General features: G+C 73.1%; 186 protein-coding genes and 2 pseudogenes (1 of these 188 only partly in view). 107 read left to right on the plus strand and 81 right to left on the minus strand.

The window, feature by feature from the left end:
• The 10 genes from ACWDXC_RS17320 to ACWDXC_RS17365 form a co-directional block, all read left to right on the plus strand.
• On the plus strand, positions 1–498 hold the 3' portion of the coding sequence (locus tag ACWDXC_RS17320) for an AAA family ATPase (protein WP_449982683.1). The gene continues 2277 nt to the left of window position 1, outside the view; 498 of the gene's 2775 nt are visible here — the last part of the coding sequence; its start codon lies off the left edge, out of view; its stop codon occupies positions 496–498.
• Positions 499–551: 53 nt separating this feature from the next.
• Positions 552–749, plus strand: a complete 198-nt coding sequence (locus ACWDXC_RS17325) for an acyl-CoA carboxylase epsilon subunit (protein ID WP_219507978.1) — start codon at positions 552–554, stop codon at positions 747–749.
• Between the two features lie 145 nt (positions 750–894).
• Complete coding sequence (locus tag ACWDXC_RS17330) at positions 895–1908, plus strand: DUF1702 family protein (RefSeq protein ID WP_449982686.1); 1014 nt, start codon at positions 895–897, stop codon at positions 1906–1908.
• Between the two features lie 101 nt (positions 1909–2009).
• Positions 2010–2987, plus strand: coding sequence for a DUF1702 family protein (locus ACWDXC_RS17335; protein WP_449982689.1), 978 nt, complete (start codon positions 2010–2012; stop codon positions 2985–2987).
• Positions 2984–4918, plus strand: a complete 1935-nt coding sequence (locus ACWDXC_RS17340; RefSeq protein ID WP_449982692.1) for a CRTAC1 family protein — start codon at positions 2984–2986, stop codon at positions 4916–4918. The genes ACWDXC_RS17335 and ACWDXC_RS17340 overlap by 4 nt, the downstream gene beginning before the upstream one ends.
• A 4-nt stretch (positions 4919–4922) precedes the next feature.
• Positions 4923–5927 carry an enediyne biosynthesis protein gene (locus ACWDXC_RS17345; protein WP_449982695.1) on the plus strand — a complete coding sequence of 335 codons (1005 nt, stop codon included), beginning with the start codon at positions 4923–4925 and terminating at the stop codon, positions 5925–5927.
• Entirely contained in the window at positions 5924–11683 is a 5760-nt protein-coding gene (locus ACWDXC_RS17350) for a type I polyketide synthase (RefSeq protein WP_449982698.1), read from the plus strand. The genes ACWDXC_RS17345 and ACWDXC_RS17350 overlap by 4 nt, the downstream gene beginning before the upstream one ends.
• Positions 11680–12108 carry an acyl-CoA thioesterase gene (locus tag ACWDXC_RS17355; protein WP_049565857.1) on the plus strand — a complete coding sequence of 143 codons (429 nt, stop codon included), beginning with the start codon at positions 11680–11682 and terminating at the stop codon, positions 12106–12108. Before ACWDXC_RS17350 ends, ACWDXC_RS17355 begins: the two co-directional genes overlap by 4 nt.
• 22 nt (positions 12109–12130) lie before the next feature.
• Complete coding sequence (locus ACWDXC_RS17360) at positions 12131–12664, plus strand: flavin reductase family protein (RefSeq protein ID WP_219507965.1); 534 nt, start codon at positions 12131–12133, stop codon at positions 12662–12664.
• Positions 12661–14043 (plus strand): cytochrome P450, encoded by a 1383-nt coding sequence (locus tag ACWDXC_RS17365; protein WP_449982703.1) that lies wholly within the window; start codon positions 12661–12663, stop codon positions 14041–14043. Before ACWDXC_RS17360 ends, ACWDXC_RS17365 begins: the two co-directional genes overlap by 4 nt.
• Before the next feature lie 75 nt (positions 14044–14118).
• Here ACWDXC_RS17365 and ACWDXC_RS17370 read toward each other — a convergent pair whose 3' ends face one another.
• Entirely contained in the window at positions 14119–14883 is a 765-nt protein-coding gene (locus ACWDXC_RS17370; protein WP_449982705.1) for a helix-turn-helix domain-containing protein, read from the minus strand.
• A gap of 560 nt (positions 14884–15443) precedes the next feature.
• Here ACWDXC_RS17370 and ACWDXC_RS17375 point away from each other — a divergent pair.
• The 7 genes from ACWDXC_RS17375 to ACWDXC_RS17405 all read left to right on the plus strand — a co-directional run bounded on the left by ACWDXC_RS17375 (position 15444) and on the right by ACWDXC_RS17405 (position 23408).
• Positions 15444–15965: a SigE family RNA polymerase sigma factor gene (locus tag ACWDXC_RS17375; RefSeq protein ID WP_364174851.1), complete on the plus strand. Its 522-nt coding sequence runs from the start codon at positions 15444–15446 to the stop codon at positions 15963–15965.
• A gap of 13 nt (positions 15966–15978) precedes the next feature.
• Complete coding sequence (locus ACWDXC_RS17380) at positions 15979–16548, plus strand: DUF5987 family protein (protein WP_449982708.1); 570 nt, start codon at positions 15979–15981, stop codon at positions 16546–16548.
• The gene (locus ACWDXC_RS17385; RefSeq protein ID WP_449982711.1) at positions 16545–18191 is read left to right on the plus strand and encodes a GMC family oxidoreductase N-terminal domain-containing protein; all 1647 of its coding nucleotides are present in this window, start codon (positions 16545–16547) and stop codon (positions 18189–18191) included. Before ACWDXC_RS17380 ends, ACWDXC_RS17385 begins: the two co-directional genes overlap by 4 nt.
• Before the next feature lie 2 nt (positions 18192–18193).
• Positions 18194–19258: a carboxymuconolactone decarboxylase family protein gene (locus tag ACWDXC_RS17390; protein WP_357592007.1), complete on the plus strand. Its 1065-nt coding sequence runs from the start codon at positions 18194–18196 to the stop codon at positions 19256–19258.
• Positions 19255–20058 (plus strand): TIGR03084 family metal-binding protein, encoded by an 804-nt coding sequence (locus ACWDXC_RS17395; protein WP_449982713.1) that lies wholly within the window; start codon positions 19255–19257, stop codon positions 20056–20058. Before ACWDXC_RS17390 ends, ACWDXC_RS17395 begins: the two co-directional genes overlap by 4 nt.
• A gap of 1333 nt (positions 20059–21391) precedes the next feature.
• Positions 21392–22348 carry a hypothetical protein gene (locus ACWDXC_RS17400; RefSeq protein ID WP_449982716.1) on the plus strand — a complete coding sequence of 319 codons (957 nt, stop codon included), beginning with the start codon at positions 21392–21394 and terminating at the stop codon, positions 22346–22348.
• A gap of 73 nt (positions 22349–22421) precedes the next feature.
• Positions 22422–23408, plus strand: a complete 987-nt coding sequence (locus tag ACWDXC_RS17405; protein ID WP_219508749.1) for a LuxR C-terminal-related transcriptional regulator — start codon at positions 22422–22424, stop codon at positions 23406–23408.
• Between the two features lie 142 nt (positions 23409–23550).
• On the opposite strand, the gene ACWDXC_RS17410 is transcribed toward ACWDXC_RS17405, so the two are convergent.
• Positions 23551–23880: a hypothetical protein gene (locus tag ACWDXC_RS17410; protein WP_449982718.1), complete on the minus strand. Its 330-nt coding sequence runs from the start codon at positions 23878–23880 to the stop codon at positions 23551–23553.
• Positions 23881–24178: 298 nt separating this feature from the next.
• Between ACWDXC_RS17410 and ACWDXC_RS17415 the strand changes: the two genes are divergently transcribed.
• The 4 genes from ACWDXC_RS17415 to ACWDXC_RS17430 all read left to right on the plus strand — a co-directional run bounded on the left by ACWDXC_RS17415 (position 24179) and on the right by ACWDXC_RS17430 (position 27768).
• Positions 24179–25720: an acyl-CoA carboxylase subunit beta gene (locus ACWDXC_RS17415; RefSeq protein WP_246645795.1), complete on the plus strand. Its 1542-nt coding sequence runs from the start codon at positions 24179–24181 to the stop codon at positions 25718–25720.
• A gap of 205 nt (positions 25721–25925) precedes the next feature.
• Positions 25926–26219, plus strand: coding sequence for a hypothetical protein (locus ACWDXC_RS17420; RefSeq protein WP_219508747.1), 294 nt, complete (start codon positions 25926–25928; stop codon positions 26217–26219).
• Positions 26216–26986, plus strand: a complete 771-nt coding sequence (locus ACWDXC_RS17425; protein WP_449982721.1) for a 4'-phosphopantetheinyl transferase family protein — start codon at positions 26216–26218, stop codon at positions 26984–26986. Before ACWDXC_RS17420 ends, ACWDXC_RS17425 begins: the two co-directional genes overlap by 4 nt.
• 56 nt (positions 26987–27042) lie before the next feature.
• Positions 27043–27768, plus strand: a complete 726-nt coding sequence (locus ACWDXC_RS17430; RefSeq protein ID WP_219508745.1) for an alpha/beta hydrolase — start codon at positions 27043–27045, stop codon at positions 27766–27768.
• 5 nt (positions 27769–27773) lie between these two features.
• Here the strand turns inward: ACWDXC_RS17430 and ACWDXC_RS17435 are convergent, their stop codons facing one another.
• Positions 27774–28199 (minus strand): hypothetical protein, encoded by a 426-nt coding sequence (locus tag ACWDXC_RS17435; RefSeq protein ID WP_449982725.1) that lies wholly within the window; start codon positions 28197–28199, stop codon positions 27774–27776.
• A 26-nt stretch (positions 28200–28225) separates the two neighbouring features.
• Positions 28226–28777, minus strand: coding sequence for a hypothetical protein (locus ACWDXC_RS17440; RefSeq protein ID WP_449982728.1), 552 nt, complete (start codon positions 28775–28777; stop codon positions 28226–28228).
• Between the two features lie 263 nt (positions 28778–29040).
• Between ACWDXC_RS17440 and ACWDXC_RS17445 the strand changes: the two genes are divergently transcribed.
• A complete protein-coding gene (locus ACWDXC_RS17445) occupies positions 29041–30030 on the plus strand; it encodes an alpha/beta fold hydrolase (RefSeq protein ID WP_449982731.1) in 990 nt (329 codons plus the stop codon).
• A gap of 103 nt (positions 30031–30133) precedes the next feature.
• On the plus strand, positions 30134–31492 hold the full coding sequence (locus tag ACWDXC_RS17450; RefSeq protein WP_449982734.1) for an FAD-binding oxidoreductase: 1359 nt from the start codon (positions 30134–30136) through the stop codon (positions 31490–31492).
• 71 nt (positions 31493–31563) lie between these two features.
• On the opposite strand, the gene asnB is transcribed toward ACWDXC_RS17450, so the two are convergent.
• The 5 genes from asnB to ACWDXC_RS17475 form a co-directional block, all read right to left on the minus strand.
• Positions 31564–33411 carry an asparagine synthase (glutamine-hydrolyzing) gene (asnB, locus tag ACWDXC_RS17455; protein ID WP_449982737.1) on the minus strand — a complete coding sequence of 616 codons (1848 nt, stop codon included), beginning with the start codon at positions 33409–33411 and terminating at the stop codon, positions 31564–31566.
• 2 nt (positions 33412–33413) lie between these two features.
• Positions 33414–34628, minus strand: a complete 1215-nt coding sequence (locus ACWDXC_RS17460) for a 3-hydroxybenzoate 6-monooxygenase (protein ID WP_449982740.1) — start codon at positions 34626–34628, stop codon at positions 33414–33416.
• Positions 34625–36511, minus strand: a complete 1887-nt coding sequence (locus tag ACWDXC_RS17465) for an anthranilate synthase family protein (RefSeq protein ID WP_449982742.1) — start codon at positions 36509–36511, stop codon at positions 34625–34627. Before ACWDXC_RS17465 ends, ACWDXC_RS17460 begins: the two co-directional genes overlap by 4 nt.
• On the minus strand, positions 36508–37032 hold the full coding sequence (locus ACWDXC_RS17470) for an isochorismatase family protein (RefSeq protein WP_357592960.1): 525 nt from the start codon (positions 37030–37032) through the stop codon (positions 36508–36510). Before ACWDXC_RS17470 ends, ACWDXC_RS17465 begins: the two co-directional genes overlap by 4 nt.
• A gap of 162 nt (positions 37033–37194) precedes the next feature.
• Positions 37195–37959 (minus strand): 2,3-dihydro-2,3-dihydroxybenzoate dehydrogenase, encoded by a 765-nt coding sequence (locus tag ACWDXC_RS17475; RefSeq protein WP_219508736.1) that lies wholly within the window; start codon positions 37957–37959, stop codon positions 37195–37197.
• A gap of 257 nt (positions 37960–38216) precedes the next feature.
• Here ACWDXC_RS17475 and ACWDXC_RS17480 point away from each other — a divergent pair, with 257 nt between their 5' ends.
• Together ACWDXC_RS17480 and cmdF are read left to right on the plus strand one after the other, a co-directional pair.
• Positions 38217–41450 (plus strand): non-ribosomal peptide synthetase, encoded by a 3234-nt coding sequence (locus ACWDXC_RS17480; RefSeq protein ID WP_449982747.1) that lies wholly within the window; start codon positions 38217–38219, stop codon positions 41448–41450.
• Entirely contained in the window at positions 41443–43116 is a 1674-nt protein-coding gene (gene cmdF / locus ACWDXC_RS17485; RefSeq protein WP_364181518.1) for a tyrosine 2,3-aminomutase, read from the plus strand. Before ACWDXC_RS17480 ends, cmdF begins: the two co-directional genes overlap by 8 nt.
• Before the next feature lie 71 nt (positions 43117–43187).
• Here the strand turns inward: cmdF and ACWDXC_RS17490 are convergent, their stop codons facing one another.
• From ACWDXC_RS17490 to ACWDXC_RS17500, 3 genes are all read right to left on the minus strand, one after another.
• Positions 43188–44777 (minus strand): 4-hydroxyphenylacetate 3-hydroxylase family protein, encoded by a 1590-nt coding sequence (locus ACWDXC_RS17490; protein ID WP_449982750.1) that lies wholly within the window; start codon positions 44775–44777, stop codon positions 43188–43190.
• A gap of 10 nt (positions 44778–44787) precedes the next feature.
• Entirely contained in the window at positions 44788–46008 is a 1221-nt protein-coding gene (locus ACWDXC_RS17495) for an acyl-CoA dehydrogenase family protein (protein WP_357592968.1), read from the minus strand.
• A 217-nt stretch (positions 46009–46225) separates the two neighbouring features.
• Positions 46226–46654, minus strand: coding sequence for an enediyne antibiotic chromoprotein (locus ACWDXC_RS17500; protein WP_449982753.1), 429 nt, complete (start codon positions 46652–46654; stop codon positions 46226–46228).
• A 261-nt stretch (positions 46655–46915) separates the two neighbouring features.
• On the opposite strand from ACWDXC_RS17500, the gene ACWDXC_RS17505 reads away from it, so the two are divergent.
• The 5 genes from ACWDXC_RS17505 to ACWDXC_RS17525 all read left to right on the plus strand — a co-directional run bounded on the left by ACWDXC_RS17505 (position 46916) and on the right by ACWDXC_RS17525 (position 52726).
• Positions 46916–47674 (plus strand): class I SAM-dependent methyltransferase, encoded by a 759-nt coding sequence (locus ACWDXC_RS17505; RefSeq protein WP_449982757.1) that lies wholly within the window; start codon positions 46916–46918, stop codon positions 47672–47674.
• 6 nt (positions 47675–47680) lie between these two features.
• Positions 47681–48781 carry a DegT/DnrJ/EryC1/StrS family aminotransferase gene (locus ACWDXC_RS17510; protein WP_449982759.1) on the plus strand — a complete coding sequence of 367 codons (1101 nt, stop codon included), beginning with the start codon at positions 47681–47683 and terminating at the stop codon, positions 48779–48781.
• A 53-nt stretch (positions 48782–48834) separates the two neighbouring features.
• Positions 48835–50055 carry a class I SAM-dependent methyltransferase gene (locus ACWDXC_RS17515; protein ID WP_357592972.1) on the plus strand — a complete coding sequence of 407 codons (1221 nt, stop codon included), beginning with the start codon at positions 48835–48837 and terminating at the stop codon, positions 50053–50055.
• A 102-nt stretch (positions 50056–50157) separates the two neighbouring features.
• Positions 50158–51360, plus strand: a complete 1203-nt coding sequence (locus tag ACWDXC_RS17520; protein ID WP_449983448.1) for an acyltransferase family protein — start codon at positions 50158–50160, stop codon at positions 51358–51360.
• A gap of 88 nt (positions 51361–51448) precedes the next feature.
• Positions 51449–52726 (plus strand): cytochrome P450 family protein, encoded by a 1278-nt coding sequence (locus tag ACWDXC_RS17525; protein WP_449982762.1) that lies wholly within the window; start codon positions 51449–51451, stop codon positions 52724–52726.
• 65 nt (positions 52727–52791) lie between these two features.
• Here the strand turns inward: ACWDXC_RS17525 and ACWDXC_RS17530 are convergent, their stop codons facing one another.
• From ACWDXC_RS17530 to ACWDXC_RS17555, 6 genes are all read right to left on the minus strand, one after another.
• On the minus strand, positions 52792–53847 hold the full coding sequence (locus ACWDXC_RS17530) for an NAD-dependent epimerase/dehydratase family protein (protein WP_219508723.1): 1056 nt from the start codon (positions 53845–53847) through the stop codon (positions 52792–52794).
• A gap of 177 nt (positions 53848–54024) precedes the next feature.
• Positions 54025–54588 (minus strand): dihydrofolate reductase family protein, encoded by a 564-nt coding sequence (locus ACWDXC_RS17535; RefSeq protein ID WP_357592976.1) that lies wholly within the window; start codon positions 54586–54588, stop codon positions 54025–54027.
• A 27-nt stretch (positions 54589–54615) separates the two neighbouring features.
• Positions 54616–55926: an acyltransferase family protein gene (locus tag ACWDXC_RS17540; protein ID WP_449982766.1), complete on the minus strand. Its 1311-nt coding sequence runs from the start codon at positions 55924–55926 to the stop codon at positions 54616–54618.
• A 153-nt stretch (positions 55927–56079) separates the two neighbouring features.
• On the minus strand, positions 56080–57459 hold the full coding sequence (locus ACWDXC_RS17545; RefSeq protein ID WP_449982768.1) for an FAD-dependent oxidoreductase: 1380 nt from the start codon (positions 57457–57459) through the stop codon (positions 56080–56082).
• Between the two features lie 109 nt (positions 57460–57568).
• Complete coding sequence (locus ACWDXC_RS17550) at positions 57569–58726, minus strand: epoxide hydrolase family protein (RefSeq protein ID WP_357592978.1); 1158 nt, start codon at positions 58724–58726, stop codon at positions 57569–57571.
• 517 nt (positions 58727–59243) lie between these two features.
• On the minus strand, positions 59244–60353 hold the full coding sequence (locus ACWDXC_RS17555; RefSeq protein ID WP_219508718.1) for a serine hydrolase domain-containing protein: 1110 nt from the start codon (positions 60351–60353) through the stop codon (positions 59244–59246).
• Between the two features lie 264 nt (positions 60354–60617).
• Between ACWDXC_RS17555 and ACWDXC_RS17560 the strand changes: the two genes are divergently transcribed.
• Genes ACWDXC_RS17560 through ACWDXC_RS17575 form a run of 4 tightly spaced genes read left to right on the plus strand, consistent with a single transcriptional unit; the run spans position 60618 to position 64244 of the window.
• The gene (locus tag ACWDXC_RS17560) at positions 60618–61946 is read left to right on the plus strand and encodes a phenylacetate--CoA ligase family protein (RefSeq protein ID WP_219508717.1); all 1329 of its coding nucleotides are present in this window, start codon (positions 60618–60620) and stop codon (positions 61944–61946) included.
• Positions 61930–62139, plus strand: coding sequence for a DUF6052 family protein (locus tag ACWDXC_RS17565; protein WP_449982771.1), 210 nt, complete (start codon positions 61930–61932; stop codon positions 62137–62139). Before ACWDXC_RS17560 ends, ACWDXC_RS17565 begins: the two co-directional genes overlap by 17 nt.
• Positions 62140–62169: 30 nt before the next feature.
• Positions 62170–62844 carry a flavodoxin family protein gene (locus ACWDXC_RS17570; protein ID WP_449982774.1) on the plus strand — a complete coding sequence of 225 codons (675 nt, stop codon included), beginning with the start codon at positions 62170–62172 and terminating at the stop codon, positions 62842–62844.
• Entirely contained in the window at positions 62841–64244 is a 1404-nt protein-coding gene (locus tag ACWDXC_RS17575) for a phenylacetate--CoA ligase family protein (RefSeq protein WP_449982776.1), read from the plus strand. The genes ACWDXC_RS17570 and ACWDXC_RS17575 overlap by 4 nt, the downstream gene beginning before the upstream one ends.
• A 55-nt stretch (positions 64245–64299) precedes the next feature.
• Here ACWDXC_RS17575 and ACWDXC_RS17580 read toward each other — a convergent pair whose 3' ends face one another.
• Both ACWDXC_RS17580 and ACWDXC_RS17585 read right to left on the minus strand, forming a co-directional pair.
• Positions 64300–64656, minus strand: a complete 357-nt coding sequence (locus ACWDXC_RS17580) for a DUF1801 domain-containing protein (RefSeq protein WP_449982779.1) — start codon at positions 64654–64656, stop codon at positions 64300–64302.
• 30 nt (positions 64657–64686) lie between these two features.
• Complete coding sequence (locus ACWDXC_RS17585) at positions 64687–66069, minus strand: FAD-binding oxidoreductase (protein WP_449982782.1); 1383 nt, start codon at positions 66067–66069, stop codon at positions 64687–64689.
• A gap of 183 nt (positions 66070–66252) precedes the next feature.
• On the opposite strand from ACWDXC_RS17585, the gene ACWDXC_RS17590 reads away from it, so the two are divergent.
• Complete coding sequence (locus ACWDXC_RS17590) at positions 66253–67083, plus strand: SAM-dependent methyltransferase (protein ID WP_449982785.1); 831 nt, start codon at positions 66253–66255, stop codon at positions 67081–67083.
• Positions 67084–67119: 36 nt separating this feature from the next.
• Positions 67120–68655 (plus strand): methyltransferase domain-containing protein, encoded by a 1536-nt coding sequence (locus ACWDXC_RS17595; protein ID WP_449982787.1) that lies wholly within the window; start codon positions 67120–67122, stop codon positions 68653–68655.
• 78 nt (positions 68656–68733) lie between these two features.
• Here the strand turns inward: ACWDXC_RS17595 and ACWDXC_RS17600 are convergent, their stop codons facing one another.
• From ACWDXC_RS17600 to ACWDXC_RS17625, 6 genes are all read right to left on the minus strand, one after another.
• A complete protein-coding gene (locus ACWDXC_RS17600) occupies positions 68734–70182 on the minus strand; it encodes an extracellular solute-binding protein (RefSeq protein WP_449982790.1) in 1449 nt (482 codons plus the stop codon).
• Entirely contained in the window at positions 70179–71492 is a 1314-nt protein-coding gene (locus ACWDXC_RS17605) for a nucleotide disphospho-sugar-binding domain-containing protein (RefSeq protein ID WP_449982792.1), read from the minus strand. Before ACWDXC_RS17605 ends, ACWDXC_RS17600 begins: the two co-directional genes overlap by 4 nt.
• A gap of 16 nt (positions 71493–71508) precedes the next feature.
• Positions 71509–73824, minus strand: coding sequence for an excinuclease ABC subunit UvrA (locus ACWDXC_RS17610; protein ID WP_357592984.1), 2316 nt, complete (start codon positions 73822–73824; stop codon positions 71509–71511).
• Positions 73825–73907: 83 nt separating this feature from the next.
• Positions 73908–75542: an MFS transporter gene (locus ACWDXC_RS17615; protein WP_449982795.1), complete on the minus strand. Its 1635-nt coding sequence runs from the start codon at positions 75540–75542 to the stop codon at positions 73908–73910.
• Positions 75543–75583: 41 nt separating this feature from the next.
• On the minus strand, positions 75584–76954 hold the full coding sequence (locus ACWDXC_RS17620) for a condensation domain-containing protein (protein ID WP_449982798.1): 1371 nt from the start codon (positions 76952–76954) through the stop codon (positions 75584–75586).
• A 99-nt stretch (positions 76955–77053) separates the two neighbouring features.
• Positions 77054–78367, minus strand: coding sequence for a nucleotide sugar dehydrogenase (locus ACWDXC_RS17625; RefSeq protein ID WP_449982801.1), 1314 nt, complete (start codon positions 78365–78367; stop codon positions 77054–77056).
• 198 nt (positions 78368–78565) lie between these two features.
• Between ACWDXC_RS17625 and rfbH the strand changes: the two genes are divergently transcribed.
• Together rfbH and ACWDXC_RS17635 are read left to right on the plus strand one after the other, a co-directional pair.
• Complete coding sequence (gene rfbH / locus ACWDXC_RS17630) at positions 78566–79870, plus strand: lipopolysaccharide biosynthesis protein RfbH (protein ID WP_449982804.1); 1305 nt, start codon at positions 78566–78568, stop codon at positions 79868–79870.
• 49 nt (positions 79871–79919) lie between these two features.
• Positions 79920–80954 carry a glucose-1-phosphate thymidylyltransferase gene (locus tag ACWDXC_RS17635; protein WP_219508698.1) on the plus strand — a complete coding sequence of 345 codons (1035 nt, stop codon included), beginning with the start codon at positions 79920–79922 and terminating at the stop codon, positions 80952–80954.
• Between the two features lie 136 nt (positions 80955–81090).
• Here the strand turns inward: ACWDXC_RS17635 and ACWDXC_RS17640 are convergent, their stop codons facing one another.
• Positions 81091–81501 carry an SgcJ/EcaC family oxidoreductase gene (locus ACWDXC_RS17640; protein WP_219508697.1) on the minus strand — a complete coding sequence of 137 codons (411 nt, stop codon included), beginning with the start codon at positions 81499–81501 and terminating at the stop codon, positions 81091–81093.
• A gap of 224 nt (positions 81502–81725) precedes the next feature.
• Here ACWDXC_RS17640 and ACWDXC_RS17645 point away from each other — a divergent pair, with 224 nt between their 5' ends.
• Together ACWDXC_RS17645 and ACWDXC_RS17650 are read left to right on the plus strand one after the other, a co-directional pair.
• Complete coding sequence (locus ACWDXC_RS17645) at positions 81726–82001, plus strand: phosphopantetheine-binding protein (protein WP_246645785.1); 276 nt, start codon at positions 81726–81728, stop codon at positions 81999–82001.
• Positions 82002–82070: 69 nt separating this feature from the next.
• Complete coding sequence (locus ACWDXC_RS17650; RefSeq protein WP_219508695.1) at positions 82071–83258, plus strand: acyl-CoA dehydrogenase family protein; 1188 nt, start codon at positions 82071–82073, stop codon at positions 83256–83258.
• A gap of 50 nt (positions 83259–83308) precedes the next feature.
• On the opposite strand, the gene ACWDXC_RS17655 is transcribed toward ACWDXC_RS17650, so the two are convergent.
• The 3 genes from ACWDXC_RS17655 to ACWDXC_RS17665 form a co-directional block, all read right to left on the minus strand.
• Entirely contained in the window at positions 83309–84271 is a 963-nt protein-coding gene (locus ACWDXC_RS17655; RefSeq protein ID WP_449982809.1) for a prephenate dehydrogenase, read from the minus strand.
• Between the two features lie 120 nt (positions 84272–84391).
• Complete coding sequence (locus ACWDXC_RS17660) at positions 84392–85324, minus strand: hypothetical protein (RefSeq protein WP_449982811.1); 933 nt, start codon at positions 85322–85324, stop codon at positions 84392–84394.
• Positions 85325–85417: 93 nt separating this feature from the next.
• The gene (locus tag ACWDXC_RS17665) at positions 85418–85963 is read right to left on the minus strand and encodes a hypothetical protein (protein ID WP_449982814.1); all 546 of its coding nucleotides are present in this window, start codon (positions 85961–85963) and stop codon (positions 85418–85420) included.
• A gap of 142 nt (positions 85964–86105) precedes the next feature.
• On the opposite strand from ACWDXC_RS17665, the gene ACWDXC_RS17670 reads away from it, so the two are divergent.
• Positions 86106–87359, plus strand: a complete 1254-nt coding sequence (locus ACWDXC_RS17670) for a sensor histidine kinase (RefSeq protein ID WP_449982817.1) — start codon at positions 86106–86108, stop codon at positions 87357–87359.
• Positions 87356–87958: a response regulator transcription factor gene (locus tag ACWDXC_RS17675; protein ID WP_449982820.1), complete on the plus strand. Its 603-nt coding sequence runs from the start codon at positions 87356–87358 to the stop codon at positions 87956–87958. Before ACWDXC_RS17670 ends, ACWDXC_RS17675 begins: the two co-directional genes overlap by 4 nt.
• Here ACWDXC_RS17675 and ACWDXC_RS17680 read toward each other — a convergent pair.
• Positions 87955–89313 carry an MFS transporter gene (locus ACWDXC_RS17680; RefSeq protein ID WP_449982823.1) on the minus strand — a complete coding sequence of 453 codons (1359 nt, stop codon included), beginning with the start codon at positions 89311–89313 and terminating at the stop codon, positions 87955–87957. The two genes, ACWDXC_RS17675 and ACWDXC_RS17680, sit on opposite strands and share 4 nt — an antisense overlap.
• Before the next feature lie 355 nt (positions 89314–89668).
• On the opposite strand from ACWDXC_RS17680, the gene ACWDXC_RS17685 reads away from it, so the two are divergent.
• The 9 genes from ACWDXC_RS17685 (at position 89669) to ACWDXC_RS17725 (ending at position 97839) form a co-directional block, all read left to right on the plus strand.
• Positions 89669–91162: an ATP-binding protein gene (locus tag ACWDXC_RS17685; protein ID WP_449982825.1), complete on the plus strand. Its 1494-nt coding sequence runs from the start codon at positions 89669–89671 to the stop codon at positions 91160–91162.
• Positions 91159–91602, plus strand: coding sequence for a roadblock/LC7 domain-containing protein (locus ACWDXC_RS17690; RefSeq protein WP_219515334.1), 444 nt, complete (start codon positions 91159–91161; stop codon positions 91600–91602). Before ACWDXC_RS17685 ends, ACWDXC_RS17690 begins: the two co-directional genes overlap by 4 nt.
• Positions 91599–91958 carry a DUF742 domain-containing protein gene (locus tag ACWDXC_RS17695; RefSeq protein WP_219515336.1) on the plus strand — a complete coding sequence of 120 codons (360 nt, stop codon included), beginning with the start codon at positions 91599–91601 and terminating at the stop codon, positions 91956–91958. Before ACWDXC_RS17690 ends, ACWDXC_RS17695 begins: the two co-directional genes overlap by 4 nt.
• Complete coding sequence (locus ACWDXC_RS17700; RefSeq protein WP_219515339.1) at positions 91945–92532, plus strand: GTP-binding protein; 588 nt, start codon at positions 91945–91947, stop codon at positions 92530–92532. The genes ACWDXC_RS17695 and ACWDXC_RS17700 overlap by 14 nt, the downstream gene beginning before the upstream one ends.
• The gene (locus tag ACWDXC_RS17705) at positions 92529–93803 is read left to right on the plus strand and encodes a cytochrome P450 (RefSeq protein ID WP_449982830.1); all 1275 of its coding nucleotides are present in this window, start codon (positions 92529–92531) and stop codon (positions 93801–93803) included. The genes ACWDXC_RS17700 and ACWDXC_RS17705 overlap by 4 nt, the downstream gene beginning before the upstream one ends.
• Complete coding sequence (locus ACWDXC_RS17710) at positions 93754–94959, plus strand: cytochrome P450 family protein (RefSeq protein ID WP_449982832.1); 1206 nt, start codon at positions 93754–93756, stop codon at positions 94957–94959. Before ACWDXC_RS17705 ends, ACWDXC_RS17710 begins: the two co-directional genes overlap by 50 nt.
• 33 nt (positions 94960–94992) lie before the next feature.
• The gene (locus ACWDXC_RS17715) at positions 94993–95478 is read left to right on the plus strand and encodes an RrF2 family transcriptional regulator (RefSeq protein ID WP_449982835.1); all 486 of its coding nucleotides are present in this window, start codon (positions 94993–94995) and stop codon (positions 95476–95478) included.
• A gap of 90 nt (positions 95479–95568) precedes the next feature.
• The gene (locus tag ACWDXC_RS17720) at positions 95569–96003 is read left to right on the plus strand and encodes a carboxymuconolactone decarboxylase family protein (protein WP_449982838.1); all 435 of its coding nucleotides are present in this window, start codon (positions 95569–95571) and stop codon (positions 96001–96003) included.
• Positions 96004–96072: 69 nt separating this feature from the next.
• Positions 96073–97839: a thiamine pyrophosphate-dependent enzyme gene (locus ACWDXC_RS17725; protein ID WP_449982840.1), complete on the plus strand. Its 1767-nt coding sequence runs from the start codon at positions 96073–96075 to the stop codon at positions 97837–97839.
• 39 nt (positions 97840–97878) lie between these two features.
• Here the strand turns inward: ACWDXC_RS17725 and ACWDXC_RS17730 are convergent, their stop codons facing one another.
• The gene (locus ACWDXC_RS17730; protein WP_449982843.1) at positions 97879–99573 is read right to left on the minus strand and encodes a DJ-1/PfpI family protein; all 1695 of its coding nucleotides are present in this window, start codon (positions 99571–99573) and stop codon (positions 97879–97881) included.
• Between the two features lie 64 nt (positions 99574–99637).
• The gene (locus ACWDXC_RS17735; RefSeq protein WP_449982846.1) at positions 99638–102427 is read right to left on the minus strand and encodes a helix-turn-helix transcriptional regulator; all 2790 of its coding nucleotides are present in this window, start codon (positions 102425–102427) and stop codon (positions 99638–99640) included.
• Positions 102428–102547: 120 nt separating this feature from the next.
• On the opposite strand from ACWDXC_RS17735, the gene ACWDXC_RS17740 reads away from it, so the two are divergent.
• The 7 genes from ACWDXC_RS17740 to ACWDXC_RS17770 all read left to right on the plus strand — a co-directional run bounded on the left by ACWDXC_RS17740 (position 102548) and on the right by ACWDXC_RS17770 (position 107932).
• Positions 102548–103162: an SDR family NAD(P)-dependent oxidoreductase gene (locus ACWDXC_RS17740; RefSeq protein ID WP_449982849.1), complete on the plus strand. Its 615-nt coding sequence runs from the start codon at positions 102548–102550 to the stop codon at positions 103160–103162.
• A complete protein-coding gene (locus ACWDXC_RS17745) occupies positions 103122–103466 on the plus strand; it encodes a VOC family protein (protein WP_449982851.1) in 345 nt (114 codons plus the stop codon). Before ACWDXC_RS17740 ends, ACWDXC_RS17745 begins: the two co-directional genes overlap by 41 nt.
• 108 nt (positions 103467–103574) lie before the next feature.
• The gene (locus ACWDXC_RS17750) at positions 103575–104108 is read left to right on the plus strand and encodes a 2,4'-dihydroxyacetophenone dioxygenase family protein (RefSeq protein ID WP_219515414.1); all 534 of its coding nucleotides are present in this window, start codon (positions 103575–103577) and stop codon (positions 104106–104108) included.
• Positions 104109–104120: 12 nt separating this feature from the next.
• Positions 104121–105392 (plus strand): MFS transporter, encoded by a 1272-nt coding sequence (locus ACWDXC_RS17755; protein WP_449982854.1) that lies wholly within the window; start codon positions 104121–104123, stop codon positions 105390–105392.
• Positions 105389–106465 carry a 2,3-butanediol dehydrogenase gene (locus ACWDXC_RS17760; RefSeq protein ID WP_449982857.1) on the plus strand — a complete coding sequence of 359 codons (1077 nt, stop codon included), beginning with the start codon at positions 105389–105391 and terminating at the stop codon, positions 106463–106465. The genes ACWDXC_RS17755 and ACWDXC_RS17760 overlap by 4 nt, the downstream gene beginning before the upstream one ends.
• Positions 106466–106517: 52 nt before the next feature.
• Complete coding sequence (locus tag ACWDXC_RS17765; protein ID WP_449982860.1) at positions 106518–107489, plus strand: helix-turn-helix domain-containing protein; 972 nt, start codon at positions 106518–106520, stop codon at positions 107487–107489.
• Positions 107490–107701: 212 nt separating this feature from the next.
• Positions 107702–107932 (plus strand): hypothetical protein, encoded by a 231-nt coding sequence (locus tag ACWDXC_RS17770; RefSeq protein WP_449982863.1) that lies wholly within the window; start codon positions 107702–107704, stop codon positions 107930–107932.
• Here the strand turns inward: ACWDXC_RS17770 and ACWDXC_RS17775 are convergent.
• The 7 genes from ACWDXC_RS17775 to ACWDXC_RS17805 form a co-directional block, all read right to left on the minus strand.
• A complete protein-coding gene (locus tag ACWDXC_RS17775; RefSeq protein WP_449982865.1) occupies positions 107927–108370 on the minus strand; it encodes a proteasome activator in 444 nt (147 codons plus the stop codon). The genes ACWDXC_RS17770 and ACWDXC_RS17775 overlap by 6 nt on opposite strands.
• A 67-nt stretch (positions 108371–108437) precedes the next feature.
• Positions 108438–109583 carry an FAD-dependent monooxygenase gene (locus ACWDXC_RS17780; protein ID WP_449982867.1) on the minus strand — a complete coding sequence of 382 codons (1146 nt, stop codon included), beginning with the start codon at positions 109581–109583 and terminating at the stop codon, positions 108438–108440.
• Positions 109584–109703: 120 nt separating this feature from the next.
• Entirely contained in the window at positions 109704–110642 is a 939-nt protein-coding gene (locus ACWDXC_RS17785; RefSeq protein WP_449982870.1) for an AfsR/SARP family transcriptional regulator, read from the minus strand.
• Positions 110643–110781: 139 nt separating this feature from the next.
• Positions 110782–111453, minus strand: coding sequence for a response regulator (locus ACWDXC_RS17790; RefSeq protein ID WP_219515510.1), 672 nt, complete (start codon positions 111451–111453; stop codon positions 110782–110784).
• A complete protein-coding gene (locus ACWDXC_RS17795) occupies positions 111435–112556 on the minus strand; it encodes a hypothetical protein (RefSeq protein ID WP_449982873.1) in 1122 nt (373 codons plus the stop codon). Before ACWDXC_RS17795 ends, ACWDXC_RS17790 begins: the two co-directional genes overlap by 19 nt.
• Positions 112553–113707 carry a sensor histidine kinase gene (locus tag ACWDXC_RS17800; RefSeq protein WP_449982876.1) on the minus strand — a complete coding sequence of 385 codons (1155 nt, stop codon included), beginning with the start codon at positions 113705–113707 and terminating at the stop codon, positions 112553–112555. Before ACWDXC_RS17800 ends, ACWDXC_RS17795 begins: the two co-directional genes overlap by 4 nt.
• A gap of 233 nt (positions 113708–113940) precedes the next feature.
• Positions 113941–114891: a TauD/TfdA dioxygenase family protein gene (locus ACWDXC_RS17805; RefSeq protein ID WP_364181366.1), complete on the minus strand. Its 951-nt coding sequence runs from the start codon at positions 114889–114891 to the stop codon at positions 113941–113943.
• A 199-nt stretch (positions 114892–115090) separates the two neighbouring features.
• Between ACWDXC_RS17805 and ACWDXC_RS17810 the strand changes: the two genes are divergently transcribed.
• From ACWDXC_RS17810 to ACWDXC_RS17840, 7 genes are all read left to right on the plus strand, one after another.
• Positions 115091–115840 carry a GntR family transcriptional regulator gene (locus ACWDXC_RS17810; RefSeq protein ID WP_449982879.1) on the plus strand — a complete coding sequence of 250 codons (750 nt, stop codon included), beginning with the start codon at positions 115091–115093 and terminating at the stop codon, positions 115838–115840.
• Positions 115831–116058, plus strand: coding sequence for a 4Fe-4S dicluster domain-containing protein (locus ACWDXC_RS17815; protein ID WP_219510645.1), 228 nt, complete (start codon positions 115831–115833; stop codon positions 116056–116058). Before ACWDXC_RS17810 ends, ACWDXC_RS17815 begins: the two co-directional genes overlap by 10 nt.
• Before the next feature lie 8 nt (positions 116059–116066).
• Positions 116067–117479, plus strand: coding sequence for an ABC transporter substrate-binding protein (locus ACWDXC_RS17820; protein ID WP_449982882.1), 1413 nt, complete (start codon positions 116067–116069; stop codon positions 117477–117479).
• Positions 117476–118252 (plus strand): ABC transporter permease, encoded by a 777-nt coding sequence (locus ACWDXC_RS17825; protein ID WP_219510647.1) that lies wholly within the window; start codon positions 117476–117478, stop codon positions 118250–118252. Before ACWDXC_RS17820 ends, ACWDXC_RS17825 begins: the two co-directional genes overlap by 4 nt.
• Positions 118249–118998 (plus strand): ABC transporter ATP-binding protein, encoded by a 750-nt coding sequence (locus ACWDXC_RS17830; RefSeq protein WP_449982885.1) that lies wholly within the window; start codon positions 118249–118251, stop codon positions 118996–118998. The genes ACWDXC_RS17825 and ACWDXC_RS17830 overlap by 4 nt, the downstream gene beginning before the upstream one ends.
• Positions 118999–121788, plus strand: a complete 2790-nt coding sequence (locus tag ACWDXC_RS17835; protein ID WP_449982887.1) for a fumarate reductase/succinate dehydrogenase flavoprotein subunit — start codon at positions 118999–119001, stop codon at positions 121786–121788.
• Between the two features lie 163 nt (positions 121789–121951).
• A complete protein-coding gene (locus tag ACWDXC_RS17840) occupies positions 121952–122860 on the plus strand; it encodes a hypothetical protein (RefSeq protein WP_449982889.1) in 909 nt (302 codons plus the stop codon).
• A gap of 15 nt (positions 122861–122875) precedes the next feature.
• On the opposite strand, the gene ACWDXC_RS17845 is transcribed toward ACWDXC_RS17840, so the two are convergent.
• From ACWDXC_RS17845 to ACWDXC_RS17895, 11 genes are all read right to left on the minus strand, one after another.
• Positions 122876–123826 carry a sulfotransferase family protein gene (locus tag ACWDXC_RS17845; protein WP_449982891.1) on the minus strand — a complete coding sequence of 317 codons (951 nt, stop codon included), beginning with the start codon at positions 123824–123826 and terminating at the stop codon, positions 122876–122878.
• A 104-nt stretch (positions 123827–123930) separates the two neighbouring features.
• Complete coding sequence (locus ACWDXC_RS17850; RefSeq protein ID WP_449982894.1) at positions 123931–124104, minus strand: YbdD/YjiX family protein; 174 nt, start codon at positions 124102–124104, stop codon at positions 123931–123933.
• Positions 124101–126200, minus strand: coding sequence for a carbon starvation CstA family protein (locus ACWDXC_RS17855; RefSeq protein ID WP_449982897.1), 2100 nt, complete (start codon positions 126198–126200; stop codon positions 124101–124103). The genes ACWDXC_RS17850 and ACWDXC_RS17855 overlap by 4 nt, the downstream gene beginning before the upstream one ends.
• Positions 126201–126296: 96 nt before the next feature.
• Complete coding sequence (locus ACWDXC_RS17860; RefSeq protein ID WP_449982900.1) at positions 126297–127340, minus strand: FUSC family protein; 1044 nt, start codon at positions 127338–127340, stop codon at positions 126297–126299.
• On the minus strand, positions 127280–128167 hold the full coding sequence (locus tag ACWDXC_RS17865; protein ID WP_449982903.1) for an urease accessory protein UreD: 888 nt from the start codon (positions 128165–128167) through the stop codon (positions 127280–127282). Before ACWDXC_RS17865 ends, ACWDXC_RS17860 begins: the two co-directional genes overlap by 61 nt.
• Before the next feature lie 35 nt (positions 128168–128202).
• Positions 128203–128829, minus strand: a complete 627-nt coding sequence (ureG, locus tag ACWDXC_RS17870; RefSeq protein WP_449982906.1) for an urease accessory protein UreG — start codon at positions 128827–128829, stop codon at positions 128203–128205.
• A 12-nt stretch (positions 128830–128841) separates the two neighbouring features.
• Positions 128842–129513, minus strand: a complete 672-nt coding sequence (locus ACWDXC_RS17875; RefSeq protein WP_449982908.1) for an urease accessory protein UreF — start codon at positions 129511–129513, stop codon at positions 128842–128844.
• Positions 129510–131234 (minus strand): urease subunit alpha, encoded by a 1725-nt coding sequence (ureC, locus tag ACWDXC_RS17880; protein ID WP_357592372.1) that lies wholly within the window; start codon positions 131232–131234, stop codon positions 129510–129512. The genes ACWDXC_RS17875 and ureC overlap by 4 nt, the downstream gene beginning before the upstream one ends.
• 6 nt (positions 131235–131240) lie before the next feature.
• Positions 131241–131717, minus strand: a complete 477-nt coding sequence (locus ACWDXC_RS17885; protein WP_449982911.1) for an urease subunit beta — start codon at positions 131715–131717, stop codon at positions 131241–131243.
• Between the two features lie 30 nt (positions 131718–131747).
• Complete coding sequence (locus tag ACWDXC_RS17890; protein ID WP_357592370.1) at positions 131748–132053, minus strand: urease subunit gamma; 306 nt, start codon at positions 132051–132053, stop codon at positions 131748–131750.
• Between the two features lie 9 nt (positions 132054–132062).
• On the minus strand, positions 132063–132995 hold the full coding sequence (locus tag ACWDXC_RS17895; protein WP_357592368.1) for an urea transporter: 933 nt from the start codon (positions 132993–132995) through the stop codon (positions 132063–132065).
• A gap of 122 nt (positions 132996–133117) precedes the next feature.
• Between ACWDXC_RS17895 and ACWDXC_RS17900 the strand changes: the two are divergent.
• From ACWDXC_RS17900 to ACWDXC_RS17915, 4 genes and pseudogenes are all read left to right on the plus strand, one after another.
• Positions 133118–134335 (plus strand): annotated as a pseudogene (locus tag ACWDXC_RS17900) (ammonium transporter).
• A complete protein-coding gene (locus ACWDXC_RS17905; RefSeq protein WP_449982914.1) occupies positions 134335–134730 on the plus strand; it encodes a fluoride efflux transporter FluC in 396 nt (131 codons plus the stop codon). The pseudogene ACWDXC_RS17900 and the gene ACWDXC_RS17905 overlap by 1 nt, the downstream one beginning before the upstream one ends.
• On the plus strand, positions 134727–135107 hold the full coding sequence (crcB, locus tag ACWDXC_RS17910; RefSeq protein WP_449982917.1) for a fluoride efflux transporter CrcB: 381 nt from the start codon (positions 134727–134729) through the stop codon (positions 135105–135107). The genes ACWDXC_RS17905 and crcB overlap by 4 nt, the downstream gene beginning before the upstream one ends.
• A gap of 42 nt (positions 135108–135149) precedes the next feature.
• Complete coding sequence (locus ACWDXC_RS17915) at positions 135150–135890, plus strand: class I SAM-dependent methyltransferase (RefSeq protein ID WP_357592360.1); 741 nt, start codon at positions 135150–135152, stop codon at positions 135888–135890.
• Here the strand turns inward: ACWDXC_RS17915 and ACWDXC_RS17920 are convergent.
• The 5 genes from ACWDXC_RS17920 to ACWDXC_RS17940 all read right to left on the minus strand — a co-directional run bounded on the left by ACWDXC_RS17920 (position 135869) and on the right by ACWDXC_RS17940 (position 141086).
• Positions 135869–136672, minus strand: a complete 804-nt coding sequence (locus tag ACWDXC_RS17920; RefSeq protein ID WP_449982920.1) for an ABC transporter permease — start codon at positions 136670–136672, stop codon at positions 135869–135871. The two genes, ACWDXC_RS17915 and ACWDXC_RS17920, sit on opposite strands and share 22 nt — an antisense overlap.
• Positions 136669–137598 carry an ABC transporter permease gene (locus ACWDXC_RS17925; protein WP_449982923.1) on the minus strand — a complete coding sequence of 310 codons (930 nt, stop codon included), beginning with the start codon at positions 137596–137598 and terminating at the stop codon, positions 136669–136671. The genes ACWDXC_RS17920 and ACWDXC_RS17925 overlap by 4 nt, the downstream gene beginning before the upstream one ends.
• Positions 137595–139136 carry an ABC transporter substrate-binding protein gene (locus ACWDXC_RS17930; protein WP_449982925.1) on the minus strand — a complete coding sequence of 514 codons (1542 nt, stop codon included), beginning with the start codon at positions 139134–139136 and terminating at the stop codon, positions 137595–137597. Before ACWDXC_RS17930 ends, ACWDXC_RS17925 begins: the two co-directional genes overlap by 4 nt.
• A 61-nt stretch (positions 139137–139197) precedes the next feature.
• Positions 139198–139908 (minus strand): LuxR C-terminal-related transcriptional regulator, encoded by a 711-nt coding sequence (locus ACWDXC_RS17935; protein ID WP_449982928.1) that lies wholly within the window; start codon positions 139906–139908, stop codon positions 139198–139200.
• Positions 139893–141086, minus strand: coding sequence for a sensor histidine kinase (locus ACWDXC_RS17940; RefSeq protein ID WP_449982931.1), 1194 nt, complete (start codon positions 141084–141086; stop codon positions 139893–139895). The genes ACWDXC_RS17935 and ACWDXC_RS17940 overlap by 16 nt, the downstream gene beginning before the upstream one ends.
• A 157-nt stretch (positions 141087–141243) precedes the next feature.
• Between ACWDXC_RS17940 and ACWDXC_RS17945 the strand changes: the two are divergent.
• Positions 141244–141363: pseudogene (locus tag ACWDXC_RS17945) on the plus strand (ABC transporter ATP-binding protein); the annotation flags it as partial.
• Between the two features lie 491 nt (positions 141364–141854).
• Here the strand turns inward: ACWDXC_RS17945 and ACWDXC_RS17950 are convergent.
• Positions 141855–142133, minus strand: a complete 279-nt coding sequence (locus tag ACWDXC_RS17950; RefSeq protein ID WP_219514415.1) for a DUF397 domain-containing protein — start codon at positions 142131–142133, stop codon at positions 141855–141857.
• Positions 142134–142144: 11 nt separating this feature from the next.
• On the minus strand, positions 142145–143038 hold the full coding sequence (locus ACWDXC_RS17955; RefSeq protein ID WP_449982934.1) for a helix-turn-helix domain-containing protein: 894 nt from the start codon (positions 143036–143038) through the stop codon (positions 142145–142147).
• A 331-nt stretch (positions 143039–143369) separates the two neighbouring features.
• On the opposite strand from ACWDXC_RS17955, the gene ACWDXC_RS17960 reads away from it, so the two are divergent.
• The 3 genes from ACWDXC_RS17960 (at position 143370) to ACWDXC_RS17970 (ending at position 144658) form a co-directional block, all read left to right on the plus strand.
• Positions 143370–143759: an ATP-binding protein gene (locus ACWDXC_RS17960; RefSeq protein ID WP_449982937.1), complete on the plus strand. Its 390-nt coding sequence runs from the start codon at positions 143370–143372 to the stop codon at positions 143757–143759.
• A gap of 346 nt (positions 143760–144105) precedes the next feature.
• The gene (locus ACWDXC_RS17965) at positions 144106–144408 is read left to right on the plus strand and encodes a hypothetical protein (RefSeq protein WP_449982940.1); all 303 of its coding nucleotides are present in this window, start codon (positions 144106–144108) and stop codon (positions 144406–144408) included.
• Entirely contained in the window at positions 144401–144658 is a 258-nt protein-coding gene (locus ACWDXC_RS17970; protein ID WP_449982943.1) for a hypothetical protein, read from the plus strand. Before ACWDXC_RS17965 ends, ACWDXC_RS17970 begins: the two co-directional genes overlap by 8 nt.
• A gap of 715 nt (positions 144659–145373) precedes the next feature.
• Here the strand turns inward: ACWDXC_RS17970 and ACWDXC_RS17975 are convergent.
• The gene (locus ACWDXC_RS17975) at positions 145374–145820 is read right to left on the minus strand and encodes a hypothetical protein (protein ID WP_219514399.1); all 447 of its coding nucleotides are present in this window, start codon (positions 145818–145820) and stop codon (positions 145374–145376) included.
• A 199-nt stretch (positions 145821–146019) separates the two neighbouring features.
• Here ACWDXC_RS17975 and ACWDXC_RS17980 point away from each other — a divergent pair, with 199 nt between their 5' ends.
• From ACWDXC_RS17980 to ACWDXC_RS18015, 8 genes are all read left to right on the plus strand, one after another.
• A complete protein-coding gene (locus ACWDXC_RS17980) occupies positions 146020–146436 on the plus strand; it encodes a hypothetical protein (RefSeq protein WP_449982946.1) in 417 nt (138 codons plus the stop codon).
• On the plus strand, positions 146436–146792 hold the full coding sequence (locus ACWDXC_RS17985) for a hypothetical protein (RefSeq protein WP_449982948.1): 357 nt from the start codon (positions 146436–146438) through the stop codon (positions 146790–146792). The genes ACWDXC_RS17980 and ACWDXC_RS17985 overlap by 1 nt, the downstream gene beginning before the upstream one ends.
• Positions 146793–146842: 50 nt before the next feature.
• Positions 146843–147550, plus strand: coding sequence for a hypothetical protein (locus ACWDXC_RS17990; protein WP_449982951.1), 708 nt, complete (start codon positions 146843–146845; stop codon positions 147548–147550).
• Positions 147547–148254 carry an FtsK/SpoIIIE domain-containing protein gene (locus tag ACWDXC_RS17995; protein WP_449982954.1) on the plus strand — a complete coding sequence of 236 codons (708 nt, stop codon included), beginning with the start codon at positions 147547–147549 and terminating at the stop codon, positions 148252–148254. The genes ACWDXC_RS17990 and ACWDXC_RS17995 overlap by 4 nt, the downstream gene beginning before the upstream one ends.
• Positions 148255–148380: 126 nt before the next feature.
• Positions 148381–148968, plus strand: a complete 588-nt coding sequence (locus tag ACWDXC_RS18000; protein ID WP_449982957.1) for a hypothetical protein — start codon at positions 148381–148383, stop codon at positions 148966–148968.
• Positions 148969–149207: 239 nt separating this feature from the next.
• A complete protein-coding gene (locus tag ACWDXC_RS18005) occupies positions 149208–149471 on the plus strand; it encodes a hypothetical protein (RefSeq protein WP_219514379.1) in 264 nt (87 codons plus the stop codon).
• Positions 149472–149599: 128 nt separating this feature from the next.
• The gene (locus ACWDXC_RS18010; RefSeq protein WP_449982960.1) at positions 149600–151099 is read left to right on the plus strand and encodes a replication initiator; all 1500 of its coding nucleotides are present in this window, start codon (positions 149600–149602) and stop codon (positions 151097–151099) included.
• Positions 151100–151393: 294 nt separating this feature from the next.
• Positions 151394–151564: a hypothetical protein gene (locus ACWDXC_RS18015; RefSeq protein ID WP_449982963.1), complete on the plus strand. Its 171-nt coding sequence runs from the start codon at positions 151394–151396 to the stop codon at positions 151562–151564.
• A gap of 44 nt (positions 151565–151608) precedes the next feature.
• Here ACWDXC_RS18015 and ACWDXC_RS18020 read toward each other — a convergent pair whose 3' ends face one another.
• Positions 151609–153210: a recombinase family protein gene (locus ACWDXC_RS18020; protein WP_449982965.1), complete on the minus strand. Its 1602-nt coding sequence runs from the start codon at positions 153208–153210 to the stop codon at positions 151609–151611.
• A gap of 48 nt (positions 153211–153258) precedes the next feature.
• On the opposite strand from ACWDXC_RS18020, the gene ACWDXC_RS18025 reads away from it, so the two are divergent.
• Together ACWDXC_RS18025 and ACWDXC_RS18030 are read left to right on the plus strand one after the other, a co-directional pair.
• Entirely contained in the window at positions 153259–154149 is an 891-nt protein-coding gene (locus ACWDXC_RS18025; protein WP_449982968.1) for an ATP-binding cassette domain-containing protein, read from the plus strand.
• The gene (locus tag ACWDXC_RS18030; RefSeq protein WP_449982970.1) at positions 154146–156464 is read left to right on the plus strand and encodes an alpha/beta fold hydrolase; all 2319 of its coding nucleotides are present in this window, start codon (positions 154146–154148) and stop codon (positions 156462–156464) included. Before ACWDXC_RS18025 ends, ACWDXC_RS18030 begins: the two co-directional genes overlap by 4 nt.
• An 87-nt stretch (positions 156465–156551) precedes the next feature.
• Here the strand turns inward: ACWDXC_RS18030 and ACWDXC_RS18035 are convergent, their stop codons facing one another.
• Positions 156552–158786, minus strand: coding sequence for an ATP-binding cassette domain-containing protein (locus tag ACWDXC_RS18035; RefSeq protein ID WP_449982973.1), 2235 nt, complete (start codon positions 158784–158786; stop codon positions 156552–156554).
• 61 nt (positions 158787–158847) lie between these two features.
• Here ACWDXC_RS18035 and ACWDXC_RS18040 point away from each other — a divergent pair, with 61 nt between their 5' ends.
• Positions 158848–159810 (plus strand): helix-turn-helix transcriptional regulator, encoded by a 963-nt coding sequence (locus ACWDXC_RS18040; RefSeq protein WP_449982976.1) that lies wholly within the window; start codon positions 158848–158850, stop codon positions 159808–159810.
• Between the two features lie 21 nt (positions 159811–159831).
• Here ACWDXC_RS18040 and ACWDXC_RS18045 read toward each other — a convergent pair whose 3' ends face one another.
• Positions 159832–160572, minus strand: coding sequence for a CPBP family glutamic-type intramembrane protease (locus ACWDXC_RS18045; protein WP_449982979.1), 741 nt, complete (start codon positions 160570–160572; stop codon positions 159832–159834).
• 87 nt (positions 160573–160659) lie between these two features.
• Here ACWDXC_RS18045 and ACWDXC_RS18050 point away from each other — a divergent pair, with 87 nt between their 5' ends.
• Positions 160660–161289 carry a TetR/AcrR family transcriptional regulator gene (locus ACWDXC_RS18050; RefSeq protein WP_449982982.1) on the plus strand — a complete coding sequence of 210 codons (630 nt, stop codon included), beginning with the start codon at positions 160660–160662 and terminating at the stop codon, positions 161287–161289.
• The gene (locus ACWDXC_RS18055) at positions 161279–161950 is read left to right on the plus strand and encodes a GNAT family N-acetyltransferase (protein ID WP_449982985.1); all 672 of its coding nucleotides are present in this window, start codon (positions 161279–161281) and stop codon (positions 161948–161950) included. The genes ACWDXC_RS18050 and ACWDXC_RS18055 overlap by 11 nt, the downstream gene beginning before the upstream one ends.
• Positions 161951–162006: 56 nt before the next feature.
• Here ACWDXC_RS18055 and ACWDXC_RS18060 read toward each other — a convergent pair whose 3' ends face one another.
• From ACWDXC_RS18060 to ACWDXC_RS18125, 14 genes are all read right to left on the minus strand, one after another.
• Positions 162007–162210: a cold-shock protein gene (locus tag ACWDXC_RS18060; RefSeq protein WP_049565464.1), complete on the minus strand. Its 204-nt coding sequence runs from the start codon at positions 162208–162210 to the stop codon at positions 162007–162009.
• A gap of 198 nt (positions 162211–162408) precedes the next feature.
• On the minus strand, positions 162409–163572 hold the full coding sequence (locus tag ACWDXC_RS18065) for a sensor histidine kinase (RefSeq protein ID WP_449982988.1): 1164 nt from the start codon (positions 163570–163572) through the stop codon (positions 162409–162411).
• A complete protein-coding gene (locus tag ACWDXC_RS18070; protein WP_449982991.1) occupies positions 163569–164222 on the minus strand; it encodes a response regulator transcription factor in 654 nt (217 codons plus the stop codon). The genes ACWDXC_RS18065 and ACWDXC_RS18070 overlap by 4 nt, the downstream gene beginning before the upstream one ends.
• Positions 164223–164264: 42 nt before the next feature.
• Positions 164265–164561 carry a DUF3817 domain-containing protein gene (locus ACWDXC_RS18075; RefSeq protein WP_364181270.1) on the minus strand — a complete coding sequence of 99 codons (297 nt, stop codon included), beginning with the start codon at positions 164559–164561 and terminating at the stop codon, positions 164265–164267.
• A gap of 102 nt (positions 164562–164663) precedes the next feature.
• A complete protein-coding gene (locus ACWDXC_RS18080; RefSeq protein WP_449982994.1) occupies positions 164664–165788 on the minus strand; it encodes a site-2 protease family protein in 1125 nt (374 codons plus the stop codon).
• Between the two features lie 57 nt (positions 165789–165845).
• Complete coding sequence (locus ACWDXC_RS18085; RefSeq protein WP_449982996.1) at positions 165846–167531, minus strand: amylo-alpha-1,6-glucosidase; 1686 nt, start codon at positions 167529–167531, stop codon at positions 165846–165848.
• Positions 167531–168352, minus strand: a complete 822-nt coding sequence (locus ACWDXC_RS18090) for a carbohydrate ABC transporter permease (protein ID WP_357592334.1) — start codon at positions 168350–168352, stop codon at positions 167531–167533. Before ACWDXC_RS18090 ends, ACWDXC_RS18085 begins: the two co-directional genes overlap by 1 nt.
• 10 nt (positions 168353–168362) lie before the next feature.
• Positions 168363–169310 carry a carbohydrate ABC transporter permease gene (locus tag ACWDXC_RS18095; RefSeq protein ID WP_449982999.1) on the minus strand — a complete coding sequence of 316 codons (948 nt, stop codon included), beginning with the start codon at positions 169308–169310 and terminating at the stop codon, positions 168363–168365.
• Positions 169311–169312: 2 nt separating this feature from the next.
• Positions 169313–170593, minus strand: a complete 1281-nt coding sequence (locus ACWDXC_RS18100; RefSeq protein WP_375071921.1) for an ABC transporter substrate-binding protein — start codon at positions 170591–170593, stop codon at positions 169313–169315.
• A 41-nt stretch (positions 170594–170634) separates the two neighbouring features.
• Positions 170635–171390 carry an SDR family NAD(P)-dependent oxidoreductase gene (locus tag ACWDXC_RS18105; RefSeq protein WP_449983002.1) on the minus strand — a complete coding sequence of 252 codons (756 nt, stop codon included), beginning with the start codon at positions 171388–171390 and terminating at the stop codon, positions 170635–170637.
• Positions 171387–172535, minus strand: a complete 1149-nt coding sequence (locus ACWDXC_RS18110; RefSeq protein ID WP_449983005.1) for an ATP-NAD kinase family protein — start codon at positions 172533–172535, stop codon at positions 171387–171389. Before ACWDXC_RS18110 ends, ACWDXC_RS18105 begins: the two co-directional genes overlap by 4 nt.
• Positions 172532–174073: an aminomethyl-transferring glycine dehydrogenase subunit GcvPB gene (gene gcvPB / locus ACWDXC_RS18115; protein WP_449983009.1), complete on the minus strand. Its 1542-nt coding sequence runs from the start codon at positions 174071–174073 to the stop codon at positions 172532–172534. The genes ACWDXC_RS18110 and gcvPB overlap by 4 nt, the downstream gene beginning before the upstream one ends.
• Complete coding sequence (gene gcvPA, locus ACWDXC_RS18120; protein ID WP_449983012.1) at positions 174070–175395, minus strand: aminomethyl-transferring glycine dehydrogenase subunit GcvPA; 1326 nt, start codon at positions 175393–175395, stop codon at positions 174070–174072. Before gcvPA ends, gcvPB begins: the two co-directional genes overlap by 4 nt.
• Complete coding sequence (locus ACWDXC_RS18125; protein ID WP_449983015.1) at positions 175392–177356, minus strand: beta-galactosidase; 1965 nt, start codon at positions 177354–177356, stop codon at positions 175392–175394. Before ACWDXC_RS18125 ends, gcvPA begins: the two co-directional genes overlap by 4 nt.
• Before the next feature lie 125 nt (positions 177357–177481).
• On the opposite strand from ACWDXC_RS18125, the gene ACWDXC_RS18130 reads away from it, so the two are divergent.
• The gene (locus ACWDXC_RS18130; protein WP_449983018.1) at positions 177482–178129 is read left to right on the plus strand and encodes a GntR family transcriptional regulator; all 648 of its coding nucleotides are present in this window, start codon (positions 177482–177484) and stop codon (positions 178127–178129) included.
• Here the strand turns inward: ACWDXC_RS18130 and ACWDXC_RS18135 are convergent.
• Positions 178118–178732, minus strand: a complete 615-nt coding sequence (locus ACWDXC_RS18135) for a TetR/AcrR family transcriptional regulator (protein ID WP_364181240.1) — start codon at positions 178730–178732, stop codon at positions 178118–178120. The two genes, ACWDXC_RS18130 and ACWDXC_RS18135, sit on opposite strands and share 12 nt — an antisense overlap.
• Before the next feature lie 55 nt (positions 178733–178787).
• On the opposite strand from ACWDXC_RS18135, the gene ACWDXC_RS18140 reads away from it, so the two are divergent.
• The 5 genes from ACWDXC_RS18140 (at position 178788) to ACWDXC_RS18160 (ending at position 182782) form a co-directional block, all read left to right on the plus strand.
• Positions 178788–179333, plus strand: coding sequence for a GNAT family N-acetyltransferase (locus ACWDXC_RS18140; protein WP_449983021.1), 546 nt, complete (start codon positions 178788–178790; stop codon positions 179331–179333).
• Positions 179334–179413: 80 nt separating this feature from the next.
• Positions 179414–179992, plus strand: a complete 579-nt coding sequence (locus ACWDXC_RS18145) for a TetR/AcrR family transcriptional regulator (RefSeq protein WP_357593590.1) — start codon at positions 179414–179416, stop codon at positions 179990–179992.
• A gap of 59 nt (positions 179993–180051) precedes the next feature.
• Complete coding sequence (locus ACWDXC_RS18150; RefSeq protein ID WP_364181231.1) at positions 180052–180663, plus strand: ECF transporter S component; 612 nt, start codon at positions 180052–180054, stop codon at positions 180661–180663.
• Positions 180660–182081 carry an ATP-binding cassette domain-containing protein gene (locus ACWDXC_RS18155; RefSeq protein WP_449983024.1) on the plus strand — a complete coding sequence of 474 codons (1422 nt, stop codon included), beginning with the start codon at positions 180660–180662 and terminating at the stop codon, positions 182079–182081. The genes ACWDXC_RS18150 and ACWDXC_RS18155 overlap by 4 nt, the downstream gene beginning before the upstream one ends.
• Positions 182078–182782, plus strand: coding sequence for an energy-coupling factor transporter transmembrane component T (locus ACWDXC_RS18160; protein WP_449983027.1), 705 nt, complete (start codon positions 182078–182080; stop codon positions 182780–182782). Before ACWDXC_RS18155 ends, ACWDXC_RS18160 begins: the two co-directional genes overlap by 4 nt.
• Before the next feature lie 17 nt (positions 182783–182799).
• Here the strand turns inward: ACWDXC_RS18160 and ACWDXC_RS18165 are convergent, their stop codons facing one another.
• Entirely contained in the window at positions 182800–183453 is a 654-nt protein-coding gene (locus tag ACWDXC_RS18165; RefSeq protein ID WP_449983030.1) for a TetR/AcrR family transcriptional regulator, read from the minus strand.
• A 53-nt stretch (positions 183454–183506) separates the two neighbouring features.
• Here ACWDXC_RS18165 and ACWDXC_RS18170 point away from each other — a divergent pair, with 53 nt between their 5' ends.
• Together ACWDXC_RS18170 and ACWDXC_RS18175 are read left to right on the plus strand one after the other, a co-directional pair.
• Positions 183507–184490 (plus strand): MBL fold metallo-hydrolase, encoded by a 984-nt coding sequence (locus ACWDXC_RS18170; protein WP_449983032.1) that lies wholly within the window; start codon positions 183507–183509, stop codon positions 184488–184490.
• A gap of 67 nt (positions 184491–184557) precedes the next feature.
• Positions 184558–185946, plus strand: coding sequence for a PP2C family protein-serine/threonine phosphatase (locus ACWDXC_RS18175; protein ID WP_449983035.1), 1389 nt, complete (start codon positions 184558–184560; stop codon positions 185944–185946).
• Positions 185947–185971: 25 nt separating this feature from the next.
• Here ACWDXC_RS18175 and ACWDXC_RS18180 read toward each other — a convergent pair whose 3' ends face one another.
• Positions 185972–187585: a sulfatase family protein gene (locus ACWDXC_RS18180; protein ID WP_449983037.1), complete on the minus strand. Its 1614-nt coding sequence runs from the start codon at positions 187583–187585 to the stop codon at positions 185972–185974.
• A 119-nt stretch (positions 187586–187704) separates the two neighbouring features.
• On the opposite strand from ACWDXC_RS18180, the gene ACWDXC_RS18185 reads away from it, so the two are divergent.
• The 10 genes from ACWDXC_RS18185 (at position 187705) to ACWDXC_RS18230 (ending at position 200782) form a co-directional block, all read left to right on the plus strand.
• Positions 187705–188688 (plus strand): NAD-dependent epimerase/dehydratase family protein, encoded by a 984-nt coding sequence (locus tag ACWDXC_RS18185; RefSeq protein ID WP_449983040.1) that lies wholly within the window; start codon positions 187705–187707, stop codon positions 188686–188688.
• A 574-nt stretch (positions 188689–189262) separates the two neighbouring features.
• Positions 189263–189499 carry a phosphopantetheine-binding protein gene (locus ACWDXC_RS18190; protein ID WP_364181208.1) on the plus strand — a complete coding sequence of 79 codons (237 nt, stop codon included), beginning with the start codon at positions 189263–189265 and terminating at the stop codon, positions 189497–189499.
• Positions 189496–190671 (plus strand): glycosyltransferase, encoded by a 1176-nt coding sequence (locus tag ACWDXC_RS18195; protein ID WP_449983043.1) that lies wholly within the window; start codon positions 189496–189498, stop codon positions 190669–190671. Before ACWDXC_RS18190 ends, ACWDXC_RS18195 begins: the two co-directional genes overlap by 4 nt.
• Before the next feature lie 11 nt (positions 190672–190682).
• Positions 190683–192113 (plus strand): amino acid adenylation domain-containing protein, encoded by a 1431-nt coding sequence (locus ACWDXC_RS18200; protein ID WP_449983045.1) that lies wholly within the window; start codon positions 190683–190685, stop codon positions 192111–192113.
• Between the two features lie 5 nt (positions 192114–192118).
• Positions 192119–192289 (plus strand): MbtH family protein, encoded by a 171-nt coding sequence (locus ACWDXC_RS18205; protein WP_219514375.1) that lies wholly within the window; start codon positions 192119–192121, stop codon positions 192287–192289.
• Positions 192290–192294: 5 nt separating this feature from the next.
• A complete protein-coding gene (locus tag ACWDXC_RS18210; RefSeq protein ID WP_449983047.1) occupies positions 192295–193581 on the plus strand; it encodes an FAD-dependent oxidoreductase in 1287 nt (428 codons plus the stop codon).
• Complete coding sequence (locus ACWDXC_RS18215; RefSeq protein WP_449983051.1) at positions 193578–194246, plus strand: DUF6875 domain-containing protein; 669 nt, start codon at positions 193578–193580, stop codon at positions 194244–194246. Before ACWDXC_RS18210 ends, ACWDXC_RS18215 begins: the two co-directional genes overlap by 4 nt.
• Positions 194243–198454: a non-ribosomal peptide synthetase gene (locus tag ACWDXC_RS18220; protein ID WP_449983054.1), complete on the plus strand. Its 4212-nt coding sequence runs from the start codon at positions 194243–194245 to the stop codon at positions 198452–198454. The genes ACWDXC_RS18215 and ACWDXC_RS18220 overlap by 4 nt, the downstream gene beginning before the upstream one ends.
• A complete protein-coding gene (locus ACWDXC_RS18225) occupies positions 198451–199740 on the plus strand; it encodes an MFS transporter (RefSeq protein WP_449983057.1) in 1290 nt (429 codons plus the stop codon). Before ACWDXC_RS18220 ends, ACWDXC_RS18225 begins: the two co-directional genes overlap by 4 nt.
• Positions 199741–199750: 10 nt before the next feature.
• Positions 199751–200782 carry a methyltransferase gene (locus tag ACWDXC_RS18230; RefSeq protein WP_449983060.1) on the plus strand — a complete coding sequence of 344 codons (1032 nt, stop codon included), beginning with the start codon at positions 199751–199753 and terminating at the stop codon, positions 200780–200782.
• 16 nt (positions 200783–200798) lie between these two features.
• Here ACWDXC_RS18230 and ACWDXC_RS18235 read toward each other — a convergent pair whose 3' ends face one another.
• Complete coding sequence (locus ACWDXC_RS18235; RefSeq protein WP_449983063.1) at positions 200799–202484, minus strand: RICIN domain-containing protein; 1686 nt, start codon at positions 202482–202484, stop codon at positions 200799–200801.
• A 286-nt stretch (positions 202485–202770) separates the two neighbouring features.
• Here ACWDXC_RS18235 and ACWDXC_RS18240 point away from each other — a divergent pair, with 286 nt between their 5' ends.
• Positions 202771–204321 carry an AMP-binding protein gene (locus ACWDXC_RS18240; protein ID WP_449983066.1) on the plus strand — a complete coding sequence of 517 codons (1551 nt, stop codon included), beginning with the start codon at positions 202771–202773 and terminating at the stop codon, positions 204319–204321.
• A 3-nt stretch (positions 204322–204324) separates the two neighbouring features.
• On the opposite strand, the gene ACWDXC_RS18245 is transcribed toward ACWDXC_RS18240, so the two are convergent.
• Positions 204325–205035 (minus strand): SEL1-like repeat protein, encoded by a 711-nt coding sequence (locus ACWDXC_RS18245; protein WP_357593611.1) that lies wholly within the window; start codon positions 205033–205035, stop codon positions 204325–204327.
• Positions 205036–205492: 457 nt separating this feature from the next.
• Between ACWDXC_RS18245 and ACWDXC_RS18250 the strand changes: the two genes are divergently transcribed.
• Positions 205493–205684, plus strand: coding sequence for a hypothetical protein (locus ACWDXC_RS18250; RefSeq protein ID WP_219514363.1), 192 nt, complete (start codon positions 205493–205495; stop codon positions 205682–205684).
• Positions 205685–205698: 14 nt separating this feature from the next.
• On the plus strand, positions 205699–205875 hold the full coding sequence (locus ACWDXC_RS18255) for a hypothetical protein (RefSeq protein WP_219514365.1): 177 nt from the start codon (positions 205699–205701) through the stop codon (positions 205873–205875).
• The last annotated feature ends 614 nt before the right edge of the window (positions 205876–206489 follow it).

The following is a 206489-nucleotide window of genomic DNA, read 5'->3' on the forward strand; positions in this document are numbered from 1 at the left end:
CGGGGCCGGGGGATCGCGCTGCGGCTGCAGGCGGCCGTCTCCGAGCCGGCTCGCCGTCCGGCCCTGCTGCGGCAGGCGACCGAGTACCTGCAGATGGCCGGCGACCGCTACGAGCTGACCCGGGCGCTGTTCGACCTGGTGGAGGCGTACGACTCGTTGGGCGAGTACCGGCGCGCCCGGACGATCGCGGGCCGGGCGCAGGCGGCGGCGCGCGAGTGCCGGGCCGAGCCGATGATCGACGCGCTGAGCCGCGCCGACGACCCGAGCGTGGTGCCGGCGCCGCTGCCGAGCGAGCTGATCGGCGTGCTGAGCGACGCCGAGCGGCGGGTGGCCTCGCTGGCCGCGGCCGGCTACGCCAACCGGGAGATCGCGGCGCGACTCTACATCACGCTCAGCACGGTCGAGCAGCACCTCACCCGCACCTACCGCAAGCTGAACATCAGGAGGAGGGTGGACCTTCCGCTGGTCGTCGAGTTCGACAGCCAGGTGGAGCACTGACGGAGTTGCGCGCTCCCGCCGCCCGGCCACACGGTCGGAGGCGGAGGTGCGTGATGGAGCCGATCGCCGAACTGATCACCGTCCGGGGGAACGCGACCCCGGAGGAGCTGGAGGCCGTCGTCCTGGCCGTCACCCGGCTGGTGGCGCGGGCCAGGGCCAGGTCCGAGGAGGAGCGGGCCTGGTCGGACCCGGCCGCGCTGGTGCGCCGGCCGGTCGCGGGGAGCTGGCGGCTCAGCGGCTGGGCCGGCTGACCTCTCCCATCCGCATTCGTGCTATTCGTGGCGATTTGGGCTACCACCGCAATCTGCGAAAAGCCCCCTCCCGCCGCCGAACGCATCCTGTTGAGGTGCCCGGCCCTACGGCCGGTCGAGTCGGTAGGCGAGGAGAGGTCCCACGATGTCGACACTTTTCGGTTCGCTCCGCAGGCTCGTGCTCGCCCCGTCCCTGGCCGAGGTGACGTTCGCCGGACGCGGCTTCCCCGGCCCGCCCACCGCCGACACCGAGCGGCTGGAGGCGATCCCGCAGGCCGTCGTCTGCGGCTTCGAATGGGGCATCGACGCGCGTGACCAGTGGGAGGTGCAGCGCAGGCTCGACCTGGTCGCCGCAGACCACCGCGGCTTCGCCTACGAGGGCGCGACCATGGCCTTCACCGTGCTCGACGCCATGGGCGGCGGGCGGCGGCACCGCACCCGGGACCTGCTGCTCGGCCCGGGGCAGCCGCACATCTTCCTCGCCTACATCGGCATCGGCTTCGCCATGGCCCGGCTGCCCAGGCCGCTGTGGAAGAAGGTGCTGCCCGACCTTTCCGGCTCGCCCTACCACCCGGTGATGAGCTGGCTCGCGGTCGACGGCTACGGCTTCGACCTGGCCTACTTCCACACCCGGCGGTACGTCGACGAGCAGCGGGTGCCCGCCCCGTACCCGTGGCGCGGCGAGCCCGGCTACTTCCCCCGGGCGGCCGACCAGGGCGTGGGCCGCGCCCTGTGGTTCATCCACGGCGGGCGGGTTCCCGACGTCGCCGCCGCCGTGCGGCGCTTCGCCACCGCCCGGCAGGCCGACCTGTGGAGCGGCGTCGGCCTGGCCGCCACGTTCGCGGGCGGCAGTGCGGCCGGCAGTGCGGGTGGCAGTGCGGGCGGCGCGCTGGCCGCGCTGCGCGAGGAGGCCGGCGAGCACCGCGACGAGCTCGCCCAGGGCTCGGTGTTCGCGCTCAAGGCCCGCCACTACTCCGGCCACGTCCCCGCGCACAGCGAGGCCGCCGGGAACGTGCTCACCGGCCTGTCCGTCGAGGCCGCCGTCGCGCTCGCCGACGACACCGCGGTCGGGCCCGGCCGTCCCGGCGGCGTCCCGGATTACGAGCAGTGGCGCCGCAACGTACGCGCGCATTTCGCGGTTGAAAACGCCGCACGATGATCCCGCATTAACGCGGTAAGCACGACCGGAGTTGCCCGAAGATTCCACGTCATGTGTCAATGAGAAGACAGTACCTGCTGGTTGAGCGGTGAAGGGTTGTTATGGCCGGCCTGCTTCGATCGCTGAGAAAGCGAATACTTACCCCCAGTGTCACGGAGACCAAGCTTGCCGTCCGCGGTTTCCATGTAAAAAACGAGGCGGCCCGTGAATTATTGGAGAAAGTTGGCGAGATATTCCTCACCGGTTTCGCGTACGCCGCCGAGTCGCGCACTCCCGCTGAGGCGGAGGACCGGCTGGAGCAGATCCCCGACCGGTTCCGCGGCTTCGCCTACGAGGGCGCCGGGATGGGGCTCGCCGTGCTGGACTGCGCCTCCCTCGCCAACCTGCGCAGGGTGAAGGGCACGCTCGCCGGGCGCGGCGACCGCCACAACTACATGATCTACGTCGGGATCGGCTGGGCCATGGCCCGGCTGCCCCGCTTCCTGTGGCCGGACCCCGCCCAGCTCGACCCGCTGCTGCTGTGGCTCGTGCACGACGGCTACGGCTTCCACCAGGCGTACTTCCACACCGACAAGTACGTGCGCCGGCAGGTGCGCGAGACGCGCTTCCCCTGGCCCGCCGGGCACGAGGCGTACGCGGCCCGCGCCGTCGACCAGGGCATCGGCCGCGCCCTGTGGTTCGTCGGCGGCACCGACGTCGGGCAGGTGACGTCGCTCATCGAGAGCTTCCCCGAGGAGCGCCGCCCCGACCTGTACGCGGGCACCGGCCTGGCCGCCACCTACGCGGGCGGCGCCACCGGCGACGAGCTGTGGGAGCTGCGCGACCGGGCCGGCCCCTACCGAGGCCAGCTCGCCCAGGGCAGCGCCTTCGCCGCCGAGGCCAGGATCCGGGCCGGGCTCCTCGGCCCGCACACCCGCCAGGCCACCGCCATCCTCTGCGGCACCACGGCCGAGCAGGCCGCCGAGATCTGCATCCAGTCCATGCCCGCACCGTCCCTGCCGGGGGAGCTGCCCGCCTTCGAGATCTGGCGGCAGCGGATAGCCGGCGAATTCGTCTCCCTTGGAGGTGTCACCCCGTGACCACGGTAGCCACCTGGCTGCGCCGGCAACAGGCCGGAGTCGTCGCCCTCGTGGTGATGGCCGCCCTGTTCGTCATCGGCAGCCCGTCCTTCGCCTCCGACGAGGAGAAGGCGGAGCTGGCCGGCGCGTACGCGTTCAAGCCGCTGAGCATCGCCCTGCCGTCGGACCTGCCGCAGCAGACCATCCGCGCGGTGAACCAGCGCTACACGCACATTGACGCCTGGATCTCCTCCGTCGGGGCCGGGATCGCCATGAACGACCTCGACATGGACGGCCTGTCGAACGACCTGTGCGTCACCGACCCCCGCATCGACCGGGTCGTGGTGACCCCCACGCCGGGCGCGCGCTCGGACCGCTACAAGCCGTTCGCGCTGTCCACCGGCACGCTGCCGATGAACGACGCGATCGCCCCCATGGGCTGCCTCGCCGGTGACTTCAACGAGGACGGCCGCACCGACGTCCTGACGTACTACTGGGGCCGCACCCCGGTCGTCCACCTGGCCAAGGCCGGGGCCACGACGCTGTCCGCGGACGCGTTCACGGCCACCGAGCTGGTGCCCGGCGCCGGCGGCGCCACCTACACCGGGCCGCAGTGGAACAGCAACACCGCCACCACCGCCGACTTCGACGGCGACGGCCACCTCGACATCTTCATCGGCAACTACTTCCCCCACGGCCCCGTGCTCGACGACACGGTCAACGGCGGCGTCGAGATGAACGACTCGATGTCCGGCGCGGTCAACGGCGGCGAGAACTACTTCTTCCGCTGGACCGGCGTCACCGCGGGCGCCCCGTCCTTCGACCGGCTCGACAACGTGCTGGACAAGGACGTCTCCAAGGGCTGGGAGCTCGGCGCCAGCACCGCCGACCTGGACGGCGACCTGCTTCCCGAGCTGTTCCTCAACAACGACTTCGGCCCCGACCGGCTGCTGTACAACCGGTCCACGCCCGGCAAGATCTCCTTCTCGCTGGCCGAGGGCTCCCGCACGCCGTGGGTGCCCAAGTCCAAGTCGCTCGGCCACGACTCCTTCAAGGGCATGGGCTCCGACTTCGGCGACCTCGACGGCGACGGCCTCTACGACACCTTCGTCAGCAACATCACCACCTCGTTCGGCATCCAGGAGAGCAACTTCGCCTTCTACAACACGGCGAAGAACCGGGCCGACGTGCGCGCCCAGCTCGCCGACGGCGTGGCGCCCTTCGAGGACCGCAGCGCCCAGGACCGCACCGCGTGGACCGGCTGGGGCTGGGACGTCAAGATCGACGACTTCAACAACGGCGGCGACCCCGCCATCGTCCAGGCGACCGGCTTCGTCAAGGGCTGGGTGAACCGGTGGGCGCAGCTCCAGGAGCTGGCCACCGCGAACGACGCCGTCGTGCGCAACCCGCACTCCTGGCCCGTGGTCAGGGAGGGCGCCGACATCGCCGGCAGCCAGACGCTCGCCTTCTTCGCCAAGAAGGACGACGGCACGTACGCCGACATCTCCCGCCAGCTCGGCCTGGCGGTGCCGGTGCCGACGCGCGGCATCGCGACCGGCGACGCCGACGGCGACGGGCTGCTCGACCTCGCGGTCGCCCGCCAGTGGGACGCGCCGATCTTCTACCACAACCAGAGCGCGCCGGCCGGATCGGCCATCACGCTCCAGCTCACCCACGAGAACGCCACCGGCGCGCAGGGCTCCCCGGCCATCGGCGCCGAGGCCACGGCGACGGTCGGCGACCGCACCGTGATCGGGCGCGTCGACGGCGGCAGCGGCCACTCCGGCCGCCGCAGCCACGAGGTGCACCTGGGGCTCGGCGAGCACGTGACCGGGCCGGTGAAGGTCCACCTGCGCTGGCGCGACCGCACGGGACAGGTGCGCGAGCAGGATCTTCAGCTCAGCCCGGGCAGGCACGCCATCCAGCTCGGCTCGCAAGCGAAGGAGAAGTGACGTCATGGCCGCTGACAAGACCGCGCCGGCGGCGCAGCCCGAGAAGAAGGCCGGCGGCCCGCCGCGCCACGACCCGAAGGTCATCACCGCGCTGCGCAGGTTCGCCCTCTCGATCACGATCTTCAACATCCTCGGCTACACCGTCCTGGGCTTCGAGCAGCCGTGGACGTGGCCGCTGATCGCCATGGCGACCGGCTACACCATCGAGATCGCCCTGGAGTGGATCGGCGCCCGCGCCGAGGGCCGCCCGGCCCGCTTCCGCGGCAACGGCTTCCGCGGCCTGGTGGAGTTCCTCTACCCGGCCCACATCACCAGCATCGCGCTCAACATGCTGATCTACGTCAACGACCAGGTGCTGGTCATGATGTTCGGCATCGCGGTCGCCGTCGGCGCCAAGTGGGTGCTCAGGGCGCCGGTGCGCGGACGGCTGCGCCACTTCATGAACCCGTCCAACTTCGGCATCGCCGTGATCCTGGTGCTCCTGCCCTGGGCGAGCATCGCGCCGCCGTACCACTTCACCGAGCACGTGACCAACCCGATCGACTGGATCGTGCCGCTGATCATCATCGCCGCCGGCACGATGCTGAACGCCAAGCTCACCAACCGCATGTGGCTGATCGGCGCCTGGGTGAGCGTGTTCGCCCTCCAGGCGATCGTGCGCGGGCTCATCGTGGACGACGTCTCCATCCTGGGCGGCCTGTCGATGATGACCGGCGTCGCGTTCGTGCTGTTCACCAACTACATGATCACCGACCCGGGGACGAGCCCGTCCAAGCCGCTCTCCCAGATCGCCTTCGGCGGCGGCGTGGCCCTCACCTACGGCCTGCTCACCGGCATGAACATCCCGTACGGGATCTTCTTCGCCACCGCGATCGTGTGCGTCGTCCGCGGCGGCTTCCTGTGGTCGCTGCGCGCGGTCGAGCTCGCCCGCGAGCGGGACGCCGCCCGGGTCACCGCGGCGGCGGCCGCGGCCATCGCCTCCGCCGAGAAAGAGGTCGCGCGGGCATGAGCAGGATCGCGATCGTCGGTCTCGCCTGCCGATACCCCGACGCGGACTCCCCCCGCGCCCTGTGGGAGAACGCCATCGCCGGCCGCAGAGCCTTCAGGCGGCTGCCTGACGAGCGGATGCGGCACGACGACTACTGGGATCCCGATCCCGCCACGCCCGACCGCTTCTACGCCAAGACCGCCGCCGTCATCGAGGGCTACGCCTTCGACCGGGTCGCCCACCGGATCGCCGGCAGCACCTACCGCTCGGCCGACCTCACCCACTGGCTCGCCCTCGACATGGCGGGCCGGGCCCTGGCCGACGCCGGGTTCCCCGGCGCCGAGGGGCTGCCGAAGGAGCGCACCGGCGTCGTCGTGGGCAACACGCTCACCGGCGAGTTCAGCCGCGCCAACGCGCTGCGGCTGCGCTGGCCGTACGTGCGGCGCACGCTCGCGGCGGCGCTGCGCGAGCAGGGCTGGGACGACGACAAGCTGGCCGGCTTCCTCGGCGCCTACGAGGCGGCCTTCAAGAGCCCGTTCCCGCCGGTGGACGAGGACACGCTCGCGGGCGCCCTGGCCAACACCATCGCGGGGCGGATCTGCAACCACTTCGACCTCAACGGCGGCGGCTACATCGTCGACGGGGCCTGCTCCTCGTCGCTGCTGTCGGTGGTGACCGCGAGCAAGGCGCTGGCCGACCGCGACCTCGACGTGGCGATCGCCGGCGGCGTGGACCTGTCCATCGACCCGTTCGAGGTGATCGGCTTCGCCAAGACGGGGGCGCTGGCCAAGAGCGACTTCCGGCTGTACGACCGGCACTCCAACGGCTTCTGGCCGGGCGAGGGCTGCGGCATCGTCGTGCTGATGCGCGAGGAGGACGCGGTCGCCGCCGGGCACCGCGTCTACGCCACGATCGCCGGCTGGGGCATCTCCTCCGACGGCCGGGGCAGCATGACCCGGCCCGAGGTCAGCGGCTACCAGCTCGCGCTGCGGCGGGCGTACGAGAAGGCCGGGTTCGGCATCGACACGGTGCCGCTGTTCGAGGGCCACGGGACCGGCACGGCGGTCGGCGACGCGACGGAGCTGACCGCGCTGTCGCAGGCGCGGGCCGAGGCCGGGGCGAGCGGCGGGCCCGCCGCCGTCGGCTCGATCAAGGGCATGATCGGCCACGCCAAGGCGGCGGCCGGGGTGGCCGGGCTGATCAAGGCCGTCATGGCGGTGCACGAGCAGGTGCTGCCGCCCACGCTCGGCTGCGTCGACCCGCACGAGGTGCTGACCGGCGAGGAGGCGCAACTGCGGGCGCTGCGCGTGGCCGAGCCGTGGCCCGCCGACGCCCCGCTGCGGGCCGGCGTCAGCGCCATGGGCTTCGGCGGCATCAACTCGCACGTGGTGATCGAGAACCCGGCCCCCAAGCGGAGGCTGGGCCGCCGCACCAAGCTGCTGGCCTCCTCGCTGCAGGACGCCGAGCTGCTGCTGTTCGACGGCGGCACGCCCGAGCAGCTGCGCGAGCGGGTGGCGCGGATGCACGACTACGTGCCCGCCGTGTCCTACGCCGAGCTCACCGACCTGGCCGCGACGCTCGAAGGCGAGCTGCGCGGCCTGCCCTACCGGGCCGCCGTGGTCGCCGCCACCCCCGACGAGGCCGAACGGCAGCTCGCGCGGGTGCTGGAGGCGATCGACTCCGGCGAGCGCAGGCTGCTCACCCCCGACGGCAAGGCCTTCTACGGCCACGCCGCCGGGACCGCCAGGGTCGGCTACCTCTTCCCCGGCCAGGGGTCGGGGCGCGGCACCGGCGGCGGCGCGCTGCGCAGGCGGTTCGCAGACGTGGACGAGCTGTACGCCGAGGCCGGGCTGCCGGCCGGCGGCGACGTGGTCGCCACGGCCGTGGCCCAGCCGCGCATCGTCACCGGCTCGATGGCCGGGCTGCGGGCGCTGTCCCTGCTCGGCGTCGAGGCGGAGGTCGCCGTCGGCCACAGCCTGGGCGAGCTGTCGGCCCTGCACTGGGCCGGCGCGATGGACGAGCAGGCGCTGCTGCGGCTGGCCACCGGCCGGGGCCGGGCCATGACCGAGAACAGCGAGTCGGGCACCATGGCCGGCGTGCGCGCCGACCCGGCGACCGTGACCGCCCTGATCGGCGACCTGCCGGTGGTCATCGCGGGCTACAACGGCCCGAACCAGACCGTCGTCGCGGGCCCCGTCGAGGCGATCGAGGAGGTCGGCCGGGCCGCCGTGACCGCCGGGGTGAGCTGGACCAGGCTGAAGGTCTCGCACGCCTTCCACTCGCCGCTGGTCGCGCCCGCCGCCGAGGCCCTGACGCCCTACCTGGAGCGGGAGCGGTTCGGCAGGATCGGCCGCCGGGTCGTCTCCACCGTCACCGGGACCGCGCTCGCGCCGGACGGCGACATCCCCGCGCTGCTGCGGGAGCAGATCACCGCCCCGGTGCGCTTCACCCAGGCGCTCGAACAGGCCGCCGACGGACTCGACCTGCTGATCGAGGTCGGCCCCGGCCGCGTGCTCAGCGGGCTGGCCGCCGCCGTCACCGACGTGCCGGCCATCGCGCTCGACACCGACGACGAGTCGCTGACCGGGCTGCTGCGGGTGCTCGGCGCCGCGTACGTGACGGGCGTGCCCGTCGCGCACGAGGAGCTGTTCCACGGGCGGCTCACCCGGCCGATGGAGGTCGGCCGCGAGCTGTCGTTCCTCATGAGCCCGACCGAGCAGGCGCCGAAGATCACGGTCGCGCAGGCGAGCGGGCAGCCGGCAGAACGCCCGGCGGAGCCGGTCGCCGCGCCGGCCGCGCCCGCCGGCCAGGGCGAGCCCGGCGAGTCCACCACGGACCTGCTGCGCCGCCTGGCCGCCGCCCGCGCGGAGCTGCCCCTGGAGATGGTCACCGAGGACAGCAAACCGCTCGACGAGCTGCACCTCAGCTCCGTCACCGTCATGCACATCATCGACCAGGCCACCCAGCAGCTCGGCCTGCCCGCCGGGCAGACCCCGGCCAACCTCGCCACCGCCAGCCTGCGCGAGCTGGGCGAGGAGCTGGACAAGCTGGCGGCCGAGCCGGGCAGGCGGACGGTGACCGGCGTGACGGGCGCCGCCCCGTGGGTCCGGCCGTTCGCCGTCGACCTCGACGAACTGCCGCTGCCCGCCAGGGCCGCCGCCGAGGCCGGCGGCTCCTGGCAGGTGTACGGAGGCACGGGCCCGGCCGCCTCGCCCGTCGCCCAGCCGCTGCGCGAGGCGCTCGAACGCGGGAAGGTCGGATCCGGTGTACTGGTGTGCCTACCTCCGCAGTGCTCGCCCGACGACGTCGAACAGGCGTTGCTCGGCGCGCAGGCGGCCCTCGCGGGCGGACCCGGCACCCGGTTCGTGCTCGTCCAGCACGGACGGGGCGCGGCGGGCCTGGCCAAGACGCTCCACCTGGAGTCCACCGGGATCCGCACCACCATCGTGCACGTACCGGCGATCCCCGAAGCGGCAGCCTGGGTAGCCGCCGAGGTGGCCGCCACCGACGTGTACGCCGAGGCGTACTACGACGACGACGGCGCGCGCCGGGTGCCGACCATGCGCGCGCTGCCCGTACGCCCCGCCCGCACCGAGCACCCGCTGGACGCCTCCGACGTCCTGCTGGTCACCGGCGGCGGCAAGGGCATCACGGCGGAGTGCGCGCTGGCGGTGGCAGGAGACGCCGGGGCCGCGCTGGCCGTGCTGGGCCGCTCCGACCCGGCGGCCGACGAGGAGCTGGCCGCCAACCTGCGGCGGATGGCCGACGCCGGGCTGAACGTCCACTACGCCAGGGCCGACGTCACCGACGCCGTCCAGGTGCGCGACGCGGTCGCCGAGGTCGAGCGGGCGCTCGGCCCGGTGACGGCGGTGCTGCACGGCGCCGGCCGCAACGAGCCCGAGTCGCTGGCCACGCTCGGCATGGACGCCGTGCGCCGCACCTTCGCCCCGAAGGTCGACGGCCTGCGCCACGTGCTCGACGCGGTCGACGGCGACCGGCTGCGGCTGCTGGTCGCCTTCGGCAGCATTATCGGCCGGGCCGGGCTGCCCGGCGAGGCGCACTACGCGACGGCCAACGAGTGGCTGGCCGAGCTGACGCGCGAGTTCGCCGAGCGGCACCCGGGCTGCCGGACCCTGTGCATGGAGTGGTCGGTCTGGTCCGAGGTCGGCATGGGCGAGCGGCTGTCGGTCGTCGACCGGCTGACCCGGCAGGGCGTCACCCCGATCCCGGCCGCAGACGGCGTGGAGATCATGCGGCGGCTCGTCGCCGACCCGGACGCCCCCCGCGTCGTGGTCGTCAGCGGGCGCACCGAGGGCATCCACACCGTCCGCTACGACCGGCCGGAGCTGCCCCTGCTGCGGTTCGTCGGCAAGCCGCTGATCCGCTACCACGGTGTGGAGCTCGTCACCGAGCTGGAGCTCACCGACGGCACCGACCTCTACCTGGCCGACCACCACCTGGACGGCAACCTGCTGTTCCCGGCGGTGTTCGGGATGGAGGCCATGGCCCAGGCCGCGCTGGCCACCACCGGGCGGGAGGTCACGCCGGTCATCGAGCGGGCGGAGTTCCTGCGCCCGATCGTGGTGCCGCCCGGCGGCAGCACCACGCTGCGCGTCGCCGCCGCCGTCACCGGCGACGACGACACGCTGGCCGTGAGCATCCGCAGCGGCGACACCGGCTACGAGGTCGACCACTTCCGGGCGGTGCTCACGCTGACCGGTGAAGCCGCCCCCGCCGGGCCGCCCGAGCAGGCCGGCGACGGCCTCGCCGCGGTCGCGCTGGACCCCGCCGCCGAGATGTACGGCGACGTGCTGTTCCAGGGCAAGCGGTTCCAGCGGCTGGCCCGCTACCACCGGGCCGAGGCGCGCGCCGTCGAGGCCGACGTGGCGGTGGTCGACGACGGCGACTGGTTCGCCGCCTACCTGCCGGGCGAGCTGCTGCTGGGCGACCCCGGCATGCGCGACGCCCTCATGCACGGCAACCAGGTGTGCGTCCCCGACGCCACCCTGCTGCCGACCGGCGTCGACCGGATCCACCCGGGCGGCCCGGCGCTGGCCGGGCACGACCGGCTGCGCTACTGCGCGACCGAGCGCGGCAGGGACGGCGACGCCTACGTCTACGACATCGCCGTACGCGCGCCGGACGGGCAGGTCGTGGAGCGGTGGGAGGGCCTGCGGCTCCAGGCCGTGCGCAAGAAGGACGGCCGGGGGCCGTGGGTGGCGCCGCTGCTCGGGCCCTACCTGGAGCGGACGCTGGAGGACCTGACCGGCGTCCGGCTGGCCGCCTGCGTCGAACCGGGCGGGCAGGACGCGGGCGAGCGCGGCGCGCTGGCCGGGTCCCGCATCGCCGGCCGCGGCGCCGGCGAGCCCGTCACGGCCCACATGGACGGCCTCACGCTGTCCGTGGCGGGCCCCGGGACCGTCGCCTGCGCGATCGCGCCCGTACAACAGACCGGCGGGCAGACCGGCGGGCAGACCAGTGGGCAGGCCGGCGGGCAGACCAGTGGGCAGGCCGGCGGGGCGGCGCTGGCCGAGCGCGTGGCGGCGGAGACCGGGGAGCGGCCCGACACGGCGGCGGCCCGGGTCGCGGCCGCCGAACGCTGCCTGCGGGCCGCCGGGCTCGGCGGCGCCGAGCTCACCATCACCCCGGCGGAACGTGACGCGTGGGTGGTCTTCGCCACGGCGGAGCTGCGCGTCGCCACACTCGTGACGGCCGTGCGGGACCTGCCCGACCCCGTCGTCGTCGCGGTACTCACCGAAGGGCGGACCCAGCCATGAGCAAGTACTTCGAGTACGTCCACACGGTCGGCTTCGAGGAGACCAACCTCGTGGGCAACGTCTACTACGTCAACTACCTGCGCTGGCAGGGCCGGTGCCGGGAGATGTTCCTGAAGGAGCGGGCACCCGACGTGCTCGCCGACCTCCAGGACGATCTCAAGCTCTTCACGCTCAAGGTCGACTGCGAGTTCTTCGCGGAGATCACCGCCTTCGACGAGCTGTCCATCCGCATGCGGCTCACCGAGCTCACCCAGACCCAGGTGGAGTTCGGCTTCGACTACATGCGGCTGAACCAGGACGGGAGCGAGACGCTCATCGCCCGCGGCAGGCAGCGGGTGGCCTGCATGCGCGGGCCCAACACCAGGACGGCACCCGCCAGGGTCCCCGAGGCACTGGTGAGAGCCCTCGAACCGTACGCGTCCTAGGACGGATTCCAGGAGGTCTGGCGTGCAACTCCACCCATCAACCACACCGCTGACGGACACCAAGGCGCTGCGACGCGCGTTCGGCACCTTCGCCACAGGCGTCACCGTGGTGACGACCGGGGGAGACGTGCCGCACGCCATGACGGCCAACTCCTTCACCTCGGTATCGCTCGACCCGCCGCTCGTCCTGGTCTGCATCGACAAGAACGCGGTGATGCACCAGTGCCTCACCATGACCGGGACGTTCGGCGTGTCGGTGCTGGCCGCGCACCAGGAGGACGCGGCGCGGCACTTCTCCAACCGCTACCGGGCCCTCGGCGCCGCCCAGTTCGAGGAGGTCGAGGTCGTCAAGGGCATGTTCACCGGGGTGCCGCTCGTCGAGGGCGCCATCGCCCGCTTCGAGTGCGAGCTGTGGAGCCGGCACGACGCCGGCGACCACACCATCTTCGTGGGCAAGGTCCTGGCCATGTGCCAGGACTCCGGCAGCGAGGGCCTGCTGGTCTACCGGGGCCAGTTCAGGGAGATCACCTCCGAGCTGCGCGAGGTGACGGCGTGACCGCCGTACGCACCCGCGGGCCGGCCACGGCGGACCAGGCGGTCCCGGCGACGCCGCCGGGGCCGCCCCGCCTGGCCGCCCCGGCCCTGTTCAAGCGGCTCGTCACCGACCGGCTCGGGCTGCTGTCCACGGCCGCGGAGCGGTACGGCGACGCCGTCCGGATGACGATCGGGCCCAAGTCCATCTACCTGTTCAACCACCCCGACCACGCCAAGCACGTGCTGGCCGACAACAGCGGCAACTACCACAAGGGCATCGGCCTGTCGGAGGCCCGCCGCGTCATCGGCGACGGGCTGCTGACCAGCGAGGGCGAGCGGTGGAAGCGGCAGCGCCGCACCATCCAGCCGATGTTCCAGAACAAGCGCCTGGCCCAGCAGGACGCGGTCATCGGCGAGGAGGCCGGGCGGCTGGTCGCCCGGCTGCGGGCCCGGGCGGGCGGCGGGCCGGTCGACGTGGCCAGGGAGATGACCGGGCTCGCGCTCGGCGTGCTCGGCCGCACGCTGCTCGACGCCGACCTCGGCGCGCACGCCTCGATCGGCCACTCCTTCGAGGGCGTCCAGGACCAGGCCATGTTCGAGATGGTGACGCTGTCGATGGTGCCGCTGTGGCTGCCGCTGCCGCTGCACCTGCGCTTCCGGCGCTCCCGCCGCGACCTGTACCGGGCCGTCGACCTGCTGGTGGCCGAGCGGATCAACCGGCCGACCGACGGCGGCGACCTGCTGTCGCGGCTGATCGCCTCCGCCCGGGAGGAGGGCGATCCGCGCACGGTCCGCCGCCGGCTGCGCGAGGAGATCGTCACCGTGCTGCTGGCCGGGCACGAGACGACCGCGAGCACGCTGTCGTGGGCCTTCCACCTGATCGACCGGCATCCCGAGGTGCGCGAGCGGCTGCGCGAGGAGGCGGTCTCCGTGCTCGGCGACCGGCCGCCGACGTACGAGGACCTGCACCGGCTGCGCTACACCGCGATGGTGCTGGAGGAGGTCATGCGCCTGTACCCGCCGGTGTGGGCGCTGACCCGGGTCGCCCAGCGCGACGACGTGGTGGGCGGCTACCGGGTGCCCGCCGGGGCGGACGTGCTGATCAGCCCGTACACGCTGCACCGGCACCCGGCCTACTGGGACGAGCCCGCGCGCTTCGACCCCGGCAGGTTCGACCCGGCGGCGCCGTCGTCGCGGCCCCGCTACGCCTACATCCCGTTCGGCGCCGGGCCGAGGTTCTGCGTCGGCAACCACCTGGGCATGATGGAGGCCACGTTCGTGCTGGCCATGGTGGCCCGCGAGCTCAGGCTGACCGGGGTGCCGGGGTTCCGCGCGGTGCCGGAGGCGATGCTGTCGCTGCGGGTGCGCGGCGGGCTGCCGATGACGGTGAGCCTCGCCTGACCGACCGGAACGATCCGCGGGCCGGTGAGCTCCTCACCGCTCGCGGATCGTCTGTGTCGGCCGTCCGTACGCGGATCAGCCGGTGGCGCCGTCGGCCGCGGTCACCAGGTCGCGCAGGGCGAGCAGGACCGGCGGGTCGAGCGGGCGCATCGGCTGGAGCCGGACGTCGGCGCGCCTCGGCCCGCTGCCGGCGGCCACCGTGATCGGCCCGGAGCGCGCGATGCACAGCGTGCCGTCGCCGGCGGGCGGCAGGTGGATGGCGTCCTCGCGGCCCGCGGCCACGGACTGCGCGATCAGGTGCCAGCGGCCCTCGGGCACGTTCTCCAGCACGTAGGGGCCGGGACCGTCGGTCACGGTGAAGCTGACCGGGCGGCCTTCGAGGATCTGGTCGGGGAACAGGCCGGCGAAGACCGGCTGGCCGGCCAGCGGCGAGGTGACGACGCCGGTCAGCGTCGTCGTCGCGCCGGGCGGCGGGCTCTCCCCGCCGCCGGCCAGCGTCTGGGCGGTGATGCCCAGGTGCTGGCGGTACTTGCTGGGCGGCAGGCCCACGCTGTGCGTGAAGCGCGAGCTGAAGGTGCCCACGCTCGAATAGCCCACCTGGTGGCTGATGTTGGTGATGCTCAGCGAGGTCGTCGCGAGAAGCCGCTTGGCCTCGCGTAACCGCACCGCCGACAGGAACCTGCCGGGCGAGAGCCCCGTGACCCGCTGGAAGACGCGGGAGAAGTGGAACTTGCTGAACATCGCCGTGCGGGCCATGTCGTCGATCGTGAGCTGCTCCCCGAGGTTCTCCTGCATGCTCTCGATCACCCGCATGACCGCTCGTTCGATCACGTCGTCCATTTGTCCTCCCGGGTTGAGGAGGGGTTCGGGCAATCCCGGATGAAATCGCCCCCGAATGGCGGCCGAATTCTTCTCCCGGATTGCGGCGATTCCTCGATCACCCTGGTCGGTGCGCATTCTCGGCATTAGAGACCGAATGGATTTCGGCTGCCTACTGCTACACGCGGCGACGCGCGGGGAAAGCTGCATCGGACGGCGATTCATTCGAAAGAAATTTTGGGTGACCGGCCGGTCGCACTGGGTGTCGGCGGCGCCGGGGCTGTGGTCAGCGGTCTGCTCATTGCGCGAGCATACGTTCGGGCCGGTCGGCGTAGGGGCCGTGCGCAGGGGAAATAGGGGTGCCGGCGCCGCGAATAGGGGTGCCGCCCATTTATCGCCGGCTGCTTCCGGCCGGCGGTGTGACTCAAATCTAAATCAGGGGTTGCCGCACGGCAAATAGGGATGGCCGGCGGATAAGGGCATACCGGCCGCCGGTAGGGGTTGTGACGTTCCTATGGGCAGGACAAATTCGGGGCAAAGAGTTCGAATGCGACAACGCCGATGTGGGATGAGTGTGAACAATGGCCGCAGCGCGAGAGGACGGGGATTTCGCGCGATTCGTCCGGCGGAGCCGACCGGCTCTCCGGCGCACCGCCTACCAGCTCTCCAAGGACTGGTACGAGGCCGACGACCTGGTCCAGCGCACGCTGATCGCGCTGCACAAGCACTGGGACACGCTCGACGGCCACGACAGGATCGGCGCCTACGCGCGGCGCATCATGCGACGGCTGTTCCTCAGCGACCGCAGGACCATGCGCTGGACACGCGAGGTCCTCATCGGCGCGGTGCCCGACACCCCCACCACCTCCGACCCGTACCTCCTGGTGAGCGAGCGCCTGGCGCTGATGGACGCCCTCGCCGGGCTCGGCCCGCGCCAGCGGGCCACCCTCCTGCTGCGCTTCTGGGAGGACCGCAGCGTCGAGGACACCGCGCGCGTCCTGGGCAACGAGTCCTCCACCGTGCGCAGCCAGACCACCCGCGCGCTGAACGCCCTGCGAGTGGCGCTCGACGGCGCCTCTGATCAAGACCCGAACCGCCTCTAGACAGGGAACGCCCATGGCCTCACGGAAACCGGACGACCACCAGGACAGGACGACGACGCTGGAGGCGTTCGCCGACACGATCATCCCGGGCGAGAAGCGGTACGCCGGCGACCTGGCCGTCGCGGGCGTCAGCCGGGGAGGCGGCGCCGTCCAGGCCGGCGCCATCGAACTGCTCGAATGGGACGCCACCGGCCTGACCGGCGGGCTCGACGACTTCGCCGCCGCGCTCAACCGCCACGCCGCCGCCTACGCCGCCGAACACGGCCTGCCCGCCGAGGACGGCGTCCCGCCGTTCGTGTCGCTCCCGTACGACGACCGCGCCGCCGTCGTGCGCTGGCTCACGGCGCCCGGCCACCCCGAGAAGGCCCTGTGGGTCAGCCTCGCCCTCTTCTGCAACATGGCCTACGACTCGGCCGCGCACCTGAGCACCGCCGAAGCCCTGGCCGCCGGGCACCCCGGGCTCACCGCCATGGGCATCACCCGGCCCGACGCCGACGGCCTGTGGAGATTCCGCGCCTGGTCCTACGGCAGGCCGCTGGCCGACGTCCACCCCGCAACCACGCCCTCCGGGAGCCCCGCATGAACAGCGTCGAACGCACCGACGTGCTCGTCGTCGGAACCGGGTTCGGCGGCGCCATCGCCGCCTACCACCTCGCCGCGGGCGGCGCCAAGGTCGTCATGCTCGAACGCGGCCCCTGGCTGACCAGCGGCGACTTCGAGCACGACTACAAGCTCGGCTCCTCCTACACGCGCATCTTCGACTTCGTCGTCGGCGACGGCATGAGCGTGCTCGGCGGCAACTGCGTCGGCGGCGGCAGCGTCGTCTACTTCGCCGCCATGCCCCGCGCCCCCCGCTTCGTCTTCGAACGCCGCGGCAGCATCCGCCGCCGCATGTGGCCGCGCGCCATCGACCGCGACAGCCTCGACCCCTGGTACGACCGCGTCGAGGAGTCCATCCCGATCACCCAGCAGGGCTGGGACGACGTCTCGTACGCGGGCGGGCTGTGGGCCGCCGCCTGCCGCCACTCCGGCCGCACCGCCAACCCGGTGCCCGCCGCCGTCGACACCTCCACCTGCGTCAACTGCAACTGGATGATGGCCGGCTGCCGCTTCGACGCCAAACAGTCGCTGCTGCTCAACTACCTGCCTGCCGCCCTCGCCCACGGCGCCGAGATCCGGCCGCTGCACGAGGTGCAGAGCATCTCCAGGACCGACGACGGCGGCTACCGTGTCCACTACGCGCACGTCCACGACGAGGACTACCGCCTGACCGAAGGCGCCGGGACCATCGACGCCAAGATCGTCATCCTCGCCGCCGGAGCCGCCGCCACCCCCGTCATCCTCCAGCGCAGCGAACCCGCGCTCGGCCCCATGCCGCACGGCGTCGGCCGCTACTTCTCCGGCAACGGCGAACGCCTGAACACCGCCGTGCTCAACGAGGACCGCGTCCGCGACGTCCTCGGCCTGGAGCGCGGCGACGGCCTCGGCTACGCCGCCAACCAGATCGGCAAGGGCCCCACCGTCGCCAACTGGGACCGGCTCGACGCCTCGCTGCCCGAATACTCCCGGTACTCGCTGGAGCAGCTCTACTTCCCGCCCGGCCTCGGCACCATCCTCGCCCTGGCCGAGGACGGCTCCTGGTTCGGCCCGCGCAAGAAGGAGATGCTCGAACGCTGGCAGTCCTGGCTGATCATCTTCCAGATGATCGAGGACGACAACGAAGGCGTCTTCGGGCCGCCGCCCCAGCGCGGCAACTCCGACCGGTTCTCCCAGCAGATGCTCGGCGTCGGCCGCCTCACCTACAAGCCGACCGCCAACACGGTCGCCGCCTGGGCCATGGCCGACGCCGAATGCAAGGAGATCCTCGAACGCGACGGCCTCGCCACCGTCACCCCGTGGACCAACGACCTCGTCGGCGCCTACACCGTGCACCCCCTCGCCTCCTGCCGCATCGGCGACGACCCGCACACCTCCGCGCTCGACGACCGCCACGAGGTACGCGGCCACCCCGGCATCTTCGTCACCGACGGCTCCGCCGTGCCCGGCGCCCTCACCGTCAACCCCGCCATGACCATCTCCGCCCTCGCCGAACGGGCGATCCCCGGCATCGTCGCCGCCGCCCGCGAACGCGGCGTCGACGTCACCTACGGCGCCCCCGCCCCCGACGGCTCCACCAGCGGCCGGCGCGGCGCCGCCCACCTGGTCCCCGACCTGATGCGGAGATAGCCGTGGGCGCACTCCTCAGCAGGATGACCGCGCCCGGCACCCTCGCCCAGGTCCGCCACGTCACCCCGGTACGGCCCGGCGCCGCCCGCGGCCTCGTCGCCGGGGTGTACGCCCAGGTCGAACGCGACTTCGGCATGCTCGCCCCGCCCGTGATCCTGCACTCGCCCGCGCCGGAGACGATGGCGGCCTGCTGGCTGCTCCTGCGCGAATCGCTGCTCGCCTCCGGCACGGTCAGCCGCGTGCTCAAGGAAGTGGTCGCCACCGAGGTGTCGGCCGCCAACACCTGCCCGTACTGCGTGGACGTGCACCGCGCCACCCTGCGCGCCATCTCACGCCACGAGGACCCCGGCACCCGGCGCACCGCCTCCTGGGCCCGCGCCTGCGGCCTCAAACAGACCGCGGAACGGCACGAACCGCCGCTCCTCGTCGGCCACAGCCGCGAACTCCTCGCCGTCGCCGTCACCTTCCACTACCTCAACCGCATGGTCAACGTCTTCCTCGGCGACTCACCCCTGCCCCCCGAGCTGCCCCGAGGCGCCCGAGGAGCCGCGCTGCGCCTGTTCGGCGCCGTCATGCGGCCCGCCGCCCGCCGCTCCCGCCGCAAGGGCGACTCCCTCACCCTGCTCCCCGCCGCCCCCGTGCCCGCCGACCTCGCCTGGACCAGAGGCACCCGGCACATCGAAGGCGCCTTCGCCCGAGCCGCCGCCGCCGTCGAGACAGCCGGCGCCCGGCGGCTCCCCGAACCCGTACGCGACCTCGTCACCACCCACGTCACCACCTGGGAAGGCCACCCGCCCGGCCTCGGCCGGAGCTGGGCCGACGAGGCCGCCGCCACCCTCCCCCCGGCGCAGCGGCCCGCCGCCCGCCTCGCCCTCCTCACCGCCCTCGCCTCCTACCAGGTGGACGCCGGCGTCGTCGCCGCCTACCGCGCCGGCGACCCCGACCCGCAGGCGCTCGTCGAGACCACCGCCTGGGCCGCGCTCACCGCCGCCCGCCGCGTCGCCGCCTGGCAGCCCCTCCAGCGAGACCCGATCAACACCGCAACCGACGAGAGGACACTCCCATGACCGAGCTCGAGGTCGTGCTCGACGACCTGACCGCGGACGGCGAACAACTCGACCGCCTGGTGTCCGGCCTCGACCCGGACCAGTGGAACCTGCCCACCCCCGCGCCCGGCTGGACGATCCACAACCAGATCGCCCACCTGGCCTTCATCTTCCGCCTGGCCACCGCCGCCGCCACCGACGCCGCCCGGTTCGAGGCCATGACCGCCGGGGCGCAGCAGAACTTCGACGGCGCCGTCAACGCCGCGCTCAAGGACTACGACGACGACACCCCCGACACCCTCCTCGCCCGCTGGCGGGCCGAACGCGCCGCCGTCGTCAAGGGCCTGGCCGCCGTACCGCCCGGCAACACCGTGCCCTGGCTCGTCAACCCGCTCCCGCCCATCGTCCTGGCCTGCGCCGGCATCATGGAGCAGTTCGCGCACGGGCAGGACATCGCCGACGCCCTCGGCGTCACCCTCGAACGCACCGACCGGCTCCGGCACCTCGTCGTCTTCGCCGTCCTCACACAGGACTTCGGCTACCTCTCCCGCGGCCTCACCCCGCCCGGCGTCCAGTTCCGCTTCGAGATCACCGGGCCGTCGGGCGAGCTGTGGGCCTACGGGCCCGAGGACGCCGAGAACCGCATCGCGGGGCCGGCCACGGACTTCTGCCTCCTCGTCACCCGCCGCCGCCACCGCGACGACGTCGCCGTCACGGCCACGGGCGCCGAGGCCGACCGCTGGCTCGACATCGCCCAGTGCTACCGCGGCCCCGCCGGCGCCGGCCGCCAACCGGGCCAGTTCCTCCCGGTATCCCACTGACCCTCCCCCCGGCCCCCGCCCGCCCGACCCGGACGGGGGCACCCACCCCCGGGCCTTCACCCACCCGCCGGGCCTCCACCCGCCCCGGGGCCTCCACCCGCCCCGGGGCCTCCACCCGCCCCGGGGCCTCCACCCACCGCGGGGCCTCCACCCACCGCGGGGCGTATGGCGGCCCGGGGCCTCCACCCCGCCCCGGGCTGCGATACGCCCCGCGCCAGGCGACCGAGATCCAGCCGGGATCTCGCCCGCCCGTCCTCCCCGGCGCGCGCGGCCCCTGGCGGGTGCGGTGCCCTGGGACCGGGTGAGCCCCCAGCCCAGGCGCCGCCGCGCCCCTGGGTCGCGCCCGCCCGCACCTCCCCACCCCGGCGAGGGCAGGGGGATTCACCCGCCCGCCCCCCGTACGGTCGCTGGCGGGTGCCCTGCCCAGCCACCGGGCGAGCCCCAGGCAAGGCGCGCCCGCCCCCAGCCGCGGCCGGACCCGGAGCAGCCGCGCCGACGCAACGGCCGACCCAGCCGCGTGCTGCCGACCACCGCGACGGTCCGCCCTGCCGCCCGGCCCGCCAGCGCGCCCGCTCGGCCATCCGGCTGGGGCAGGTGGGGGTGCGGAAAGCTGGGGGAATCCGGCCACCCGGCCCGGCCGCTGCGGGCCCGGCGCGGTCCGGTCGCGCCCCTGACCCGGCGGTCTGGACCGTCCGGACGTCCGGCCCGCCAGCGTGCCCGGACGCCCGGGCGTTCGGCTGGGCAAGTGAGGGGGCGCGGGGAGTTGGGGGATTCGGCCATCCGGTCGCGCCCCGGCTGGCCCCGCCAGCGCGCCCGGACGCCCCGGACGCTCGGGCGTTCGGCTGGGCAGGTGAGGGGCGGGGGTGCGGAGAGGCGGGGAGCCGGCCGCCTGGATGCGCCGTCCACCCACCCGCCGCCCTCACGCCGCCGCCCGCCACGCCCGCCGCCCGCCACGCCACACCTGCCACGCCACACCCGGTACGCCGGGCAACCCGCCGCTAGGTCGTCAGGGTTCGGGGTGGGGGGCGGGGGTTTGGGGGGTTTCTTGCCGATTGCTGGATGGGCCCCGGGGCGTTGACGGTCGGGCCGGGCCGCGATTGTACTGGGCATGAGCCGGTGTCCGGAGGATCGCCCCGATGCCGGCCGGTGGGGAAGCTCGGCCCGCGGTCCGCCCATCGCCGGACCCCCTCCGTATCCGCCGGCACGAGGCGGCCGCGGTGCCGGAGGCCCCACGCCGGGGCTGCCCCGGCATGGGACTGAGTGCGGAGGAGACACGATGGCACCCACGCCCGCGGGTTCGCGTCCGGCGTCAGCGGTGCCAGGGGTGCCAGGGGTGGCGGCGGAGGTGGCCGACTGCCTCGGAGGCGCCGTGCATCTGGCGTACGCGCAGGTTGACGGCCTGGACGTGGTCGTCGCCGGTTTCTCCCGTTACGAGGAGCGCACCAGGTCGCGGGCCGTCGCGCGCGCGGGCGCCCTGGACGAGCTGCGCCGGATGCCGTACGGGAGCGAGGCCGGCAGGGGCAGGGAGTTGCGGCTGGCGGACTTCATGGCCGGGGCGCCGGAGCCGGTGGGGGCGGCGGTGGCCGGGACGGGCCTGGTGAGCGGGAACCGCTACCGGGTCCCGGCGGAGGTCGTGTGGCTGGGGGAGCGCGAGACGCGGGTGGAGCCGGTCATGAGCGGCGTGGTGGACCTCGGTGTCTCCGAGGCGATCGCCGAGGTCGTGGCGCACGACGTCGTGGCGCGCTGGTGGGCCGCTCCGGGCGAGCAGCAGTTGCTGCGCGTCTCGGCGCAGCTGGACCGGCTGCTGCCGGGCGGGGTGATGGCGGCGGCGCGGGGGCTGGGGTTGCGGGTGTCGGCGTTCGCGCTGGCGGCGCCGGACGTGCGGGCCGCGCTGGTGATGGTCGGCGGTGAGGGCGCCACGCTGGGCGTCGCGGCGGGCCGTACGGTGCGGAGCGCGGTGGGGGAGGCGTTCCTGCGGGCGATGGCGGCCAAGGCGCAGCCGTGGGCGGGGCTCTCGCCGGCGGATTCGCTGCGCCGGTTCGCGGTCTGGAACCATGAGGCGGACTACGCCGCGCATCTGGAGCGCCTGGCGGTCGACGCCGAGCCGTGGCTGGTGGACGAGCCGGGGGATCTGCGGCCGTCGAGCTGGCCGGAGATCGCCGCCCGCAGGTTCGGGCAGGAGCCCGTGGCCGTCGAGTCACGCAGGGCGGAGGCGGTCGTGAAGGTCGTGTGCCCGGGGGCCGCGTGTTACGGCGCCGCCCCCGCGAGGCTGCCCTGTCCCGTGCCGTAGGGGCCGGTTCCGCACGGCGCAAGAGAATCGGCGCCGGCCGAATGCCGATAATCGCATGTATAGGGAGGCGGCCATGGACCTCACAGTCATCGGTATCACTCCCGAACTGGAGGAGATCTACCGCTACTTCCTTCGGCATCGGGGCGAGGGCGTCGGATCGTTGCCGGAGAGCCTGTCCATGGATCCCGACACGGTCGAGGCGGCCGTGGAGCGGCTGGGCCAGCTGCACATGCTGGACCTGACCGACCGGCACCGGGTCGTGGCCACGGAGCCGCGGGTCGCGATCGAGCGGCTGGTGGAGAAGCGGCTGGACGAGCTGAACGCGGAGATCCGCCGGGTGTTCGCCGCCCGTGACGCCATCGCCGGCTTCCTGGAGGACATGCAGGAGGGCGAGCGCACCGGTGCGGCGCTGGACATCGAGCGGGTGGAGAACGGCGCGCGGGTCCGGCAGCGGCTGGACGATCTCGCGTTCTTCTCCTACAAGGAGACGCTCTGCCTGCACCCGGGCGGCCCGTTCACCAAGGTGATGATCGACTCGGCGCTGCCGCTGGACACGCGGAGCCTGCGCCGGGGCCTGTCGATCAAGGAGATCTTCCACCCGTCGGCGCTGGAGGACCCGCACATGGTGTCGTACCTGCGCGAGCTGATCAGTCTCGGCGGCGAGGTGCGCATCACCGAGCAGCCGATGGACCGCATGCTCATGTACGACCGCAGTGTCGCGGTGGTCCCGATCGATCCGAAGCAGAACTCCAAGGGCGCGCTGCTCGTACGGGAGCCGGGCCTGGTGTCGCAGCTCGTCATCTACTTCGAGGGTTTGTGGAACTCGGCGGTGGACCTGCGCACCTACATCGACCCGCCGGAGGAGGAGCCGATGCTGACGGAGATGGAGCAGCGGGTCCTGGAGGTGATGGCCACGGCGGACAAGGACGAGATCGCGGCCCGGGAGCTCGACGTGTCGGTGCGCACCTACCGGCGCTACGTCGCGGACCTGATGGCCCGGCTGGGCGCGGTGAACCGTTTCCAGGCGGCGCTGCGCGCCAAGGAGGAGAACTGGATCTGATCCGCCTTTTCTTTTCGCGTGCCTCACGGGCACAGCGTGAACCCCGCGGCCGGTGGCCGCGGGGTTCTTTTGTGAATTCTCGTGGTCCATCTCTCCTTTCCGGATGTTCAAAGTGTGCGGAACAATCGGGGGCCTTTCCGGGTCAGGCGCTCGGCCAGGTGTTGGGGTCGGGGGTGGGGGTCGTCGGGGGGACCGGCCAGGTGTTGGGGTTGTCGTCCTCGGCGCCCGCGGCGACGGGGGCCGGCCAGGTGTTGCGGGGGCTCTCCGTGGGGGTGGGGGTCGCCGTCGGGGCGGGCACCGGCCAGGTGTTCGTCGGGCCCTCGTCGGCGACGGCCACGGTCCCGTTCAGGTTGCTCAGCGACTCAAGGGCGGCGGAGCCGGCGGTCAGGGTGGCGCCCGCGGCGACGATCACGATGGCCCACTTCGCAATGTTGTCGGTAACCGTCTTGAAAATCGTCGTCTCAGCCATCATTCTGCCTCTTTCTTATTTAGTGTTTTGTGTTTTTCGTGTTTCCCTTTCGCACTTCCAACTTTGCGCTGCGGCAAGCCCCGGAACCAGGCTTCCGGCGGGCAGCAAGCTGCACGCGGGTTTCCGCTTCCTGCCACGCGCCGGGGCTCCCCGCACTGCAGGAGGTGACAGGAAACGGCCACTGACCATTGACTGGAGGCACTGACGAGGGAGGGAAATCATGAGCATCTCGGAACTCGACATCGCCGCGATGCCGTCCGTGGAGGCCCTTGACGAGGCGGTTCAGGCGCCGCCCCCGTCCATGAACCGGTTGCGCGAGGAGCATGGGCGCCTGCGTGAGGAGGTCGCGGAGGGCCGCCCGCAGGCGGTGGCCCGGCAGCGTTCGCTGGGCAAGCGGACCGCCCGCGAGCGGCTGGAGCTGCTGCTCGACGAGGGGTCCTTTCTCGAACTGGACATGTTGCGCCGGCATCGCGCGCAGGGTCTCGGCATGGAACGGCAGCGCCCGCACACGGACGGGGTGATCGCCGGCTCCGGCACGATCGACGGCCGCCGGGTCTTCGTCTACGCGCAGGACTTCACCGTGTTCGGCGGCTCGCTGGGCGAGGCGCACGCGTTGAAGATCCAGAAGGTGATGGACCTGGCGCTGTCCACCGGCTCGCCGTTCATCGGCCTGAACGACAGCGGCGGCGCCAGGATCCAGGAAGGCGTGATGTCGCTCAACGGCTATGGCGGCATCTTCCAGCGGAACGTCGCGGCGTCGGGCGTCATCCCGCAGATCAACGTCATCCTGGGCCCGTGCGCGGGCGGCGCGGCCTACTCGGCGGCGCTGGCGGACTTCACGTTCATGGTCCGGGACACGGCGCAGCTCTACCTGACGGGCCCGGACGTGGTGGAGGCGGTCACGGGCGAGCGCGTCTCGCACGCGCAGCTCGGCGGCGCGCCGGTGCACGCGACCCGCTCGGGCCTGGCCGCGTTCGTGCACGACGACGAGGAGAGCTGCCTGGCCGAGGTGCGCCACCTGGTGTCGATGCTGCCGAGCAACAACATGAGCCGCCCGCCGTCGCTGCCCTCGCGCGGCGCGTCCGACGACGTGCGGCCCCGCCTGGCGGAGATCGTGCCCGTCGAGCCGAACAAGCCGTACGACATGCGGCGGGTGCTGGCGGAGCTGGTGGACGACGGCGACTTCCTGGAGGTGCACCGCGCCTGGGCGCCGAACGTGATCTGCGCGTTCGCCAGGATCGACGGCGAGGTGGTGGGCGTCGTCGGCAACCAGCCGATGGTGCTCGCGGGCGTGCTGGACGTGAACGCCTCGCAGAAGGCGGCGCGCTTCGTCCGGCTGTGCGACGCCTTCGGCATCCCGCTGGTGACGCTCGTGGACGTGCCCGGCTTCCTGCCGGGCACCGACCAGGAGCACGCCGGCGCCATCCGGCACGGCGCCAAGCTCCTGTACGCCTACTGCGAGGCGACGGTGCCGCGCGTCCAGGTCATCATCAGGAAGGCGTACGGCGGCGCGTACATCGTGATGGACTCCCGCTCCATCGGCACGGACCTGTCACTGGCGTGGCCCACCAACGAGATCGCGGTGATGGGCGCGGAGGGCGCGGTGAACGTCATCTACCGCAAGGAGCTGGCCGGCGCGAGCGATCCGGGCATGCTGCGCGCGGACCTGGTGGCCCGCTACAGGAGCGAGCTCGTCCATCCGACGTACGCGGCCGAGCGCGGGCTGGTCGACGACGTGATCGACCCCGTGGACACGCGGGCGGCCGTGGCGCGCGGGCTGGCCATGCTGCGCGACAAGCGCAAGCACCCGACACCGCGCAAGCACGGGAACGTGCCCCTGTAGAGGGTCCCTGCAGAGGCGAGGGGAGCCCCGCGGGCCGCCGCCTGCGGGGCTTTCGCGTGTCCTGGGGGCCCCGTTGACAGCATGCGGCTGCCCACCTGCAGCTTCCTGACTCCGCGAGCCCTGGCCCGGTTGTCGCGCCTGTCCCACAGTGGGAAGTGCGAGAACGAAGGACCATCGCCAGGAGGAGGACGGAGACCCAGGAATCATGCTGATCCAGCTGACGATGCGCAAGGTCGACGGGCTTCCCGTCCCCGGCTCGCCGGTCGACGGGATCCGGATCATGGCGCTGCTGCCGAGCCGCTGGCACAAGGACCTCACGCAGGCCACCGGGGACATCGTCATCCGCGTGCGCCCCGACGAGCCCACGACGAGCGCCCAGGTGCGGGACGTGGTCGCCGAGGTCCTCACCAATCCCGAGATCGACCACTGGGAGCTGGTGACCTGCCGGACGCTGCTCACGAGGAACCCCGAAGAGGACGCCGAAGGAGGATACCGATGATCGCTTCCCTGCTGGCCCCCGGAGAATGCCGTGTCTGGTGGGCCACTCCCGGACACCGGAGCGTGGAGACGCTGTCCGCGGTGCTCAGCGAACCCGAGCTGGAGCGGGCCGCCAGGTTCCGCCGCGACCCCGACCGCCGCCGTTTCCTGACTGGGGCCTGGCTGCTGCGCAACGCGGCGGCCACCCAGCTCGGGGTGCGCCCGGAGGACGTGGTGGTCGACCGGAGCTGCGCGGACTGCGCCAGGCACCACGGCAAGCCGTACATCAGGATGTCGGGCCGCCGGCTGCACGTGTCGGTCTCCCACTCGGGCGACCGGGTGGCGGTGGCGCTGACGGGCGTGGGAGCGCTGGGCGTGGACGTCGAGGCGGTGCCTTCGGAGCCCGTGGACGACCTGGCCCGGTGCGCCCTGACCCCGCACGAGTTGAAGGCCCTGGACGCGCTGCCGCCGGATGAGCGTTATGAGGCGTTCGCCAGGGTGTGGACGCGCAAGGAGGCGGCGCTCAAGGCCACCGGGCACGGCCTGCGCGTCTCCCCGGGCAAGCTTGAGGTCACCGGCCCCGAGGAGCCGCCTGAGCTGCTGAGCTGGCCGCTGGAGATCTCGCCGCGTGACATCAGGTTCGTCGACCTGGACCCCGGTGACGGGTACGTGGCCGTGGTGGCGCTGATCGCCGGCGATCAGCGCGTGCACGTCGTGCAGTCCCTGGTGGCCGGTCAGCCGGTGGCCGCCCCGCCGCCCGCCCGTGAGCGCGTGCTGGTCGCCGCCTGAGCGGTGGACACCGTGGCCGGGCTTCTGTCAGATGAGGAAGAAGGAGGTGACCTCCGGTGAAGCGAGGGTTCGTCCTGATCCCGGGCCCCTGGATGGGGGCCTGGGCGTGGGAGCCGGTCGCCAGGCGGCTGCGGGCGCGCGGGCACGAGGCCCGCGCGGTCACCCTGCGCGGCCTGGCCGGCGGCGAGGACGACGTGTCCGACGTCGGCCTGGAGACGCACGTACGCGACGTGCTGGCGCTGCTGGAGTCGGACGACCTGCGCGACGTGGTGCTCGTCGGCCACAGCTACTCCGGCCTGGTGGCCGGGCAGGTGGCCGACCGGGCGCGCGAGCGGGTCGCGCACACGGTGTTCGTGGAGGCGTTCCTGCCGCATGACGGCAGGTCGATGCTGCACGCGTTCCCGGAGCGCCAGCGGACCCAGGAGTTGCGGCTCATCGCCGACAACGAGGGCCGCTGGCCCGCCCCGGACGCGACGATCGTGGGGGAGGGGCAGGGGCTGACCACGACGCAGGCGCGCTGGCTGGCCGGGCGCCTCGTCGGGCATCCCGGCCGCACGATCGCCGAGCCGGCCACGCTGACCCGCCCGCTGGAGCGGCAGCGGGCCAGCTACGTCGTCTGCAGCCTGGACCATTTCGCCGGGCGGCTCTCGGCGGACGTGACGGCCATGCGGTCGGTGCCGTCCTGGGACTTCCACACGCTGGAGACCGGCCACTGGCCGATGGTCTCCGCGCCGGGTCCGCTGGCGGCGCTGCTGGCCCGCATCGCCGCCCGCGACTCGTGACCGCCCTAGGAGACGCGGGCGGGCTCGCGCCGGAACGCCCGGCGGAGCGGCCCCCCGTACAGCCAGAAAAGGATGCCCAGCCCGCTCACGATCATGAGCGCGGTGAACACCCACTCGTTCGAGCCGCCGGGGCCGTAGACGCGGCCGGGCAGGCCGATGTCCACCGCCCGCACCGGGGACCCGGCCCGGTTGGAGTAGCGGTCGCTGCCGTACAGCTCGACGCCGGCCCGGTCCGAGGAGCCGTCGCCGGAGCGGAACTCGCCCGTCCACACGCACGACTCGTGCCCCGGATGCACGATGCAGATCAGCTCGCGCGGGGTGAACGTGCCGGCGACGCCGTCGGCCCTGGCCGCGCGGACGGCCGTGCCGGCGTTCGGCACGGCCAGGTAGAGGAGGAACACCGCCACCAGGGTCAGGACGACGGTGAACATGCGGGAGCGTTCGCGCCGGGCCATTGTCACGCGGGGGCCACGGCGCAGCCGCACCGCATGGCGGAACGCTCGGCCGGCCGGGGGCGGCGGTGCAGGAGCATCGCGACGACCATCGGCGCGAACACCAGCGCGTTGTAGAACAGGTGCAGCTCCACGCGCGGCACGAGCAGCTGGATGAGGCTCGTCGGCACCGGCCGGCCGGCCAGGTTGCTGCCGGAGATCGCCTGCAGGAGCAGGATCAGGTGCTCCAGGTGGTGCCAGACCTGGATGCCGAGCGAGACGTTCCACCACACGCGGGAGCGGCCGGTGAAGCCCCGCCGCAGCATGATCAGCCCGACGAGCATGAGCAGCGCGTACCCGTAGTGCATCCACTCGGAGGTGACGAGCCACGGGAAGGGCACGCCGAGCACGCCGCGCGCCTCGGGCAGCGGCCAGCCCAGCACGTAGATCTGGATGGCCTGGACGACGTGCTCGGCCCAGTGGGCCAGGACGATGAGCAGGTAGGCGGCCAGCGCGGCACGGTGATGCCGGGTGTTCAGGCTGGTGAGCAGCCCTGGCGCTGGGGCGTTCGTGACCATGAGCGGGACCTCGCTTCTCGGAGTGGTGGGTCGCGTCGCGGTACCGAGCTTCGTTCGGCGCTCTGAAGGGTGCATCTCCGGTCGTGCGGACTTCGCGATGTACCGCAATCCAGGAGATGCGGGCGCCGCCGTACACCGTGAGTATGAGGCGGTGAAAGCACGCTGACCACCCACTGGTCGCCGGGGCCGCCACGCTTGCGGGAGGGTGGCGGCTCCTTCTTCCGTCCGCCCGTCCTCCCGCGCCGTCGGAAGGAAAGCACGACATGACGCCAGCAGGAACGTGGGGCAGGAGGCTGGTGCGCGTCGTCGCGTCCGCAGCCCTGGCCGTGGCGCTGATCGCCACGACCGCCACCGCGTCGTCAGGCGAGGACGAGCAGGCCGGGAGCCTGCCCGGCTTCACTCACGGCCGGGTCGCCGTCGAGGGCGGCTCCGTCCACTACGTCAAGGGCGGGTCGGGGCCGGCGCTGCTGCTCCTGCACGGCTGGCCGCAGACGTGGCAGATGTGGCGCGACGTCATGCCCGAGCTGGCCCGCCGGCACACCGTCATCGCCATGGACCTGCCCGGCCTGGGCACCTCGTCCATCCCCGGCGGCGGCTACGACAAGGTCACCACCGCGCACCGGATCCGCGAGGCCGTGCGCGCGCTCGGCTTCACGAAGGTCGGCATCATCGGCCACGACCTGGGCGTCCTGGTCGCCTACCCGTACGCGCGCGACTTCCCGGCCGAGGTGAGCCGGCTCGTGATGATCGAGAGCCCGCTGCCCGGCTTCGGGCTGGAGGACCTGTACGGGGTGAGCTTCCACTTCAAGTTCAACTCCGCCCCGGCCCCGATCCCCGAGCGGATCATGGACGACGAGGACGTGCCCACCTACCTCGGCATGATCTTCGACTTCAGCCACCGCAAGGACGCTGTCAGTCGCGAAACCTACTATCGCGCGTATGCCTCCGACGCCAGGCGCACGGCAGGGTACGAGTACTACCGCGCCTTCGCCGCCGACGCCGCCGACAACCGGGCCAACGCCGGCCGGAGGCTCGCCATGCCGGTCGCGGCCGTGGGCGGCCAGCACTCCTTCGGCCCCGGCGTCGCCGCCTCGTTCGCCCAGGTGGCCGACGACGTGCGCACCGTGGTCGCGCCCGACTCCGGGCACTTCGTCCCCGAGGAGAACCCGGAGTTCCTGGCCGGGTGCGCGCTCCTGTTCTTCGGCCCGGCGGGCACGACCCCCGGTCCCGGGCTCGGCGACTGTGCCCCCTGACATCCCAGGGCCCCCTGACACCCCAGGCCCGTCGCGGTCCCCGTCCCCGGATCCGGGGGCGGGGCCGCCGCATGACCACACCCCGACAGGAGGGAAGGCTGACATGAGCCAGCAATACGCGCATCAGCGCCTGTCCCCGCCAGGCGTCTCGGCAGAGAACGAGCGGGAGGCGGTGCGGCGGCTGCGCCGCGACGTCGAGGGGGCCGTCCTGGTCCCGTTCGAGGCCGCCTACGAACGCGAGCGGCAGGCGCCCTACTCCGACATCGACCCCAGGCCCGTCGCCGTCGTGATGGCGAGCGGCCCGGCCGACGTCCGCACCGCGCTCACCACCGCGCGCGAGCACGACCTGCCCTTCGCCGTCCAGGGCACCGGGCACGGCACCCACGCCGCCTCCGACGGCGGCATCCTCGTCAAGACCACGCAGCTGGCCGGCGTCCTGGTCGACCCGGTGCGCCAGGTGGCCCGCGTCGGCGCCGGCGCCGTGTGGGAGCAGGTGATCGCCGCCGCCGCGCCGCTCGGCCTGGCGCCGCTGGCCGGCTCACACCAGACGGTCGGCGTGGCCGGCTACACGCTGGGCGGCGGCCTCGGCTGGCTGTCGCGCCGGTACGGGTTCGCCGCCGACAGCGTGCTGCGCGCCGAGGTGGTCACCGCGGACGGCCGGCTGCTCACGGCGAGCGCCGACAGCCACCCCGACCTGTTCTGGGCGATGCGCGGCGGCGGCGGCAACTTCGGCGTGGTCACCTCGCTGGAGTTCCGGCTCCACCCGGTCGCGCGGGTGTTCGCCGGGGCGGCGTTCTTCCCCGGCGACCGGGCCGCCGACCTGCTCGCCCGCTACCGTGACTGGATCGACGGCGCGCCCGACGCGCTCAGCACCGCGATCCTGCTCACCCGGCTGCCGCACGACCGGCGGGTGCCCGCCGCGCTGCGGGGCAGGCCGGGCGCCGTCGTCCAGGTCATGTACGACGGGCCGGGCGAGGAGGCCGGGCGGCTGCTCGCGCCGCTGTTCGAGGCGGCGGGGCCGCCGCTGCTGGAGACGTTCCGCACCGGCGCCTTCGGCGAGATGGACATGGGCGGCACCGGCCCCGCGCACGTCAACCTGCTCGACTCGCTGCCCGACGAGGTGATCGAGGTCCTGGTGTCGGCGGCGACCCGTCCGGGCTCGCCGGTCTCCGGCGTGGAGATCCGCCACTGGGGCGGCGCGCTGGGCCGCCCCGGCCCGCACGCCGGCCCGATCGGGCACCGCTCGATGCGGCTCAGCGCCATCCTCGACGCCAGGCTGCCGGAGGTGGAGGCGGTGATGCGCCCCCACACGGGCGGGCGCGCGTTCCTCAACTTCCTGCACGACCCGGGCAACGCCGTGGCGGCCTACGACCCGGCCGACCACCGCAGGCTGCGCGAGGTGAAGCGGGCCTACGACCCGGACAACGTCTTCCGGCTGAACTACAACATCCCGCCCGCCTGAGCCCCGGGCGGCAGCGAGCCGCCCGGGCCGGTGACCGGCCCGGGCGGCTCTCGCGTGCGTCGCGGCCCGGCTCACAGCTCGACGCGGACGTCGTACAGGGTGACCCAGGTGTTGAACTCGATCAGCCGCTCGATGACGGCGCGGGCGCTCCACGGGCCGCCCATGCTGTAGGCGCCGGGCGGCGCGTCGAGCAGGGTGCGGATCTCCGCCTCCGAGGCCAGCAGCAGCGCCGGGCCGCCGTCGGCCAGGATGCCGGCCAGCTTCTCGCGCAGCGCCTCCTCGTAGCCGGTGTCCTGGGTGGACGGGTACGGGTTCTTCTTCCTGTCGAGCACCGAGTCGGGCAGCACGCCGCGCATGGCGGCCCGCAGCAGGCTCTTCTCCCGGCCGTCGAAGTTCTTCATCGCCCACGGCGTGTTGTACACGTACTCGACCAGCGTGTGGTCGGTGAACGGGACCCGCACCTCCAGGCTGGCGGCCATGCTGATGCGGTCCTTGCGGTCGAGCAGGAAGTTCTCCCACCGGGTGAGGTTGAGGTAGGTCAGCTCGCGCATGCGCGCCTCCAGCCCGCTCTCGCCGGGCAGCCTCGGCACCTCCTCCAGCGCCTCGGCGTAGCGCCGCTTGACGTACTCCTCCAGGCCGAGCCGGTCCCACAGGCCGATGTCGCGCAGCGCGCCGATGCCGCCGGCCTTCCTGAACGGCGAGTGCCAGGGGAAGGTGTCGGACTGGACCGCGTCCTCGTCGTGGAACCAGGTGTAGCCGCCGAACAGCTCGTCGGCCGCCTCGCCCGACAGCGCGACCGTCATCTCCCGCTTCAGCGCGCGGCACAGCACGAGCAGCGAGTACTCCATGTCGCCGGTCGACACCGGCAGGTCCTGGGCGCGCAGCACCGACCGCCTGACCTCCGGGTCGAGGATCTCGGCGTTGTCCAGCTCGACGATGATGTGCTCGGCGCCGACGTGCTCGGCCACCTCGACCGCGAACGGCGTGTCCGGGTCCTCCCACTGCACGTTCGCCCGGAAGCGCGACTCGTGGCCCTTGAAGTCCACCGAGAACGCCTTGAGCGGCTCGCCTGCGCCCTTGCGGGCGATCGCGGCGGCGGCCAGCGCGGTGATCGCGCTGGAGTCGAGGCCGCCCGATAGCAGGGTGCCCACGGGCACGTCGGCGACGAGCTGCCGGTCCACGATCTCCGACAGCAGCCGCCGCACGGTGGCGATCGTGGTGTCCAGGTCATCGGTGTGCGGGCGGGCCCGCAGCCGCCAGTAGCGGTGCTCGCTGCGGCCCGCGCGCGACAGGCGCAGCACGGTGGCCGGGCGCACCTCGTGCATGCCGCGGAAGACGCCGTGGCCGGGCGTCTTGACGATCGTGAAGATCTCCCGCAGCCCGTCGGCGTCGATGACCGCCTCGGCCTCGTCGTGCGCCAGGATCGTCTTCGGTTCCGAGCCGAACAGCACCCCGTCGGGCGTCGGGTAGTAGTAGAGCGGCTTGACGCCCATCCGGTCGCGCACCAGCAGCAGCTCCTCGGTGCGCGGGTCCCAGATGGCCAGCGCGAAGATGCCGTCGAGCCGGCCGGCGAAGTCCTCGCCCCACTCCAGGTAGGCGCGCAGCACCACCTCGGAGTCGCTGGCGGTGCGGAACTCGTGGCCCAGCCCGCGCAGCTCCTCGCGCAGCTCGCGGTAGTTGTAGACCTCCCCGTTGTAGGTCATGACCGGCAGGCCGTCGTCGCCGGCCGCCATCGGCTGCCTGCCGCCCTCCAGGTCGATGATCGCCAGCCTCCGGTGGCCGAGCGCCGCGCGGGCGCAGGTCCACACGCCGCCCGCGTCGGGGCCCCGGTACTCCAGCGTCGCCGTCATCGCCGTGATCGTGTCCCGTTCGCCGGTCAGATCGCGGTCGTAGCTCACCCATCCTGCGATGCCGCACATGGTCAGTTCGTCCTTTCGATGGTCTCGGTGAAGTCGCGGGAGCCGTGCAGCCACGCGACCTTGTCGTGCAGCTCGTCCTCGGAGAGGGCGGACAGCATCCGGTTCCTGGCGAGCGCGTCGGCGCCGGCCGGGTGGTAGAGGCGGGTGCCCATCTCGCGCGAGACGAGCTGGGTCCTGGCCGTGCGGTCCCGGCGGGCCGCGTTGTACTTCTCGAACCGCTGCGGGAACTCGGCGGGGCCGCAGTCGGCCAGCTCGCCCAGCGTCACCGCGTCCTCCAGCGCCATGCACGCGCCCTGGGCGGCGTACTGGAGCATCGGATGGGCGGCGTCGCCGAGCAGCACCACCCGGCCGTCGGCCCAGTCGGGCACCGGGTCGCGGTCGCACAGCACCCACTCGCGCCACTGCGCGCCGAGCTCCAGCAGCCGCCTGGCGGTCTCGCCCAGCTCGGGGAAGGCGCTTAGCACCCGCTCGCGCACGGCCGGCCGGCCCGTCACCACGGCGGCGGCGCCGTCGTCGCGGGTGGCGGCCAGGTTGAGGAACTCGCCGCCGCCGATCGGGTAGTGCACGAAGTGCCAGCGCGGCCCCGCCCACAGCGTGACGGTGTTCCAGCGCAGGTCGGCGGGCACCCGGTCCATCGGGATGACCGAGCGGAAGATCGTGTGCCCCGACACGCGCGGCCCGCCGTCGCCGACCAGCCGCGCCCGGATCATCGAGTGCAGCCCGTCGGCCCCGACGAGCGCGTCGCCCGGCACCCGCCGCCCGTCGCCGAGCAGCGCCCGCACGCCGCCCGCGTCCTGCTCGTAGCCGGTGACGTGGCTGCCGCCGCGCAGCTCGACCAGCGGGTGCTCGCGGCAGGCGGCCAGCAGCGGCCCGTACAGGTCCACCCGCTGCACGACCGCGTACGGGTTGCCGAAGCGGGCCCGGTAGCGGCCGGTGAGCGGCATGCTCGCCACCCGCTCACCGGTGGTGCCGTCCATGAAGCGCAGCTCGTCGATGTAGACGGCCAGCTCGCGCACCGCCTGCCCGACCCCGAGCCGGTCCAGCGCGGTGAAGCCGTTGGGGCCGATCTGGATGCCGGCGCCGAGCTCGCTGAACTCGTCGCGGCGCTCCAGGACCACCGCCCGGTGGCCCTGGCCGGCCAGGCCGAGCGCGGCGGCGAGCCCGCCGATGCCGCCCCCGGCGACGAGCACGGTCGCCGTCCTCGTCCGCCCGCTCATCGCCGCACCGGCGTCCGGTCGAGCACCGACAGCAGGGCGTCGCGCAGGATGCCGACCCCGTCGGCGGTGAGCACCGACTCGGCGTGGAACTGCATGGAGGCGAACCGGGGCCCGCGCAGCGCGTGCACCTCGCCCGTCTCCGGGTCGCGGCTGACCGCGACGGTCCCCGTCAGCCCGGCGGGCTCGATCTCGTCGGCCGGGGCGTGCGCGGCGAAGGTGTTGTAGAAGCCGACCCTGGCCCGGCGGCCGAACAGGTCGATCACCCGCTGCACGCCCTGGTTGGGCACCTTCCTGCGGCGCAGCGGCAGGCCGAGCGCGCCGCTGAGCACCTGGTGGCTCAGGCACACGGCCAGGAACGGGGCGCCGGAGCCGAGCAGCCGCCCCACCGCGTCACGCAGGTGCGCGATCTTGGGGTGGGCCAGGTCGGCCGGGTCGCCCGGCCCGGGCCCGAGCACCACCAGGTCATGGCCGTCCAGCGTGTACGGCTCGTCGAAGCGGCGCACGGTCACCTGGAGGCCCAGCGAGCGGAGCTGGTGGCCGATCATCGAGGTGAACGTGTCCTCGGCGTCCACCACCAGCACCCGCAGGCCGATCAGGTCGGGCGTCCAGAACGTCCGCTCGCCCTGCTCCTGCCGCCAGAACCCGGAGATGCCGTCGTTGCGCCCCTCCAGCGCGCCGCGCACGTCGGGGTGCTCGGCCAGCGGCTCCGGCGGCTCGGCGCACAGCGCGTCGAGCAGCCCGGCCGCCTTCGCCGCGGTCTCGGCCACCTCCGACTCCGGGTCGGAGTGCCTGACCAGGGTCGAGCCGACGCCGATCCGGACCCGCCCGGCGGCGTCGATGTCGGCGGTGCGGATGAGGATCGAGGAGTCGAGCGTCCGCCGGCCCGCCCCGTCGCTGCCGATCAGCGCGGCCACGCCGCTGTAGTAGCCGCGTCCCTCCTTCTCGTAGCGGCCGATCACCCGGCAGGCGCTCTCCAGCGGGCTGCCGGTGACGGTCGGCGCGAACAGGGTCTCGCGCAGGATCTCCCGCACGTCGCGGGTGGTCTCGCCCTCGATGTAGTACTCGGTGTGCGCGAGCCTGGCCATCTCCCTCAGGTACGGCCCCGACAGCCGGCCGCCCGACTCGCAGATCCGGGCCATCATCTTGAGCTCCTCGTCGACCACCATGTAGAGCTCGTCGGCCTCCTTCTTGTCGCCGAGGAAGTCCATGAGCGCGCCGACGGTCGGCCCGGACGGGGGATAGCGGTAGGTGCCGCTGATCGGGTTCATCACCGCGACGCCGTCGTCGACGCTGATGTGCCGCTCGGGCGAGGCGCCGACGAACGTCCGCTCGCCGGTGTGGATGACGAACGTCCAGTACGTGCCCGTCTCCCGGGTGGCCAGCCGGCGGAACAGCGTGAGGGCGGCGGCCGGGGTGTAGTCGGTGATGTCGGCCAGGAACGAGCGCTTGATGACGAAGTTGGCGCCCTCGCCCCGGCCGATCTCGTCGTCGATGACGGCGCGCACCACGGCCGCGTAGTCCTCGTCGGAGGTGTCGACCGTGCGCTCGCGGGTGCGGATCGGCCGGTCGGGGATGCGCGCCAGCGCGGCGGGCAGCGGCAGGCTGCCGTGGCCGGTGACGGTCATCGCCACGAGCGGCGCGCCGTCGTCGCGCGCCTCGAAGCCGCGCTCGGCGATCTGCCGGTACGGGATGAGCGTCAGCAGCTCGGGGCCCTCGGCGCCGGGCTCGTCGGGCAGCGGGAGCTCGGCCAGCGTGGCGACCGTGGACACCTCGCCGACCAGCACGTCCAGCATGCCCTCGCGGCCGGCGCCCGGCCGGTGCAGTAGCGCGAACGGGGGCGGCACGGGGGACAGGACGTCGTCCAGGAGCCGTTCGGCGCTCATGGCCGCCCTCCTCGCGCGAGATCGGTCAGGAGCTCCTTGGTCGTGGCGACCATGCCGCACCGCCCGGCCACGTACCGCAGCGTCATGAGGTGGTCCTCGGCGGTGAAGTCGGCGACGGCGTCGGCCACCAGGAACGGCTGGACGTCGTGGGAGTAGGCGTCCACGGCCGTCATCAGCACGCCGATGTGCGCGTACACCCCCGAGATGATCAACTGGTCGCGCCCGCTGTCACGCAGCATCCACAGCAGCGGCGACTGGTGGAAGGCGCTGTAGCGCCGTTTGACGATGATCCAGTCGTCCGGCCCGGGCGCCACCGGGTCCACGACGCCGCGATGCTCCGCGCCGGTGGTCATGCCGGGTCCCCAGAAGTCCCTGAGGAGTCCCCGCTGCCGGTCGGACATCCCGCCGGGCTGCGTGGTGTAGGCGACGGGGATGCCGGCGGCGGCGCACCGCTCGCGCAGCGCGGCCGCGTTCCTGACGAGATCCGTCACCGGGGCCTCGCCGGCGGGAAAGGCATCCAAGAAGAAATGCTGCATGTCGTGCAACAGGAGAACGGCCCGCTCCGGGGAAACGGTCCACCGCGCCGTGTTGGCCGGTAGTTCGCCGGAGTCCGGCATCGGATAAGGCGTAATAGCAGGAATCCCGATCATTGTTGCCTCAATCTGGTCGTGCGATGAAGAAATTCAGGCGCCCAGTGCGGCGCCCCCGTCCACCGTCAGGTGCTGAAGCGTGATGTGGCTCGCCTTTTCGGAGAGCAGGAATGCGACCGTGTGCGCGATGTCGGCCGGGCTGGCGACCTTTCCGAGAGGGATGCCGGTGCGGTAGGCGCGCGGCTTGCCCTCGATCGACGAGCGCAACGCCCGGTCATGGTCGCTCCACAGCGCCGAGAGCATCGGGGTGTCGACCGAGCCCGGCGTCACCACGTTGCAGCGGATCCCGTACCCGGCCACCTCCAGGCCCAGCGACTTGGTGAACGCCGTGGCCGCGGCCTTGGAGGCGGCGTAGGCGGCCATGTCGGCGCGGGCGACCAGCGCCGCGTTGGAGGCGACGGTGACGACCGCGCCGGCCCGCCGCGGCACCATCCGGGACACGACCGCCCTGGAGACGTGGAAGACGCCGTCGACGTTGACCGCGAACGTGGCCGCCCAATCGGCGTCCGACATCGTCACCGCCCGGCCGGTGCGCAGCACCCCCGCGGCGTTGACCAGCTTGGTGACCGGCCCGAGCAGCCGCTCGGCCGCCTCGACCACCGCCTCCACCTGGGCGCTGGAGGCGACGTCCACGGGGAACGCCGCCACCCGCAGCCCGTCGGCCTCCAGCTTCCCGGCCAGCTCCCTCAGCCCGGCCTCGTCCCGGTCCAGGGCGGCCACCGCGATGCCCTCCTCTCCCAGCGTCCGCGCGATCGCCGCCCCGATGCCGCCGGCGGCTCCGGTGACCAGCGCCACCATCAGGAGCTCCCGGCGGAGAATCGCGTCAAATGAATGTGCATGATGAACTCAGCCGCCTTTCCCCGCACAATTGCCGAGGTGCGGGTCTGTCAATTTCCGGGTCTTTCTCTTACGTAAGAGACTGCGATCGGGGATGACCCGGAACAAGGCGGGAGCGTGGCAGCAAGTTGTCTTCCCGGCGCTGTTTCCTGCCAGCCCGGAGCAACGCAGCACGTCAAGAGATGCCCCAGGAGGCGGCCCGAGCTGACGATGTCGTGGTGAGGAAGTCCGGTGTCAAGAGAGCGGCGACCTCGTGGCTGCAGGACCAGGCATGGTTCCTGCAGAAACTGGTCCCGGATTCACCCGCCTACACGATGCTCCGCGCCTACCGAACGACCGGCGAACTCGACGTGCCCGCGCTCCGCGCCGCCTGGCGGGGGGTCGTGCTGCGGCACGAGATCCTGCGCACCACGCTCGTGGACGACGGCGGGCTGCCCGTGCAGGAGATCGCCGGCGACTGCCACCCGCACGCCTTCACCGAGCTCGACGCCACCGGCGCCACGGCCGAGCAGCTCTGCGCCGACCTCGCGCGCACCCCGCTCGACCTGGAGGACGGCCCGCTCGCGCAGCTCACCGTGGCCCGGCCGGCCGACGGCGGCCACCTGCTCGTGCTGCGGCTGCACGAGGCCGTCGCCGACGAGTGGTCGCTTCCCACGCTGCTCGACGAGCTCTCCGACGGCTACGCCGACCAGCGGGTGCCGCCGCCGCCCGAGGGGTTCCAGTACGCCTCCTACGCCCGCTGGCAGCGCGACCAGGGGCACACGCCCGAGTTCCACGGGCTGCTGCGCTGGTGGACCGGGCACCTGACGCCGCCGCCCGCCTCCCCGGCGCCGCCCGCCGACCGGCCCCGCCCCGACGGGCCGTCCTTCGGCGGCGGGGCGGTCCCCTTCGCCTGGGCGCCCGCGCTCGGGCAGGCCGTCGCCGAGCTGTCCCGCGAGGAACGGGTCAGCGCCCCCGCGGTGCTGCTGGCCGCGTTCCTGTGCCTGCTGCGCCGCCACAGCGGCGAGGACCGGGTGGCCGTCGGCGCCCCCGTCAACCTGCGGCCCGCGGTCCGCACCGGCGCGCTCGTCGGCCCGTTCCGCAACCACGTGGTGCTGTGCGCCGACCTGTCCGGCGGGATCACGTTCCGGCAGGCGGTGCGCCGGGTGGCCAAGGCCGTGGCGCACGCCTACCAGCGCCGGATCGTCCCCTACGACCGGCTGGTGCAGGCGCTGCGGCTGGAGCGGGACCCGCGCCGGATGCCGCTGTGCGACGTGCTGTTCGACTACCGCGACGAGGCCGAGCCGCTGCCCGTCCTGGGCGACGCCGAGGTGCGCCCGGTGCGGCCGCGCGCGGGCTCGGCCAGGACCGACCTGTGCCTCACGGTCGAGCACGTCGGCTCCGGCCTCACCGGGGAGCTGACCTACCGCGACAGCCTGTACGAGGACGAGTCCGCCGGGCAGCTCCTCGACCAGCTCCGCACGTTCCTGGCCATCGCCCTGCGCGCCCCGGACCTGCCCGCCGACCAGATCCCGCTGGAGGACTACGCCCGCACCCGCGCCCGGGTGCGCGAGGCCGACCGGACCGGGGTGCTCGACCCGCTGCTGCCGTCCGTGCCCGAGCTCGTGCGCGCCCGCGCCACCCGCACCCCGGACGCGGTCGCGGTGGACTGGCCGGACGCCGCGCTGACCTTCCGCGAGCTGGACGCGCGCGCCTCGGCCGTCATCACCGCCCTGCGCGCGCTGCCCGCCGACGCGCCCCCCGGAGAACCCGGCGGGGCCGCCGCCGAGTCCGCCGCCGGGACTCTCGGGGACGCCTCCGTGGTCGTCCGGATGGCGCCGGGCCCCGCCCAGGTCGCCGCCGTGCTCGGCACGCTCGGCGCGGGCGCCAGGCTCACCTGCCTGGCCACCGGCGACGCGGGGGAGCGGGGCAAGGCCGTGCTCGCCGAGCTGCGGCCCGCCTGCGTGCTCACCGAGGGCCGGTCCGACGACCTGATCCGCTGGTACGAGGACGAGCTCGGCGGAACCGTCGTCGACGTCACCGCCCTCGGCGTCCCGGCCCGTCCGGCCGCCCTGGTCACCCCCATGACCACCGCGCCCGCCTACGTCGCCTACACCTCCGGCTCGACCGGCAGGCCCAAGGGCATCATCCAGTCGCACGGCAGCCTCGCCCAGTTCGCCACCTGGCTGGCCACCGAGTTCCGGATGCGGCCGGGCGCCCGCGTCGCCCAGTGGGCGGCGCCCGGCTACGACGCCGCGCTCGTCGAGACGTTCGCCGCGCTGACCGGCGGCGCGACGCTCTGCCCGGTCCCCGAGCGGATCAGGGCGAACCCGGAGAAGCTGGCCGCCTGGCTCGCCGACGAGCGCATCACGCTGCTGCAGACCGTGCCGAGCTTCGCGCGCAAGCTCCTCGACGCGATCACCGCCGACGGCGCCGGCCGCTCGCTCTCGCTCGGCTGCCTGCTGCTCGCCGGCGAGCCTCTGCCCGGCGAGCTGGCCGCCGACCTGCGCGCCGCCCTGCCCGCCGTCCGGCTGGCGAACCTGTACGGCGCCACCGAGACGATCCTGGCCACCTGGTACGAGGTGACCGGCCCGGTGCCCGGCATGACGCCGATCGGCACGTCCATCCCCGGCCGCCAGGTCGTCGTGCTGGACGACTGGGACCGGCCCTGCCCGCCCGGCGTCACCGGGCACCTGGTGGTCAGGAGCCCGTACGTCGCGCTCGGCTACGCGGGCGCGGGCGCCGACACGCGGCCCTTCGAGCCCGTCTACCACCTCCAGGCGTGCGGGTCCGGCTTCGGCCGCTTCTACCGCACCGGCGACCTCGGCCGCCTGCGGTGGGACGGCCTGCTGGAGTTCCGCGGGCGCGGCGACTCCCAGATCAAGTTCCACGGCACCCGCGTCGAGCTGGCCGAGGTCGAGGACGCGCTGAACCGGAACGAGGCGGTCGCCGAGTGCGCGGTCGTCCCGGTGAGCGGCCCCGACGGCTGGGTCACCCGCCTGGTCGCCTACGTCGTGCCGAACCGCACGGCGGCGGGCGAGGCGGAGGTGCGGGCCGCCGACCTGCGGGCCACGCTGCGCGCCCGGTTCGGCAAGAGCACGCTGCCCCTGTCGGTCAGGACGGTCGGCGCGCTGCCCCGCAACGTCGGCGGCAAGATCGACCGGCGGATGCTGCCGGCGCTGCCCGCGGGCGGCGCGAACCGGAGCGCGCGGACGCCGGCCGAGCTCGAACTGGCCGCCATCTGGTCAGACGTCCTGGGCGCCGAGCCGGACGGCGACGGGGACCCCTTCTTCGCGGTGGGCGGGCACTCGCTCATGGTGCCCCGCCTGCTCGATCGCGTGCGTGACCGGTTCGGCGTGGAGATCCCCCTGTGGGAGTTCTTCGCCAACCCCACCCTGAACGGCCTGGCCGCTCAGGTCAGCGCGCACGCGCTTTCCGCTGATGCTGTCAACCAATCTATGGCGGGTGAGTGATGTGACACTGGTGGAGACCTCGACGTCAGTCGACTTCGATGGGGAGAACCTGGATGTCCCGACAGTACGGCTGATCGCCGAGAACCAGGTCACCTGCGGCGTCGCCCCGTCCGCCCTGGCCAAGGTCGCGGCCAACCGGCGGCTGTTCGAGGACGTCATCGCACGTGGCATCCCCGTGTACGGCGTGACGACCGGCTACGGCGAGATGATCTACATGCTCGTCGACACCTCCAACGAGATCCAGCTCCAGACCAACCTCGTCCGCAGCCACTGCGCCGGCGTCGGCCCGATCTTCGCCGAGGACGAGGCACGGGCGGTCCTCACGGCCCGGCTCAACGCCCTGTCCAAGGGCTACTCGGCGGTCCGGCCCGAACTGCTCGAACGCATGGCGCTCTACCTCAACCTCGGCATCACGCCCGCCATCCCCGAGATCGGGTCGCTGGGCGCCAGCGGCGACCTCGCGCCGCTGGCGCACGTCGCCTCGACGCTCATCGGCGAGGGGTACGTGCTGCGCGACGGCCGCCGCACCGAGACCGGGCCGGTGCTGCGCGAGCTCGGCATCGAGCCGCTGCAGCTGCGGTTCAAGGAGGGCCTGGCGCTCATCAACGGCACCTCGGCGATGACCGGGCTCGGCTGCCTGCTCGTCACCCGGGCGCTCGACCAGGTCCGGCAGGCCGAGATCGTCACCGCGCTGATCTGCGAGGTGCTGCAGGGCTCGACCAGTCCGTTCGTGGCCGACGGGCACGACATCGCCCGCCCCCACCAGGGGCAGATCGACGTCGCCGCCAACATGCGCGCCCTGCTCAGCGGCAGCGGCCTGGCGGTGGAGCACAGCGAGCTGCGCCAGGCGCTCAGCGTCGACCCGCTGCGCCTGTCGATCCTGCGCGACCGGGAGCCGCCGCGCCGCCGCAAGGACGGCGACGCGCCCGAGCACGGCGTCCACCGGACCGAGGTCTACCTGCAGAAGGCGTACACGCTGCGGGCCATCCCGCAGGTCGTCGGCGCCGTCCGTGACACGGTCTACCACGCCGCCGCCACGCTGCGCACCGAGCTCAACTCCTCCAACGACAACCCCCTCGTCTTCGAGGGCAAGGAGGTCTTCCACGGCGCCAACTTCCACGGCCAGCCGGTCGCCTTCGTCATGGACTACCTGACGATCGCGCTCACCCAGCTCGGCGTCTTCTCCGAGCGGCGCACCAACCGGCTGCTCAACCGCCACCTCAGCAACGGCCTGCCCGAGTTCCTCGTCGCCGGCGACCCCGGCCTCAACAGCGGGTTCGCCGGAGCCCAGTACCCCGCCACCGCCCTGGTCGCGGAGAACCGGACGATCGGCCCGGCCAGCACCCAGAGCGTGCCGTCCAACGGCGACAACCAGGACGTCGTCAGCATGGGCCTGATCGCCGCCCGCAACGCCCGCCGGGTGCTGCAGAACAACAGCAGGATCCTCGCGGTGGAGTTCCTGTCCGCCGCCCAGGCCGTGGACCTGTCGGGCCGCGCGGACCGGCTCAGCCCGGCCGGGCGGGCCACGTACGAGCGGGTCCGCTCGCTCGTGCCGGTCCTGGAGGCGGACCGGTACATGGCCGACGACATCGAGCTGGTGGCCTCGGCGATCTCGCGGGGCGAGTTCCTGGACGCGGTCGTCCAGGCCGACGTCGCCCTCCGCTAGACCCGCCGGACCCCGTACGCGAAGCGCCCCCGGGAGGTGATCCCGGGGGCGCTTTCTCGCGGGCTCGGCGCTCAGTGGCGCAGGCCGTTCTTCGCCTGGCGCAGGTGCTCGAAGGAGGACAGGTCGGGCGCCGTCCAGCCGTCCAGGTCGTACTCGCTCAGGCACTGGTCGACGAACGCCTTGTAGCCGTCCACCTGGCCGCTGGCGGTCTGCGCGGCCAGCAGCTCCACGCGGGTGTTCTCGTGGTTGCCGGCGTAGTTGCGCTCGTACAGCTCGTGCCGGCCGCCGAACTCGGTGCCCACGGCGTCCCAGAGCAGCTTCATCACCTTGATCCGCTCGACCGAGTCGATGCCGCCGGAGCCGCGCAGGTACTTGTCCAGGTACGGCCGCACCTCGGGGTTCTTGAAGTCCTCGGCGCTGGAGTTGATGTAGATCAGGCCGCTGGCGATGTCCTGGTGGATGATCTTCTTGACCCGGGGGTAGCCGGTCTGCATGAACCAGCGGTAGGCCAGGCCGTACTCCGGGTTGGGCAGGACCGCGCCGTTGCGCCATTCGACGGGGTTGCGCGCGGCCGCGTCCGACAGGCCCCAGAACAGGTTGCGCCAGGCCAGCACCTCGCCGATGCGGCTCTGCACGCCCCGGAAGTCCTTGGTGCCGGTGATCTCCACGGCCTTGGCCAGCAGGCCCGCGATGAACTCCAGCTTGACCGCCAGGCGGGTGCAGCCGTGGAAGGTGAAGCGCTCGGGGAAGCCGGAGCGGCCGGTGAACAGCTGCACCTTGCCGAGGTGGCCGTAGATGAAGACGTTCTCCCAGGGGATGAGCACCTTGTCCAGGACGAGGATCGTGTCGTTCTCGTCCAGCCGCGACGACAGGGGATAGTCGAACGGGCTGCCCATCACGGTCGCCGCGGCGGTGTAGGACGGCCGGCAGATCAGCTTCAGCCCCGGCGCGTTCATCGGGATGGTCGCCACCAGCGCGAACTTCTTGTCCTTGATCGGCAGGCCGTAGTGGGCGATGAAGTTGTAGTGCGTCAGCGCCGACCCCGTCGCCACCACCTTCGCCCCGCTCACCACGAGCCCGGCGTCGGTCTCCTTCTCCACGTGCACGAACACGTCGGCGACCTCGTCCGGCGGCCGGCTGCGGTCCACCGGCGGGTGCACGATCGCGTGGTTCCAGAACAGGACCTTCTCCTGCGACTCCCGGTACCAGCGCCGCGCGTTGTCGGCGAACGGCTCGTAGAACTCGGCGTTGGCGCCCAGCGTGCCGAGGAAGGCCGCCTTGTAGTCGGGGCTGCGGCCCATCCAGCCGTAGCTCATCCGCGCCCACGCGGCGATGGCGCGCTGGTTGGCCACCAGGTCGTCGGCGCTGCGCGGGGTGGTGAAGAAGCTGTGGGTGAAGCCGTCGCCGCCCGTGTCGGTCGGCACGACGAGGTCGCCGCGCCGCTCCGGGTCGTGCAGCGCGTCGTAGAGCCTGGCGGTCATCCGGATCGGGTTGTGGAACGCCGGGTGCGCGGTCACGTCCGAGACGCGGTCGCCGTACAGGTAGATCGCCCGGTCGTCGCGCAGGCTCTCGACGTACTCGGCGCCGGTCATCGGGCGGGTCTTCGGCCGGCTGTCCGGCCCGGTGTCCGGGATGTGTGGCGCGTCCTGCAGGTCAGTCATGGCAATTCCCCTATTCGAGCCCGAACCGGGCCTTGGCCAGATCGCGTTTGGCGATTTTGGCGAGGTAGGTGGACAGGCCGGCGTGCGTGACGAACATCGACATGTCCCGCCACACCCGCTCGACGCGCTCGCCGGCGCGCACGGCGCTCGAACCCGCCGTGGGGAACAGGTGCGACTCGACCGCCCGCCAGCACAGCGCCACGGCCTCCTGGCAGATCGCCGCCAGCCGCAGCTCGTGCTCGTGGGTGACGGCCGCCGCGCCGCGGGCGCTCGTCTCGCGCCACTGCCGCACGGCGTCCGTGGTCGCGGCCTCGGCCGTGGCGATCAGGCCCGCGGCCTTGCCGTACGTGAGCTGGAAGTCCGGGTCCTCGGTACGGGTCACGATGGGCGGGAACGGCGTCGTGCGGGTCCGCATGAGGTCCTCGTAGGCGTCCAGCGCGCCCTTGGCCATGCCGACCGCCAGCAGCGCGTCCTCCATGACCATGAAGCTGAGCTGCCCGCCGCCGTACTCGGGGCCGTGCAGCTCGCGGCCGGGGGTGCCGCCGGTGACGTCGATCTGGCTCATGTGGTGCTTGAGCACGTAGCGGTCGGGGACGCGGCCGCCGGTGATGCGGATGCTGTGCGAGCCGCTGCCCTTCAGGCCCAGCGCGTGACCCCAGTCGTCGAGCCGGGTCCACTCGCTGCGCGGGGCGATGAACATGATCGGCTCGCCCGACTCGATCAGGGCGTGCCCCATGAAGTGGGTGGCGTACGGCGACCCCGAGCAGTAGCCCCAGGTGCCGTTGATCAGCCAGTCGCCGTCCGGCGTGCGCTCGGCCGTGCCGCCGGGCATCACGGTCGCGGGGCAGATGAACTCCCCGGAGGCGAAGATCTCCTCCTGGGTGCGCTCGTCGAAGATCGTCGCGGCCGGGAGCGCGTGCGCGGCGCCCAGGCAGAACATCCAGCCCGTCGAGGGGCAGCCCCGGGTCAGGTTGATCGCCACGCGGACGAAGGTGTCGATCCCGAACTCGTAGCCGCCGAACCGGCGGGGGACCAGGATGCGGTAGAAGCCCGCTCTGGAGAACTCCTCGTGGACGTCCTCGGCGTAGAACGTGCGCCGCTCGGTCTCGGCCTGGCGCTCGGCCAGCGCGGGAATCATGGCCTCCGCCCTGGCGACCACGTCCTCGGGGGTGAGTCCGGGCTCCGGCGGTTCGGCGAGGCGGTGCTCGAAAACAGTGGTGTCGACACCCATCGCTATGCGCGTCCTCACGGTTTCGTGGTCGAATCGGACATGCCGCCAGCGTCACATCCACGATTTGGCCGCGCATCTCCCGGCGTGCTGTTCTGCGCGGGCACGGCGAAGCCCCCGGTTCAGGAAGCATTTTCCCGAACCAGGGGCTTTCGATTTCCGCGTCATTCCGGTGTGTTGGCGGCCGGATTTTTTCTCCCGGTGGATTACCGCTGGTTTGTCAGTTGAAGGAGATGGCCACCTCCCCGAGCACCTGCTCGTTGTTGCCGGCGCCGACGAAGCAGGAGGCCGCCGCGCAGTCCACCGGGCCCACCGGGGTGCCGTCGTAGCCGACGCCGTCGAACTGGCGGTTGAGCTTCAGCGGGATGGTGGCCGAACCGCTCGCGTCGGTGGTGAACGAGGTGGCCGTGCCGCCGTCGCAGGCGGCGCCCGAGGCCGTGTTGGCGCAGGTGGCGATGCCGAACACCGCATTGGGCAGGGCCCCGGTGACGGTCACCGTGGCAGTCGCGCCGTCCGACACGCCGGAGGCCGGCGAGACGGAGAACGACGGGGCCGCGGCGGAGGCCGCCGGGCTGGTGGCGAAGGCCAGGCCGAGCGTGACCGTGGCGGCGAGACCCAGCTTGGCAATCAGACCAGTCTTGCGCGTCATTCTTTACTCCTTTTTCCGGGGCGATTTGTTTCGCCGTCGTGAGTACAACTCTGCGGCATCGGCCGGGCGGGTGCCAGAGGAAATCAATTCAGCAAGCTGCAGTGACGGTGACTGCATCTTGTCAATGATCGCCTTGCGTTCTGTTTGACGATGGGCTATTCGCAGGCGAGCAAGGCCGGATAAGACAGCGGGCCGCGCAGCCGGGAGAATCCGGACCAGTGTGCCCGTCCGTACGGCACGGCTCATCGGTTGGGAGCGGCTGTGACCATTGACCAGATCACCCGGGACGCCAACGTCTACGGCGACGACATCAGCGAGATCTACGACCTGCTCTACCTGCGGCGCGGCAAGGACTACGCGGGGGAGGCCGACATCGTGACCAGCCTCGTGCGCGAGCGCGCGCCGCACGCCGACTCCCTGCTCGACGTGGCCTGCGGGACGGGCGAGCACCTCAGGACGCTGCGCACCCGCTTCTCCCTGGTCGAGGGGGTGGAGCTGTCGGCGGCGATGCGGGCCAGGGCCCAGGCCAAGCTCCCCGGCGTCGCCGTCCACCCGGGCGACATCCGCGACTTCCGGCTCGGCCGCGTCTTCGACGCCGTGTGCAGCCTCTACAGCACGGTCGGCTACATGGCGGGCACCGAGGAGCTCGACGCCGCCGTGGCGAGCATGGGCCGGCACGTGGCCCCCGGCGGGGTGCTCATCGTGGAGCCCTGGTACTTCAAGGACGGCTTCGCCGACGGGCACATCGGCGACGACGTGGTCCGCGAGGACGGCCGGACCATCGCCAGGGTGGCCAGGTCGTCCCGCGTGGGCGACACCGTCCGCGTCGAGGCGCACTACCTGGTGGCCGACGGCGCCGGGGTGCGCCACTTCGAGCACACGCAGGTGATGAACCTGTTCTCCCGCGCCGAGTACGCGGCGGCCTTCGAGCGGGCCGGCTTCACCGCCGAGTGCCTGGAGGAGACCGGGCCGCTGCTCGCCGGCCGCTCCCTGTTCCTCGGCGTGCGACGGGACGGATGATCCGCGGTGATCCCCCTGTTCAAGGTCGAGGTGGCGGCCGGCGCCGCCGACCGGGTCACCGCCGTGCTCGACAGCGGCATGCTCGGGCACGGGCCGCTGGTCGAGGAGTTCGAGCGGCAGCTCGGCGAGCGGATCGGCAACCCGTACGTGGCGGCGCTGAACAACGCCACCTCCGGCCTGCAGCTCGCGCTGCGCCTGGCCGGGGCCGACGGCGAGGTCCTGAGCACGCCGTTCACGTTCGAGGCGACGAACTGGAGCATCCTGGCCGGCGGCGGGCGCATCACCTGGGTGGACGTCGACCCGGCCACGCTCAACGTGGACCTCGAGGACCTCGCCAAGAAGATCACCCCCCGCACCCGGGCGGTCATGGTGGTGCACTGGGGCGGCTGCCCGGTCGACGTCGAGCGCCTGGCCCGCATCCTGGACGACGCCGAGGCCGCCCACGGGCGCCGGCCGGTCGTCGTCGAGGACTGCGCCCAGGCGTGGGGCGCCACCGTGCACGGCCGGCCGCTGGGCCGCCACGGCAACCTGTGCGTCTACAGCTTCCACGCCACCAAGCACCTGAGCTGCGGCACCGGCGGCCTGCTCGTGCTGCCCGACGAGGAGTCGCTGCGGCGCGCCCGGCGGCTGCGCTTCTTCGGCATCGAGCGCGACGCCGACCGCGTGCACGCCGACTACGACGTGCCCGAGTGGGGCTACAACTTCTACCTGAACGAGATCGGCGCGGCCATCGGGCTCAGCAGCCTCACCGTGGTCGACGAGCGGATCGCCCGCCACCGCGCCAACGCCGCCTACTACGACGCCGAGCTGGCCGGGGTGCCCGGCCTGGAGCTGACCGCGCGCACGCCCGGCCTGGACTCGTCGTTCTGGCTCTACCCGGTCCTCGTGGAGGACCGCGACGCGTTCATCGGCAAGCTCGCCGCCGCCGGGGTCGCGGCGAGCGTGGTGTGCCGGCGCAACGACGCGCACGGCTGCGTGACGCCGTCGGCCGAGCCGCTGCCCGGCCTGGAGGCGGTGCACGACCGGGTGGTCAACATCCCGGTCGGCTGGTGGCTGTCGGACGAGGACCGGGCGCACGTCGCGCACGCCATAAGATCCGGCTGGTGACTCATGGCAATCGCCGATAAAGGTTCGCGCCCGGCCGGTGTTAACGTCTATTCATGGACGCTTCCTGTCGAATTTGCAGCGGGCCGGTCAAGGCGTTTGTCGACCTCGGTTTCCAGCCCCGCGGAAACGCTTTTCCCCGGGCCGACCGGGTGGCCGGTGAATTCCGTTACCAGCTGGTCGTGGGAATGTGCGACTCGTGCACCATGGTCCAGCTGATGGCGGACATTCCCCAGGAAGTCAGATATCACGACGAATACCCGTACCACGCCTCCAACTCGGTGGTGCACAGCCGGCATTTCGAGGGCCTGGCGCGGCATTTCCTGGAGCACGAGCTGACCGGGCCCGACCCGTTCATCGCGGAGATCGGCAGCAACGACGGCGTCATGCTCGCCACCATCGCCGCGGCCGGCGTGCGCCACCTGGGCATCGAGCCGTCGGCCCAGGTGGCGGAGATGTCCAGGGCGCGGGGCGTGCGGGTGCTGTCGCAGTTCTTCGACGAGGACAGCGCCGGGCCGATCCGCGCCGAGCACGGCCCGGCCGACGTGATGTTCGGCGCGAACGTGATCGCCCACATCTCCCACCTGGCCTCGGTGCTCAAGGGCGCCAAGAAGCTGCTCGGCCCGGACGGCGTCTTCGTCTTCGAGGAGCCCTACCTCGGCAGCGTCGTCGAGCAGACCGCGTTCGACATCCTCTACGACGAGCACTCCTTCGTCTTCTCCGTGCGCGCCATCCAGGCCGCGGCCGAGCTGTACGGGCTGGAGCTCGTCGACGCCGAGCCGGTGGCGCTGCACGGCGGCTCGATGCGCTACACGCTGGGCCAGCCCGGCGCCCGCCCGGTCGCCCCCGCGGTGCCCGAGCTGCTGGCCGCCGAGGCCGCCCAGCGGCTGGGCGAGCACGCCACGCTGGAGGCCTTCGCCCGCCGCGCCGAGCGCATCCGCGACGAGCTGACCGCCCTCGTCGGGTCGCTGCGCGCCCAGGGCAAGAAGGTCGTCGGCTACGGCGCCCCCGCCAAGATCACCACGGTGACCAACTACTGCGGCTTCGGCCCCGACGTCATCCCCTTCGTCTGCGACTCCACGCCCTCCAAGCAGGGCCGCGTGGTGGCCGGCTCGCACATCCCCGTGGTGGCGCCGTCCGTGTTCGCCGAGAGCGACGCCGACCACGCCATCCTGTTCGCCTGGAACCACGCCGAGGAAATCATGGCGAAAGAGCGCGCGTTCGCCGAGCGCGGCGGGCGCTGGGTTCTCTACGTGCCCGAGGTGCATATCGTCTGAGCATTTTCAGCACATGGGGAGATGCGCCGTGCGGGGTGGCCGCCCACCATTTAGTTAATTCCCCCAGCCGGGCGGTCCGAGAGAAAGGAACCCACGGTGTCTGTGGCGGCGGAAATCAGTCATACAGGCGCTCTCGGAGAGCGCCGCCCCGACCTTCCCGCATTGACCGGACTACGCATCATCGCGGCGTTGCTCGTTTTCATGAGCCACGTCGTCTATCCCATGACGTCGGGAAACCAGAATCCCGCGACCCCCTACAGCGACGACGGGATCACCCAGACGCTCGTCTGGCTCTTCTTTCCCGGCGGCTACATCGGCGTCTCGTTCTTCTTCATCCTGAGCGGCTTCGTCATCACCTGGTCCTGGCAGCCGGGCGGCCGGGCCACGTCCTTCTGGCGGCGGCGGGCGGTGAAGATCCTGCCCAACCACGCCGTCACCTGGGGCCTGGCGATGCTGCTGTTCGCCGCGTCGTTCACGCCCCTGTGGGGCCTGCCGAACCTGTTCCTGGTCAACTCGTTCTCGCCCGACCCCAACCTGTGGGGCGGCGCGAACATGCCGGCCTGGTCGCTCAGCTCCGAGATGCTGTTCTACCTGCTCTTCCCGCTGCTGATCATCCCGATCGCCAAGATCAAGGAGAGCCGGCTGTGGCTGTCGGCCGGCCTCGTGGTCCTGGCCATGGCCGCGGTCTGCGTGGCCACGCTCACGCTGCTGCCCGACTCGCCCCGCTACCCGGGTGAGGCGCTGGCGCTGACGCAGTTCTGGTTCGTCTACATGTTCCCGCCGGCGCGGCTGTTCGAGTTCGTGCTCGGCATGGTCCTGGCCAGGATCGTGATCAGCGGCCGGTGGCCCCGCATCGGGATCGCCCCGGTCATCGCCCTGCTCGTGGCCGCCTACGCCGCCACGCTGTGGGTGCCGGAGCCGTACAGCATCTCGCTCGTCACCGCGATCCCGTTCGGGCTGGCCATCGGCACCTACGCCGCGGCCAACCTGCGCGGCCGGCGCACCTTCATGGGCAGCCGGGTCATGGTGTGGCTCGGCACCGTCTCGTTCGCCTTCTACATGACCCAGGCCGTGGTGCTCTACTGGCTGCGCGGCGCGGTGCTCGGCGACGCCGAGTACGGGCCCGTCGGCGGCACGCTGCTGATCCTGGGCCTCATCGCGGTCAACGTCGTGGCCGCCTGGCTGCTCTACACGCTGGTCGAGCGGCCCGCGATGCGGCACTGGAGCCGGTCGAAGAAGACGCCGCCGCCACCGCCGCGGGAGCCGGCGCGCGCCCCGGTGCCCACCGCCTCAGCCGCCGAGTGACCCTTCCCCCCGCTGTGCCCGCGATGCCCACCCCTCTTCAGCGGTGGGCATCGGCGTAACACGATCGACCACGACCCAGGAGAGTTCCGTGAACAGACGTTGCCCGGTCCTCGACACCACCGGCAAGAACATCCACGCCGAGACGGACCAACTGCGCTCGCGCGGCCACGCGACCCAGGTCGAGCTGCCCGGCGGGGTCATCGCCTGGTCCGTCAACACCCACGCCGCGATCAGGCGGCTGCTCACCGACCCGAACGTCACCAAGAGCGCCCGCAACCACTGGCCCGCCTTCCGCAACGGCGAGATCCCGCCCGACTGGGAGATGATCAGCTGGGTGGCCATGGACAACATGGTCACCGCGTACGGCAAGGACCACGTGCGGCTGCGCAAGCTCGTCGGCAAGGCGTTCACGCCCCGGCGCACCGAGGCGATCCGCCCGCGCATGGCCGAGCTGACCAACCAGCTCCTGGACGCCCTGGCGGCCGTGCCGCCCGGCGAGGTCGTCGACCTGCGGCAGAGCTTCGCCTACCCGCTGCCCGCCATGCTGGTGGCCGACCTCATCGGCATGTCGGAGGCGGCCCGCGTGCAGACCGCCAAGGTCATCGACATGATGGTCGACACCACCGTGAGCCCCGAGCAGGCCCAGGGCATCCTGCTCGGCTGGCGCGGCGCGATGGAGGAGCTCATCGCCGAGAAGCGCCGCAACCCCGGCGAGGACATCACCAGCGACCTCGTGGCCGCCCGCGACGAGGACGGGTCGCGGTTGTCGGAGGTCGAGCTCACCGACACGATCTTCGCGATCCTCGGCGCCGGCTCCGAGACCACGATCAACTTCTTCGACAACGCCATCACCGCGCTGCTCACCCACCCCGACCAGCTCGACCTCGTCCGGACCGGGCGGGCGAGCTGGGACGACGTCATCGACGAGACCCTGCGCGTCGACTCGCCGCTCGTCCACCTGCCGCTGCGCTACGCCGTCACCGACATCCACCTGGACGGCGTCACGATCCCGCAGGGCGACCCGATCCTCATCAACTACAGCGCCGTGGGCCGCGACCCCGCCCTGCACGGGGAGGAGGCCGGCCGCTTCGACATCACCCGGCCGGACAAGGAGCATCTGTCCTTCGGCTACGGCCCGCACTACTGCCTGGGCGCCAGCATCGCCCGCGCGGTCGCCCAGACGGGGCTCTCGACGCTGTTCGAGCGCTTCCCCGACCTGAGCCTCGCGGTGCCGCGCGAGGAGCTGGTGCCGCTGCCCACGTTCATCATGAACGGCCACCAGGCCCTGCCCGTCCGCCTCACCGCCGACGTGCCCGCCGAGGTGCCCGCCGAGGTGCCCGCCGCAGTGCCCGCCGGGGCCCGTTAGCCCGCCCGCACGACCGACGATCCGGCCCGGAGCACCGGGCCGGATCGTCGCGTTCCGGGGGCGGGTCACGCCGCGGCCGCCAGCGGCCGGGCCCGGACGGCGCCGGCGCCGGTGTCGTCCAGGGCGAGCCACCACGGGTTCGCCCTGGCCCACTCGATCGTCCGCAGCAGCCCCTCCTCCAGCGACGTGGCGCACTCCCAGCCCAGCACCCGCCGCGCCTTGGAGCTGTCGGGGATGCGCCGGGGCACGTCCTCGTAGGCGGAGCCGAGCGCGGCCCGGGTGTCGACCGCGATCTCCTCGGCCTCGGCGCCCGTCAGCTTCGCCACCAGCTCCCCGGCGTCCCTGATGCTCGTCTCCACCATGCTGCCCAGGTTGAACGACTCGCCGACGGCCGCCGGGTGCGAGGCCGCCAGCAGGGTCCCCGCCACGGCGTCGTCCACGTACGTGAAGCAGCGGGTCTGCTCGCCGCGGTCGTACATGACGATCGGCCGGCCGTTGAGCGCCCGGTGCACGCTGCGGCTGAGGACGAACGCGGGCCGCTGGCGCGGGCCGTAGGCGTTGAAGTAACGCACCACCGTGGTCTCCAGGCCGTGCTGGCGGCCGAAGGCGAACGTCAGGTGCTCGGTCAGCGCCTTGGCCGAGGAGTACGTCCACCGGTCGGCCGAGGTGGAGCCGAGGACCCGGTCGGCCTCCTCCGTCCACGGCACCGCCGGGTTCTTGCCGAACACCTCGCTGGTGCTCGCCACCACGACCCGCGCCCCGGCCCGCGCGGCGGCCTCCAGGACGTTACGGGTGCCCTGGAAGTTGATGTCGATGACGTCCAGCGGGCGGGCCAGGTACTGGTCCACGCCGACCACCGCCGCCAGGTGGTACACCACGTCCACGCCCTTGCCCACGGCCCTGGCCAGGTCACCGGGATCACGCACGTCACCGAGCACCAGCCGGGCGTGCGCCCGCGCCATCCGCTGCGTCTCGGGCAGCGGCCCGCTGTCGAAGACGGTCACCTCGTCACCGCGGGCGATCAGCCGCTCCACCAGATGGCTGCCGATGAATCCGGAACCACCGGTCACGACCACGCGGGCGGGCCTCGGGCTGAGCTGCGCCAGATCTGCGTTCGGCATTTTTCCGTCCCTTTCACGGGGTGGTTATTTTCTTCGACACCTCCAATATCCCGCGTCCGAGGGCTCTGAATAAGTTTTTCCGGCGTCAGCAAACTGCACCGCCGGGCAGCTTCCTGCCGACGGGAAAAGAAAAAACCCGGCCCCGCTTCGTCGCGGGACCGGGCTTTTCTTCGCCGGTCAGCCGGAGGTCTTCTCGACGGTCCGGTAGGTGAGGATGACGATGCCCGACTCCAGCGGCGTGGCCCCGGCCAGCCGCAGCGGCGCCGTGGTGCCGTCGTTGTAGAGCAGCTCACCGACGCCGCCGCTGCCGACGAGGACCGGGTGGAGCCAGATCTGCACCTCGTCGAGGAGGCCGTGCTCGACGAGCGTGGCGGTGAGCCGGCCCCACCCGTAGATGAGGATGTCGCCGCCGGGCTGCTCCTTGAGCTTGCGCACCTCGCCGACGGCGTCGCCGCCGAGCACGGTGCTGTTGTTCCAGTCGGCCTTCTCCAGCGTGCTGGAGACGACGTACTTGGGCAGGCTGTTCATCCGGGCGGCGTAGCCGCCCTCGTCCTCCATGGTGGGCCAGGCCTCGGCGAAGCCCTCGTACGTCACACGCCCCATGAGCAGGGCGTCGGCGGCCTTGAGCGTGGCGAGGGCGTGGGACTCGGCCTCGTCGCTCCAGTAGTCCATGGACCATTCCTCGGGCCGTTCGATGACGCCGTCGAGCGACATGATGACCGATGCGATGACCTTGCGCATGGGGCGACTCCCAGGAAGTGGATGGCTCTACGGACGGGCGCTGTCGGAGGCGGCGGCCACCGGCACGCCGGGCGCGGGCTGGGCGACCGGCTCGGCGGGGCGGCGCTTGCCGAACCACCGCGTCCACAGTCTCATGACAGGGCGTTCCAGGACGTAATAACTGACGGTCGAGAGGGCGACGCTCGTCGCCAGCACGAACAGCGTCAGCTCCCAGAAGCCCACTGTGCCGCGGAACTGGGTCGCGTCGACCGGGACCGTGCCGAAGATGTTGCCGTTGCGCAGGTAGACCTCCTGCAGCACGACGTGCCACAGGTAGATCCCGTACGAGATCCGCCCGAGATAGCGGATGACCGGGTTGGCCAGCGTCACGTCCATCAGGCGCGACCTGGCGTGCGGCACGGTCAGCGGCACGATGAACAGCACGCCGAAGACCAGCACCAGCGAGTGCCCCACCAGCTCCTGCACCAGCGCCGGCACGTCACCCGCGCCCGGCGTGCCGAACGGCTGCGGCGCGTAGGCCAGGTAGACGGCGGCCGCGGCCAGCCAGAACAGGTTCGGCCGGCGGGCGGCCAGCCGGTAGATGCCGGGCGTGTTCCCCGAGACGTCCTGGTAGGCGGACAGGGTGCCGAGCATCATGCCGCAGGCGAAGGCGCTCATGTAGTAGAAGGGCCAGAACCACAGCTCGTACGGGCCGGTGAAGGTCGGCAGGTTCGTCCAGGTGACCCAGGCCAGGCCCAGCACCAGTACGGCCACCGGGGTGACCATCATCCAGCGCAGCCGCGCCCGCTGGTCCTCGCGGCCCCGCGCCAGCCGGCCGGAGATCCACGCCAGCAGCGGGATGGCCAGGTAGAACGTCAGCTCCGTCGGCACCGTCCAGGTGTGCAGGAGGCCGGTCATCGGCTGACCCTCCTGCCAGAAGAAGTGGATCGCTAGGAACGGCCGGAGCACGTCCCACACGGTCGCGATGCCGTTCAGGTTGATCGCGAGCAGCGCGACCGCCAGCACCAGCCAGTAGGCGGGCAGGATGCGCAGCGCCCGCCTGGCGAGGAAGGCCGGGATCGCCGGGCGCGAGGTCCCGGCGATCGCCGCGCGGGCGAACGGCCTGTACAGGAACAGGCCGGACAGGACGAAGAAGGGGGGCAGGCACACGGCCAGCCCGTCGGCCAGGACGCCCCAGATCCCGTTGCCCGGCTGGTCCATGAAACTGGAGTCGCCGGACAACCAGGCTGCGTGGAATACGAGAACTCCCAGAGCGAGGACTCCGCGCACTCCTTCCAATCTGGGAAGGCGTTCGCCTTCAGCGGTTCCGCCACCGCTAGCGCGGGCTGTTGCCACCATCGCGTGCTCCCATCAGGAGTGTTTCATCGGCTCTTTTCCGGCCGTATCCGTTTATTTGCTACGCGTCGATATCAGCACGGCCGATCGGTGAACCACATCTCCTGAATTGCGGGATATTGAGTTATGGGAACAGGCCGCGCTCCGTTGTGCCGATCAGCGGCGGACGGCCTCACCCGGGGCCGGGCTCGGCGTCCACGACGGCGCCGGATCCAGGCCGCGCGTGCCGTTCCGCAGCACCCGGAAGACCATGCCGGGGCTCATCAGCGCCTGCGGCGGGTCGACCAGCCCGGCCACCCGCATGAACGTCCTGGTCACCGCGCCGTCCCTGGTCGCGGCCACCTGCAGCTTCGCCATGTACGCGTTCATCATCCGGACCATCGCCGGCCTCGGCCCCGCCACCTCGGCGTAGCTCAGGTCACCGCCGGCCGAGATGTTCCACGGCACGTCGATCACCGCGGAGATGTCCTTGAGGAAGTCCAGCGGGCGCGGCTCCACCCCCCGCCGCAGATGCGTGCGGAGCGTGAGCGCCTCCAGCGCCGCCACCGTCATGCCCTGCCCGTACACCGGGTTGAAGCTGCACGCGGCGTCGCCCAGCACCAGCAGCCCGGCGGGGAAGCGCTCCAGCCGCTCGTAGTGCCGCCGGACGCTCGCCGGATACCTGAACGACACCGGGTCGTCCAGCGGCTCGGCGTCACGGATCACCTCGTAGATGTCCGGCACGGGCAGCGACCTGACGAACTCCATGAAGCCCTCGTGCGTCGCCGGCGCGGCGTCGCCCAGCACGCCCGTCAGCGACAGCACGCAGCGGCCGCCCTCGATCCGCGAGAAGAACGCGCCACGTGGGTGCGACGGCCCCGACACCGGGTTGATCGACAGGTCGCCGTCCAGGATGCTCTCGTCCGGCAGCCGGTAGTGCCGCGTCGTGTAGGTCAGGTCGATCTTGACCTTCTCCTCCTCGGGCCGCCCGTAGCCGAACTCCTCCAGCCACACCGGCGTACGCGAGCCGCGCCCCGTCGCGTCCACGACGAGATCCGCCTCGATGAGCTCCTCGCGCTCGCCGTCCCGGGGACGCACCCGCACGCCCGTCACCCGGGCCCGGTCCGCCGTCGCCACCAGGCCGACGATGTCGCACCGCTCCACGAACGTCACGTTCGGCAGCTCCGCCACCCGGGCCCGCACGTGGCTCTCCAGCACCGGCCGGGCCGCCGACACGCACACCAGCCCGGTCGTGCCCGGCTTCAGCCGGACGCCGTTGAAGAACCAGCGCAGCTCGCCCAGGTCGCCCGTCGGCACACCCGCCGCCTTCGCGCCCTCGGTGAACCCGGGGAACAGCTCCTCCAGGATCTGCTGCCCCCGGGCCAGCAGCCCGTGCACGTGCCGCCCCTGCGGCACCCCGCGCCTGGCGGCGCTCACGCCCACCAGCGCGTCACGATCCACCACCAGCACGTCCGTGTACGCCTCGGCCAGCACCCGGGCCGCCAGCAGGCCCGCCATGCTGCCGCCCAGCACCACCGCGCGGTCTCCCACGGCCATCGCGGTCACCTCCCACGTTCCTGATCGTCAGCGGAAGCCTCGGCACGCCGCCCGGCGCGCTGGGCCGTCTCGTGTGATGCCGGTCGCGACCGGCGCGCCCGCGCCCGCCTCATCGCAGCGAACGCGCGAAGGCGCGGATGTCGCCGACCAGCTCGGCCGGCTGCTCCAGCGCCGCGAAGTGGCCGCCACGCTCGAACTCCGTCCACCGTGTGATCGTCGGCAGCTGGTGGTCGGCGAACCGCCGGATCGGCCGCGTCGCGTCCGCCGGGAACACCGCGACGCCCACCGGCATCTCCAGCGGCCACGGCCCGCCCCACGTCCGCACGAACGCCGCGTCCCCGTACGAGGACTCGTAGTAGAACTGCGCCGACGAACCCGCCGTGGCCGTCAGCCAGTAGATCGACACGTTCGTCAGCAGGTCGTCACGGCTCACCGCGTCCTCGGGCGACTTGTCGGAGTCCGTCCACTCCTTGAACTTCTCCACGATCCAGGCGAGCTGCCCGACCGGCGAGTCCGTCAGCCCGTACGCGAGCGTCTGCGGGCGGGTCGACTGGATCTTCTGCCAGCCGATCCCGTCCTGCTGGAACCGGCCGCCGTGCTCCAGCCTGGCCAGATCGTCCGCGCTCAGCTCCGCCATCGCCGCCGGGTCCTGCGGCGGGAACGTCACCAGCATGTTGATGTGCACCCCGGCCACGTGCGCCGGATCGGCCAGGCCGAGCTGCAGCGAGATCACCTTGCCCCAGTCGCCGCCCTGCGCCACGTACCGGTCGTAGCCGAGCCGGCTCATCAGCTCCGCCCACGCCCGCGCCACCCGCGGCACGTCCCAGCCGGTCTCCCGCGTCGGGCCCGAGAAGCCGTACCCGGGGATCGACGGGATGACCACGTCGAACGCGTCCGCCGGATCGCCGCCGTGCGCCGCCGGGTCCGTCAGCGGGCCGATCACGTCCACGAACTCCGCGACCGACCCCGGCCAGCCGTGCGTTATGATCAGCGGCGTCGCGTCCGGCTCGGGGGAGCGCACGTGGACGAAGTGCACGTTCGCGCCGTCGATCTCCGTCGTGAACTGCGGGAAGGAGTTCAGCCGCCGCTCGGCCGCGCGCCAGTCGTAGCCCGTGCGCCAGTATTCGGCCAGCTCCTTGAGGTAGTCCAGGGGCACCCCCCGGTCCCAGCCCACGCCCGGCAGCTCGTCCGGCCACCGGGTGGCGGCGAGTCTCCGGTTCAGATCGTCGAGGTCGTCCTGCGGGATGTCGATACGGAACGGACGCATGTGTGCCCCTGGTTCGCTAGAGCTGTCTGGGGGAGGGGCGAGGACTGCGCGCCTCCGGCCCCACGACGTCATCGTCAGCCCCGCCCACCCCCCGGCGCATCTCGCGACGTGCGCCATCCCTCACCCCCGCCCGAAGCCCCCACCGACGCCCAGAGCGGCCCCCTCCACCGAACCGCCCGCTTCCGGCCAGCCTCTTCACCCACCGCACCCTTGGGACGAGCCCTCTACGCCGGACGGGCCCCTCTGGGCGGACGCGCCCTCTTCGGGGCGGGTGCCTTCAGGGGGCCGGGTTCCTTGGGGGCTCGCTCCACCCGGGGCCAGGGGTGGTTCTCGGGGGGCCTATGGGGTGGGCGGGTCTGGTCCACAGGGCGCCTCGAAGCCGACGTCGGCGTGCGGCGTACGAAGACGGCGGGTCCCAGGGATGGCGAAGGCCCGGCCGGGTGCCGTCGGGGGAGGCGGGCCGGCCGGGCCGAGGGGTCCGACGCCGGCTACGGTGGCGGCGCCGGCGGCGCGGGGGTCAGGCGGTGGCCTTGGTGATGACGTCCGCCACCGCCGCCACGGCCGAGTAGTCGCCCGGGCTGAAGCGGGTCTTGGTGACCGCGAACGCCGTGCCGCTGGGCAGGTGGAGCTCGGCGTGGCTGCCGCCGGCGCCGGGCCAGCCGAGGACGGTCGACGGGTCGGGGCCGTTCTCGACGGGCCGCCCGAGGCCGAAGCCGAGGGCGTACTGGGTGGGGTGGCCGAAGATCTGGTCGACGTCGTTGACGGCGACGGCGGAGATCTCCTCCAGCTGCCCCGGGCTGAGCAGGCGGACGCCGTCGACCTCGCTCTGGAGGGCGGCGTACAGCTTGGCGAGCGCCCGCGCGCTCATGGTGCCGCCGGCGGGGATCTCGGCGCCGAGGTAGTCGCGCCGGTTGACGAGCTCGGCCGAGAGCTGCACGGCCTTGGGCACGGCCTTGAAGTACGTGGGCATCATCTGGGCGAGCATGTCGAGGTCGACCGGGTCGCCGACCTGCACCTGCGGGGCGACGCGGTCGAGCGCGGACTCGGGCACGGCCAGGTAGAGCTCGTCGGCGACGCCGAGCGGGCCGGACACCTTCTCGCGCAGCACCTCCGAGATGCGCTTGCCGGTGGCGCGGCGGACGACCTCGCCGATGATGTAGCCGAACGTCTGGGCGTGGTAGCCGGTCTTGGAGCCGGGCTCCCACCACGGCTCGGCGGCGGCCAGGCCGTTGACGATCTTGTCCCAGTCGGTCAGGTCGTCGCCGGTGGTGTCCTCGGGGACGCCGGGGGTGCCGACGGTGTGGGTCAGCGCGTGCCTGATCGTCGCCTTCTCCTTGCCGTTGGCCCCGTACTCGGGCCAGATCTCGGCGATCGGGGTGTCGTACCCGAAGACGCCTTCGCCGACGAGCACGTGCACCACCGTGGAGGTGAGCGCCTTGCCGGCGGAGGTGGCGTAGATGGGGGTGTCGGAGGTGAGTGGCCGTCCGGTCGCCTGGTCGGCGACACCGGAGACGGCGTCGGCCAGCAGTTCACCGTGACGGTAGACGGCGACCTGCAGACCCGTCTCGGCTCCGGATTCGACTAGCTGGTCGATCGTCTCCTGAACTTGCCGCTGGAGATCGCTCATGGTCCCTGTTTCCCTTGTGATGGTGGATGTCCTCGCCTCAACTGAGGGCCATTCACCGACAGTTTGCTGAGAGAAAAGGTCGCCGGACAACCGAACAGATGAACGCCGCATTCTCGGAGAAATCCGCTGGTTCAGCCCCAGCATTCTCGGAGATGCACCGCGGGCGGACCGGCCAGCAAGATGTGCCAGTAAAGCATGATTCGTAACGCTATTCCTTCGGTTGATTCGGTTGATATCGCGTCACCCGCGCGTGGGGGAGGCTTGATGGCACTGCTCGCGCCACCCGGACCGGCCACGGCCGGCTACTGGAACAGGAAGACCGAGACCATGCCACGCCAGGAGCTGGCCGCCTGGCAGTGGCGCAAGCTGCAGCTCGCGCTCGCCCACGCCCGGGCGAACTCGCCCTTCTGGCGCGAGCGGCTGCCCGAGCGGCTCGACTCGCTGGAGGACTACTTCGCGCGGGTGCCGCTGCTGTACAAGAAGGACCTGATCGCGGCGGAGGAGACGGCGCCGCCGTACGGGACGTGGCCGTCGCTGGACCCGTCCTTCGCCATCCGGCACCACCAGACCAGCGGCACCAGCGGCGACCCGCCCGTGCGCACCTTCGACACCCAGCGCGACTGGACCTGGGGGGTCGACCTGTGGTGCACCGTGCTGCACGGCATGGGCGTGCGGCCCGGCTACACGGGCCTGGTCGCGTTCGGGTACGGGCTGTTCATCGGCTTCTGGGGCATGCACTACGGGCTGGAGCGGATGGGCTGCCGGGTCGTCCCGGCGGGCGGGCTCGACTCCAAGGCGCGCGTGCGCATCCTGGTGGACCTGCAGGTCGAGGTGCTGGGCTGCACGCCGAGCTACGCCATGCGGCTGATCGAGACGGCCAAGGAGATGGGCGTCGACCTGGCGCGCGACGCCAACGTGAAGATCATCATGGCCGGTGGCGAGCCGCGGCCCGAGTCGACCACGCAGGCGATCTCCGAGGCGTTCGGCGCGCGCGTCTTCAACGCGGCCGGGACGACCGAGTTCGGCACGGTGTCGATGTTCGAGTGCCCCTCGCTCAACGGCGGCTGCCACATCATCGAGTCGGGCGTCATCGAAGAGGTGCTGCACCCCGACACGCGGCAGCCGGTCGGCTACGGCGAAGAGGGCATCCGGGTGACGACCGGGCTCGGCCGCGAGGGCATGCAGCTGTTCCGGCACTGGACGGACGACCTCGTGGTCAAGCGGCCGTGGAGCGAGTGCGGCTGCGGCCGGACCTGGGACTGGTTCGACGGCGGCATCCTCGGCCGCCGCGACGACATGCGCAAGATCCGCGGCGTGTCGGTCACCCCGGTCATGGTCGAGGACGTCCTGCGCGGCTTCCCCGAGGTGAACGAGTTCCAGGTGGTGCTGCGGACGATCCGCGGCCTGGACACGATCGTGCTGCGGATCGAGCCCGACGAGATCCCCGGCCTGGACGTCGCCGACCTCGGCGCCCGCGTCAGCACGACGATGAAGCAGGAGGTCGGCATCCGCCCGGACGTGGAGTTCGTGACTCCGGGCACCCTTCCCCGGTTCGAACTGAAGGCGGCGAGGTTCCATGACGAACGCAGATGAGCTCTCCGACAAGCAGGAGCGCCAGCTCCGCGACTGCTACGCGACGCTGCACGAGCTCGCGGAAACCTGCGGAGTCCCCTCCGTCGTGGCCGCGGCGCGCGCCGCCGTGGCCGAGCTGCACGCCGCCCTCGACGGGCAGGCGCTCGACTTCGGGTTCTACTCCCACAAATGGAGCACCGAGCAGCCCGTGTGAGCAGCCCGTCTGAGCCCGGAGGAGGCAACCATGGCCGCCAGGCCGAAGAAGATAGTCGCGATCAACGGGTCGGAACGCGACGGCAACACCGCCGACGTGCTCGCGTACGCCGCGGGCATCGCCTTCCGGCGCGGCGTCGAGTTCGAGACCATCCACCTGCGTGACATCGACATGATGCGCTGCGGCCCGTGCGGCGACTGCAACGACCGCGTCGTGCGGTGCGTGCAGACCGACGACGTGCCCGGCGTCGTCGACAAGATGATCGAGGCCGACGCCATCATCTACGCCGCGCCCGTGCACGGGTTCGGCACCTCCAGCCTGATGCAGACGTTCATCGAGCGGGCCGGCGTGGGCTACCTGCGCTTCGACCGGCCGCTCAGCAACAAGGTCGCCGGCATCATCGCGCTGGCCCGCCGCTACAGCGCCGGCGAGGTGTGGGCGCAGCTCATGGCCAACGCCCTGCTCAACCGCATGATCGTCGTCGGCGCCGGGTTCCCGGCCACGGTGCACGCCCTGCACAAGGGCGACGCGGCCTTCGACGAGGAGGGCCTCATCAACGTCGGCCGCCAGGTCGAGCGCATGATCGACATGATCGAGCTGCTGGACGACTACCGCGAGCTGACCGGCCGCGACGACATCCTGCCCCCGCCGGAACGCAACGAGCGCGAGGGGCTGGCCTGGAACGCCGCGCGGGAGCGCATGTGAGCGCGCCGCCGGACGACGCCGCGTTCCGCGAGGAGTACCGGCGGCTGCACACCCGCTTCTACGCCGGCGCGATGTCGCGGGACGACTGGGCCGCCTGGCAGGAGCGGCGGCTGGCGAGCGTGCTGCGGCACGTCACCGAGCGCTCGCCGTTCTACCGCCGCCACCTGGCCGGGATCGACCTGGCGCGGGTGACCCCGGACACGCTGCCGCTGCTGCCGTTCACCACCAAGGACGACCTGCGCCGGGAGATGTACGACGTGCTGTCCGGCAGCGTCGCCGAGGCCGCCGTCTACTACGAGACGACCGGCACGACCGGCGCGTCCACGCCCTGCCCGCGCGGGCCCAGGGACGTCATGACGAGCAACTCCGCCGTCGTGGAGGCGTGGCGGCGGCTGTTCGCGGCCCGCTTCGGCGACCGCAGGCCCGTCGTCGGGCTGATGGGCCCCTCCGAGCTGTACGCGTTCGGCGACGTGTTCGGCGCGGTCACCGCCGAGCTGGGCATCTGCCACGTCAAGATCTGGCCGGAGTCGCCGCGCGTCGGCTTCCGCAAGGCGCTGCGGCTCATCGAGGAGCTGGGCGTCGAGGTGCTGGTGTGCGCGCCGGCGCTGTGCCTGAGCCTGGCCAAGGCCGCCCTGCACTACGGCTACGACCTCGACCGGCTGCCGGTGTCGATGTTCCTGGTGCTCGGCGAGGTCTGCACGGGCGCCTTCCGGGCGAACGTCACCTCGCTGTGGCCCGGCGCCGCCGTCTACCCCGCCCTGTACGGGTCACAGGAGGCCCTGTGCATCGCCACCGGCGCGGTCAGCGGCGACCTGCACCTGTCCAAGCCGAACTACCTGGCCGAGGTCGTCGACCCGGACACCGGTGAGGCGCTGGGCGAGACGGGGGAGGGCGAGCTGGTGCTGACCATGCTGATCGACGGCATCAAGCCGCTGATCCGCTACCGCACCGGCGACCTCGTCAGGATCACCCCGGCGCCGCCCGGCGCGCCCCTGCCCGGGCCGGTCGTCGAGGTCATCGGCCGGGTGGCGGACCGCATCCACCTCGGCAGCGCCACCCTGCAGCCGGCCGAGCTGGAGAGCGCCGTGCTCACCGGCGTACGGGGCTGCCTCGGCTACCAGATCGTCATCGACCCGGGCGACGAGGTCACGGTGCGCCTGGACCTGCTGCCGGAGATCAGCGGCGACCCGCGCGAGGTGGGCGAGGGCGTGTCGGCGCGGCTGCGCGAGCTGGCCGGGGTGCGCGCCGGGGTCAGCGTGGACGCCGGCCTGGACCCGGTGACGAACACCGGCTCGTTCACGAGCTGGAAGGCGGCCAGGATCCTCGACAACAGGGCGGAGCCCGACCGCGTGGCGCTGGTGGCCCGCGAGGTGGCCCACCGCTACGCGATCACCACCTGAGACGCCGAGGGGCCGTCCGGTCGACGACCGGACGGCCCCTCGGCACGCCGCTGTCCTACCCCTTGTCCAGCTTCACGGCCTGGGCGATGTAGTCGCGCAGCGCCGCGTCGTGCGTCTCCAGGTCGGCCGGCTTCTTCAGCTTCACGTGCCGGGTCTGCTTGCCCGATCCGGCCAGCAGCCCGTGCGCGTCCTCGAAGCTCGCGCCCCGCTCGAAGGCGAACGTGACGTGCGTCTTGCTCAGGCTGATGATCGCCAGGACCTTGTTGTCGCGCCAGGAGGGCGACCCGTAGGTCAGCACCTCGCGCGCCTCGGGAGCGGCCTCGGCCATCAGCGCGCGCAGCCCCTCGACGATGTCCTTGTACTCCGGGGAGACCCTGGTCTTCACGAATTCGTCGACGTCCGGGTTACCCATGGGCAGACCTCCTTGTGGTGGTGATGGCCTTCATATCAAGCTGGACGCGTTCGGCGTGACATCTCCGCGGAACAGCCCGTCCGGGTCGACCCGCTGCCGGATCCGGTCCAGCTCGCCGATCTGCTCGGCGCTGAGATGGCCCTGCGGCTGCTCGCTGTCCTCCACGAAGGTGGGCGCGGTCCTGCCGGTGTCCCAGGGCGCGAGCGCCTCCCGTACCCGGGCGCACCGGTCGCGGATGGCCGCGAGGCTGCCGGCGTCCATCACGACGCCCGCGCCCGAGTAGGCGTAGGCGGCGTCGAGCCGGTCGAGCGCCCCGCCGGGCGCCGGCGGGGCGGCGTAGGCGCCGCCGAGCTGCCGCAGCCCGGCGGCGACCAGCGGCGAGCCGGCCGGATCGGCGATCAGGTCGAGCAGGCGGGCGGCGCCGTCGTCGCCGATCTCGCGCAGCAGCAGGTGGTCACCGGCGATGGCGATGGGCTCGTCCGGCTCCATGTGCGCGTCGAGCACCGCGGCGGTGGTGGTCGTCTCCCAGGTGTCGAGCACCGGCTCGGCGATCGCGCGCAGCGGCCCGAGCAGGTCGGCGGCGTGCCGTTCGGCGGTGCCGGGGCCGGACTCGGCGTCGAGCACGACGCCGTCGACGCACAGCACCGGGCCGGAGCTCAGCGCGGGCGGGATCTCGGGCAGCGGCGGCAGGTTCATCACCCGCAGCGACGTGCCGGCCTCCCAGGGGGCGTCGAGCGCCCACCGCCGCCAGGCCGACAGCAGCCGGGGGGCGTGCGCGGCCGGCCAGTAGGCGGCCCCGGTGACCACCCGGGCCGCCGGGAAGAGGCCGACCTCGACGGCGGTGACGACGCCGAAGCCGCCCCCGCCGCCGCGCAGCGCCCAGAACAGCTCGGGATCGGACGCGGCGTCGACGCGGCGCGCCTCGCCGTCGGCGGTCACCAGCTCGATCGCCAGCACGCTGTTGGCGGCCAGCCCGTGCTTGCGGCCGTAGAAGCTCAGCCCGCCGCGCAGCAGGTAGCCGACCACGCCGACGGTCGGCGCCGAGCCGTGCGGCGCGGCCAGCCCGTGGGCGGCGGCGGCCGTCACGACGGCGGCCCACGCGGTCCCGGCGGGCACGCGCGCCACGCGGCGGGCCGCGTCGATCTCGACCTCGCCGTCCATCCGGGTGCGGATCAGCAGGTCGCCGTCCATCGGCCGCCCGGCGGGGGCGCCGTGCCCGGTGCTGTGCGCGCGCACGCCCAGCCCGGCCGCCCTCGCGTGCCGGATGGCGGCCCTGACCTGGTCCACGGTCCGCGCCGTGGTGGCGGCGACCGGCCGCAGCGGGCCCGCCAGGTTGAACACGTGCGTGGCCGCCTCGTACGCCGGATCGCCGGGCGAGGCGATCAACGTGCCCGGCTCGTCAACCACGGTCATGAGCGTCAGCCTCCAGCTCGGGTGCCCGCGTGTCAGGCCGTTGTCCAGCCTCGCACGCGCGGGCCCGCGCCACGTCTTCCAGAATGCGGTTTCGGTCTCGCACACCAGGAGATGTGCCCGGCCGCCCGAGGGGCGCACCATGGCCTCAGGGTGCACCGGATTCGCGGGAGAGCGACGTATTCCATGGCTTCCGAATTCCTCGACACGGCCGCAATCGGCAGGCATTACGACGAGCGCTCGCCGATCGGCGACGTGCTCCGCGACGGCCACATCCACATGTGGTACTGGTACGACGACGAGGACGAGGCGTCGCTGGCCGAGGCCGTGGGCCGCACCAGCCGCAAGGTCGCCGACACGCTCGGGCTGCGGCCCGGCGAACGGCTGCTCGACGCCGGCTGCGGGCCGGGCGCCACCAGCGTCTTCCTGGCCACCGGCTACGGCGCGCGGGTCACCGGGATCTCCATCAGCGAGTTCGAGCTCGGCGCCGCCCGCGAGCGGGCCGCCGCCGCCGGCGTCGCCGACCTGGTCACCTTCGAGTACGGCGACTACACCGACCTGGCCTACGCCGACGGCTCCTTCGACGCCGTCCTGGCCCTGGAGTCGCTGCAGAACGCCCCCGACCTGGCCGTGGTGTTCGCCGAGCTGTTCCGCGTGCTGCGCCCGGGCGGCCGGATCACCTTCTCCGACTTCAGCCTGGAGTCGCAGGCCGAGCCCGAGCGGGTGGCCAGGTTCATGGCCAGCCTCAAACTGCGGGAGCTGCCCACGCTCGCCGAATGGCTCGGCCACGCGCGCGCCGCCGGGTTCGTGCCCGAGGAGTACACCCAGTGCGGGCCGAGGGTCTTCGGCCGCAAGTCCAAGTACCTGCGCACCGCGATGCCCCGCAGGCAGGAGATCGCCGAGCGGTTCGGCGAGGCCGCGGTGACGACGTTCTCGCGGCGCCACGCCGGATTCTTCGCCCCCCGTCCCGACCAGATCGGGTACGTCATCGTCTCCGCCCGCAAACCCCTGCGTTGAGCGCGAGGCGGGCGATCACCACGAAAGGACGCGCACATGACCTTGTCCATGTCCCAGCCGGCCGTCGCCGACCTCGTCGAGTCGTTCTCCGGCGCGGACCCCGACCGGCTCGGCGAGGAGTACCTGCGCCTGGCCGGGCTGCTGCTCGACGGCGGCACGGCGACCGAGCTGGCCTCGCCCGCCGTGCCGCTGCTGGTCGAGCTGCTGCGCACCGCGCCCGCGGACCGCAAGGCCCACCCGGCCGTCCTGCTGGGCCTGCTGGCCGGAGCCGAGGACCCCGCCGGTGACGGCGAGCTGGCCGCGGCCGTGGGGCGGGAGGTCGACCTCTACCTGGACCTGTGGATCGGCAGCGCGAACGGGCAGCCGCTCTCCCTCGCCCTGGCCTACCTGCTGTCGCACTTCCCCGAGCACCGCGACCGCATCCTGGCCGTCGCCGGCGACCGGGGGCTCGACGTCTACGACCTGTCCAAGCTCGACCGGGCGCTCGCCCGGCTCGACCTGGACGACCCGGTCATCGGCCGGGTCTTCCCGTCGCCGGCCGTGTGGGCGCTGATGGACGAGGCGGAGCGCGACTTCGACAACTCGTGGATCAAGGCCATGCCCACCGAGCAGATCATCCTCAACTGGGACAAGGACACCAGCACCGTCCGCGGCAACCTGGGCGCCGCAGCCCACTGGGCCGCGCTCAACGGCGCCCCCACCCCCGTCGAGGTCGGCACCGTCCCGCCCCGCGACGAGCTGCCCCCGCCGCCCGACGGCGGCACCGAGTTGTTCGCGCCGCACGCCGCCGCGCTGCGCTGCCCGCGCTGCGCGAGCGGCCTGGACCTCACCGGCGCCGAGGTGCGCTGCGCGGACTGCGCCGCCGTCTACCCGGTGGCCAACGGCATCCTCAACCTCACCGAGGACGCCGAGCGCAACGCCGGCGACTTCCTCTACAAGCTCGCCGAGGTGCCCAGCATGGGCCACTTCTACGAGGCGTACGCGCGCCCCAACTTCCTGCGGCTGGCCGGCTCCAACTGGGGCACCGCGATCAGCCCCGCCGACGAGGACGCCTACATCACCGAGCACGTCCGCCCGGTCGACGGGCCGGTGCTCGACCTCGCCTGCGGAGCCGGGCGGTGGACGCAGACGCTGACCGAGGCCGTCGGCGCCGACCGCGTCATCGCGCTGGACATGTATCCGCCCATGCTCACCGCCACCCGCAGGCGCCTGCCCGAGCTGCCCGCCGTCATGGCGGGCGCGCGCCGCCTGCCCTTCGGCGACGCCACCCTCGGCGCCGTCATGTGCTGGAACGCGCTCCAGGCCTTCCCGGACGACGCGCCGGAGGCCATCAAGGAGATCGGCCGCTGCCTGCGCCCCGGCGGCACGTTCACGTTCCTCACCTTCCACTCCTCCGCCGACCCCGTCTACCGCCACCTGGTCGCCTGCCACTACTTCCCCGGCCACCAGAGCGGCATGGAGCTGTTCGAGCTCGACGACATCAAGGCGTGGCTGGCCGCGGCCGGTCTGACGATCCGCCACGAGCACGGCCCCGGCACCTTCGTCCTCATCACCGCCGAGCGCCCCGCCTGACGCCCGGGAACGACGACGCGAAACCAGAAGGGCCGCTGCCGATCCGATCGGCAGCGGCCCTTCTCCCTCGCCCGGGTATCAGTGGTTCAGCTTGAGCTGCACCACCTTCTCCAGGTCGGCGGCCGAGTAGTCGCGCCCCGCCGAGGCGGTGCTGAACGACTCCACGGCCAGGCTGTGCCCGGGGCTCGTCGCCGGGTTGCGGAAGCCCGTGCCGATCGCGTACGCGTTGTACTCGTCCAGCAGCTTCTGCGCCTCCGCGGTGGCGGCCGTGAAGCGCGCCAGCGGGTCGGCCCCCCGCGTCAGCACGTCGTCCATCGCCCGCGTCATGACGTCCTGGTTGCCGGCGAAGTCGCCGAACAGCGCGCCCCGCGACACCGGCACCGGCCCGCCGCCGGGCAGCGCCCGGCTGGGGTACCTGCTGACGTGCTCGTAGCCGAGCCGGTGGTACGGGTGCTGGTCGAACCAGCCCTCGTCCTCCAGCAGCCGGTAGGAGGCGTGCGTGATCGGGATGAAGCTGCTGAACTTGTGCCGGTCGGCCGCGTTGCGCGGATTGTGCAGGAACTGGATGAGCGCGAGCGCGCCGTCCTGCGTGTCCGCGTCGAGGCCGTTCGCCAGCCACAGCGACGTGCCCGCCACCGCGTTGCCCACGTACGGCACCTCGCCGTTGTACGGGAAGACGCCCACCTCGACGTCGAACCCGTTCTTGTGCGCCGCCTGCACCATGTAGTTGACGTCGTTGGACGAGGTCAGCCGGATCGCCACGTCACGCTCGGCGAAGGCACGGAACGTGCCCGCCCAGTCGGGGATCTTGCCGGTGTAGAGGCAGTGGCCGCGCGCGTGCAGCCGCCGCCACCACTCCACCCACGCCAGCATCTCCTCCGAGGCCAGGTACGCCGTGGTGGCCCGCCCCGACCGCCCGTTGTCGTTGTCCACCAGCAGCCCGCCCTGCGTGGCCAGCGCCTGCTGGAAGAACGTGCCGTGGTTGGACCAGGTGATGGGGAACGCCGGCCGGTCGCCGCGCAGCCCGGCGATCCGCTCGCACACCTCGTCGACCTCGGCCCACGTCTGCGGCAGCTCCGTCACGCCGGCCGCCCGCAGCATCCCCTTGTTGGCGAACAGCAGGCTCGTCGTGCCGCCGGACGGCATCGAGGTGAGATCCCCGTCGAGCGAGTAGTACTCGCGGAAGGCCGGCAGCAGGTCGTCGATCACCACCGGCTCGCCCAGGATCTCCGTCCGGCCGCCGATCGCCCGCTCCAGCGACGTGAACACCGGCTCCCCGTCGGGCCCGACCAGGTCGCGGGCGGCCTGGCCCATGTAGAAGTAGTACTCGGCCACGGCCGGCCGCTGCCCGCTCGCCGCCGCCTGCGCGACCTGGAGCGGGAAGGTCCAGAAGTCCTTGCCCTCGATGTTCACCTCGTAGTCGGGATGGGCCCGCTCGAAGTCCCTGCCCTGCTCCCGCCACCGGTCCATCCACCCGGGAAAGGTCAGGTCCGGCACCCACACGTCCAGCACGATCTTCTTCTTCATGCGATCCCCCGGTGCTGCGCGGTCAGCTTCTCCAGGTCGGGCACGATGTCCGACGGGCTCGGGCGGTCCAGCCACTCCTCGTGCAGGGCGTCGGCGCCCGCCTTGTACGCCGGGTCCTCCAGCGTGCTGACGATCAGCGCGCGGACCTCCTCGGCGGACTGCTTCTGGTGGTCGAGCCGGAAACCGGCGCCCCGGCCGACGATGTACGAGGCGGCGATCGGCGACAGGATGTGCCGCTCGGGGATGACGCTGCCGCCCTCCTCGGTGAACTCCAGGCGCTGCGACTCGTCCGTGTCGGCGATGATCTGCGGCACGTTGGCGGCGACGGAGGCCCAGAACGTGCCGCTGGAGCCGTGGTTGATGCTGGCCGAGCAGGTCGGCAGCAGCTGCGAGAGCGGCACGTAGTCCACGACGCGGACGTTGTCCGGGATCGGCGGCAGGCCGACGAGCTGGTTGGCGTCGAGCGTGGCGACGAGCTCGACGTCGAGGTCGGCCACCGCCTCCAGGATCTTCGGGGTGCGCCATTCGCCCTGGTGGTAGGTGCGGGTCGACAGGCCCAGCGACAGGGCGATCCGGGGCCGCTCGGGCGCCCCGTACAGCCAGGACGGTTTGACGCCGCCGCCGTTGTACGGGATCCAGCGCACCGGCAGCGACGTGAGCGTGGTCGAGACGCGCATCTCGGGCGGCAGCGGGTCCACCGTCCACTGGCCGAGCAGCAGCTCCTCGTCCACCTCGACGCCGTAGCGCTCGGCCAGCGGGCGGACCGCGTCGGCCAGCGGGTTGCCGGCGGCGGCCGGGCCGCGGGCGGCGAACAGCTCGGTGGCCCAGCCGCTGTAGTCGGGGCCCATGATGACGCGCGCGTGCGCCGCGCCGGCCGCGCGTGCCGCCACGGCGCCGCCGGGGAACCACGGGTCCCACAGCACCAGGTCGGGCCGCCAGGCGAGCGCGAACTCCACCAGCGCCACGTTGTCCGCGCTCGGCTCCGGCGGCAGGTGGTACTTGGCCGCCGACAGCAGGAACTGGTAGAAGACGTCCCAGCTGTCGCGGTCGGCGGGGGAGACGCCCAGCTCCGCCGCCAGCCGGTCCATCTCGGGCACGTTCGGCGCCAGGTCGGGCCGGGCCCAGCCCTGCGCGGTCGTCTCCGGGACGCCGCACACCACCGCCGTCAGCCCGGCGGCGGTGATGTCGTCCTCGGCGCCCGGCGGGCACGCGATGACGACCTCGTGCCCGGCGGTCTGCAGCGCGTGGGCGTACGGGACGGCCGGGAACAGATGGCATCTCTGGGGCCAGACGGTGAGCATCACTCGCATGGAGGCTCCTTGGGATCTAGAGATGTGCGTGGGTCGACCGGTAGCGCCTCAGGTGCTCGCCGGTGAGGGAGTCGGGGGACTGCAGGAGTTCCAGCGGGGTCCCGGTGAACACGATGCGGCCGCCGTCCTTGCCGCCGTCGGGGCCCAGGTCGATGACGTGGTCCGCCTGCTGGACGACGTCCAGGTTGTGCTCGATGGCCACCACGGTGTCGCCCTGGCGGACCAGCGTGTCGAGGAGCGTGAGCAGGGTGGTGATGTCTGACATGTGCAGGCCGGTGGTGGGCTCGTCCAGGACGTAGACGGTGCCGGTGCGGTGCAGTTGCGCGGCCAGCTTGATGCGCTGCAGCTCGCCGCCCGACAGCGTGCTGAGCGGCTGCCCGAGCGTCAGGTAGTCGAGGCCGACGTCCGTGAGCGCCCGCAGCTTGCGGCGCAGCGCGGGCTGCGTGAACGCGTCGACGGCCTGCTCGGCGGGCAGCGCCAGCACGTCGGCGATGGACCTGCCGTCGAGCCGGTGCGCGAGCACGTCCTGGTGGAACCGGCTGCCGTCGCAGGCGGTGCAGCGGACGGTGACCGGGTCCATGTAGGCGAGCTCGGTGATGATGACGCCGCGGCCCTGGCACTCGGCGCAGGCGCCTTCGGAGTTGAAGCTGAACAGGCTCGCCGGCTGCCCGCTGGCCTGCGCGAACAGTTTCCTGATCGGGTCCATCAGGCCCAGGTACGTGGCGGGCGTGGAGCGGGCGGAGGCGGCGATGGGCGACTGGTCGACGTAGACGGCCTCGGGGTACGCGCGGGTGAACACGTCGGCGATCAGCGTGCTCTTGCCCGAGCCGGCGACGCCGGTGACCACCGTGAGCACGCCGAGGGGGATGTCCACCGACACGTCCTTGAGGTTGTGCAGGGTGGCTCCGGTGATCGGCAGGACGCCGCGCGGCTGCCGGAACTCGGTCTTCATCGTGGTCGCCGCGCGCAGGCCCCGGCCGGTGGGCGTGTCGGCCTCGCGCAGCCCCGCGAACGAGCCGGTGTAGACGATCTCGCCGCCGTGCGCGCCCGCCCCGGGGCCGAGGTCCACGACGTGGTCGGCGATGGCGATGACGTCCGGGTCGTGCTCGACGACGAGCACGGTGTTGCCCTGGTCGCGCAGCGTGCGCAGCAGGTCGTTGAGCCGTCCCACGTCACGCGGGTGCAGGCCGACGCTGGGCTCGTCGAAGACGTACGTCATGCCGGTCAGCGTGCTGCCCAGGTAGCGGACCAGCTTGAGCCGCTGGCCCTCGCCGCCCGACAGCGTCGAGGTGGCGCGGTCCAGGCTGAGGTAGCCGAGCCCGATCGCCGCCACGCGCCGCAGCGCCACCGCGGCCGAGCGGGCGATGGGGGTGGCCACCGGGTCGTCGATGCCGTCGAGCACCTCGATCAGGTCGGTGACCTGCATGCGGGTCCACTCGGCGATGTTGCGCCCGCCGATCGTGGTCGCCAGCGCCGCCGGGTTCAGCCGCGCGCCGTCGCAGTCGGGGCAGACGCCCTCGGAGATGAACCGCTGGATCGTCTCGCGGGTCCGCTCGCTGGTCTTGCTCATGTCGCGCTTGACGCCCAGCCGGGTGAACCGGTCGAGCAGTCCCTCGTAGTTCGTCTTGTACGAGCCGCTCTTCGTGGTGAGCTGGACCTTGCCGCCGGTGCCGTGGAGGAAGAAGTCCATCTCCTCCCGCGTGTAGTCGCGCACCGGCTTGGCCGGGTCGAGCTTGCCGCTGTTGGCGTACAGCTGCCAGTCGGGGGTGCCGACGCCGTAGCCGGGGACCAGGATCGCGCCGTCGGCCAGCGACTTGTCGCGGTCCAGCATCAGGTCCACGTCGGCGCGGACGCTGCGGCCGAGGCCGTCGCAGCCGGTGCACATGCCGCGCGGGTTGTTGAAGGAGTACGTCGAGGCCAGGCCGTCGGTGGGCGTGCCGTACCGGGCGAACAGGGACCGGATGACCGAGTAGATGTCGGTGATCGTCCCCACCGTGGAGCGGGCGTTGCCGCCGAGCGGCTTCTGGTCCACGACGACCGGCGGCGTGAGGTTCTCGATGGCGTCGGCCAGCGGGCGCTCGTACTTGGGCAGCTGGTTGCGGATGAACCACGGATAGGTGCCGTTGAGCTGCCGCTGGGCCTCCACCGCCACGGTGTCGAAGACGATGGACGACTTGCCCGACCCCGACACGCCGGTGAAGACGGTGATCTGGTTCTTCGGGATGGTGAGGGACACGTCCTTGAGGTTGTGCTCCCGCGCCCCGGTGATCCTGATGACGTCGAGGCTGGGGGAGACGGCCGGCGCGGGGGCCGGGTCTGCTGTGACGCTCACTGGTGCTCCTGTTCCTGCGGGGCGCGGGAGACACGGTGATCCGGCCGAGGTGTTCCGATCCCCGGCCGGATCACTGGCCCGCGCTACTTGGCTGCGGTCTCGGCCACCGGCTGGTCCGCCCCGGCGGGGGCGGCGCCGGGCTCGCCGGCCTGCTCGCCGGTGCCCGCCTGCTCGCCGCCGTCCGGCTGGTCGCCGGTGGGCGGCGCGTGCCGGAGCGCGACGGCGGCCACGGTGGCCAGGACGAGCGCGACGACGGCGCTGGCGACGGCGGTGGAGTTCATCGCCGAGGTGAACGCCTCGCGGGCGGCGGTGAGCAGCTGCGCCGCCACCGGCCCCGTCACCTGCTCGACGGCCGTGTAGGCGCCGGCGATGCTCTCCTGGGCGGTCCGCGCCGCCTCGGCGGGCACGCCCGCGGGCAGGCCGCCGCTGAGGCTGCTCTGGTAGACGGCAGTGCCGACGCTGCCCATGACCGCGATGCCGAACGCGATGCCGAACTCGCCGCTGGTCTCCGACATCGCCGACGCCGACCCGGCCTTCTCCGGCGGCACGGAGCCGATGATGAGCCCGGTGCCGAGCGCGCCCATCGGGCCCGCGCCGAGCGAGCTGACGATGAGGCCGGTGACCAGCAGCGCGACGCCCGCCGAGCTGCCGACCTGGGTCAGCAGCAGGTAGCCGACCGCGGTGACCACGAGGCCGCCGGCGATCACGTACCCGGGCCTGATCTTGCGGGCGACGGCGGGGGCCGCCATCACGCCGAAGATGGTGGCGATGGTCGAGGGCACCAGCCAGGCGCCAGCCTGCAGCGGCGAGAGTCCCTCGACCGTCTGCAGGTAGAGGTTGACCAGCAGGTACGTGCCGCTCATGATGCCGCCGCCCACCATGATCACCAGGGCGGCGCTGAACGAGCGGTTGGCGAACAGCCGCAGGTCGAGCAGCGGGCTGGCCAGGCTGCGCTGGCGCTGCACGAACAGCACGCCGACGATGAGGCCGACGGCGACGGCGGTGATGTTCACCGGCTGCCAACCGCTCCTGGCGACCTCCTTGAGCCCGTAGATGACGGGCAGGATCGCGCCGAGCGACAGGGCCACGCTGACCAGGTCGACCCGGCCGCTCTCGGCGTCGCGGTATTCGGGCAGCAGCTTCGGCCCCGCCAGCAGGAGCAGCGCCATGACCGGCACGCCCAGCAGGAAGACCGAGCCCCACCAGAAGTTCACCAGCAGCACGCCGCCGACGACGGGGCCGATCGCCATGCCGCCCATGAAGCAGCTCATCCACACGGCGATGGCGACGCCCATCTGCTGGGGGTTCTTGAACATCACGCCGAGCAGCGACATGGTGGACGGCATCAGCGTGGCGCCGGCGATGCCCATGAGCGCCCGGGAGACGATCAGCATCTCCGCGCTGGTCGAGTACGCGGCGGCCACGGAGGCGGCGGCGAACGCGACGGCGCCGATCAGCAGCAGTCTGCGCCGGCCGACCCGGTCGCCCACCGTGCCCATCGTGACCAGGAACCCGGCGATCAGGAAGCCGTAGATATCGGTGATCCAGAGCTGCTGGGTCGCGCTCGCGCCCAGGTCCTGGCTCAGGTGCGGCAGCGCCAGGTACAGCGCGCTCATGTCCAGCGACAGCAGCAGGGTCGGCAGGGCCAGCACGGCCAGGCCGATCCACTCCTTGCGACCGGCCCGCACATCGGACCCGGCGCCGGAGCTCACATCCATGGGAGATCCTTCCGTCTGGGGGGTTTCCAGGGCCCTCGGCCCTAGTGCAGGGGGGAATCCGGAGTGGTGACGACGGCTCGCAGGACGGTGGTGAACTCCGAGGCCCAGGCGGCCATCGTGTCCGGGTTCCACAGGTTGGTGTTGTAGCCGAGAGTGCCGATGATCTCCCCGGCCGGTGTGATGTTGAGCTCGCACAGCGCGCCGTCCGGGATGTCGCCGCCGGACGGCTGCGACAGCAGGCGGGGCACCTCGGCGTACTCGACGTCGCCGACGCGCTCGCCGTTCATCGCGAACGGCGAGTGGAAGACCTGGAACAGGAACAGCCCGCCGTCGTCGGCCGCCGCCGTGCTCATGAGCTGCGGGGCCTGCGCGACGATCTGCGAGAACGGGATGTCGTGCGCGTAGCTCTCCAGGCAGCTCGCCCGCACGAGCCGGGCCACGTCGCCGAACGTGTCGCAGCCCGTCAGGTCGGCGCGCAGCGGCACGAAGTTGAAGAACGACCCGACGGTCTGGTGGAAGCGCATCGCGGTGCGCCCGGTGGTGAACGTCGGCACCACGACGTCGCCGACGCCGGTGATGCGGCGCAGCACGATCGCGTGGGCGGCGAACAGGACCATGAACGGCGAGCAGCGCAGCTTCGCCGCCGCCTTCCTCGTCGCGGCGCTCAGCTCGGCGCCGACGGTGAAGCGGTGCCAGCCGGTGGTCTTGGGCAGCCCGGCCGAGCGGGGGTGGTCGGTGGGGAAGGTGAGCATCTCGGCGCCGCTCAGCTTCTCCCGCCAGAACGCGCGCGCCCCGTCCAGCTCGTCGGAGGCGGCCCGCTCCCGCTCCCACGCCGCGTACTCGCGGTACTGCGGCGGCGGGGGCGGCAGCTCCACCGGGTGCCCGCGCCGGACGGCGTAGCAGAGCGCCACCTCGCGCATGATCACGTGCATCGACCACGCGTCGGCGGCGGTGTGGTGGACGGCCAGCACGAGGACCGCGTCGGCCGGGTCGAAGCGGCCGAGCACGGCGCGCAGCAGCGGCACCGACGTCGCGCTGTAGGAGCCGGACTCCACCTCGTTGACCAGCTCGCTCGCCCGCAGGTCACGCGCGTCCTCTTCGGTGTCCGACAGGTCGCGCACCTCCAGCTCCACCGGTCCCGGCGGCATGATCCGCTGGTGGCTGTCGCCGGGCTCGCGGACGAGCAGCGTCCGCAGCGCCTCGTGCCGCGCCACGACGTCGCCCAGGGCCGCCCGCAGCGTCCCGTCGTCGACCTCGCCGCGCACCCGGCAGCCGTAGAAGATGTTGTACGCCGGTCCGAACGGCCCCGAGTCGTCACCCTCGTCGAAGACGGACAGGAATTCCTGGTTGAGGGAAAGCGGAACGCGGCTCACCGGCTCGCTCGGCGTGTTCAGGATTTCGGTGACGCTCACCACGGGTCCCTTCACTGAAATTCGCCGCAAGGCGCGTCCCGGACGGACTGAAAGAATATCCGCGACGCACTTTCCGGACTTATTCTGGATTGCTGTCTTTCACCGGCCGATGCCCAGGTAGAGGTAACCGAGCCGGCGCAGTTCGGCGATCTTTTCCTTGCTGTAGTAGGCCCGGCCGTCGAGAATGAGGCAGTTGCCCGCCACCGGCAGCGCCGCGTAGTCGATGTCCGCGAAGTCGTGGTGGTTCGCCATGATGGCCACGCAGTCGGCGTCGCGGACCGTCTCGTCGAGGGACTCGGTCGGGGCGATGCCGAACAGCGTCTCGGCCTGGAACGGGTCGACCAGCGGATCGTGCAGCCTGACCGTCGCGCCGGCCTTGAGCAGGGCGGTGACGACGCCCTCGACGGGGGTCGCGCGCAGGTCGCCGGTGTTGTTCTTGAAGGCCGCGCCGAGGATGGCGACGGTCGCCGTGGCCGGGTCCTTGCCCTGGCCGACCAGCGTGTCGACGATGAGCTGGCTGGCGTGCTCGGGCATGCCCAGGTTGACCTTGCGGCCGGTCGGCGGCGTGTGGAGCTCGACGCCGCGGCGGCGGGCGGCGTGCCAGACCATCCACGGGTCCTTGACCAGGCACGAGCCGCCGACCCCCACGCTGGGCAGCAGGATGTTGACCTTGCTCTTGCCCTTGGTGATCGTGTTCGCGGCGGCGATCACGTCCAGGACGTCGACGTCGTAGGCGGCGCAGAACTTGGCCAGCTCGTTGGCCAGCGCGATGTTGAGGTCGATCCACCAGTTGTCGGCCAGCTTGACGATCTCGGCAGCCTCGGGGGAGTCCTGGGTGATCACCTCGACGCCGAGCGCCTGCCGCCAGAACAGGGCGGCGTCCGCCGTGCTGTCGTCGTCGACGCCGCCCACCACGATCGGCAGCGAGCGCAGCTCCCGCAGCGCGGTCCCCTCGGCGAACCGCTCCGGCGTGAAGGCGAGGTTGAAGTCCACGCCGCAGGCCAGGCCGCCGCCCTCCAGCAGCGGCCGGACGAAGTCGCGCGTCGTGCCGGGCGGGACCGTGCTCTTGACCAGCACGAGCTGCCCGGCCCGCAGATGGCGCCCCACCTGCTCGGACGCCTGCCCGAGCTGGTCCTCCACCATGGAGCCGTCGGTGCGCACCGGCGTGCCGACCGCCAGCAGCAGCACGTCGGCGTCGCGGACCGCCGCGAAACTCGTCGTCAGCCGCAGCCGGCCGGCCATGATGGCGGCCTCCAGCAGCGGGGCCAGGCCGTCCTCCTGATAGCGGCAGTGGCCCTCGTTCAGTTCCTCGATCAGCCTGGCGTTGGTGTCGATGCCGATCACGTCCCACCCGCGCTCGGCGAGGATGGCGGCGTAACAGGAGCCGACGTAGCCGAGTCCGATGACCGCCACTTTCGGCTGCTCGTTTTCCCGCAGGCATCGCATGAACGTTCCCCCTTTAGGGCGACCGGTCGAAATTCCTGGTGCCAGCACAACGCAATTCGCGGCGGCGCGCATCTTGTGGGTTGCCTGGCCGGGCGCAATACAGGAGATGCGACAGGAATGGAGGTGGCCGATGCTTTGGAGTGGTGCATCGACGAAGGGCGTGAGATGAACGAACACAAGGCGTTGATCCTCGACGAGGTGCGTAAATACCACGCCGATGTGGCACCCTCCGGGGATTTCGAGCCGGGCGTCACCGAGATCTGGCCCACCGGGGCCGTGCACGACGTGGCGGACCGGCTGGCGCTGGTCGAGGCCGCCCTCGACCTCCGCGTCGCCGGCGGCACCAGGGCCAGGAAGTTCGAATCCGTCTTCGCGCGCAAGATGAAGCGGCGCAAGGCGCACCTGACCAACTCGGGCTCCTCCGCCAACCTGCTGGCGGTCTCGGCGCTGACCTCCCACCGGCTGGAGGACGCCCGGCTGCGGCCCGGCGACGAGGTGATCACCGTCGCGGCGGCGTTCCCGACCACGGTCAACCCGATCCTGCAGAACGGGCTCGTCCCCGTCTACGTGGACGTGGAGCTCGGCACGTACAACCCGACCGTCGACATGGTCGCCCGGGCCATCGGCCCGAAGACGCGCGCCATCATGATCGCGCACACCGTCGGCAACCCGTTCGCCGTCGCCGAGATGGCCGAACTGGCCGCCGAGCACGAGCTCTTCCTCATCGAGGACAGCTGCGACGCCGTCGGCTCCACCTACGACGGCGAGCCCGTCGGCACCTTCGGCGACATCACCACCGTGAGCTTCTACCCGGCCCACCACATGACGATGGGCGAGGGCGGTTGCGTGCTGACCTCCAGCCTGCTGCTGTCACGCATCGTCGAGTCGCTGCGCGACTGGGGCCGCGACTGCTGGTGCGAGCCCGGCGAGAGCAACACGTGCCTGAAGAGGTTCAACTACCAGATGGGCACGCTGCCGCACGGCTACGACCACAAGTACATCTACTCGCACGTCGGCTACAACCTGAAGATCACCGAACTGCAGGCCGCGCTCGGCCTGAGCCAGCTCGGCAAGCTCGACGACTTCTGCGCCGCCCGCCGCCACAACTGGCGCCGGCTGCGCGAGGGCCTCGAAGGCGTCCCGCACCTGATCCTGCCCGAGGCCACCCCCCGCTCCGACCCGAGCTGGTACGGCTTCGTCCTCACCGTCGACCCGGCCGCGCCGTTCGACGCCAAGGAACTCGTGGACTTCCTGGAGGACCGCAAGATCGGCACCCGCCGCCTCTTCGCCGGCAACCTGCTGCGCCACCCGGCCTACCTCGACCGCGACCACCGCGTGGTGGGCGAGCTGACCAACACCGACATCATCACCACCCACACCTTCCACGTCGGCGTGTACCCCGGACTGACCGACCAGATGATCGACTACGTGGTCGCGTCGATCAAGGAGTTCGTCGCCGCGCGCGGATGACCGTGTGACAGAAGCCGAGAAGGTGATTCCTCATGGGCCGGACCGACGCATGAAGGCCTTGGTGCTGTCCGGCGGGTCCGGCACCCGTCTGCGTCCCTTCAGCTACTCGATGCCGAAACAGCTCATCCCCATCGCCAACCGTCCCGTGCTGGAGCACGTGCTGGTGAACATCCGCGACCTGGGCGTGACCGAGATCGGCGTCGTCGTCGGCTCCTGGGCCGCGGAGATCGCCGCGGTCGTCGGGGACGGCTCGTCGCTCGGCCTGCGCGTCACCTACATCCGGCAGGACGAGCCGCTCGGGCTCGCCCACGCCGTGCGGCTGGCCCGCGGATTCCTCGGCGACGACGACTTCGTGCTCTACCTGGGCGACATCATGCTGCCCGACGGGGTCGCCGGCGTCGCCGCCGACTTCCGCGCCCGGCGGCCCGCCGCGCACGTCGTCGCCCAGCGGGTGCCGGACCCGAGGGCGTTCGGCGTCGTCGAGCTCGGGCCCGGCGGGAACGTGCGGCGGCTCGTCGAGAAACCGCGCCACCCGCGCAGCGATCTCGCCATGGTGGGCGTGTACTTCTTCACCGCCGCCGTGCACGAGGCCGTCGACGCCATCGCCCCCAGCCGGCGCGGCGAGCTGGAGATCACCGACGCCGTCCAGTGGCTCGTCTCCCACGGGCGGCCCGTCCGGGCGACCGAGTACCAGGGCTTCTGGAAGGACACCGGCAAGCCCGACGACGTGCTGGAATGCAACCGGCGGCTGCTCGCCGAGCTCGGCGGGCGCGTCGAGCTCGGCCCCATGACCAGGACCACGCGCTCACGCATCGAGGGGCCGGTCATCGTCGGGGCCAACACCGTCATCGAGGACTGCCTCATCGGGCCGAACGTCTCGATCGGCCGCGACTGCGTGCTGCGCGGGACCCGACTGAGCGACTCCATCGTGCTCGACGGCGCCTCCATCCTGGAGGTGCCCGGCATGCACGGCTCCATCGTCGGCCGCTCGGCCGTCATCGAGCCGGCCGGCTCGCCCGCGATCCCGTACCGCCTGCTGGTCGGCGACAACACCCGCGTCGAGATCGCCCCCGTGGCCCGCTGACCCCCGCGCCCCCGTCCCCGGCACGGCCTCTCCCCCCGGGCGCGGGGGCGCGGCGCACTCCCCGGACATGCCGCACTCCCCGGACATGCGGCGACCGACCGGTGAGGCCGGTCGGTCGGGGCGGGGGAGGAGCGGGTCAGGCTCCGACGGGGGTGTTCTGGTAGGCGGTGATGAGCCACTGGCCGTCCTGCTTGACCAGCACCCAGGTGGCGCGGACGGCCCGCTCGGGCGCGACCTCGCTCTCGCCGCCGGCGAGCACGCCGCCCTTGGTGACCAGCACCGCGGCGTCCGGGCCGAGGAACTTGGCCGACACGGGCTCGCCGAACACCCGCGTGCCCTTGAGCGGCCCGGCGTAGGCGGCGCTCATGTACGCCCGGATGCCCTCGCGGCCGGCGACGTAGACGTCACCGGGCAGGATCATGGTGGCGTCCTCGGTGAAGACGCCGGCGAAGGCGTCACCGTCGTTGGCGGCCCAGGCGGCGATGATGCGCCGCGGCACCTCGCGCACGGCGGTCGTGTCGTCGGCGGTGATCGTTGTGACGCTCATGGGATCGTCCTCCACTCAGCGGCTGATAAACACCCTCCGTGACCATAACTCCGCGCCCTTCGCCGCCTTTCTCCTGCCGTGCCGAAGGGCGCCGGCATTTTCCCGCATTCTCAAAGATGTACGCGCCGCCGCCGCCTGTGACGATATCCGCAAGAACCGGTATTCAGGGCGGGTATCCGTTCGCGGGCCCTTTCATTGGGGAATTCAGCAGTGGAGGACACCGGATGACTGACAATCGGGCAGGCGAGCTGAGTTTCGCTCTGATCGAGGAGAAGGTCGGAAAGATCTGGCGCACCGTCTTGGACGTGCCGGACGACATGGCCGACGCCACGTTCTTCGACCTGGAAGGCGAGTCGATCTCCGCGATCCGCATCGTGTCGCGCATCGAGGACGAGCTGGGCGTCGAGCTCGAGGTGGGTGACATCTTCGAGGAGGACCCCAACGTGGGCGCGCTGGTGCTCAGGGTCGCCGCCGCGGCGAAGGTCTCGTCCCTCGCCTGAACGCGCCGACGGCGCGAGCTTCTGACCGCTGGGACACGCGGCCCAGCCCCGAGGGAACAGTAGGAGGAAATGGTGGCGACGACGACCGAGGTTCCGGCGCGGGAAGAGCTGGTGAAGCGGGTGTCCGCGCTCGCGCCGGCGCTCCGGGCCAAGTCGGCCTGGAACGAGCAGAACCGGCGCCTCCACGAGGAGTCGATCGAGGCCCTGGCCGACGCCGGCGTCTTCAGGATGCGGGTCCCGGCCCGCTTCGGCGGCTACGAGTGCGACACGCGCACGCTGGTCGACGTGGGCGCGGAGCTGGGCCAGGCCGACGGGTCCACCGCGTGGACGGCGTCGGTCTACTGGATTCCGACGTGGATGGTCTGCCTGTTCCCGGACGAGGTGCAGGCCGAGGTGTTCTCGACGCCGGACGTGCGCGTCTGCGGCACACTGAGCCCGTCGGCGATGGCTGCCCCGGCGAACGGCGGCGTGGTGGTCAACGGCAAGTGGGGGTTCGTCAGCGGCGCCTGGCACAGCCACTGGCAGGAGATCGTGGCCATCCAGGTGGGCCCGGACCAGGAGCCCATGCCCATCATGGCGCTGGTGCCCACGTCCGAGCTGAAGATCATCGACGACTGGCACACGACCGGGCTCCAGGGCACCGGCAGCGTCAGCACGGTGGCGGAGAACGTGTTCGTCCCGGCCGAGCGGGTGCTCCCGCTGCCTGCCGTCCTTCAGGAGCAGTACGCGTCGCGGCTGAACGCCGGCATCCCGATCTACCGGGCGCCGATGCTCCCCGTGGCCTCGGCCTCCTCGGTCGGCACGCTGCTGGGGTTGGCGAAGGCGGCGAAGACGGCGTTCCTGGAGCGCCTGCCCGGCCGCAAGATCACCTACACGGGCTACGAGCAGCAGAGCGAGGCGCCGCTCACCCATCTGCAGGTCGCCTCGGCCGCGCTGAAGATCGACCAGGCGCAGTTCCACGCGGAGCGGCTGGCGGCCACGGTCGACGGCAAGAGCGAGCGCGGCGAGGCGTGGACGCTGGAGGAGCGGGCCCGGGTCCGCGCCGACATGGGCGCGGTGTGCGCGCTGGCCAAGGAGGCCGCGGACATCTTCGCCTCGGCCAGCGGCGGCTCGTCCCTCTACTCCGACGTGCCGATCCAGCGCATCCTGCGTGACGTGCACAGCGCCAACCTGCACGCGCTCATGCACCCCAACACCAACACCGAGCTGTACGGCAGGGTCCTGTGCGGTCTGCCGCCGAACACGCTCTACATCTGACCGGCGTGCCCCGATGCCCCGCTGCCCTCCGGCGGCGGGGCATCCGCTCGTCACGCCGCTTCCAGACCGGCGGCCTCGGCGCGCTCGGCGGCCGCGGGGCCGCGGTCCCGGGCGGCGGGGGCGCAGGCGTCGACGATGAGCTCGCGGCCGAGGTTGCCGCGCACCAGCAGGTCGGCCACGACGCCCCAGCTCGTGCTTCCCTCCGGCGCCCGCAGCGCCTGCGCCACGGCGGTCAGGTCGTCCACGACCTCCTCCAGCACGCCGGCGACGGCGTCGGCGTTGTGCTCCAGGATGTCGATCCACAGCTCGGGCGGGCTGCCGGCCACGCGGGTCACGTCGTACAGCCCCCGGCCGGCCAGGGACAGCAGCTCCGGCTGCCCGGCCGCGTACGCGAACCGGGCGGCCAGCGCCGCCGACAGGACCAGCGGCGCGTGCGAGACCGCCGCGGCGGCCCTGTCGTGGGCGGGCGGCGACAGCAGCGTCACCTGAGCGCCGCAGGCGGCGACGAGGTCGGCCACGGCCCGGACCGCGTACAGGGCGGTGGCCGGGCACGGGCACAGCGCCCACTTGCGGCCGGTGAACAGGCCGGCGCGGGCGGCGGCCGCCCCCGGCGCCTCACGCCCGGCCATCGGGTGGCCGGGGACGTACCGGCTCAGGTCGCACCCGGCCAGCTCGGCGGTCGCCAGGATCCGCGCCTTGGTGCTGGCCACGTCGGTGTAGACGGCTCCCAGCTCTCTGGCCTGCGCGTCGCGCAGCACCTGGGGCACGGCGGACGGCGGGGTCGCGATGACCACGACGTCCGCGGGCGGCTCGTCGACGGTCAGCGGCGCGCCCGCCCCCAGGCGCACCGCCTCGGCCAGCGCACGCGGGTCGTGGTCGGCGAGCCGCACGCGGATCCCCTCGGCACGCAGCGCGAGCGCCACGGAGGTGCCGATCAGCCCGCACCCGATCACCGTGACCCGGCGGAGGGTGGATCGCGTGGTCCCGCTCGTCGTGGACGTCAAGATGGCCATGGTGACCGGTCCTTCCTCAGCATCGGTGCTTCCACTGCCATGCTGCGCCGGACCAGGGCCGAAAAGGGGGCGAGGTGACGTCCGCTTACTGCCGACGGGCAGCACGTTCCTGCCAGCGGGTCACGTCCACGGCGCCACCGGGTACCACGGGATGATCTCCCGCCGGGCCAGGAGCCTGACGTCCCAGTACAGGAACGTGAACACGCCGGCGACGATGAGCGCCGAGGCGGTCAGCACGGCGATCCGGTGCGGCTTGGCGGCCAGCCACCGGTGCACCCGGCCGCCGAACACCACGGCGGTGACCACCAGCAGCACCGCGAGCAGCACGATGTTGCCGATCGACTGCAGCGTGAACGCCGCGGCCCCGTACAGCGGGTTGCCGCTCTCGGCCGCGTCGCGGAACATCGCCCGGAACAGCCCGAACGGGCGGCCGATCAGGAAGCCGCCGATCAGCGCGCCCATGAAGACCATGCGCGCGTCGGGCCGCCGCTCGAACGGGTCGGGCACCAGCCTGAGCGCGGCCAGTCCCAGGTAGAGCATCGCCAGTCCGACGATCCCGAACACCACCATCGACTGGATGCTGCGCGGCGACAGCCCGCCGGCGACGTTGGCCGCCGTGGAGAACTGCGGCATGCTCGTGCCGACGATCCCGACGAGCGCCCCGTACAGGGCGGAGACGGGGATCATGCCGGCGGCGAGCAGCCCGAGCGGCCGCAGCGCCGCCCGGAACCGCTCGCGGCGGCCGGCGCCGTCGCCGACCAGGGGAGCCAGCGCGCCGAACACCGCGATGTTGCACGCGGTGAACGTGCCCGCCATGCCGGTCACGAACGCGAACACGACCCCCGCCGCGATGCCCGCGATCGGCGCCTCCGCGGCGTCGTGCCCCAGCAGGGTGTCGGCGACGGTGCCGCCGATCGTCTCGTCCACGAACCGGGCCGACCACACGACCGTCAGCAGGAACCCGATCACCGCGCTGATCAGGACGATCCGGCCGCGCCGCACGGTCCGCAGCTCACCGTCGCGCGCCTGCCGGCCGCTCAACGTGTTCGCCATCACCCACCACCGTTCACTCGGAGTGTCACGTACGGTCAGGATGAACGGCGATCTTGGGGGCGATTTCTTCGAGAATGCTTAGTTTGTGGCCATTCATTGCCATACAGTCATGGCCACCAGCGCCACGCCGACCAGCGAGTCCAGCACGAAGCAGAACTCCGCCAGCGACCGCGCCACCACCTTCCCCGTGCGATGGTGGTGGACGTCCCACGCGGCGTGACCGAGCATCCCCGCCGCCACCAGGTACGCGCCCGCGTCCCCGCCGACCGCCAGCGTGACGACCGCGACCAGCCCGAACCCCGCCATCGCCAGCACCTGGCGCGGCAGCCCCGCCGCCCGCGTGACCAGCCCGTACGCCGCCAGTCCGGCGGCCACGCCGAGCATCGGCCAGGTCGGGTCGACGCCCGGGAGCAGCGCCTTGGAGGCGGCGATGACGGCGAAGCTCACCCCGAACAGCGGCCACGCCGCCGACGGCCGGCCCAGCGCGGCGGCGCCCAGGTAGATCATCCCGGAGGCGGCCAGGACCGGCGCGACCTCCTCCCCGCCCGCCAGCCCGTACACCATCAGCCCGGCCAGCACGATCCCGGCCATGGTGGGCCAGTGGCGCAGCGTCGAGACCCGTTCGGTCGTGTCGTTCACGGCGTCCTCCTTCGATGAGGGCTCCAGCCTCGCCACCGGCGCGCGCCGCCAGTAGTGCCGGATGCGCACGGGCGCGCGTGGACGTGTCACATGATCGGGTGACATCTGTCATCCGCGCGTGCCTTGCTGCGACAATGGCCGCGTGCCTGACCTCCCCATCGACGAGGACGCCGGCCTGGGCCGCTTCCGCCGGGGCACCTGGTGGAGCGTGACCGCGACGACCGGGTTCTTCCTCGTCTTCGTCGCCGGGGCCTGGGTCCTCGACCCCGCCGTGGCCCTGTGGGCCCGCGTCACGGGCGCCGCCGCCCTGGCCGCCACGGGCCTGTCCGGCATGGCACTCCTCACCCGCCGCATGACCCCCTCCCCGGAAACCCCCGCACCCCCGCCCCCGGACACGCCATCGCCTGCGTCCGTGCCTTCGGCGGTCCGGCTGCCTGTGGGGTGGACGGTCGCCGGGGGCGCGGGGGCGGCGGTGCTCGGCGGGCTCATGCTGGCCCACGGGGACGACGGACGCTGGTCGCTGCCGGCCGCGCTCGTGGTGTCGATCGCCGCGACGTTCCTGCGCCCGGCGCCCCGGTGGGGGCTCATCGGGGCGGCGGCGCTGGCCGCCTCGGGCGTCGGCGCGCTCTCCGGCGCGCCGCTGCCCGGCGCCGCCGTGCTGCCGCCCGCCGTGGTGCTGGTCACCGCGTGGACGACCCTGGCCATGCTGTGGGGCTGGGACGTGGCCAAGCGGCTCAACGACGTGCGCAGGCTCGCCGCCGAGCTGGCGGTCAAGGAGGAACGGCTGCGCTTCGCCGCCGACCTGCACGACATCCAGGGCCACCACCTCCAGGTGATCGCGCTCAAGAGCGAGCTGGCCGCCCGGCTCGCCGAGGCGGACCCGGCGCGCGCCGCCGCGGAGATGCACGAGGTGCGCCGCCTGGCCGCCGACGCGCTCTCCGACACCAGGGCGGTCGTGCAGGGCTACCGCCGCACCACGCTCGACGCGGAGATCGCCAACGCGACGGGCGTGCTGGCCGCCGCCGGCATCGACGCCCGGATGAGCGTGGAGCCCGCCGACGCCCGCCGCCTTCCCGAAGCCGGACGCCACCTGCTGGGCCTGGTCATGCGGGAGGCGACCACCAACGTGCTGCGCCACAGCCGGGCCCGGCACGCCGAGGTCGACTACCGGGTGACCGGCGACCTCGCCCGCCTGCGCGTGACCAACGACGGCGCCGGCCAGCCCGGCGAGCAGCACAGCGGCCAGCACGGCGACCAGCCCAGCGCGGGCGGGACCGGGCTGCGCACGCTCGCCGAGCGGCTGGCGTCCGCGGGCGGCGAGCTGACCTGGGAGCACGACGACGACCGCTTCGCCGTGGTGGCCCGCCTGCCCGCCCGAAGCGCGGAGGACCGATGATCCGGTTGCTGATAGCCGACGACGAGGACCTGCTCAGGGGCGCCCTGGCGGCGCTGCTCGGGCTGGAGGAGGACCTCGCCGTCGTGGCCGAGGCCGCCACCTCCACCGACGCGGTCCGCCTGGCCAGGGAGCACCGCCCCGACATCGCGGTGCTGGACCTGGAGATGCCGCCCGCCGACGGCCTGCGCGCGGCCGAGACGATCCGGGCGGAGCTGCCCACCAGGATCGTCCTGGTCACCCGGCACGCCAGGCCGGGCGTGCTGCGCCGGGCGCTCGCGGCGGGCGTCAGCGGCTTCGTGCCGAAGACGACGCCGGCGACGAAGCTGGCCGAGATCATCCGGGCCGTCGCCGCCGGCCGCCGCTACGTGGACCCCGACATCGCCGCCTCCGCGCTGACCGAGGACGCCTGCCCGCTCACCGACCGGGAGCTGGAGGTGCTGCGGGCGTCGCGGACCGGCGCGTCGGTCAACGAGATCGCCGAGCGGGTGCGTCTCGCGCCGGGCACCGTCCGCAACTACCTGTCGTCGGCGATGGCCAAGCTGGGCGCCGGCTCGCGGCACGCCGCCGCCCACCGGGCCTGGGAGGAGGGCTGGATCTAGAGGTCGCGGGCCTCGTCCAGGACCTTGGCCGACTCGCGCTCGTACGAGCCCCTGGCCGACAGCACGAGCAGGCCGCCGAGGACCATCGGGACGATGAGCGCGTACATGGCGGTGACGAGCGAGCCGGTGGCGTCGGAGGTGATGCCGACGATGAGCGGCCCGAACGCCGCGCCGAGCGTGAGCAGGAACTGCAGCACGGCGAAGCCGAGGCCGCGCGAGCGGGCGCCGACGACGTCGGCGACGGAGGCCGTGCAGGTGGGGATGGCGGTCGCCGACACCGTGACGGCCAGCAGCACACAGAGGATCATGGCGGTGGCCGACCCCATGAGCAGGGCGCCGCCGAGCAGCAGGGAGCCGGCGGTGATGCCGGCGCCGCCGACCAGCAGGAGCCCGGCGCGGTGGCGGGCGATGGCGCGGCGGCCGAGCCGGCCGCCGATCACGGTCCCGGCGACCACGCCGACGATGGTGACCAGGCCGCTCGTGGTGCCCGCGGTGCCGATGGGCAGGCCGTACGCGCGTGACAGGAGGGTGGGCAGCCAGTAGTAGATGCCGCCCAGCCCCAGCGTGAGGATCATGACGCCCACGGAGACCCGGACCAGCGTCCGGACGGCGAGGACCTCGCGGACCTGCCGCCAGAAGGGCGGCGAGGCGAGGGCGGGCCGGTCCGGGGGAACGGCTCCGGTCGCGGGCTTGTCGCCCGCCGAGGCCCTGATCTTGTCGAGCCGGCCGCGTTCGGGCTCGCGCAGCCGCCAGACCAGCAGGGCGGTGAGGATGCCGGGGACCGCCATGCACAGGAAGGCGGCGCGCCACCCGTACGCCTGGCCGATGACGCCGCCGACGATGGTGCCGAGCCCGCTCAGGTAGGTCGTCATGCGGGTCCAGCCGTACACGTGGACCCGGGCGGCGGCGGGGTAGAAGTCGGCGATGAGGCTGCCCATGGCCGGGTTGTCGATGTTCTCGGCGGCGGCGAGCAGCACGCGCATGAGGTAGAAGACGGCGAACCCGGCGGCGAGTCCCGAGCCGAGCGTGGCCAGCCCCCAGCACAGCACCACGACGGCGATGATCTTCGTGCGGCTGTAGCGGTCGGCGAGGTAGCCGGCGGGCAGCGCGACGGCGGTGGCGGCCAGGGCCCCGGCGGTGGGGATGGATCCGGCGGCCGTGTCGCTGAACCCCCACTGCTCCTGGATGAGCGGGAGCACGCCGGCCAGGAGCCCGGCCTCCATGCGGTCCACGATGCCGACGAGGAACAGCACGGCGAACGGCGCCCAGCCGTACGGGTTCGGGTCGGTCGGGCTGATCCCGCCCGCGGGTGGGGACCCGAGTCGCCGGCGCTCGCGGGTGACGGCCTTGACCATGGACTTCTCCTCCGCTGTGGCAGCCGGGTGCCCTAGAACAGGGTTCTAGGACCGAGTTCTGGTCAGAGTGTCGTACATCACATCGTGTTGCGCCAGGGGTGCGGCGTCAGGAAGTGGTCGCGGCGGACCGGGGCGGCGGGGCCCCGTGGCGGTACGGGCGTTTATGAATAAGTCTCGGGAATTTCCGGTTTAGTGCGGTATGTGATTGTCCCTGATAAGAAATAGCCGACGTTTTGACATGGCTGTAGGGACAAGGGCGTGTAAAGTCGTCAAGCGGCGACGCCCCATGCTCATTTGACGGGTGTCGATTCCTCTGCCGTGCCCATATGGAGCTCCAGCACTTCAAAGGACGGACATGAACGGATCCGCGGATTTCACTGCCGGAGTGCTGCTGGCGAGCGTCATCTGCAGCGTGTTATTGCTGATGGTCTGCCTCGTGCTGCTGGCCATCCTGCTCATGCGCTCCCGGGCGCCCGAGCGCCGGCCCGCCCCCGCCGAGCCGCCCGCCGAGCGCCCCGCGCCCCCCGCCGAGCGCCCCGCCCAGGGAAACGACGAAACCGCCGGGCAGGCGCGTGCCGACGAACGGGCGCAAGCCGCAGAAAGGGCCAGAGTCAGTGCCGAACAGGCCAGAGAGGCCGCCGAGAAAGAGAAAGAACAGGCGCTGCAACAGGCCAACGCCAACCTCCAGTGGTACAACGCGGCCGTCGCCGAGACCGGCCGGCTCGTCGAGCGCCTCAACGCGGTGGCCGACGCCGAGGTGCGCGGCTACTCCGACGTCGTCGTGCCCGGCCTGCTGCACCCGCAGTTCGCGGGCACGCCGCTGAGCGACCACATCGCCGGCGCCGAGGAGCTGCTGCGCGAGGCCGTGCACGCCACCCGGGCCGACGTCAGCGGCGCCGCCCGCGCCGGCGTCCGGGGCATGGCCGAAGAGGTGCAGATGTACCTGGCCCGCCTCCAGATGTCCATCAACGAGGCGCTCGACCTGCCGCCCGGCACCGACCCCCACCGCAGCCTGGTCGAGATGGACGCCCACGCCACCTGGGCGCTGCACGCCGTCCAGCGGCTGCGCATCCTGGCCGGCTCCTGGCCGGGCGTGCAGCGCGCCGACTGCACCTTCCGCGAGATCGTCGAGAGCGCCCGCGGCCGCATCCCCGCCTACGACCGCGTCGACTACACGTACGTGCCCGACGTCGGCGAGCGATGGGTCGAGGGCCGGGTGGTCGAGCCGATCACCGTCGCGCTCGCCGAGCTGCTGGCCAACGCGACCAGCTACACCGGCGACCGGGTCAGCGTCTACGTCCGGGAGGTCCCCAAGGGTTTCTGCGTCGTCATCGACGACAAGGGCGCCGGCCTGAACTCCTTCCAGCTCGCCGAGGCCGAGCGGCTGCTGTCGCGCCAGACGACGCTCGACGCGGCCAACCTGGCCGACGAGCGCAAGCTGGGCTTCGCCATCATCGGCACCCTGGCGCACGACTACGGCTTCCACGTCGACGTCAGCGCCCCCTCGCCCAGCGGCGGCGTCCAGGCGTCCTGCCTCGTCCCGCACCACCTGATGAGCGCCGCCCCCGGCCTGACCGCCCCCGGCCTCGCGGCGCCCCCGCGCGAGACGGCCCCGCCGCAGCCCGCGTTCCACGCGGCCCCCGCGCCGGTCACGACCTCCCACGGCCTGCCCAAGCGCGAACGCCGGCACGCGGTCGCGCCCCTCTCGGCCCAGCCGACCCAGCAATCCATCACCGACACCCGCGCGCCCGAAGACGTGGCCGCCGACCTCGGAAAGCTGAGCGAGCTGCTCAGCACGGGCCTCGCCACCGGCCGCGACAACGACGCCGAAGGACACTCGCAGCCATGACCATAGAGCAGCCCACCGCCGACGACACCAACATGAGCTGGGTCCTCAACAACCTCGTCGACCAGCAGTCGGACGTCATGAACGCGGTGCTGTTCACCTCCGACGGGCTGGTCCTGGCGCACTCGGCCGGCATGAGCCGCGACGACGCCGACCGCGCCGCCGCCGCCCTGTCGGCGATGAAGTCGCTGCAGCAGCAGCTGAGCGAGTTCTGCACCACCCCGTCGCGTCACAGCGCTCCCGGGCCGCTACGCTACGTGATCGCCGACCTTGCGAACGTCACCATGGTGCTGTTCGCCGTGACCGAGCGCACCGGCATCGGCGTGTCCATCCGCGGCGAGTCCAACAGCGCCGCGACCCACATCGCGATCCAGGCGGCCACCAAGACCGTGCGCGGGCTCGGCCCGATCCTCGGCGCGCGGGAGCGGAGCAGCGGCGCATGACACCGTCGCGGCACCGGCGGGCGGGCATGATCCGCTCCTACACCGTGTCGGGCGGCGACGCCTCCGCGACACGCGCCGGTCTCGACGCCGCCACGCTGCTGCTCGCCGACCCCGCCCGGCCGCTGGCCGGGCTCGCCGCCCACCCCCGGCGGGTGATGGACCTGTGCCTGCCCGGGGCGCTGTCGGTGTCGGAGGTCGCCGCCCACCTGGAGCTGCCGGGCGCGATCGTCAAGGTCATCGTGGCCGGCCTCGTCGACAGCGGCCACCTGGCCCCGCGCGCGCCGTTCGTCCCCGCCGCCTCCCCCTATAGCACCGACTTCCTGATGAAGGTGTTGAAGGCACTTGAAAAGCTCTGACCGCTACGTGCCGGCGACGGCCCGGCCGGTGAAGGTTCTCGTGCTCGGCCCGTTCGCCGTCGGCAAGACCACCTTCGTCAGGACCGTCTCGGAGATCCGCCCGCTGTCCACCGAGGAGCGGATGACGCAGGCCGGGCAGCTCGTGGACGACCTGCGCGACCTGCAGGGCAAGGACACCACCACGGTGGCGATGGACTTCGGCCGCCTCACGTTGTCTCCTGAGATCGTGCTCTATCTGTTCGGCGCGCCCGGCCAGCCGAGGTTCCACGGCATGGTCCGCTCCCTCATGGAGGGCGCGCTCGGCGGACTGGTCCTGGTCGACACGCGCCGCATCGACGACAGCTTCGACGCGATGAACCTGCTCGAAGAGGCGCAACTGCCGCACGTCGTCGCCGTCAACCACTTCGACGGCTCGCCCCGCTACCGCGACGCCGAGCTGCGCGACAGCCTCAGCCTGGACGATCAGCCGCTGGTGAGCCTGGACGCCCGCCGGGCCGGCTCGGCCAAGCACGGCCTGATCGCCCTCGTCCAGCACATCCTCGACCACCACCGCCGCCTGGAGCATGCCCGATGACACCGTCCGCCCCCGTCCCGAGGCTGTTCGGCCCCTCGTTCGCCGCCCGGCCCGACGACGCCTACGACCTGCTGCGCGCCGCCGGCCCCGTCGCCTGGGCGGAGATCGCCGACGGCGTGCACGCGCTGGTCGTCACCGGCCGCCGCGCCGCCGTCGACGTGGTCACCGACACCGACACCTACTCCAAGGACAGCCGCATGTGGGAGGCGCTGCAGCAGGGCCGCGTCCCCGCCGACAGTCCCGTGCTGGCGCTCATGGCCTACCGGCCCAGCCTCCTGTACGCCGACGGCGAGCGGCACGCCCGGCTGCGGCGCGCGATGGACGACTGCCTGCGCCGGATCAACATGCACGAGCTGCGTGAGATCACCCGCCGCCACGCGCTGCGCCTCATCGACGACTTCGCCGGCGAGGGCCGGGCGGAGCTGATGAGCCAGTACGCCGACATGCTGCCGCTGCTGGTCTTCACCGACCTGCTGGGCTGCCCGCCGGAGCTGGTCGAGCGCATGGTCACCGGCTGCCAGGGCATGATCAACGCCGGTCCGGAGGCCGCGCAGGGGGCCGCCGACCTGGCGCAGTGCCTGGCGGAGATCATCGCGATGAAGGACGGCTCGCCGGGGCGCGACTGCACCTCCTGGATGCTGGCCCATCCGGCCCGGCTCACGCACGAGGAGATCCTGCACCAGCTCGTCGTCCTGGTCGGCGCGGGCACGATCCCGACCTCGGCGTGGATCGCCTCGGGCCTGCGGCTGCTGCTGTCGGACGACCACTACGCCGGCGACCTGACCGCGGGCGCCGTCACCGTGCGCCGCGCCCTGGAGCAGGTGCTGTGGACGCAGTCGCCGATGGCCAACTTCTCCGTGCACTTCGCCCGCCACGACACCGCGCTGCACGGGGTGCCGGTCCCGCGCGGGGTGCCGATCCTGATCAGCCACGCCGCCACGGGCACCGACCCGGCGCTGCCGCCGCTCGGCTACGACAACCGCTCCCACCTGGCCTGGTCGGCCGGCCCGCACCGCTGTCCCGCCGACAGCCAGGCCGCCGCGATCGCCCAGACCGCGATCGAGACGCTGCTCGACCAGCTGTGGGACCTGGAGCTGGGCGCGGGCGGCGGGGCCAACCGGCCGGGCCCCTTCCACCAGTGCCCGGCGACGCTGGCCATCCGCTTCCGGCCCCGGCCCGCCGATGCTTCCCTCACCCCCACCGCGTCCACTGGAGGTAGTCGTGTCCAGCGAACCCCCGATTCTCGACCCCACAGGAAGGCGCCTTTATGAGCAGGTCGACGAGCTGCGCGCGGCCGGCCCGGCCGTCCGGGTGCGGCTGCCCGGAGACCTGGTCGCCTGGTCGGTGACCCGCGGCGAGGTCGCCAAGAAGCTCCTGGTCCACCCTGGCGTCTCCAAGAACGCCCGCACCTCCTGGCCGGAGTACAGGCCGTTCGCGATCGGCTGGCTGACCGCCTGGGTCGACGTGATCAGCATGTTCACCGTCGACGGCGACGACCACAAGCGGCTCAAGGACCTGGTCGGCAGGGCGTTCACCCCCCGCCGCATCGAGGCGATGCGGCCCGCGATCGAGACCATCGTCGAGGACCTGCTCGCCGACCTGGAGCACGCCCCGCCGGGGCGGCCGGTCGACCTGCGGGCCTCCTTCAGCTATCCCATCCCGACCCGGGTGATCTGCGACCTGATGGGCGTCCCGCTGGAGCAGCGCCCGCAGATGCTGCGCTGCATCGACGCGGTCCTCGACACCAGCCTCACGCCCGAGCAGGCGAACGTCGTCCAGCGGGACATGTTCGCGGCGATGCACACGCTCATGCACTACCGCCGCGCCAACCCGGGGACGGACCTGACGAGCCTGATGCTGGCCGCACAGGAGGAGGGCGCGCCGCTCAGCACGGAGGAGCTGGTCAGCACGTTGATCCTGATGATCGGCGCGGGCAGCGAGACCGCCGTGTCGCTCATCGACCACGCGACCGTCGCCATGCTGTCGCACCCGGACCAGCTCGCCGCCGTCCGCGCCGACCCGGCCCGCTGGGACGACGTCATCGAGGAGAGCCTGCGCCAGCACGCGCCGATCATGCACCTGCCGATGCGCTACGCCACCACCGACATCGACCTCGGCGAGGGCGTCATGATCGGCAAGGGGGAGCTCATCCTCATCGCGTTCGGCGCGCACGGCCGCGACCCGGCGGTCAACCCGGACCCGGACCGCTTCGACATCAGCCGCGCCGAGCGGCAGCACCTGGCGTTCGGGCACGGCATCCACTACTGCCTGGGCGCGCCGCTGGCCCGGCTGGAGGCGGCGATCGCGCTGCCGGCGCTCTTCTCGCGCTTCCCGGAGCTGCGGCTGGTGAGCAGGCCGGGGCGGCACACGTCGTTCATCGGCAACGACTACCCGTCGCTGCCGGTGGTCCTCGACCCGGCGGCGTGACACCCATAAACCTGGACGTGTAGTATCCAGGTTATGCGGATGAGCGAGGGCGTGGAGTGGGCGCTGCACAGCTGCCTGAACCTGACCTGGGTCGAGACCGGAGAGGCCATGACGGCGGCCCGCCTGGCGGCGTTCTACGAGCTGCCGGCGGCCTACCTGAACAAGCAGCTCCAGGCGCTGGCCCGGGCCGGGATCGTCACCTCCACGCCCGGCCCGCGCGGCGGGTTCCGGCTGGCGCGCCCGCCGGAGCGCATCACGCTGCTCGACGTGGTGACCGCGATCGAGGGGCCGGGGGAGGCGTTCCGCTGCGAGGAGGTGCTCCGGCAGGGGCCGGGCGGCCGCTCCGACATCGACTACCGCAAGGCGTGCTTCATCTCGCAGGCCATGCGCCGGGCGGAGCTGGCCTGGCGCAAGGAGCTGGCCGGTCAGACGCTGGCCGACATCAAGAAGATGGTGGAGCGCCACCTGCCCGGCGCCCCGGCGGCCACGCGCGACTGGTTCGCCTCCCGCCGTCCCTGAGCGCCGCCGTGGGCGGGGTGCTCGATCGGCCCCGCCGCTCACCGTAATTCTGGATATCAAATATCAAAGATGGAGAGAATCATCATGCGCATGAGCATCCGCAAGCCCGCCGCCGACGGTCTCAAGGCCATGTACGCGCTGGAGGCCTACCTCAACGCCGGCCCCGTCCCGCGTGCCACCCTCGACCTGCTGCGGCTGCGGGTCAGCCAGATCAACGGCTGCGGCTACTGCGTCGACATGCACGCCCGCGAGGCCGCCGAGGCCGGAGTGAGCGACCGGCGCATCCACGGGCTCGCCGCCTGGCGCGACACCCCCTTCTACAGCGACGCCGAGCGCGCCGCGCTCGCCCTCGCCGAGGCCGCCACCCGCATCGCCGACAACCCCGCGGGCGTCCCCGACGACGTGTGGGCCGAGGCCGCCGCCCACTACGACGAGGAGTCGCTGGCCGTCCTCGTCATGGCGATCGGCTCGATCAACACCTGGAACCGCATCAACGTGACCCTGCGCAACGCCCCGGCGGCCTGAGGACCCGCCTGCCCGAAATTTGCAGGGACGTGGACGTTTGCCGAGACCCGCTGGGGCACGGCGGCAGGTATGACAACCATCGCTTCCGAAGTGCTCATCGAGCGGCTGGCCGAATGGGGCGTCGACACCGTCTTCGGCCTGCCCGGCGACGGCATCAACGGCATCATGGAAGGGCTGCGCCGCCACGCCGACCGCGTCCGCTTCGTCCTGGTGCACCACGAGGAGGCGGCGGCGTTCATGGCCGCCGCCCACGCCAAGGCGACCGGGCGCGTCGGCGTGTGCCTGGCCACCAGCGGCCCCGGCGGCATCCACCTGCTCAACGGCCTGTACGACGCCAAGCTGGACCACCAGCCGGTGCTGGCCATCACCGGCATGCAGGAGACCAGCGTGCTCGGCACCGGCTACCAGCAGGAGGTCCACCTCGACCGGCTGTTCGAGGACGTCGCCGAGTACAACCTGGTCGTCGACAACCCGACCCAGCTGCCCGGTGTCGTGGACATCGCGATCAGGACCGCGTACGCCCGGCGCGGCGTCGCCCACCTGACCCTGCCGAACGACGTGCAGGTCGCCCCCGCCGACGCCGACCCGTACAAGCACGTCGCCCCCGCCCGGCCGCCGGCCACGGCCGCCGTCTACCTCAGCCCGCCGGGGCTGCCCCGCGAGGAGGACCTCCAGGCGGCGGCCGAGATCCTCAACCGCAGCGAGCGCCCGGCGATCCTGGCCGGCGCCGGGGCGCTGCACGCGCGGGCCGAGGTGCTCGCCGTGGCGGAGGCGCTCGGCGCGCCGGTGATCAAGACGCTGCCCGGCAAGGCCGTCATCCCCGACGACTCCCCGTACGCGGTGGGCGGCATCGGCCTGCTCGGCACCCGCCCCGGCGAGGAGCTCGTCGAGGACTGCGACGCCCTGTTCATGGTCGGCACGAACTTCCCCTACACCCAGCACCTGCCCCAGCCCGGCCAGGCCCGGGTGGTGCAACTGGAGGCCGACCCGGTCAGGGCCGGCGTGCGGCTGCCCACCGAGGTGCCGATGATCGGCGACGCCAAGGAGGGGCTGCGCGCCCTGCTGCCGCTGCTCAAGCACGACGGCGCCCGCGACCACCTGGACAAGTACGTCCGGATGACCGAGAAGTGGCACTCCGACATGGCGGCGCTGGACTCGCCGGACCGCGACCCGATCGCGCCGCAGTATCTGATGGGCTGCGTCGACCGGGCCGCCACCGACGACGCCATCCTCACCTGCGACTCCGGCACGATCGCCACCTGGGCCGCCAGGCACTGGACGATCCGCGGTGAGCGCGGCTTCTACCTGTCGGGCAACCTGGCCTCGATGGCGCCCGGCCTGCCGTACGCGATCGCGATGCAGCTCGCCCACCCCGGACGGCAGGTCATCGCGTTCATCGGCGACGGCGGGTTCGCGATGCTCATGGCCGAGTTCCTGACGGCCGCCCAGCACGACCTGCCGATCAAGGTGATCGTCAACAACAACAACTCGCTCGGCCAGATCCTGTGGGAGCAGATGGTGCTCGGCTACCCCGAGCACGGCGTCCGCTTCGCCCGGCCCGCCGCCGACTTCTCCGCCTGGGCGCGCTCCTGCGGCGGCTACGGCCGCAAGGTCACCGAGCCCGGCGACGTGGCCGAGGCCGTCGCCCAGGCGCTCGCGCACGACGGCCCCGCCCTGGTCGACGTGGACGTGGACCCGAACGAGCCGCCGATGCCCGGCAAGGTCTCCTACCAGCAGGCCAAGAGCTTCGCCCAGGCGTTCCTGCGCGGCCAGCCGCACAAGGCGTCCATCGCCACCACCCTGTTCAAGGACAAGATCTCCCAACTGGGCAAGTGAGCACCCGCCACCGGATCGCCCGCCTGCTCCGGGGGCGGGTCAGCGTCGGCGCCGCCGGAGCAGCAGGACGCCGCCGGTCGCCACGGCGGCGCCGAGCAGGACGAGCAGGCCCGCCACGGCGGTCGCCGGCCACGGCCAGGCGCTGCCGGTGAGCCCGAGGTCCTGCACCGGGTACTCCAGCGTCTTCGCCGTCCACCGGGCCGTCTGCACGTCGTAGGTGCGGGCGATGTCGCGCATCACCGGGTCGAAGGCGAACTCCCCGCCCGTGTGCGGGTACTCGGGCCGCAGGTCGCCCACCCCGGTCACCTGCCGCCGGGCCGCGTCCAGGCCGGGCACGATGAGCCGCCCGAGCTCCCCGGCCGTCTCGGCGGGCGTCGCCCGGGGCACGAACGTCAGCCCGTGGCGGGAGCGCACCGGGCCGTCGCCGATCGCGACCGTACGCCCGACCATCGCGTGCTCGGTGTAGGAGATGAACACCGAGGCCAGCTCCAGCTCGCCGACGCCGTCCACGAGCCGCACGCCGATGGCCGACGGGCCGGGCCGGTAGGAGGCGTTGAACCCCACGACCGCGTCGCCCGGCTCCAGCCCGGACTCGGGGATGGGCGCGGCGGCGCCGGGGGAGTAGTGCCGCCAGTGCACCCGCTGCGCCGCCTCCTGGGCCGCGTCGGCGCCGAGCAGCCGTTCGACGATCCGCAGGGCGCCGTCGATGCCGGACAGCACCCCGGCCGTGGTGATCACCTCGCCGTCGTCGACGTACCGGACGCCGCCGGTCCAGCCGACGGCGGGGAAGTCGGCACGCAGCCCGGACAGCCGCAGCCAGTGCGAGGTGGCGCGCCTGCCGTCGAGCAGCCCGGTCCCGGCCAGCACCCGGGCGCCGTTGCAGACGCTGACGACGATCGCGCCGCGCGCCGCGTGGGCGCGCAGCCAGTCGCCGACCGCCGGGTACGGCTCCTGCATGGCGGGGATCACCACGGCGTCGAGCCGGTCGCGCCGCTCGTCCAGCAGCCGCGTCAGCCCGTCGAACGTCAGGTCGGGCACCAGGTCGAGCCCGCCCGTCAGGGGCGCCGGGCCCGCGTCGGCGGCGACGACGTACGTGTTGACGCGGCCGGTGCCCGCCAGCACCTCGTACGGGCCGAGCAGGTCGGCCACGTTGGTGCCGCCGGGGCCGGTGACCAGGGCCACGGTGGGCTTGGCCGGGTCGTGGCCGCCGGCCTTGGGGGCGGGCCTGGCGGTCACGGCGTCGGCGCGGACCGTGTAGAGGTCGCCGAACTTGCCTGTGGTGTTGACGGCCGACACCGAGGCCGGGACCAGCAGCGCGACCAGCACGACACCCGATCGCCTGAGCCACTTGGCCGGGATGCCGGCCGGGTGGCAGGTGTACTCGGCGTGGCGCCACAGCATGGCCAGCGCCATGAACACGAACATGAGCGTGTGCCCGAGGGACATCACGACATGTCCTGATAAGACGCCGAACCAGTAGGGGACGAGCAGGATGGGGAACGGCGCGAACATCGCCACGCTCATCTCCGCGATGCTCGCCCACCCGTGCCTGCGGACCAGCATCCAGGCGGCCATGCCGACGGTCATGTCGGCGGCCATGAGCAGCGTGTCGACGTCGAACCGGACCGGCTGCGGCAGCACCGCGTCCCACAGCAGGTCGAGCAGCAGCATCCCGGCGTACATGGCGATGACCATCTCGGCGTAGTGCCAGACGAACCTGATGACTTTCCGCATGTCCGTACTCCTGACGTGAGCGTGTGATGCCGCCGACGTTAGGAAGGGACGGGCAGGCGCCGAATCAGCGAACTCGCCGGTCCTCCGCCAGGACGAGCCGCATCAGCTCGGCGCGCGAGGTGATGCCGGCCTTCTGGAAGACCTTGCGCAGGTGGTAGTCGACCGTGCGCGGGCTGAGGAAGAGCTGCGCGGCGATCTCGCGGTTGGTCAGCCCCTCGCCGACCGCCAGCGTGATGCGCAGCTCCTGCGGGGTGAGCGTGCCGAGCGCGGCGGCCTCCGGGGCGCGGGTGCGCGCCTGCTCGCCGGTGGCGCGCAGCTCGCCCTGCGCGTGGTCGGCCCAGGCGAGCGCGCCCAGGCGGCGGAAGCCCTCGGCCGCCTCGCGCAGGTGCCGCCGCGCCTCGGACCGCCGCCGGTCGCGCCGCAGCCGCTCGCCCAGCAGCAGCTCGGTGCGGGCCAGCTCCAGCGGGGAGTCGGCCAGGGCGTGCAGGCGCAGCGCCTCGGCGAAGTGGCCGTGCGCGTCGGCGCCCTCGCTGACCAGCGCCCGGCAGCGGGCCGCCAGCGCGCCCAGCTCCGGCGAGCCGGTGTACGCGGTCCACCGCTCGTACCGCGCGGCAGCGGCGGCGGACCCCTCCTGGTCCCCGGCCCGCACCAGCGCCTCGACCAGGTCAGGCGCCATCCCCATGGCCAGGTCGGCGGGCAGATCCACGCCCGGATCGGCAACCAGGCCGGTGGCCGCACCATGAGGGCGCCCCGTGGCCGGATCGACGGGGGAAGCCGTGGCCGGGCCGGTGGTTCCGGCGAAGTGGTGGGCGGCCTCGTGGTGGCGGCCGGCGACGAGGTCGACGAGGCCGAGCGCGCGTCCCGCGTACGCCATCGCGTCCGGCAGGCGGCGGCCGGTCGCCTCGGCCAGCACGTCGGAGGCCAGCTCGGCCGCCTCCGGCCGCCCCCGGAGCGCCGCGCACAGGGCCAGCAGCGCCCGGTTGCGGCAGGCGGTGTTGGGCTGGCTGGCGTCGGCGGCGAACTGGCAGCCCTCCTCGGCGTGCGCCTCGGCGAGCCCGAACCGGCCCCGCGCGAGCTCGTCGGCGGCCTGGTACTCGAGGTTCCAGGCGACCGTGCCGAGCGATCCGCCCGCCCGGGCCAGCCGTCCGGCGTCGCGGATCAGGCGGCGGCTCAGCTCGTGCTCGCCGAGCTGCCCGGCGATCGCGCCGGCCAGCGTCATCGTCACCGGATCGGTGAGCTCACCGGCCAGCTCGCGGTCGCGCGCCGCCGGTCGCGCGTCGTGGCCGGTGCGGGCCAGGCACAGCGCGTGGAGCAGCCGCAGCACCGCGTCGCGCGGGTCGTCGCGGTCCGGCGCGACCTCGCCGAGCCAGCCCGCCAGCTCGGCCCACGCCCGGGGCCGGTCGGCGCGGCGGCCGAGGTCGGCGTACATGACGACGGTCGGCGTGAACAGCCGCCTGTCGATCCGGAGCGCGCGCGGGATCCACGGCCTGACCAGGTCGAGCGCGTCCTGCGTCGACCCGGCGAACTCGGCCACGATGGCGCGCAGCGCGGCCAGCGCGATCCGGTCGGCCTCGGCCAGGCGCGGCTCGCGTTCGGCCCGGTCGAGCAGCTCGCCGGCGGCGCCGGTGAACCCGCCCTGGACGGCGGCGCGCGCGGCGCTCCACAGCCGGCGGCCGCGGTCGGGCCCGTCGGGGGTGAGCTCGGCCGCGCGTGACAGCGTGGCCAGGGCCGCGGCCGGGCCGCCGCGCAGGGCGGCCTGCTCGGCCGAGCGTTCCAGCTCCCCGGCTGCCTCCTCGTCCTGGCCGACGGCGGCCTGCCCCAGGTGCCAGGCGCGCCGGTGGTGGTCGGCGTCGGTGTCGAACGCCGAGGCGAGCGCCCGGTGGATGGCCACCCGCCGGTTGACGGTGGCGCTGTGGTAGACGGCCGACCGGATGAGCGGGTGCCGGAACACCAGCCGGGTCCCGTCGTAGGTGAGCAGTTCGTCCAGCTCGGCGCGGTGCAGCGGGCCGGCGTCGATCCCGAGGGAGGCGGCGGCCCGGCCGATGGTCTCGGCGCTGCCGGAGCCGTCGGCGGCGATGAGCTGGAGCAGCGGCAGCGCGTCGCCGTGGCGGGCGCGGATCCTGGCCAGGAACGAGCGGCCGAGCTCGTCGGTCAGCGCGGGCGGCTCCTGGGCGCCCTGCGGCGGCAGCTCCCGCCCGGCGAGCTCCAGCAGGGCGAGCGGGTTGCCGCCGGTGACGGCGAGAAGCTGCTCCTGCTCGCCGTGGGTGAGCCGCCGCCCGGCGAGCAGCGCGCGGGCGGCGTCCGGTTTGAGGCCCATGAGCGGGATGCGCCGCAGGTGTGGCAGGTCGGTGTCGTGTCCCTCGTCGGCCCGCGCCGCCAGCGCCACCGCGATCGGCTCGTTGTCCAGGCGGCGGGCCACGAACGCGAGCGTCTTCAGCGTGGGCCGGTCGGCCCAGTGGGCGTCGTCGACGACGCACAGCAGCGGACGCTCGCCGGCCCGCAGCGACAGCAGCGACAGCGTGGACAGGCCGACCAGGAACGGGTCCGGCGGCGTGCCGTGCGCCCGCCCGAACAGCACGCTCAGCGCCTGCGCCTGCGGGCCGGGCAGCTCGGCGACCGAGTCGAGGACGGGGAGCAGCAACTCGTGCAGCGTCGCGTAGGCGAGGTCGGCCTCGGGCGCGACGCCGACCGCGCGCAGCACCCGGAAGCCGGTCGCGCGCTCCTCGGTGTGCGTCAGCAGCGCGGTCTTGCCGATGCCGGGCTCGCCGTGCAGCACCACGCCGCCGCCGTGCCCTTCGGCGGCACGCCGCAGCAACGTTGCGAGCAGCTCGATCTCGCTGTCTCTCCCCAGCACACGGTGAGCATAGAAAGCACCGCAAGCTGTGACAACGGGCACGGGACCGGCGACTTCACTGATGCGGGCAGGCGGCGGGCTGCCTAGCCTCGGAGATCCGCGGCAGAAGGGCAGGTCACCATGGGCGAGACGCTGCGCGGCAGGACCGCCATCGTCACCGGCGCCGGCCGCGCGATCGGCGCGGCGGCGGCGCGGGCGCTGAGCAGGGCGGGCGCCGGCGTCGTGCTGGCCGCCCGCGACGGCCGCGCGCTGGAGGCGCTGGCCGCCGGCATCGGCGCGGCCGGCGGCGCGGTGGTGGCCGTCCCCACGGACCTGGCCAGCCCGGTGTCGGTGCGGCGGCTGGTAGAGCAGACGCTCGGCGCGTTCGGCCGGCTCGACGCCGCCTTCAACCACTCCCGCGCCGCCCTGGCCATGCGGTACGAGCTTCCGCCCATGCGGCTGGCCGGGCGGGGCCGCATCGTCAACCTGGCCACCGGCCCGCGCGTGGCCGAGCTGACCCGCGCGACGGCCCGCGACCTGGCCGGCACCGGCGTCCGGGTCAGCGCCGTGACCCCGGCGTACGGCAGCGCCGAGGAGATCGCCGACGCGGTCGTACGGCTGTGCTCCGAAGGGTGCTCGGACTGGTGCGCGGACGGGTGCGCGTGCTCGGACGGCTGCGGCTGTGGGTGCGCGGACGGCTGGCTACGCTTGCCCCATGCATCCGCGTCTCGGCCAGATCGTCATCGACTGCCGTGATCCACACGGCCTGGTCCGCTTCTGGGCCGCCCTGTTCGGCGGCGACCCGGTGGACCGCGCCGCCGACTGGTCCTACGTCGAGCCGCCCGGCGGCGTCCGCCTGGCCTTCCAGCAGGTGCCCGAGGGCAAGGCCGGCAAGAACCGGCTGCACCTGGACGTCGAGGTCGCCGCGATCGAGCCCGCCGTCGCCCGCGCCGTGGAGCTGGGCGCCACCCGCCTCGGCGCGACGGTCACCGACGCCCAGGGCTCCTTCCAGGTGATGGCCGACCCGGAGGGCAACGAGTTCTGCTTCGTGCACGGCTGACCAGCGGCATGTCCGCTTTGTGCAAACCGTGAGGTCCGCCAGGGGAAAGACGGGGACGGGCCGGCCGGGGTTCACTTCCGGGAAACATCCCAGAAAGGACCCGTCACCATGCCGGAAGCACCGAAGTCGGAGTTCTGGAAGGACCTGCGGCCCATCGAGAACTCCTTCCGCCCGGACGCGCTGCCCGAGGTGTACCTCTCGCAGGTCGCCACCGACGACGACCGCTACTACGTGCCGTTCACCGACACCGTCGGCTCCCGCCCGCTGTGGATCAACGTCAAGGACAACAGCTGGGCCGACATCCTGCGGGCCAAGGAGGCCGGGCTGGTGAACCGGCACTACCACCCGCACGAGGTGTTCGCGTACACGATCTCCGGCAAGTGGGGCTACCTGGAGCGGCCCTGGACCGCGAGCGCGGGCGACTTCGTCTACGAGGCGCCGGGCGAGGGCCACACGCTGGTCGCCTACGACAGCGGCGAGCCGATGAAGACGTTCTTCATCGTCAAGGGCCCGCTCATCTGGCTGGACGAGAACGGCGACCCCGACGGCTTCTTCGACGTGCACGACTACATCGCGATGTGCCGCGAGCACTACGAGAAGGTCGGGATCGGCGCCGACTACGTCAACTCCCTCTTCCGCTGACACGAGGTCGTCATGGCTGACACCCCCACCGGGACCACGGCCGACAGGTACGAGAACCGCCTGCTGGTCATCCTGTTCCTCGCCTTCGGCTTCGTCTTCTTCGACCGCCAGGCGCTGTCGTTCCTGGCGCCGTACATGGACGCCGACTTCGGCCTGTCCAACGCCGAGCTCGGCACGCTGTCCGGCGTGCTGGCGCTCACCTGGGCGCTGGCCGGCATGTTCGCCGGCCGGCTCTCGGACGCGCTCGGCCGCCGCAAGCCCATCCTCATCGCGGCCGTGGTGCTGTTCTCGCTGTTCTCCGCCTCCTCGGGCCTGATGGCGGGCTTCGCCGGGCTGCTGGCGGCCCGCGCGCTCATGGGCACGGCCGAGGGCGCGGTGCTGCCGATGGCGCAGTCGCTCATGGTGGAGGCGTCGCGGGAGAGCCGCCGGGGCTTCAACATGGGCCTGGTCCAGGGCTCGTCCGCGGGCCTGCTCGGCGGCATCGTGGCCCCGCTGGCCGTGGTGTGGCTGGCGGAGACCTACAGCTGGCAGGTCGCCTTCTACGTCACGATCATCCCCGGCCTGATCATCGCGGCGCTCATCGCCAAGTTCGTGCACGAGCGCTCGCCCCGCACCCCGGACGCCCCCGCGGCGCCCGCCCCGAAGCCGGCCCGGGTGCCGCTGGGCGAGGTGCTCAAGCTGCGCAACATCGTCGTCTGCATGCTGATCGCCTGCTTCTACCTGACGTGGTTCATCACCATCATCACCTTCACCCCGACCTACCTGACCGAGGTGAAGGGCTTCGCGCCCGGCACGATGAGCGGCGTGATGACGTGCCTGGGCGTGGCCTGGGTGCTGTGGGGGTTCGCCACGCCGGGGATCTCCGACCGGCTGGGCCGCAAGCCCACGCTGATCGGCTTCACCGCGCTCGCGGTGTGCTGCCCGCTGTTCCTCGTGTACGTGGACGACCCCGTCCTGCTCGGCGCGCTCATGGTGGTCAGCTACACCGGGCTGGGCTGCTTCACGCTGTTCATGGCCACGATCCCGGCCGAGACCGTGCCGCGCGGCGCGCTCGCCACCGCCCTCGGCCTGATCATGGGCGTGGGCGAGCTGGCCGGCGGGTTCCTCGCGCCGATGGTCGCGGGCTGGGCGTCCGACCAGTGGGGGCTGCAGACCGCGATGTTCATCGCGGCCGGCGGCGCGCTGCTCGTGGTCGTGCTCTCGTTCGCGCTGCGCGAGACCGCGCCCGCGGTCCTGCGCCGCCGCGCCGCCGCCGGACCGGCCCCCAGCGCGGCGGGCTCATGAGCGGCACCGCCCGCAGGCCCGCCGTCAAGGCCGCCGTCTGGTACGGCCCCCGCGACGTCCGGGTGCTCGACACGTACGTCCCGCCGCCCGGCCCGGGGGAGGTGACGATCGAGGTGGCGTACTGCGGGATCTGCGGCAGCGACCTGCACGAGTACGCCGACGGCCCGCACGCCATCCCGGTCGGCGAGCCGCACCCGGAGTCGGGCGTGGCCGCCCCGCTGGTGCTCGGTCACGAGTTCTGCGGCACCGTCGCCGAGACCGGCCCCGGCGTCACCCGCGTCGCCCCCGGCGACCGGGTGGCGGTCGAACCGCACTACCGCTGCGGCGACTGCCCCCGCTGCCGGGCCGGCGAGTACAACATCTGCCGCCACTTCGGCTTCGCCGGGCTGATGGGCCACGGCGGGCTCGCCGAGCGCGTCACCGTGCCCGCGTACATGCTGCACCGGCTGCCCGAGTCGGTGCCGCTGGAGCAGGCGGCGGTCTTCGAGCCCGCCGCGGTCGCGCTGCACGCCGTCAGGCGGGCCGCGGTGGCGCCCGGCGAGACCGTCGCCGTCGTCGGCCTGGGGCCGATCGGGCTGCTGGTGACGCGGCTGGCGGCCCGCGCCGGAGCCGGGCGGATCGTGGCGGCGGACCCGTCGCCGGCCCGGCGCGCGCTGGCCCGCGCCCTCGGCGCGACGGACACCGTGCCGGCCGGCGACTCCTGCGCGGCGCAGGTCAGGGAGGCGACCGGCGGCGAGGGCGCGGACGTGACGTTCGAGGCCGTCGGCTCGCAGGTGGCGCTCGGCACCAGCCTGGCCGCCACCAGGCGGGGCGGGCGGGTGATGTTCCTCGGCCTGGCCGGGACCGTCAGCCTGGACGCCTTCGCCCTGGTCAACAACGAGCAGTCGATCCTCACCAGCGTCGGCTACCGGGACGCCTACCCGGAGCTCATCCGCATGGTCGCCGAGGAGGGCGTCGACCTGACCGGGATCGTCACCTCGACCATCCCGCTGGCCGACGTGGTGCGCGACGGCTTCGAGGCGCTGCTGAGCGGCGGGGAAGGACAGGTGAAAGTGCTGGTCCGGCCTGTGTGACAGATCACACCGGGTTGCTATCCTGTGCGTCCCGCCGGGGAAGGAGGGACACATGCCGGCCGACACCGTCACCGTGGTCTCCAGGGCCACGACCGAGCACGTCGCACCCGCCGAGCGCATCGACTACTGGGAGGACTACAACCGCAGGGCGCTGGTGGGCCTGTCCTGCACCTCCTACTCCGACCAGGGCCTGCTCGCCAGGCAGACCAACATCGAGCTGGCCGCGATCCGGCTGGCCGACATCGCGGGCAACGCCCACGCGATCGAGCGCAGCCCGCAGACCGTGCGGTCCGCGCCCAAGGACTCCGTGTTCGCCACCCTGCTGCTCAACGGCGACGCGGTGTTCCTGCACGAGCACGGCTGCCTGGCCGCCACCGCGGGGGAGCTCGTCGTCTACGACACGCGCAGCCCCTACCTGTTCGGGTTCTCCTCCAGCATGCGGCAGATCCTCGTCGACATCCCGCGCGACCTGTTCGACCGGGCGTGCCTGGCGGGCGGGCTGCCGGCGCCGATGCTGTTCGGCCGCGACACCGCCCGCGAGGGCACGCTGGTGGCCGCGCTCCGCTCGCTGCTGGGCGGGCTCGCCGCGCTGCGGTCCGGCTGGGAGCCCGACCACGCCGAGGCCGCCGTGCTCGACCTGCTGCGCCAGCTCGCCGCCGAGCGCACCGGCGGCCGGCCCGGCCACGACGGCTACCGCACCCAGCTCATCGTCGCCGAGGACTACATCGAGCGGCACCTGCACGACCCCGCCCTGAGCACCGCGCGGGTCGCCGGGGTCATGGGCATCTCCGTGCGGCACCTGGCCCGCATCTTCGAGTCCACCGGCAGGTCGCCGGCACGGCACATCACCGAGCGGCGGCTGGAGGAGGCGCACCGCCAGCTCACCGGCGGCGGGGCGAGCGACACCACGATCGCCGACGTGGCGCACCGGTGGGGCTTCTCCAGCCAGGCGCACTTCGCCCGCCTGTTCCGGGCCCGCTTCGGCCGCACCCCCAGCGAGGCCCGCGCCGCCACGTCCGGCTGACCCGCCCCGGTGTGGCGTCCCGGGCGCTGGGTAGCCAGGCTCTGAGCAGCGGAAACGGGGGAGAACACGATGACCGAGCAGCCTGGGGAGCCGGCCGAGCAGGACCAGCCGGACGAGCTCAGCGACGAGGAGCTGGACGAGGCCTTCCTGCGCCAGAAGGAACTCAATCCCGACGACTTCGAATAGCACGCCGGGGACGACGGGAGAACGAGATGACGGACGAGACCGGGCATGACGAGATGCCCGACGAGGTGCGGCGGGTGCTGGACGAGGTGTTCCGCGACCGGGACGAGGTGACGCGGCGCGAGGTCTACTCGTGCGCGTCCGAGCACGTCAAGCTGCCCGCCGACACCCTCGGGCAGCTCAACGGGCTGCCCGAGCGCTCCTACACCAGGCAGGAGCTCAGCGAGGCGCTCGCCCGCCTCTTCGGCGGGCACTCATAGGTACGGCCCGCCGCCGGCCGCCGGAGGCAGATCGGGCCGGGGTGGCGGCGGCAGCCGGTGGGCCGCCTGCTGCAGCGCCAGCCCGGTCTTGATGCCCTGGAAGACCCCCTCCAGCCAGCCGACGAGCTGGCTCTGCGTGATGCGGATCTCCGCCTGCGTGGGCGGCGCCGACGGGTCCGGCAGCAGGCGGGCCAGCTCCTCGCGCAACTCCGGGTCCACGGAGTGGCCGATCTCCTTGACGGCCTGCTCCTGGATGTGCTGAAGCTGCTCGCGGGCGTGCTCGTCGAGCGGCACCGTACGGGCCTCGTCCAGCAGCGAGCTCACCATGGCGCTCACGCGAAGCAGCCGGGCCGGTTCCTCGACGCGCCTGATCTCCACCTCGGCGGCGGTCGCGGCCTCGTCGTCCTGCGGCCGGGGCTGATCTGGTGTCGGTGTCATGTCGGCGTCCTGTTTCGCTCGAGAGCCTGGGTTCACCTGGCCCTCTGCCCACGCACCCGTACCTCACTCACCAGGTGAACGGCCGGGCGATCCGCGAGCCGAGCCATCCGGCCCGGTAGTAGAGCCGGGGGGGGACGCGCGACAGCAGCGGCGAGTGGCGGCGGCCGAGCAGCGTGAGCAGGTGCTTCGGCGGCAGGCCGACGTAGCGGTCCAGGTTCTCGTACCAGCGGGCGCTGTAGCGGGCCGCCCGCTGCGTCGGCCGGATCGCGGCCATGCGCTCGCGCTCGAACCAGGCCAGCGCCTCGGGCAGCCGGGGAGTGTTGTGCAGCGCGTGCACCAGGAACGCCGCGTCCCCGAGCGCGAGCGCCGTGCCCGCGCCGATCGAGTAGTGCGTGGTGTGCGCGGCGTCGCCCAGCAGGACCAGGTTGCCGCGATGCCACGTCCGGTTCGTCACCGTGCGGAAGCGCTGCCAGCGCCCGCCGCCCCCGCCGATCAGCGGGTGCCCGTCGAGGACCTCGGCGAACAGCTTCTCCAGCAGCGCCAGCCCGTCGGCCTCGCCCGCCTCGTCCAGCCCCAGCCCCCGCCACGTCCCCGGGAAGCACTCCACCACGCAGGTGCTGTTCGCCTTGCCGTACGGGTAGCCGTAGCACCAGATCCAGCCGTGCTCGGTCTCGGTGAAGGCGAAGGTGAAGGCGTCGAAGACCTTGGTGGTGCCCAGCCACACGTACGGGTCGCGGCCGGTCGCCACGTCGGTGCCGAAGTGGTCCGCGTGGCGTTCGCGCAGCGCGCTGCCCGCGCCGTCACCGGCGATGACCAGGTCCGCCCCGGCCAGCTCCTCCTCGGCGGCGATCTCGTGCTCGTACGCGATCCGCACGCCGAGCGAGCGGGCCCGGTCGGCGAGGATGGCCAGCAGCTCGCGGCGGCCGATGCCGAGCCCTTCCTCGGCGTTCTCCAGCGTCACCGTCGCGCGGTCGTGGACCCGCATCAGCCAGCTGTCCCAGTGGACGGAGCCGTCCACGATGGCCCGCGCGGTCTCGGGGTCGGTGCTGAGCAGCCTGTCACGCAGGTCGCCCCAGAACGTCACGCCCCACCCGTAGGTCGAGCCCTCGGGGTTGCGCTCGTAGACGGTGATGTCCCGGGCGGGGTCCACCAGCTTCATCAGGATCGAGAAGTACAGGTTGGCCGGCCCGCCGCCGACGCAGGCGATGTGCACGAGGAACCCCTAAGTCACCGAACGTCACTTCTTACGACGCACAGTAACAGCCGGTCGGGCGGGGTCCCCGGTAGCGGCCCGGCCCGGCGGGTTCGAGCGGGCGCACGCGCGGCAGGCCGGTCAGCGCCGCCGCGGCGAGCGCCGGGCACGCCGGCGGGTCCGGCAGCCCGGGCAGGAGGAACACGTGACCGGCGGGCGCCACCGGCAGACGCCGGAGGCCGGCCGCGATGCCGCCGGGACGACGGGCGCGGCCACCGTCACCCGCCGGGGCGGGACGTCCAGGCCGCAGCCCAGATCCGGAGCGGGGTCCAGAGCCGGGTCGCGGCGCAGGACCGCCTGCTGCAGCCGGCTCAGCGCGGGCCCCGGCTCGATGCCCAGCTCGTCGATCATGACGCGGCGGGTCTCCTGGTAGACCTCCAGCGCCTCCGGCGACCGCGAGGCCCGGTACAGCGCCAGCATGAGCTGGGCGCGCGGGCGCTCCCGCAACGGGTGCGCCCGGACGTGCGCGAGCAGCACCGGCACCACCGCGTGGTGGTCACCGGCCGCCAGCCGCAGGTCGACGTGGTCCTCCAGCGTCGTCAGGCGCTCCTCCTGGAGGCGGGCCGACTCGGCGTGCGCCCACGAGGCGTTCATGCCCGCCAGCGCGTCGCCCCGCCACAGCGCCAGGGCCCGCCGGAACAGGCCGTCCGCCGCCGCGACCTCGCCCCGCGCCCGCGCCTCCCGCGCCCGCCGGGCCAGCAGCGAGAACAGGTGCGCGTCGACGCTCTCGCGGGCCAGGTTCAGCTGGTAGCCGCCCGCGACCGTCGCGATGATCTCCTCGTCCTGGTGCGGCGCCAGCAGGCCGCGCAGCTTCGACACCACGATGTGCAGCTGCTTGCCGGCCGTCGTCGCCGTGCTCTCGCCCCACACCTGGGCCAGGAGCTGCTCGGCCGGGACCGGCCGGCCGGCGCTCAGCGCGAGCCGCGCCAGCACGCCGACCCGCCGCTCACCGGCCAGCCCGGCCGGCTCGCCGTGCGCGGTGATCTCCCAAGGCCCCAGGATCTTGATCTCCAGCCCCACGCGGGCTCTCCCTGTCGCTCGCCGACGGCGGGGGAGACGGAGAACGAAGGGACACCCCCTCGCCCCCGCCGCAGTGGGTGTCCGCGCCACCGGGGAAACACTACGCAGCCGGGGCCGGGGCCGGTGTCGGGTGAACGCCCTACAAAACGGGCTCGTTGAGCTCGGCCAGCGTGATCACGCCGTCGTCGAGCGCCCGCCCGACGAGCTCGCTCTTGGTACGGGCCGCGCGCCCCGCGTTGGCGTACTTGATCCGGACGCGCGTGATGTAGGTGTCGACCGTCTTGACGGTGATGTTGAGCTTCGCGGCGACGAGATCCTTGGACGAGGACACGAACCAGGCCCGCAGCACCTCGGTCTCGCGCTGCGACAGCCGGGGCCGGTCGGGGGAGTCGTCGGCGATGATCGCCCCCGACAGCGACGGGCCCGTGTACGGCTCGCCGCGCGCCGCCGCCCGGATCGCCGGCACCAGGTGCTCGGGGCCCTCGCGCTTGGTCAGGTAGGCCAGCGCGCCCAGGTCGACGCACTTCATCGCGGTCGCGTCGTCGGTGTGCTGCGAGTAGACGATCACCCGCCTGCCGTTGTCGACCAGCCGGCGCAGCTCGCCGAAGTCGGGCCGGCGCGGCACCAGCTCCAGATCGAAGATCACCACGTCGGCGCCGGCCCCGGGGCCCGTCCACACCTCGGCCAGCCGGTCGCCCGCGTCGATGAGCTCGATCGGCGGCACGGCCTCCGCGCACCAGAAGCGGACCCCCGCGGCGATCGCCGTGTGGTCGTCCACGATCACCGCGGTGATCAGGTCGTCGCCTGCCATTGGGCCTCCATCCACACCGTGTCGTCGTCGTGCAGCGCCTCCACCCGCACGCCGGGCGTCGCCGGGTTCGGCACGCCCACCTCGCCGCAGTCGGCCACCACGCTGACCGACACCAGCCCGGCGACCCCCGTGACCGTGACGCGGGCCTTCGAGGCCGCCGTGGCGAGCATGACGACCACGGCCTCGGTCAGGTCGCGCCGGACGGCCAGCGGCGGCGCCGGCCACTGACCCCGCGTGTCGAGCTCCACCACGACGCCCCGCCGGTCGGCCACGTCGACGCAGTGGCGCAGCTCGTGCAGCAGCGGATCGGCGACCGTGTCGGTCTCGGCGAACAGCCGCCGCATCCGCGCCGCCTCGATCGCCGAACGCCGCTGCACCTGCGGGTCCTCCGGGCGGAGCGAGCCGTCGGCCAGCCCCTCCAGCAGCGGGATCGTCGTCGCCGACAGCTCGGCGAAGCGCTGCTGCCTGCGCCGGTGGGACTCGGCGGCGACCGCCTCGGCGACGCGTACCCGCTCGATCTCCGCGCGGGAGGCCGCCGCGGCGGCGCTGAGGCCGTGCAGGAGGCCCGCGACCACGGCCACGCAGAGCGGGAAGCCGATCACGGTCACCGAGCCGGTGGCGAACCGGGCCAGCGCGGCGCGGCTCGGCTCGTGCAGCACGAGCACGTTCAGCAGCGCGGTCAGCTCGTGCGCGAGCAGGAACGACACCGTGACGCGCAGCGGGCGGTCCAGCAGCACGACGACGCCCACCCAGTTGGCCGCGCCGAAGATCCAGTCGACGGTGGTCGAGGTCCGCCCGTCGGGCAGGGTCGCGTACGACAGCAGGGACGCGGCCAGCGCGACGGCGACGGCGGGCAGGCGCAGCCGGCCCCACGAGCGCCGCCGCACGAGCAGCGCCGCCTCCCCGGCCAGCACCGCGACCAGCAGGCCCAGCGCGGCGACCTGGGCGAGCGGCGTCCCGTACTCGTCCAGGTGGCGCAGCAGGTTGGCGAGCCCGAGCCCGGCCACGATCGCCAGCGCGACCAGCAGCGTCGCCACGCGCAGGCCGCGCCGCAACCGCGCCCGCGTCGCCTCCTCCTCCACGGCCTCGCCCGTCGGGGTCATCGGTCCGCGTCACCGGCCGGGGCGCGCCATTCCAGGCTGACCAGGGTGCCCTCGCCCTCGGCGGAGGTGATCGTGGCGGTGCCGCCGACGCGGCTCATCCGGCCGCGCAGCGACTCGCGGATGCCGCGCCGGGTGAGCGGCACCCGCGCGGGCGCGAACCCCCGGCCCCGGTCGGCGATGTCGAGCCGCAGCGCCCGCGCGTCGCCCTCCAGCCGCACGCTGGCCCGGCCGGTGCCCGCGTGTCGGCGCACGTTCGTGAGGGCCTCCCCGGCCGCGTCGGCGAGCGCCCGCGCCACGTCCGACGGCAGCCGCAGGCGCTCAGGGGCGTCGAACTCCACGGCCAGCCGCGCCTCGCCGAGCCCGGCCCGCAACCGCTCGACCAGGTCGTCCTCGCCGCCCGGCCCCTCCGGGCCGTCCTCGCCCGGCGGGCGGCCGGCGTCGGAGCGCAGGCGGTCGAGGTCGCGGCGGGCCTGGGGAGCCAGCCAGCCGTCGTCCGAGCGCACCTGGCCGGTGCCGACCATGAGCAGTGTCGTCGCCGCCGTGTCGTGCAGGGAGTTGGCCAGCTCGCGCTCCTCGGCGCGGACCGCCTCGGCCACCAGCGACGCGCCGCGCGCCCGTACGGCCTCGGCCGCCGCCCGGTCGGCGCGGCCGGCGGCGTGGTGGACGAGCACCCAGGCCAGCCGGGACAGCGCCGCCGCCGCGGTCGCCCACATGGCCTCCCTGACCAGCGACTCGCCGCCGGCCAGGGCGACGATCAGCGCCGCGCCGCCCCCGGCGGCCACCGCCGCCGCACCGCCGGCGGCGGGCGTGGTGTGCCACTGCCAGGTCACGCAGGCGAAGGTCACCAGCAGCCGCAGCCAGCCGGTGTTGGTGTCCTCGATGGCGCCGGTCCACGGCACGCTCGAATACAGGCCCAGCAGGACGAGCACGTCGAGGGCGACCGGCCAGGACCCCCGCCCGGCGCGCAGCCACCACGAGAAGCCGCAGGTCCAGGCCGCGGCGACGGCGACCACGGCGGCGGTGGCGGCGAGCTGTTCGCCCTGGGCGCGGAACAGGGCGATCCCGCAGATCGGCGCCAGCGTGGCCAGCCGCACCGCGGCCGCGTAGCGGCGGCCGAAGCGCACCAGCAGCAGCGCCGCCTCCCCAGCCACCCGTCACCCTCTCCGCCGGCACCCGCGCGATCTCCGTGACGAAGCCTAACGAGGAAGAGCTCTCATGTTCGCGCTATCGCCAAGCTGCCCGCCCGCCTCCGGGTTGCGCGGTTCACTCGGGCGCCCGCCCGCCTCCGGGTTGCGCGGTTCACTCGGGCGACCGCCCGTGCCTGTGGCGCGGCGGTCGCCTGCGCGGGCGAGCCCCCCGGCCCCGCCCGCGCGCTCGTGGGTCGTCAGGCGACGACGAGGGACTCGGCGGTGAACTCCCGCCCGGCGACGATCTCGGAGACGAAGCCGTCGGGCCCGACGGGACGGTCGCCGATCAGCGTGACCCGGTGCAGGGTCCGCTGGACGTCGAGGTGGTCGAGGTCCGACGGGGCGAGGTGGGCCGTGGCCCGGTTGTCCCAGAACGCCAGGCTGCCCGGCTGCCAGCGCCAGCGGACGGTGTACTCGGGGCGGGTGATCTGCTCGTAGAGTAGGTCCAGGACCCGCCTGCTCTCCGGCTCGGACAGGCCGACGATGTGGTCGGTGAAGCCCGGGTTGACGAACAGCGCCCGCTCCCCGGTCTCGGGATGCACCCTGACCACGGGATGCACCGAGACCAGCAGGTTGTCGTTGATCCGCTTGGTGAGCCGGCCGTCCTCCTCGTCCGGCCGGTATCCGGCCAGGAAGCGGTGCTCGGCGCGCAGCCCGTCGACGAACGCCCGCAGCGGCGCTGACAGCCCCTCGTAGGCGGCTGCCAGGTTGGTCCAGGTGGTGTCGCCGCCGAACTCCGGCACGGTCTCGGCCCGCAGGATCGAGGCGGCGGGCGGGTTGACCGCGGCGGTGACGTCGGTGTGCCAGCCGGAGGCGTAGGAGTAGCGCTTCTTGCGGTACAGCTCGCGGTAGCCGGGGCCGTAGCGCTCCTCGTAGCGGCGCGGGTCGATGGTGAGGATCTGCGGGAACCGCTCGGGCGGGGCGTCCTCGTGCGGGTGGGCGTGGGTGAGGTCGCCGAACTGGCGGGCGAAGGCGATCTGCCCGGCGTGGTCGAGGGTCTGGCCACGGAAGAAGAGCACCTTGTGGGCGAGCAGGGCCTGGCGGATCTCCTGGACGGTGGTGGGGTCCAGCGGGTGGGCGAGGTCGAGACCGACGATCTCGGCGCCGATGTGCCCGGCCACGCGTTTGACGGTCAGGATGCTGGTCATGGCCTGATCGTGCGCCATATTTCCTACAAAAGCAATAGGCAATAAGGGGAATTTGGGTGGCGGATCTTCCGGTGCCCCGGCGGTGAGCCGCTGCTCGCGCGGCGGGCGGGCCGGGCCGGGTGTGGCGCAATCCTTCCGTTATCCCTATTTACCTACCTGCTTGCTAGGTTATAGCCCAGGCCGAACGGGAGGTGTGGAGATGGGACAGGTCGCGCGACGCCGGGCGGACCGGGCCAGACAGGTCGCCGACCTGCTCAGGCGCCAGATCGTGCACGGAGGCTTCCCCCAGGTCAGGCTGCCGCCCGAGGCCGCGCTGGCCCGCGAGTTCGGCGCCTCGCGCAACACCGTGCGCGACGCCCTGCGCCTGCTGCGCGAGGAAGGGCTGGTCGAGCGCTGCCCCGGCGTCGGCACCACGATCGCCGGCGAGAAGTACCCGCACGGCCTGCACCGGCTGCTCGGCCTCGCCGAGACGCTGGACGAGCACGGCCGGGTGACCAACCAGGTCAGGACCATGACGCTGATCGAGCCGCCCCCCGCCGTGCGCACCCGGCTCGGCCTGCCCCCGGGCGAGCCCGTCGTCTACCTCGAACGGCTGCGCAGCCTCAACGGCCTGCCGCTCTCGCTCGACCTGACCTACCTCGTCCGCGACGCCGGCGAGCCGCTGTTCGACGCCGACCTGACCAGCAACGACATCTTCGTGCTGCTGGAGCGGATCACCGGCAGCCCGCTCGGCACCGCCGAGCTCACGCTGGAGGCGGTCAACGCCGACCCGCACACCGCGGCCGTGCTCGCCGTCCCGCGCGGAGCCGCGCTGCTCATGGTCGAGCGGCTCACCCACCTGGCCGACGGCAGGCCCGTCGACCTGGAGTTCATCCGTTTCCGCGGCGACCGGCTGACCATGCGCGGGCAGCTCGACCGCGCCACCCAGGAGGAGGGGCGATGGCCCTGATCGACCAGCGGGTCGAGGTGCCCGTGACCATCGACGAGGCGCTGTGCGTCGAGGGCTGCACGCTGTGCGTCGAGGCGTGCCCGCTCGACTCCCTCGCGATCAGCGACGAGACCGGCAAGGCGTACATGTACGTCGACGAGTGCTGGTACTGCGGCCCGTGCGCCGCCCGGTGCCCGGTCGACGCGGTCACCATCAACATCCCCTACCTGCTGCGATGAGGACGACGATGACGCGCGTGCTTCTGGCGGCCCTCGTCCTGCTCGCCGCCGCCGGGTGCTCGGTCACCGGCGGCGGCGCCGACAGGACGACGGTCGTCGTCGGCTACCAGTCCAAGACCATCAACACCGTCACCGCGGGCACCCTGCTGCGCTCGCTCGGCTACCTGGAGAAGCGGCTCGGCGACCGGTACGCCGTCGAGTGGCAGGACCACGACACCGGCGCCCCGATCACCGCCAAGATGGTCGCCGGGAAGATCGACATCGGCTCGATGGGCGACTACCCCCTGCTCATCAACGCCTCCCGCACCCAGGGCGTCCCCGAGGCGCGCACCGAGCTGATCTCCACCACCGGCTACAACCTGCGCGGCGGCCTCAACATGGTCGTCGTGCCGCCCGGCTCCCCGGCGACGACCCTGGCCGACCTGCGCGGGGCCAAGGTGTCGGCCAGCGTCGGCTCCGCCGGGCACGGCACGCTGGTGCAGGCCCTGGAGAAGGCGGGCGTCTCCGGGGTCGAGGTGGTCAACCACCAGCCCGCCGTCGGCGCCTCGCAGCTGGAGGCGGGCGGCGTCCAGGCGTACGCCCAGTTCGTCGCCTGGCCGGGGCTGGTGGTCTTCCAGGGCAAGGGCCGCCTGATCTACGACGGCTCCGCGCTGGACGTGCCGACCTTCCACGGCGTGGTGGTGCGGCAGGCGTACGCGAAGGAGCACCCGGAGGTGGTGGACGCCTTCCTCAAAGCGCAACTGGACGCCACCCGCTACCTGCACGAGCACCCGCTGGAGGCGGCCGAGACCGTCGCGCGGATCACTGGCCTGCCGCCCGAGGTCGTCTACCTCTACAACGGCCCCGGCGGCATCTCCACCTTCGACGTCACGCTCAAGCCGCAGCTCAAGGCCGCCCACGAGCACGACGTGCCGTTCCTCAAGCGCATCGGCGACGACTTCGCCGGCGTGGACGTCGCCGCCTTCGTCAACGACTCCTACCTGCGCAAGGCGTACGGGCCGGACTACGACAGGGACGTGGCCGCCACCGCGAACCCGGCCGCGATCACCGGGACGGACCCGGTGTGCGGCGGCCCGGTCACCGACCCGGCGACGGCCTCGGAGCTGTGGCTCGACGGCGCCGCCACGACGCGGCCGGCCGCCACGCCCGCCTGCCTGCTGCGCCAGATCGCCGCCGCCCGGGCCGCCGGGACGGCCGTGCGCGCCGCGTACGTGCCCGACACCGTCACGGGCACCCGCTGGTTCGCCGACCACGCCGTGTGGCTGCGCGCGGGCGCGGACTTCCTGCCCTTCACCACCGCCGAGGGCGCCGCCGCCTACCGCGCGGCGCACCCGGACGCCGAGCCGATCACGTACGAGGACGCGGTGAAGGCGGCAGGGAAGGCGGCAGGCAAGACGGCGGGCAAGGCGGGTGACACGTGACCGGCTGGGCCGTCAGAGCGGCCTCCGTGCTGGCGGCGGCCGGGCTGTGGCAGGCGCTCACCGCCGCCGACGCCCGGCTGTGGCTCAGGTTCGACCGGCTGCCCACGCTCGACGAGATCGCGGGGGAGGCCGCCCGGCAGCTCGTCACCCCGGTGTTCGCGCTCGACCTGCTGCAGAGCCTGATCCGCATCCTCACCGGGTTCGGGCTGGCCACGGTCGCGGGCGTCGCCGCGGGCATCGCGCTCGGCAGGTCGCCGCGGACCCGGGACGTGCTGCTGCCGCTGCTGGAGGCGGTCCGGCCGATCCCGGCGATCGCGCTGGTCCCGGTGGCGATCCTGCTGTTCCCCACCGACGAGCAGGGCATCGTGTTCATCACGTTCGTCGCCGCGTTCTTCCCGATCCTGGTCAGCACCCGGCACGCGGTCCGGGCGCTGCCCACCCTGTGGGAGGACGCCGTCAGGACGCTCGGCGGGCGCCGCCTCCACGTGCTGCGGCACGTCGTGCTGCCCGGCATCCTGCCCGGCGTGTCCGGCGGGCTGTCGGTCGGGATGGGCGTGTCGTGGATCTGCGTGATCTCGGCCGAGATGATCTCGGGGGAGTTCGGCGTCGGCTACCGCACCTGGCAGGCGTACACGCTGGTGGACTACCCGGCGGTGATCGTCGGGATGCTCACCATCGGCCTGCTCGGCTGGCTCACCTCGGCCGCCGTGGAGCTGGCCGGGCGGCGGGTCACCCGCTGGCTGCCCCGGGCCGCGCGGGACGGTGTGTCATGACCGCGGTGCTGCCCGCCGTCGGGGCCGCCCCCGCCGGGATCGGGTTCACGCTGGAGGGGCTGACGCTCGGCTACGGCCACGACCCGGTCGTGCGCGGCGTCGACCTGAACATCGAGCCGGGCGAGGTGCTGGTCGTCGTGGGCGCGTCCGGCTCCGGCAAGTCCACGCTGCTGCGCGCCCTGGCCGGGCTGCTCCGGCCCGCCGCCGGGACGGTCCGCGCCGGCGGCGCCGAGATCACCGGCACCTCGGCCGAACGGGCCATGGTCTTCCAGGACGACGGGCTGCTGCCCTGGCGCAGCGTGCTGCGCAACGTCGAGCTGCCGCTGCGCATCCGCAAGGTCGGCAGGCGGGAGCGGACCGCGGCGGCGCTGGAGTGGATCGACCGGGTGGGGCTGGCCGGGGCCGAGGGCAAGCTGCCGCGCGAGCTGTCCGGCGGCATGCGGCAGCGCGTGCAGCTCGCCCGCGCGCTCGTGGCCGCGCCCCGCGCGGTGCTGATGGACGAGCCGTTCGGCGCGCTCGACGCCCAGACCCGCGCCCAGATGCAACGCCTGCTGCTCGACGTGCTGGCCGGCACCCGCGCGACCGTCGTCTTCGTCACCCACGACGTGGACGAGGCGCTGCTGCTGGCCGACCGGATCGTGGTGCTCGGCGGACCCGGGAACGGGCACGGCATTCGCGCGTCCTTCGCCGTACGCGGCGCCGGCCGGGACGCCGGGCTGCGCGACAGGATTCTGAAGGAGCTGTAGATGGAGATTCCCTCGATCGACGACCGCCTGCACCTGGAGTGCGAGGTGCTCGTCGTCGGCGGCGGCACCGCGGGCACGATGGCCGCGATCACCGCGGCGGAGCGGGGCGCCCGCGTCCTGCTGCTGGAGAAGGCGCACGTCCGTCACAGCGGCGCGCTCGCCATGGGCATGGACGGGGTGAACAACGCCGTCATCCCCGGCAAGGCCACCCCCGAGGACTACGTCGCCGAGATCACCCGGGCCAACGACGGGATCGTCAACCAGCGGACGATCCACCAGACCGCCACCCGGGGCCACGACATGGTCCGCCGGCTGGAGCGCTACGGCGTCAAGTTCGAGAAGGACGAGTACGGCGAGTACGCGGTGCGCCGCGTCCACCGCTCCGGCAGCTACGTGGTGCCCATGCCCGAGGGCAAGGACGTCAAGAAGGTCCTCTACCGGGTGCTGCGCCGCCGCGACATCCGCGAGAGGGTGCGCATCGAGAACCGGGTCATGCCCGTACGGGTGCTCACCTCCGGCGGCCGGGCCGTCGGCGTGGCCGGGTTCGACACCCGGTCCGGGCGGTTCGTCACGGTGAGCGCGGGCGCGGTCATCCTGGCGACCGGCGCCTGCGGCAGGCTCGGCCTGCCCGCCAGCGGCTACCTGTACGGCACGTACGAGAACCCGGCCAACGCCGGCGACGGCCACGCCATGGCCTACCACGCGGGGGCCGAGCTCAGCGGCATCGAGTGCTTCCAGATCAACCCGCTGATCAAGGACTACAACGGCCCGGCCTGCGCCTACGTGGCCAACCCGTTCGGCGGCTACCAGGTCAACAACCGGGGGGAGCGCTTCGTCGACTCCGACTACTGGTCGGGCCAGATGATGGCCGAGGTGGCCGCCGAGATCGCCTCCGCGCGGGGGCCGATCTACCTCAAGCTCACGCACCTGCCGGAGGAGTCCATCGGGGCGCTGGAGAACATCCTGCACACCACCGAACGGCCCACGCGCGGCACCTTCCACGCCGGGCGCGGCCACGACTACCGCACCCACGACGTGGAGATGCACATCTCGGAGATCGGCCTGTGCGGCGGCCACTCGGCCTCCGGGGTGTGGGTGGACGAGCACGGCGCGACGACCGTGCCCGGCCTGTACGCGGCCGGGGACCTGGCCTGCGTGCCGCACAACTACATGATCGGCGCGTTCGTCTTCGGCGACCTGGCCGGCGCGCACGCCGCCGCTCGGGTCGCCGAGTCCGGCGGGTCGCCCGACGCGCTGCCCGCCGATCAGGTCGCCGCCGCCCACGAGCTGGTCTACCGCCCGCTGCGCCACCCGGACGGGCCGCCGCAGCAGCAGGTCGAGTACAAGCTGCGCCGGTTCGTCAACGACTACGTGACGCCGCCCAAGACCGCCGCCAAGCTGGACCTCGCGCTGGAGTCGTTCGAGCGCATGCGCGAGGAGGTCGCCGCGATGGGCGCGCGCACCCCGCACGAGCTCATGCGCTGCGTGGAGGTCGACTTCATCCGCGACTGCGCCGAGATGGCCGCCCGCGCCTCGCTGACCCGCACCGAGAGCCGCTGGGGCCTCTACCACGAGCGGGCTGACCTGCCCGCCCGCGACGACGCGACCTGGCTGTTCCACCTCAACCTGCGCAAGCGCGACGACGGCGCGATGGAGTTCGTCAAACGCCCGGTCGAGCCCTACCTGGTGCCCGTGCCCGAGTACGCGCCCGTGGCCGCCGAACCGGTCGTGCTCGGCGCGCACACCGCCACGCCCGTACGGCGTGCCGCCGCCGCGCCCACCGGCCGGGCCGCCGTCGGCCGCTCGCCGCGCATCCTGGAGCTGCACCGGCTGGCCGAGGAGCAGCCCACCGCCGACCGGCTCGGCCCGTACCTGTCGGACCCCGACCCCAAGGTCAGGCGGGCCGCCGTCGCCACGCTCACCGAGGTCGTCCCCGAGGGCACCGGCGCCGCGCTGGCCGCCGCGCTCGGCGACGCCCACGGCACCGTGCGGCGCGCCGCCGCCACCGCGCTCAAGGAGCTCGTCGAGGTGCTGCCCGCCACGCCCGAGCTGGGCGCCGCCCTGGCCGGGCAGCTCGGCGGGGCCGACGCGGTGGTGCGGGCGTGCGCGCTCGACGTGCTGCGCGCCCTGCGGCTGGCCGGGGCCGGGACCTTCGCCGCGGGGCTCGCCGACCCCGACCGCCGGGTGCGCGTCGAGGCGATCCGCGGGCTGGTCTCGCTCGACGAGGCCGACCGCGTCGCCGGGGCCGCCGCCGACCCGTCGCGCGAGGTGCGCGTGTGGGTGGCCAAAGGGCTGGGGCTCATCGGCAAGCCGGCCGCCGCGCTCGCCGCGCTCGCCGCCGACGCCGACCCGCTCGTACGCGCCGCCGCATTGGAGGCGTCAGGTGCCACCGGCGCCCCGCTCACCGCCGAGGCGGCGCTGGCGCTGCACGACCCCGCCTGGGAGGTACGGGTCGGCGCGGCCCGCTGCCTGGCCGCCGCCGAGGCGGAGGCCGCCTGCGGGCCGCTCGCCGGGGCGCTCGCGGACGCCAACCTGGACGTGCGCAAGGCGGCCGTGCTCGCGCTGTCGCGCTGGGCGGGCAGGCCCGAGGTGGCCGAGGCGTTGCGCGCCGCCCTGTCCGACCCGGACGCCGACGTCCGCGCCCACGCCCGCGCAGCCCTGTCCGGCCTGGATGCCGACGTCCGCGCCCACGCCCGCGCGGCCCTGCCCGACCCGGACGCCGACGCCCGCACCGACGTCCGCACGGCCCTCCCCGGCCCGGACGCCGACGTCCGCGCGGCCCTCCCCTGAGCGGGTCCGTACGCCGCCGACGACCACGAGCCCCGGGAGACCCCGGGGCGGACAGGAACCCCCGAGGGGTTGCGGAAGGGAACGACTATGCGTGGAGCAGGGAACGTCCAAGGGAGGGTCAGGGTCCGTGAAGCGCCGTGCGCCGTCGCCTAGTGTCGCGCCCATGTCGATCGATGAGAACGCCTTCCTGCCCGACCCGGACCGCTCCGTGGTGGCGGTCGCGCCGCCGTCGCCCGGTGAGGGGCACTGGGCGGGCGCGCCGAGCGCCGTCGCGGCGGACGGGCTGATCTACCTCGCCTACCGGCTGCGCCGCCCGGTCGGGCAGGGGCGCGGGTACGCGGTGGTGGTCGCCCGTTCGGCGGACGGCGAGCGGTTCGAGACGCTGACGACGATCACGCGCGAGCGGATGGACGCCGAGTCGCTGGAGCGGCCCGCGCTGGTGCGCCTGCCGGACGGGCGCTGGCGGCTCTACCTGAGCTGCGCCACCGAGGGCACCAAGCACTGGCGGGTGGAGGTGCTGGAGGCCGCGGACCCGGCCGGGTTCGACCCGTGCTCGCGCGTCACCGTCCTGCCCGGCGACCCGAAGACCGGGGTGAAGGATACGGTCGTCGTCCAGCGGGACGGCGTCTGGCACCTGTGGGCCTCCTGCCATCCGCTGGCCGATCCCGACGAGGCCGACCAGATGGTCACCGACTACGCCACCAGCGCCGACGGCCTGGAGTGGACGTGGCACGGCACGGCGCTCAGCGGCAGGCCGGGCCTGTGGGACGCGCGCGGGGTGCGGGTGAGCGCGGTGCGGTTCGCCGGAGACCGGGTGCTGGCCTTCTACGACGGCCGGGCGGACGCCGCGGAGAACTACGAGGAGCGCACCGGCGTCGCCGTCGGCGCGGGCCCGGCCGAGCTGACGCCGGTGGGCGGGGCGCCCGCGGCCGCCTCCCCGCACGGCGGAGGCGGCCTGCGCTACCTGGACATCGTCGACCTGCCCGGCGGCGGCGTACGGCTGTACTACGAGTTCACCCGCGCGGACGGCGCGCACGAGCTGCGCACCGGACTGCGCACCGGACTGCGCTGACCGGGCGGCGCGGCGTCAGCTCCGGCGGCCGTTGCGCGCCTGCCGCTGGCCGGGCGGCCGGACGCCGACGAGGCCGCCGGAGCGCGGCCGGTGCCGGAGCCAGTCGCCGTAGTCGTCGCCGGTGAGCTCCTGGAGCAGCCGGATGTCGTCGGCGAAGCAGGGGATGAGCCGCTGCCGCTGCTCCCACTCCAGCGGGCGGCGGGCCTGGCCGCGCCGCTGGAGCAGGCCCTCGACGAGCCCGGCCAGGGGCGCGGGCAGCCGTCTGCGGAGGGTGGCGAGCACGGCGTGCCGGGCGCCGGCCCGGGGGTGGGCGGTCACGTTCTGCCGGGGGACCTCGGTGAGCAGGCCGGTGCGGACGCCGAGGAAGGCGCAGACCTGGTCCAGGGTGGCGGCGGGCCGGTCGACGACGTCGCGGTAGCGGAAGATCAGCACCTGCTCGCGGGGGAACAGGCTGAACAGGTGGGCGAGCTGCTCGCCGTAACGGCCCAGGCCGGTGTAGTGCCAGAAGTGCCCCCAGCCGTCGGCGATCCGCTTCGGCTCGGCCTCGCAGGCGCGCACCAGGTCGCCGATGGGCTCCAGCCCGGCCGACCACAGGTGTGTCCAGTTGGAGTGCGCCCGCTCGACCGGGTCCCGTAACGTCAGGATGATCTTGACGTCGGGGATCAGCGCGTGGATGCGCCGCTGGGCGGCCGTGTCGTACAGGTAGAAGGGGGTGGACTCGCCGGTGAGCGCGCCCGGGGGAGCGTCGGCGAACAGCGCCTCGTAGTCCGTGCGGCGCCAGACGTGCTCGCGGTAGGTGTCGGCGTCGCCCGGGCCGCCCGTGTGCGGGGGCGGGCCGTCGGTGAGGAAGAACTTCGGCTCCTTGACCCGGGACAGGAACAGGTCCGGGTGCCGCCGCAGCGCGGTGTGCAGGGCGGTGGTCCCCGCCTTGGGCACGCCGGCGATCAGGAAATCAGGCAGAGGCACGATCTTTCCCTTCACGCAGGAATAGATGCCTGATTTTCCTACCAATAGTGTGGGTTATTCAAGAGGGCCGGCCGTGCGTCCCCGTTGACGCCGTAAGTTCCGGGTCAGCAGCAGCGGCTCTCCGGCGCCGCCTCGCGCAGGTCCGATCGCCGCCGTTCGTACTCGCGCCGCGACATCGGCGTCCCGCCGTGGGCCGCGTGCGCGTCCACGTACCGCTCGTAGGCCGCCGTCCCCGTCAGCTCGCGCACGTACCAGCGCAGGAAGCGCAGCGCCTTCACGACCGCGAGCCCGGGGTGGCGAACAGCCCCGACGGCGCGACGAGGGCCGACTCCACGTACGGGGCCTCCTTGAGCGGCAGCGGCTCACGGGAGCGGAGCGCGCGCACGCACACCACGGCCGCGTCGGCGATGACGACCAGCACGAGCACGGCGAACAGCGCCGCCAGGACGCCGTCCACGGTGGAGTTGGTGACGACGGTCCGCATCTGGTCGAGGCTCCGCGCCGGGGCCAGCACCCGGCCCGCCGCCAGCGCCTCGGCGTACAGCTCGCGCTGCGCGAAGAAGCCGATCTTCGGGTCGGCGTCGAACACCTTCTGCCAGCTCGCGGTGAGCGTGACCGCGACGTCCCAGGCCAGCGGCACGCCGGTCACCCACGCCCAGCGGAGCTTGCCCGACTTGATCAGCAGCGTCGTCGCCAGCGTCAGCGCCACCGCCGCCAGGAGCTGGTTGGCGATGCCGAACAGCGGGAAGAGCTGGTTGATCCCGCCGAGCGGGTCGTTGACCCCCGCCCACAGGAAGTAGCCCCACGCCAGCACCACCACGGCGCTGGTCGCCCACAGGCCCGGCTTCCAGCTCACCCGCCCGATCGGCTTCCACACGTTGCCCAGCGTGTCCTGGAGCATGAACCGCCCGACCCTGGTCCCCGCGTCGACCGTCGTGAGGATGAACAGCGCCTCGAACATGATCGCGAAGTGGTACCAGAACGCCTTGAACGCCGCGCCGCCGAACACCGCCGCCATGATCTCGGAGATGCCGACGGCCAGCGTGGGCGCCCCGCCGGTCCGCGCGATGATCGTGCTCTCCTCCACGGCCGCCGCCGCTGCCGTCAGGTCCTCGGGCGAGATCGTGAACCCGAGCCGCGCCACCGCCGCCGACGCGCTCTCGGCGGTGGATCCGAGCAGCCCCGCCGGGGCGTTCATCGCGTAGTAGAGCCCCGGCTCCAGCACGCTGGCCGCGATCAACGCCATGATCGCGACGAACGACTCGGTCAGCATCCCGCCGTAGCCGATCAGCCGGATCTGCGACTCCTTCTGGATCATCTTCGGCGTGGTGCCCGACGAGATGAGCGCGTGGAAGCCCGACAGCGCCCCGCAGGCGATCGTGATGAACACGAACGGGAACAGCGCCCCGGCGAACACCGGCCCGTCCCCGGTCAGCGCGAACTCGGTCACCGCCTCGTTGCGCAGCACCGGGGCCGCGACCACCACCCCCACCGCCAGCAGCCCGATCGTGCCGACCTTCATGAACGTCGACAGGTAGTCGCGCGGCGCCAGCAGCATCCACACCGGCAGCACCGAGGCGAAGAACCCGTACACGACCAGGCAGACGACCAGCGTCTGCGGGCTGAGCGTGAACACCCCGGCCAGCGCGGAGTCCTGCACCCAGCTGCCGCCCACGATGGCCAGCAGCAGCAGCGCCACCCCGATGACCGACGTCTCGACCACCCGGCCGGGCCGCAGGACCCGCAGGTAGAAGCCCATGAACAGGGCGATGGGGATGGTCATCGCGATGGAGAAGGCGCCCCACGGCGAGGCGGCCAGCGCGTTGACGACGACCAGGGCCAGCACCGCCAGCAGGATGATCATGATGGCGAAGACCGCGACGAGCGCCGCGGCCCCGCCGATCGGCCCGATCTCCTCGCGCACCATCTGGCCCAGGCTCTTGCCGTCGCGCCGCAGCGAGAAGAACAGCACCACCATGTCCTGGACGGCCCCGGCCAGGATCACCCCCACGATGATCCAGATGGTGCCGGGCAGATAGCCCATCTGCGCCGCCAGCACCGGCCCCACCAGCGGCCCCGCCCCGGCGATGGCCGCGAAGTGGTGGCCGAACAGCACCCGCCGGTCCGTCGGCTGGAAGTCCACGCCGTTGTCGAGCCGCTCCGCCGGCGTGGCCCTGCGGTCGTCGACGCCGAGCACCGTACGGGCGATGAACCGGGCGTAGAACCGGTACGCGATCGCGTACGAGCCGAGCGCGGCGGCGACCATCCAGACCGCCGACACGCTCTCGCCCCGCGACAGCGCCAGGACGCCCCAGGCGACCGCTCCGGCGATCGCGACCGCCGTCCAGACGACGATCGATCTGACCCTCGACATACGTGATCCTTTCTGACTGCGGGCGGGGGAGCGGCGCTCCTGTCGCAACCTAGAGACAACTGCGCAGCGTAGTCAGTCGATCACCGAATCCGGTCTTCACGCGTCGCGCCGGCCGGGCCACAACCAGCGGGTCGCCATCAGCGCGGCCAGCCCGCCGAGAAGGTTCATGGCCGTCCGGGCCAGCGAGGCGGTCCACGGCTCCGGCCGGCTGAAGTCGCTGAGCAGCAACAGCATCACCGGCATCCAGATCGCCCAATAGGCGTAGTTGGCCGCCCGGTAGGCGTGCGCCAGCGCCCCGGCGGCGCCCACGCACAGCGCGGTGACCAGCGTCGACGGGTGCCCGATGAGGATGAGCGCCGCCAGGGCGCCGCCGGCCAGGCTGCCCAGCATCCGCTTGGCGTAGCGGGTGCCGGTGGCCTCGGGCGTGGGCCGCATCGTGTTGAGGATGGAGGTCACCAGCCAGTGGCCTTCGGCGACGCGCAGCCCGAGGCTCGCGACCAGCGTCATGGCGGCGCCGACGAGCACGCCGAGCCGGGCGGCGTGCCGCAGCCTCGACCCGCCCGGTTCCGGCCGCGGGGAGCCGCCGCCCGACAGCCGGCCGAGCAGCAGCGCGACGAGCGCCCCCCACACCGCACCGGCCGCCTGGGCCACGCCGGGCACGCCCACGACGTCCGCCCCACCCATGATCGCGACGAACAGGGTGGCGAGCGCGCCCGTCGTCCCCAGGACCGGCCAGAGCGCCCCGGCGACCGCGGCGGCCGTCACGGCCGCGGCCAGCAGCCACGGGTGCGCGCCGGTGAGCCAGGCGCACACGCCCGCCGCGGTGACCTCGACGCCGCGCACGAGCATGAGCCGGGGCAGCGGGAAGGCCGCCGGCATGAGCATGAGCGTGGTGGCCAGCGACATGGCGGCCCCGAACCCCGTGCCCACTCCCGGGCCGGACCCCGGGCGGTCCAGCCAGGCCCCGGCGAGCAGCGGCAGCATGATCGACGCTCCGGCCGCGACGCCCACCGGGACGTCCGGCCTGCCCTCCGGCCGCAGCAGGTCCCACGCCCGGCGCGGCCACCCGGCCGCTGCCCTCAGGGCTTGCGCCGGTCGGGAGCCGGGCTGCCGGTGATCATGCGCCGGGTGACGTCCCACAGTCGGTCCAGGGTCGCGTTGACGTGCGGGGTCTCCGCGCCGAGCAGCCTCGCCCAGGCGCCGGCGCCGTTCGGCAGCACGCTCGCCCCGCCCGCCAGCCCGCTGCCCGCCACCGCCTCGTGCAGGGCCCCGGCCAGCTCGCCGGCGTCCACGGCGGGCGTGATCGCGTACAGCGTGGACAGCACGCCGTGGCCGCCGAACATGGCGGGCCCGGTGACCGGCGCCCGCCCGGGGACGAGCCGCAGCGGATCGGCGAACAGCAGATCCCCGTCCGGCCCGTACGCCTCCAGGTCGTTGCAGAAGGCGGTGTACGCGTGCCGCTCGCCCCTGGCCAGCCGCCCGGCCAGCATGGTCTCGCCGACGACCACGCTCGCCCCGGCTCCGGCGCCGACCCGGGTGCGCTGGTAGAAGCGGGAGCCGGCGAACGGGATCACCGGGTCGGGCAGGTACTCGACGTACGCGCCCGGCCCCGCGGTGATCGTGACGAGCTGGGTGGCGTAGTCCTGCTCCATCCGGTAGACCTTCGTCGCCGCCTGCGTGGTCACGTGCACGCCGGCGCCCTCGCCGCAGGTCACGTCCAGCCTGTAGCGGTCGCCCTGCAGCACGCCGCCGCCCGTGGACATGACGATCACGTACGGCAGGTCGGGCCGCGCCGGGTCGAAGTAGAGCGGGCGCATGATCTGCAGCGGCGCCTTCTGGTAGTGGCCGGTCAGCTCGCTCCGCCCGCCGCGCCGCTCGAAGGCCAGCTCCAGCACGCCCACCTTGCCGGGGCTGCCGACGGGCAGCGTGTCCGGCACGTGCGCGTGCCGCGCCACCTCTGCCGGCACGGACGGGATCGTGTAGTGGCCGGCGTCCAGCCGGTCTACCGGGCCGGCGAGCATGCCGGCCGGTGGCTGGTGACGAAGTCGGCGACCTCGGGCACCCCGGTGCCGCGCAGCGAGTCGGTGAGGACGACCGGCCGCCCCTCCCGGACCCGGAGGGCGTCACGCGTCATCACCTCCACGTCGGCACGCACGTACGGGGCGATGTCCACCTTGTTGATGACGAGCAGGTCGGAGTCCGTGATGCCGGGCCCCCGCTTGCGCGGCATCTTGTCCCCTTCGCCGGTGTCCAGGACGAACACGTACACGTCGGCCAGCGCCGGGCTGAAGGTGAGGGTGAGGTTGTCGCCGCCGCTCTCGTACAGCAGCATGTCGATGTCGGGGAAGCGCTCGACCAGCTCGGCCCCGGCCGCCAGGTTCATCGACGGGTCGTCGCGCACCGCCGTGTGCGGGCAGGAGCCGGTCTCCACGCCGACGATCCGCTCCGGGTCGAGCATGCCGGCGAGCGTGCGCTTGACGTGGTCGGCGTCCTCGACCGTGTAGATGTCGTTGGTGATGACGCCGACGCTGCGGCCCCGGTCGAGCAGGATGGGCACCAGCGCCTCGATCAGCGCGGTCTTGCCGGATCCGACGGGCCCGCCGATGCCGATCTTGCGAACGTTGTCCATGCGCGTTGCCTTTCAGGTGGTGAACAGGCGGGCCTCGGCCCGCTCGTGAACGGCGCTCATCGTGTCGGCGAGCGGCGTGGCGGCGTACAGGTCGAGCGGCCCGGCCGCCGCCAGCGCGTGCTCGGCGGCCCGCCCGAGCGCGCCCGCCGCGCCGTACAGCGTGGCCTGGGCCTGCCGGAAGTCGAGCCTGCGCAGCCGGACGGCGGCGCTGACCCAGCTCGCCGCGAAGGCGTACAGGTCGCCGGTCACGGCGGCGTCCACCGGCACGCCGAGCCCCGCGTAGGCGGCGCCCAGCACGACGGCGTGGTTGCCCGGCGTGACCTTGTCGCCGGCCAGCCGGGCGAGCCGGTCCAGCTCCGGCGTGGCGAAGACCAGCGCCGCCGTCGTCAGGACCTGCTTGCCGGTCCTGACGGCGGCGGCCCGGATCTCCCGGTTGAGCTTGACGGCGTGCAGCCGCCGGTCCACCGCCACGACCGTGTCCCAGTCGCCCGCCGTCACCGCGCGGTGGACGAGCGCCAGCGCGGCCGCGTCGCCGGGCCCGGCCGCGTTCAGCAGCACGTCCTCCAGCAGCGCGGCCACATCGACCGGCCCGGCCTGCGCGTACGCCTCCAGCCCGTGGGAGAGCGTGTAGAGGCCGCTCGGGAAGGCCGAGTCGGTGAGCTGAAGCTGGGCGAGCAGGCTCATGCCAGGAAGAACAGGTGGTTCAGCGGCAGCTCCCGCGCCGGCGCGATCGTGGCGTGCTCGCCGTCGACGGTCACCTTGTACGTCTCCGGGTCCACCGTGATGACGGGCAGCGCCGAGTTGCGCACCATGTGCCGCTTGTCGACGGTGCGGGCGTGGCGCACCTTGCTGATCAGCCGCTGCAGGCCCAGCCGCTCCGGCACCCCGGCGGCGATCGCCGCGTCCGGCAGGAACGTCACGTTGCTCTTGCGCTGCGCCATCCCCATCGCCCCGTACATCGGCCGGTAGTAGACCGGCTGAGGCGTCGGCAGCGACGCGTTCGGGTCGCCCATCTGCGCCCAGTTGATCAGCCCGCCCTTGACCACGAGCGCCGGCTTGGCCGCGAACGAGGTGAACGGCCACAGCACGATGTCGGCCAGCTTGCCGTCCTCCAGCGAGCCGACCGTCTCGGCGATGCCGGTGGTGCGGGCCGGGTTGATCGTCAGCTTCGCCAGATAGCGAAGCACGCGCTCGTTGTCGTTGCGCTCGGAGTCCTCGGGCAGCTTGCCCCGCTGGTCCTTGCAATGGTGCGCGGTCTGGAAGGCGCGGGTGAACGACTCGCCGATGCGGCCCATCGCCTGCGAGTCGGAGGAGAACATGCTGATCACGCCCATGTCCTGCAGCACCGTCTCGGCGGCGATCGTCTCCACCCGCACCCGGCTGTCGGCGAAGGAGACGTCCTCGGGGATGTCGTGGCTCAGGTGGTGGCAGACCATCACCATGTCGAGGAGCTCGTCGGCCGAGTTGATCGTGTACGGGAGCGTCGGGTTCGTCGAGGACGGCAGCGCGTTCGGCTCACCGGCGATGCGGATCATGTCCGGCGCGTGGCCGCCGCCCGCCCCCTCCGTGTGGAAGGTGTGGATCGCCCGGCCGTTGATCGCGCTGATCGTGTCCTCCAGGTAGCCGGCCTCGTTGAGGCTGTCGGCGTGCAGCGCCACCTGCACGTCGAACTCGTCGGCGACCCGCAGCGCGCAGTCCACCACAGCCGGGGTGGAGCCCCAGTCCTCGTGCACCTTCAGTGCGCAGGCCCCGGCCCGGACCTGCTCGGCCAGTGCCGCCGGCATGCTCCCGTTGCCCTTGGCCATGATGCCGATGTTGACCGGCAGCGCCTCGACGGCCTGCAGCATCCGGCCGATGTTCCACGGGCCCGGCGTGCACGTGGTGCCCCGGGTGCCGTCGGTCGGGCCGGTGCCGCCGCCGATCAGCGTGGTGATGCCGTTGCTCAGCGCGGCCTGGGCCTGCTGCGGCGCGATCAGGTGCACGTGCGGGTCGATGGCGCCCGGGGTGGCGATCATGTTCTCGCCCGACAGGACCTCGGTGCCCGCGCCGATGATCAGACGCCGGTCCACGCCGTTCTGGGTGTGCGGGTTGCCGGACTTGCCGATGCCGACGATCCGGCCGTCCTTGATGCCGATGTCGCCCTTGACGACGCCGAGCACCGGGTCCAGCACCACCACGTTGGTGATCACCAGGTCGAGGGCGATGGTGGCGTTCTGCGAGCCGGGGTCGGCCGACATGCCGTCGCGGACGGACTTGCCGCCGCCGTAGACGGCCTCGTCGCCGTAGTAGCCGGCCGAGTGGTCCTTCTCGATCTCGATCACCAGGTTGGTGTCGGCCAGCCGGACCCGGTCGCCCACCGTCGGCCCGAACATGTCCACGTACTGCTTGCGGCTCATCGTGCCCATGGCCGGTCAGCCCTTCTTCTTCTTGGCGGGCGCCTTCTTGGCGGCGGGCTTGCGAGCCGGGGCCTTGGCGGCGGTCCTGGCTCCCCGCTCCTCCTTCACGGCCTCGGGCTCCGGCTCGTCCAGGTAGCCCAGCTCGGCCAGCCGGCGCAGCGCGTGCGTGCGCGCGTCCCTGGCCCTGATGCCGCCGTCGAGCAGCCCGGCGAAGCCGACGACGCGCATGCCGCCGCCGTACTCGACGAGCGTGACCTGGCGGGTGTCGCCCGGCTCGATCCGCACGGCGGTGCCCGCCGGGATGTCCAGGCGCATGCCGAACGCCTTCTCGCGGTCGAAGCTGAGCGCCCGGTTGGCCTCGAAGAAGTGGAAGTGCGAGCCCACCTGGACGGCCCGGTCCCCGGTGTTGCGCACGGTCAGCGTGATCGTCGGCCGGCCGGCGTTGATCTCTATCGGCTCGTCGGCGTGGACGACCCTGTCGGTGTCCGTCATGATCTCTCCTCTGGTGAGCGGGGCGGGTGGTCAGCCGCCGATGGGGTCGTGGCAGGAAACGAGCTTGGAGCCGTCCTTGAACGACGCCTCGACCTGCATGAGCTTGAGCATTTCGCGCACGCCGGGCATGACGTCGCCGGCGCCGAGCACCTGCTTGCCGAGCTCCATGCACTCGGCGACGGTCTTGCCCTCGCGGGCGGCCTCCAGGACCGCGACGCTGATCAGCGCCACCGCCTCGCTGTAGTTCAGCTTGAGGCCGCGCTCGCGCCGCTTGCCCGCCAGGTCGGCGACCACGTAGATCAGCAGCTTGTCGATCTCGCGCGGGGCCAGGTTCATGAGCTCTCCTTAGGTGCTACTGCGGCGCAGGCCGGAGAAGACCGGCACCGCCGCCAGGAAGATCCAGGTGACTATGACGAAGGGCCAGGTCAGGGTGTGCCCGCCGACCGGCTCGAAGAGGTTGCCGACGAACGCGGTCAGCAGCGTCGCCGACACCACCCCCGCCAGCGCGTACAGCACGCCGAGCGGGGTCAGCGCGACGAACGTGCCGCACAGCGCGATCCCGGTCAGCACGCCGTTGTAGCCGTACAGGCCCGCGCCGATGTCGGCCGCGGGCGCGCCCAGCAGCAGCGCCACGACGATGCCCACCGCGCTGGAGACCAGCGCGGCCAGCGCCACGACCCACCCGGCGAACAGGAGCCCGATCAGGAAGATCAGCCCGACGTACCACTTGTCCTGGAAGAACACCTGGCCGATCCCGTTGAGCAGCCCCTGCCACAGGTCCGCGAACGACACCTCCGGGCCGGGGAACCCCGCCGACGGCGGCGCCGCCAGGCTGCGCCCGCTCCACACCCGGTCGAAGGCCGGGCCGCCGATCAGCATCACCGTGGTCACCGCGCAGAACGGCGCCGTGAACGTCGGCAGGTCGTGCGGCGTGAGCAGCGCGTTGAGCGCCGCCGTCAGCACGCTGCCCATGACCGAGCCGACGACCACCAGCAGCAGGGTGATCCAGCGGGCGTCGAAGTACAGCACCAGCGCGACGCCGATCAGCGTCCCGTTGAACCCTTCGAGCCCGCCCGTGACGCGATCCCCGGAGACGCCGAGGAACCACGCGGTGAGTGTGGCCGCGACGGCGCCGACGAGACCGAAGACGCCGAACTGCCAGCCGCCCGCGAAGAGCGCGACGACGAAGCAGGCGGCGGTCCGGTAGTCGGTCTGGAACTCGACCTGACCGACACCCCGCAGGGAGGCCAGAGGCAGATCGGAGACGGTGGCGCGCACGGGCCGGAGCATCCCCATCACAGGCGCGTTCAAGCAGGTCAGCGGCATCTAAAGGTATTCCATTGACGGTTTCGATGCCCGCCCGGCCGATCATCTTCTGCCCTGGGGAAAGAGGTCGAGCCATGCCGCCAGGACTGAACACCGGAGACTCCGCATGGGTGCTCGTGAGCACCGCCATGGTGCTGCTCATGACCCCCGGACTCGCCTTCTTCTACGGCGGCATGGTCCGCGCCCGCAACGTGCTCAGCATGCTCTTCATGAGCTTCGTCTCCATCGCGCTGGTGACGATCCTGTGGTTCGGCTACGGCTACGGCCTCGTCTTCGGGCCGGACGTGGGCGGCGCCGGGCTGATCGGCTTCGGCGACCTGCGTTTCTCCGACATCGCGCCCGGCATGCTGCACGGCCGGGTGCCCACGTTCGCCTTCGCGCTGTTCCAGCTCACCTTCGCCATCATCACGGTCGCGCTCATCAGCGGCTCGGTCGCCGGGCGGACCCGGCTCGGGCCGTGAATCCTGTTCTCGGTCGTCTGGGTGACGCTGGTGTACTTCCCCATCGCGCACTGGGTGTTCGACCAGGCGGGCTGGATCAACCGGTGGGGGGTGCTCGACTTCGCCGGCGGCCTGGTCGTGGAGCTCAACTCGGGCATGGCCGGACTCGCGCTCGCCGTCGCGCTCGGGCCCGGCGTCAGGTTCCGCAGGAAGGAGCCGCCGGAGCCGAGCAACATCCCGTTCGTCATGCTCGGCCTGGGCCTGCTGTGGTTCGGCTGGTTCGGCTTCAACGCGGGCTCGGCCATGGCCGACGGCAGGGTGGCGGTCAACGCCTTCCTCAACACCATGATCGCCGGCGCGGCCGGGATGCTCGCCTGGCTGGTCATCGAATGGGTCCGCTACCGCCGCTTCACCCGGCTCGGCTCGGCCACCGGCGCGCTGGCCGGGCTCGTCGCCATCACCCCGTCGTGCGCGTACGTCAACGTCGAGGGCGCGCTGGTCATCGGCGTCGTCGCCGCCGTCGTCGTGTCGTTCGCCGTCACCTGGAAGCTCGTCCTCGGCTACGACGACACGCTGGACGTCGTGGGCGTGCACGGCGCGGGCGGCGTCGTCGGCACCGTCCTCATCGGCCTGTTCGCCACCGGCGCCACGGCGAGCGCCACCAGGGGCCTGCTGTACGGGGGCTCGATCGGGCTGCTGCTCAAGCAGATCGCCGCCGTCATCGTGGTCGCCCTGTACTCCTTCGTCGTCACGTACCTGATCGGCAAGGTCGTCGACCGCCTCTTCCGCATGCGGGAGACCGAGGCCGAGCAGCTCGCCGGCTCCGACACCCAGTTCAGGGCGGAGGGCTGATGGCCGCCGACCGGCACCCGGCCCGCGCGCTCGCCTTCGTCGCGCTGGGCGGCGGCGCCGGCGCGGTGGCCCGGCACCTGCTCACCGAGACGCTGATGGGCGCCTCCCACCCGCTGCCGTGGCCCACCCTCGTCGTCAACACCGTCGGCTGCCTGCTCATGGGGCTGCTGACCGCCGAGCTGACCGCGCACCCGCTGCACCGGCAGCCGCTGAAGATGCTGCTCGGCACCGGGTTCCTGGGCGGGTTCACCACGTTCTCGCACCTCGTCGACGGCGTCCGGGAGCTGACCGCCGGTGGCACGCCCGGCTGGGCCGCCGTCTACCTCGTGCTCAGCGTCGGCCTCGGCCTGCTCGCCGTCTGGGCGGGCATCCACCTCGGGAGGAGCACGCGATGATGCTCGTCCTGGCCGTGTTCGCCGGCGGCGTGACCGGAGCCCCCGCCCGCTACCTGATCGACTCGTTCGTCAAGAAGCGCGCCGGCACCGCCCTGCCGTGGGGCACGCTGGCCGTCAACGTGATCGGCTCGGCCGTTCTCGGCGTCCTCATGGGCATGACCTCGAACGGGGCGCTGCCGCACGCCGTGCTGTCGCTGGTCGGCACCGGCTTCTGCGGCGCGCTGACCACGTTCAGCACGTTCAGCACCGACACGTACAAGCTGCTCGCGGCCGGATCGACCGGCAGGGCGCTGGTCAACATCGGGATGAACCTCGTGCTCGGCCTGGCCGCCGTCTGCCTCTGCTACCTGCTCGGCGCGGCGCTCACCCGGCCGTGAAGCGGTGGACAGCCCGGACGCCGCCGGGTCAGGGTGGGGAACATGCGACAGGAGGAGATCTGGGACGCCGAGACCGCGCGCCGCTACGACACGCCGGGCACCGGCATGTTCGCGCCCGAGGTGCTCAAGCCCGCGGTCGACCGGCTCGCCGCGCTCGCGGGCGGCGGGCGGGCGCTGGAGTTCGCCATCGGCACCGGCCGGGTCGCGGTGCCGCTGGCCGAGCGCGGGGTGCCCGTCACCGGCATCGAGCTGTCCCAGCCGATGATCGACCAGTTGCGCACCAAGGCCGGCGAGGCGGCGATCCCGGTGGTCGCCGGCGACATGGCGAGCGCGGTCGCCCCGGGCGCGTACTCGCTCGTCTACCTCGTCTACAACACGATCGGCAACCTGCTCACCCAGGCCGAGCAGGTCGCCTGCTTCCGCAACGCGGCCCGGCACCTGTCGCCCGGCGGCCGGTTCGTGATCGAGCTCTGGGTGCCTGAGCTGCGCAGGCTCCCGCCGGGCCAGCAGGCGATGGTCTACCACAGCGAGCCCGGCTACATCGGGCTCGACACCTACGACGTGGTGCGGCAGCTCGTCGTGTCGCACCACTTCACGTTCGGCGACGGGCGGCAGGCGGAGCTGTTCCGCACCCCGCAGCGTTACGTGTGGCCGGCCGAGCTCGACCTGATGGCGCAGCTCGCCGGGTTCGAGCTGGAGTCGCGGCACGCCGACTGGAGCGGGGCGGAGTTCACCGCCGACTCGCGCTCGCACGTGTCGGTCTACCGGCTCCCGCCCGCCTGAGCCGCCTGAGCCGCCCGCCGCGCGTCGGCCACGAGCGCGACGGCGAGGCCGGTGACGGCCAGGGCGAGCGCGGGCACGACGGCCAGCCGGGGCGCGGCCACCAGCAGCGGCGTGGCCTCGCTCACCATGCCGCCCCAGTCGGTGTCGGGCGGCGGCAGCCCGGCCCCCAGGAAGCTCAGCGACGTGACCGCGACCAGCGCCCTGGCGAAGTCGGCCGTGGCGACGGTCAGCAGCGGACCGGCCAGCTCCGGCCCGATCGTGCGCCGCAGCAGGTAGAGGCGTGACGCGCCGATGGCCCGCACCGCCAGCACGTGATCGGAGGCGGCCGCCTGCCGGGTCGCGGTGCGGGCGACGAGCCCGCAGCTCACCCAGCCGAGCGGCACCAGCGCGGCCAGCACCGTGCCGTACCCGTGCCGCAGCACGCCCGCCAGCGCGAGCGCCAGCGTGAGCCCCGGCAGGGCGAGCGCCACGGTCGCGGCGAAGCCCAGCAGCCGGTCCGCGACCCCGCCGGCCAGCCCGGCGGCGGCGCCCGTCACCGCGCCGAGCGCCGTCGTGGCCGCCGTCACCGCCAGCGCCACCAGCAGCGACGTACGGCCCGCAGCCGCCGTCCTGGTGAGCAGGTCACGGCCGAGCTGGTCGGTGCCCAGCCAGTGCCCGCCACCGGGCGGCAGCATGGCCCGCCCCAGGTCGGGCGCGTGCGGATCGTGCCCCGACACCAGCGGCGTGACCAGGCAGAACAGCGCGACCGCCGCGAGCAGCGCCTGCCCGGCGCGTCCCCTCATCGCCGCCGCACCCTCGGGTCGCACGCCGCCAGGCACAGCTCCACGCACGCCAGCAGCAGCACGATCGCGGCCCCGGTGACGAGCACGTACGCCTGCACCACCGGCACGTCGCGCTGCCGGATCGCCGTCACCGCGAGCTGCCCCACGCCCGGCCAGGCGAACAGCGTCTCCACCACCACCGCCCCGGCCAGCAGCTCGGCGAGCACCACGCCGGCGGCGGTGACGGCGTTCGGCGCGGCCACCCGTACGGCGTGCACCAGGACCGTCCGCCGCGCGCGCAGGCCCTTCGCGGCGGCCAGCCGGACGAACGGCTGCCGCAGCGCGTCGGCGAGGTCGGCGCGCAGCAGCCGCAGCAGCGTCGCCGCGCCCGCCAGCCCGAGCGTGAGCGCGGGCAGCACCACAGCGCCCGGGCCAGTGTCGCCGCCCGTGGGCAGCGCCCGCAGGCCGACCGCCACGACGCTGATCAGCAGGATGCCGACGATGTACGGCGGCACGCCCGTGAGCGCCACCGTCACCAGCGCGATCGCCCGGCTGAGCGGCGCGCGTGGCCGCAGGGCGACGCGGACCGAGGCGAGCACCGCGAGCCCCACCGCGACCAGCGCCGACGCCCCCGCCAGCCGCAGCGTCGCCGGGACCCGCGAGAACACCTCGGCGGCCACCGGGGACCGGTCGGCGTAGGACCGGCCGAGGTCGCCGCCCGCCACCCCGCCCAGCCAGCGCAGGTAGCGGGTGAACAGCGGCTGGTCGAGGCCGAGCTCGGCCCGCAGCGACGCCACGCCGGCCGCCGTCGGCTGCACGCCGCCGCGCCGCAGGATCTCCTCCGCCGGGTCGCCCGGCGCCAGCGACGTCAGCAGGAACACCAGCACCGACACGCCCAGCAGCGCGAGCAGCAGCTCCGCGCCGCGCCGCAGGACGACGGCCGTCACCGCTGCGGGACGAGCGCGCCCAGGTCCACCACGTACGCCACGCTCTGCCGCACGCCGCCGACCCGGCTCGTCGTGACGATCGCGTTGTCCTGGTAGGCCAGCGGGATCATCGGCCGGTCGGCCGCGAGCATCCGCTGGACGCGGTGGTACAGCTCGCGCCGGGCGCCCGGATCGGTCTCGACGGCGGCCTCGTCGACCAGGTCGTCGAAGGCGGCGCTGCGGTAGCCGAGCCGCCGCTCGGTGTTCCACGCCGCGTCGGAGTGCAGGAACCGGCGGAACAGGTAGTCGGGGTCGCCGTTCGGCACGCTGTACGCGCTCAGGAAGAGGTCGTAGTCGCCGGCCTCCATCACCGCCTTGGTGGCCTCGGCCACCGTCACCCGCGCGGGCAGCCCGGCCTGCTCCAGCGCGGCCCGCAGCACCTCGGCGATGCCCGGGTACGGGAACTGCCCCGTCTCGGCGGACGAGACGAGGATCGACACCGGCTCGGCCGGCGCGCCCGCGGCGGCGACCAGCTCGCGGGCCCGTCCCGGGTCGTGCGGGGCGCCCAGGCCCGGGGCGGCGAGCTCGCCGAAGACCGGCGACAGGAACGCCCCGCCCGCCGTCGCCGTGCCCCCGAGCAGCGTGCGCGCGACGGCCCGCCGGTCGACGGCCAGCTCGGCCGCCTCCCGTAACCGGGCGTCGGCGAACGGGCCGCGCGAGGCGTTGAACGTCAGGTAATGCGTGAGCACCGACGGGCTGCGCACCACCCGGAAGCCGGGGTCGGCGGCCACCGCGCCCACCTGCCCCGGCAGCAGCGCGCCCTTGTCGATCAGCCCGTCGACCTCGCCCGCCCGCAGCGCCGCCACGCGCGCGTTCGCGTCGGGGATCACCCGGACCACGATCCGGTCGTAGGCCGGCGCGCCGCCGTGGTGGTGCGGGTTGGCGGCCAGCACCGCCCGCTGCCCCTTCACCCACTCCACGAGCCTGTACGGGCCGGTCCCGACCGGCTGGCCGGTGAAGTCGCCCGAGGCGGCGAACGCCTTCGGCGACTGCACCATGCTGAAGAACCCGGCGATCCTGGCCGGCAGGTCGGCCACCGGTTCGGCCAGCTCGAACGTCACCCTGCCCGCCTCGGCCCGCACGTCGCGGAGCTTGCCGTAGGCCGCCTCCATCCCGGCGTCGAGGCTGAAGAACGCCGACTGGCGGGGCGCGATCCGCAGGAACCGGCGGACGTTGGCGACCACGGCCTCGGCCGTCAGCGGCGACCCGTCGCTGAACCGCACCCCGTCGCGCAGCGTGAACGTCCAGCGCCGCCCCCGCTCGGCCCGCTCCCACGAGACGGCCAGCGCCGGGACCGGCCGCAGCCGGTCGTCCACCGTCACCAGCGGCTCCCACACGCCCAGCGTCTGATGCGTGTAGTACGGGTCCTGCAGCCCGGCGACGAGGTCACGCGGGGCTGCCAGCGTGAGCTGCCCGGCGCCCGCCTGCTCCGGCGCGCCGCAGCCCGCCAGGACCGCGCCCAGCAACGCCAGCAGCAGGATCGTGGCTCGTCCTCGCACCCTGATCTCCCGTCCGCGTCCCGGCCGGTCGGCATGTCCGGCACGCAAACGATAACCGTATTCAGCTGATTTGAGGAGATCGGAAATCCCGGCCGGGACGCCCGGCGGGGCCGGGGGGCGGCTGCGGGGTGGCCTGAAGGTAGGCCAGGACCGCCATGACGCGCCGGTTGTGGTCGTCGGACGGGGGCAGGCCGAGCTTGGCGAAGATGTTCGTGGTGTGCTTGGCGACCGCCTTGTCGGTGACGTGGAAGCGCGCCGCGATCGCCAGGTTGGACAGGCCCTCCGCCATCAGGGCCAGCACCTCCCGCTCGCGCGGCGTCAGCGCGGCCAGCGGCTCGTCCCGGCCACGCCGGGTGAGGAGCTGCGAGACGACCTCCGGGTCCATCGCGGTGCCCCCGGCCGCCACCTGGCGCACCGCGCCGACGAACCTGTCGACGTCGCCCACCCGGTCCTTCAGCAGGTAGCCCACCCCGCCGGACCGGTCCGACAGCAGCTCCCTGGCGTACAGCTGCTCCACGTACTGCGACAGGATCAGCACCGGCAGCCCCGGCACCCGGGCCCGCGCCTCCAGGGCGGCGCGCAGCCCCTCGTCGGTGAAGCCCGGCGGCAGCCGCACGTCGATCACCGACACGTCGGGGCGGTGCCGCAGCAGCGCCTCCAGCAGCATCGGGCCGTTGTCGACCGCCTCCACCACGGTGCAGCCGTACGCCGACAGCAGCCGGACCAGCCCGTCGCGCAGCAGGGCCAGGTCCTCGGCTATGACAACGCGCACGGCACCTCCATGATCAGCTCGGTCGGCCCGCCCGGCGGGCTGTCCACGGTGAGCGTGCCGTCGAAGGCCGAGAGCCGGTCCTCGATGCCGCGCACGCCGGTGCCGAGGTCGCGGCGCACGCCGCCGTGACCGTCGTCGCCCACGGTCAGCCGCAGCACGCCACCGGTGTGCCGCAGCCGTACCCACGCCCGTGACGCGCCGCTGTGCTTGGCCACGTTGGCCAGCGCCTCGGCCGCCGCGAAGTACGCCGCCGACTCGACGGGCGGCTGCGGGCGGCCGGGCAGCTCGGCGTCGACGTCGACGGGGATCGGGCAGAGCAGCGCGGACGCCCCGATCGCGCCCGGCAGGCCGCGGTCGGCCAGCACCGGCGGGTGGATGCCGCGTACCAGGTCGCGCAGGTCGGTCAGGGCCTGACCGGCGACCTCCCTGGCCTCGTCGACCGCGCGCAGCACCTCGTCCGGGTCGGCGGCGGCGCGCGCCAGCCCCAGGCTCATGCGGATGGCGATGAGCTTGGCCTGGGCGCCGTCGTGCAGGTCGCGTTCGATGCGGCGCAGCTCGGCGGCGTGCGCGTCGACGACCGCGGCGCGGGAGGCGGTCAGCTCCCGGATGCGCGCGTCCGGCACGGGCCGCGCGTCGAGCAGCAGCCGCGCCAGCCGCGCCTGCCCGGTGCGGAACAGCGGCACGGCCAGCAGGGCCACGACCGCGATCGCCACGAGGGCCAGGCTGATGGAGTACGTGTTCAGCGTGCTCGGGCGGGACGGCTGGAGCCGGAAGAACAGATAGTCGAGGGCCGCCAGCATCGCCCACACCACGGCCACGGGGGCCGGTCCGGACACCGCGTGCACGGCCAGCCACAGCACCTCCCGCCGAGCGGCAGCCGGTGTGCCCACCGGGGCATCCACCGGGCCGCCCGCCGGTGTGCCCGCCGGTGCGTCCGCCGGGTCGCCGTCCCGGGCGAGCACCCGCCGCGCCCACCGGCGCTGATGGCCGGCCAGCCGCCGCACCGCCGCGCGCGTCCACGCGAGCGGCCGCCCGGTGAGCGGCGTCAGCGCGGCGCCCGCCGCCAGCAGGGCGAGCAGAACGGGCGCGGCCACCCCGGTGGCGGCGTTCAGCGCCAGCGCCCCCACCCCGGCGACGGCGCCGAGCGCCCGCCGGGCGACGGTCTTCCTCCCCTTCACCCCTGCAGTCTGCCGTGCCCGCGAGCGTGCGGCGGTAGGCCTGCGCCTACCACCGGGGTGGTGAATCCCCACCCCGGAGGTGGACCGGCCCCCCTGGAGACCGGGCCCGCGCACCGCGAGGCTCGTTCCGGCCGACCAAGCCGGACGAGGGGGAGACGTGATCGACGTACGGGGACTGACCATGCGCTACGGCCGCACGGTCGCCGTGGACGGGCTGACCTTCAGCGTGAGACCGGGCCTGGTGACCGGATTCCTGGGCCCCAACGGCGCGGGCAAGCCCAATAGAGGTCTGGGGCGCTTGCGGTTCGGTAACGATTGGCGCGGCGGTTGGTGCACGTCTCACCTGCGAGGTTAGGTGATTCGCTGGGCGGTGGCGAGGGGCGGACGAATCGTTGCGGTGGTGCTGACTGCATGGGGCAAGATCTCAAAAGGGGGGCATTACGCTGGTCTGCTAATTCGGGGAGGGGCCGCGCCCATCCCCCCGCACTTTCCTCCCCGGCCCCCCTTTTGCGATCTTGGAGGGGTCCCCATGCAGTTGGCTCCGAAACGATTCGGTAGCCCCGCCGTGGCTCGCGACCCTTCGCCGGTGCCGGTCTACGGAGAGAACAGCGGGCCAACGGCACGCAGTGTGGCGACCGGCCCGTGGGGGTTCCCAAAAGGGTCTTTAGTGCTCTTGTCCTAGGCGTGCCTTCGCTCCCGGTACGCGAAACGCCCAGACCGTAAGCATGGTCCGGGCGTCTCGCCGTGTGCGGCCTGCTCGGCAGGGCGTCAATGGACTGCCACGCCGGGGTAGCCAGCGATCAAGGATGCGGAACTGAAGTCACCTTCGGCCACGCCTGCAAGAAAGGCATCCCATTCGGGGATGGTGAAGAACTGAGGCTCGCGGTCGCGGTTCTTGGTGTCACGAACGGCCACCACGAACTCCTCGTCAGCTTTGTTAGGGACACCGGCGTCACGACCACGCAGGACGGCGACCTCAACACAGCTTGCGCCGTTGCCACTAAACCGGCTCGTCCGCCACTGGGCCTTAGAAAGGTCGGACTGCACCCTAGCTCCTCTCAATCGTGATCTTCGCCTAGGGATGTCAGTAGCGTCACCGTGTCGGAAGGGCTGAGCGCTACGGCGCGAAGATGCTCAAAAACCATGTTATGCCTGATTAGCTCGGCTTCCTCTTCTAGGAAGAGGTCGCCGCCCATGCTGTCGATGTAGACGATGTCGGGAGCGATCATCCCGAAGCGCAAGATGATGAAGCTGCCGGGCATGCCCGGGTGGGCACCGGCCTTGAATGGGATCACTTGGATCGTGATGTGCGGGTTGCGAGCCTGCGTGGCTAGGTGGCGAAGCTGATCACGCATCACGGCGGTCCCGCCAACGCGACGATGCAAGGCTGCTTCGTCGATGACCGCCCATAGCTGCGGGGCGTCTGGAGTGCCCAAGAGCTCCTGGCGCTTGAGCCTGGCGTCAACGCGGCGCTGGATGTCATCGTCGGTCGCGGCGGGCAGGACTCCCGCGATGACCTGACGGGCGTAGTCCGGTGTCTGGAGCAGGCCCGGGATGAAGGTGGCCTCAAAGTTGAGGATCTCGCGAGCCTCCGCTTCGAAGTTGATGTACGCGGTGTACTGCTCGGGCAATCCGGAGTCGGCAGTGTTCAGCCAACCCCTCTTTCCGGCGTCCCGCTGGAGGAGGATCAAGGCGTCCCGGCTGGGACCCGTGACACCGTAAGTGTCCAGGAGCGCATTAAGCGTTCTGAGCTGCGGTTTGGTGCGGCCAGTCTCGATGCGGTAGAGGGTGGCGACGTTCACCCCGGTCTGATTGGTGACGTCTTCTTGTGAGAGCCCAGCAGCGTCTCGGAGGCGACGAAGCTCAGCCGCCAACCGGCGCATGCGGACAGTAGGCGGCTGTCGTCTCGTCGGCACCAGGACATCATCTCGCACCTCGGGGTCATCGTGCATCTTGGTTGCCCTCCCGATATTTGCAAGGTATGCATTTTCAGGGCTTGCAGGTGCATGGCAGTTAGGTGCACACTGGGCCTTGCGCTAAGCCTCTCAGTTGGGCGCAAGCAATGGCGTTGGAAGTGCAGTTTTCCTGGGCAAGAGTGGCAGCTCGGGGCGCTGTGCCTGGTGCCTGGCGTCCGTGTGAGGCCATATCCGCTGAGACCCACTGCGGATGACAAATGCACAGTCGGCATTCGTCAGGACATGTCGAACCCACCCGACCCCCGCAAGGTAGGTGACCATGCGAGCCGTTGCGTCCGAGCGTCCGTACGCAGGGATCAAGGTGTGGGTGATCAGGGAGCTGGACGACTGCTCTCTGCTTCCCGCGCTGGCCCGTCGTGAGCTTCGAGCGTGGATGGGTGAGCATCCGGCGCTGGAAGACCTTGAACTGATCGCTTCCGAGCTGGTGACCAACGCCCTGGTGCATGGGTGTGCTCCGTGGGTGCGGATGAGTCTCGTCCCGATCGTGGAGGACGGGCGGCGGTACTGGCGGCTGGCCGTCGTGGACCCGGGAGTATCGGGCGCTGTGCCGTCGCCGCGCATCCCCGGCCCCGATGAAACGTGCGGGCGGGGTCTCTGGGTGGTGGATGACCTGACAGACGGCCGCTGGGGGACGGATGTCACGCAGGTGGGCGAGCGCGTGGTGTGGGCGAACCTCACGGCTGGGGGGCGGTCGTGATGGGGCGTGCGGTTGTGGAGGAGATGAGCCCTGCGGGGCGGCTGGCGTGGGAGCTGGCCGGTCATCTGGCGCGGCGTGGGGTCGGGTCGCGGGTCTCGGAGTGCGAGGGGATCGCGCTGGTGGGGATCGCGGCGGTGGGCTTGAACGTGTGGTGTGAGTGGAGCGTGCAGGGGTGGCGTTTCCGGTGGTCGCTGGATGCTCCCACGGAGCCGGGGTGGTGGCGGTACACCTCCTGCCCGGCTTCGTCGGTGGAGACGGCGGCGCGGCGGGTCTCGGACCTGTGCCGGGAGCGCTACCGGTCGATGTATCCGCAGAGTGGCGGGGGTCGGCGGGAGGGGCGGGCGCAGTGAGCGGGACGGGCAAGAGCAGGCGAGAGGAGATCGTGGCGTGTCTGGCGAGCTTCCCGGACGGGGCGACGGTGGATGAGGTGGCGGCGTGCTTCGAGCACGTCAACACGCGGGAGCACTTCCGGCGGCAGTTGCGGTTGCTGGTCGCGGCGGGGGTGGCGGTGAAGGTCGTGACGACGCAGCGTAAGGCGTTCGCGGGGGACTATGCGCGGGGGCCGCTTCGGCGGGTGAAGTTCCGGCTTGCCGATCCGGTACAGGCGGGCGATCAGGCACAGGCGGGCAAGGAGGACGGTCGTGGATGACGGGCGTGAGCGGCGGCTGGTGGAGCTGCGGGCGGCATACCCCAAGTGGTGGATCACCACATCGCTGGTGTGGGGGGCGGCGGCGTGGCGGCGGCAAGATCTGGACGCGGAAGGTGTGAGCCGTGGGCTGGTCAACGTGCTGTTGGCGTCGGACCTGGAGGCCCTGGCGGTGCAACTGGCCAGTCAGACGATTACGGAGGGAAAGGCGGCGCTGCCCGGGGACGGCCCCGGCGTGAGTCGCGGCGCGTAGAGAAAGTGAGCTACGGCGTGGAGTGACGCCGTGTGAGTCGCCCCGGCCTAGCGTGCCTGCCGCCGCTGGGCCGGGTGCTGGCTGCCCCCGGCCAGAGGGGCGGGATCGACCCGGACCGACCTACCGTCCTCGGTCTGGCGGTCTCCCGCCTGGTGCGGCCTGCTGGGATGGGCGTGTCCCCCGTGACGCCTTGCCGGTGGGTTCTGGCCGGGGGCTTCGGGCGTGCCGGGGGTCGGCGGGTCTGGGGCGGTTCGGGGGCCGGGGGCGTGGGGCGTGCCGTCGGGTGGCGAGGGCGAGCACGGCGCGCTAGCGCCGCGCGCAGTCCCGATGTCCGCCCGCCGGCGCGTCACGCTGCCCCCGGTCTCCTGGGCGGGTTCCTGGTGCGGGCTTGTCTCCCGGGATGCTGCCGCCCCTGAACAAGATCGTTCCCGCGGGAGGGGCGCCCGGCGTGCCGGGCGTGCTTGATCTAGTAGGGAAACTCATCACACAGCGCGGGGCGCTGCTCGTGTGCTGTCCCGGAATCTGAGGCGGGAGCCTGTCGGCGGGGGGTGTGACTGCCCGACCAGACCTTCGGCGCGATGAGCGGCGGCCGGGCAGTCACGGTGGACAGCTCCCCCCCTCCTCGGAGTGATGCCCACCCACCGTGTATATCAGTGACGAGTCGGTCGCGTTACGTGAGGTTCGCGGATGGGTGTGGTGTCGCTGGGACGGGAGTTCACCGGTGGGCGCACACCGGGAGCATGGGCGGGCGGTCGGCGAGCGCGGGGTGGTCGGCGGGGCGCAGACGCAGATGGAGGCGGGCTGCCCCGTCGCTGCGGTCCAGAGTGACGATGTCGCACAGGAACAGGACGACGGTCAGGGATACGGTGCTGTCGGTCATGCCGGTGTGCGGGGTGCGGCTTTCGGCGATGCGGTCGTCGGTGATCGCGCTCGTCGGGTCGTAGAGGTGGAGGCTTACGCCCGCCTGGTCGGCCCACAGGCTGAGTGTGGCGTCCGGGCACCCGGTGTCGATGAGCAAAAGCGCCGCCTCGTGGGCGGCGAGCACGAGATCGGCAACGCGGCACGCGCACAGTCCTTCGATCGTGGCGAAGGTGTGGACCCGTTGACGCAGCATGGCGGGGTTGTCACGGAGGGGCGGCGACAGGGGGATGGGCAGGAACATGCCTCGCGCTCCTTCTGCGTCTGCCGGTCCTCTGGTGGTGAAGCCTAGTTGCCCCGCATCCGCGTTAGCACACACGGCCGGTGAATCTGGGACTTATGCCGTACCGGTATGGCTTTGAACTATTCGAACACACTTTCGAGTACTGCTTGCCATCGTGGGAGTTGCCCGCACGGGGCGCTCCCCGGCGATGGGAGGCAGGATGCGTTTTCCGATCGACACAAGCCAGCTCGCGTTCGTCGTGACCGGGCCGCCGATGGCGGCCAAGGACTTCTCCACCAAGAAGGTCAAGGTGACCGAAGACGGTCAGCCGGTCATGGTCGTGAAGCTGCTGGCGATGGACGGCAACGACTCGTCCCTGATCAAGTTCAACATCCCGGGCGAACAGCACCACCTGACGCCCGGCATGCCGGTGCGGGTGGAAGGGCTCACCTACGGCACGGCCAAGGACGGGGAGGTGCGGTGGTGGAGCGCCACGGCGGTCGTGCCGCTGCACGCGGCCACCGCTCCGGCCGGGCGTAACCCGCACGCCTCGACCCCCGCCCCGTCCGCGTCGGCTCCGGCCGCTACGGGCGCGCGGCACTCGGGGCGCGCGGGCGCGGGTGAGGGTGAGGCGTGATGGATCTCCTCATCGGTCCGGCCGGATCGCGGGCGCACGTGTGGCGGGTGCCGGACGGCTGGCCGCTGCTGAGCTTCGCCGCTTCCACGGGGCGGCTGGTGGTCGTGCGGGTGGATCACCTGTCCCCGGTGGCGGCCCGCTGGTTCGCGGCGACCCTGGCACAGGCGGCCGACGCCTTCGCGCGGGAGGTGGACGCCTGCGCGGAGAACGCGCGCTCGGAGCCGGGCTGGGAGCAGCGGGCACGGACGGCCGACCGCTCGCGCCTGGTCCCGGTGGAGCTGGGCGACCCTGCCGGGGTGGTGGCGGTGGTGCCGCTGGCGCACCGGCCGCCCGGTCCTGAGGGGGCGCGGTCATGACGGGGCTGATGGGTCCGTAGGTCCCGGGGCGTCCGTCCGGGCTGCCGCCGATGGTGCAGACCCCGGCTCAGCCGATCCGCGCGGTGTCCACCCCGGGATCGCGCTGGACGGTGTACGTGCTGCGCCCGGTCTGGCTGGCGCGGCGTGAGATCGCGCTGTCGCTGCTCCTGCTGGCCGCGCTCGGCTGCGGCTGGACGGTCGGCGGCTGGCCGCTGGCGCTGATGGTCGCGCTCAGCCTGGCGTCACTGCTGGTGATGCCCGGGGTCCGGGGCGCGGTGGGGGCGCTGCTGTGGCGGGCGCGGGTGATCCGGCGCTGGGACAGTGCGGCCCGCTATGCGGGGCTGGCCACGCACAACGACCGGGTTCCGCGCGTGATGGGCGTGACCCGGACGGCGGCCGGTGAGCGCCTGCGGGTGCGGCTGCCGAAAGGCTCGGCTGCGGTGGACGTGGAGGATCGGGTGCCGTGGCTCACCTCCTCGCTGCGCGCCTCGGCCGTGCGCGTGGCGGCCGATGAGGACAACGCTCAGTACGCGACGGTGGAGGTGATCCGGCGTGATCCGCTGGACGCCTTCGGGGTGCTGACCTGGCCCTGGGCGGCGGCTGCCGAACACGGCTGGGTAGCGAGCGCGTGGGAGCCGATCCCGGTGGCCGTCGCGGAGAACGGGGACACGGTCATGGTCGCGCTGCTGGGCGGCTCGGCTGGCGGCTCGGCTGAGCTGGCCGGACCGGACGACCCGGACGGGGGGCGGCGGCGATGAGCGTGCATCTGCTGATCGGCGGCGCTCCGGAAGCGGGCAAGTCGGTCGCGCTTCACAGCGTCGTGGCCGGGCTGATGCTCGACCCGGACACCGACGCCGTGATGATCGACGGCAAAGAGGGCGTGGAGCTGGCCGTGTGGGAGAAGGTCGCCCACGGCGGTATCCGCCGCGAGATCGACGACGCCACGGCGGGCCTGTCCTGGGCGCGTGCGCAGATGGATGAGCGCTACGCGCTGATGTCGGCGTCGGGGCTGCGGAAGATCACGCCCGGGATGGGGCACGGCCCGCTGCTGGTCGTGATCGATGAGCTGGCGGCGTTCACGCTGCACCCGGACAAGAAGAAGCGGGCCGCGTTCCTGGATGGCCTGCATGACCTGGGAGCGCGGGGGCGCGCGGCGGCGGTGCGGGTGATCGCGGCCACGCAGAAGCCGGGCAGCGACGTGATCCCGACCTACATCCGGGATCTGTTCGACACCCGGTGGGCGCTGCGCTGCTCGACGCGGGAGGCGTCAGACACCGTGCTCGGCTCCGGATGGGCGGCGCGGGGTGTGGACGCCTCGACCATCCCTCTGGGCTCGGCCGGGGTCGGCTACCTGCTGGCCGGGGCGTCCGGCCCGGTCCGGGTGAAGGGGTTCTACCTGTCCGATGAGCGTCTGTCGGACCTGGCGGCGTACGCGGCCAACCTGCGCGCCGTCTCCTGGTAGTGAGGCCCGCCGGCACTTTTCGGCACCCCCTCCTACCTGCGGAAATACGCACCTACCCGGGTGCGCGCAACAGATCAACTCACGAGATCAACCCAAGGGTTCAACCCACCACGAAGGAGATCCATCATGTCCAGGACGACCACCCTGTTCGCGTCCGCGATCATGGCCGCTGTGGCGGCCCTGTCCACCGCCGCCTGCTCGGCGAACGCGACCGGGAACACCGCTGCGCAGACCAGTGCGCAGACCAACGCACAGCCCGGCACGCAGCCCGGCACGCTGCCCGGCACGCTGCCCGAGACGCAGCCCGAGACGCAGCCCGACGTGTTGGGCGACGTGCAGCCGGACGTGCAGCCGGACGTGCAGCAGGACGCGCAGCAGGACGCGCCGACCGATGCGCAGGGGGTGACTCTGGCGGCGGGTAAGAACGTCGGCACCGGCAAGGGGGCGGCGTGCCGGAAGGTCGTGATCACGGGGGTGCGCGTCGGGGTCCGGGAGTTCGCCTTCACCAACGCCGATGTGCTGCGGGTCCGCGACACCGGCAGCACCCTGACCTCGTGCGGGACGCTGCGGGGCAACGGCTCGAACGGCTACGCGGACAAGTGCGGGCGTAGCGGCTACAACTGGTACAAGGTCACCATTCCCGCGACCCGCAATTGGGCCGGGCAGACCGTCACGGAGGGGTTCGTGCCGGTGACGTGCGCCCGGGTGCGCTGAGGCGGTGAGTCGGCCGGTGAGCTGCCCGGAAGGTCATCACCGACCGGGCGGCTTTCCGGAAAGGGCAATTACCTGCGGAAATAAACCGCAAGACGGGTCTTACCAAGCAAGCGATTGGTATCTACGATCGGCTTGACACGACTCCTGCGGTACGCGGGAAAGCACGAGTAAGGCCGGGCGGTGTCCCTCCGGGGGGCAGGGGCCGTCCGGCGTCGGGAAGACAACCGAAGGGAAGCACAGTGAAGGTCTGGACGATCACAGACCAGGGGGCGGCCCCCGTGGAGATCAGCGACGAGTACGCGGCGCAGCGCTTCGTAGCGTGGCTGTTCCAGGCGGGTCAGGCGGAGTTGGACCACACCCTCAAGACGTTCGCACACGCCGCGTGGCGTGAGGGCGGTCTCGGGGCGTCGTTCCTGGAAGGACCGGAGGACGTGGCGCGGCTCAAGGCCGTGGTGCGGCTGCGGTGGCGTGCACTGACGGCGGGCGAGGCCGTAGCGGGGTAGCCGTCCGGGGCCGGGGCGTCGGTGAGGTCCCGGACTGGATCGCAGATCCGCGCAACATGTCAGGGCGGGCCGTGGGGACCCGCCCTTTGGCGTACTGGGGTACGGGAGCGTGTCGAATGGTACGGACAGTGACGCAGACGACGCAGATGATGCAGACACAGACGGTGCTCGGGCAGATGATCGCCCGGGTTGCCGATGATGAGCAGTACCGGCGTTGGGCCGGTCAGGTGGAGCGGGCCGGGCACTGCGTGCGGCCGGTGCAACTGGCGGGATCGGCGGTGACGGTCAACACCGGCACCGGTCAGGTAGAGGCCACCTACACGAGCCGGGATGAGCCGGGCGGGGTGCTGCTGGTGGCGTGCAAGGACCGCCGCGAAAGCGTGTGCCCTCCCTGCGCGGCCCGCTACCGGGCCGATGCGTGGCATGTGTTCGCGGGCGGGGTCACCCGGGCGGACCGGGAGGACGACGACGGCGACGGCGGGCAGGCATCGGGGGGAAGCCCGATGGTGCTGGCCACGTTCACGGCTCCGAGCTTCGGCGCGGTGCATGCGGCCCGCGACGGGAAGGTGTGCCGGGCGGCCCGTGGCAGGCGTGAGCGCACCTGTGAGCACGGCAGGCCGCTGTCGTGCCCGGCCCGTCACGCGGCCGGTGATGGCATGGTCGGCGCTCCGCTGTGCGTGGACTGCGCGGACCTGGCCGGGCAAGTGCTGTGGAACGCACACGTCGGGGAACTGTGGCGGCGCACAGTGATCTATGTGTATCGGGCGCTGGCGGCGCTGGCTCCTGCGGTCGGCGGGCAGCCGGTCACGGTGCGCGGGGTGCGGCAACTGCTGCGGCTGTCATACGCGAAGGTCGCCGAATTCCAGAAGCGCGGGGTCGTGCACCTGCATGTGCTGGCGCGGCTGGACGGGGTCTGCCCTGACGACCCTGACCGGGTGGTGCCCGCCCCGGCGTGGGCCGGTACCGACCTGCTGACGGCGGCGCTGATGCACGCGGCCGGGCGGGTGAGTGTGGCGCTGCCTGTGGTCGACGCCCGCACGCTGGCGGTGGCCCGGTGGGGCACGCAACTGGATGTGCGGCCGGTCGCGCCCCGTCAGGTCGATGCCGCGCGGGTGGCCGGGTACCTGGCCAAGTACGCCACCAAGACCGTGTCCGACAGTGTGAGCGGGCTGCCCGCGTCCCGGCCCGCTGACGGCGGGGCCGACCTGGCGCAGACTCGCACACTCCCGGCTCATGTGGCGGCGCTGACACAGACGGTGCGCCGGTTGGCGCGGCTTGCCACCTGCCGGACGCTGCGGCTGGGGCGGCACGTTCACACGCTCGGCTTTCGCGGGCATGTCACCTCCAAGAGCCGCCGCTACTCCACGACGTTCGCGGCGCTGCGGCAGGCACGGCGGGCCTGGCGGCTGGCCCAGAGGCACCGTGAGGACGACCCGTGGGCACACGGCACCGGACCGGACAGCGCGGAGCCGGACGGCGCGGGACCGGAGGGGGCGCGAATGGTGGTCGGGGACTGGCGGATCGCCGGTATCGGCTACCGGACCCTGGGGGACCGGGTGTGGGCCGAAGTGCTCGGCCGTGAGCATCGCCAAGCCCGGCAAGCGCAACGACTGGGGCTGACCACGTAAAGATCGCGCCCTGACCGCCGGCAAAGTCGGCGGGGCTGCGACCAGGCAAAACGCGCGAAGCTCCGTGTAGTTCTTCGGCTGTTGGGGTTGGCCCTTCTTCCCCTGCTGCCCGCCTGTGCCCGATCTACGGCGGCGAAGCTGCGCCGTGGGTGGGTGGGTGGGCGCACGGGCCGCCGAGAGGCAGCACCCATAACGATCATGCGGGCGGCCGTGGCCGCTCCCCTCGGCATGCCCTGATAGCGGGGCGGGGCCGGGGCGGGGGCTGGGCTGCCCTGTCGGGTGAGGCGGACAGGAATGGACGCGACAGACAGACGAGATGATCAGCACGCGGACCCTGTGGAGCGGGCGGCGGATGCCCTCGGGCCTGCCAGTGATGATGAGGAGATCACGGCGATGGTGCGGGCCTGGCCTCCGCTGACCGAAAGCCAGCGTGAGCGGCTTGCGCTGCTGCTGCTGCTGCCCTGAGGGGGCCTCGGTGGCGGCCCCCCTGCGGGAGTGCTCGGCGGGGACTAGGCGGCCCGTGTGCGCGGCTGGGGCGGCTTGTTCGGGGTGGTCTTCACACACTCGCTGATCGGCACGTTACGGCGGCGGCGCAACGGCAGGAGAGTCACGGTGACCAGTAGCTTGATGATCTCGCGCTTGCGGCCCAGCGACAGGCCATCCCATGTGCGCTGTGCGTCGTCGGATGCGGCGAACTCGGCCAACGGGCTGTCGGATGTGGCCTGCCTCAAGATCTCGCGAATCTCCGCGATCCGGCCGATAGCGGTGGCGATGGCCTCGTCGGCGGTCTCCTCGTCCCACATCCCCAGCGTCAGTTTGCGGGCCGCGTTCTTCTTGGCCTGGTTCAGGGTGACGATCTCCTGGCGCAGCGCGGGAATGTCGGCTTCCACGTTGGCGGGCAGAAGATCGTGAACGTCGCCGCGCGACAGGCGCTTGATCACCACACGCTCAACGCGGGCGTCCACGTCTGCGGCCTTGGCCATGCAATGGCCCTTGGCGCGGCACCGGTAGACGGGCTCTCCCTGGCTGTTGTTGCGCACGGTGCACACCGTGCCGTCGTCGCACTGGCCGCACAACGCGGTCAGCGACACGAGCCACTTGGGTGTGTTGCCTGGGCTCGTCTTGCGGGCCGGGTCGGCAAACAGGGTGATCAACGCCTGGCGGGTGTCCTCCGGGAGGATCGCGTCATAGGCGTCCCGGCGAATGATTTTGCCGTTGTAGACGGAATGGCCCGACGTGCGCGGATGCGTCAAGATCTGCTTGATGGAGCGGGCGCTCCACCCCTGCGTTTCCACCACCTTGCCGTTGCGCTTGACGGTCCGCCCGTCCGCCTGGCTGACGGTCTTGACTCCCCGCCTGGTCAGATCACGGATGACCTGATCCATCGGCACCCCGGCAAGAAGGTCCTTGGCCCATCGCCTGATCTCTGCGGCTTCGGCCTCGTTGTGCCGGGACTTGTCCAAGACGGGGCGGTCCTCATAGACGCGCTCCATCGTCGGGGCCTTGGGGTTGACGCACACCGACCGGACACGGCCCGTGTCCACACCCCAACCGAAGGGACGCACGCCGCCGCCGAAGTCGCCGTTGCGGGCCTGGCGCTTACGAGCCAGCGCCACACGCTCGCCCCGCTCACCCGATTCATACTCGCCTTCGTTGGTGTCGTTGATCAGGTCCCGGCGGCCCTGGGGCTTGTTGAGGTTGTACTCGCCCCCGCGCGCCACGCTGAACAACCTGACCTTGTGCGCGCGAGCAATCTTGATGAACTGGGTGACTTCCTCCACCTTGCGGTGCAGTCGCTTGGCGTGCCAGATGATGACGGCCCCGATCTTCCCCGCCTGCATGTCGGCGAGCATGCGCAGATACTCCGGGCGCTCTACGTCCTGGTAGGCCGATACGTCGTTGTCGCTGTAGGTGGCTCTGATCTCGCCCAAGTCGAACTCGTCGGCAAGCTCTTGGTTCTCCTCGTGCTGGCTGTTGACGCCGTCGCCGGTCTTGGCCTTGTCCAGGCTCTTACGGGTGTAGTCCACGACCCATCGGGCCTGCTGGGGGGTGGTGCCGTGTGCGCCCATGCTGGCGGCGCTCTGCTCTGCTGCGGTCTGACGCTTGCCCATGTTCCCCGTCCCTCCGCTGTGCCCGATTTCGGTGGTTCTACCTTGATTATGAGCCCCAAACCGTTAGTCGGGAAGTCCACCACCATGCGGACCGTGCTCGGGCTGGAGGTGCCCGCCGGCGGCGAGGCGCTGGTGGACGGGCGGCCGTACGCGTCGCTGCGCCGCCCGATGCGCACGATGGGCGCGCTGCTCGACGCCGGGGCCGTGCACGGCGGCCGGACCGCCCGCGACCACCTGCGCTGCCTGGCCCGCAGCAACGGCATCGGCGCCGGGCGGGTGGACGAGGTGCTCGGCCAGGTGGGGCTGACGGACGTGGCCGGGCGGCGGATCGGCGGCTTCTCCCTGGGCATGAAGCAGCGGCTGGGGATCGCGGCGGCGCTGCTGGGCGACCCGGCGGCGCTGATGTTCGACGAGCCGCTGAACGGGCTCGACCCGGAGGGCATCCGCTGGATCCGCGACCTGCTGCGGGCGCTGGCCGCCGAGGGGCGGACCGTCCTGCTGTCCAGCCACCTGATGAACGAGCTGGCGCTCACCGCCGACCACGTCGTCGTCATCGGGCGCGGCAAGCTGATCGCGGACACGGCGATCGGCGAGCTCGCCGGCCGCTTCCGCCGCGACGTGCTCGTCCGGGCCGCGGACCCGGAACGGCTGGCCGGGGTCCTGCGCGCGCACGGCGCCACCGTGACCCCCGAAGAGGAGCCCCCCGGCCCACCCGCACGCGACCCGTCCGTACGCGACCCGTCCGTGCATGGTTCGTCCGGGCGCGGGCTGTCCGTGCGGGGGCTGGACGCCGAGGTGATCGGGGAGCTGGCGCTGGGCGCGGGCGTCGCGCTGCGCGAGCTGACACCGCGCGGCGCATCGCTGGAGGAGGCGTTCATGGAGCTCACCGAGGACAGCGTCGAGTACGGCGCCCGTACCGGGACGGAGCAGGGCCGATGACGGACGCGATCGCCGCCGAATGGCACAAGCTCCGCTCGCTGCGCTCCAACGCGTACCTGCTGGCCGTCTCGCTGCTCGCCGTGCTCGCCTGCGCCGGGGTGGCGTACCTGATCGGGCGCGGGTTCGACCGGCAGACGTTCGAGGAGCGGCTGGGCTTCACCGGCATCGGCGCCGGGCTGGGCACCGGCCTGCCGATCGCCTACGTCGTGTTCGGCACGCTGGGCGCGCTCACGATCACCGCCGAGCACGCCACCGGGCTGATCCGCACCAGCCTGACGGCGGTGCCGAGGCGGCAGGTGTTCCTGTTCGCCAAGGTGCCGGGCCTGGCCGCCGTCACCCTCGTCGCCGGTCAGGTTCTGGCGTTCGCCATGCACGGGGCCGCGCAGGCGGTCCTCGGCAGCCGGGCGGACCAGCTGCTGCTCGACGGCGGGACGCTGGGGACCTCGCTCGCCGAGCCGGGCGTGCTCGCGTCGGTGGCCGTCTCCGGGCTGTCCATGACGGCGGCGGCCCTCATCGGGCTGGGGGCGGGCGCGGCGATCCGGTCGACGCCGGGCACCCTGGTCGCGCTCGTGCTGGTCTTCCTGGTGCTGCCCGTGGCCGCGCAGGCGCTGCCGTCGCCGCTGCGGGCCCAGGTGGGCTCGTACCTGCTGGAGAACCTGCCCGCACAGATCGCCGGGGTGGGCGGGCTGCTGCCGCCCGTCGCGGCGGCGGCGCTGCTCGCGGGCCACGTCGCCGTCGCGCTGGCGGCGGGCGCGACGGTCACGGCGCTGAAGGGCCGCAGGCTCAGGCCGCTGCTCGCCGGCGCGGCCGCGGTGCTGCTGACGGCGCTGACGGCGGTCCTGCCCACGGTGCTGCCGGCGGCCGGGCTGTCACCAGGGATGCCGGAAGGGCCGGCGGTGGCGCCCGCGTCCGGTGACGCGGGCGGCGCGGCGTCCGCCCTGGCCTGGCGGCCGTGCGCGGACAAGGACGCGCCCGGGGACCTGCGGTGCGCCTCCGTCGAGGTGCCGCTCGACTGGCGGAAACCCGCCGGGCGCACGATCACCGTGCCGGTCGCGATGCTGCCCGCCTCCGGGGCGGGGCGCCGGATCGGCGTCCTGTTCTCCGTCCCAGGCGGCCCCGGCGGATCGGGGATCGACGACCTGAAGCAGCACCACGCGCGGTTCGCCAAGCTGCGCGACCGGTTCGACGTCGTCAGCCTCGCGCCCCGCAACACCGCCGACCCCGGCGGCCCGCTGCCGCACGCGTGCCTGTCCACCGGCCCGTGGATCACGCTGCCCGGCGCCCGCGCCGAGTGGGCCGAGCTGGCGCGGGCGAACCGGGAGCACGCCGAGCGGTGCCGCGCCGCCGACCCGGAGCTGTTCGACCACATGGACTCCGCCTCCGTCGCCCGCGACATCGAGGCCGTCCGCGTGGCGCTCAGCGAGCCGCGGCTGAGCTTCCTGGCCAACTCCTACGGCGGCCACCCCGCCGAGGCGTACGCCCGGCTGTTCCCCGCCCGGGTGCGCGCGATGGTCCTGGACGGCGCCGCCGACCACCAGGAGCCGGTCGCCGCCACCGAGCCCGCCCTGTACGCGCGGCTGGAGCGGCAACTGGTGCGCTTCGCCGCCTGGTGCCGGTCGGACACCGCCTGCGCGCTGCACGGCAGGGACGTGGCCGGGGTGTGGCGACGGCTGGTCACCGCCGCCGACCGCAAGCCGGTGCCGGTGCGCGGCGATCCGTCGGGGGCCGCCTACAGCGGGTTCGACCTGAAGGTCGCCGCCGGACCCAGTTTCGTCTCGCCCGGCCGCGAGCCCGAGGTGCCCCGCTGGGTCCAGCTCGCCGCCGCGATCGAGAAGGCGGAGGGCGGCGACGCCTCCGGGTTCGCCGACTACGTCAGGCAGGCCACGGGCAGCGCCAAGGTGCCCTCGGCCGCCGGCCAGAACATGACGCACTGCCTGGACGGCAAGGGGTACGGGAGCTACGCCGCCTTCCGTGAGGCGCTGCGCGAGGCGGAGCGGGTGTCGCCGCACTTCGCCGGGCAGCGCTCGTGGTGGCCGCTGGCCTGCGCGGGCTGGCCCGCGCCGGTCACCAACCCGCCGGCGCCGCTGCCCGCGCGGAGGCTGCCGCCGCTGCTCGGGGTGGGGAGCTGGACGGACCACGACGAGGTGGCCCGCGCCGTCCGCCGGGTGCCGGGCTCGTCCAGCCTCCGGTACGAGGGCCACGGGCACACGCTGTACCTGTCCGGTCCGGGCGGCTGCGTCACCGCGCACGTCAACCGCTACCTGATCAGCCTGCGCCTCCCGCCGCCGGGCGCCACCTGCCCGGGCGCCGGGTGAGGGCCGCCCGCGATCATCCGGCCCTCACCCGCCCGCGGTCACCCGGCCCTCACCCGCCCGCAGTCACCCGGCCCTCACCCCGTGAGGTCACCCGGCGAGGGCGCGGCCGGTGGGGGTCGAGCGGTCGGTGCAGCCGGCGACGGGGCCCTCGTACAGCACGCTCCCGCCGTGCCGGCCCGGCCCCGGCCCGAGGTCCACGAGCCAGTCGGCCTGCCGGACGACGTCCAGGTTGTGCTCGATGACGACCACGGTGTGCCCCTGCGCGACGAGGTCGCCGAGGACGCGCAGGAGCGTGCCGACGTCGCTCGGGTGCAGGCCGGTCGTCGGCTCGTCGAGCACGTACACGGTGGGCCGCGCCGACTCCCGCAGCTCCTTGGCGATCTTGACGCGCTGGCACTCCCCGCCCGACAGCGTGCTCAGCGACTGCCCCAGGCGCAGGTAGCCGAGGCCGACGGCGGAGAGCTGGCGCAGCGCGTCCGCGATGCCCCGGTCGGGCAGCCGGTCGACGGCCTCGGCGATGGTGAGGTCGTCGACGTCGGCGATCGACAGCCCGTCCACGGTGTGGGCCAGGACCTCCGGGGTGAACCGGCGGCCCGCGCAGGTCTCGCACCGGACCTCCTGGCCGTCCATGAACGCCAGGTCGGTGTAGATCACGCCGAGCCCCTTGCACGCCGGGCAGGCGCCCTCGGAGTTGGCGCTGAACAGCGCGGCCGGGACGCCGTTGCGCCGGGCGAAGAGCCTGCGGATCGCCGGGGCGATCCCGGTGTAGGTGATCGGGGTCGAGCGGCGGTTCGCGCTGACCGGCCGCTGGTCGATCACCGTGGCGTCGTGCTGGGCGACCAGCTCGTGGGCCAGGCTGGACTTGCCGGACCCGGCGACCCCGGTGAACACGGTCAGCACGCCCGTGGGGATCCGTACGGTGAGGTCGCGCAGGTTGTTGCGGGAGGCGCCCGCCACCGTGAGGTGGCCCGTCGCCTGCCTCGGGGCGGTGTTGACGGGCAGCCGCCGGGCCAGGGCGCGGCCGGTGGGCGTGTCCGCCTCCCGCAGCCGGTCGAACGGCCCCTGGAAGACGAGCCGCCCGCCGCCCGCGCCGGCGCCGGGCCCGATCTCGACGACCTGGTCGGCGTGCGCCATGACGGCGGGGTCGTGCTCGACGACGAGCACGGTGTTGCCGCTGTCGCGCAGCCGCTCCAGCAGCTCGATCATGGACTCCACGTCGGTCGGGTGCAGGCCCACGGTCGGCTCGTCGACCACGTACGTCATCTCGGCGAGGCTGGAGCCCAGGTGCTTGACCATCTTGATCCGCTGCGACTCGCCGCCGGACAGCGTCGTGGTCGCCCGGCCGAGCGTGAGGTAGCCGAGCCCGATCGTGACCATCGCCTCCAGCCGTTCCACCAGGGCGGCGACGACGGGCGTGACGCCGGGGGAGTCGATGGTGCGGACCAGGGCGGCGAGCTCGGTGATCTCCATGCGGGACAGCTCGCCGATCGTGCGGCCGAGCACGGTGGCCGTCCTGGCGGCCTTGGCGAGCCGGTCGCCGCCGCACTCGGGGCAGGTCCCGGCGCGGGTGAAGCGCCGGATGGCCTCCTGCTTGCGCTCCGACAGGTTGTCGGAGGTGTGCAGATAGATGCGTTCGAAGCGCTCGACGACGCCCTCGTAGTCCCGGGGCGGCCTGCTGCCTAGCGAGGCCGCGGCCTCGCCGCCGTACAGCAGCGCCTCGCGTTCGGCCGGGGTCCAGTCGCGGAGCGGGGTGTGGGCGTCGAAGGCGCCGATGTCGGCGTACCGGGAGTACCAGTAGCCGCCGTTGCCGAAGCCGGGCAGCAGGATCGCGCCCTCGGCGAGCGACTTGTCCAGGTCGAGGAAGCGGTCGACCGCGCTGACCACGACCTCGCCGAGCCCGGAGCAGGTGGGGCACATGCCGGCGGGCTCGTTGAAGGAGAACCGGTTCGACTCGCCCACGTACGGGCTGCTGAGGCGGGAGAACAGCAGCCGCAGGTACGTCCACGCGTCCGTGATCGTGCCGACCGTCGAGCGGGCGTTGCCGCCGATGCGCCGCTGGTCGATGACGACCACGGGGGTCAGGCCGCCGATGTGCTCGACGTCGGGGCGCGTCCACTTCGGCAGCCGGTTGCGGGCGAACGGCGGGAACGTCTCGTTGAGCTGGTAACCCGCCTCGGCGGCGATCGTGTCGAACACCAGCGACGACTTGCCCGAGCCGGACACGCCCGCGAACACGACCAGCCGGTTGCGCGGGATGTCGACGTCCAGGCCTGCCAGGTTGTTCGTCCGGGCTCCGCGAAGGGTGATGGTGCGCGCTGTCATGCCGTCACGCTACGAGCAGATGTGGCCGGATTCTGACCGCGTCCGATGGCAGGATCGAGGCATGGCGGACGTCACCGAGCGCATGCTGGCCCTGCTGTCGATGCTGCAGACCGGGCGGCCGTTCGGCGGGGAGGAGCTGGCCCGGCGGCTCGGCGTCAGCCCGCGCACGCTGCGCCGCGACGTCGACCGGCTGCGCGGCTACGGCTACCCCGTCGAGACCCAGCCGGGGCCCGGCGGCTACTACCGGCTCGCGGCCGGGCGCACGATGCCGCCGCTCGTCCTCGACGACGACGAGGCGGTGGCCACGCTGCTGGCGCTCGCCTCGCTCGCCGCCGTCGGGGCGGCGGCCGAGGGCGGGATCGACGACGCCGCGACCCGCGCGTACGGCAAGCTGGACCAGTTCCTGCCCGCCCGGCTGCGCCCGCGCGTCGCGGCGGTGCGGGCCAGCCTGGAGACGAGCCCGCAACGCGCGCCGAGCGTGCCCGCCCAGCAGCTCGCGCTGGTCGCCGACGCGATCGCGCGCCGCGAGGTCCTGTCGTTCGCCTACACGGACGCGCGCGGCGGCCGGAGCGAGCGGCGGGTGGAGCCGTACCGGCAGATCCATCACCTGCTGCGCTGGTACGTGCTCGGCTGGGACCTCGGGCGCGGCGACTGGCGGGTGTTCCGCCTCGACCGGGTCACCGGCGCGACCGGCACCGGCGACCGCTACGAGCCGCGCCCGCTGCCCGCCGAGTCGGCCACCGACTACCTGCGGCAGGGGATCAACCGGGACAAGCAGGACGTCAGTGTCCTGGTGGACGCCCCGGCCGCCGCGGTGCTCGACGCGCTGAAGTTCCAGGACGCCGAGGTCCGCGCGCTGGACGACGGGCGGACCGGCGTCAGCCTCGCGCTGGACTCCTGGCAGTGGCTGATCCTCAACCTCGCCTTCCTGGACGCCGACTTCCGGATCACCGCGGGCCCGGAGTTCACCGCGGGCTGCCGCGCCTTCGCCGCCCGGCTCCTGGCCGCGACCGAGCCGGACTAGCCGATCACATGGGGCGGCCGATCACACCAGCCCGGCGGCCAGCAGGAAGATCGCGATCCCGTGGGCGAGCGCGGCGGCGGTGACCCCGTGGCGCACGCGCAGGAACGCGCAGATCAGCCCCTCGTACAGGGTGAAGGCCAGCAGCGGCCAGCCGGCGTCGGTGACCGTCGAGGCGAGGAAGGCGTGGCAGGCGGCGAACAGCAGCGCCGACAGCAGGGCGGCTCGGGTGGCGTCCAATCGCTGTTCGAGCCGTCCCTGGAGGAAGCCGCGGAACAGCACCTCCTCGGCGAGGTTGCCAGCCACGCTGAACAGCAGCAGCACCGGCAGCAGCGCGACCGCGACCACGCCGCCGCGCCCGTCCAGGGGCGTGGTCAGCGACAGCAGCAGCACCGGCGCGGCGGCCAGCACGCCACCGCCCGCGCCCCACGCGACCGTGCCGGGGCCGAAGCGCCCCCAGCGCACCAGCGACCGCAGCCCGGCGTCCAGCCGCAGCACCGCGACCGTCGCCGCCACCGTGCCCAGCCCGAACACCACCAGGACGCCCGCCTGGTCGGTGAAGCGCAGCCACGGGACCGCCCCCGCCGCGCCGATCCGCCAGAACCCGAGCGGCGTCATCGCGTCCCTGATCAGGACGAAGGCGAGCACGAGCGCCATGACGCGCGCGAGCGGGTCGCGCTCGCCGCGCGCCAGCGCGTAACAGCCGCCGATCAGGAGCAGGCCGGGCAGCACCCGGGCGCCGTAGGCGAGGAGTTCGGGCAGCACAGAGGGGGCTCCGTTCACGAGGGGGAGAGCGAGACGCCTTCAATAATGCGAGCTATTCTCAGTTTTCGGTACTCGCATAGGAGGGTCGTGCTCACACCCCGTAAACAGCCGCGCCAGCAGCGCTCCAGGGAGACGGTCGCGGCGATCCTGGAGGCGGCGGCTCAGCTTTTCCAGAGGCACGGCTACGCCGGCGCCACCACGAACAAGATCGCCGAACGCGCCGGGGTGTCCATCGGGTCGCTGTACCAGTACTTCCCGAACAAGGACGCGCTGCTGGTGGCGCTGGCCGAGCACTACCTCGCCGAGAGCGCCGACCGGGTCGCGCAGGTCTTCGCCGGCGCGGAGGGGCGGCGACCGTCCCTGTCCGCCCTGCTCACCGACCTGGTGGAGGGCGTGGCCGCCCTGCACACCGACCGGCCGGACCTGCACCGGCTGCTGTACGACCACGTCCCCCGCACGCCCGGCCTGGTCGCCCGCTTCCGGGACGCCGAGCGCCGGATCGCCCGCGCGCTGGCGGCCGAGCTGCGCCGCCTGGGAGCCGGCGGCCCCGATCCCGAGCTGAACGCGCTGCTGGCCGTCCAGGGCATCGAGGCCCAGCTGCACGGCGCGCTGCTCGACCCGCCGGACGGCCCCGGCCACGTCAGGGCGGTGGTGATGCTGTGGGAGCGTGCGCTCTCGGTACCCCCAGAGGGTATAGGATCCGGGCATGACTCCTGAGCGAAGGCTGCACGAGCATCTGACCCGGTGGCTCGGAGCCTGGCCGCCCGGCGGGCCGCTGGACGTCGTCGCCCATCCCGGCCGCGCGCTGCCCGCGTGGGACGGCGCGATCCATCCCGTGCTCGGGGTCGGCGGTCCCGGCGGGGCCGTGCTCTCGGTGCTGCCCGAGCACGCCGAGGAGGTCGCGAAGCTGCACGCCGACGACCCCGGCGGCTTCGGCCCGCGGGTCCCCGCGCTGCTCGGGCCGCCCGCCCGCGCCTGGTTCACCGCCGTCTACCGCTGGACGGCCCGGCCCGCGCCGCTGCCCGACGCCGGGGTGTGGGTGCCCGCCACCGATCCGGAGGTGCCCGAGTGGCTGCGGCCCTTCGGCGGCGAGGTGCTGGTGGCGCGCGACCCGCGCACGGGCGCGCACCTGGCCGGGGTGGGCGTCAAACGGCACGACGACCACGGGCGCGAGCTGGCCGTGGTGACCGAGCCCCGGGCGCAGGGGCGCGGGCTCGCCCGGCGGCTCGTCGCCCAGGCGGCGCGCCGGGTGCTCGACGAGGGGGCCGTGCCCACGTACATGCACGCGCCGGGCAACCTGGCCTCCGCGGCGGTCGCCGCCGCGGCCGGGTTCCCCGACCTGGGCTGGACGGCCTTCGGCGTCAGCGCCGCCCGGTAGAGACGGCGACAGCCCCCCGTCCCGGAGGACGAGGGGCTGTCTTCACGTTCTGCGGATCAGAGAACGGTCACGCCGACGGCCTGGGGGCCCTTGGCGCCCTGGCTGATGTCGAACTCGACGCGCTGGTTCTCCTCCAGGCTGCGGAAGCCGCCCGACTGGATCTCGGAGAAGTGGACGAACACGTCCGCGCCGCCGCCGTCGACGGCGATGAAGCCGAAGCCCTTGTCAGCGTTGAACCACTTCACAGTGCCCTGTGCCATTGCGATGTCTCCTCGTCAGAGATGGGTGACCCGCGGGATCGCGGATCGCCGGCCGGGGTTGTCTTCGCTGCGACCGCACCATCTCTCAGGAAACAGCCGCCCGCCCGAAGGCGTGCGGGGCAAACCACATACACGGAACTGACCCGGCTGTTCTGTACAACGGCGGCGGCTCGCCGGTCATTCCCGGGCCGCATCCGATCAGCTGGACAGGGGGAGGGTCACGGTGACGAGGAGGCCGCCGTCCGGCTTGGAGACGGCCCGCACGTGGCCGCCGTGGGCGGCGGTGATGGCGGCGACGATCGACAGCCCGAGCCCCGCGCCGCCCGCCGAGCCGGTCCGGTCCGGGTCCAGCCTGCGGAACGGCTCGAACAGCTCGCCGACCCGGCCCGGCGGGACGTGCGGGCCGGTGTTGCCGACGGCCAGCCCGGCGGCCGGGGACAGCTCGACCAGGACGCGCCCGCCCCGATGGTTGTGCCGGACGGCGTTCTCCACCAGGTTGGCCACCAGCCGGGTGAGCATCACCTCGTCGCCCGCCACGACGACCGGGCGGCCGGTGACGGAGACGGCGACCGTGACGTCCTTGTCCCGCGCCGCCGGCGACTGCTCCGCGACCACCTGCTCGACCACGGCCGCCAGGTCGACCGGCGCGGGCGCGTCGAGGCCGCGCTCGCCCTGGGCCAGCACGAGCAGGCCGTCGATGAGCCGCTCGGACCGCTCGGTGTTGCGCAGCAGCTCGGCCCGGATCCAGGCCAGCCGTTCCGGCGAGGGGTCGGCCAGGCCGACCTCGACGGCGGTGCGCTGGATGGCGAGCGGCGTGCGCAGCTCGTGCGAGGCGTTGGCGACGAACCGGCGCTGCCCGGCCACCGCGCGCTCCAGCCGGTCGAGCATGGCGTCGAAGGTGTCGGCCAGCTCCTTGAGCTCGTCCTGCGGCCCGGTCAGCGCGATGCGCTCGTGCAGCGTCGACAGCGACAGCCTGCGGGCGGTGGCGGTGATGCGGTGCAGCGGGCGCAGCAGCCGCCCGGTGAGCCACCAGCACACCGCGAACGCCAGCAGCGCGATCGCCACGAACGTGACGAGCGTGATGACCCGCTGGGAGTCCACCAGCTCCTGTTCGAGCTCGTCCGCCCGGACGAACGTCTCCACCCCGGGCGGGAGCAGGCAGGGGGCGCCCGGCTCGCACGGCCCTTCGGCCTTCCGCCGGACCGCCACGTCCTGGAGGTTCCTGCCGACGGCGTCCCCCTGGAGCCGCTGCGCCACCACCAGCGCCCCCAGCGTGATGGCCGTGAAGATCCCGCCGTAGAGCAGCGTCATCCGGGCCCGCACCGAGAGGCGGCCCAGCGGCCGGATCCGCCGCGGTCTCACAAGCGGTACCCGGCGCCCGGCACGGTGACGATGACCGGCGGCAGGCCCAGCTTGGCGCGCAGCTTGCTCACCGTCACCTTCACGACCGTGGTGAACGGGTCCGTCTGCTCGTCCCAGGCGCGTTCCAGCAGCTCCTCGGCGCTGACGGCGGTGCCGCGCGCCCGCAGCAGCACCTCCAGCACCCCGTACTCCTTGCGCGACAGCGCCAGCGGGCGGCCGTCGCGGAACGCCTCACGGGCGCCGGTGTCCAGGGTGATGCCGGCGTGCTCCAGCACCGGCGGCAGCGGCGGCCCGGACCGCCGGGCGAGCGCGCCGACCCGGGCCGCCAGCTCGTCGAAGGCGAACGGCTTGGGCAGGTAGTCGTCGGCGCCCAGGTTCAGTCCGGCGACGCGGTCGTGCACCGTGCCCGAGGCGGTCAGCATGAGGATGCGCACCGGGTCGCCGCGCTGGGCCAGCTCCTGGCAGATGTCGTCACCGTGCCGCCGGGGCAGGTCGCGGTCCAGGACCAGCACGTCGTAGGCGCCGGCCGAGAGCCGCTCCAGCGCGTCCGCGCCGTCGTAGGCGACGTCGACCGTCATCGCCCGCCCGCGCAGCCCCTCGGCCACGAGATCCGCCAGGACCCGCTCGTCCTCGGCCACCAGAATTCGCATGGTGGCATTCCCGCAGATCGGGGGTAAGAGCGCGGTTAACGCTCAGGCGAGCTGGCGGGCCTCCGTGCGCGCCGCCATCCGCCGCTCGAACCAGATCGAGGTGAACGGGGGCACCGCGCACGCCAGGCCGAGCACGATCGTGCCCCGGCTCCAGCCCGCCTCCCGCGCCGACAGGATCACGCCGAGCCCGTACAGCACGAACAGCGCGCCGTGGATCGGCCCGAACACCTTCACGCCGAGCTCGCCGGTCTCGGTCACGTACTTGAAGAACATCCCGACGAGCAGCCCGGCCCACGAGCACGCCTCGGCCACCGCCACGATCCGGAACCAGCGCAGCACGCCCCCACCACTTTCATCCGATTTTCGCGCTCACTCTACAGCCTGTAGAGGACGGCGGGCACGGTCACTCCGCCGCGGGGGCGTCACCGCCCGGGAGCGCCGTCAGGGCCCGGGACGAAGGCCGGCGGTCTGGATGGCGCGGCTGATGTCGGTCGGCGTGAGCAGGCCGATCAGCCGGCCCGACGGGTCCAGCACCACGGCCCGCCCGTCGGCGCAGCCGTCCATCCGCGACAGCAGGCCGGTCAGCGGCTCGTCCGCGCGGGCGCTCGGCACGTCCCCGGCGGGACAGGCGATGTCGCTCAGCCGGGTCGTCTCCCGCGCGGCGGGCGGCACGTCCCGGATGCGGTTGAGCGTCACCAGGCCGAGGAAGGCGCCGCGTTCGTCGGTGAGTGGGTACGTGGACAGGCGGCTCGTCATGACCAGGCGCTCGATCAGCCCCGCGACGGTCTCGTCAGGACGGGCGGCCACGGGCGGCCCGGTCATCACGTCGCCGACGCGGACGCCGCCCAGCGCCGAGGACACCTGGGTCTGCCGCTCCTCCGCACCGGCGGCGTTGACCAGGAACAGGCCGATCAGCGCCAGCCACAGCCCCTGGAAGCCGAGGCCGGTGACGACCTGGAAGAGCCCGAGCGCGACGAGCGCGTACCCGAACACCCGGCCCGCGCGGGCGGCGGTGACCGCGGCGCGCGTCCGGTCGCCCGAGCGCGCCCACAGCGCGGCGCGCAGCACCCGGCCGCCGTCCAGCGGCGCGGCCGGGATCAGGTTGAACACGGCCAGGAGGACGTTCAGCCCGGCCAGGTAGAGGAAGACGCCCGCCGCCAGGGGCGCGCCGGACAGCAGCATCGCCACCGCGCCGCAGACGATCCCGCAGGCCAGGCTGGTCAGCGGCCCCACCACGGCGATCTTCAGGTCGGCGCCTGGGGTACGGGGCTCGCCGCGCAGCTCGGCCACGCCGCCGAGCAGCCACAGCGTGATCCTCGGCACCTCGATGCCGTGACGCTGGGCCACCAGCGCGTGCGCGAGCTCGTGCGCCAGCAGCGACGCCAGGAACAGCACCGCCGCCGCCACCGCCGCCAGCAGGTAGAGCGCCGTGGCCCGGCCCGGGAACAGCGCGGGGAAGCTCCCGAAGGCCAGGCCCACGACCAGGATCGCGACGATGAACAGCACGCTGACGTTCAGCCCGACGGCGACGCCGCCGATGCGGCCCAGCGAGATCGACGAGCGCATCCGGCCTCCCAGGTCCTCACCCGTCCGGTACCCCGGTGGACGGGCGGAAACCTCAGGTCAGCCGGTGTGCGCGAGATCCAGGAACAGGGCGGCCGACCAGCCGAAGCCGCTGGTCGCCCGGCCCGCGCGGCGGCCGGTGCGCGGGTTCCAGTACTCGTACAGCCCGCCGCCGTCGCGGACCATCGCCAGCGTCCGCTCCCGCAGCTCGGCGGCCGTGTCCGGGTAGCCGGAGCGGCGCAGCCCCTCGATCAGCAGGTAGTTGACGTTCAGCCACACCGGGCCGCGCCACATCGCGTCCGGGTCGAACCGCGGGTCGTCGAACGCCACGGTCGGCACCGGCCGCTCGCCCCAGAACGACGGCGACGTCAGGTCCGCCACCAGCCGGTCCGCGACCTGCCGGGGGAGCCTGCCGGTGAGCAGCGGCATGAACTCCAGCGGCGTCCGCACGTCCGCCTCGCCCCCGCCCACCCGGGTGACGAAGCGGCGGCCGTTCCACCGGCGCTCGACCATGCGGTCCACCAGCGCCTGCGCCCTCTCCCGCCACGGGCCCGGGTCACGGCCGAGCACGGCGGCGATGTCGCCGAGCCGGTCGTACTGGAGCGCCAGGTAGGAGTTCAGGTCCGGCGGCTCGGCGCGCGGGCCGTGGTCCCAGATCGGGCTGTCGTCGAGGCCGGAGGAGTACGGGTGCAGGTACTCGGCCAGGCCGTCGCTGTCGGGGTCCGAACGGGTGAACCACCACTCCTGGGAGCGGGCGAGCGACTCGAACACCTCCGCCAGGAAGGCGGGGTCGGGGTCGGCCTCGTGGATCTTCCACACGGCCCAGGCGGTGAGCGGCGGCTTGGTGACCGGGACGACCGTGGGGTCCGGCGGGCCGCCGACGTGCTGGGCGAGCCTGGCCAGGTCGGAGCGGGGCAAGTCGGTGGTCTCGGCCAGCACGCCGTGGTCGTGCACCACGTCGGGGATCAGGCCGTCGGGGCGCTGGTTGTCGAGCAGGATGCGGATCTGCTCCCTGGCCAGGGCGGGGTCGGCGTGGCGGAGGGCGATGGCGTGGAAGTACGCATCCCAGTTCCATAAGCCGACATATCCGTACTTGGAGGGGATGAGGGATTCCCGGCCCCGGATCGGCACCAGGTTCACCGCCAGCGTCCACCACGCCTGCTCGGCCCGTTCCCGCAGGCCGGGCGGCACGGCGGGCATCCGGTCGAACCACGCCCGCCACCGCGCCCCGGCCGCCGCCACCACCGCCCCGCCATCCAACCCCGGCCCCTCGGGGAAGGCCCCTTCCGGGGAGGTCCCCTCCGGGGTGGAACCGTCCGGGGTGGAACCGTCCGGGGTGGAGCCGCTCGGGGTGGAGCCGCTCGGGGTGGAGCCGTCCGGGGTGGGGCCGTCCGGGGAGGAACCGCCTGGGGTGGGGGCGTCCGGGGTGGTGAGGGGGAGGACTCCGTCGATGGGGGCCTCGCCGCCGTCCCACACGGCGCGGGCGTCGCGGCCGGTGAGGACGAGCGTGTCCGGCCCGGCGAACGCCATCGTCACCCCGCCCGCGAACTCCACCCGGTCCGGCAGCGCGCGCCGTACCGGAAGCTCCCGATCGCCCGACAGGACCCGCAGCCCCGTCAGGACGGTCGCGTCGGCGAGCCGCGTCTCGTACAGCGCCCTGGCGATCCACAAGGACCCGTTGTCGGCCGCCATCACGAGCAGCCGGGAGCCCCGGTCGGTGAACGGGCGCTCGCGCAGATCCAGCATCAGCGGCCTCCCAGCCCGGACGCGGCCATCGAGTTGATGATCCTGCGCTGCCCGAACAGGAAGGCGATCAGCGTGGGCACCACCGCGATCGCGGAGGCGGCCAGGATCAGCCCGTAGTCCACGGCCATGCGCTGGCCGGAGAACTGGCTCAGCAGCAGCGGCACCGTGGCCAGCTCGGGGGAGTTCAGGAAGATCAGGGGGAAGAAGAACGAGTTCCAGGACGCCAGGAAGGCGATGATGCCGAGCGCGCCCAGGCCCGGCCGGATGTTCGGCAGCACCACGTTCCAGAAGCACCGCCAGCGCCCGGCGCCGTCGATCCTGGCGGCCTCCTCCAGTTCCACCGGGACGGCCCGGATGAACTGGCGCAGGAGGAAGACCGCGAACGGGTTCGCGACGGTGGGCACGATGAGCGACAGGTGGGAGTCGATCCACCCCAGCTCGGCCAGCATCAGGTAGAGCGGCACGACCGTCACCTGCGAGGGCACCATCTGGGTGGCCAGGAACACCACGAACAGCACCTCGGACCCGCGGAAGCGGATCCGGGCGAAGGCGTAGGCGGCCATGGCGGAGGTGAGCAGCGTCAGCGTGACGTTGATCGCGGCGATGTAGAAGCTGTTCCAGTACGCGAGGCCGAACGGCATGGCGCCGAGCGCGTCGGGATAGTTGGCCCAGCGCCACGGGTCGGGCAGCCAGGCCAGCGGGTCGTTCAGCATCTGGCGGACGCCCTTGAACGACGTCAGCAGCATCCAGACGAACGGGAACAGCATCGCCAGGCCGCCGACGGCGAGCGCGGCGTGCAGGGCTATCTGCCGGGGTCGCATGCGGGCCCCCTCACGAGTCGTAGTGGACGAGGCGCTTCTGCGCCGCGAACTGGACGAGGGTCACGAGCAGCGTCAGCACCAGCAGGATCAGCGCGGCGGCACTGCTCAGCCCGAACTGGAAGTCGCGGAAGCCCAGCTCGTACACCTGGTAGACGATGGTCCGCGCGCCGTCGTTGTCCTGGGGGTTGACCAGCACGTAGATCTGGTCGAACGCTTGGAACGAGCTGATCACGGCGACCACGGTGGAGAAGAAGATCGTCGGCGAGAGCAGCGGCAGCGTGACGGAGCGGAAGATCCGCACGGGGCCGGCGCCGTCCATGCGGGCGGCCTCGACGATCTGCGGCGGGATGGTCTGCAGCCCGGCCAGGAAGATCACCACGTTGAGGCCGAGCGACGACCAGATCGTCACCGCCGCGATGGCGACGATCACCCAGTCCGGATCGCCCAGCCAGTCGGGGGCGGTGATGCCGAACCACTGCTCCAGGCTCGTGTTGAGCACGCCGAACTCGTCGCCCGCGAGGATGATCTGCCACATCAGCGCGACGGCGACCGAGCTGGTGACCACCGGCAGGAAGTACAGCACCCGGTAGAAGCCGCTGCCCCGGACGTTGTTGAGCGCGACGGCGATCAGCAGCGCCAGGGCGAGCCCGGCGGGCACGGTGAGCAGCGCGAGCTTGACGGTGTTCCACACCGCGCGGCCGAACTGCGGGTCGGTGAGCACGGCGGCGAAGTTGGCCAGCCCCGCCCACTCCTTCTGGCCGAGTCCGTCCCAGTGCATGAACGCCAGCACCACGGCGAAGCACAGCGGCCCGACCAGGAACACGACCAGCGCGCTGACCTGCGGCGCCAGGAAGAACGCGGCCCACCAGCCGTCACGGTGGCGCACCCGGCCGGCGCGAGTCCCTGGGCGGGCGCTCCCGGTGCGGGGCCCGGTCCGGGCCCCGGTGTCGAGCGCCACGGCTAGCCCAGCTTGCTCTCGACGAGCGAGCCCAGCTCGGTCATGCCCTGGTCGAAGGGCACCTTGCCGGTCCACACCTTCATCAGGTGCTCGTTGATCGCGGCGGTGAGACCGGGCACGGCCACCTCCTCGGGGTAGTTCGCGAACCCGGTGTCACGCACGTCGAGGAACGTCTGCGCGTGCGCCGGGTAGCCGTCGGCCAGCACGATCTGCTCGGCGCCCTTGATCGACGGCACCGCGCCGCCGCTCTTGAGCCGGATGAGCTGGCCCTCCTTGCTGACGAACTCCGTCAGGAACGTGAACGCCTCCTCCGGCAGCTTCGTCTCCTTGTTGATCGACAGGTAGGAGGCGGCGACGGCGCCCGGCATCGGCTTGCCGTCGGGCGAGGGGAACGGCACGATGTCGTAGTCGGCCAGCTCGCCGCCCTTCTTCAGCGAGTCGATCATCCACCGGCCGCCGGCGTAGAAGCCCACCTTGTGCTTGAGGAACTGCGTGCTCGCGCCGTTGCTGGCGGGCAGCAGGTCGGCGCTGAGGAACGTCTTGTCCTGGTAGCCCTTGGCCAGCGTGCGCAGCGCCTCCACGGACTTGGCGTCGGTGGCGGCGACGAACTTACCGCCGTCCCACACCTTCCCGCCGAAGCCGTTGATCATCGAGTACGTGGAGCCGTACCAGTTCCAGAAGATGGAGCCGGCCTTCCCCGCGGCCTTGAGCTTGGCGTTCATGGCCAGGTACGTGTCCATCGTCCACTGGCCGGCCTCGTGCAGGGCGGCGGGGTCCTCGGCGATGCCGGCGTCCTTGAGCGCCTTCTTGTCGTACCAGAGCACCTCGGGGTTGGTGTCGTTGGGGACGCCGTAGATCTGGCCGTCCTTCTTCGCGCCGCCGTACACGCCCTCGAAGAAGTCGTCCGGGCGGCTCTTGGAGGAGGGCCCGGCGAGCTTGTCGTTGAGCGGGGAGAGCACGCCCGCGGCGACGAACTTGCCGACGTTGTCGTCGCCGACGAAGAACACGTCGGGCGCGGTCTTGCTGGTGAGCTGGGTGAGCAGCTTGGGGTGGTAGTCCTCGTACTTGGCGACCGACTCCAGCTTGAGCCGGATGTTCGGGTGGCGCTTCTGGAAGTCCTGGGTGAACGCCTCGTACAGCTTCAGGTCCTCGGCCGATCCCCAGGTGGACCAGCGGACGGTGACAGGGCCGTCGCCGGTGCCGGGGACGTTCCCGCCGCCGCTGCCGCTGCACGCGGTGGTCGCGAGGGCGAGCACGCCCAGGATTGCGAGGGCACGCCTCATGGTGGACTCCTTCGGGGGGTTGTGCGTGGGGGGTGGGGAGGTCAGGCGAGCCCGCCGCCGTCGACGACGAGGGCGGACCCGGTGACGTAGCTGGCGGCGTCGCTCGCCAGGAAGAGCACGGCCTGGGCGATCTCGTCGGGGCTGCCGGCGCGGCCCATCGGCCGGTCGGCGGCGTCGGCGTGGAAGGCCGTCCAGTCCTCGCCGAGCTGGCGCGCCTCGTCGCGCAGCATCGGCGTGTCGGTGTCGCCCGGGTTGACGGAGTTGACGCGGATGCCGGCCGCGGCGTGGTCGATGGCCAGGGCGCGGGTCATGTTCACCACGGCGGCCTTGGAGGCGCAGTAGGAGATGGCGTTGCCGCCGCCCTTGAGCCCCCACCCGGAGCCGGTGTTCACGATGGAGCCGCCGCCGGTCATCGCCGGGACGGCGTGCTTGCACATGAGGAAGACGGACCTGACGTTGACCGCCATGACCCGGTCCCACTCCTCCACGTCGAGGTCGAGCGCCGTGGTGCGGCGGATGATCCCGGCGTTGTTGAACAGCACGTGCAGGCCGCCGAACGTGTCGACGGCCGTGCGGACGACCTCGCGGCAGTCGTCGGAGGCCGACACGTCGGCGCGCACCGCCACGGCGGCGCCGCCCGCCTCCTCGATCGCCGCCGCCGTCGCCTCCGCGCCGGGCCCGTCGATGTCGGCCACCACCACGCGGGCGCCCTCGCGGGCGAACAGCAGGGCCGTGGCGCGGCCGATGCCGGACGCGCCGCCCGTGACGATCGCGACCTTGCCGTCGAGCGTGTTCATCCGTCGTACTCCTCACTTGCCGCGCTGAGGCGGTAGATCGTGCTCTCGCGGTGCCCGGTGATCACCCGGACGTGCCCGCTCAGTGTTCTGTCGAGGTCCTCGTCGCCGCTGTCGGCGAGCAGGGGGCGGCCGTTCAGCGCGGCGAGCTTGGGCTGGGTGGCCAGGACGAGCAGCGTGGCCCCGGAGGCCCTGAGCACCCGGGGCGAGATCTGCTGGTTGCCCCGGCCCAGGACGAATCCCTGCCCGCCGATCACCGACAGCACCACCACCGTCTTCCCCGGCCTGACCAGGCCGAACAGCTCGGCTTCCGGCACGTCGGCGGCGATCAGCCGGCCGTCGCCGACCACGTCCACGCCGAGCAGCGTCGTGGTCAGCCCCAGCTCGTCGCCGACCGCCCGGGTGGTGGCGCCGGGGCCGAGGACGTACCGGACGCCGGGTCGCATCCGGGACACGACCTCGCGGGCGATCGCGCCGACCGTGGCCGGGGGAGTGCCGGAGGAGCCGGTCTTGCGGCCGGAGAAGGCGGTGCGGGCCCGCGGGACGCGGACGGTCCCGTACAGGCGGGGGCCGACCAGGCCGCGCCGGTAGCCGTCCTCGTCCAGGTCGACGACCTCGGCCTCGGCGGTGGGGCCGGGCCGGAACCCGGCCGCCACCAGGCCCGCCGTGGCGGGGCTGACGGCGAAGCAGCCCGAGTAGACCTTGACCCCGGCGGGCACGCCGAGCACGGGCGGCGCCTGGTCGCCCAGCTCGCGCAGCGCGTCCAGCACGTCCCTGGCGGTGCCGTCGCCGCCCGCGAACAGCAGCAGGTCCACCCCGGCCAGCGCCGCCACGGCCCGCCGCGTGTCCTCCGCCGTGGTCACGGCCGGGGCGTCCGCGCCGCCGGGCCGGACGAGGGCGCAGGCGCCGCCGGCGGCGCGGACGGCGTGCTCGCCCATCGGGCCCGGCACCGTGACCAGGCGGGCCCCCGGGCGGCGGGCCAGCAGGGCGCGCACGGCCCGCGCCGCCCGCTCGGCCGCCCTGGGCACCGCGCCCCTGGCCAGGGCCGCGCGCTGCGCCGCGGCGCCGTCGCTGCCCTTGAGCCCGGCCGCGCCGCCCAGCCCGGCGACCGGGTTGACGACCAGCCCGATCGCCGGCTGCCCGGTCATGCCAGGTGCTTGCGCACGTAGGCGCGCCAGGTGGGCGCCCACTCCGCGGGGTCGTCGAGCGACGTCATGTCGATCTTGTGGACGGTCTGGTTGTACGGGGCCTCCTTGACGAAGGCCGGGTCGCTGCGGGCCTCGGACGCCACGTGCGCCAGGATGGCCGCGTACTCGTCGAGGTCCTCCTTGGAGTACGACTCGGTCGGCTCCAGCGTGAACGGCTCGGGCACCACGTACGGGTGGTGGCTCGTCCAGTAGTGCACGCCGAAGTCGGCGGCCCGCACGCCGATCTCCTCGGAGTGCACCCCGGTCTCCTCGGTGAGCTCCTGCCACGAGTAGCGCACCTGCTCGACCCGCCGCCGCCCCCAGGGCGCCGAAGCGCCGGGAATGTCGAGGATGCGGTGCATGAGGTAGTTGTTGTTGAGCACCGCCGTCTCGGCCACCTGCCGCAGCCCCTCGGCGCCCAGCGCCATGATCCACGCGTACGCGCGGACGATGTTCGGGGTGACGCCCAGGAACGGCCGCACCTTCCCGATCGACGCGGCCGGCGTCTCCAGCCGGTACGTCTCGCCGTCGAAGCCGACGACCGGGCCGGGCAGGAACGGCGCCAGCTCCTCGGAGACGCCGCACGCCCCCGCCGCCGGCCCGCCGCATGCGTGCGGCGTGGAGAACGTCTTGTGCAGGTTGAAGTGGCACAGGTCGAACCCGGCGTCACGGGCCCGGGTGATGCCCAGGATGCCGTTGGCGTTCGCCTGGTCGTAGCAGGCCAGCCCGCCCGCCTCGTGCACCAGGTCGACGAACTCCTGGATGCGCGGGTTGAAGATGCCCGTGTCCTCCGGGTTCGTGATCATCAGGGCGGCGGTGCGCGGGCCGACGGCCGCGCGCAGCGCCTCGATGTCCGGCAGCCCCTCGGCGTCCGGCATCAGCGTGATCACCTCGTACCCGGCGGTCTTGGCGCAGGCCGCGTTCGACGGGTGCGAGAACATCGTGGTGATGACCTGGTCGCGGTGGCTCTCGCCGCGCGAGGCGTGGTAGGCGCGGATCATCGCGATGTTGGCGTAGATGGCCGCCGACCCCGACCCCGGCTGCAGCGAGACCCGGGCCATCCCGGAGATCTCCGCCAGCATCCGCTCCAGCCGCCAGTAGAGCTCCAGCACGCCCTGCACGGTCTCCTCGGGCTGCAGCGGGTGCAGCTCCGCCACCATCCCGGCGAAGCGGTCGTTGACCTTCGGGCTGTACTTCATCGTGCAGGTGCCCTGGCCGACGTCGATGTTGAGGTCCACGCCCAGGTTCTCCTGCGACAGCCGCAGGTAGTGGCGCAGCACGTGCAGCTGCGACATCTCGGGCAGCTTCGGCGGCTCCGCCCGGCGCACCCCGTCGGGCAGCTCGACGGCCGGGGCGCCCGGCTCGGGCACGGCGACGCCGCGGCGGCCCGGCGACGACAGCTCGAAGATGATCGGCTCGTCCCATCGCGCCTGGTGGAAGCGGCGCAGCGGCGGCTTGGGGGCGACGGGGAGCTTGGCGAAGGACTCCGCGGGGTTCACAGCGTCTCCTGTACGGCTGCGGCGAGCCGGTCGATGTCGGCGATGGAGTGGCGTTCGGTCACGCAGACCAGGACGGTGGTGCCGTCGAGCGGGACGCCGCCGTAGATGCCGCGCTCGCGCAGCCCGGCGAGCAGGGCCGCGCTGGAGGGCACCTCGACGGCGAACTCGCGGAAGTGGACGGCCCCGGGGTGCAGCACGGTGACGTGCCGGGCCAGCGCGTCCATGGCGTAGCGGGTGCGGGCCAGGACGGTCTCGCCGACCTCCCGCATGCCCTGCGGGCCCATCAGCGCCAGGTAGACGCCGGCCGTGATGCCCCAGAGCGCGGCGGCGGTGCCCACCCACTCCTTGCCGTCCTCGCGGTGGGCGAAGGAGGTGCGGTCGTAGAAGACGTCGCCGAACCCGTACTCGCCCGGCACCTTGGTCGGCGCGATGCCGAACAGCCGCGACGGGAACTCCGCCACCAGCGGCTCGTGGTCGTGGGTGGCGATGTAGCCGGCGTGGCCGCCGCCGTAGTTCTGGTGGATGCCCAGCGACTGGATGTCGCCGCAGACGATGTCGGCCCCGTACGAGGCGGGCGGCGCCAGCACGCCGAGCGAGATCGGGTCGGCGCCCACCACGAGCAGCGCGCCGTGGGCGTGCGCCAGGTCGGCGAGCTCGCGCCCGCGCGTCTCGACGACGCCGTAGACGTTCGGCGTCTCCAGGTAGATCGCCGCGTACGAGCCGTCGAGGCCGGGCACCGCGATCTCGCCGTCGCGGCCGACCGGGGCGAGCGTCACCTCGACGTCCGGGGCGAGGAAGTCACGCAGCTTGCTCAGCTTGTCGGCGCTGATCGCGGCGCTGACCAGCACCTTCGACCGCCCGGTGTAGCGGCAGGCCATGCGCAGCGCGGTGCCCGCCGCCTGGAAGCCGTCGTAGGTGGGGACGTTGACGACGTCCATCTCCAGCAGCTCGCCCATCATGCTGACGTACTCGAACAGCGCCTGGAAGCGGCCGTGGTCCTCGTACGGCTCGCCCGCGTACGCGGTCAGGAACTCGCTCCTGGAGTTGACCTCGTCGCACACCGCGGGCACGTAGTGCGGGTAGCAGCCGTGGCCGAGGAAGCTCAGCGCCCGGTCCGTCCCGGTGTCGCGGCCGAGCAGGCCCTCCATGTGACGGACCAGGTCCTGCTCGGCGACGAACGGCGCGGGCAGGTCGAGCGGCCGGTTCAGGCGCAGCTCGGCGGGGATGTCGGCGTAGAACTCCTCGACGCTCGCCGCGCCGATCGCGGCGAGCATCTCGGCCCGCACGCCGGGTTCGGCGTTCGGGATGTACGGGTGCGTCACGTGTCTCCTTCGATCCTGAGCACTACGGCGTCGCGCGGCGCGAGCTCGATCTCGCCGCGCATGCGGGTCCGGGTCAGCAGGTCCGTGCCGGGCTCCGGCAGCGTGACCCGTCGCGGGGTGGTCGTGTGGTTGAGCAGGAACAGGTGGCGTTCGCGCCGGACGGCCTCGACGCCCGGCGGCACGTCGATCGACGCCACGCCCGGCAGGACGCGGCCGAGCACCGGCGTCACGTCGTCGAGCAGGCAGCTCACGTACGTGACCGAGCCCTTCCTGACGACGGCGGGCAGCCCGTCCAGGTCGCCGCCCTCGTAGCGGGCCAGGACCTCGGCGCCGTCGCGCGGGCGCAGCCACTCCGCCCAGGTGCGGGCCTGGCCCGTGCCGCCGTCCGCGTGGCGCACCCGCTGGGTGACGCCGTCGGGCAGCGGCCAGAACTCCTCGACGTCCACGCCGAGCAGGTCGCGCAGCGGGCCGGGCGGGCCGCCGGGGTGCACCTGGTCGGCCTCGTCGACCACGCCGCTGAACGGGCCCACGACCAGCTCGCCGGTGACCGTCGCGAGCGCCTTGGCCTGCTCGTCCGTGCACAGGTAGAGGTTCGGCACGATGACGGCGCGGTAGCCCGACAGGTCGCGGCCCGGCGGGACCAGGTCCACGGCGACGCCCCGGGCGTGCAGCGGCCGGTACCACGACAGCAGCAGCTCCTTGAGCCTGAGCCGGGCCGACGGCATCGACTCCGGCGCCTCCAGGCCCCACCAGCTGTCCCAGCCGAGCACGAGCGCCACCTCGGCGGGTGTGCCGGTGCCCGCGACCTCGGCCAGCCGCCGCAGGTCCGCGCCGAGCGCCAGCGTGTCGCGCCAGCCCCGGGTGCCGGTGCCGCCGTGGGGGAGGAGGGCCGAGTGGAACTTCTCCGGGCCGTAGCGGGCCTGGCGCCACTGGAAGAACATCACGCCGTCGGCGCCGTGCGCGACCGCCTGAAGGCTGTGCAGCCGCATCATGCCGGGCGGTTTGGGGACGTTCACCTCGCGCCAGGACACCGCCGACGGCGCCGACTCCAGCAGCAGCCACGGCCGGCCCTTGAGCGAGCGCATCAGGTCGTAGCTGAGCGCCACCGCCACGTGCGAGTCGGGGTCGGCCGGGTCGGGGTAGGCGTCGTCGCTCACCAGGTCCTCGGCCTCGGCCCACTTCCAGTAGTCGAGGCCGTGCAGGATGCTCATGAAGTTCGTGGTGACGGGGACGCCGGGGGTGCGCTCGCGCAGCACGTCGCGCTCCGCCGTGAACAGCTCCAGCAGCGCGTCGCTGCAGAACCGCCGCCAGTCGAGCAGCTGGGCCGGGTTGACCGGGCCGGGCGCCTGGCGCGGCGGCTCCACCTGGTCGATCGCGGTGTAGTGCTGGCCCCAGCAGGAGGTGCCCCAGGCCGCGTTGAGCCCGCCGACGTCGCCGTAGCGCTCGCGCAGCCAGGCGCGGAAGTGGCGGGCGGACTCGGGGCAGAAGCATTCGAGCGTGTGGTCGGCGTACTCGTTGCCGACATGCCACATCGCCAGCGCCGGGTGGTCGCCGTAGCGCTCCGCCATCGCCGCCGCCAGCCGTACGGCGTGCTCGCGGAAGACCGGCGAGCTGGGGCAGTAGCCCTGGCGGGAGCCGAACTCCAGCCGCACGCCCCGCGCGTCGACGGGCATGACCTCGGGGTGCTCGCGCACCAGCCACGGCGGCGGGGTCGCGGTGGCGGTCGCCAGGTCGGCGGCCACGCCGTGCTCGTGCAGCAGGCCGAGCACCCGGTCCAGCCAGCCGAAGTCGTACGATCCCCGGCTCGGCTCCAGGCGTGACCAGGAGAACACGGCGACGGTCGCCATGGTGACCCCGGCCTCGGCCATGAGCCGCACGTCCTCGGCCCAGACCTCCTCCGGCCACTGCTCAGGGTTGTAGTCGCCGCCGAACAGCAGCCCCGGCACTCGGGTCAGCCCCACTCCCGGCCTCCTTCCTGGGTCGTTCCAAAGCCATGTGATATTTTGTATTCAGAATTCATAGTGCAGCATTTTGTATCACGTCAAGAGGTAGAATCGGCCTCGCCACTAATCCCCGAAGGAGCGCCATGCCCATCGAGCGGCGACCGCTGCGCGAGCAGATCAGGGAAGAGCTGCTTGCCAGGATCGACCGCGGCGACTTCGTCGCCGGCACCGACATCAACGAGGCCGCTCTGGCCGGCGAGCTGGGAGTGAGCCGCACCCCGCTCCGCGAGGCCCTGATCACCCTCGCCGGCGAGGGAGTCCTGGAGAGCAACCAGGGCCGCGGCTTCCGCTTCGCGCCGGTCAGCCGCAAGGAGTTCCGGGAGCTGTGCGAGATCCTCGCCGCCCTGGAGGTGCTGGCCCTCGACTCGTCAGACCCGGCCCACCTGCGCCGCGTCGCGCCCGAGCTGCTCAGGCTGGCCCGCGAGTTCCCCGACCGGGTGGCCGAGCAGCAGGTCATAGAGCGTCACGACGACGAGTGGCACGACCTGCTGCTCAGCGGCTGCCGCAACGAACGCCTGCTGGACCTCATCACCAGCGTCAAGGCCGGGCTGCGGCGCTACGCCCACGTGCTGGCCGGTGACGAGACGCCCCTGGAGCGCGAGGCCGCCGAGCACCGCCGGGTGGCCGAGCTGCTGCTGGCCGGCGACCACGACCAGGCCGCCCAGGCACTGCGGGACAACTGGGTCAACGGGATGGAGCGCATGGTGTCCCGCATCCCCTCAACCGGCTGACCCGCCGGGGGTCTCGGACAGCAGGGACGCGAGGAAGTCGTCCAGCATGGCGGTCTGGGTGTCCGGCGGGAAGCGCTCGGCGTCGAAGAGGGCCTGCACGACGAGGCCGTGGACGAACGCGACCGCCGTGGCCGCCAGCCGGTCGAGGTCGGCCTCCGGGGGCAGCTCGCCGAGACGGCGCGCGGCCTCCAGGTGCGGGCGGATCGCCGCCCGCATGCGGACGTAGCGGCCGGCCTGGTCGGCGCGCAGCCCGTCGTCGGCCAGGGCCAGGTCCCAGGAGCTGACCCAGACGCGGTTGCGGGCGGCGTCGTCAGGCGTGAGCGGCAGGACGTCCAGCAGCACGGCCCGCAGCGCGGCGGCGCCCTCGGCCGGACGCGGGCGGCGCGGGCGCGCGGAGGTGTGCTGTTCGAGCAGGTGCAGGGCGTGCCCGACCAGGGCCCGCTTGGTGGGGAAGTAGTGCATGAGCATCCCCGTCGACACCCCCATCTCGGCGGCGACGGCCCGCAGGGTCAGCCCGCCGAACCCGTGAGCGGCCAGGATGCGCCAGACGGCCTGCGAGACGTCCTCGCGGCGGGCGTCGCGGTCTCCGGGTGCGGGCGGCATGGTGCTAGCTTACATACCGAACGCTCGTTACGTACCCCCGAGATCGAGGTTGCCCGTGTTCGCACTGCCGCTCGGCGACGACGCCCAGCTCCGCCCCCTGGAACCCTGGAACGCCGAGGAGTTCCTGGCCCACATCGACCGGGCGCGCCCCGACGTGGATCCGTGGATCCCGTGGGCGTCGCAGAGCATCGACCTCGCCTCCGCCACGGCCGTCCTGCAGCGCTACGCCGACAGGCAGGCCCAGGACAGCGGCCGCATCTACGGCATCTGGCTCGACGGCGTCCTGGTCGGCGGCGTCATGTTCACCAGCTTCGACGCCGCCACCGGGGTGTGCGAGATCGGCTGCTGGCTGGAGGCGGCCGGCACGGGCCGCGGCCTGGTCAACCGGGCCTGCCGCGCGCTCATCGACTGGGCGTTCACGCGGCGCGGGATGAGCCGGGTGGAGTGGTGGGTCTCGCCCGGCAACGCGCGCAGCATCGCGGCGGCGCGCAGGCTCGGCATGACCCGCGACGGCGTGCTGCGCGGACGCTACCCGTATCGCGGGGTGCGGCACGACAGCGAGGTCTGGTCGATCCTCGCCGACGAGTGGCCCGCCCCCTGACCCCCGCGGCGGCGGCCGGTCACGGCTGTCCCATAATGACACCCGTACCGTTTCATTACAGGCTGACGAAGGAGGGCACGGTGGTCGTGGAGCGCAAGCGGGGCCGGCCCACCGCGGACGAGCGGGAACGGCGCCGCGACGAGATCCTGGACGCCGCCGTGCGGCTGTTCGTCGCCGACGGCTACCAGGGCATGTCCATCGACAGGCTGGTGGCCGCCGCGAAGGTGACCAAGCGCACCGTCTACTCCTACGTCGGCGACAAGCCCGAGATCTTCGCCGCCGCCGTGGAGCGGCTGCGCCGGCGCACCCTGGAGCCCGTCGCGGGCGAGGACGAGACGCTGGCGCGGCTCGCCACCCGGATCGTGTTCACGCTGCATTCCGACGAGGCCGTCGGGCTGCACCGGCTCATGATCGCCGAGGCAGGCGCGTTCCCGGGCCTCGCGGCCAGGTTCTACCGCGAGGGCCCGGACGAGTACGTCGCGGCGCTGCTCACCCGGCTGCCCGAGCCGGACCCGGCGCTTGCGGAGGCCCTGTTCGCGCTGCTGCTCGGGGAGCCGCACCGCCGGCGCCTGCTCGGCCTGCTCCCGGCCCCCACCGAGAGCCGCGCCCGCGAGCAGGCCGCCGCCGCGCTGCGGCTGCTCGGGCTCGACCCCCACTGATCACGCAAGGAACGCCGGCGCCGGCGATGGACGGCGTCCGGCGAAGGAAGGTGCCCGCAATGTTGGACAACCCGGCTCGGCTGCGGTATCGCACGATCGACCTGGTCACGGTCGTGATGCTCGGTGTCGCGGTCGGCGTCGTGTTCTGGGGCTGGGACCAGCTCTATCACGTGCTGAGCGGCGCCGCGGCGTTCGCGTTCCCGCCGAGCAAAGGGATCTTCGGCGGCGCCTGGCTGCTCGGCGGCCTGCTCGGCGGGCTGATCGTCCGCAAGCCGGGGGCGGCGCTGCTGACCGAGGTGGTGGCCTCCTCGGTGGAGGCGTTGCTCGGCAACGGCTGGGGGTTCACCAACGTGATCTCCGGCGCCATCCAGGGCGCGGGCGCGGAGCTCGTGCTCGCCCTGTTCCTCTACCGGCGCTTCGGGCCCGTGGTGGCGATGCTCGCCGGCACGGTCGCGGCCGCCGGCGAGGCCCTGTACGAGTGGGCGGTGTACTACCCCGAATGGGCGCTCGGCTACAGGCTCGCCCACCTGGGCTTCTTCGGCGTCTCGGGAGCCCTGGTCGCCGGGCTCGGCGGCTGGGCGGTGGTGCGCTCGCTGGCGCGGACCGGGGCGCTGGACGCCTTCGGACCAGGGCGGGAGCACCACGATCGCGCCGCGGCGCGCCTGCGATGAGCCGGGCACGCGCCCGGCTGCGCGGCTTCGGCTGGTGGCCGCTCGGCCGGCCCGCGCCGGTCGTCGAGGGACTCGACCTCGACATCGGGGCCGGGGAGCGCGTCGGCCTCGTCGGCCCGAGCGGCGCGGGGAAGACGACCGTCATGCACGCGCTCGCCGGCGTGCTCGGCGAGGCCGTGCCCGGCAGGCGGAGCGGAGAGGTGCTGGTCGACGGCGGCATCGGCCTGGTGCTGCAGCATCCCGGCGCGGCGGTCGTGGCCGACCGCATCGGCCGGGACGTCGCCTTCGGCCCCGAGAACGCCGGGATGCCCCGGGACGAGATCTGGCGGCGCGTGCACGACAGCCTCGAACGGGTCGGCCTCACCTACCCGGTGGACCGGCCGACCTCCGCCCTGTCCGGCGGCGAACTGCAACGGCTCGCCCTCGCCGGCGTGCTGGCGCTGCGACCGGGACTCATGCTGCTCGACGAGCCCACCTCGATGCTCGACCCCGCCGCCGCCGCGGCCGTGCGGGCCGCGGTGGCGCACAGCCTGGCCGGCACCGGCGTCTCACTCGTGGTCGCCGACCACCACATCGGACCCTGGCTGCCCCACCTCGACCGGATCGTCGTCCTCGGCCGGGCCGGCGAAATCACGCACGCCGTAAGCCCGACCGCCTTCCGCGACCTGACCGGACCGCTCGTGCACACCGGGATCTGGATGCCGGACCTGCCGCCGCCCCGGCCGCAGCCGGTCGCGGACGCCCTGGTCGCGCCCGGCGGGCCGGGGCCGACGGTGCGCACGCGGGAGCTCGGCGTCGACCTCACCGTCCGCCGCCTGCGCGGGACCGTCACCGTGACGGCGCTCGACGCCGTCACGGCCACCCTCCCCCCGGGCCGGACCACCGTGCTCACGGGCCCGTCGGGCGCGGGCAAGTCCACGCTGGTCGCGGCGCTGGCCGGCCTCGTCCGCCCGGCCCGGGGCGAGATCACCGGGCTGCCCGCGCCGCCGCACCGGCTGCGGTCGGCCGCGCTCGCCCGCCTCGCCGGGTGGGTGCCGCAGCACCCCGAGCACGGGTTCCTCGCCGCCACCGTCCGGGCCGAGATCGCGCACACCGGCACGCGGCTCGGCATCCCGGTCGACCCGGAGGCGATCATGGACCTGCTCGGCCTCACCGCGCTCGCCGACGCGAGCCCGTACCGGCTCTCCGGCGGCGAGCAGCGGCGGCTCGCCCTCGCCGCCGCCCTCGCGCACCGGCCCCCGCTCGTCCTGCTCGACGAGCCCACGGTCGGGCAGGACCGCCACACCTGGGCCGCCGTCGCCGGGTGGGTGAGCGCGAGCGCCCGCGGCGGCGCCACCGTCGCGGTCTCCACCCACGACCCGCACCTGATCGGGCTCGCCGACCACCGGCACGCCCTCGACCCGGGGCGGGCCCGGTGACCGGCGTCCTGGCGCGCGTCAACCCGCTGGTGCTCATCGCCGTCAGCCTGCTGGCCCTCGTCGCGTCCCTGGGCATCCGGGACCTCACCGGCGCGGTGATCACCCTCGGCTGCTACCTGGTCGCCGGCGTGATCCTGCTCCCGGCGCGCTCCGGTCCGCCCGCCCGGTTCGCCGCCGTGGCCGCCGGGGCCCTCTCGGTCGCGTACTCCAGCTGGCTCCTCGGCGGCCGGCACCTGGAGGCCGCCGTCGTGGCCGGGCTCCGCATCGTCGTGCTCGCGCTTCCCGGAGCGGCCGTGGCGCCCCTGGTCGACCCGGCGGCGCTGGCCGGGCAGCTCGGCCAGCGCCTGCGGCTGCCGCACCGGTTCGCGGTCTCGCTCGCCGCCGCGCTGCACCGCTTCGACCAGCTCGGCCGGACCTGGCACGAGCTGGCCCGGGCGAGGCGGGCCCGCGGTTCCGGGCCCGGCCGGGGGCCCGTCTCGCGTGCGCGGTACGCGGCGTCGATCACGTTCGCGCTCCTCGTCGCCACCCTGCGCGACGCCACCGGCCTGGCCGTGGCCATGGACGCACGGGGGTTCGCCCGCGCCCGCACCCGCAGCTGGGCCGAGCCCGCGCCGTGGACCAAGGCCGACACCGCGGTGCTGCTCGCCGGCGTCGCCCTCGCCGCCGTGCCCCACGCCGTGGGGGCCCTCTTCGTACGCTGAACGCCGCCGGGCGGCCGTCAGCCGCGCGCCGCCGGCGGCGTGACGGCCCGGGCGAACAGGTCGGCGTGGCGCAGGGCGCGCTCGCGGGCCTTGCCGCGCTGGGCGGGGGTGGCGTCGTCGTGCAGCCACAGCACGCGGGCGTGCGCGATGGGCGACAGCAACGCGTACGCGAGGTCGTCCGCGTCGCCCAGGTCGTCGCGGATCAGCCCGTCGTCCAGCCAGCGCCGGAACAGCCCGGCCAGGTGCTCCAGGGAGGCGTCGATGGCGTCGGCGAGCGCGGGGTCGTGCATGAGCCCGTCGCGGGCGGCGAGGCTGGCGAGCCGGCGGCCCTCGGGGGTGTCCCAGGCGTCGAGGACGGCGGCGGCCAGGTCGCGCACGTAGGCGGCGGGGGAGTCCGCGGGCGTGGCGTCGAGCCCGGCGATGGCGGCGACCGTGATGTGCGGCCCGCCGAGCGCCAGGGCGGCTTCGAAGATCGCCTGCTTGCCGGGGAAGTGCGCGTACAGCACGCTCTCGCTCAGCCCGACCTCGCGGGCGATGGCGCGCACGGAGGTGCCGGCGTAGCCGTGCCGGGCGAACAGGGTGAGCGCGGCGCGCAGCAGCTCCGCCTTGGTGTCGCCGGCGTCGGCCTTGGCGGGGCGGCCGGGACGCCGGCGGGGTGCTGGCCGGTTCATGCCCCCACTCTATCGCTTGCAAATAATCGAACGTTCGCTTAGTTTCAGTGGGCATGAACGTCACCTTCGACCGCGAGATCGCCGAACGGCCGCCCGGATTCCAGGGACCCAATCTGACGCCCGCAGGGCTCGACTTCGTCCCGCGCGAGCTCGCCCCCGGCGTGCACGCGCTGATGGCCAACCTGCCGCCCAAGGACAACAGCGGCGTCATCGCCGGCACGGACGCCGCCCTGGTGATCGACTCCGGCATCACGCCGGGGATCGCCCGCAAGATCCAGCGCCTCGCCGCCGGTCTGACCCCGGCTCCCGTGCGCTACCTGGTCAACACGACCTACCACGGCGACCACACGTTCGGGAACGCCGCCTTCCCGGCCGACGTCACCATCGTGTCCCACCGGGCCAACCGCGACGCCATGACCGACCTCGGCCGGGAGAAGGCCATGCGCGCCGAGAGCATGTACGGCGACGACGCGCTGCTCGACGAGGTCACCACGTGGCGCAGGCCCGAGCTCGTCTTCGACTCCTCCTGTGAGATCGACCTCGGCGGCCAGGTGGTCGGGCTGCACTGGTTCGGGCAGGGCAACGGACCCGGCGACACCGTGGTCCACGTGCCGTCCGCCCGCGCCGCGTGGACCGGCAACTTCGTGGCCGTCGGCGGCATCGCCATGCTGCTGCAGGGCGGCCCGGGACCCTACCTGGCGGCGGTGCGCCGGATGCGGGACGCGCTGCCCGGCCTGGAACGGATCGTCCCCGGCCACGGCCCCGTCGGCAGCGCCCCGGTCGCCCTCGCTGAGCTGATCACGTACCTGGAACGGCTGGAGAGCGAGGTGGCGGAGGCCGTCCGCGCCGGGCTGAGGCTGGAGGAGACCTACGCCGCGTGCACGGACCCGTTCGAGCGCGGCCTGCCCGGCTCGCTCCTCGACGGCCTGGCCGCGTACGAGCTGCCGCCGGAGATCGCCCGTCCGCGCTTCCTCCACGCGGTGCGCGAGCTGCACCGCCTCAACGTCCTCGTCACCTACCGCGTGCACACCGGGTGACCTCACGGTGCGTGTCGCGCGGACCGCGGCGGGGCATGAGCAGGCTGGGGGCATCTCGGGGGGTGAGGTGGGCGAACAGCGCGGCGACGGCGCGTCCGAGGGCGACCACGGGCGGCGGCGGCCGGATGCGGGCCACGGGCAGGCCGGGCTCGGGCGGGCCGGTCTCGGGCGGGCCGGGCTCGGGCAGGTCGGGGAGCTGAACGAGCGGTTCGCGCGCCTGCTCGCGGCGGTCCTGGCGATCAGCTCCGAGCTGGAGCTCGACGCGGCGCTGCGCACCATCGTCGAGGTCTCGGCCGACCTGGTCGACGCCCGCTACGGCGCCCTCGGGGTGCTGAACGAGGAGGGCGAGTTCAGCGACCTGTTCACCAGCGGCGTCTCCGACGAGGTGCGCGAGGCCATCGGCCGGCTGCCGACCACGCACGGCCTGCTGGAGGAGCTCATCAGCCATCCGCGCCCGCTGCGCGTGGACGACGTGACGGCCCATCCCAAGTTCCGCGAGTTCCCCGAGGGGCATCCGGTGATGCGGACGCTGCTCGGGACGCCGATCCTGGTGCGCGGCACCGCGTACGGCAACATGTACTTCGCCGACAAGCGGTCCGGGGCGCCGTTCACCGGCGACGACGAGCGGGTCATCGCGGCGCTGGCCAGCGCGGCGGGCGTCGCCATCGAGAACGCCCGCCTGTACGCGCGGATCCGGCGCAGCACCGAGGAGTTCCAGCGCAGCCTGCTCCCACGGCTGCCCGAGCTGCCCGGCATGCAGGCGTGCGCCCGCTACCGTCCCTCCAAGACGGTCCCGCAGATCGGCGGCGACTGGTACGACGCGCTCGTGCTGCCCGACGGCGTGCCCTGCCTGATCGTCGGTGACGTGATGGGCCACGACATGCGCTCGGCCACCGTGATGAGCCGGATCAGCAACATGCTGCGGGTGCTCGCCTACGAGCAGTGCGAGCCGCCCTCCCGCATCCTGCAACGCCTGGACGAGGTGCTGCACGGCCTGCACGGCGGCCCGATGGCCACCGTCCTGCTGGGCCGCCTGGAGGAGCACGGCGACAGCGAGTGGCGGCTGCGCTGGAGCAGCGCCGGGCACCCGCCTCCGCTGCTGGTCCCGGCCGCCGGACCGGCCCGCTACCTGCGCGCCGACGGCGGCCATCCGCTCGGCGTCACCGCCGAGCTGCCCCGCCCGGACCACGAGCACGTCATCCCCGCCGGGTCCACCCTCGTCCTCTACACGGACGGGCTCATCGAGAACCCGGGGCACGGGCTGGACGAGGGCATGGACAGCCTGGCCAGGGCCGCCACCGAGCTGCGCCACCTGCCGGTCGACGAGATGTGCGAAGGGCTGCTGGGCCACCGGGACGGCGAGTTCACCGGCGACTTCACCGGCGACTTCACCGACGACGTCGCCCTGCTCGCCCTCCGCCTCGCCGAACCGGCCACGCTCTGCGGCGGCGCCTGAGCCCGCAGCGCCTGCGCGCGGGTGCTCAGGAGCCGGTACGCGCCGCCGTCCAGCAGTCGGTCTTCCCCGGGCGGCCGCAGTCCGCCAGCCGGTCGAGCGCCTCGGCCAGGCCGGCGGTGCGCGCGTTGCCGGGGTCGTTGTGCTCCTGGTGGGGGTCGGTGGCGGTGTTGTAGTACTCGGGCTCGGCCACGCCCCGGTACTCGACGTACAGCTCGTCGGCCGTTCGCACGGCGGCGTAGTCGGGCGGCCCGCCGTTGCCGCGCTTGAGGTCGTCGGCGTCCGGGTCGGGCCTGCCCTCCGCGGCCGGGTCCGGCCTGACGTGCTCGATCAGGGCGGCGTCGCGCCACTCCTTCGGCCGGTGCCCGGAGATGAGCGGCAGGAGGCTGCGGCCGTCACGGCTGTCACGCCGCGCCGGGTCCACCCCGGCGATGTCGAGGAAGGTCGCGAACAGGTCCACGTTCTGCGCGATCGCGCCGGTGACCAGGTCGCCGTGCCGCCCGGCGGCCGGGCGCTTGACCAGCAGCGGCACCCGTACGTCATGGTCGTAGGCCGTGGACTTGCCGCGCACCAGCCGGTGCTGGCCCAGGTGGAAGCCGTTGTCGGAGGTGAACACCACGTAGGTGTTGCGCCGCTCGGCGGGCGTGAGCGCCGACAGGACGCGTTCCACCATGTCGTCGACCGCCTGCACCATGCGGACGCGGTCACGGAAGTCCGTGCGCAGCTCCTTGGTGAGCTCGGGGCCGATGGGCTGCCGGCGCACCCAGGCCGGCTTGTCGGAGGTGTCCTCGTCGAAGGCGGGCAGCGAGGTGACGTCCACGGTGTCGCAGTCGACGCCGCCGCAGTCGCCGTTCGGGAACTGCCCGGCCGGCCACTGCTTCTTCGGCCGGTCCCGGTACGCGGGCGGGAAGCGGGGCTCCTTCTGGCCCGGCTTGACGTTGACCCTGGAGTGCGGGGAGAACGGCGCGACCTGGAGGAAGAACGGCTTGCCCGGCGCGTGCTCGCGCGAGCGCTCCAGGAACTTGACCGCGCGCCGGCCCAGCACGTCCACCAGGTAGTCGCCGCCGGAGGCGATCGGCTTGCGCCCCGGGGTCTCCTCCTCGATGTAGCCGGTGAGCCGGTAGCGGAACTCGTTGTAGCCGCCGCCCGCGGACACGTGCCACTCGGCCCAGCCCGGCGGCACCTGGTAGCCGGCTTCGGCCGGGTACTCGTTGATGTACTTGCCCAGGTAGCCGGTGCGGTAGCCCGCCCTGCGCAGCTCGGTCGCGTACGTGCGGCCCTCGTGCTTGGCGAACGCCGCGTGGCCGCCCCGGTCGGCGCCCTGGTTCGTCTGCACGCCGGTGTTGTGCGGGAACTCGCCGGTGAACGTCGAGGCGCGCGACGGGCAGCACAGCGAGTTGGACACGTAGTAGTTGCTGAACGTCGTGCCGTCCGTGGCGAGGCTCTTGACCGTGTCCATGTAGTTCAGCAGGTCGGCCGACATGTCGTCGACGAGGAAGAACACGATGTTCGGCTGCTTGGGCCGCTCCGCTTGTGCACTCCCTTGGGCGGCGGTCTCTTGGGCGCTCGCCGGCGCTGTGCCGGAGAGCGCCAGCGCGACGGCGGCGGCCGCCGCGGCGAGGCGTTTGCTGGGGATTCGCATGATCAGGGGGCTCTTTACTGTCGGTGCATTCGGGGTGTAAGCACACTAATCACGCATTTGACGTCCTCGCACCAGAAAGCCTCTCAGGGGTTTCTGGGAACCGTGGCAGGCTGGGACGCATGAGAGTCCTGATCCTCGGCGGCACCAGGTTCACCGGCAGGCGGATCACCGAACGGCTGTCCGCGCGCGGCGACGACGTCCTGGCCGTCCACCGCGGCAACACCCCGCTGCCCGACCTGCCCGGCGTCGCCCACCTGCTCACCGACCGGCACGACCTGGCCCGCCACGCCGGCGCCGTGCGCGACTTCGCCCCCGAGGCGATCGTCGACTCTTACGCGCTGACCGCCGCCGACGTGGACGCCGTGCTGCCCGTCCTGCCCGACGTGCCCGCCGTGGTGCTGTCCAGCGTCGACGTTTACCAGGCGTTCACCGGGCTCAACACCGGCCGCGAGCTCGCCGCGATGCCCATCGACGAGGACTCCGAGCTGCGCCGCGAACGCTACCCCTACCGAGGCGCCGGGCTGCCCGGCGTCCCCGACGACTACGACAAGCTCGACGTCGAGGAACGCTGGCTGCCGCGCGGCGCCGTCGTCCTCCGCCTGCCCATGATCTACGGGCCGCACGACGCGCAACGCCGCGAGGACGTCATCCTGCGCCGCGTCCGCGCCGGCCGCGACCGCATCCCCGTCGGCGCCGCCAACCTCCTCTGGACCCGGCTGCACGTCGACGACCTCGCCTCCGCCGTCCTCGCCGCCCTCGACAGCCGGGCCGCCGACGGGCAGGCCCTCACCATCGGCGAATCGCGCACGCTCACCTTCGGCGGCTGGTTCCGGCAGATCCTCGACGCGGCCGGCTCCTCCGCCGAGCTCGTCCGCGTCCCCGACCACGCCCTGCCGCCCGCCCTGGCACTCGCCGGCGCCCCGGCCCAGCACGCCCTCGTCTCCTCCCACCGGGCCGCCGCCCTGCTCGGCTGGTCCGCCGCCGACCCCGCCACGCGCGTCGCCGAGTCCGTCCGCTGGCACCTCGCCCACCCGTCCCCGAACCCCTGGACCCCGGAGGAAGCCGCGGCCGACGACGCCGCCCTGGCCGCCGCCACCCCCTGACCTGCTCTCCCGGCCAGGGGGCCATTCCGTACGGGAGGGACGCCCCCGTGGGGAGGGCGCGCGTACGGAAGGGAGGCCCCGGGGAGGGCGCGCGTACGGAAGGGAGGCCCCGGGGAGGGTGCGCGTACGGAAGGGAGGCCCCGGGGAGGGTGCGCGTACGGAAGGGAGGGCGCGCGCGTACGGGAGGGAACCCCGGTGGGGCGGCGCGCTCGCGCTCTGAACGCGCGCCCTGTACGCGGGCGCGCGCCTCTCGGCGGCACGCGCTTCCGGGCGGGCGTGGGGGAGGGCGGAAAGGGATCGGCCCGGATGACCGGTTCGTGCCCGTAAGGGTGTGGGAGCGCTCCCAACCCCCGTCCTGACAGTGGCGCAATTGGGGGTGAAAAGGTTGACTCGCCCGCTGAGGCGACCCTAGCGTTTCGTTTTGGGAGCGATCCCATGATCTTGGACGGGGCCCTGATCGGTCAGGCGCCCAGGTCGTCGAAACCCCTTCGCAGGCGATGAGCGCCACAGGAGGCGCAAGGTCCTTCTCTCGCTTGGTGACGGGCGTCCATTCCGCGCAACGAGGAGAATTGATATGGCGATGTCCGGCGTGCTCGAAACGGAGGTCATGCGGCTGTGGTCGGAGATCCTCGGGGTCGAGGTCACCTCCGCTGACCAGGACTTCTTCGAGCTGGGCGGCCAGTCGCTGGCGATGGTCCAGTTCCTGGCGATGGTGGAGAGCGAGTTCCGGGTCGAGCTGCCGGTGGAGGTGCTCTTCGTCGAGGGGCTGACGGTCGCCGAGGCGGCGCGGGCCATCGGGGAGCACTCTTGACCGGCGTCGTCCTGGTCACCCACGGCACGCACGGCGACGTGCTGCCGTTCGTGGGCCTGGGGCGGGTGCTGCGCGAGCGCGGGCACCGGGTGGAGCTTCTCACTCATGCGCCGTTCGAGGCGGTGGCCCGGCGGGCCGGGCTGGAGTTCACGGCCATCGACACCGAGCGTGACTACGAGCGCTACCTGGCGGACACGCCGATGCTGCTGGGCGCCGGGATGGACCGGTGGCGGCGCTTCTACGACGCGATCGGGCTGTTCGACCAGATCGCGTACGAGTGCGAGGTGCTCAAGGCCAGGCACGTGCCGGGGGAGACGGTGTTCGTGGGGCGGCACACGACGGCGGTCTCCACGCTGTTCGCCGGTGAGGCGCTGGGCGTGCCGGTCGCGTGGGTGGCGGTGACGCCGGTGCAGTACATGTCCGAGCGGCCCGCCGTGCACATGTACCGGGAGACGATGGCCGACCGGCTCGACACCGTACGGGCCACGCTGGGGCTGGGCCCGGTCGGCGACTGGGGCGCCTGGTTCACCTCGGCCGGGCTGCATCTGGGGCTGTGGCCGGACTGGTTCGACCGGGCCGGGATCGCGGCGCCCGCGCGGGCGCGGCTGACCGGGGCGCCCTACGGCGACGACACGTTCGCCGACCCCGTGCCGACGGAGGCGGAGCGCCTGCTGGAGCGGGGTGCGGTGATCGTGACGGGCGGGACGGGACGCATGATCCACGAGCGGTTCTACCCGGCCGCCGTGGCGGCGTGCGCCGAGGCGGGGGTGCCGGCCCTGGTGGTGGCGCGGCATCGCGACCTGGTGCCCGACCGGCTGCCCGAGGGTGTCGCGTGGTTCCCGCACCTGCCCTTCCACCGGGTGATGGCACGTGCCAGGGCGGTGCTGCACCACGGCGGCATCGGCACCGTCGTCAGGGCGGTGGCGGCCGGGGTGCCGCAGGTGCTGCTGGCGCACGGTTTCGACCGTTCCGACAACGGCATGCGCCTGGCCAGGCTGGGGCTCGGGTCCTGGCTGCCCGAGCGGCGGTGGACCACGGGCGAGATCGTTCCACTGCTGCGCGCGGCGCTGGCCGACGACGGTTACGCCGCCCGGGTGGCCCCGTACGAGCAGTCCGCCCAGCCGGGGCTGCGGGCCGCCGCACAGGCCGTGGAAGAGCTGCTGGAAAGCTGAGGAGTTGACGCATGCCTGAATTGGGAGCGCTCCCAAACGTTGTTCAATTAGTCGCGCGCCAAGCGGCGCGCACCCCGGACCGCATCGCGCTCGCCGACGGCGACGAGCGCCTGACCTACGCCGCGCTGGACGCCGCCGTGAACCGGCTCGCCGCCCGGCTGGCCGCCGCCGGGGCCGGTCCCGGCGTCCTCGTCGGCATCCGCGCCCCGAAGTCGGCGGCCTGCGTGACGGCCATGCTCGCCGTCCTGCGGACCGGCGCCGCCTACCTGCCGCTCGACCCGGAGCACCCGGCGGCCCGCACCGAGCTCGTCCTCGCCGACTCCGGCGCGCGGCTCCTCGTGACCACCGGCGAACCCGCCATGACCACGCTGCCCGCCGTCCGGCTGGACCAGGACGTCCCCGCCACGGCCGCCGTCCCCGAGGCGCGGCCCGGCCCGGCGGCTCCCGCGTACGTGATCTACACCTCCGGGTCGACCGGCCGTCCCAAGGGCGTGGTGGTGCCGCACGGCGGGCTGGCCGCGCTGCTCGCCGGCATGCGCGACCTGGTCGGCTCGGCGCCCGAGCACGTCTGGCTGTCGGCCGCCGCGCTCACGTTCGACATGTCGGTCCCCGAGCTGTACCTGCCGCTCGTCACCGGCGGCCGGCTGGTCCTCCTCGACCCGAAGGCCGCGATCCTCGGCAGACGGCTCGCCGCCCTGATCGAACGCGAGGGCGTCACCCACATGCAGGCCACCCCGTCGGGCTGGCGCGTCCTGCTGTACGCCGGGTTCCGCGCCCCCAGGCTGACCGCGCTCGCGGGCGGCGAGGCGCTGCCCCCGGCCCTGGCCAAGGACCTGCGCCCACGCGTCGGCCGGCTGATCAACATGTACGGGCCGACGGAGGCGTCCGTCTGGGCCACCGCGTGGGAGGTGCCGTGGGAGCCCGACACGGTCTCGCTCGGCACCCCGCTGCCCGGAGCCACGGTCCACGTCGTGGACGACCGGCTGGACCGGGTGGCCGAGGGCGAACTGGCCATCGGCGGGGCCGGCGTGGCGAGCGGCTACCTCGGCAGGCCCGCCCTGACCGCCGAACGCTTCGTGCCCGACCCGTACGGCGAACCCGGCGGCAGGCTCTACCTGACCGGCGACGTCGTGCGGCGGACGGAGAGCGGCCTGGAGTTCCTGCACCGGTCCGACACCCAGGTGAAGGTACGCGGCTACCGGGTCGAGCTCGGCGAGGTGGAGGCCGCGATGGACGAGCTGCCCGGCGTGCGGCAGGCCGTCGCGGCCGTGTCCGGCGACGCCCTGGTGGCGTTCGTGGTCGGCGACTGCCCCGCGCTGCGCACCCGGCTGGCCGCGACGCTGCCCGCGTACATGGTGCCGAGCCGGGTGATCCGCCTGGACTCGCTGCCCCTGACCCCCAACGGAAAGATCGATCGGCGCGCGCTCGAGGAGAAGCTGTGAGCGACATGGTCGTGGTCGTCAACCACGAGGAGCAGTACTCCGTCTGGACGGCGGACCGAGAGCCGCCTCCCGGCTGGCGGGCGACCGGGTTCGCCGGCACCAAGGAGGAGTGCCTGGCGCACATCGAGACCGTGTGGACCGACATGCGTCCGCTGAGCGCGCGCGGCGAGGGGTGACGGTCATGGCACCCCACGCGATCATCGTCGGGGCGGGACTGGCGGGGCCGCTGCTGGCGATCCTGCTCGCCCGCGGCGGGCACCGGGTCGACCTGGTCGAACGCCGCCCCGACCCGCGCTCGGCCGCCCACGACGGCGGGCGGTCGATCAACCTGGGCATGTCGGCGCGGGCCATCGCGGCGCTGCGCGAGGTCGGCCTGTGGCAGGAGGCCCGGCGGCTGTCGGTGCCCATGCGCGGCCGCATGGTGCACGCTGGCGGCCGGCCGGCGTTCTACCCCTACGGGGGCGACCCGTCGCAGATCCTGCACTCGATCCGGCGCGACACCCTGGTACGGCTGCTGGTCGAGCACGCCGAGAAGCAGCCGGGCGTGCGGCTGCGCTTCGAGACCCGGTGCGTGTCCGTCGACCGGGACGCCGCCGCCGTCACCCTGGAGGACGGCACGACGCTGCGGGCCGGCTTCGTCGTCGGCGCGGACGGCGCGTCCTCGATCGTCAGGACCGCCATGCAGCGCGGCCTGCCGGCCGGGTTCAGCCGCGAGTACCTGGAGTGGGGCTACAAGGAGGTCACGATCCGCGCCACGCCCGGCGGCGAGCCGGCCGTGCCGCTGGAGGCGCTGCACATCTGGCCGGGCGAGCGCGGCCTCGGCGTCGCCCACCCCAACCTGGACAACAGCCTGACCTGCACGCTCTTCCTGCCGCGTGACGAGCCGCCGGACCCGGTGTCCGCGGCCTTCCCGCACCTGGCGACGCTCGTTCCCGACCTCGACGAGCAGGCGTCGGCCGCGCCGATGAGCCACCTCACGACCGTGCGCACCGCGCCGTGGCGGCACCGCGACACGACGGTGCTCGTCGGCGACGCCGCCCACGCCGTCTACCCCTTCTACGGCCAGGGCATGAACGCCTCGTTCGAGGACTGTCTCGTCCTCGACCGCATGCTGGCCCGCCATCCGGGCGACCGGGAGGCCGCCTTCGCCGCCTACGAGCGCGCCCGCAAGCCGCACACCGACGTGCTGGCCGAGCTGTCGGAACGCAACTTCCTGGAGCTGCGCGACGGCATGCGCTCACCGCTCGCCCTGGCCAGGAAGCGCCTGGACCTGCTGCTGCACAAGACCTTCCCCGGCACCTGGGTGCCGCTGTACACGCTCGTCTCGCACACCACCGTGCCCTACGGCGAGGCGCTGCGACGCGCCCGCCGCCAGGACCGGCTGGCCGCCGCGCTGGCCGCGGCCGGGGCGGGTCTCGCCGCCGCCGGCCTGCTCGCCGCGCGGCGTACCGGGAGGACCACCCGATGATCAGGCACCCCCAGGACGACACGCTCGTCCTGTTCGACCCCGCCGACCTGTTCGACCCTTCCGACGCGGAGCAGAACCCCGCGCCGCACCCGCTGGCCGCCGAGCACGGCGCCGACCTGCGCGCCGTCGTCGCGTGGGCGCGCGCCTACCTGACCCGGCCGCACCCGGAGCTGGGCCGGCGCGGCCCGGTGTGCCCGTACGCGCAGGCGTCGCTGGACCGCAACGCCTTCCTGCTGGCCGTCCAGCCGGGCGGCGGCCACACCGTCGCGTCGCTGAGCGCCCTGCTCGCGCCCTACCGCGACTGGTTCCTGGACCTCGCGCCCCGGGGCGGGCCCGCCGCGCAGTCGACGACCGTCCTCGTGCTGCTGCCGGGCATGCGCGACGCGCGCGAGGTGATCGACGCCGCGCAGCGCGAGCTCAAGGACGCCTACGTGGGCCACGGCCTGATGATCGGCGAGTTCCACGACGGGCCGCCGGACAAGGCGGGACTGTGGAACCAGGACTTCCGCCCGCTGCGCAGCCCGGTCCCGATGCTGGTGATCCGGCACATGGTGCCCACCGACCTGCCCTTCCTCATCTCCGACGAGACGCATCTGGCCGCCTACCGCGACCTGTTCGGCGAGCAGGTGCCCGGCCACCTGCGCGACCTGGCGGGCCGGGCATGACGGGCCTCCCGGCGACGCCCGCGCAGGAACGGCTGTGGTTCCTGCACCAGGCGGACTCCTCCGGTCACCCGTCCGGCTACCACGTCTGGGGCGGGCACCGGTTACGCGGCCCGCTCGACCCCGCCCGGCTCGGCGAGGCGCTGAACCGGCTGGTCGCCCGGCACGAGGCCGTCCGCACCGGCCTGGCCGACGGCGGCGACGGGCGTCCCGTCCGGATCGTGCGCGCCGAGGCCCGGGTCGAGCCGGAGCTCGTGGAGGTGACCTGCGAGGACGAGGCGCGCACGGCCTGCGCCGCGTTCGTGGCCCGGCCGTTCGACCTGGGCCGCCCCCCGCTCATGCGCGCCCTGCTCGTCCGGCTCGCCCCGGACGACCACGTGCTCGTGCTCGTCCTGCACCACGCGATCTGCGACGGCCGCGCGCTGCGCATCCTCCTCTCCGAGCTGTACGGCCTGCTCGCCGGGACGTTCGAGCCCGGCACGCCCGCCGTCCCGTTCTCCGAGTACGTCGACCGGCTCGGCCGGACCGGCGGCGCGCGGGCCGAGGCGGACCGCGACTACTGGCGTGCCCGGCTGGCCGGGGCGCCCACCCTGCTCGCCCTGCCCACCGACCGGCCCCGGCCCGCCGTGCCGAGCGGGCGCGGCGCGCAGCACCGCTGGGTCCTGCCCGCCCATCTGCGCACCGCCCTGCTGGAGAGCGCGCGCCGCACCAGGACGACGGTGTTCGCGATGGTGCTGGCTGCGCTCGGCGTCACGCTGGGCCGGTGCGCCGGGCAGGACGACGTGGTGGTCGGCTGCCCCTTGGACGGCCGCACCGACCGGCGGTTCGGGCAGACGGTCGGCATGTTCGCCAACACCGTCGCGCTCCGGCTGGACCTCGGCGGCGACCCGACGGTGGCGGACCTGCTGCGGCGCGGCCGGCGTACCGTCGCCGAGGCGCTCGCGCACGGCGGCACGCCGTTCGACGAGGTCGTGGAGCTCACCGGAGGCCGCCGCGACCTCAGCCACAACCCGCTCTTCCAGGTCATGCTGGTCATGGAGCACCTGGACGGCGGCCCGGTGACGGCGGGCGAGCTGACGGTGGGGCACTGGGAGCTGCCCGCCCCGGAGGCCCGCTTCGACCTCACCCTGTTCGTCACCGTGGGCGACGAGGTCGAGCTGTACCTGGACTACGCGGCCGACCTGTTCGACGCCGCGACGGTGGCCGCGCTGGCGGGGCACCTGACCACGGCCGTCGAGGCCCTGGCCGGCGACCCGGACCTGCCGGTGAGCCGCATCCCGTTCGACTCCGGCCCGGTCCCCGCCGAGCCTTCCGCGCCGCCTCCGGGCGAGTGGGAGAGCGTGGCCGGGCTCGTGCTGCGGCAGGCCGGGCGGGACCCGGACCGGGTCGCCGTCGTGGCCGAGGGGGAGCGGCTGACGTACGGCGAGCTGGCGTCCCGCGCGCTGGGGGTGGCCGCCCGGCTGGAGCCGCACCTCGCGCCCGCCGGCGGGCGCGAGGTGGTCGGCGTGTCGCTCCCGGCGGGGCCGGACGGCATCGCCGCCGTCATCGGCGTCCTGCTCGCCGGGGCCGCGTACCTGCCGCTCGACCCCGGCCACCCGCCCGCCCGCGCGGACCTCCTGCTCCGGCAGGCGGGCGCGGCGGCGCTGATCGCCCCGCCCGCCCGGCTGGCCGAGCTGGCCGCCTTCCCCGGCGCCAAGCTCGTGCCGCACGCCGCCGACCCGCCCGGGGGCGGCGGAGGCAGGAGCCCGCGGCCCGGGGACCCCGCGTACGTGATCTTCACGTCGGGGTCGACCGGGGCGCCCAAGGGCGTGGTGGTGCCGCACCGGGCCGTCGCCGCGTTCACCCGCTCGTTCGTGGACGCGCACGGGTTCGGGCCCGGGCAGCGGGTGCTCATGCTGCCGCCGCTCACGTTCGACGCCTCCGTCGGCGACCTGTTCCCGGTGCTCACGTCCGGCGGCACCCTGGTGATCCACCCCGAGCCCGCCCGGCTCGACGGCGCGGAGCTCGTCCGGTTCTGCGCCGAGCGCGGCGTCACCGCCGTGGACGCGCCCGTCGCGCTGTGGCGGCGCTGGGTCGCCGACCTGGCCGGGACCGGCGTCCCCGACGGCTGGCCCGTCGAGATCATGATGGTCGGCGGCGAGGAGGTCCCCGCCGAGGACGTACGCGCCTGGCAGCGGCTGACCGGCGGCCGGTGCGCGCTGTTCAACCACTACGGGCCCACCGAGGCCACGGTGTGCGCCACCGTGCACCGGATCGGCGGCGCGGACGAGCTCGGCGACGCGGCCCGGGTGCCGATCGGCACGCCGCTGCCGCACGTGCGCGCCCGCGTGCTCGACGCGGCCGGCCGGCCGGTGCCGGTCGGCGGCGCCGGCGAGCTGCACCTGGGCGGGGCCGGCCTGGCCGACGGCTACGCGGGCGCGCCCGCGCTGACCGCGGCGGCCTTCGTGCCCGACCCGGACAGCCCCGCCGGGGCGCGCCTGTACCGGACGGGCGACCTGGCCCGGGTGCGGCCGGGCGGCGCGATCGAGTTCCTGGGCCGGCGCGACCGCCAGGTGAAGATCCGCGGCCACCGGATCGAGCCCGCCGAGGTCGAGCACGCCGTCACCGCCCATCCGGCCGTCACCGACAGCGCCGTGCTCGTCGACGGTGACCGGCTCGTCGCCTACGCGGCGACCGGCGCGCCGGATCTGACGCCGGGCGCGCTGCGGGCCTACCTGCGCGAACGGCTGCCCGGCTACCTGGTGCCGGCCGCGCTCGTCCTGGTCGGGACCATCCCCCGGACGACGCACGGGAAGGTGGACCGGGCGGTGCTGCCGCCGCCGGGACCGGCGGGCGAGCCGCCCGCGACCGCCACCGAGTCGGCGCTGGCCGAGGTGTGGCGGCGGGTCCTCGGCGTGGCCGACGTGCGCAGGTCGGACAACTTCTTCGAGGCGGGCGGCCACTCGCTGCTGGCCGGCCGGGTGGTCGCGGAGATCAGGCGGGCGCTCGGCGCCGACGTGCCGCTGCGCGCGGTGCTGGAGACCGCCGACCTGGCCGACCTCGCCGCCACCGTCGACCGGGGCGCCGCCGGCCAGGCAAGTGCCGACCAGGAGCGCCCTGATCTGGAGGCGCAGGCCACCCTGCCGCCCGGCTTCACGGTCGAGCCCGCCTCCCCGGTGCAGCGTGGCGGGGCGATCCTGATGACCGGCGCGACCGGGTTCCTCGGCGCGCACCTCCTGGCCGAGCTGCTGGCCCGTACCGACGCCGAGATCGTCTGCCTGGTCAGGGCGGCCGACGAGGACCGGGCCCGGCGGCGGGTGCTGGACAACCTGCGCGCCCACGGCCTGGACGCCCCGCCCGGCCGGGTGCGCGGCCTGCCGGGCGACCTGGGCGCGCCCGGGTTCGGCCTGGACCGGGACCGGTTCGCCGAGCTGGCCGGGCAGGTCGGGGTGATCTGCCACAACGGCGGCCAGGTGAACTTCTACGAGAGCTTCCCCCGCATGCGCCCGGTCAACGTCGGCGGCACGGTCGAGGCGCTGCGCCTGGCCGGGCTCGGCGGCGCCCGGCTGCACTTCGTCTCCACCCTCGGCGTCTTCCTGGGCCTGGCCCACCGGGACCGGGTGGTGACCGAGGCGAGCGCGCCGGACGACCCGGCCGGGCTGGAGACCGGCTACGACCAGAGCAAGTGGGTGGCCGACCGGCTGGTGCGCCGGGCCAGGGACGCGGGCCTGACGGCGGTGGTGCACCGGCCGGCCCGGGTCGGCGGGCACAGCGTGACCGGCCGGGGCAACGCGGCCGACTACTTCAGCCGCCTGCTGGCCACCTGCGTCCGTCTCGGCCTGGTGCCGGACCTGCCCGTCGAGGAGGACCTGTCGCCCGTGGACCACGTCGCGGCGGGCATCGCCCACCTGATCGCCGACCCGGCGACGGCCGGGGACTTCCACTACTTCAACGGCGCGACGATCTCCTACCGGCGCATCGCCGACGCGCTCGGCGCCCGCTGCGTGCCGTGGGACACCTGGCGGGCGCGGGCCGCCGGGCTGGGCGCGGACAGCCCGATGGCGCCGTTCGCGCCGGTGCTGGACGCGGCCGACCCGCAGTTCCGGCGGCCGCTGTTCGACTGCCGCCGCACCGAGCGCGCTCTGGGCCGGGCCGGGATCGTCTGCCCGCCCGCCGACGAGACGCTCGTCCGCCGCTACGCCGGGCGCCTGGCCGGGGCGGTGCGCGGATGAACGTCCTCAGGTTCGCGCTCCTCTGGACGGCGTCGCTGCTGTCGTCCGTCGGGTCCAGCCTCACCACGTTCGTGCTCGGCGTCTGGGTGTACCAGAGCACCGGGTCGCCGACGGAGTTCGCGCTGGTCGTGCTCAGCGGCATGCTGCCGGGCATCCTCGCCGGCCCGTTCGCGGGGGTGGTCGTCGACCGGTTCGACCGGCGGCTGGTGATGATCGTCACCGACTGCCTGGCGGCCCTGTCGACGGCCGCCGTCGGCGCGCTGATCTGGGCGCAGGCGCTGGCCGTGTGGCACGTGGCGCTGGCCGCGGCGATCAGCGGCGCGTGCGGCGTCTTCCACCTGACCGCCTACCAGGCCATGACGCCGCTGCTGATCCCAGAGCGGCACCTGGGCCGCGCCAACGGGCTCATGCACCTGTCCAGCGGCATCCAGATCGCCGCGCCCGTGCTCGGGGCTACGCTGCTGGCCGTCGCCGGGATGGGCGGGGTGGTGGTGCTGGACCTGGTCACGTTCGGCGTGGCCATGTCGGCCCTGGTGCTGATCCGGCTGCCCGCCGAGGTGCTGCGGCCCAACGCCGCCGCCGCGCGGCCCGCCGTGCTGCGGGACCTCGGCGCGGGGCTGCGCCACCTGCGGGCCCGCGCCGGGCTGCCGTCGCTGGTGGCGGCGCTGACCGGCTTCAACTTCGCCTTCGCGGTCGCCGGGGTGCTGGTGCAGCCGCTCATCCTGTCGTTCGCCGGGCCCGGCGTGCTGGGCGTGCTGATGTTCGCCGGCGGCGCGGGCATGCTCGCCGGCGGGCTCGTCATGGGCGCCTGGGGCGGGCCGCGCCGGAAGATCGGCGGGATGACCGCGTTCATGGCGCTCGGCGGCGTCTTCCTCGTGCTGCACGCGCCGTCCCCGTCGCCGCTGCTGGTGGGGGCCGCCGCCGCCGGGTTCCTGTTCACGCTGCCCGTGGTGAACGGCTGCGCGCACGCGGTGCTGCAGAGCCGGATCGAGCCGGCCGTGCTCGGCCGTGCCATGGGCACCGTGCACACGCTCGGCTCGGCCGCCGTCCCGGTCGGCTACCTGCTGGCCGCGCCCGTCGCCGAGCACCTGCTGAACCCGGCGCTGCTGCCCGGCGGGGCGCTGGCCGGCAGCGCGGGCCTGCTCGTCGGCGTGGGGGAGGGGCGCGGGATCGCCCTCGTCCTGCTGCTCGACGGGCTGCTCCTGCTCGTCATGGCCGCCGTCCTGGCCGCGCTGCCCGCGCTGCGCCGCCTGGACCGGCGCCCGGTCCCCGTCCCCGTCGCCTGAGAGGAACGCCATGCCCGTAGAACTGACGCCCGGAGAGGTCGCCGCCTTCCGCGGCGGCGACGCCCCGGCGCCGATGCTGGACCTGATCGGCCTCATGGCCTGCCACGCCGTCGGGGCCGCGCGCTCGCTGGGCCTCTTCGACGCGCTCGCCGCCGGTCCGCTGACCACCGGCGAGCTCGCCGCCTCGGCCGGCGTCGCCCCCGCCGGGCTGGAGCCGCTGCTCGGCCTGCTGCACGCCACCGGGTACGTGGAACGCCACGACGGCCGGCACGCCAACACGCCCGCGACCACCGCCTGGCTCTGCTCCGGCTCCGGCACCGACTACGGGCGCATCCTGGACCTGTGGCAGGCGATCGTCGAGGAGCAGTGGGGCGGGCTGGCCGACTCCGTCCGCTCCGGCGTCCCGGCGGGCGGCTTCTACCCCTGGCTCGCCGCCCGGCCCGACCTGTCGGCCGCCTTCCACGACCTGCAACGCGGGCTGGCCGGGTGGCTGGCGGAGGAGGTCGTCTCGCTGACGCCGCTGCCCGAGGGCAGCAGGAGCCTGCTCGACCTGGGAGGAGGCCACGGGGAGTACGCGCGCGCGTTCTGCGGCGCGTACCCGGGGATGTCCGCCACGATCGTCGACGCCGCCGTCACCGGGCGCTCCGACGGGCCGCTGACCTGGCAGGAGGGCGACCTGCTCACCGCGGGGCTGCCGGGCGGGCAGGACGTGACCGTGCTCTTCAACGTGCTGCACGGGTTCGCCGCGCCCGACGCCGCCGCGCTGGTCGCCAGGGCGGCGGCCACGCTGCGGCCGGGCGGCCTGCTGGTCGTCCTGGAGAGCGTGCCCGAGCCGCGCGGCACCGCCGCCGACCTGGCCTTCGGCGCGGGGTTCGCGCTCAACCTGTGGCACACGCAGGGCGGCGCGCTGCACGCGACCGGCACGATCAGCGGCTGGCTGGAGGCGGCCGGGTGCGTGGCCGGGCCGTGGCGCGAGCTCGCCCGCTCGCCGTCGCACGCGCTCGTGACAGCCGAAAGGCCCTCACCCCGGCACGCGGGGTGAGGGCCTGGCGGGGAGCCTACGGGGTGCCGCCGAACGTCACGACGAGCCGCCCGTCCGAGGCGAACGACCAGCTCAGCGCGCCGTCGTAGGAGGAGCACCGGGAGCCGTTCGAGCCGGTCCAGAACTGGTTGGAGCCGTCGGCCGACCCCACCGTCTTGTCGTTGGCGCCGTCGCCGGAGCGGCAGGAGGTGTTGTCGCGGAACACCGTGGAGCCCGCGTCGAAGGAGAAGTTGCGCTCGGCGTTGTCGATGCTGACGTTGCCCGTCATCGTCATCGTGCCGGGGTTGCGGTTGTAGGTGAAGCCGTGCTTGCCGTTGTCGTAGGCGATGCTGCGCCGGATGACGTGGTTGACCGGGATGTCCTCGCCGCCGAGCTTGTAGCCGTTGCGGTCGCCGTTGCCGGCCTGGCCGCCGTTGCTCAGCGTGCCGTTGCCGTAGGACAGCGAGTCCTCGATCGTCACCGCGCCGATCGGGCCGGTCTCCGACTTGGTGTAGAGGTCCCAGCCGTCGTCGATGTTGTTGCGGGCCACCGCGTAACGGAAGACGTTGCCGGAGCCGACGGTGAGCTTGGCGGCGAACCCGTCGGCGTCCTCGCCGTCGGAGTCGGCGTTGTCGTGCGACAGCGCGCTCAGGATGAGGTTGTCCGACGGCCACTGATCGCGCGGCGTGGTGGAGAGGGTCCGGGAGAGCTGCAGCCCGGTGTCGCGGTTGTAGCGGGTCACCGTCCGCTCGATGACGTTGTGGCTGCCGCCGACGAAGATGCCGTTGTCGCCGGCCCGCTCGACGACGATGCCGTGGACGTGCCAGTAGGACCCGTTGACGGCCAGCCCCCGGTTGGCCGGGTCCTCGCTCTGGCCGGAGAAGTTCAGGACCGGCGTCTCGCCCGGGTAGGCGGCCAGCTTCTTGCGGGCGCCCGAGGTGCCGTCGTTGCCGGGCGCGATGGTGACGGTCTGCGAGAAGGCGTACGTGCCGCCGCGCAGGTAGATCGTGCCCCCGGCGGCGACCCTGGTGATCGCGGAGGTGAGCGTCGTCGGGTCGGCCTGGGTGCCGGCGGCGCCGTCCCTGCCGTTCGGGGCCACGTACAGCGTGTCGCCGGTCGGCGGCGGGGTGACGGTCGGCGTGATCGTCGGCGTGGGGGTGACGGTGGGGGTGGAGCTGGTCGTCGGGGTGCCGCCCGTGGGCCGCAGCGTCCACTGCTTGGTGGGCTTGGAGTCGCAGGAGTTCTGCTGTAGGAGGGCGCCCGCGGCGGTGGAGTCGTCCTTGACGTTGACGCACTTGCCGCCGTTGGCGTTGACGATCCGGTAGGCGGACCCGGAGGCGGTCAGCCGCCACGTCTGTGAGGCCGCGCCGGTGCAGGTCTCCTGCTGGACGGGCTTGCCCGCGCTGGTGGAGGCGTCCCGGACGCCCAGGCACCTGCCGCTGTGCGCGGCCCTGATCTCGTAGTCGCCGCCGGAGGCGGTGAGGGTGAAGACCTGCCCCGCGCCGGCTCCACAGGGGTTCTGCACGAGTTGCGTGCCGTCGGCCGTGGCCGCGCCGGGCACGGCGGCGCACAGGCCGCTCCCGGCGTTGACCAGCGTGTAGTCGCCGCTGCTCGGCGCGGCCGAGGCCGGCGCGTTGAGCGCGGCGACCAGCCCGCCGGTGGTGAGGAGTCCGGCGGACAGCACGATCGCCAGCCGCCTGCCGAGATGTTCTTGCTTGCGCACGTCCAGCTCCGTTCGGGGGGTACGGGGGGCACCGGGGCACCAACCGGTTGCACTCACAGTGGCTAGGTGCCGGGGCGTCGTCAATACGCCTGAGTAAAACTGCAAACGCGGCCAGGCGTTTTGCCTGGTCTCGTCTTAGATTTCTGCAACAACCGCTTGCAAGAAGCGTGGACTGCTTGCATGGCTGGACGGGGGCGGGCTTCACAGCCGGCCGGGCGCGTGATCTAATCGAGGAACCAATATCTAGAATCCAGTTCTATTATTGAGTCGAGAGTGGAGATCAGCGATGGCCCGACTGCTGCGCCGCTTCGCCGAGACCAGGCCGGGCGACCTCGCGCTGGCCGACGAGGACGGCGTCACCACGTGGCACGAGCTGGACGAGCGGGTCGACCGGCTGGCCGGCGCGCTCCTCGGCGCGGGCCTCGCCTCCGGCGACGTGCTCGCCCTCCACGCCGCCAACCGGCGCGAGTACTTCGAGGTCATGGCCGCCGCCAGCCACATCGGCCTGCGCTACGTCCTGGTCAACTGGCACTGGACCGCCCAGGAGCTCGCCTACGTCCTGCGTGACGCGGGCGCGCGGGCGCTGCTCTCCGACCCCGCCTTCGCCGCCCAGGCCGCCGAGGCCGTCCAGGGGCTCGACCTGCCGGTACGCGTGGCGTTCGGCGAGGGAATCGAGGGCTTCGTCCCGTACGAGGACTTCATCGCCGCGGCCCCGCCCGGCGAACCGGAACCGCAGGTCATGGGCAGCCCCATGTTCTACACCTCCGGCACCACCGGCAGGCCCAAGGGCGTCAGCCGCAAGCAGTCCATCACCGGCCTGCCCGTCGAGGCCCTCGCCCTGGCCGCCGACCGCTTCGGCCAGACCTTCACCGTGCCCGACGGCGGGCGGACGCTGCTGGCCGGGCCCGCCTACCACTCCGCCCAGTGGATGTTCTCGTTCATGGCGCTCATGGGCGGCTGCCCGGTGGTCATGCGGCGCGCGTTCGACCCCGCCGAGACGCTGCGGCTCATCGACGAGTACGGGATCACCAACGTGCACCTGGTGCCCACCCAGTTCGTCCGCCTGCTGCGCGTGGACGCCGCCACCCGGCAGGCGTTCTCCGGGGCGAGCCTCACCTCGGTCTGGCACGGCGCCGCGCCCTGCCCGCCGCAGGTCAAGCGGCAGATCATCGAGTGGCTCGGCCCGGTCGTCCACGAGTACTACGGCTCGACCGAGGCGGGCGTCAACACCGTCATCACCGCCGAGGAGTGGCTGGCCAAGCCCGGCAGCGTCGGCCGGCCGCAGGCGGCGACCGAGATCCACATCCTGCTCGACGACGGCACGCCCGCCAAGCCGGGGGAGCAGGGCCAGATCTGGTTCCGCTACGCCAACGGCGACGACGTCGAATACTGGGGCGACCCGGACAAGACCGCGTCCATCCACCGGGCCGGCGGGCTGTTCACCACCGGCGACATCGGCTACTTCGACGAGGACGGCTACCTGTTCCTGTGCGACCGCGCGATCGACATGATCATCAGCGGGGGTGTGAACATCTACCCGGCCGAGATCGAGAGCGTGCTCATCACCCACCCGGCCGTCCGGGACGTCGCGGTGTTCGGGGTGCCGGACGAGGAGTTCGGCGAACAGGTCAAGGCCGCCGTCGAGCTCGCGGACGGCGTCGAGCCGGGCGGCGGCCTGCCCGCCGAGCTGACGGCCCACTGCCGCGCCTCGCTGGCCGGGTACAAGGTGCCCCGGTCGTTCGACTTCGTCCCCGAACTGCCGCGCACTCCCACCGGCAAGCTGTACAAGCGGCTGCTGCGCGACCCCTACTGGCAGGACGGCGCCCGCCGGATCTGACGCTCACCCCGGCCGTACCTCACCCCCGACGGGCGCGGGCAGCAGCTTGCCGAACGGAAGGGCGCGCATCACCCGCAGCCGCTGCGCGGCCGGCCGATGGCCGTGCCGGGCCGCGAGCCCGTAGTAGAACCTGGCGATGTCGTGCTTGGCCCGGCCCTCCTGCTCGTACGCCTGGCCGTAGGCGAACGACAGCCGCGCCGCGAACTCGACCGGGCGCGGATCGGCGGCGAACGCCTCGGCGTCGGGATGATGCCGCCCGCGCGCGGCGTGGAGCCAGTAGCGGGCCGCCGCCAGGTCGCCGGTCAGCACGTGGATGATCGCCAGCCGGTAGGCGGACTCGGCGTCACCGTCGCCCGCCCGCCGCACCAGCCGCGCGACCGTCCTGGTCGTCCGCCGCTCGGCCTCGTCCGCGGGGGTCCGATAGTGGTCGTACGTGCCGGTGACGTGCGCACCGGGCGCCGGCGTGCCGGGGACGTACGGGGTGCGCGGCGGCTGCTCGCTCCTGGCGGCGCGCCACCGGGTCTGCCACTGCTCCACGGTGCCGAGGGCGTCGCGGGGCAGGCCCGTCTGCTCGGCATGACGGTGACAGACCATCACGAACGAGGCGACCAGCTTCCAGTCCGGCAGGCGTTCCCGCTTGCCGGTGAGGATGTCGCTGACCGTGCTCGCGGGCAGTTCCTTGGGAACGTCCGGCGCGCGCGACAATCGGTGCATCTCTGAATAGCTCGGCTGGCCGGCCGATTCCCGGAGCTCTATGAGCGCGGCTATGAAGGCGGAGTGAGATCCTGCCCGGGGAGTGTCAGTCATCGTCCTTGTTGGGGTGGTGGGCTAAGAATTGTCGCCATATTTGCAGAAATATTCTCGCGTCGATGACACTTCGCAGATTCCATCTCATCCGGTTGCCGTGGCCACTCCGGATGATCACTGTCCCACCGGTCCCAGTCGCCCATTCGGGTAGCTAGCAGCACTTTCGACGCCATTCGCGGGCGGGCTGCCGGATAACCCCGGATGAATCCGGACGATGTCGGATGCTTACGGAGTTTAACGTCCGCTGCCGTCTATTTCCGATCTCGTACGGCTCCGTCCGAGCACGTTTGGATCGCTGGCCCACGGCCTCCGTCAAGCCGCATGGTTACCGCATTCATCGCTGCTCTTCGGGAGGCCACCGCCCATGCCGATACTCACGGCCCGCCCGTCCAGCATCGTGTACTGCGCCGACGCCCCCTGCCCGGCGGACGAGCACCTCCTGGTCACCCTCCTGACCACCTGGGTGCTCGCCACCGGGCGCACCCCGCCCGCCGGGCGTCCCGAAGACCTCACCCCGGAAGAGCTCATCGACTTCTGGGCCGACGACCGCACCTGAGGAGACGAGGACCGATGTTCACCACGCGCCAACTGCTCACGCTCACGCTCACCGTCATGATCGCCGCCATCACCTGCGCCCTCGTCCTCGCCACGGGCGCCGAATGGCCCGGCGCCCTCCTCAGCGCCGGCGCCGCCGGCGGCGCCACCCTCGCCACCCTCCCCAAACTCCTCCACAAACGCGACCCGTAACCCGGGCCCGCGCCTGGCCTGGCTCCCGCCCGCTCCCGGCCTGGCCCCGCGCGCCCCGGCCCCAGGCTTGGCCGTCCGCCCCCGGCCCCCGGCCCGCGGCCCCCGGCCCCCGGCTTGGCCGCCGCCCGCCGCTGCCTGCCCCCGCTCGCCCCCCGGGCCCCGCCCGCCGCCTGGCCCCGCCCTGGCCTGGCCAGGGGGCTTGTGCCGGTGACCGCGCCGTTGGGCTCGCGCGGCACCTCGGCAGGCCGCCCCGGCAGCCGCCCCGCCAGGCCGCTCCCGGTAGGCCGCCCGGGCAGGCCGCTCCCGGTAGGCAGTTCTGGGCGTCGCGGCCCGCGCAGGCTGCCCTCCGGGCTGGCCCGTTCTGGTGCGCCCGCGCGTCGCCCCCGGTGGGCTGCTGCCGGCAGGCGCCCGGGCTCGCGCACCGGGTCACGCCCCACGCAGTCCGCCTTCCCGGGGGTCGGTTGGGGGCGCGTCCGCATGCCGCCTCCGGTGGGTCGGTTCGGGCGCGTCCGCAATGCCGCCCCCGGTGGGCTGCTGCCGGCAGGCGCCCGGGCTCGCGCACCGGGTCACGCCCCACGCAGTCCGCCTTCCCGGGGGTCGGTTGGGGGCGCGTC

The organism is Nonomuraea sp. NPDC003214, assembly GCF_053590035.1.

Coding starts and splice junctions, on each gene's coding strand:
- ACWDXC_RS17325 (WP_219507978.1), top strand. CDS start 552: ATGGAGCCGATCGCCGAACTGATCACCGTCCGGGGGAACGCGACCCCG.
- ACWDXC_RS17330 (WP_449982686.1), top strand. CDS start 895: ATGTCGACACTTTTCGGTTCGCTCCGCAGGCTCGTGCTCGCCCCGTCC.
- ACWDXC_RS17335 (WP_449982689.1), top strand. CDS start 2,010: ATGGCCGGCCTGCTTCGATCGCTGAGAAAGCGAATACTTACCCCCAGT.
- ACWDXC_RS17345 (WP_449982695.1), top strand. CDS start 4,923: ATGGCCGCTGACAAGACCGCGCCGGCGGCGCAGCCCGAGAAGAAGGCC.
- ACWDXC_RS17350 (WP_449982698.1), top strand. CDS start 5,924: ATGAGCAGGATCGCGATCGTCGGTCTCGCCTGCCGATACCCCGACGCG.
- ACWDXC_RS17355 (WP_049565857.1), top strand. CDS start 11,680: ATGAGCAAGTACTTCGAGTACGTCCACACGGTCGGCTTCGAGGAGACC.
- ACWDXC_RS17370 (WP_449982705.1), bottom strand. CDS start 14,883: ATGGACGACGTGATCGAACGAGCGGTCATGCGGGTGATCGAGAGCATG.
- ACWDXC_RS17375 (WP_364174851.1), top strand. CDS start 15,444: ATGGCCGCAGCGCGAGAGGACGGGGATTTCGCGCGATTCGTCCGGCGG.
- ACWDXC_RS17380 (WP_449982708.1), top strand. CDS start 15,979: ATGGCCTCACGGAAACCGGACGACCACCAGGACAGGACGACGACGCTG.
- ACWDXC_RS17385 (WP_449982711.1), top strand. CDS start 16,545: ATGAACAGCGTCGAACGCACCGACGTGCTCGTCGTCGGAACCGGGTTC.
- ACWDXC_RS17395 (WP_449982713.1), top strand. CDS start 19,255: ATGACCGAGCTCGAGGTCGTGCTCGACGACCTGACCGCGGACGGCGAA.
- ACWDXC_RS17405 (WP_219508749.1), top strand. CDS start 22,422: ATGGACCTCACAGTCATCGGTATCACTCCCGAACTGGAGGAGATCTAC.
- ACWDXC_RS17410 (WP_449982718.1), bottom strand. CDS start 23,880: ATGATGGCTGAGACGACGATTTTCAAGACGGTTACCGACAACATTGCG.
- ACWDXC_RS17415 (WP_246645795.1), top strand. CDS start 24,179: ATGAACCGGTTGCGCGAGGAGCATGGGCGCCTGCGTGAGGAGGTCGCG.
- ACWDXC_RS17420 (WP_219508747.1), top strand. CDS start 25,926: ATGCTGATCCAGCTGACGATGCGCAAGGTCGACGGGCTTCCCGTCCCC.
- ACWDXC_RS17425 (WP_449982721.1), top strand. CDS start 26,216: ATGATCGCTTCCCTGCTGGCCCCCGGAGAATGCCGTGTCTGGTGGGCC.
- ACWDXC_RS17435 (WP_449982725.1), bottom strand. CDS start 28,199: ATGTTCACCGTCGTCCTGACCCTGGTGGCGGTGTTCCTCCTCTACCTG.
- ACWDXC_RS17440 (WP_449982728.1), bottom strand. CDS start 28,777: ATGGTCACGAACGCCCCAGCGCCAGGGCTGCTCACCAGCCTGAACACC.
- ACWDXC_RS17445 (WP_449982731.1), top strand. CDS start 29,041: ATGACGCCAGCAGGAACGTGGGGCAGGAGGCTGGTGCGCGTCGTCGCG.
- ACWDXC_RS17450 (WP_449982734.1), top strand. CDS start 30,134: ATGAGCCAGCAATACGCGCATCAGCGCCTGTCCCCGCCAGGCGTCTCG.
- asnB (WP_449982737.1), bottom strand. CDS start 33,411: ATGTGCGGCATCGCAGGATGGGTGAGCTACGACCGCGATCTGACCGGC.
- ACWDXC_RS17460 (WP_449982740.1), bottom strand. CDS start 34,628: ATGAGCGGGCGGACGAGGACGGCGACCGTGCTCGTCGCCGGGGGCGGC.
- ACWDXC_RS17465 (WP_449982742.1), bottom strand. CDS start 36,511: ATGAGCGCCGAACGGCTCCTGGACGACGTCCTGTCCCCCGTGCCGCCC.
- ACWDXC_RS17475 (WP_219508736.1), bottom strand. CDS start 37,959: ATGGTGGCGCTGGTCACCGGAGCCGCCGGCGGCATCGGGGCGGCGATC.
- ACWDXC_RS17490 (WP_449982750.1), bottom strand. CDS start 44,777: ATGACTGACCTGCAGGACGCGCCACACATCCCGGACACCGGGCCGGAC.
- ACWDXC_RS17495 (WP_357592968.1), bottom strand. CDS start 46,008: ATGGGTGTCGACACCACTGTTTTCGAGCACCGCCTCGCCGAACCGCCG.
- ACWDXC_RS17500 (WP_449982753.1), bottom strand. CDS start 46,654: ATGACGCGCAAGACTGGTCTGATTGCCAAGCTGGGTCTCGCCGCCACG.
- ACWDXC_RS17515 (WP_357592972.1), top strand. CDS start 48,835: ATGGACGCTTCCTGTCGAATTTGCAGCGGGCCGGTCAAGGCGTTTGTC.
- ACWDXC_RS17530 (WP_219508723.1), bottom strand. CDS start 53,847: ATGCCGAACGCAGATCTGGCGCAGCTCAGCCCGAGGCCCGCCCGCGTG.
- ACWDXC_RS17535 (WP_357592976.1), bottom strand. CDS start 54,588: ATGCGCAAGGTCATCGCATCGGTCATCATGTCGCTCGACGGCGTCATC.
- ACWDXC_RS17540 (WP_449982766.1), bottom strand. CDS start 55,926: ATGGTGGCAACAGCCCGCGCTAGCGGTGGCGGAACCGCTGAAGGCGAA.
- ACWDXC_RS17545 (WP_449982768.1), bottom strand. CDS start 57,459: ATGGCCGTGGGAGACCGCGCGGTGGTGCTGGGCGGCAGCATGGCGGGC.
- ACWDXC_RS17550 (WP_357592978.1), bottom strand. CDS start 58,726: ATGCGTCCGTTCCGTATCGACATCCCGCAGGACGACCTCGACGATCTG.
- ACWDXC_RS17555 (WP_219508718.1), bottom strand. CDS start 60,353: ATGAGCGATCTCCAGCGGCAAGTTCAGGAGACGATCGACCAGCTAGTC.
- ACWDXC_RS17560 (WP_219508717.1), top strand. CDS start 60,618: ATGGCACTGCTCGCGCCACCCGGACCGGCCACGGCCGGCTACTGGAAC.
- ACWDXC_RS17565 (WP_449982771.1), top strand. CDS start 61,930: ATGACGAACGCAGATGAGCTCTCCGACAAGCAGGAGCGCCAGCTCCGC.
- ACWDXC_RS17570 (WP_449982774.1), top strand. CDS start 62,170: ATGGCCGCCAGGCCGAAGAAGATAGTCGCGATCAACGGGTCGGAACGC.
- ACWDXC_RS17580 (WP_449982779.1), bottom strand. CDS start 64,656: ATGGGTAACCCGGACGTCGACGAATTCGTGAAGACCAGGGTCTCCCCG.
- ACWDXC_RS17585 (WP_449982782.1), bottom strand. CDS start 66,069: ATGACCGTGGTTGACGAGCCGGGCACGTTGATCGCCTCGCCCGGCGAT.
- ACWDXC_RS17590 (WP_449982785.1), top strand. CDS start 66,253: ATGGCTTCCGAATTCCTCGACACGGCCGCAATCGGCAGGCATTACGAC.
- ACWDXC_RS17595 (WP_449982787.1), top strand. CDS start 67,120: ATGACCTTGTCCATGTCCCAGCCGGCCGTCGCCGACCTCGTCGAGTCG.
- ACWDXC_RS17600 (WP_449982790.1), bottom strand. CDS start 70,182: ATGAAGAAGAAGATCGTGCTGGACGTGTGGGTGCCGGACCTGACCTTT.
- ACWDXC_RS17605 (WP_449982792.1), bottom strand. CDS start 71,492: ATGCGAGTGATGCTCACCGTCTGGCCCCAGAGATGCCATCTGTTCCCG.
- ACWDXC_RS17615 (WP_449982795.1), bottom strand. CDS start 75,542: ATGGATGTGAGCTCCGGCGCCGGGTCCGATGTGCGGGCCGGTCGCAAG.
- rfbH (WP_449982804.1), top strand. CDS start 78,566: ATGAACGAACACAAGGCGTTGATCCTCGACGAGGTGCGTAAATACCAC.
- ACWDXC_RS17635 (WP_219508698.1), top strand. CDS start 79,920: ATGAAGGCCTTGGTGCTGTCCGGCGGGTCCGGCACCCGTCTGCGTCCC.
- ACWDXC_RS17640 (WP_219508697.1), bottom strand. CDS start 81,501: ATGAGCGTCACAACGATCACCGCCGACGACACGACCGCCGTGCGCGAG.
- ACWDXC_RS17645 (WP_246645785.1), top strand. CDS start 81,726: ATGACTGACAATCGGGCAGGCGAGCTGAGTTTCGCTCTGATCGAGGAG.
- ACWDXC_RS17650 (WP_219508695.1), top strand. CDS start 82,071: ATGGTGGCGACGACGACCGAGGTTCCGGCGCGGGAAGAGCTGGTGAAG.
- ACWDXC_RS17655 (WP_449982809.1), bottom strand. CDS start 84,271: ATGGCCATCTTGACGTCCACGACGAGCGGGACCACGCGATCCACCCTC.
- ACWDXC_RS17660 (WP_449982811.1), bottom strand. CDS start 85,324: ATGGCGAACACGTTGAGCGGCCGGCAGGCGCGCGACGGTGAGCTGCGG.
- ACWDXC_RS17675 (WP_449982820.1), top strand. CDS start 87,356: ATGATCCGGTTGCTGATAGCCGACGACGAGGACCTGCTCAGGGGCGCC.
- ACWDXC_RS17680 (WP_449982823.1), bottom strand. CDS start 89,313: ATGGTCAAGGCCGTCACCCGCGAGCGCCGGCGACTCGGGTCCCCACCC.
- ACWDXC_RS17685 (WP_449982825.1), top strand. CDS start 89,669: ATGAACGGATCCGCGGATTTCACTGCCGGAGTGCTGCTGGCGAGCGTC.
- ACWDXC_RS17690 (WP_219515334.1), top strand. CDS start 91,159: ATGACCATAGAGCAGCCCACCGCCGACGACACCAACATGAGCTGGGTC.
- ACWDXC_RS17695 (WP_219515336.1), top strand. CDS start 91,599: ATGACACCGTCGCGGCACCGGCGGGCGGGCATGATCCGCTCCTACACC.
- ACWDXC_RS17705 (WP_449982830.1), top strand. CDS start 92,529: ATGACACCGTCCGCCCCCGTCCCGAGGCTGTTCGGCCCCTCGTTCGCC.
- ACWDXC_RS17715 (WP_449982835.1), top strand. CDS start 94,993: ATGCGGATGAGCGAGGGCGTGGAGTGGGCGCTGCACAGCTGCCTGAAC.
- ACWDXC_RS17720 (WP_449982838.1), top strand. CDS start 95,569: ATGAGCATCCGCAAGCCCGCCGCCGACGGTCTCAAGGCCATGTACGCG.
- ACWDXC_RS17725 (WP_449982840.1), top strand. CDS start 96,073: ATGACAACCATCGCTTCCGAAGTGCTCATCGAGCGGCTGGCCGAATGG.
- ACWDXC_RS17730 (WP_449982843.1), bottom strand. CDS start 99,573: ATGCGGAAAGTCATCAGGTTCGTCTGGCACTACGCCGAGATGGTCATC.
- ACWDXC_RS17740 (WP_449982849.1), top strand. CDS start 102,548: ATGGGCGAGACGCTGCGCGGCAGGACCGCCATCGTCACCGGCGCCGGC.
- ACWDXC_RS17745 (WP_449982851.1), top strand. CDS start 103,122: ATGCATCCGCGTCTCGGCCAGATCGTCATCGACTGCCGTGATCCACAC.
- ACWDXC_RS17750 (WP_219515414.1), top strand. CDS start 103,575: ATGCCGGAAGCACCGAAGTCGGAGTTCTGGAAGGACCTGCGGCCCATC.
- ACWDXC_RS17755 (WP_449982854.1), top strand. CDS start 104,121: ATGGCTGACACCCCCACCGGGACCACGGCCGACAGGTACGAGAACCGC.
- ACWDXC_RS17760 (WP_449982857.1), top strand. CDS start 105,389: ATGAGCGGCACCGCCCGCAGGCCCGCCGTCAAGGCCGCCGTCTGGTAC.
- ACWDXC_RS17765 (WP_449982860.1), top strand. CDS start 106,518: ATGCCGGCCGACACCGTCACCGTGGTCTCCAGGGCCACGACCGAGCAC.
- ACWDXC_RS17770 (WP_449982863.1), top strand. CDS start 107,702: ATGACGGACGAGACCGGGCATGACGAGATGCCCGACGAGGTGCGGCGG.
- ACWDXC_RS17775 (WP_449982865.1), bottom strand. CDS start 108,370: ATGACACCGACACCAGATCAGCCCCGGCCGCAGGACGACGAGGCCGCG.
- ACWDXC_RS17790 (WP_219515510.1), bottom strand. CDS start 111,453: ATGGCAGGCGACGACCTGATCACCGCGGTGATCGTGGACGACCACACG.
- ACWDXC_RS17795 (WP_449982873.1), bottom strand. CDS start 112,556: ATGACCCCGACGGGCGAGGCCGTGGAGGAGGAGGCGACGCGGGCGCGG.
- ACWDXC_RS17805 (WP_364181366.1), bottom strand. CDS start 114,891: ATGACCAGCATCCTGACCGTCAAACGCGTGGCCGGGCACATCGGCGCC.
- ACWDXC_RS17810 (WP_449982879.1), top strand. CDS start 115,091: ATGGGACAGGTCGCGCGACGCCGGGCGGACCGGGCCAGACAGGTCGCC.
- ACWDXC_RS17815 (WP_219510645.1), top strand. CDS start 115,831: ATGGCCCTGATCGACCAGCGGGTCGAGGTGCCCGTGACCATCGACGAG.
- ACWDXC_RS17820 (WP_449982882.1), top strand. CDS start 116,067: ATGACGCGCGTGCTTCTGGCGGCCCTCGTCCTGCTCGCCGCCGCCGGG.
- ACWDXC_RS17830 (WP_449982885.1), top strand. CDS start 118,249: ATGACCGCGGTGCTGCCCGCCGTCGGGGCCGCCCCCGCCGGGATCGGG.
- ACWDXC_RS17835 (WP_449982887.1), top strand. CDS start 118,999: ATGGAGATTCCCTCGATCGACGACCGCCTGCACCTGGAGTGCGAGGTG.
- ACWDXC_RS17840 (WP_449982889.1), top strand. CDS start 121,952: ATGTCGATCGATGAGAACGCCTTCCTGCCCGACCCGGACCGCTCCGTG.
- ACWDXC_RS17855 (WP_449982897.1), bottom strand. CDS start 126,200: ATGTCGAGGGTCAGATCGATCGTCGTCTGGACGGCGGTCGCGATCGCC.
- ureG (WP_449982906.1), bottom strand. CDS start 128,829: ATGGACAACGTTCGCAAGATCGGCATCGGCGGGCCCGTCGGATCCGGC.
- ACWDXC_RS17875 (WP_449982908.1), bottom strand. CDS start 129,513: ATGAGCCTGCTCGCCCAGCTTCAGCTCACCGACTCGGCCTTCCCGAGC.
- ureC (WP_357592372.1), bottom strand. CDS start 131,234: ATGGGCACGATGAGCCGCAAGCAGTACGTGGACATGTTCGGGCCGACG.
- ACWDXC_RS17885 (WP_449982911.1), bottom strand. CDS start 131,717: ATGACGGACACCGACAGGGTCGTCCACGCCGACGAGCCGATAGAGATC.
- ACWDXC_RS17890 (WP_357592370.1), bottom strand. CDS start 132,053: ATGAACCTGGCCCCGCGCGAGATCGACAAGCTGCTGATCTACGTGGTC.
- ACWDXC_RS17905 (WP_449982914.1), top strand. CDS start 134,335: ATGGCCGCCGACCGGCACCCGGCCCGCGCGCTCGCCTTCGTCGCGCTG.
- crcB (WP_449982917.1), top strand. CDS start 134,727: ATGATGCTCGTCCTGGCCGTGTTCGCCGGCGGCGTGACCGGAGCCCCC.
- ACWDXC_RS17915 (WP_357592360.1), top strand. CDS start 135,150: ATGCGACAGGAGGAGATCTGGGACGCCGAGACCGCGCGCCGCTACGAC.
- ACWDXC_RS17920 (WP_449982920.1), bottom strand. CDS start 136,672: ATGAGGGGACGCGCCGGGCAGGCGCTGCTCGCGGCGGTCGCGCTGTTC.
- ACWDXC_RS17955 (WP_449982934.1), bottom strand. CDS start 143,038: ATGCACGATGACCCCGAGGTGCGAGATGATGTCCTGGTGCCGACGAGA.
- ACWDXC_RS17975 (WP_219514399.1), bottom strand. CDS start 145,820: ATGTTCCTGCCCATCCCCCTGTCGCCGCCCCTCCGTGACAACCCCGCC.
- ACWDXC_RS17980 (WP_449982946.1), top strand. CDS start 146,020: ATGCGTTTTCCGATCGACACAAGCCAGCTCGCGTTCGTCGTGACCGGG.
- ACWDXC_RS17985 (WP_449982948.1), top strand. CDS start 146,436: ATGGATCTCCTCATCGGTCCGGCCGGATCGCGGGCGCACGTGTGGCGG.
- ACWDXC_RS17990 (WP_449982951.1), top strand. CDS start 146,843: ATGGTGCAGACCCCGGCTCAGCCGATCCGCGCGGTGTCCACCCCGGGA.
- ACWDXC_RS17995 (WP_449982954.1), top strand. CDS start 147,547: ATGAGCGTGCATCTGCTGATCGGCGGCGCTCCGGAAGCGGGCAAGTCG.
- ACWDXC_RS18000 (WP_449982957.1), top strand. CDS start 148,381: ATGTCCAGGACGACCACCCTGTTCGCGTCCGCGATCATGGCCGCTGTG.
- ACWDXC_RS18015 (WP_449982963.1), top strand. CDS start 151,394: ATGGACGCGACAGACAGACGAGATGATCAGCACGCGGACCCTGTGGAG.
- ACWDXC_RS18020 (WP_449982965.1), bottom strand. CDS start 153,210: ATGGGCAAGCGTCAGACCGCAGCAGAGCAGAGCGCCGCCAGCATGGGC.
- ACWDXC_RS18025 (WP_449982968.1), top strand. CDS start 153,259: ATGAGCCCCAAACCGTTAGTCGGGAAGTCCACCACCATGCGGACCGTG.
- ACWDXC_RS18030 (WP_449982970.1), top strand. CDS start 154,146: ATGACGGACGCGATCGCCGCCGAATGGCACAAGCTCCGCTCGCTGCGC.
- ACWDXC_RS18035 (WP_449982973.1), bottom strand. CDS start 158,786: ATGACAGCGCGCACCATCACCCTTCGCGGAGCCCGGACGAACAACCTG.
- ACWDXC_RS18040 (WP_449982976.1), top strand. CDS start 158,848: ATGGCGGACGTCACCGAGCGCATGCTGGCCCTGCTGTCGATGCTGCAG.
- ACWDXC_RS18055 (WP_449982985.1), top strand. CDS start 161,279: ATGACTCCTGAGCGAAGGCTGCACGAGCATCTGACCCGGTGGCTCGGA.
- ACWDXC_RS18060 (WP_049565464.1), bottom strand. CDS start 162,210: ATGGCACAGGGCACTGTGAAGTGGTTCAACGCTGACAAGGGCTTCGGC.
- ACWDXC_RS18070 (WP_449982991.1), bottom strand. CDS start 164,222: ATGCGAATTCTGGTGGCCGAGGACGAGCGGGTCCTGGCGGATCTCGTG.
- ACWDXC_RS18080 (WP_449982994.1), bottom strand. CDS start 165,788: ATGCGCTCGTCGATCTCGCTGGGCCGCATCGGCGGCGTCGCCGTCGGG.
- ACWDXC_RS18085 (WP_449982996.1), bottom strand. CDS start 167,531: ATGCTGGATCTGCGCGAGCGCCCGTTCACCGACCGGGGCTCCCGGCTG.
- ACWDXC_RS18090 (WP_357592334.1), bottom strand. CDS start 168,352: ATGCGACCCCGGCAGATAGCCCTGCACGCCGCGCTCGCCGTCGGCGGC.
- ACWDXC_RS18100 (WP_375071921.1), bottom strand. CDS start 170,593: ATGAGGCGTGCCCTCGCAATCCTGGGCGTGCTCGCCCTCGCGACCACC.
- ACWDXC_RS18105 (WP_449983002.1), bottom strand. CDS start 171,390: ATGAACACGCTCGACGGCAAGGTCGCGATCGTCACGGGCGGCGCGTCC.
- ACWDXC_RS18110 (WP_449983005.1), bottom strand. CDS start 172,535: ATGACCGGGCAGCCGGCGATCGGGCTGGTCGTCAACCCGGTCGCCGGG.
- ACWDXC_RS18130 (WP_449983018.1), top strand. CDS start 177,482: ATGCCCATCGAGCGGCGACCGCTGCGCGAGCAGATCAGGGAAGAGCTG.
- ACWDXC_RS18135 (WP_364181240.1), bottom strand. CDS start 178,732: ATGCCGCCCGCACCCGGAGACCGCGACGCCCGCCGCGAGGACGTCTCG.
- ACWDXC_RS18150 (WP_364181231.1), top strand. CDS start 180,052: ATGTTGGACAACCCGGCTCGGCTGCGGTATCGCACGATCGACCTGGTC.
- ACWDXC_RS18155 (WP_449983024.1), top strand. CDS start 180,660: ATGAGCCGGGCACGCGCCCGGCTGCGCGGCTTCGGCTGGTGGCCGCTC.
- ACWDXC_RS18165 (WP_449983030.1), bottom strand. CDS start 183,453: ATGAACCGGCCAGCACCCCGCCGGCGTCCCGGCCGCCCCGCCAAGGCC.
- ACWDXC_RS18170 (WP_449983032.1), top strand. CDS start 183,507: ATGAACGTCACCTTCGACCGCGAGATCGCCGAACGGCCGCCCGGATTC.
- ACWDXC_RS18180 (WP_449983037.1), bottom strand. CDS start 187,585: ATGCGAATCCCCAGCAAACGCCTCGCCGCGGCGGCCGCCGCCGTCGCG.
- ACWDXC_RS18185 (WP_449983040.1), top strand. CDS start 187,705: ATGAGAGTCCTGATCCTCGGCGGCACCAGGTTCACCGGCAGGCGGATC.
- ACWDXC_RS18190 (WP_364181208.1), top strand. CDS start 189,263: ATGGCGATGTCCGGCGTGCTCGAAACGGAGGTCATGCGGCTGTGGTCG.
- ACWDXC_RS18200 (WP_449983045.1), top strand. CDS start 190,683: ATGCCTGAATTGGGAGCGCTCCCAAACGTTGTTCAATTAGTCGCGCGC.
- ACWDXC_RS18205 (WP_219514375.1), top strand. CDS start 192,119: ATGGTCGTGGTCGTCAACCACGAGGAGCAGTACTCCGTCTGGACGGCG.
- ACWDXC_RS18210 (WP_449983047.1), top strand. CDS start 192,295: ATGGCACCCCACGCGATCATCGTCGGGGCGGGACTGGCGGGGCCGCTG.
- ACWDXC_RS18215 (WP_449983051.1), top strand. CDS start 193,578: ATGATCAGGCACCCCCAGGACGACACGCTCGTCCTGTTCGACCCCGCC.
- ACWDXC_RS18220 (WP_449983054.1), top strand. CDS start 194,243: ATGACGGGCCTCCCGGCGACGCCCGCGCAGGAACGGCTGTGGTTCCTG.
- ACWDXC_RS18225 (WP_449983057.1), top strand. CDS start 198,451: ATGAACGTCCTCAGGTTCGCGCTCCTCTGGACGGCGTCGCTGCTGTCG.
- ACWDXC_RS18230 (WP_449983060.1), top strand. CDS start 199,751: ATGCCCGTAGAACTGACGCCCGGAGAGGTCGCCGCCTTCCGCGGCGGC.
- ACWDXC_RS18240 (WP_449983066.1), top strand. CDS start 202,771: ATGGCCCGACTGCTGCGCCGCTTCGCCGAGACCAGGCCGGGCGACCTC.
- ACWDXC_RS18245 (WP_357593611.1), bottom strand. CDS start 205,035: ATGCACCGATTGTCGCGCGCGCCGGACGTTCCCAAGGAACTGCCCGCG.
- ACWDXC_RS18250 (WP_219514363.1), top strand. CDS start 205,493: ATGCCGATACTCACGGCCCGCCCGTCCAGCATCGTGTACTGCGCCGAC.
- ACWDXC_RS18255 (WP_219514365.1), top strand. CDS start 205,699: ATGTTCACCACGCGCCAACTGCTCACGCTCACGCTCACCGTCATGATC.